This is a genomic window from Pseudoalteromonas sp. OOF1S-7 (assembly GCF_022347765.1).
Classification (GTDB): Bacteria; Pseudomonadota; Gammaproteobacteria; order Enterobacterales; family Alteromonadaceae; genus Pseudoalteromonas.
In genome coordinates this window covers 461,373-682,182 of sequence record NZ_JAKRFZ010000001.1, presented here as the reverse complement: position 1 = coordinate 682,182, position 220,810 = coordinate 461,373, and the positions used below count along the sequence as shown (strand labels likewise).

General features: G+C 49.2%; 186 protein-coding genes (1 of these 186 running past the window's edge). 93 read left to right on the top strand and 93 right to left on the bottom strand.

Annotated elements, in window-relative coordinates; genetic code table 11:
- The first annotated feature begins 198 nt into the window (after positions 1 to 198).
- Both MHN33_RS03015 and MHN33_RS03010 read left to right on the top strand, forming a co-directional pair.
- Positions 199 to 1,170 (top strand): transposase, encoded by a 972-nt coding sequence (locus tag MHN33_RS03015; RefSeq protein ID WP_239394956.1) that lies wholly within the window; start codon positions 199 to 201, stop codon positions 1,168 to 1,170.
- 423 nt (positions 1,171 to 1,593) lie between these two features.
- Positions 1,594 to 2,085, top strand: a complete 492-nt coding sequence (locus MHN33_RS03010) for a hypothetical protein (RefSeq protein ID WP_239394954.1) — start codon at positions 1,594 to 1,596, stop codon at positions 2,083 to 2,085.
- An 820-nt stretch (positions 2,086 to 2,905) separates the two neighbouring features.
- On the opposite strand, the gene MHN33_RS03005 is transcribed toward MHN33_RS03010, so the two are convergent.
- The 4 genes from MHN33_RS03005 to speA form a co-directional block, all read right to left on the bottom strand.
- Positions 2,906 to 5,302 carry a hypothetical protein gene (locus tag MHN33_RS03005; protein WP_239394952.1) on the bottom strand — a complete coding sequence of 799 codons (2,397 nt, stop codon included), beginning with the start codon at positions 5,300 to 5,302 and terminating at the stop codon, positions 2,906 to 2,908.
- Positions 5,303 to 5,552: 250 nt separating this feature from the next.
- On the bottom strand, positions 5,553 to 6,002 hold the full coding sequence (locus MHN33_RS03000; RefSeq protein WP_239394950.1) for a hypothetical protein: 450 nt from the start codon (positions 6,000 to 6,002) through the stop codon (positions 5,553 to 5,555).
- A gap of 245 nt (positions 6,003 to 6,247) precedes the next feature.
- Positions 6,248 to 7,168, bottom strand: coding sequence for an agmatinase (gene speB, locus MHN33_RS02995; RefSeq protein ID WP_239394948.1), 921 nt, complete (start codon positions 7,166 to 7,168; stop codon positions 6,248 to 6,250).
- Complete coding sequence (gene speA, locus MHN33_RS02990) at positions 7,169 to 9,082, bottom strand: biosynthetic arginine decarboxylase (protein ID WP_239394946.1); 1,914 nt, start codon at positions 9,080 to 9,082, stop codon at positions 7,169 to 7,171.
- A 224-nt stretch (positions 9,083 to 9,306) separates the two neighbouring features.
- Here speA and MHN33_RS02985 point away from each other — a divergent pair, with 224 nt between their 5' ends.
- A complete protein-coding gene (locus MHN33_RS02985; RefSeq protein ID WP_239394936.1) occupies positions 9,307 to 10,173 on the top strand; it encodes a hypothetical protein in 867 nt (288 codons plus the stop codon).
- Between the two features lie 29 nt (positions 10,174 to 10,202).
- Here the strand turns inward: MHN33_RS02985 and phaC are convergent, their stop codons facing one another.
- The 3 genes from phaC to MHN33_RS02970 all read right to left on the bottom strand — a co-directional run bounded on the left by phaC (position 10,203) and on the right by MHN33_RS02970 (position 13,284).
- Positions 10,203 to 11,972 carry a class I poly(R)-hydroxyalkanoic acid synthase gene (gene phaC / locus MHN33_RS02980; protein ID WP_239394934.1) on the bottom strand — a complete coding sequence of 590 codons (1,770 nt, stop codon included), beginning with the start codon at positions 11,970 to 11,972 and terminating at the stop codon, positions 10,203 to 10,205.
- Positions 11,973 to 12,097: 125 nt separating this feature from the next.
- Complete coding sequence (locus MHN33_RS02975) at positions 12,098 to 12,445, bottom strand: phasin family protein (protein ID WP_239394932.1); 348 nt, start codon at positions 12,443 to 12,445, stop codon at positions 12,098 to 12,100.
- Between the two features lie 89 nt (positions 12,446 to 12,534).
- Positions 12,535 to 13,284 (bottom strand): SDR family oxidoreductase, encoded by a 750-nt coding sequence (locus tag MHN33_RS02970; RefSeq protein ID WP_239394930.1) that lies wholly within the window; start codon positions 13,282 to 13,284, stop codon positions 12,535 to 12,537.
- A gap of 595 nt (positions 13,285 to 13,879) precedes the next feature.
- Here MHN33_RS02970 and MHN33_RS02965 point away from each other — a divergent pair.
- Positions 13,880 to 14,269, top strand: coding sequence for a rhodanese-like domain-containing protein (locus MHN33_RS02965; RefSeq protein WP_239394928.1), 390 nt, complete (start codon positions 13,880 to 13,882; stop codon positions 14,267 to 14,269).
- A gap of 117 nt (positions 14,270 to 14,386) precedes the next feature.
- On the opposite strand, the gene MHN33_RS02960 is transcribed toward MHN33_RS02965, so the two are convergent.
- Complete coding sequence (locus MHN33_RS02960; RefSeq protein WP_239394926.1) at positions 14,387 to 15,430, bottom strand: alkene reductase; 1,044 nt, start codon at positions 15,428 to 15,430, stop codon at positions 14,387 to 14,389.
- 127 nt (positions 15,431 to 15,557) lie between these two features.
- Between MHN33_RS02960 and MHN33_RS02955 the strand changes: the two genes are divergently transcribed.
- The 4 genes from MHN33_RS02955 to MHN33_RS02940 all read left to right on the top strand — a co-directional run bounded on the left by MHN33_RS02955 (position 15,558) and on the right by MHN33_RS02940 (position 18,033).
- The gene (locus tag MHN33_RS02955) at positions 15,558 to 16,139 is read left to right on the top strand and encodes a TetR/AcrR family transcriptional regulator (RefSeq protein WP_239394924.1); all 582 of its coding nucleotides are present in this window, start codon (positions 15,558 to 15,560) and stop codon (positions 16,137 to 16,139) included.
- Between the two features lie 137 nt (positions 16,140 to 16,276).
- Complete coding sequence (locus MHN33_RS02950) at positions 16,277 to 16,624, top strand: DUF4336 domain-containing protein (protein ID WP_343224790.1); 348 nt, start codon at positions 16,277 to 16,279, stop codon at positions 16,622 to 16,624.
- 29 nt (positions 16,625 to 16,653) lie between these two features.
- Positions 16,654 to 16,965 carry a DUF4336 domain-containing protein gene (locus MHN33_RS02945; protein WP_239394922.1) on the top strand — a complete coding sequence of 104 codons (312 nt, stop codon included), beginning with the start codon at positions 16,654 to 16,656 and terminating at the stop codon, positions 16,963 to 16,965.
- Between the two features lie 159 nt (positions 16,966 to 17,124).
- Complete coding sequence (locus MHN33_RS02940; protein ID WP_239394920.1) at positions 17,125 to 18,033, top strand: winged helix-turn-helix domain-containing protein; 909 nt, start codon at positions 17,125 to 17,127, stop codon at positions 18,031 to 18,033.
- 195 nt (positions 18,034 to 18,228) lie between these two features.
- Here MHN33_RS02940 and MHN33_RS02935 read toward each other — a convergent pair whose 3' ends face one another.
- Positions 18,229 to 19,050 (bottom strand): methyltransferase domain-containing protein, encoded by an 822-nt coding sequence (locus MHN33_RS02935; RefSeq protein ID WP_239394918.1) that lies wholly within the window; start codon positions 19,048 to 19,050, stop codon positions 18,229 to 18,231.
- Between the two features lie 3 nt (positions 19,051 to 19,053).
- Positions 19,054 to 19,809, bottom strand: coding sequence for a Nif3-like dinuclear metal center hexameric protein (locus tag MHN33_RS02930; protein ID WP_239394916.1), 756 nt, complete (start codon positions 19,807 to 19,809; stop codon positions 19,054 to 19,056).
- Between the two features lie 237 nt (positions 19,810 to 20,046).
- Between MHN33_RS02930 and MHN33_RS02925 the strand changes: the two genes are divergently transcribed.
- The 3 genes from MHN33_RS02925 (at position 20,047) to MHN33_RS02915 (ending at position 21,696) form a co-directional block, all read left to right on the top strand.
- Positions 20,047 to 20,514 (top strand): VOC family protein, encoded by a 468-nt coding sequence (locus MHN33_RS02925; RefSeq protein ID WP_239394906.1) that lies wholly within the window; start codon positions 20,047 to 20,049, stop codon positions 20,512 to 20,514.
- A gap of 96 nt (positions 20,515 to 20,610) precedes the next feature.
- Entirely contained in the window at positions 20,611 to 20,772 is a 162-nt protein-coding gene (locus MHN33_RS02920) for a hypothetical protein (RefSeq protein WP_164518214.1), read from the top strand.
- A gap of 264 nt (positions 20,773 to 21,036) precedes the next feature.
- A complete protein-coding gene (locus MHN33_RS02915; RefSeq protein ID WP_239394904.1) occupies positions 21,037 to 21,696 on the top strand; it encodes a calcium-binding protein in 660 nt (219 codons plus the stop codon).
- Positions 21,697 to 21,761: 65 nt separating this feature from the next.
- Here the strand turns inward: MHN33_RS02915 and MHN33_RS02910 are convergent, their stop codons facing one another.
- Positions 21,762 to 22,466: a S24 family peptidase gene (locus MHN33_RS02910; RefSeq protein ID WP_125716163.1), complete on the bottom strand. Its 705-nt coding sequence runs from the start codon at positions 22,464 to 22,466 to the stop codon at positions 21,762 to 21,764.
- Positions 22,467 to 22,743: 277 nt separating this feature from the next.
- Here MHN33_RS02910 and MHN33_RS02905 point away from each other — a divergent pair, with 277 nt between their 5' ends.
- On the top strand, positions 22,744 to 23,094 hold the full coding sequence (locus MHN33_RS02905; RefSeq protein ID WP_239394902.1) for a helix-turn-helix transcriptional regulator: 351 nt from the start codon (positions 22,744 to 22,746) through the stop codon (positions 23,092 to 23,094).
- A 61-nt stretch (positions 23,095 to 23,155) separates the two neighbouring features.
- Here MHN33_RS02905 and MHN33_RS02900 read toward each other — a convergent pair whose 3' ends face one another.
- The gene (locus tag MHN33_RS02900) at positions 23,156 to 24,298 is read right to left on the bottom strand and encodes a S8 family serine peptidase (RefSeq protein WP_239394900.1); all 1,143 of its coding nucleotides are present in this window, start codon (positions 24,296 to 24,298) and stop codon (positions 23,156 to 23,158) included.
- Positions 24,299 to 24,678: 380 nt separating this feature from the next.
- Positions 24,679 to 25,854 carry a type III PLP-dependent enzyme gene (locus MHN33_RS02895; RefSeq protein WP_239394898.1) on the bottom strand — a complete coding sequence of 392 codons (1,176 nt, stop codon included), beginning with the start codon at positions 25,852 to 25,854 and terminating at the stop codon, positions 24,679 to 24,681.
- A gap of 62 nt (positions 25,855 to 25,916) precedes the next feature.
- On the opposite strand from MHN33_RS02895, the gene MHN33_RS02890 reads away from it, so the two are divergent.
- Together MHN33_RS02890 and MHN33_RS02885 are read left to right on the top strand one after the other, a co-directional pair.
- Complete coding sequence (locus MHN33_RS02890) at positions 25,917 to 26,192, top strand: hypothetical protein (protein ID WP_239394896.1); 276 nt, start codon at positions 25,917 to 25,919, stop codon at positions 26,190 to 26,192.
- Positions 26,193 to 26,558: 366 nt separating this feature from the next.
- Positions 26,559 to 27,341: a hypothetical protein gene (locus MHN33_RS02885; protein WP_239394894.1), complete on the top strand. Its 783-nt coding sequence runs from the start codon at positions 26,559 to 26,561 to the stop codon at positions 27,339 to 27,341.
- 81 nt (positions 27,342 to 27,422) lie between these two features.
- Here the strand turns inward: MHN33_RS02885 and MHN33_RS02880 are convergent, their stop codons facing one another.
- The 6 genes from MHN33_RS02880 to MHN33_RS02855 all read right to left on the bottom strand — a co-directional run bounded on the left by MHN33_RS02880 (position 27,423) and on the right by MHN33_RS02855 (position 36,617).
- On the bottom strand, positions 27,423 to 28,580 hold the full coding sequence (locus MHN33_RS02880; RefSeq protein WP_239394892.1) for a tryptophan 7-halogenase: 1,158 nt from the start codon (positions 28,578 to 28,580) through the stop codon (positions 27,423 to 27,425).
- A gap of 11 nt (positions 28,581 to 28,591) precedes the next feature.
- Entirely contained in the window at positions 28,592 to 31,717 is a 3,126-nt protein-coding gene (locus MHN33_RS02875; protein ID WP_239394890.1) for a LodA/GoxA family CTQ-dependent oxidase, read from the bottom strand.
- A 249-nt stretch (positions 31,718 to 31,966) separates the two neighbouring features.
- Entirely contained in the window at positions 31,967 to 33,097 is a 1,131-nt protein-coding gene (locus MHN33_RS02870; protein WP_239394878.1) for a cytochrome P450, read from the bottom strand.
- Positions 33,094 to 34,296, bottom strand: coding sequence for a cytochrome P450 (locus tag MHN33_RS02865; RefSeq protein WP_239394876.1), 1,203 nt, complete (start codon positions 34,294 to 34,296; stop codon positions 33,094 to 33,096). Before MHN33_RS02865 ends, MHN33_RS02870 begins: the two co-directional genes overlap by 4 nt.
- 985 nt (positions 34,297 to 35,281) lie before the next feature.
- Positions 35,282 to 36,127, bottom strand: coding sequence for a hypothetical protein (locus tag MHN33_RS02860; protein WP_239394874.1), 846 nt, complete (start codon positions 36,125 to 36,127; stop codon positions 35,282 to 35,284).
- 259 nt (positions 36,128 to 36,386) lie between these two features.
- Complete coding sequence (locus MHN33_RS02855) at positions 36,387 to 36,617, bottom strand: hypothetical protein (RefSeq protein WP_239394872.1); 231 nt, start codon at positions 36,615 to 36,617, stop codon at positions 36,387 to 36,389.
- A gap of 423 nt (positions 36,618 to 37,040) precedes the next feature.
- Here MHN33_RS02855 and MHN33_RS02850 point away from each other — a divergent pair, with 423 nt between their 5' ends.
- From MHN33_RS02850 to MHN33_RS02815, 8 genes are all read left to right on the top strand, one after another.
- Entirely contained in the window at positions 37,041 to 37,460 is a 420-nt protein-coding gene (locus tag MHN33_RS02850) for a ParB N-terminal domain-containing protein (protein ID WP_239394870.1), read from the top strand.
- A 27-nt stretch (positions 37,461 to 37,487) separates the two neighbouring features.
- On the top strand, positions 37,488 to 38,456 hold the full coding sequence (sbnA, locus tag MHN33_RS02845; protein ID WP_239394868.1) for a 2,3-diaminopropionate biosynthesis protein SbnA: 969 nt from the start codon (positions 37,488 to 37,490) through the stop codon (positions 38,454 to 38,456).
- 34 nt (positions 38,457 to 38,490) lie between these two features.
- Positions 38,491 to 39,513: a 2,3-diaminopropionate biosynthesis protein SbnB gene (gene sbnB, locus MHN33_RS02840; RefSeq protein WP_239394866.1), complete on the top strand. Its 1,023-nt coding sequence runs from the start codon at positions 38,491 to 38,493 to the stop codon at positions 39,511 to 39,513.
- Between the two features lie 12 nt (positions 39,514 to 39,525).
- Complete coding sequence (locus MHN33_RS02835; RefSeq protein WP_239394864.1) at positions 39,526 to 40,638, top strand: FAD-dependent oxidoreductase; 1,113 nt, start codon at positions 39,526 to 39,528, stop codon at positions 40,636 to 40,638.
- A 112-nt stretch (positions 40,639 to 40,750) separates the two neighbouring features.
- The gene (locus tag MHN33_RS02830; RefSeq protein ID WP_239394862.1) at positions 40,751 to 41,134 is read left to right on the top strand and encodes a Rid family detoxifying hydrolase; all 384 of its coding nucleotides are present in this window, start codon (positions 40,751 to 40,753) and stop codon (positions 41,132 to 41,134) included.
- A gap of 38 nt (positions 41,135 to 41,172) precedes the next feature.
- Positions 41,173 to 42,408 (top strand): threonine synthase, encoded by a 1,236-nt coding sequence (thrC, locus tag MHN33_RS02825; RefSeq protein ID WP_239394844.1) that lies wholly within the window; start codon positions 41,173 to 41,175, stop codon positions 42,406 to 42,408.
- A gap of 2 nt (positions 42,409 to 42,410) precedes the next feature.
- Positions 42,411 to 43,655 carry a benzoate/H(+) symporter BenE family transporter gene (locus tag MHN33_RS02820; RefSeq protein WP_239394831.1) on the top strand — a complete coding sequence of 415 codons (1,245 nt, stop codon included), beginning with the start codon at positions 42,411 to 42,413 and terminating at the stop codon, positions 43,653 to 43,655.
- A 16-nt stretch (positions 43,656 to 43,671) separates the two neighbouring features.
- Positions 43,672 to 44,871, top strand: a complete 1,200-nt coding sequence (locus MHN33_RS02815; protein WP_239394829.1) for a DcaP family trimeric outer membrane transporter — start codon at positions 43,672 to 43,674, stop codon at positions 44,869 to 44,871.
- A 77-nt stretch (positions 44,872 to 44,948) separates the two neighbouring features.
- Here MHN33_RS02815 and lipA read toward each other — a convergent pair whose 3' ends face one another.
- From lipA to leuS, 13 genes are all read right to left on the bottom strand, one after another.
- Positions 44,949 to 45,914 (bottom strand): lipoyl synthase, encoded by a 966-nt coding sequence (lipA, locus tag MHN33_RS02810; RefSeq protein ID WP_239394816.1) that lies wholly within the window; start codon positions 45,912 to 45,914, stop codon positions 44,949 to 44,951.
- Positions 45,911 to 46,564 (bottom strand): lipoyl(octanoyl) transferase LipB, encoded by a 654-nt coding sequence (gene lipB / locus MHN33_RS02805; protein WP_239394806.1) that lies wholly within the window; start codon positions 46,562 to 46,564, stop codon positions 45,911 to 45,913. The genes lipA and lipB overlap by 4 nt, the downstream gene beginning before the upstream one ends.
- A gap of 14 nt (positions 46,565 to 46,578) precedes the next feature.
- A complete protein-coding gene (ybeD, locus tag MHN33_RS02800; protein ID WP_040644649.1) occupies positions 46,579 to 46,857 on the bottom strand; it encodes a DUF493 family protein YbeD in 279 nt (92 codons plus the stop codon).
- Positions 46,858 to 46,997: 140 nt separating this feature from the next.
- Positions 46,998 to 48,161 (bottom strand): serine hydrolase, encoded by a 1,164-nt coding sequence (locus MHN33_RS02795; protein WP_239394804.1) that lies wholly within the window; start codon positions 48,159 to 48,161, stop codon positions 46,998 to 47,000.
- A gap of 54 nt (positions 48,162 to 48,215) precedes the next feature.
- Positions 48,216 to 48,980 carry a septal ring lytic transglycosylase RlpA family protein gene (locus MHN33_RS02790; protein ID WP_239394802.1) on the bottom strand — a complete coding sequence of 255 codons (765 nt, stop codon included), beginning with the start codon at positions 48,978 to 48,980 and terminating at the stop codon, positions 48,216 to 48,218.
- The gene (rodA, locus tag MHN33_RS02785; RefSeq protein ID WP_239394800.1) at positions 48,977 to 50,083 is read right to left on the bottom strand and encodes a rod shape-determining protein RodA; all 1,107 of its coding nucleotides are present in this window, start codon (positions 50,081 to 50,083) and stop codon (positions 48,977 to 48,979) included. Before rodA ends, MHN33_RS02790 begins: the two co-directional genes overlap by 4 nt.
- The gene (gene mrdA, locus MHN33_RS02780; RefSeq protein ID WP_239394798.1) at positions 50,080 to 51,951 is read right to left on the bottom strand and encodes a penicillin-binding protein 2; all 1,872 of its coding nucleotides are present in this window, start codon (positions 51,949 to 51,951) and stop codon (positions 50,080 to 50,082) included. Before mrdA ends, rodA begins: the two co-directional genes overlap by 4 nt.
- An 8-nt stretch (positions 51,952 to 51,959) precedes the next feature.
- Positions 51,960 to 52,430 (bottom strand): 23S rRNA (pseudouridine(1915)-N(3))-methyltransferase RlmH, encoded by a 471-nt coding sequence (gene rlmH / locus MHN33_RS02775; RefSeq protein WP_046004195.1) that lies wholly within the window; start codon positions 52,428 to 52,430, stop codon positions 51,960 to 51,962.
- Between the two features lies 1 nt (position 52,431).
- On the bottom strand, positions 52,432 to 52,749 hold the full coding sequence (gene rsfS / locus MHN33_RS02770) for a ribosome silencing factor (protein WP_239394787.1): 318 nt from the start codon (positions 52,747 to 52,749) through the stop codon (positions 52,432 to 52,434).
- Positions 52,750 to 52,836: 87 nt separating this feature from the next.
- Positions 52,837 to 53,481, bottom strand: coding sequence for a nicotinate-nucleotide adenylyltransferase (nadD, locus tag MHN33_RS02765; protein ID WP_239394777.1), 645 nt, complete (start codon positions 53,479 to 53,481; stop codon positions 52,837 to 52,839).
- Positions 53,478 to 54,515, bottom strand: coding sequence for a DNA polymerase III subunit delta (gene holA / locus MHN33_RS02760; RefSeq protein WP_239394775.1), 1,038 nt, complete (start codon positions 54,513 to 54,515; stop codon positions 53,478 to 53,480). The genes nadD and holA overlap by 4 nt, the downstream gene beginning before the upstream one ends.
- Positions 54,515 to 55,048 carry an LPS assembly lipoprotein LptE gene (gene lptE, locus MHN33_RS02755; RefSeq protein WP_239394766.1) on the bottom strand — a complete coding sequence of 178 codons (534 nt, stop codon included), beginning with the start codon at positions 55,046 to 55,048 and terminating at the stop codon, positions 54,515 to 54,517. Before lptE ends, holA begins: the two co-directional genes overlap by 1 nt.
- Entirely contained in the window at positions 55,048 to 57,636 is a 2,589-nt protein-coding gene (gene leuS, locus MHN33_RS02750; RefSeq protein WP_239394755.1) for a leucine--tRNA ligase, read from the bottom strand. Before leuS ends, lptE begins: the two co-directional genes overlap by 1 nt.
- 209 nt (positions 57,637 to 57,845) lie before the next feature.
- On the opposite strand from leuS, the gene MHN33_RS02745 reads away from it, so the two are divergent.
- The 3 genes from MHN33_RS02745 to MHN33_RS02735 are packed head-to-tail and all read left to right on the top strand — an operon-like array spanning position 57,846 to position 61,293.
- On the top strand, positions 57,846 to 58,304 hold the full coding sequence (locus MHN33_RS02745; protein ID WP_239394742.1) for a zinc ribbon-containing protein: 459 nt from the start codon (positions 57,846 to 57,848) through the stop codon (positions 58,302 to 58,304).
- 53 nt (positions 58,305 to 58,357) lie between these two features.
- Entirely contained in the window at positions 58,358 to 60,793 is a 2,436-nt protein-coding gene (locus MHN33_RS02740; RefSeq protein ID WP_239394740.1) for an AAA family ATPase, read from the top strand.
- Positions 60,794 to 60,807: 14 nt separating this feature from the next.
- Complete coding sequence (locus MHN33_RS02735; RefSeq protein ID WP_239394738.1) at positions 60,808 to 61,293, top strand: FKBP-type peptidyl-prolyl cis-trans isomerase; 486 nt, start codon at positions 60,808 to 60,810, stop codon at positions 61,291 to 61,293.
- Between the two features lie 38 nt (positions 61,294 to 61,331).
- Here the strand turns inward: MHN33_RS02735 and MHN33_RS02730 are convergent, their stop codons facing one another.
- The gene (locus MHN33_RS02730; RefSeq protein WP_239394736.1) at positions 61,332 to 61,955 is read right to left on the bottom strand and encodes a TIGR04211 family SH3 domain-containing protein; all 624 of its coding nucleotides are present in this window, start codon (positions 61,953 to 61,955) and stop codon (positions 61,332 to 61,334) included.
- Positions 61,956 to 62,243: 288 nt separating this feature from the next.
- On the opposite strand from MHN33_RS02730, the gene MHN33_RS02725 reads away from it, so the two are divergent.
- The 3 genes from MHN33_RS02725 to MHN33_RS02715 all read left to right on the top strand — a co-directional run bounded on the left by MHN33_RS02725 (position 62,244) and on the right by MHN33_RS02715 (position 65,511).
- Positions 62,244 to 63,761, top strand: coding sequence for a CYTH and CHAD domain-containing protein (locus MHN33_RS02725; RefSeq protein ID WP_239394734.1), 1,518 nt, complete (start codon positions 62,244 to 62,246; stop codon positions 63,759 to 63,761).
- A 25-nt stretch (positions 63,762 to 63,786) separates the two neighbouring features.
- Complete coding sequence (locus MHN33_RS02720; RefSeq protein WP_239394723.1) at positions 63,787 to 64,431, top strand: START domain-containing protein; 645 nt, start codon at positions 63,787 to 63,789, stop codon at positions 64,429 to 64,431.
- Positions 64,432 to 64,659: 228 nt separating this feature from the next.
- Positions 64,660 to 65,511, top strand: a complete 852-nt coding sequence (locus MHN33_RS02715; RefSeq protein ID WP_239394714.1) for an HDOD domain-containing protein — start codon at positions 64,660 to 64,662, stop codon at positions 65,509 to 65,511.
- 63 nt (positions 65,512 to 65,574) lie between these two features.
- On the opposite strand, the gene metK is transcribed toward MHN33_RS02715, so the two are convergent.
- On the bottom strand, positions 65,575 to 66,726 hold the full coding sequence (gene metK / locus MHN33_RS02710; protein WP_138552182.1) for a methionine adenosyltransferase: 1,152 nt from the start codon (positions 66,724 to 66,726) through the stop codon (positions 65,575 to 65,577).
- Positions 66,727 to 67,087: 361 nt separating this feature from the next.
- On the opposite strand from metK, the gene tkt reads away from it, so the two are divergent.
- Complete coding sequence (gene tkt / locus MHN33_RS02705; protein WP_239394712.1) at positions 67,088 to 69,082, top strand: transketolase; 1,995 nt, start codon at positions 67,088 to 67,090, stop codon at positions 69,080 to 69,082.
- A 154-nt stretch (positions 69,083 to 69,236) separates the two neighbouring features.
- On the opposite strand, the gene MHN33_RS02700 is transcribed toward tkt, so the two are convergent.
- Entirely contained in the window at positions 69,237 to 69,989 is a 753-nt protein-coding gene (locus MHN33_RS02700; protein WP_239394709.1) for a hypothetical protein, read from the bottom strand.
- Positions 69,990 to 70,251: 262 nt separating this feature from the next.
- On the opposite strand from MHN33_RS02700, the gene MHN33_RS02695 reads away from it, so the two are divergent.
- Together MHN33_RS02695 and MHN33_RS02690 are read left to right on the top strand one after the other, a co-directional pair.
- A complete protein-coding gene (locus tag MHN33_RS02695; protein WP_239394707.1) occupies positions 70,252 to 71,700 on the top strand; it encodes a RimK family protein in 1,449 nt (482 codons plus the stop codon).
- Positions 71,700 to 72,809, top strand: coding sequence for a GNAT family N-acetyltransferase/peptidase C39 family protein (locus MHN33_RS02690; protein ID WP_239394705.1), 1,110 nt, complete (start codon positions 71,700 to 71,702; stop codon positions 72,807 to 72,809). The genes MHN33_RS02695 and MHN33_RS02690 overlap by 1 nt, the downstream gene beginning before the upstream one ends.
- Positions 72,810 to 72,872: 63 nt before the next feature.
- Here the strand turns inward: MHN33_RS02690 and MHN33_RS02685 are convergent, their stop codons facing one another.
- The 7 genes from MHN33_RS02685 to lptD all read right to left on the bottom strand — a co-directional run bounded on the left by MHN33_RS02685 (position 72,873) and on the right by lptD (position 81,561).
- Positions 72,873 to 74,888, bottom strand: a complete 2,016-nt coding sequence (locus MHN33_RS02685; protein WP_239394703.1) for a methyl-accepting chemotaxis protein — start codon at positions 74,886 to 74,888, stop codon at positions 72,873 to 72,875.
- 113 nt (positions 74,889 to 75,001) lie between these two features.
- The gene (locus tag MHN33_RS02680) at positions 75,002 to 75,799 is read right to left on the bottom strand and encodes a symmetrical bis(5'-nucleosyl)-tetraphosphatase (RefSeq protein WP_239394701.1); all 798 of its coding nucleotides are present in this window, start codon (positions 75,797 to 75,799) and stop codon (positions 75,002 to 75,004) included.
- Positions 75,799 to 76,188 carry a Co2+/Mg2+ efflux protein ApaG gene (apaG, locus tag MHN33_RS02675; protein WP_046005680.1) on the bottom strand — a complete coding sequence of 130 codons (390 nt, stop codon included), beginning with the start codon at positions 76,186 to 76,188 and terminating at the stop codon, positions 75,799 to 75,801. Before apaG ends, MHN33_RS02680 begins: the two co-directional genes overlap by 1 nt.
- Positions 76,172 to 76,978 carry a 16S rRNA (adenine(1518)-N(6)/adenine(1519)-N(6))-dimethyltransferase RsmA gene (gene rsmA / locus MHN33_RS02670; protein WP_239394699.1) on the bottom strand — a complete coding sequence of 269 codons (807 nt, stop codon included), beginning with the start codon at positions 76,976 to 76,978 and terminating at the stop codon, positions 76,172 to 76,174. The genes apaG and rsmA overlap by 17 nt, the downstream gene beginning before the upstream one ends.
- Positions 76,975 to 77,967: a 4-hydroxythreonine-4-phosphate dehydrogenase PdxA gene (gene pdxA, locus MHN33_RS02665; protein WP_239394688.1), complete on the bottom strand. Its 993-nt coding sequence runs from the start codon at positions 77,965 to 77,967 to the stop codon at positions 76,975 to 76,977. The genes rsmA and pdxA overlap by 4 nt, the downstream gene beginning before the upstream one ends.
- A 13-nt stretch (positions 77,968 to 77,980) precedes the next feature.
- Complete coding sequence (surA, locus tag MHN33_RS02660; RefSeq protein WP_239394678.1) at positions 77,981 to 79,267, bottom strand: peptidylprolyl isomerase SurA; 1,287 nt, start codon at positions 79,265 to 79,267, stop codon at positions 77,981 to 77,983.
- Positions 79,268 to 79,281: 14 nt separating this feature from the next.
- On the bottom strand, positions 79,282 to 81,561 hold the full coding sequence (lptD, locus tag MHN33_RS02655) for an LPS assembly protein LptD (protein WP_239394676.1): 2,280 nt from the start codon (positions 81,559 to 81,561) through the stop codon (positions 79,282 to 79,284).
- Positions 81,562 to 81,658: 97 nt separating this feature from the next.
- On the opposite strand from lptD, the gene MHN33_RS02650 reads away from it, so the two are divergent.
- From MHN33_RS02650 to djlA, 3 genes are read left to right on the top strand one after another with little or no spacing between them, the layout of a single operon-like run.
- Positions 81,659 to 82,687, top strand: a complete 1,029-nt coding sequence (locus tag MHN33_RS02650; protein ID WP_239394666.1) for a phosphotransferase — start codon at positions 81,659 to 81,661, stop codon at positions 82,685 to 82,687.
- The gene (gene murU, locus MHN33_RS02645; RefSeq protein ID WP_239394657.1) at positions 82,684 to 83,361 is read left to right on the top strand and encodes an N-acetylmuramate alpha-1-phosphate uridylyltransferase MurU; all 678 of its coding nucleotides are present in this window, start codon (positions 82,684 to 82,686) and stop codon (positions 83,359 to 83,361) included. Before MHN33_RS02650 ends, murU begins: the two co-directional genes overlap by 4 nt.
- Positions 83,351 to 84,217: a co-chaperone DjlA gene (djlA, locus tag MHN33_RS02640; protein WP_239394655.1), complete on the top strand. Its 867-nt coding sequence runs from the start codon at positions 83,351 to 83,353 to the stop codon at positions 84,215 to 84,217. Before murU ends, djlA begins: the two co-directional genes overlap by 11 nt.
- Positions 84,218 to 84,293: 76 nt before the next feature.
- On the opposite strand, the gene MHN33_RS02635 is transcribed toward djlA, so the two are convergent.
- Positions 84,294 to 85,154 carry a DUF3530 family protein gene (locus MHN33_RS02635; RefSeq protein WP_239394645.1) on the bottom strand — a complete coding sequence of 287 codons (861 nt, stop codon included), beginning with the start codon at positions 85,152 to 85,154 and terminating at the stop codon, positions 84,294 to 84,296.
- A 123-nt stretch (positions 85,155 to 85,277) separates the two neighbouring features.
- Between MHN33_RS02635 and MHN33_RS02630 the strand changes: the two genes are divergently transcribed.
- Both MHN33_RS02630 and nhaD read left to right on the top strand, forming a co-directional pair.
- Positions 85,278 to 86,231: a DUF368 domain-containing protein gene (locus MHN33_RS02630; RefSeq protein WP_239394995.1), complete on the top strand. Its 954-nt coding sequence runs from the start codon at positions 85,278 to 85,280 to the stop codon at positions 86,229 to 86,231.
- A gap of 221 nt (positions 86,232 to 86,452) precedes the next feature.
- On the top strand, positions 86,453 to 87,910 hold the full coding sequence (nhaD, locus tag MHN33_RS02625) for a sodium:proton antiporter NhaD (RefSeq protein WP_239394643.1): 1,458 nt from the start codon (positions 86,453 to 86,455) through the stop codon (positions 87,908 to 87,910).
- Here the strand turns inward: nhaD and MHN33_RS02620 are convergent.
- The 3 genes from MHN33_RS02620 to MHN33_RS02610 all read right to left on the bottom strand — a co-directional run bounded on the left by MHN33_RS02620 (position 87,890) and on the right by MHN33_RS02610 (position 91,550).
- A complete protein-coding gene (locus MHN33_RS02620; protein ID WP_239394631.1) occupies positions 87,890 to 88,900 on the bottom strand; it encodes an ATP-dependent 6-phosphofructokinase in 1,011 nt (336 codons plus the stop codon). The genes nhaD and MHN33_RS02620 overlap by 21 nt on opposite strands.
- Positions 88,901 to 88,978: 78 nt before the next feature.
- On the bottom strand, positions 88,979 to 90,832 hold the full coding sequence (locus MHN33_RS02615) for a choice-of-anchor I family protein (RefSeq protein ID WP_239394629.1): 1,854 nt from the start codon (positions 90,830 to 90,832) through the stop codon (positions 88,979 to 88,981).
- A 325-nt stretch (positions 90,833 to 91,157) separates the two neighbouring features.
- On the bottom strand, positions 91,158 to 91,550 hold the full coding sequence (locus MHN33_RS02610; RefSeq protein WP_049865405.1) for an MmcQ/YjbR family DNA-binding protein: 393 nt from the start codon (positions 91,548 to 91,550) through the stop codon (positions 91,158 to 91,160).
- A gap of 788 nt (positions 91,551 to 92,338) precedes the next feature.
- Here MHN33_RS02610 and MHN33_RS02605 point away from each other — a divergent pair.
- Positions 92,339 to 92,539, top strand: a complete 201-nt coding sequence (locus MHN33_RS02605) for a hypothetical protein (RefSeq protein WP_239394627.1) — start codon at positions 92,339 to 92,341, stop codon at positions 92,537 to 92,539.
- A gap of 37 nt (positions 92,540 to 92,576) precedes the next feature.
- On the opposite strand, the gene MHN33_RS02600 is transcribed toward MHN33_RS02605, so the two are convergent.
- The gene (locus MHN33_RS02600; RefSeq protein WP_239394625.1) at positions 92,577 to 94,730 is read right to left on the bottom strand and encodes an EAL domain-containing protein; all 2,154 of its coding nucleotides are present in this window, start codon (positions 94,728 to 94,730) and stop codon (positions 92,577 to 92,579) included.
- 330 nt (positions 94,731 to 95,060) lie between these two features.
- Positions 95,061 to 97,748 (bottom strand): insulinase family protein, encoded by a 2,688-nt coding sequence (locus MHN33_RS02595; protein ID WP_239394616.1) that lies wholly within the window; start codon positions 97,746 to 97,748, stop codon positions 95,061 to 95,063.
- Positions 97,749 to 97,959: 211 nt separating this feature from the next.
- On the opposite strand from MHN33_RS02595, the gene sixA reads away from it, so the two are divergent.
- The 6 genes from sixA (at position 97,960) to yegD (ending at position 104,888) form a co-directional block, all read left to right on the top strand.
- Positions 97,960 to 98,427 (top strand): phosphohistidine phosphatase SixA, encoded by a 468-nt coding sequence (gene sixA / locus MHN33_RS02590; protein ID WP_239394605.1) that lies wholly within the window; start codon positions 97,960 to 97,962, stop codon positions 98,425 to 98,427.
- A 632-nt stretch (positions 98,428 to 99,059) separates the two neighbouring features.
- A complete protein-coding gene (locus tag MHN33_RS02585; RefSeq protein ID WP_239394595.1) occupies positions 99,060 to 101,363 on the top strand; it encodes a TonB-dependent receptor in 2,304 nt (767 codons plus the stop codon).
- A 130-nt stretch (positions 101,364 to 101,493) separates the two neighbouring features.
- Complete coding sequence (locus MHN33_RS02580) at positions 101,494 to 101,790, top strand: hypothetical protein (RefSeq protein WP_239394583.1); 297 nt, start codon at positions 101,494 to 101,496, stop codon at positions 101,788 to 101,790.
- Between the two features lie 34 nt (positions 101,791 to 101,824).
- Positions 101,825 to 102,487, top strand: a complete 663-nt coding sequence (locus MHN33_RS02575) for an HAD family phosphatase (RefSeq protein WP_239394581.1) — start codon at positions 101,825 to 101,827, stop codon at positions 102,485 to 102,487.
- Between the two features lie 104 nt (positions 102,488 to 102,591).
- Complete coding sequence (locus tag MHN33_RS02570; RefSeq protein ID WP_239394579.1) at positions 102,592 to 103,434, top strand: DNA ligase; 843 nt, start codon at positions 102,592 to 102,594, stop codon at positions 103,432 to 103,434.
- A gap of 89 nt (positions 103,435 to 103,523) precedes the next feature.
- Entirely contained in the window at positions 103,524 to 104,888 is a 1,365-nt protein-coding gene (gene yegD / locus MHN33_RS02565; RefSeq protein WP_239394577.1) for a molecular chaperone, read from the top strand.
- Between the two features lie 11 nt (positions 104,889 to 104,899).
- Here yegD and MHN33_RS02560 read toward each other — a convergent pair whose 3' ends face one another.
- The 5 genes from MHN33_RS02560 to MHN33_RS02540 form a co-directional block, all read right to left on the bottom strand.
- Positions 104,900 to 105,361, bottom strand: a complete 462-nt coding sequence (locus MHN33_RS02560) for a methylglyoxal synthase (RefSeq protein WP_239394575.1) — start codon at positions 105,359 to 105,361, stop codon at positions 104,900 to 104,902.
- Positions 105,362 to 105,368: 7 nt separating this feature from the next.
- Positions 105,369 to 106,004: a LysE family translocator gene (locus tag MHN33_RS02555; protein WP_239394573.1), complete on the bottom strand. Its 636-nt coding sequence runs from the start codon at positions 106,002 to 106,004 to the stop codon at positions 105,369 to 105,371.
- 187 nt (positions 106,005 to 106,191) lie between these two features.
- Positions 106,192 to 108,009 carry a S8 family serine peptidase gene (locus tag MHN33_RS02550; RefSeq protein ID WP_239394571.1) on the bottom strand — a complete coding sequence of 606 codons (1,818 nt, stop codon included), beginning with the start codon at positions 108,007 to 108,009 and terminating at the stop codon, positions 106,192 to 106,194.
- 279 nt (positions 108,010 to 108,288) lie between these two features.
- Positions 108,289 to 109,467 carry a multidrug effflux MFS transporter gene (locus MHN33_RS02545; RefSeq protein WP_239394558.1) on the bottom strand — a complete coding sequence of 393 codons (1,179 nt, stop codon included), beginning with the start codon at positions 109,465 to 109,467 and terminating at the stop codon, positions 108,289 to 108,291.
- Between the two features lie 167 nt (positions 109,468 to 109,634).
- Complete coding sequence (locus MHN33_RS02540; RefSeq protein ID WP_239394556.1) at positions 109,635 to 109,829, bottom strand: hypothetical protein; 195 nt, start codon at positions 109,827 to 109,829, stop codon at positions 109,635 to 109,637.
- A 445-nt stretch (positions 109,830 to 110,274) separates the two neighbouring features.
- Here MHN33_RS02540 and MHN33_RS02535 point away from each other — a divergent pair, with 445 nt between their 5' ends.
- From MHN33_RS02535 to MHN33_RS02525, 3 genes are all read left to right on the top strand, one after another.
- The gene (locus MHN33_RS02535) at positions 110,275 to 111,180 is read left to right on the top strand and encodes a DMT family transporter (protein ID WP_239394555.1); all 906 of its coding nucleotides are present in this window, start codon (positions 110,275 to 110,277) and stop codon (positions 111,178 to 111,180) included.
- 137 nt (positions 111,181 to 111,317) lie between these two features.
- Positions 111,318 to 111,785: a winged helix-turn-helix domain-containing protein gene (locus MHN33_RS02530; RefSeq protein ID WP_239394553.1), complete on the top strand. Its 468-nt coding sequence runs from the start codon at positions 111,318 to 111,320 to the stop codon at positions 111,783 to 111,785.
- A 304-nt stretch (positions 111,786 to 112,089) separates the two neighbouring features.
- Positions 112,090 to 112,569 (top strand): proteasome subunit alpha, encoded by a 480-nt coding sequence (locus tag MHN33_RS02525; protein WP_239394543.1) that lies wholly within the window; start codon positions 112,090 to 112,092, stop codon positions 112,567 to 112,569.
- Here the strand turns inward: MHN33_RS02525 and MHN33_RS02520 are convergent.
- On the bottom strand, positions 112,544 to 113,251 hold the full coding sequence (locus tag MHN33_RS02520) for a hypothetical protein (RefSeq protein ID WP_239394541.1): 708 nt from the start codon (positions 113,249 to 113,251) through the stop codon (positions 112,544 to 112,546). The two genes, MHN33_RS02525 and MHN33_RS02520, sit on opposite strands and share 26 nt — an antisense overlap.
- A 188-nt stretch (positions 113,252 to 113,439) precedes the next feature.
- On the opposite strand from MHN33_RS02520, the gene MHN33_RS02515 reads away from it, so the two are divergent.
- Positions 113,440 to 114,813 (top strand): MATE family efflux transporter, encoded by a 1,374-nt coding sequence (locus MHN33_RS02515; RefSeq protein ID WP_239394539.1) that lies wholly within the window; start codon positions 113,440 to 113,442, stop codon positions 114,811 to 114,813.
- Between the two features lie 115 nt (positions 114,814 to 114,928).
- A complete protein-coding gene (locus MHN33_RS02510) occupies positions 114,929 to 116,242 on the top strand; it encodes a response regulator (RefSeq protein WP_239394529.1) in 1,314 nt (437 codons plus the stop codon).
- A 49-nt stretch (positions 116,243 to 116,291) separates the two neighbouring features.
- Here the strand turns inward: MHN33_RS02510 and MHN33_RS02505 are convergent, their stop codons facing one another.
- Together MHN33_RS02505 and MHN33_RS02500 are read right to left on the bottom strand one after the other, a co-directional pair.
- Positions 116,292 to 116,645: an Hpt domain-containing protein gene (locus MHN33_RS02505; RefSeq protein ID WP_239394527.1), complete on the bottom strand. Its 354-nt coding sequence runs from the start codon at positions 116,643 to 116,645 to the stop codon at positions 116,292 to 116,294.
- The gene (locus MHN33_RS02500) at positions 116,635 to 119,322 is read right to left on the bottom strand and encodes a PAS domain-containing hybrid sensor histidine kinase/response regulator (protein ID WP_239394525.1); all 2,688 of its coding nucleotides are present in this window, start codon (positions 119,320 to 119,322) and stop codon (positions 116,635 to 116,637) included. Before MHN33_RS02500 ends, MHN33_RS02505 begins: the two co-directional genes overlap by 11 nt.
- A gap of 294 nt (positions 119,323 to 119,616) precedes the next feature.
- Between MHN33_RS02500 and MHN33_RS02495 the strand changes: the two genes are divergently transcribed.
- Complete coding sequence (locus MHN33_RS02495) at positions 119,617 to 125,088, top strand: M4 family metallopeptidase (RefSeq protein ID WP_239394514.1); 5,472 nt, start codon at positions 119,617 to 119,619, stop codon at positions 125,086 to 125,088.
- A 51-nt stretch (positions 125,089 to 125,139) separates the two neighbouring features.
- Here MHN33_RS02495 and MHN33_RS02490 read toward each other — a convergent pair whose 3' ends face one another.
- Together MHN33_RS02490 and MHN33_RS02485 are read right to left on the bottom strand one after the other, a co-directional pair.
- Entirely contained in the window at positions 125,140 to 126,930 is a 1,791-nt protein-coding gene (locus tag MHN33_RS02490; protein ID WP_239394504.1) for a thiamine pyrophosphate-binding protein, read from the bottom strand.
- 77 nt (positions 126,931 to 127,007) lie between these two features.
- Positions 127,008 to 128,969 carry an FAD-dependent L-amino acid oxidase gene (locus MHN33_RS02485; RefSeq protein WP_239394494.1) on the bottom strand — a complete coding sequence of 654 codons (1,962 nt, stop codon included), beginning with the start codon at positions 128,967 to 128,969 and terminating at the stop codon, positions 127,008 to 127,010.
- A 407-nt stretch (positions 128,970 to 129,376) separates the two neighbouring features.
- On the opposite strand from MHN33_RS02485, the gene MHN33_RS02480 reads away from it, so the two are divergent.
- Positions 129,377 to 131,008: a winged helix-turn-helix domain-containing protein gene (locus tag MHN33_RS02480; RefSeq protein WP_239394489.1), complete on the top strand. Its 1,632-nt coding sequence runs from the start codon at positions 129,377 to 129,379 to the stop codon at positions 131,006 to 131,008.
- Between the two features lie 8 nt (positions 131,009 to 131,016).
- Here the strand turns inward: MHN33_RS02480 and MHN33_RS02475 are convergent, their stop codons facing one another.
- The 3 genes from MHN33_RS02475 to MHN33_RS02465 all read right to left on the bottom strand — a co-directional run bounded on the left by MHN33_RS02475 (position 131,017) and on the right by MHN33_RS02465 (position 136,341).
- Positions 131,017 to 131,934 carry a glycoside hydrolase family 16 protein gene (locus tag MHN33_RS02475; protein WP_239394483.1) on the bottom strand — a complete coding sequence of 306 codons (918 nt, stop codon included), beginning with the start codon at positions 131,932 to 131,934 and terminating at the stop codon, positions 131,017 to 131,019.
- 186 nt (positions 131,935 to 132,120) lie between these two features.
- Entirely contained in the window at positions 132,121 to 133,209 is a 1,089-nt protein-coding gene (locus MHN33_RS02470; protein ID WP_239394482.1) for an efflux RND transporter periplasmic adaptor subunit, read from the bottom strand.
- Positions 133,210 to 133,218: 9 nt separating this feature from the next.
- Positions 133,219 to 136,341, bottom strand: coding sequence for an efflux RND transporter permease subunit (locus MHN33_RS02465; RefSeq protein WP_239394470.1), 3,123 nt, complete (start codon positions 136,339 to 136,341; stop codon positions 133,219 to 133,221).
- Between the two features lie 428 nt (positions 136,342 to 136,769).
- Here MHN33_RS02465 and MHN33_RS02460 point away from each other — a divergent pair, with 428 nt between their 5' ends.
- Positions 136,770 to 137,228: a hypothetical protein gene (locus MHN33_RS02460; protein WP_239394458.1), complete on the top strand. Its 459-nt coding sequence runs from the start codon at positions 136,770 to 136,772 to the stop codon at positions 137,226 to 137,228.
- A 38-nt stretch (positions 137,229 to 137,266) separates the two neighbouring features.
- Here the strand turns inward: MHN33_RS02460 and MHN33_RS02455 are convergent, their stop codons facing one another.
- The 7 genes from MHN33_RS02455 to dinG form a co-directional block, all read right to left on the bottom strand.
- Positions 137,267 to 138,067, bottom strand: coding sequence for an NPP1 family protein (locus MHN33_RS02455; RefSeq protein WP_239394456.1), 801 nt, complete (start codon positions 138,065 to 138,067; stop codon positions 137,267 to 137,269).
- Positions 138,068 to 138,158: 91 nt separating this feature from the next.
- Positions 138,159 to 138,320 (bottom strand): YbaM family protein, encoded by a 162-nt coding sequence (locus MHN33_RS02450; RefSeq protein WP_239394454.1) that lies wholly within the window; start codon positions 138,318 to 138,320, stop codon positions 138,159 to 138,161.
- Positions 138,317 to 138,589, bottom strand: coding sequence for a late competence development ComFB family protein (locus MHN33_RS02445; RefSeq protein ID WP_239394452.1), 273 nt, complete (start codon positions 138,587 to 138,589; stop codon positions 138,317 to 138,319). Before MHN33_RS02445 ends, MHN33_RS02450 begins: the two co-directional genes overlap by 4 nt.
- A 104-nt stretch (positions 138,590 to 138,693) precedes the next feature.
- Complete coding sequence (locus MHN33_RS02440) at positions 138,694 to 139,620, bottom strand: histone deacetylase (protein ID WP_239394450.1); 927 nt, start codon at positions 139,618 to 139,620, stop codon at positions 138,694 to 138,696.
- A gap of 19 nt (positions 139,621 to 139,639) precedes the next feature.
- A complete protein-coding gene (locus MHN33_RS02435) occupies positions 139,640 to 140,239 on the bottom strand; it encodes a primosomal replication protein (protein ID WP_239394448.1) in 600 nt (199 codons plus the stop codon).
- Positions 140,236 to 141,015 carry a TSUP family transporter gene (locus MHN33_RS02430; RefSeq protein ID WP_239394446.1) on the bottom strand — a complete coding sequence of 260 codons (780 nt, stop codon included), beginning with the start codon at positions 141,013 to 141,015 and terminating at the stop codon, positions 140,236 to 140,238. Before MHN33_RS02430 ends, MHN33_RS02435 begins: the two co-directional genes overlap by 4 nt.
- A 3-nt stretch (positions 141,016 to 141,018) precedes the next feature.
- Positions 141,019 to 143,088 (bottom strand): ATP-dependent DNA helicase DinG, encoded by a 2,070-nt coding sequence (gene dinG / locus MHN33_RS02425; RefSeq protein ID WP_239394427.1) that lies wholly within the window; start codon positions 143,086 to 143,088, stop codon positions 141,019 to 141,021.
- Between the two features lie 67 nt (positions 143,089 to 143,155).
- On the opposite strand from dinG, the gene MHN33_RS02420 reads away from it, so the two are divergent.
- The 5 genes from MHN33_RS02420 (at position 143,156) to MHN33_RS02400 (ending at position 156,075) form a co-directional block, all read left to right on the top strand.
- Positions 143,156 to 145,498: a DNA polymerase II gene (locus MHN33_RS02420; RefSeq protein ID WP_239394416.1), complete on the top strand. Its 2,343-nt coding sequence runs from the start codon at positions 143,156 to 143,158 to the stop codon at positions 145,496 to 145,498.
- A 516-nt stretch (positions 145,499 to 146,014) separates the two neighbouring features.
- On the top strand, positions 146,015 to 148,648 hold the full coding sequence (locus tag MHN33_RS02415) for a TonB-dependent receptor (RefSeq protein ID WP_239394407.1): 2,634 nt from the start codon (positions 146,015 to 146,017) through the stop codon (positions 148,646 to 148,648).
- Between the two features lie 483 nt (positions 148,649 to 149,131).
- On the top strand, positions 149,132 to 151,945 hold the full coding sequence (locus MHN33_RS02410) for a TonB-dependent receptor (RefSeq protein WP_239394389.1): 2,814 nt from the start codon (positions 149,132 to 149,134) through the stop codon (positions 151,943 to 151,945).
- A gap of 482 nt (positions 151,946 to 152,427) precedes the next feature.
- Positions 152,428 to 155,298: a TonB-dependent receptor gene (locus tag MHN33_RS02405; RefSeq protein WP_239394380.1), complete on the top strand. Its 2,871-nt coding sequence runs from the start codon at positions 152,428 to 152,430 to the stop codon at positions 155,296 to 155,298.
- A 528-nt stretch (positions 155,299 to 155,826) separates the two neighbouring features.
- Positions 155,827 to 156,075: a hypothetical protein gene (locus tag MHN33_RS02400; RefSeq protein WP_239394378.1), complete on the top strand. Its 249-nt coding sequence runs from the start codon at positions 155,827 to 155,829 to the stop codon at positions 156,073 to 156,075.
- 124 nt (positions 156,076 to 156,199) lie between these two features.
- On the opposite strand, the gene MHN33_RS02395 is transcribed toward MHN33_RS02400, so the two are convergent.
- Positions 156,200 to 158,530 carry a DEAD/DEAH box helicase gene (locus MHN33_RS02395; RefSeq protein WP_239394376.1) on the bottom strand — a complete coding sequence of 777 codons (2,331 nt, stop codon included), beginning with the start codon at positions 158,528 to 158,530 and terminating at the stop codon, positions 156,200 to 156,202.
- Between the two features lie 114 nt (positions 158,531 to 158,644).
- Between MHN33_RS02395 and MHN33_RS02390 the strand changes: the two genes are divergently transcribed.
- Positions 158,645 to 159,472 (top strand): M90 family metallopeptidase, encoded by an 828-nt coding sequence (locus MHN33_RS02390; protein WP_239394366.1) that lies wholly within the window; start codon positions 158,645 to 158,647, stop codon positions 159,470 to 159,472.
- A 94-nt stretch (positions 159,473 to 159,566) separates the two neighbouring features.
- Here MHN33_RS02390 and MHN33_RS02385 read toward each other — a convergent pair whose 3' ends face one another.
- The 6 genes from MHN33_RS02385 to MHN33_RS02360 all read right to left on the bottom strand — a co-directional run bounded on the left by MHN33_RS02385 (position 159,567) and on the right by MHN33_RS02360 (position 166,843).
- A complete protein-coding gene (locus MHN33_RS02385) occupies positions 159,567 to 161,411 on the bottom strand; it encodes a DEAD/DEAH box helicase (protein ID WP_239394364.1) in 1,845 nt (614 codons plus the stop codon).
- Between the two features lie 224 nt (positions 161,412 to 161,635).
- A complete protein-coding gene (locus tag MHN33_RS02380) occupies positions 161,636 to 161,899 on the bottom strand; it encodes a GrxA family glutaredoxin (RefSeq protein WP_125716272.1) in 264 nt (87 codons plus the stop codon).
- A 102-nt stretch (positions 161,900 to 162,001) separates the two neighbouring features.
- Positions 162,002 to 162,280 carry a peptidylprolyl isomerase gene (locus MHN33_RS02375; protein ID WP_010382504.1) on the bottom strand — a complete coding sequence of 93 codons (279 nt, stop codon included), beginning with the start codon at positions 162,278 to 162,280 and terminating at the stop codon, positions 162,002 to 162,004.
- Positions 162,281 to 162,378: 98 nt separating this feature from the next.
- Positions 162,379 to 164,448 (bottom strand): TonB-dependent receptor, encoded by a 2,070-nt coding sequence (locus tag MHN33_RS02370; RefSeq protein WP_239394354.1) that lies wholly within the window; start codon positions 164,446 to 164,448, stop codon positions 162,379 to 162,381.
- A 125-nt stretch (positions 164,449 to 164,573) separates the two neighbouring features.
- Positions 164,574 to 165,059, bottom strand: coding sequence for a TlpA disulfide reductase family protein (locus MHN33_RS02365; protein ID WP_239394352.1), 486 nt, complete (start codon positions 165,057 to 165,059; stop codon positions 164,574 to 164,576).
- Between the two features lie 62 nt (positions 165,060 to 165,121).
- Entirely contained in the window at positions 165,122 to 166,843 is a 1,722-nt protein-coding gene (locus MHN33_RS02360; protein WP_239394350.1) for a lysophospholipid acyltransferase family protein, read from the bottom strand.
- A gap of 164 nt (positions 166,844 to 167,007) precedes the next feature.
- Between MHN33_RS02360 and MHN33_RS02355 the strand changes: the two genes are divergently transcribed.
- On the top strand, positions 167,008 to 167,928 hold the full coding sequence (locus tag MHN33_RS02355) for a glyoxylate/hydroxypyruvate reductase A (protein WP_239394348.1): 921 nt from the start codon (positions 167,008 to 167,010) through the stop codon (positions 167,926 to 167,928).
- Positions 167,929 to 168,132: 204 nt separating this feature from the next.
- Positions 168,133 to 168,288: a hypothetical protein gene (locus MHN33_RS02350; protein WP_239394337.1), complete on the top strand. Its 156-nt coding sequence runs from the start codon at positions 168,133 to 168,135 to the stop codon at positions 168,286 to 168,288.
- Positions 168,289 to 168,311: 23 nt separating this feature from the next.
- Here MHN33_RS02350 and smrA read toward each other — a convergent pair whose 3' ends face one another.
- The 3 genes from smrA to MHN33_RS02335 form a co-directional block, all read right to left on the bottom strand.
- Positions 168,312 to 168,893 (bottom strand): DNA endonuclease SmrA, encoded by a 582-nt coding sequence (smrA, locus tag MHN33_RS02345; RefSeq protein ID WP_239394327.1) that lies wholly within the window; start codon positions 168,891 to 168,893, stop codon positions 168,312 to 168,314.
- 154 nt (positions 168,894 to 169,047) lie between these two features.
- On the bottom strand, positions 169,048 to 169,287 hold the full coding sequence (locus tag MHN33_RS02340) for a hypothetical protein (RefSeq protein WP_010382493.1): 240 nt from the start codon (positions 169,285 to 169,287) through the stop codon (positions 169,048 to 169,050).
- Positions 169,288 to 169,389: 102 nt separating this feature from the next.
- Complete coding sequence (locus MHN33_RS02335) at positions 169,390 to 169,857, bottom strand: hypothetical protein (RefSeq protein WP_239394325.1); 468 nt, start codon at positions 169,855 to 169,857, stop codon at positions 169,390 to 169,392.
- Between the two features lie 89 nt (positions 169,858 to 169,946).
- Here MHN33_RS02335 and MHN33_RS02330 point away from each other — a divergent pair, with 89 nt between their 5' ends.
- Positions 169,947 to 170,330: a response regulator gene (locus MHN33_RS02330; RefSeq protein WP_010382489.1), complete on the top strand. Its 384-nt coding sequence runs from the start codon at positions 169,947 to 169,949 to the stop codon at positions 170,328 to 170,330.
- A gap of 319 nt (positions 170,331 to 170,649) precedes the next feature.
- On the opposite strand, the gene rpsT is transcribed toward MHN33_RS02330, so the two are convergent.
- Entirely contained in the window at positions 170,650 to 170,910 is a 261-nt protein-coding gene (rpsT, locus tag MHN33_RS02325) for a 30S ribosomal protein S20 (RefSeq protein WP_010382487.1), read from the bottom strand.
- A 456-nt stretch (positions 170,911 to 171,366) separates the two neighbouring features.
- Here rpsT and murJ point away from each other — a divergent pair, with 456 nt between their 5' ends.
- The 13 genes from murJ (at position 171,367) to MHN33_RS02260 (ending at position 186,071) form a co-directional block, all read left to right on the top strand.
- Positions 171,367 to 172,953, top strand: coding sequence for a murein biosynthesis integral membrane protein MurJ (gene murJ / locus MHN33_RS02320; RefSeq protein WP_343224788.1), 1,587 nt, complete (start codon positions 171,367 to 171,369; stop codon positions 172,951 to 172,953).
- 76 nt (positions 172,954 to 173,029) lie between these two features.
- Positions 173,030 to 173,950 (top strand): bifunctional riboflavin kinase/FAD synthetase, encoded by a 921-nt coding sequence (ribF, locus tag MHN33_RS02315; protein WP_239394323.1) that lies wholly within the window; start codon positions 173,030 to 173,032, stop codon positions 173,948 to 173,950.
- A gap of 31 nt (positions 173,951 to 173,981) precedes the next feature.
- A complete protein-coding gene (gene ileS, locus MHN33_RS02310) occupies positions 173,982 to 176,810 on the top strand; it encodes an isoleucine--tRNA ligase (protein WP_239394321.1) in 2,829 nt (942 codons plus the stop codon).
- 14 nt (positions 176,811 to 176,824) lie between these two features.
- Complete coding sequence (gene lspA, locus MHN33_RS02305; protein ID WP_239394310.1) at positions 176,825 to 177,331, top strand: signal peptidase II; 507 nt, start codon at positions 176,825 to 176,827, stop codon at positions 177,329 to 177,331.
- On the top strand, positions 177,328 to 177,768 hold the full coding sequence (gene fkpB / locus MHN33_RS02300; protein WP_046006681.1) for an FKBP-type peptidyl-prolyl cis-trans isomerase: 441 nt from the start codon (positions 177,328 to 177,330) through the stop codon (positions 177,766 to 177,768). The genes lspA and fkpB overlap by 4 nt, the downstream gene beginning before the upstream one ends.
- Entirely contained in the window at positions 177,768 to 178,697 is a 930-nt protein-coding gene (gene ispH / locus MHN33_RS02295; RefSeq protein WP_239394291.1) for a 4-hydroxy-3-methylbut-2-enyl diphosphate reductase, read from the top strand. Before fkpB ends, ispH begins: the two co-directional genes overlap by 1 nt.
- Before the next feature lie 12 nt (positions 178,698 to 178,709).
- Positions 178,710 to 179,753 carry a histidine kinase gene (locus MHN33_RS02290; RefSeq protein WP_239394282.1) on the top strand — a complete coding sequence of 348 codons (1,044 nt, stop codon included), beginning with the start codon at positions 178,710 to 178,712 and terminating at the stop codon, positions 179,751 to 179,753.
- The gene (locus tag MHN33_RS02285) at positions 179,731 to 180,405 is read left to right on the top strand and encodes a response regulator (RefSeq protein ID WP_239394270.1); all 675 of its coding nucleotides are present in this window, start codon (positions 179,731 to 179,733) and stop codon (positions 180,403 to 180,405) included. Before MHN33_RS02290 ends, MHN33_RS02285 begins: the two co-directional genes overlap by 23 nt.
- Positions 180,406 to 180,500: 95 nt before the next feature.
- A complete protein-coding gene (pilV, locus tag MHN33_RS02280; protein ID WP_239394268.1) occupies positions 180,501 to 181,067 on the top strand; it encodes a type IV pilus modification protein PilV in 567 nt (188 codons plus the stop codon).
- A gap of 1 nt (position 181,068) precedes the next feature.
- Positions 181,069 to 182,046, top strand: a complete 978-nt coding sequence (locus tag MHN33_RS02275) for a PilW family protein (RefSeq protein ID WP_239394257.1) — start codon at positions 181,069 to 181,071, stop codon at positions 182,044 to 182,046.
- Entirely contained in the window at positions 182,040 to 182,534 is a 495-nt protein-coding gene (locus MHN33_RS02270; RefSeq protein WP_239394247.1) for a pilus assembly protein PilX, read from the top strand. Before MHN33_RS02275 ends, MHN33_RS02270 begins: the two co-directional genes overlap by 7 nt.
- Positions 182,534 to 185,662 carry a PilC/PilY family type IV pilus protein gene (locus MHN33_RS02265; protein ID WP_239394245.1) on the top strand — a complete coding sequence of 1,043 codons (3,129 nt, stop codon included), beginning with the start codon at positions 182,534 to 182,536 and terminating at the stop codon, positions 185,660 to 185,662. The genes MHN33_RS02270 and MHN33_RS02265 overlap by 1 nt, the downstream gene beginning before the upstream one ends.
- Positions 185,649 to 186,071 (top strand): type IV pilin protein, encoded by a 423-nt coding sequence (locus MHN33_RS02260; RefSeq protein ID WP_239394991.1) that lies wholly within the window; start codon positions 185,649 to 185,651, stop codon positions 186,069 to 186,071. Before MHN33_RS02265 ends, MHN33_RS02260 begins: the two co-directional genes overlap by 14 nt.
- A gap of 65 nt (positions 186,072 to 186,136) precedes the next feature.
- Here MHN33_RS02260 and MHN33_RS02255 read toward each other — a convergent pair whose 3' ends face one another.
- Complete coding sequence (locus MHN33_RS02255; protein ID WP_239394243.1) at positions 186,137 to 186,652, bottom strand: GspH/FimT family pseudopilin; 516 nt, start codon at positions 186,650 to 186,652, stop codon at positions 186,137 to 186,139.
- 164 nt (positions 186,653 to 186,816) lie between these two features.
- Positions 186,817 to 187,356 (bottom strand): GspH/FimT family pseudopilin, encoded by a 540-nt coding sequence (locus tag MHN33_RS02250; protein WP_239394233.1) that lies wholly within the window; start codon positions 187,354 to 187,356, stop codon positions 186,817 to 186,819.
- A gap of 134 nt (positions 187,357 to 187,490) precedes the next feature.
- Between MHN33_RS02250 and glnB the strand changes: the two genes are divergently transcribed.
- Positions 187,491 to 187,829: a nitrogen regulatory protein P-II gene (glnB, locus tag MHN33_RS02245; RefSeq protein ID WP_239394222.1), complete on the top strand. Its 339-nt coding sequence runs from the start codon at positions 187,491 to 187,493 to the stop codon at positions 187,827 to 187,829.
- 76 nt (positions 187,830 to 187,905) lie between these two features.
- Here the strand turns inward: glnB and MHN33_RS02240 are convergent, their stop codons facing one another.
- Complete coding sequence (locus MHN33_RS02240) at positions 187,906 to 188,667, bottom strand: outer membrane protein assembly factor BamD (RefSeq protein ID WP_239394211.1); 762 nt, start codon at positions 188,665 to 188,667, stop codon at positions 187,906 to 187,908.
- Positions 188,668 to 188,788: 121 nt separating this feature from the next.
- Between MHN33_RS02240 and rluD the strand changes: the two genes are divergently transcribed.
- The 6 genes from rluD (at position 188,789) to MHN33_RS02210 (ending at position 196,589) form a co-directional block, all read left to right on the top strand.
- Positions 188,789 to 189,766, top strand: coding sequence for a 23S rRNA pseudouridine(1911/1915/1917) synthase RluD (rluD, locus tag MHN33_RS02235; protein WP_239394207.1), 978 nt, complete (start codon positions 188,789 to 188,791; stop codon positions 189,764 to 189,766).
- A 1-nt stretch (position 189,767) separates the two neighbouring features.
- Entirely contained in the window at positions 189,768 to 190,493 is a 726-nt protein-coding gene (gene pgeF / locus MHN33_RS02230; protein WP_239394205.1) for a peptidoglycan editing factor PgeF, read from the top strand.
- 90 nt (positions 190,494 to 190,583) lie between these two features.
- A complete protein-coding gene (gene clpB, locus MHN33_RS02225; protein ID WP_239394194.1) occupies positions 190,584 to 193,157 on the top strand; it encodes an ATP-dependent chaperone ClpB in 2,574 nt (857 codons plus the stop codon).
- A gap of 122 nt (positions 193,158 to 193,279) precedes the next feature.
- Positions 193,280 to 194,215, top strand: a complete 936-nt coding sequence (locus MHN33_RS02220; protein WP_239394192.1) for an NADP-dependent oxidoreductase — start codon at positions 193,280 to 193,282, stop codon at positions 194,213 to 194,215.
- 71 nt (positions 194,216 to 194,286) lie between these two features.
- Positions 194,287 to 195,864, top strand: a complete 1,578-nt coding sequence (gene gshA / locus MHN33_RS02215) for a glutamate--cysteine ligase (RefSeq protein WP_239394190.1) — start codon at positions 194,287 to 194,289, stop codon at positions 195,862 to 195,864.
- Between the two features lie 116 nt (positions 195,865 to 195,980).
- A complete protein-coding gene (locus MHN33_RS02210) occupies positions 195,981 to 196,589 on the top strand; it encodes a lipoprotein (RefSeq protein ID WP_046006689.1) in 609 nt (202 codons plus the stop codon).
- A gap of 34 nt (positions 196,590 to 196,623) precedes the next feature.
- Here the strand turns inward: MHN33_RS02210 and MHN33_RS02205 are convergent, their stop codons facing one another.
- Positions 196,624 to 197,907, bottom strand: a complete 1,284-nt coding sequence (locus MHN33_RS02205) for a CNNM domain-containing protein (protein WP_239394188.1) — start codon at positions 197,905 to 197,907, stop codon at positions 196,624 to 196,626.
- Between the two features lie 93 nt (positions 197,908 to 198,000).
- A complete protein-coding gene (ccsA, locus tag MHN33_RS02200; protein WP_239394177.1) occupies positions 198,001 to 198,807 on the bottom strand; it encodes a cytochrome c biogenesis protein CcsA in 807 nt (268 codons plus the stop codon).
- Positions 198,808 to 198,969: 162 nt separating this feature from the next.
- Between ccsA and ffh the strand changes: the two genes are divergently transcribed.
- A complete protein-coding gene (gene ffh / locus MHN33_RS02195) occupies positions 198,970 to 200,349 on the top strand; it encodes a signal recognition particle protein (protein ID WP_046006663.1) in 1,380 nt (459 codons plus the stop codon).
- Between the two features lie 61 nt (positions 200,350 to 200,410).
- On the opposite strand, the gene MHN33_RS02190 is transcribed toward ffh, so the two are convergent.
- From MHN33_RS02190 to MHN33_RS02175, 4 genes are read right to left on the bottom strand one after another with little or no spacing between them, the layout of a single operon-like run.
- Complete coding sequence (locus MHN33_RS02190; protein WP_239394166.1) at positions 200,411 to 201,151, bottom strand: DUF2470 domain-containing protein; 741 nt, start codon at positions 201,149 to 201,151, stop codon at positions 200,411 to 200,413.
- Positions 201,144 to 201,941 carry a heme ABC transporter ATP-binding protein gene (locus MHN33_RS02185; RefSeq protein ID WP_239394154.1) on the bottom strand — a complete coding sequence of 266 codons (798 nt, stop codon included), beginning with the start codon at positions 201,939 to 201,941 and terminating at the stop codon, positions 201,144 to 201,146. The genes MHN33_RS02190 and MHN33_RS02185 overlap by 8 nt, the downstream gene beginning before the upstream one ends.
- Positions 201,934 to 202,980, bottom strand: a complete 1,047-nt coding sequence (locus MHN33_RS02180; RefSeq protein WP_239394144.1) for an iron ABC transporter permease — start codon at positions 202,978 to 202,980, stop codon at positions 201,934 to 201,936. The genes MHN33_RS02185 and MHN33_RS02180 overlap by 8 nt, the downstream gene beginning before the upstream one ends.
- Entirely contained in the window at positions 202,977 to 203,795 is an 819-nt protein-coding gene (locus MHN33_RS02175; RefSeq protein ID WP_239394142.1) for an ABC transporter substrate-binding protein, read from the bottom strand. The genes MHN33_RS02180 and MHN33_RS02175 overlap by 4 nt, the downstream gene beginning before the upstream one ends.
- 239 nt (positions 203,796 to 204,034) lie before the next feature.
- On the opposite strand from MHN33_RS02175, the gene MHN33_RS02170 reads away from it, so the two are divergent.
- The 6 genes from MHN33_RS02170 (at position 204,035) to tyrA (ending at position 209,651) form a co-directional block, all read left to right on the top strand.
- Entirely contained in the window at positions 204,035 to 206,125 is a 2,091-nt protein-coding gene (locus MHN33_RS02170) for a TonB-dependent hemoglobin/transferrin/lactoferrin family receptor (protein ID WP_239394132.1), read from the top strand.
- Positions 206,126 to 206,399: 274 nt separating this feature from the next.
- Positions 206,400 to 206,648, top strand: coding sequence for a 30S ribosomal protein S16 (rpsP, locus tag MHN33_RS02165; RefSeq protein WP_010382415.1), 249 nt, complete (start codon positions 206,400 to 206,402; stop codon positions 206,646 to 206,648).
- 17 nt (positions 206,649 to 206,665) lie between these two features.
- Entirely contained in the window at positions 206,666 to 207,199 is a 534-nt protein-coding gene (gene rimM, locus MHN33_RS02160) for a ribosome maturation factor RimM (protein ID WP_046006658.1), read from the top strand.
- Positions 207,199 to 207,963 carry a tRNA (guanosine(37)-N1)-methyltransferase TrmD gene (trmD, locus tag MHN33_RS02155; protein ID WP_239394130.1) on the top strand — a complete coding sequence of 255 codons (765 nt, stop codon included), beginning with the start codon at positions 207,199 to 207,201 and terminating at the stop codon, positions 207,961 to 207,963. Before rimM ends, trmD begins: the two co-directional genes overlap by 1 nt.
- A 33-nt stretch (positions 207,964 to 207,996) precedes the next feature.
- A complete protein-coding gene (rplS, locus tag MHN33_RS02150; protein WP_058795922.1) occupies positions 207,997 to 208,356 on the top strand; it encodes a 50S ribosomal protein L19 in 360 nt (119 codons plus the stop codon).
- Positions 208,357 to 208,517: 161 nt separating this feature from the next.
- A complete protein-coding gene (tyrA, locus tag MHN33_RS02145) occupies positions 208,518 to 209,651 on the top strand; it encodes a bifunctional chorismate mutase/prephenate dehydrogenase (RefSeq protein ID WP_239394113.1) in 1,134 nt (377 codons plus the stop codon).
- Between the two features lie 40 nt (positions 209,652 to 209,691).
- Here the strand turns inward: tyrA and MHN33_RS02140 are convergent, their stop codons facing one another.
- On the bottom strand, positions 209,692 to 210,846 hold the full coding sequence (locus MHN33_RS02140) for a chorismate mutase (RefSeq protein WP_239394103.1): 1,155 nt from the start codon (positions 210,844 to 210,846) through the stop codon (positions 209,692 to 209,694).
- A 317-nt stretch (positions 210,847 to 211,163) separates the two neighbouring features.
- Between MHN33_RS02140 and MHN33_RS02135 the strand changes: the two genes are divergently transcribed.
- A complete protein-coding gene (locus tag MHN33_RS02135) occupies positions 211,164 to 214,157 on the top strand; it encodes an EAL domain-containing protein (RefSeq protein ID WP_239394093.1) in 2,994 nt (997 codons plus the stop codon).
- Positions 214,158 to 214,198: 41 nt separating this feature from the next.
- Here MHN33_RS02135 and yciH read toward each other — a convergent pair whose 3' ends face one another.
- On the bottom strand, positions 214,199 to 214,528 hold the full coding sequence (yciH, locus tag MHN33_RS02130) for a stress response translation initiation inhibitor YciH (protein WP_239394082.1): 330 nt from the start codon (positions 214,526 to 214,528) through the stop codon (positions 214,199 to 214,201).
- A 145-nt stretch (positions 214,529 to 214,673) separates the two neighbouring features.
- On the opposite strand from yciH, the gene MHN33_RS02125 reads away from it, so the two are divergent.
- From MHN33_RS02125 to MHN33_RS02110, 4 genes are all read left to right on the top strand, one after another.
- Positions 214,674 to 214,979: an STAS domain-containing protein gene (locus MHN33_RS02125; protein ID WP_239394066.1), complete on the top strand. Its 306-nt coding sequence runs from the start codon at positions 214,674 to 214,676 to the stop codon at positions 214,977 to 214,979.
- An 18-nt stretch (positions 214,980 to 214,997) separates the two neighbouring features.
- Entirely contained in the window at positions 214,998 to 216,644 is a 1,647-nt protein-coding gene (locus MHN33_RS02120) for a fused response regulator/phosphatase (protein ID WP_239394064.1), read from the top strand.
- A gap of 104 nt (positions 216,645 to 216,748) precedes the next feature.
- A complete protein-coding gene (locus MHN33_RS02115) occupies positions 216,749 to 217,408 on the top strand; it encodes a GAF domain-containing protein (RefSeq protein ID WP_239394062.1) in 660 nt (219 codons plus the stop codon).
- 105 nt (positions 217,409 to 217,513) lie between these two features.
- Positions 217,514 to 218,707: an amino acid aminotransferase gene (locus MHN33_RS02110; RefSeq protein WP_239394051.1), complete on the top strand. Its 1,194-nt coding sequence runs from the start codon at positions 217,514 to 217,516 to the stop codon at positions 218,705 to 218,707.
- A gap of 68 nt (positions 218,708 to 218,775) precedes the next feature.
- Here MHN33_RS02110 and MHN33_RS02105 read toward each other — a convergent pair whose 3' ends face one another.
- A complete protein-coding gene (locus MHN33_RS02105; RefSeq protein ID WP_239394042.1) occupies positions 218,776 to 219,087 on the bottom strand; it encodes a YebG family protein in 312 nt (103 codons plus the stop codon).
- 377 nt (positions 219,088 to 219,464) lie between these two features.
- Here MHN33_RS02105 and MHN33_RS02100 point away from each other — a divergent pair, with 377 nt between their 5' ends.
- The gene (locus MHN33_RS02100) at positions 219,465 to 219,758 is read left to right on the top strand and encodes a ComEA family DNA-binding protein (protein ID WP_239394032.1); all 294 of its coding nucleotides are present in this window, start codon (positions 219,465 to 219,467) and stop codon (positions 219,756 to 219,758) included.
- Between the two features lie 58 nt (positions 219,759 to 219,816).
- On the opposite strand, the gene MHN33_RS02095 is transcribed toward MHN33_RS02100, so the two are convergent.
- Together MHN33_RS02095 and MHN33_RS02090 are read right to left on the bottom strand one after the other, a co-directional pair.
- Positions 219,817 to 220,725: a hypothetical protein gene (locus tag MHN33_RS02095; RefSeq protein ID WP_239394023.1), complete on the bottom strand. Its 909-nt coding sequence runs from the start codon at positions 220,723 to 220,725 to the stop codon at positions 219,817 to 219,819.
- 9 nt (positions 220,726 to 220,734) lie between these two features.
- Positions 220,735 to 220,810, bottom strand: the end of a protein-coding gene (locus MHN33_RS02090) for a TonB-dependent receptor (RefSeq protein ID WP_239394021.1). It continues 2,276 nt past the right edge of the window; only the last 76 of its 2,352 coding nucleotides appear in the window; its start codon lies beyond the right edge, outside the window; its stop codon occupies positions 220,735 to 220,737.

The following is a 220,810-nucleotide window of genomic DNA, read 5'->3' as shown; positions in this document are numbered from 1 at the left end:
ACGTTTTTAGCCAAGTCGATGGATAATGTGCTAACTTGATTCATGATGGATGCTCCTGTTAACTGTAAATATCACTCTCAGTTTGGCGCATTGACGCCGATTTAGGAGCGTCCATCTCAATCACCCACCTAAAAATGGCGCACTTTTGATGTGACGTCTACGCTTAGAACACACTCAAAGGATTGAGGACAATGGACTATGCCAACGGCAAGGAAGAAGCAGGTCAGCTTAACCGATACCAAATATTATCACTGTATTTCCCTGTGTGTTCGTCGGGCATTTTTGTGCGGTGAAGACCGCTTAACGGGTAAGTCATATGAGCACCGGCGAGATTGGGTCGAGGAAAAACTGCTGGCGCTGGTCAAGGTGTTTTGCATTGAGGTGTGTGGCTATGCGGTGATGAGCAATCACACGCACCTAGTGTTGTATGTGGATGATAAGAAAGCAGAAAGGTTGTCAGATAAAGCGATAGTCATTCGCTGGCATAAGTTGTTCAAAGGCAACTGGCTGACGCATAAGTTCGTTAACGGTGATGAGCTGAGCGAGTCAGAGTACAGTATGCTGGCGGCTGATATTGCTGAATTCAAAATACGCCTCGCGAGTATCAGCTGGTTTATGCGGGTATTGAATGAAGACATAGCCCGCAGAGCCAATAAAGAAGATGGTTGCACAGGTCGCTTTTGGGAAGGAAGGTTCAAGTCACAGGCTTTACTGGATACAGCGGCACTGGCAGCCTGCATGGCATATGTTGACCTGAACCCTGTCAGAGCCAAAGTGGCTGAGACTCCGGAAACTTCGGACTATACCAGTATCAAAAAGCGTATTGAGTGCGCACGGAAGGGCAAACAACCCAAGCACTTACGACGCTTTGCAGGGAACTCCAGAGCAAACATGCCAAGTGGTCTCCCGTTTGAACTGACCTACTACATTCAGCTGGTTGAATTAACAGGCCGGTGTATGCGGGCAGATAAACGGGGTTACATCAGCGAAAGCCAACCACTGCTGACCAGATTGCAAATAGAGCCAGACAACTGGCTTAAACTTACCACTCGATTTACCAAGGTGTTTCATGGTGCAGTAGGGCGAAAACAGGCAATGACAGATTATTGTGAGCATCTGGAGAAAAAGCGACGCGCCAATCTGATGCAGTGCGAGCGCCTACTGGGCTAACACCTAACCTTTTTCAGTATCATTTAAATTTATCCCAACTTAGACTAGGGCGTTTTCATATTGTCTGACACCGATTCTTTCCAAGACTCCGAGCTTAGACTTACGAATTTCACTACGCAGAGCTCATAAAAAGCTCGATATTCAATAGTCTTACGTTTCCAAGTTAAAGCAGCCCTATCATCCAAATGCCAATTTAGGTTGGGTGTCTTTTCACTCTTGCGTAGAAACCCTAGCTGGTGAGACTAGACCTGCTGGCCCCGGAGATAGTGCTCCACCGGGTAGCTTGATTGGAGAGAATGGGGTTTTTGGTAGGCCTGAAAATAGTAGTGGTGGAGCTAGTATCGATATTCCAGCAAATGGCGATAAACCACATGAAACCTTACACTATGAAAAAGAAAAAAATTGACGCAAGAGGGAATGAAGTTGACTAATATACAAATTCAAGTTGCGAACGGTTCAATTGCGAAGCTCAAAGAGTTTCTAGTTGGCTCAATTCTTTGTGGCTATGAGATTCCAAATAAACAAAATCTTGGTTGTACTTGGGAATTACGTTTTTACTTCGAAGGTAAAACTTCCTTTTTGGTATTTAGCTCTGACGTAGAAAGTGCTGGAGGGTGGGAAGAGTTTGGATATTTGAAATGTGAATTAATACCCGAGACGGAAAGAAATGATTCTGAAGATATATTCAAAAAAGTTTTGATTGAGAATATAGCTATTGAAAGTATCTCTTTATTAATCAATGCAGAGGAAGATATTGAAGCAGAATGCGGCATTGTAATTCGGTCTTCTGAAGGAGAAGAGATTATTATTTCTACTGCTCCATCACCCGGTGCCGTATCAGTAATGGCACCTTTTAGTATTGATGAGTATAAACCTGAGGTGTTGATAGAACACTGTACATCAAGAGCTATTTAGAACCGACTAGAAATTGTTTGAATTGTACTAGCTCAGACTTGACCTGACAGTTACCCGTTTTTCAACCGGTGACTGTCAGCCTGGATTTGGGCTATATTCTTTTCAACCTAGATCGATTTCCCATCTAATAATGTTTCAAGCGGCGTTCTACCCAGGGTGGGTGAGAGCATACTTCGTTAATGGTCGTTAATGGTCGTTAATGAAGTATGCTCTCACCCTGACCTTCAGGAGCTGCTGTTAATCAGGCCTCCACTTCAACACTTAGTACCGATGCCCATGATATTCAGGGCTTAATGTCCTACACAGTGCGGAGCCTTTAAGAGGCTGTACCACCTAAATATATTGCTTATGAGCAAAGGCTTGATAATCAGTTTATTAATAACCTGCTGGCACAGCTGCTGGAAGATTCCCATTTATGCGACAAAGCATGAGATTTACCTAAAACCATAAGTTAACGTCTGACGAGACAGTACTTTTGTGGCTGTTTTGGTATGAAAAAAGGGATTGCTCGTTCAAAGCCAAAAAACCAGGAACGAGCCGTATCGATTAGCACTATCTTGGGGTATAAGTTGATAAAGCTTTTAAAGTCATGGCGATGGAAGAGATAGTCGCTGCCTGCCATGATTAGTGTATCGTCCGGTTGTGCGACTTCTTTAGTAAAAAATTTGAAAAAATGTCAGACTGATGACAAACCAATCAATAAGGTGTTGTTTTGGGTGGTTTGTTTTGGTTTGTGTGGCTGTATTAGGTAGTTAAAGCGCTAAAAACGAGGCTTTGCTGGTTTGGAAGGCTGCCAGTTGATACTGGCAGCCTGCGTATATTACTGAATAATCAGGGTGCCGACAGGCGAAGCATCTGACTGATTGCCTGCCAGGTCGACAGCAATAACCTGATAGCTGACTTCCCCTTTGGGTGGCCAAGGGTCGTCAAAGTGGGCTGTATCACTCAGGGTATAGGGCTGGCCGTTGCGGATAATCTTGTAAAAGCGAATGCCCTGATTATCTGCGCTGGGTTGCCATTGCAATGTTGCGCCATAAGCGCCATCCGACTGCACACTGAACTGAGCGGGGGCAGTGGGTGGTTCGCTGTCACCGGCTTTGGTATTCAGGCTTGCCTCAGCTATCACTGTGCCCGTTTCGCGGTGTACAGCACGAACCTGGTACTGGTAGTCCTGATTAAGCGGGAGCCAGTGATCTTCGTAGTTGTTGGCGGTGGTATGCCAGATCAGTTGCGCATCGCGATAAACCTGAAACTTCACCGGTATCGCGGCAACATGATTGAACTCCCAGCTCAGGCCAACGCCATTGCTGTCAAACAGGGCTGACGAGCTCAGGTTCAACAGCGCGGCCTGAGGTGAGTCCTCACCTGCTGGCAAGCTGTCTGTGTTATCACCACTTTGTACGCTTTGCTCGCACCCAGTCCACCAGCAGGGCGTCTGCTCAATAAAGCTCAGCACGGCATCGTATTTATGTGCCTGCGCACGGGTCTGGGTCTGATATTCCTTAAGCGGAAATGCACCCCAGCTGTCCCACCGGCCGATGCTTTCAAACACTACGTATAGTCCTGCGCCAGACGCCTGCCAGTCATTGAGGTGATTGGTAAACGCTGACGCCATGCGCGGATCGCGATTGGCAGTCAGGAATAATGCCTCGCTGATGGTATCTCGGCCATCGCGAATATCTCCGGCATAGGTGAGGTGCTGGCCGCCCTCATAGGCTGCCAGCATCAGGCCGTCTTGCTGGGCCAGTGCCAGGTTGCCCTGAATATTGTCTCTGGCCTGTGCCAGTGCGCCATGCTCAGGTGCCTGCCACCAGGGGGGCTCATCGGGGTTATAGGTCAGGCCATACAGTACGCCCGAATCCATTTCCTCAAACAGCTTGTTGAGACCTTCAGCCCCTTCACTGGCCCAGCCCTGTAAAATGGGCAGATATTTTTGGTCGGCAAAATAACCGGCAAAGTAGCTGCCCACCGCCAGTACATCCATGTTGTCGGCACAGCGCTGGCCCACGCCCGCTGCGTGAATAGGGCAGTTGAGTGCCTGCTCGCTGATCCAGGGCACCCCGGTCTGGCCGCCCATTACGCATTGTATGCGCTCTGCTTCCTCGGCAAACTCTGTTTTGATGATGTCGCACATCTGCGAGCTGCGCAGCCCGTAGTAGTTCATGCGATATTCAATATCGTGGTAACTGGTGTTGGGCCACAGGGCTTTACCTTGCTCTTCGAGATACAGGCCATCGAAAATATACGGCCAGGCGTTATTCCACAGCTCGTTACCAAACTCCACATATATCGCAGAATTCCCTTCGCTTTGCGTTTTCAGCAACCGGGCAAACTGGCGGATATAGTCATCATCTACCCGAACCGGGAGCGTGTACCAGGGCTCGGCCCCCAGCTTGTTACTCATGGCAATGGCCACTTCATAGGGGCTGCCACCATTGAGGGCCCAGCTGGCGTAATCGTACTGGTTTCTCTGCGTCCAGTGCTGAACCGGGTTGTCTATGGTGCTCAGCAGCTGCATAAAACGCAAAGTACGGAACTGGCGCACATCATCCAAAAAGAGTGGATGGAATATCCGTGCCTGATAGCTGTGCTCGAACGACACAAACTGCTCAGGGCTGGCACAGTCCGCCGCGCTGGCAGCATAATCCGTAGCGGCGTCACTGCAACTGCCGCCTGGGGCAATAATGCGAATGTTGCGAATATGGTTGCCGGTATTGTTTGGGTCGGTGGCATGGATCTGCAAATGGAAGAAACTGTTCGCAGTCATGCGTACCACGTCGCGTCCGGGTGCTGAGCTGATAAGGTCCGGGCCCGAGTAATAGAGCTCACCTTCACCCTCGTACAAGATCACAAACTCGCCGACCGGATGGTGCGGGTTATCGTGATAAATAATGGTGGTGACATAGTGAAAAGGCGAGTCGGGTGAATCCGCAGGTAAAGTGCGGGGCCAGCCTTGCTCGTCCAAATCCAGTAGTGCCTGATCGCCGGTGTTAAATTCCCAGGTATGGGCATTGCTGGTGGCCCACAGCTGGCCACTGCCGTTAGAGGCATGCTTCATCACATCCAGCGTGGTCCACTGACTTGACCAGTAATTAATGCCGGTGAGGTTAATCCCCACGCCTGAGTTAGCGTTATCGCTGCTTGCTGCCAGCAGGGGGAGTGATAAACTGAGCGCCATTGTACCGGCAGTGAGGGTTGCATAAATAGGTGTTTTCATAAGCTTGACCATTCCAATTGACCAAAGAGACTTCATCCATTTTTTCGCAGTGATATGTATATGACTATGCATCTTTTATGCTGTTCAGAACAGCACAACACACATCATTCTGCTTCCTTGCTAAGGGCTGTTCCCTGAAAGAACTCGCCAAAAGCACTGCAATAAGTTAGCAGTGATAGGAAAAAAAGAGGATACGAAAAAGGCATGGTTCAGCTGTTTTTTTGCGCTGATAGCAACAAAGCACAGCGTTTCAGGGATTATTTTCTTCACCCCAAAGCCTGATTGTGCCCAATAAGTAGCAGGTCCCATAAACACAACATATCAGAGAACTGACCAGCCAGAAGGTGATGGAGTTTTGCTGGATCGCTGCAGATGTAGTCACAAAGGGAGCCAATAATCCTGCGACTCCACGCAGCAGATAAATACTGGTGATGAGTATCAGGGCGGTTTTCAAAAACGGGAGTTGAATGATGATACCGGCACCAGAGAAAGCAAATACTCCCCAAAGCGCAAGCACGACAGCGATAAATGCAGTGACCAGCGTAGGGTAAAGATCGCCAGCTGCGGCCATGTCTGCCATCTCTTGTCCCGCACCTAACAAGAGATACCAATCCGGGCCTCCCCAGATACACAACACGTGCAGCAGTGATGCCAGAAAACTCAAACAACCAGCAATGACAAGGGGGCGATTTTTAGTCAATGATTACTCCGTCAGCCTCATAAAAATGAACATATGTTTGTCTTTGAAGAGCGCTCCAATCAAACGTCACTATTTGTATCTATTTTAACTACGGATATGACTGTAACTTATCATTGGGTGTTTTGGTAGGGTAGTGTGCCGGCTATTTTTTAATTGTTTTCTCGATAACATGTATCGTGACCTGCATGTGTACATAAACAACAGTAGATGATGGTGAAATAAAAAGCGCCCGCAGGCGCTTTAAATCATTTGTGGCGAATGGCCCATAAATGGAGCAGTTCGTAGGCGATGGTGGCTGCGGCAATGGACGTCAGCTCGCTCTGATCGTATGAGGGCGAGACTTCCACCACGTCCATACCAACGATATTAATCCCTTGCAGTGCGCGCAGTATCTTGAGTACTTTGTCGCTGCTCAGGCCACCACAGACCGGGGTGCCTGTGCCGGGCGCAAAGGCCGGGTCCAGACAGTCGATATCAAAGGTCAGATAGACCGGCAAGTCGCCGACTCTGGCCTTGATCTGCTCGGCAATGGTCGGGGCATCCATATCATTGGCCTGCATCGCATCAACCACGGCAAAGCCATGATTACTTTGCTCGAACTCAGTACGGATCCCCAGCTGGATGGAGTGATCCGGACAGATCAGCCCTTCTCTGGGGGCATGAAAAAACATAGTGCCATGGTCGTAACGTGAGCCCTGACTATAGGTATCGGTATGGGCATCAAAATGCACTAAAGCCATTTTGCCATGTATCTTCTGATGCGCCCGTAACAAGGGCAGGGTGACGAAGTGGTCGCCGCCCAGCCCAAGTAAGGCTTTACCCTGATGGAGGATCTGCTCTGCCGCCAATTCCAGCTGCGCGGTAAAGTATTCCGGATCTCCCACCGGATAAGTAAAGTCGCCGGCATCGTGCAGGCTAATTTTGTCCCATAGAGCAAATTGCCAAGGGTAACGTTTACCTTCCCAGGCTAAGTGGACCGAGGCGCGACGGATCGCATCCGGGCCCAGGCGGGCACCGGGACGTCCTGAGGTGGCCAAATCAAATGGCAACCCCAGTACCACCACGTCGGACTCAATATGGGCGATGTCGCGCACCATGGGCTGACGCAAAAACGTCATGCCGTTTGAGTATAACGAGTGGTCGCAATGGTCGAACAACTGCTTCACTTAGCACTCCTCCAGATAGGTGTAGCCTTCCAGGCCCGACGCCAGTTCACTCAGGCACATGGCCCGGTCGGCCTCTTCCAGTCGGGTATTAACCTGAACAATAAAGTTCTCTTTAAATGCCGCTACGTCCAGATGTACGTAACGCATCATATCTGCCACGCTGTCGCCTGCGTCGACGTCGTCCATTTGCAGCTGACCCTGCGCATCCACCCGGGCCACCACACTGTGGGTGTCGCCAAACAGGTTGTGCATGTCGCCCAGGATCTCCTGATATGCACCGACCAGGAAGAAGCCCAGCAAGTAGGGGGCATCCGCCGTGTATTCAGGCACAGGCAGGGTACTTTCAATGCCCTGACCATCGACATAATGATCCACCGCGCCATCAGAGTCGCAGGTGATGTCGAGCAGCACCGCGCGCTTTTTCGGCGCCTGTGTCAGGCCGCTCAGCGGCAGCACTGGAAACACCTGATCTATGCCCCAGGCATCAGGCAGCGACTGGAATAACGAGAAGTTCACAAAGAACTTGTCGGCCAGTTTGGTACCCAGCTCATCGATGATCGGACGATGAAAGCGGTTTTTATTGTCCATTCTTTGCTGCAATTCATAGCAAATACGTAAATTCACCTGCTCAGCCCAGGCGCGTTGTTCCAGCGACAGCAAGCCCATGGCAAACTGTCCGTGTACTTCCGCCAGGTCGCCCTGTGTATCGTGATAGAGCTCAATCAGGGCTCTGTCGTCGCTTTGCTCGCTCAGTGCCTGCCACGAACGCCACATGTTACGCAGCAGCTGCGGGGCATCGCTGGCAACCGCGCTCAGCTGCTCCGGCTGGTAGCTTTCAGTGCCTACTACATCAGTGATCAACACCGCATGATGTGCCGTCAGCGCCCGGCCCGATTCCGAAATAATGGTCGGCATCGGCTGATTATACTGCTGACAGGTATCACCAATGGTGTACACCACATTGTTGGCATACTCAGCCAGACTATAATTCATCGAGTTATGCGACTGGCTGCGTGTACCGTCATAATCCACCGCCAGGCCACCGCCCACGTCGAGGTTGATCAGGTTAGCGCCCAGTCTGCGCAGCTCGCAGTAAAAGCGTGCCGCTTCGCTTACGCCCAAACGTACATCCCGGATGTTGGCCATTTGCGACCCCAGGTGAAAATGCACCAGTTGCAATGCGCTCAGCATGTCTGCTTGTTTTAGCTGCTCAACCACCGTTAACACCTGAGAAGCGGACAAGCCAAACTTAGACTTTTCACCGCCGCTTGCCTGCCACTTACCTTTGCCCTGCGAAGCCAGGCGAACGCGCAGGCCCAGTCTTGGTGTCACATTCAGTGCCTTGGCCTCGGCCAGTACCAGATCCAGCTCGGAGCGTTTTTCCAGCACGATATACACCCGGTGGCCGAGCTTTTCGCCGATCAGCGCCAGGCGAATGTATTCACGGTCTTTGTAGCCGTTACAGACGATCACCGCACTGGTTTTTTCACTCAACGCCAGTACCGTCAATAGCTCGGCTTTGCTGCCTGCTTCAAGGCCCAGTTGTTTTTTCTCTTTGCCATCCTGGCTGGCTATCAGCCCTTCAACCACTTCTCTTTGCTGGTTCACTTTGATGGGGTAAACCAACAGGTAGTCTTTGGGATACTGATAGTCGGCAATTGCCGTGTTAAACGCCTGACAGATGTCATTGACGCGTTGCTCAAGGATCTGTGGGAACCTCACCAATGCTGGTAAGCCATAGCCCTGCGCTTTAATTTGCGCGGCAATGTGTGTCAAAGTAACGGCGTGCCCCGGGTTATCTACTGTCGGCATGGCGGTTACCTCTCCCTGATCATTGATACCAAAGAAGCCCTGGCTCCAGTGGCGCACGTTGTAGCATTCACGTGCCTGCTCAGAAGAGATCAAATCTGTCATTAACGTTCCTTAACGAGTAAAAAATTAATTTAAATGAGTATAGGTTATGGGGCGCATTAAACGAGCAATCGACAGCTGTGTCTAACAAGAAATTTTGCTCTTAACGAGTGAGCTTTTCACTGAAGAAAGTGGGTTATCAAACGGCAGGAAAAATACCCCGGCTCAGCCCACGACAAACACGTTGTGTGTGATATGGTGAGAGAAAGAGGCCAACGGGAGACATCATGCGGGGATTGATAGGTGCTTTATTGCTGTGTTCACATGCCTTTGCCACTGAGTTGGTTTATCAGGATATGCAAGCGCTGGATACCAAACAACAAGCCATTGTAAAACATTGGCTGAGCCAGGGACTCAAAGCGACAGAGCAAATCCTGGGGCCCTTGGCACAATCTCACCTGCCAGTGAAGCTACAGCGCGTTTATTTGAGCAGTGAGCCCGTGCCCTGGGGCGCAGTTAACCGTGCAGAGGTGGATGGCATTGAACTACACATTAGCCAGTTTGCGACACAGCAGCAACTGATCAGCGACTGGACTCTGTATCATGAACTGGCCCATTTATACCACCCTCTGCTTGACTACCCGGATTTCTGGCTTGCAGAAGGGCTGGCCACCTATTTGCAAAATGTCATTATGTTGCATGGCGGGGTGATTAATGCCGACGAATATGTCCAGAGGATCATGGCTGGTCTGGAGCGAGGCCGGCTGGGCACCTGGGAGACTCCAGGTCCGCTGGCCCGGGTGAGTGAAGACATGTGGCGACTGCGCGCTCATGCACGCGTTTACTGGAGTGGTGCGGCGTTTTTCATTGAAGCGGAGCTGGCGCTACGGCAAAAAGACCCGGCGCTGACGCTTACCAGTTTGCTAAAGCGCTATCAGGCATGTTGCAGAGCGCAGGCACCTGAAGGGCAAGCACACAGTGCTAAGGTGTTTCTCAGTCAGCTCGACAAACTGTCTCGGAGCAGTATTTTTAGCAATCTTTATCACAGCTATAAATTGCGGCAGGACTTTCCGCGCTTAAGCAAGCAGGCGGTGCGCTTGAGTGGATTGCACATGATGTCAGTCAGGCACAGTGAATTACTCAGGCAAAAATAAAGGCTGCCGTTTGGCAGCCCTGGTGTCGGTTAGATTTTAACTTTTACGTACTCACCCGGGGCGGCATAAATCCCCGGATTGGTTTTACTGCTGGTTGCACGCTTAGGGATTTTCTCGTCTACATACTGACTTAGCCATTTGCCCCAGTGTGGCCACCACGAACCACTCTGATGCTTGGCTTGGTCAAGCCAGGCATTGGCGTCGCCGGCTGCGTCCGGGCCATACCAAAAACCATATTTCTCTGCCGCTGGTGGATTGATCACGCCAGCAATGTGGCCAGACTCGCCCAGTACAAAAGTGGTTTTCGCGCTGGTATGCTGAATACCCTGAAAAGTCGCCTGCCACAGAGCAATGTGATCGTCCCGTGTCGATAACATATACACGGGTTGTTTCACCTTACTGAGATCAATCTTGGTGCCTCGGATTTCAATCTCACGCGGTTGTATCAGACGATTTTCCAGATACAGGTCACGCAGCATAAAGTTATGACATTTCGCGGTGAGGTTGGTGCTGTCGCCGTTCCAGTACAGCAGATCCAGATCCATGGGCGCCTCACCTTTGAGGTAATTATTAACGTAGTAATTCCAGTACAGGCTGTTTTCACGCAACATGCTGAAAGACACACCCAGCAGGTGACCATGCATGATGCCGTTTTGCAGGTTGTATTTCTCCAGCGCAGAAATGGTGGGCTCATTAACAAACACGCCAATTTCACCTGGCTGCGAGAAATCCAGCAGAGTGGTCAGCAAGGTGGCACTTTTAATGCGGTGCTTCATGCGCTTTGAGACAAAGTAGGCCATGGCCGTCGTAACCAAAGTACCCGCAATACAGTAGCCCACCGCATTCACATAGGCTTCACCGGTTTGCTTTTCAATGGCATCCAGCGCGGCAATCACGCCATCAACGATGTAATCTTCAAAACCAATATCGGCCATACTGGCATCGGGGTTTTTCCACGAAATCATAAACACCGTGTGGCCCTGATCCACGGACCATTTAACCAGTGAGTTTTGCTGTTTCAGATCCAGAATATAGTACTTGTTGACATATGGCGGCACTATCAACAGCGGCGTTTTATAGACATCTTTAGTGGTTGCCTCGTACTGGATCAATTCGAATAGGTGGTTCTGGAATACTACTCGCCCTGGTGTGGTGGCAATGTCTTTACCCAATTCAAAAGCGTGCTCGTCAGTCATGCTTATGCGCAGCATGTCTCCACTTTTGGCCAGGTCCTTCTTAAACATCTCCAGGCCTTTGAGCAGGTTTTCACCTTTGGAATCCAACGTCAGTTTAAGGAGCTCAGGGTTAGTGGAAATAAAGTTACTGGGCGAAATTGAGTTCACTACCTGGCGGGCAAAAAACTCCAGGCGCTCTTTTAGTTTGTCATCCAATCCGGGTGTTTCACGGATAGAAGAAAGCAAAGACTGGCCAAACAGCAGGTAGCTTTGTTTGATGTAATTAAACCAGGGGTTATCATGCCATTCGTCGGCTTTAAAACGACGGTCTCCGCGCTCCGTTTCAATGATATCAGGTTGTTCGGTGTCGAATCCCTGGCCCCAGGTTTGTTGCATAATTTTGATTTGTTCCTGCCACCAGTCAAACTGATGCTGAACAAAGGTTTCTGGCTGCTTCGCTATTTCGTTCAACCAGACACCAAAATCCCGGGCACTTTGCTCGTTCAGGGCTTGTTGAACGGGGTTTTCTTTGAGCAGGTTATTACTGAATATAGTGTAGAGATCTTGATTGTACTGCCACCAGGCTGTCAGTGTTTTATTAAGATCTGTGTTATCGGTATCCATTACTCGTGTCCTAATAGGCAAATTGATTGCACGTGTCTTGTGTCGTGTTTGGTATAGCGGATCAGCCACTACAAAAAACAGGCTAAAAAAATGCCCCTGCACAGGGCAGGGGCAGACGACAGCGATTAAGCTTTGGCAGTGGCCTTCACACTATCTTTTGAGATAGCTTCAAGGTGCTCTTTGAACTCGTTACCAAGCTGAGTCAGCTTTTGACCATCGTCGATCATTTGCTGGCTTAGCTTGTTCATCGCAGTGAGCTGACTGGCATTGAAGTCGATGAAAGACTTAACGTCTTTTACTTCTGATGCGGTTTTTAATTGCTCAACAGACGTTTTAGTGAAGTTTTCAGTTGCATCGAGCTGGATCTGTGCCAATTGCTCAATGTTTTTAGCAACCAGTTGATTGAACTTGATTGCCGGAGAGAAAAACTGCTCGCTTTGCTCAGTAAAAGTTTTCATTAGATCGTTGTACATGGTGTGCTTCCTGTTTATCAAAAAAGTCCGTATAGGTAGCGTTACTGCCAGGTACTTCAGAGCGCGTGCTCATTCCTGATATACGCCGCTTAGTTCATATAAAGTCCGCCGTTAATCGCCAGCGTTTCACCTGTGATATAGCCTGCCTGATCAGACGCCAGATAAGCGACCGACTGAGCCACTTCAAGTGGCGTGGCTAAGCGCTGCATCGGCACTTGTGCCTTGATGCTTTCAAGCACATCATCACGCATTTTTTCGACCATTGGGGTTGCCGTATAGCCTGGGGCAACCACGTTTACGGTCACGCCTGCGCGGGCGCCTTCGTATGCCAGCGCTTTGCTGAAGCCGATCATACCGGCTTTAGCTGCCGAATAATTGGCCTGACCGAACTGACCCTTCTGGCCGTTTACACTGGAAATATTAATGATACGGCCGTATTTGTTGGCGCACATGTGTGCAAAAACCGGGTGGGTCATGTTGAACATGGAGTTAAAGTTCGTGTCGATAACTTCCTGCCATTGCGTCAGGGTCATCTTTTTAAATGAGGTATCCCGTGTGATGCCTGCATTATTAACCAGAATATCAATGCGACCAAACTGGTCGATGATATTGGTGAGCTGTTGCTGACAGGCCTGATGATCTGTGACATCTAAGAAGATGCCGTGCACGGCTGCCGGGTTGATTGACTGCTCATTGAGCCAGGTATCAATATCCGCCGAGGTACGACGATGACTGGCTACAGCCACTACGAAACAGTTTGCATTTACCAGCTCTTTGACGATAGCTGAACCGATGCCACCCAGTGCACCAGTGACGACTGCGATTTTTTTGCTTTCCATATTGCTCTTCCGAACTTAAGGCGGCTCAACTATCGCACTTCTAAGCCACGTTTCCGGTTGTTTTTACACTAACCGAAAGGTTTACGAACTGGCGTTATTGTCATTCGTCATTGTGACGAATTCATAACCGATATATTTAATTCCCAAGACAAATTTGCACCTGTTTATTCGTCATTTTTAGTTTGTTCCTTCTCGGGGTGCAAAGTCCGTTAATGCAAAGCTTGATAAAAAATATAGCAAAATAGAGTAAAAACTCAAGTTTTAAAATGATGTTCCCTTTTTACTAGAGGGCGGAGTGATCACTTGCACCAGTCACTAGTAATAGTGGTAAATTCAAGGCCTGAATATTAGACTATAGCCGCAGTTGTCTGACCAATGAGCCAGATCAAATAAGTAAGTAATTGTAAAATAAATGGTAGATTTTTAAAGTGAAAAATTGCCAAGTTGCACTATGTACCCACCCTGGGTCTAATTCAACGTATGGGTTAGTGTTATTCCTATTTTGATGCTTTTCAAGATAAAATATTCCGGGGTGAAAAATGGCATATTTGCTATGCTTGTGGTATCAGAAAGTCTATGAGACAGAAGGGGTTTTATGATTAAGCAAAGTATGCTTTTGCTGTTTGGGTTGCTAAGCTTATTGGCTCAGGCTGCAACCGAAGTGATAAGCCAACAAGCGTTACTGCGCAATCAAATGTCGGCTCAGCCCCATGTGATTGTGGATGTTAGAAGTGAAAAAGAGTTTCTGGCTGGCCACCTTAAAGGTGCTATTAACATTCCTTATGATCACATAACTAAGTACCAGTCTTTACTGGACACGCTGAAACTTCAGACGTTGGTGGTTTATTGCCGCTCGGGGCGTCGGGCCGCGATATTTGAGCAAGCGCTGGCACAGCAGGGATTTAGCCTGCTACACCTTAGCGGTGATTATCTTAGCTGGCAGGCAGCAGAGTTGCCTTTGATCACGCCTACAATGTCGCAATAGTAGCCATTCAGGGTGCAACAGTGCGGGAGGCACTCGCCCGCACGTGTTTGATCCGCTTCAGAATGACGTAAATTAATTTGCTCCGTCAAATTGAACTGGTATTAAGAGAAACAGGTATTATACCAGGCTTGCTAGCATGTCTTCGGAGTAAGGAGTGAGTGTTTCGCCTTGTCTGACTTTTTTCACATAGTCCGGGTTGGCAATGAAAGGACGGCCAATTGCTAACAGATCGAAGCGATTGTCGCATATTGCTTGCTCGCCTGTTTGCGCAGTAAAACCGCCTACGCCGACAAGGGTTTTGCTGTAATTTGCTCTGACATAGTCAGAGACACGGCCACCCAGGAAATCGAATTCCATGGCGTCGTCAAGAATACCAATATGTACAAAAGCCAGTGTGCGTTGCTCCAGTTGTGCCAGCAAATAATCAAACACGGCTCTGTCGCGTTGATCGGCTTGTATATTAAAGTAGGCGCCAGGTGACAGTCGCACAGCTGTGCGCTCGGCACCAATGCGTTCGCTAATGGCGTCGATGATTTGTAGCGCAAAACGGCTCATATTTTTTGCGGTTGCGCCGTACTCATCGGTACGCCTGTTACTGTCGTAATGTAAAAACTGGTCAACCAGATACCCGTTTGCAGCATGGATCTCAATGCCATCAAAGCCCGCATCAATGGCATTACTGGCCGCCTGAGCATAGTCGGCAACCAATTGAGTGATTTCTTCAACACTGGCAGGTGTGGGTGTGATGTAGCTCAGATCCCGCATCCGCGGAACTGTGCCATCCACTCTTTCGGCACTGGGTGCCAGCACTTTGTCGCCCTCGAAAAAATACGGGTGTGCAACCCGGCCCGTGTGCCAAAGCTGAGCAAAGATCTTACCGCCTTTGGCGTGGACTGCATCAGTGACTTTGCGCCACCCAGCGATCTGCGCTGGGTTAAACAGCCCCGGGGTATTTGGATAGCCCTGTCCGTCAGGGCGAATGAGGGTTGCTTCAGAAATAATTAGCCCTGCATCAGCACGACGTGCATAATATTCGGCCATCGCATCGGTTGGTACCAGCTGGTCATCCGCCATGCAGCGAGTGAGCGGCGCCATTAGAATGCGGTTTTTTAGTAATATTTGATCACTTAAGGCATAAGTTTCAAACAGTTTGCTTGTCATAATAGGATCCGGTTAGTTTTTGAATGTTTATTCAAGATATGATCATTTGAACGAGCGTTCAAGTATATTTTGAACATTTGTTCAAAAATGAGTAAAATGTGCCATGTGAAATGAGGAGAGTTATGAGATGCGCAGTGCAGAATTTGACAAAGAGCAGGTGCTCAGAGCCGCAATGACGGCATTTATGGAAAAAGGCTACGCAAAAACCAGTATGCAGGACCTGAAAGCCGCAACCGGTTTACACCCAGGGTCGATTTACTGCGCGTTTCAGAACAAACGCGGCTTACTACTGGCAGCCCTGGAGCAGTATAATCGGGATCGTGGCGATGAATTACAGAGGTTGTTCTCACAGCATCCGTCCGCCAGCGCCGGACTGGCTGCCTATCTGACCCATGTGATAGATGAATGTGTGAGCTGTGATCCGCAAAAACTCTGCCTGACACAAAAAGCATTGAATGAGCTGGCAGAACAGGATGAGGAAGCACAGGCTATCCTCAGTGAGCAGTGTGCCATGTGGCGAAATGCTCTTTGCACAGTATTTGAACGCATTGCCGAGCAGGAGGAATTGACCGGTACACGCAGCCCACTGGACAGGGCCCGCAGCCTCATTGTCAGTATCTATGGACTACGTACCTTTGCCCATACGCACCCGGAGCCACAGATAATGCGGGAACTGGGTGCACAAATACTCAAAGACGTGTGTCAGTAAAGTTAAATGTGCGTGCCATTTTGCCTCATTCAGGGATTGGATAAATTATCACCAAGTGTGTTAATCTTTAATCTCACTATTTTTTCTTACTATCGATAGGGTTGCTAAGAGGAAATTAGGTCACCAGGGAGAGTGTCATGAGGCAGCTGGACGATAATATATGGATTTTCGATGGTGAAGCCGTGTCTTTTTTCACTATGCCTTTCACTACGCGAATGACGATTGTACGCTTGCCTTGTGGCGGTTTATGGGTACACAGTCCCATTTGTCTTACCCCTGGGCTACGTGAGCAGGTCGATGCGCTTGGGCCCGTAACCTACCTGGTGGCCCCTAACCACCTCCATCACCTGTTTATGGCCCCTGGCAGGATGCCTACCCGGAAGCACGCACATTTGGCACGCAGGAGGTCAAAGATAAGTGCGAGCTCCTCCGTTTTGGTGGGATCCTGGATAGTGAGCATCACTACCCTTGGGGTAACACACTGAAAAAAATTCTCTTTACGGGTTCGCCAGCTATGGAAGAAGCGGTGTTTTACCACCCGCAAAGCCGCACTATACTGGTGACGGACCTGATAGATAACTTTGACCCAGACAGCCTGAATACCTTCCGACGCTTTTTCGCTAAAGGCGAAGGCGTAGTGGCACCAGAAGGCCAGACTCCGCTGGACTGGCGGCTGAGTTTTATCTTTCATCATGACACCGCACGAGCACACCTGGCAGTTATGCTGGACCGGGCACCCAAGCATCTGGTGATGTCCCTTGGTTTGATCATCGAAGAAAACGCCGTCGCGTTTTTACATCATGCCTTTGAATGGCTTGAAAAGTAATATTAATTGATTGATTCTAAAGCTTATAAATTGAAGTTTTCAAAATGAAAATAGGGGCCAGTAAGACCAAAGTTGATAACTATTCAAGTGCTTGTAACTGGCATGTGAATAAAAAATCCGCTACGCTGGTGCGATAATAATAAGAATATTGTCAGGGTTATGGAATTTCAATTCGCCAATGCGCGTTTGAATATTGCGACGCAGTGCGTCATCATCAATGAGCGGTCGACTCAGCTGGACGACCGTGCCTTTATGCTTCTTCATTATCTTTTGCAGCGCCGCTCTCAGGTCTGTTCACACGCGGAGCTAGTCAAAGTGCTGTGGCCGAATACCGTCGTATCAGATTGGTCATTGCCAAAACTGGTCTCCGCTCTGCGCAGTCAACTCAATCGCGCGGGGCTTATGCAAAACTGCATTGTAACTGTGCGCGGTCAGGGCTATCGCTTTGCCCCCGCCATCGCAGTCAGTGAGCACGCGTTTACGGGTACTTTAATGGGGTCAGCCCATGGTGCAACGACGTCATCTGTTATCGCACAGCCAGTGCAAGTGATCGCACCACGAAATACCAGTATTTTGTCTGTCCGCTACTGGTTGCCAGTGCTGGTAATTGCGTTGATGTGCTTTATCGGATTAATGACGCACAGTACTGAGCCGGCCTGGGAGTTGCGACATGGTGAACCGTCTGATGCTATCGGGCGAATACTCTGGGTCGATGATAACCCCGCGAATAATTTACAGGAAAAACGTTACTTTGAACGGCATCGTATTGGAGTGTATACCGTCAAAACCAGCGAAGAAGCGTTATTACTACTGCAAATGTATGAATACAATCTGATTATTTCGGATATGGGGCGGGCACAGGAACCGCTGGCGGGATTGAAGCTATTGCAACAACTGAGGGCTCAGGGCAATCAAACCCCTTATTACTTTTACACTTTGATTGATAACCAGGCACTGTTACAAGTCATTGCTGATAGTGGAGGGCAGGGCGTGACGACCGAGCGACCGCAGTTATACGGCCACATATTGTCTCATTTTTCCGCAAAGAAAAGCTCCTTAAGTGATTGAAAAAAGTGCTTTTCCAAATTATTCAAAGGATAATTGATGACTTTTTTACATTGTTGTGCCACGGTTAAATCGTTGCTCTCCCGACCTTTGGCATTGACATGCGCTTGCTGAGCAATGTGAGTGTATGACGACAGGATCAAAGACCTGGACACATGTCTCGGCCCTGGCACTGAAAATGGGTGCCAGGGTCTTTTTTTATAGGCTCTTCGCAACCGCTCGATGTTGTAACATCAGGTGGGTATACCTGCCGAGGGAGGCATAGGGTTCCTGCTGATTGTACTTGAGTTCCAGTTCGAGCAAGGCGTCAAACTGACCATGTCCCTTTTCTGGGTCGCGTAGATAATCGTGAAAGCAGCGCACACCCGACTGAGCAATCTTTTGCAACGGTAAGGTGCTTAGCCAGCCGTTGACGTCCTCAGGCTCCAGCGGACGGTTAGGGCTCAATCCCACTTTTTGCTTCACCTGCAGACCATTACGTACATAGTCGAAATTACCATAGACCATATTGGCCATTCGCTGCGCTATCCGGTTGTAATACATCAGGGACAAGTGTCCTTGCGAGGTGAGTCGTTGGGTTAACAGAGCCAGCGCCTGTTGCTGCTCAGTAAGCCATTCCAGCACCGCATGACACATCACCAGATCAAACTGACCGAGTGAAAGCTCGGAGAGTGCCTGCAGCGGTGCATGGATCAGGGTCACCCGATCGCCGACGCCCTGCGCGTCGGCCTGTGTCTGTGCTTGTGCCAGCATTTCGTCAGAGATATCGACGAGTGTGACATGATGCCCTAATCGTGCCAGAAACAGCGCCAGCTGACCCTGACCACCGCCAACATCAAGTATTGTTTTGTCCAGCTCGACACCCAGCCAGGGCAAGTGCTGTGCGAGATCTCGTTGCAAAACGGCTTCTCTCAGTTTGCCTTTGTTGGTGCCATAAATATTATTCTTAAATTTGCTGGTTAATTCGCTAAAGTTGCGGTCCTCATTGCGATTGAGGGTACGTTGTGTGTGCTTGGCCATAGGTCACACTGGGTTGTCGATATCAACAAATTCAACATCCAGGTCAAACTGAGTTGCCAGATACTCGCCCAGAGCTTTTACGCCATATCGCTCAGTTGCATGGTGTCCGGCTGCAAAAAAGTGGATCTGTTGTTCATTCGATGAGTGGATGGTTTGTTCAGACGCCTCACCTGTGAGGTAGGCATCAACCCCCTGGCTGGCTGCCAGGTCAATAAAGCTCTGGCCGCCGCCAGTGCACCAGGCAATGGTTTTGATAAGATGGCTACCTGACTGATTGAGAAGCGGCTTACGCCCCAGCTTCTGTTCAATCAAAGCGGCAAAGTCGGTCGCAGCCATAGGCTCACTCAGCTTACCTTTGACCGCAACACTATTACTGTTCCAGGGTTCCAGCGGGCGTTCCATAGTCAGGCCCAGAAGCTTCCCGAGTTGCGCGTTGTTGCCAACTTCCGAGTGCACATCCAATGGCAGGTGATAAGCCAGTAAGTTTATATCATGTGCCAGTAAGGCCTGCAGACGGCGCTTTTTCATGCCGGTAATGGTTTGATCTTCGCCCTTCCAGAAGTAGCCATGATGAACCAGTATGGCATCGGCCTGTTTTTCAATGGCTGCATCGATGAGAGCCTGGCTGGCTGTCACGCCGGTGATGACCTTACGGATCTCCGTTTTCCCTTCGACCTGCAAGCCATTTGGACAGTAGTCTTTTATCTGAAAAGGTTTAAGAAATTCATTGAGGTGGTTTACCAACTTTTTACGTTGCATCGTGCTCTCACTGTTGGGCATTAAAAGCGCCTAGTTTAACGCTTTTTGAGGCGCTGAAAAAGGCATGAACACAAGGTGTGAAGATTTGTGCAGAGCTGGAGCATAATTCGACATTTCAGCGAACTGGGCTAGCTTTAAATGACCAGGTTGCCTGACGAGCGGTATGGTGTATATGTGGGTATGCATACAGCCAAAAGACATGTCATGGCACAGCTCTTAACGTGTGAGGAAATCATTATGACAGTTTCAGCGATACCGGATGGCTACCACGCCCTGACTCCCTACTTGATCACCGAAAATGCGGCCCAGGCGATAGATTTTTACCGCAAGGCTTTTTCTGCAGAGTTGATTATGCAGCTGCCTATGCCAGATGGCGGTGTGGCACATGCAGAGCTAAAGATTGGAGACTCTCATTTAATGCTGTCAGATATGTGTCCGGATATGCACTTTAAGAGTCCACAGCAGCTCGGAGGTACACCGGTTAGTTTGATGTTGTACGTCCCTGATGTTGATAGCACCTTTGCCCAGGCCATCGCAGCGGGAGCGACCGAGCTACGTCCCGTGGTGGATCAATTTTATGGCGACAGAGCGGGGACATTGCAGGACCCATTTGGTCACGTCTGGACCATAGGCACGCATCAGGAAGATTTAACTGAAGAAGAGATTATGGCACGCATGGCCCAGTGGATGACGGACGACTCATAACTGGTAAAATAATTGTTGATTTATTGTGGTTAAAATGTCAGGTTGTTTCTTGTGGTCTTTTTTTGGCCATAAAAAATTCAACTCAAGGACAAGAAAATGAAATTACAAATTAAAAAATCAGCACTAAAGCGCCTTACAGATACACAACAACTGGCACAGCAACAAACCCCTAATGTAGCGGGTGGTGCGCATTCATACCGCTGTAATCCGCCACCGCAATCAGAAACAGGTAATCGCTACTGGGCATGTGAGTGCTAAACTGGATTTGTTGATCACAGAGCCCGTAATGGGCTCTTACTGAACTCTCACATACCCAGCGAGGTTTACATCCCACCCTAATAATTTTGCCCACCATTCTCGTATTGAGCAGCTAAACTTAAATAGGCTTCCCGTGTTACATCTGCACATTGTGTCCATACTGTGTCGCTAGAGTGACAATAGGTAATCTGGTTATATGGTATTAGCACGGCATCTAATTTCACTCAGCCAGGTTAAACAGCGCTTTTAAAAGGGTGTAGGGATATGGTTAAGCGGGTCTTGGTGACGTTTTTATTGGGTCTTATGGGCATGCTTGGTGCTCACGGTGCGATTGCATCCGATGGCGTGTGCGTCGGACTGGGTGGAGGCGCCATTGTCGAATTAAAGCGCATGTCTTTGCGTGCTGTAAAATCGGTCAGGCACATCGTGGTGCTTAATATTGTTGGCACGACAGAGGCAGAAACGTACCGGCTAACCCTGGACGGTCGGCGCATTAAAGTAATGAGAGCTACCTCGGACAGTGCCAGCTGTGTGTTTATCTATGCCAATCAGGTTGAGCAAATTCACGTTTATCTGAGCGAAGGCAATGACAGTTACGACGGCCGTGCCATGACCATTGAACAACACATCTGGGCCGGCAGCGGTGATGATGAAGTGATGGGGGGGCGTGGTGCGGACCGATTATTTGGTGGCGCTGGCAATGATGAACTCAGAGGATTTTCCGGACGTGACAAGCTGGTCGGTGGGATTGGCGATGACACTCTGCTCGGCGGTGATGACAAAGATGTACTCGAAGGCAAAGAGGGGAATGATATTCTCGCTGGCGGCACGGGTTACGACACCCTTAACGGCGGCAGTGGCCGCAATCAGCTCTATCAGGGAGAGATAGTAACCAGTTCAAATGAACAAGGTGGTAAGTACTAGCCTGGCAGATATTAGTCCTCTGGTAGCTATACAGTGCCTGCTCAGCGGTCGTGATGGGCGTTTTATTACGCCAGATCTTTGCCAATCCACACGACTTTGCCGATGATCTCCAGTTGCTCCAGCTCGTCGGCCCGGACCACCTGCTCAACGTATTCTTTGTTATCACTGATAAGCCTTACCGAGCCATCCAGATATTGTTGTAAGCGTTTGGCGTACAGCTCTTCACCCAGTCGGACGACATAGATCAGACCTTCACTGAGTTTTTTATCACTCAAATCCACCAAAATAGTGTTGTTGTTGTGAATGGTGGGTTCCATGGAGTCGCCTTTGGCAAAGACCACTGCCAGCTCACTTTTATCAAGGTTTTTGTAATCTATCCACTTTTTTCTGAATGCCAGATGGCGTGCAACCTGGGCATTGTCATTAAAGGCACCATGGCCGGTACTGACCGAGACATGATAGCCCGGGACCAGCACAAAGGCTTCGTTAAATTCATCCAGCTTCACAAGTGGTTGGGTAATAATCGGTGATTGTGGGCAGTCCGCAGCAGTCTCTCCCTGGATCAGCCACATTAGATCCACATTAGCGACCTGTGCAATGCGTTCAACTATACTCAGCTTAGGATCTTCACCTTTTAGTATGCGTCTTAACGTTCCTTCAGAAATATCAATTTTTGACGCAAAGGCACGAATACTATGCGGTTTAATTGCATATTCAACGCGCTCTGCGAATGCTGAGATATCAGCTTCCGTATTATGTTGTTTTTCCATTGTTTGATACCACGCCTTTGGTGTCCCATTTTTAAGCAATACGGCATTATAGAAACTTGAATGAAAAAACGCAATTCAAATTTTTACGCAAAGTTTTGAAAATTACGCATTGATCTGCGTAAAAAACTAAACTATCATCTTTCATAAATTACGCATTGGCGGTGTTTTAAGGATTCAGTCCGCGTTAACAGCCATTGCTGATAGTAGATAATGACCCAATTGCATCAATATAGTTGGGCAACATGACAAGATTGCGTAAAAAAGTAAGGAAGTGGATATGACCAGCACAGTTACCTGCAAGATCCCGACAGAAACCATGATTAATCCGTTTGCTCTGGGAGGAGGTGTTCCATCACCGCACCAAGATAAGGCACAAGAGTTTGACTTGTTGCGGGCTCCCCGGGGGGCACAATTGTTAAAGTATGCTCGTAAATCAAGAGGTTATACTCAAGCAGAATCAGCCGCAAGCTATGGTATTGAGGAGCGTACTTTAAGGCGCTGGGAGAACAACGAGTTTAACCCGAGATGGAATGATGTGATTTCTTTACTGGAAGACGTGTATTTTATGGATATTATGCAGGCGATTGCGGGTGTTCGGTCTATGCAAGCGCAGGGAATATCGGTCTGAGAGTCTGAAGTAGCCAATTATAGCAGCAGCTCAGCGCAGAGGCTGAACTGCTGTCTGTCACTTATAAGTGAATGATGCTGTCGGCATTACCATCCGGATCTCCGGATGCGCGACCATCCGTTCTGGGGTTACCATTGCTCATCATAATCACGGCACAGGCTGCGGGTGATGCCATCGACGTACCCGACATTGTGGTCGTACCACCACCATTGCGTGTCGACAAAATGCTGACACCCGGTGCCGCATAGTCGACAGGCGGATTGCCATAGTTTGAGAAGCTGGCAAAGCGATCATTGGCATCTGTGGCTGAGATAGTATATACGCGCGGATGTGAAGCACTGGCGGGAGAGACATTGCTGGCATGCTGACTCTCGTTACCAGCTGCAATCACAAAGAAAGCCCCCGATTGTTGTGCTGCACTTTCGACGGCATCATTCAGTTCCTGGTTAAAGCCACCGCCCAGACTCATGTTGACACAGTCCCCCGCTGACGCATTGGCTGCGACATGGTCGATACCGGCTAAAACACCCGACCAGCTGCCTGAACCGCGGGAATCGAGTACTTTCACCGGAACAACGGTCGCACCTGCCGCGACACCAACCACATCGATGTCATTATCTAACGCTGCAATGGTGCCGGCGACATGGGTGCCGTGACCATTGCCATCGTCCACACCGGCATTCTTACCTTTACTGAATGCGCTGAAGCCTCGGCTGCTGTCTACATTGAGATCGCTATGGTCAACGTCGATGCCCGTATCTATGACCCAGGCGGTATAACCGCTGCCATCAACGGGGCCACCAACACGACTGACACTCCATGGAGTGGTCTGGCCTTGCGAACCTCCACCACCTGGTTTTCCAAGCTTTTTGGCCGGGCTGGCATACACGGCACCATCTGGCGTAAAGCGCATTGAGGCCGATTCTGCAGCAAAGGTTGCACGTGCCAGCTCACAGCTCATATTGACTGCCATGCCTTTCATTGCATGTTTGTAAATGTGTTTTGCCTGAGCGTTTGCGCGGGCCAGCAGCCCTCTGGCCTTGCCCTCCACATCCAGTTTTTCTGTTTTGTCGTCGAATCTGACGATACAGGTGTTGTTGATCGCCAGCTCAGCAGCTGCACCCCGATAGTCGGGTTCAGACGCTGATGTAGCGGCACTTGAAAGGACACTTACAACCGATAAGCAAATTAAAGAATGTTTCATTCGTTTTTCCTGTTGTCATAAAGGTATTTGTTTTTATTTGGTTAACTCGGTGTATCGAGTTGTATTAAAAGTTACGTTCAATTGAACAAAAGTCAAACGAAATGAATAAAAATTTTCATCTGGCCGGGTGTGTGGTCTATTTAATTCTTAGTATAAGTGTTTGTGGAAGTAATTAATCTTCTTATTTCAGGACCTTTTTTGGTGTTATATGTGGGTGATGTGGTGCTTCAGCGCGCTGGTCAAGGCCGATGCGTTATTTATTGCGCAGCATGCTGTATCAGATACACGCACATAAACGTCGGAAGGGTAGAGAGCCTTATACGTCCGATTGGATATGTCAAGGTGAGAGGCCCCCGGGGAGCCTCTGACAGGTAGGTAAGTTAGCTGCCGAATTCGGCCTGGTGAAGTTGGATCACTTCATTGAGTACCACTGTGGTGGCACGTTTGAAGAAGTTGAAGTCGGTCGCTGTTGCACTGGTGTAGGCACCCATCATGCGGGTGATCACCAGATCGCCATCTTCCAGTTTGGGCAGTTCAACGGCATCACAGATCACGTCTATGCTGTCGCAGGTTGGCCCTGCCAGTACGCTTGGATAGACCACATCAGCGGTCTTCAGAGTGCGCAGCGGATAGCACGCCATGTCGAACATCAGCCCACTGAAAGAGCCATAAATCCCATCGTCCAGATAATACCAGGTACGGCCTTCACGTTGTGCCTGACCCATCACCGAGGCAACGCAGGTCATCGCACCGGCAACGATAAAGCGACCGGGCTCGGCAATACGCTGCACCGTCTCTGGCAGTTGTGCCAGTGCCGCATTGATTGGCGCACAAAAAGCACGAATATCTACCTGGTTGCTCGCGTACGATACCGGGAAACCACCACCAATATCCAGGCAGCTCAGTGCAGGCAAGCCTTCAGCCACCACGTCGTCCATCAGCTGTTTGCACGCCTGAATAGCCGCGACATATTTGTCGGCATTGGCGGTTTGTGAACCAACATGAAACGACAGACCTTTCACCCGAATACCCCATTGCTGCGCCTGACGGATCAGGTTCATTGCATCGGCCGGACTGCAACCGAATTTTTTCGACAGGTCGGCATAGGCTTCACTGTTGCGAAAGCTCAGTCGGATCAGCACTTCAGCTTGTTCGGCAAACTCGCGAAACTTAGCCAGCTCGTTGAGGTTGTCGACCACAAACACCTGACAGCCATACTCCAATGCATCAGCAATGTCACTGCGACGCTTGATTGGGTGCGTATGGATTGTGCGTTCAGCCGGCACACCCTGCTCACGTACCAGTGCGACTTCACCGCTGGTTGCCAGATCAAAACTGGCACCCAGTTGCAGTAAAGTGCGCACTACTGCTGGATGCGGCAGGGGCTTCAGGGCATAGTGTAAACGCACGCCGGGCAATGCTTCGCAAAGTGCCTCGTATTGGTCACGCACCTGCTCACAGTCGAGCATCAGTAGTGGTGAACCGTACTGCGCAACCAGATCGGTAACAAGGGTAGCGTCAATAGCAAAATTTTGTACTTGAGGCTGAATAGGCATAGCGACTCCAAATAGTATCAGCGAATAACGACCTGCAGGCTCTGTGTGAACGGTGCTTGTTTGTGGTGCACGCGATCACCCCTTCAGGTCTTGAGCAAAGCGACTCAGGTTTTGACGACGCATCAGCGTATTACCTTTACCCGAATCAGTTACAGATCCTGGATAGTTGCTCTATCGCCTTGCCACGGGGTGACCACATCATGACTGGCTCATTGACCCGTCATGCTAAACACACCACCGCGATGTACTCGGATTGGCTATCTTCAGAAAACACGCAGATAGTAGGGCGCTTGGTGCTGCTGTGCAAGCCCCATTTCAACGAGAAATTTTGCTGCTGAGTGACAAATTTATTTGTCGTAGATCAAGCTTTGCCGGTTTATGAAATTGGCAACAACGCGACTCAGGTGAAGTTTCATTATTTTTTGAACAGAATAAAACAGGGTCTCTTAGGAGCGACTTTTGAAACTCTGAGCAATGCTTATGATGGCGGTGCGTGTTTTCTTTATTATTATGATTTAAATGGATATTTTTATGCTTTTCATAAGTAAGCCTACTTGTTTTTGAAATTTGTCTGGCGCGAATTTCTCTTGCTATGGTGACCTCAGTTGGTAAGCAAGGGCCAGACAGTCATCTGGCTGCCTGACCTGCGCTTCAGCATTTAGTCATTCACGTTTTATTTCGTTACTTATTAAAAGGACATAACCATGAAAACCTTATCTTTGTCATTTGCAGCCGCCGCTTTGTTCACTGCGTTTGGTAGTCAGGCTACTGCGTATCAGAACGTATTTGATACGGATGGATATGAGCGTCTGACCAACTATACCTCAGGTCCGGTGAGCTCGGCATTGTTGACGGGTGAGTTTGCCCATAACTTTGAAGCGCAGCTGATACTGCGTGGTGAAGGGGCACACTGTGATTCAGCAAACCTGTACTCGGCGCAGGACGGCAGCCACATTGCAAACCTGGGTGTGAAAACCATTGCAGATCGCAACACGGTTGAAATGGGCGTGGCGATTCCTGACACGGCACTGACTGACAAGAAAGTACTGCATGTCAGCTGCTACGACGCGGCGGGGGATTGGTACAATGTGTTGGTTAACGTGCCGGGTGCCCCCATCGTTGACTGGCAAATTGAACTGACACCTGCCGGTGATTTTGTTCATCAGCCTTACTCATATGGCTATCACACTGCATATCACATCAGCAGCCGCCTGGTGATTGACAACCAGAACAACGATGCCCGTTGTAGCGTTCTTGCAGATCGGGGTGTGTCTTTGGGCCTGTTCCACGGCGAAGATCGCAAGGGACCTTTCCATTCAGACGTATTTACGCTGGACACAGTCGTTGACAATAAAGCCAAGCACCCGGTGCTGTATCAAATTCTGGAGTGTGAAAACGCGGCAGGCAAAACCATGGCGGTGAAGGTCTTTAACCTGACAGATCCAAACAGCATCTACACCTATGAAGATCAGCTGATTGTAAAATAATACCACTTTGCTCCATCCGATGAGCAAATATAAAAATGGACAGGTATAAAACGGACTTGAATTGCGAACCTCACGCCGGGCTCAACTGAACTCGGCGTTTTTGTGTGTCTGGCGACGTTGCCAGTAAGGAGAACCGGGCCAGCGCCGTTCCTGTGCGTAATAATGTGCGCGATGGCTCAGATAGTGTTGCCAGATAGACTTGATCTGTGCCTGATGCAGGCGGGTTACTTCAATGGCGGCATCGGCGTCGCTCAGGCCATACTCACCCAGGCTGTTGGCCAGTTGCATGGCGCTTGCCATGGCATTAAACATGCCCTGCGACGACAAAGGATCGAAGCTGCAGGCGGCATCACCCAGTGCAGCCCAGCGGTGCCCGGCAGCCTGCGTCAGACAGGTACTATTGGCCGATACCACACCATGCAACTGTATGGAGCCCGACCGCTCAATACCTTGCGGCAATAGTGCCTTTAATCCAGGTTGTGTACGTGCCAGGCGGCAAAACTGAGCTAAATCGTGTTGCAGGCCTTTGTTGAGTAAGTCACTGTCGGTTTGCAGTGCCAGTACTCGGCGTTGCGCCGGTAATCGGGCGCTGTACCACCATCCTTGCTCGCTCGCTTCAATATAAGCCAGCTGGTTTTTAATGGCACAACCCAGGCTTGCCCACAGGGCAATCTGTTTGTCCAGCACAGTGCGCTTGAGTCCTAGCTTAGTGGCAAATGCGCTGTGGCGTCCGGTGGCATCAATTACAAAGTGGCAGGGGATAGCAATGCTCTGCTGAGTGGCCTGCGTTTGCGCTGAGGCACGCGCTGCCAGATACAACAACCAGCCGTCACTGCCAGGCTGGGCGTCCAGTAACCTGGCGGGCCAGAGTATTTCCACGCCGTACGCGACCACTTGCTCACGCAGCCAGTTTTCAAACCCGGCCCGATTGAGTTGCCAGCCCAAACCATCGGGGTTGCTAAGGTTGTCGTTAATAAGGCTTTGCTCGCTGCCCCAGCGGCTTTGAATGCCATAGTTTGGAATATGTAAATCCTGGCGCTGCTCAAAGTCTTGCAGCAGGTTTAAATTTCGTAGGATCCGCGCTGCCGCCGGCGGCAGGCATTCACCCACCTTGTCGGGGCAGGCTGTTTGCTTGTCAATCAACAATACCTGAAAGTGGCGACTCAGCGCCAGGGCGGCGATACAGCCTGCCACCCCGGCGCCAATGATCGCAATCTGACAGTGTTTTACCTGTGTCATTGCGTATGACCTTATTTAAAGTCCTTGGGAAAGTTTGCCGCAAAACGACTGACTTTTTCGATCACCCCAAGATCCACCCGAGAGCGTGAAGTCGCCATGACGGGCCTTGCTGCGTCCCTGCCATCCGGGCTGGGCACCAGATTCGCAGCCAGCTGCGCAACGGTCTGAAGCTGGTTCAAGGATTGCTCTTTGGGCACCGTCTTGATCGATTGTTCGGGAAGGTGATCTTTGGCGGTGATCCCAACCTGCATGGTAGCGGGCAGATCTACCTCGTCAGTTGCACCTGGTCGGCCCTGTACCACAGCCAGTTTGTCGAAATTGGCGATCATGCTGTTGATCTGTGCGGTATAGGTTGCTGGCTGGCCATACAATGGTAGGGCATCGAGCCAGTCGCTGCGGTAATTGAATGCCTCAACGCGGGTTTGCGGGTCCAGTGCCGGGTTAATGGCTTCTTCATAGCGCGCCACATCCAGAATATTATTCGGCACCCGAGCAGGCCAGAAAGTGGGCAGGTAAGGGTCGTAATCGGGCGTGTAGCCATCGCGGCAGCTGGCGGTGTCTGTCTGCCAGGGGATCGCCATCCAGCGGGTGATGCCACCGGCCACCTGACCTCCGAGGATTGGACCTTGTGCCAGTGTAATGGTATCGCCGTTGATTTGGGCTCCATAGTAAGTGGTGTCTTTACTGATCCCTTTATCGGCATGTTTGATGCGAAACGGTGCCATGTACATGCCGGCCGTGCGCATGGGCCAGGTCATTTCACAGCCCGGATGGAAGGCATCAGCCAGACAGAAATCCAGTGCCCCCCGGGTGAGCATATCCGGTTGCTCAGCAACGGGGACTTTATTTATGTCATCGGGGTTTGCGGCATGCGGACATACTGCCGGGTCGACGTAGTCGGCGGTAAAGTCGCCCTCTACCCATTGGTCTAAAAACGACAGTTGTAGTGCTGACAGGGTGGAATGCTGGCGCTCCGATCCCGTTGGCGGAATGGACAAAGCATCACCATAAAGCCAGGGCCACAGTTGCGCAGCCTGTGCACCGGGTTGACCGTAACGACGGAAATTGTTCGACAGGGTGCGGCGTAGTTCTTTGTAAGCCGGGGACGGGTTGCCCAGTTTGGCTTTCCATTCTTCACTGGTGTAGTTAAAGGGCGCTTTAAAACCAAACCCAGCGGCAAAGCCCGCGTTCACCCATTGCAAGTCGGTCATCCGCTCGAAAATAGGCAAAATATCGTGTTTGAAAGACGGACGAGCCGGACGGGTTAACATGCCAGCATTGATGGCGACTGAGCGCATCAGATCCCACATAGTGCGTACGGACTTTTGCATTGGTGCATAATCCGGTGGCGCGCACACCACCCAGGCCGGGTCGACCTGCAATTTGACGCCTTCATATTCAACTTCGGCGGTCACCGGGCCATCGGAAATATCGTCATGCCAGCCCTGATTATTGGCAAAGGTAATGGCAATGTCGCCATTGATATTACGCGATACCCCATTGCCCCCGAGCACAATGAGGCGACCCTGCTCGTCAGATTTAAGTTCACCCAGATAGACTTCTTCGCCCATGAATTCGCCATGAAACTGCGGGCCTTTTTTCACTTTGGTTTTATTCAAGGTATGACAGCCGCCATCGATCAATAAGCGGTTACGATCGGCGACATTATTGTTGCGCAGCAGGCTGGGCGGGGCATCGGCGGCTTCCGGCACATCCAGTGCCAGCTGAAATTCGTACCAGGACGACTTCTGATTGGCCAGGTGTACCTGCCAGCGAATATTGGCGTTTTCCATAGTCAGCTCTTTAACGGGCTTGCCTGCCGCGTTAAAACCATAAATGCGGAACTCAGCCGCCTGACGCTTAAGCAGCCCTTTTTTGTCACGATAGGCATCTTTTTCCAGGCGAGGTTTAGGGTTGGGCACCTGCGGACCAATAAAATACTCCTTGCTGCTGCCTACCCGCATTACGCCAATGGGGGGGTAAATGCCAGCCCGTACAATACAGTCACTGTCTTCGTCGCTGTTCCCGGTAAACTTTGGGTCGATGGCATCGGGTTCGTTCATCTGCTGACCATTGGCCTGATGGCGGGTATTGGCGCTGGCCTGATAAACGATTTTACGTGCTTGTGCAATGGAACCCAGCGGTTCATTTTCAGCCAGGGTGCGCCAGATATTAAATGCAAGATTACGGCCAAACTCAGCCTGACCTATGGCACAAATGTCTTGCTGTGGCAGCGTGAGGGTGGCAACCGGCTCGAAGGGAGCTTCCTTTTCTGACCACACGACCATGGCATTGTCGATGGGGAATTCTTTTTCTGAGGCACCTTGTGGGCGGCGCTGGATCTCAAACACAAACTTGGCCGGCCCCTGACGGAGCCGAATTTGTAAGTCATCGGCCAGATAATCATTGCCCTGGGCCGGTGAGCCCCGGTAGGTATCGACCGGACGAATACGATATTTCACGACATTCTGCTCACCAAGTTTGAACGGCAGTATCGCCCAGTAATGAGTGCTCAGACAGCTGGCTTCGGGTTTGGTCATGGCATCCAGTACGTCGGCTGTTTTCGGGTGTTTTTCCAGATAGGCCGGGTAGTCGCGGTCGATAACGCCGGCTGTGGTAAAGGCACACATTTGAGAGGCATCGCGAACAAAAAATCGGTCGATGTTCTGCATGATAAAGTCGACATTGTCACTGTCACCCAGCAGTTTCTTTCCTTTCACGCCAAAGAGTTTGATCCCCACGCCCAAAGTGGAATGCAGATCCGGGCCATCCGGTGTGGTATCGCTTGAGAAGCGCACCACACAGTCATAACTGGCCGATTTTGCAAATACACCAGCCTGTAAACATTTGTTCAGGTTGTTGTGGATCTCAAACTTGCCGTAAACGATACCATGTTGCTTACGAAAGACGGCCCGCTCAGCGGGCTTCTGGCCGCGTTCAATACGGGTTTTTTGTCCCATTTCAACAAACATTTCTTTCAGGCGCTGAGTGGCCAGTTCAATGGGCTGGAAGTCATCATTCCCGTTCCAGCACTTCACCTTATTGGCTGTTGGGGCATTATCTATGTTCTTTTTAAGATACTTAGGGTTTACCAGTTCACCTTGTTGTGGCTTATTACGTTTTTTCTTATCGCTCATAACGGTTTCCGCTTATCAATGTTTCCTTGTCAGGTAACTGCAATGACCTATGAGTTATTCACACGTCATTTACCTGTCCCGACCGGGCCGTACGTTTTACGTCAGCCCACTTTAAGTATAGCGGGGCTGCACCGATCAGTATCTGGATAAACTCTAGATGCAAAGGCATTCGGTGACTATTACAGAAGGTTACGCGGGTCAGAAGTGGGCTGAGAAAAAACCCGTAAACCGGGCTTTTGCATGCCAGATTCAGGCGGGAGTCTGTACGTTAACTATAAATGCGGGCGGTGCGACGGCAGGCTCCGGGTGCAACTCTTCTGATAGTTGCTCGAAGGTTAGTTGCTGGCCCTGTAGTGCACTGATGAGATCTGAGGTAAAACTCAGTGCAAACGCCGAGGCGATGCACTTATGTGTGCCCCAACCAAAGGGCATATAGGGCGCATCAGCGGTGGCATTTTCCCAGCGTGGCGGGTAGAACCGTTCGGGCTGTACCCAGTTGTCCGGATGCCGATGTAGCACGTAGGGGCAGACTGTTACCGTATCACTTTGTTTGATATGCAGTTTGCCTAGCGTGTGTGCTTTACTTGGAGTTCTTGGCAGGTTCCAGGCCACAGGCCAGAGCCTTAATGCCTCTTTGACTATCCAGAGGGCCGGATGCTGCACGCCGCCTTCTTTGGCACAAAAAAACAAAGACCAGGCCAGGGTAAATGCCATAGAGCTGTTAATGGCAAAAAAGAAAGATAAGAAGATCTGTGCCAGCGCTTTGGGCGATTCATTATCCGGGCTCGACGCCAGCAGAATGTCAATCACATCGCGGTTACTGCCCTGGTAAGGCGGCTGCTGGCGACGTGCTTTAAACACCGAGCGCAAGGCACGGTGAACACGGAGTCGGATAAAGGCACGGCGCCACCCCGAGCCGTGGGTTTTCTGACCGCTGTATAAAGAGAAGGTCAGTACTTTATCGAGTAGTTTGCGAAGTTGAGGGCTACGCTGGCTGTCGACCAGAAAGTCGTAAAACACTGTGTACATCAGATCATTGGCGCTATCAGGCCAGCACAGGCCCTGGCTGACCTGGCGCCGAAATGTCTCAATAACCTGGTTCCGGCGTTGTTCATAGTATCTTTTAAGGCTGAGGATAGCGTCTTTGCCGATGGCAATTTGTGCTTCCCGGGTGGAAAACAACATGCCATTGACGTTAAAGAAATCGGATTGCTCAATATAATTGCCGTCCGGGTTACCCATAGCTTGTTTCGCGGAGTCAAAGTCGGTCACATAATAATTGTCCTGCTCAAATTCTATGTGTGCGGGGCAATGTGACAGGGCCTGATCAAGCGCTTGAAACGGCTTGTCAAATTTTTCGTCAGTATCTTCTAATCTCATGACTGTTTCTCGCTAATGATGCCCTCAAACCCGGCAACGGAGGGAATGTTCATATTTTCAAATGCCAGCGCTGACGGATTGGTGAGTGTAATATCCAGTTCACTCAACAGCAGCTGGCAGAGTATGGCGAGCTGGTTGGTGCCCAGTTGCGCGCCGATACAGCTGCGTGGATTCCAGCCAAACGGCACAAAGGTGTTGGGCTGTACATTTGCCTGTTGCCAGCGCAGCGGGTTAAAAACATGAGGCTCTGGCCAGTACTGCTCATTGCGATGAACAAAGTAACTGCTGTTAAAAAAGGTATCGCCAGCCTGCACGGTGAACTTACCAACACTGAACGGGCAGCGGGCTTCGCGAAACACGATGGGTACACTCCACATACGTAAAGCTTCTTTTATAAACCAGTGTAACTGAGGCGTGTGCTTAAATGGCAAGGCAGGCACATCGTTTGGAAAGCCCCTGAGTTCGTTGCTGAGGATCTGTTGCCACTGCGGGGATTGCAGTAACTGTGCCGCCATACAACTGGCGACGGCACCGGGCGGGCCAGAAATGGCCGTGACTAAGGTCATCATGGCATCCAGGGCACGGTCCATGCCGAGGGCCGGATAGTCGTCGACTACGCTTTGTAATAAATCGAGTTTGCTACCTGAGCTATTACGGCGTTTGCGAATAGCCCGGCGGATCACCTGAGCCGCACGCAGATTGTACCACAGTAGCGGGTATTGTCTGAGTCGGGTATGTGTCTCGGGTTTTAGCAGCACTTGGATCTGTGCGCGCATGTGACGGGATATCAACGCTCGTTGTTGCTCCGTCAAATCGCAGATCATCACATCCAGCACACAAAAGGCAATACATTCCTGGATTAGCAGATCCAGATTAACCGTCTTACCTGGCTGGCTTAATAAGTGAGCTTTCATCGCATGTTTGACTCGGATCAGGTAGTCTTGTGAGTCCATTTTTTTCAGGAGTTTGAGCCAGCCGCTGCGAATATGCTGCCAGCTCATCGCGTTCTGGCTTTCCTCTTGCGCACCAAACAAGGAGTCCGGGAGGGTCATATCTGCAAAGTTCAACTGATTCGCCAGCCGGGCGCTGTGTGGATTAAAAAAGGCATAGCTCTGGCCGTCAACCTGATAGTCCTCTTTGCCCTTAGCGCAATCTTCTCTCATTTCTGTAATATCAGGGCGCTCTTTGGGTATCATCATTATTATTGTTCGCTCTGTGGGTTGCCATTCAGAAGGGGGTGGTGAATACAGCCCATGGGTTAGAGCATGGGCTGGTGCGAAACATTAGATGTTATTGTACAGTTTCCACAGGTAGCGCTTTGACTGAGTGGCAGTGCGAAGACCCATTGCGCGCATTACTTTTGCTTTAAGTGCTTTCATAGTAAAACTCCTTCTAGATTGTGTTTAGTCAGGCAATATCAATTAGATATTGTTGTACATGATCCATAAGTAACGCTTGGACTGAGAGGGTGAAGTGGCACGAACGCCCAGTGCACGAAGCACCTTGGTTTTTAGTGTTTTCATAGTCAATTCCTTCTATTTTATCGGTTAGATGTTGTTGTAGTGATGCCAGAAATACTTCGCTGAAGTGGAGGGTTTTGCACTGCGAACGCCGAGTGCGCGTAGTAATTTAGCTTTCATCGTTTGCATAATTAATTCCTTCTGACTTGTTGATTAGATGTTACTGTAGTTAGGCCATACATACTTCGCTGAAGCAGAGGGTTTTGCACTGCGAATGCCGAGTGCACGCAGTAACTTAGCTTTCATCGTTTTCATAATTAATTCCTTCTATGTTTGTTGTTGCGAATATTAAGTCGCTGTTCCACATTATTAACGAATTGTGAAAGTGTCAAGGCTGTTTTTTGAACAAATGATGGGGTTTGAGTTGAACGCCTGGTAATTTGGGATGAGTTTATACCGGGGTAAACATACATGCCTGGACAACGGCCATTCTACGATGCGCAAATGAATCAACAGGGTGCCACTTTTTCAGCCCTGTTTGTCAGAGTGAGTTCCGCAGGGTTTTGTGCTAAATCAGGCACCGGTTTGATTTTAAGTGGATGCAGTCTCAGAACAGGCATGGAAATGGTGGCGTCAGTACTTTAAACAACCTCAATTCACTGACGTAAAGGCCGCGAGAAAGCGGCTCTACAGCGTACTTAATGACAGCTCGATCGTTATTTTCTCACTGTGTCCTGAGTTGCTCGATGATCTGAGCATCCACCCAGTAGGGGCTACCAGTGACATAGCGGCTGCCATCTTCCCTGGTTTTGACATCCCCACGCCAGAAAAACAGATATTTGCCGTCAGGGGTCACTTTGGGCCGTTGTTCGTAGAGCGGTGTGTTTATCTTGTCGCCCATATTGATGGCTTCTCCCCAGCTGCCGTCTGGCTGTCGAAAGCTAATATAGATATCTGGCGTATTTTCGTCGTCCTTTTCGGCATCCCACATAAGATAAGATTCATCCGGTGCAACAAAAGGGTGGGCGATGTACTTGCCTTTGTTCACTGCTTTGCTCATTTTTACAGGTGTTTGGTATTTGCCATTGACCCGACGTGAATAGCTCAAGTGTCCGCTGCCGTCGTCAAAGTTCAATACGTAAAAGAAAATGGTATCGGCAGCAGAGCGTGTGTAGCCAATAACAGGAATATCTTTGAATGGTGCTATTTCTTTGATTTCTGATACCGCAGGGCTAAAACGTGACTGATAGGCGCTGGCCTCGCCGGAAGGGATTGTTTTCCAGTGCCACTGATCATTTTTATAATGCATTGCAAGCAGAGTGTTTTGCCCGTATTTACCGCCAGTGCGAGTAAATGAGAGTTCAGTCATATCAGGCAAAAAGAGTACTTCTGTTTCAAGGTATGTGTCTGTTGCTATCACCCCAGGCGCAAAAGCTTTGGGTGTCAGCCCGACAGAAGGTTGGCCGAGATAAGGGCCTTTAAGTATGGGTTTGTGATCGTGTGCGTTGCTGCTGTTGCTAGTTGTCAACGCCGCAAGTAACAGAGGAAGTATTCGACAGACAGAGTACATGGTTATTCCTTATTTTTCTGATGCTATGTGAACTGAATAAGATGAAGCAGCCTGTACTGTAACGTGTCTGTTTTTGACTGCCTGACTTAACGCTGACTTATCATTGATTTCATTCTGACGGGAAAAGCCGACAACTTTGAGTGTCAAAAATGGCTGACTCAGGCAGCTAAGTACACAGCGATAAATACTGAATAGGATTTATAATATATTGATTTTTATTCTTATTTTTTGTTGTTTGGACGTCTCCGTTTTTATCACGTTACTTGTCGCTAGCAAGCATGGCTAAGAATACCTGTTTTGCTTTGCGCTCGGGCGAAGGTAAACCTAACAGCTTTGCCTGAGTTGCATTTATTAGTCTCGACGGTGTTGCTGGAACATGGGCGGTTGACGTGGTTACGATAGCCGCGTTGTTGCCCTTGTGCATGGTTGCTTGATCAGCATATCCACCGGCAGGCTTTTCAGTCAGGGATAGCATTTGCTTGATCAGCATATCCACCGGCAGGCTTTTCAGTCAGGGATAGCATTTGCCTGCTACAGCGTTGTCACGCACTTGATGTGGACTGTCGCCACGGTTGCTGCGTTTTTCATAAGCGGCGGGATGAGATCATGTGTCAGCCCTGAGCAAATTGTGGTTGCATAACACCGTTCTCGTTTACCGGATCGTTTTCGGCGGAACTGAGCATCTGGTTATGTTGCGTCTGTCAAAAAGGAGGGAGTTAGTCTGTGAAGAAGTATCTAGAAAATTTTTCAAGAAAAAAGCGAATTGATTAAAAGTAAGACAATCATTCAGTTATGCCCGACTGGTTAACTAAGATCAAATTTTTGTATTTTTTTTGTGTTTCTCATGTTTACTTTTTGGCCTTTCACTGCTACTTTCCGTACCCAATATAGCATTTTTCGACATGGAACTACTATGGAAAGTAAGTCAGATTCCTCAATTAAGTTACAGCTTAGAGAACTTAGTGAATTGCGCCCTACAGAGCAACACTGCCCTGAGCATGCAGCTTTTTTGGCTAATGAAATCAGTAGGTTGATGGAGTGGACCACACCTATTATGATTGATGTAGAGTCGGGGGTGATCATGGATGGTCATCACCGTTATTCTGCCGCGAAGTTACTTCAATTGAAACGTGTGCCTTGTATCGCCTTAAGTTATAAAAATCCTTTGTTGTCTGTGTCTCATTGGGATCCTCTGTTAACAATAAGTACACATCAGATCTTGCAGGCGGGGCTGACAGGTCAGCTGCTGGGTAAAAAAACAACACGTCATCAACTGGCAAAAACGCTCCCTAAAACAGCTTTCAAACTAGCCGATCTGGCATGCGAACTCTAGTGGATACAACAGGAAAAAGGAATAAGTATGATTTACAACACGGCCCTGGAGCTGGTACACGATGATGTATTTCTCCGTCTAAATGATTTTCTCCAAGAACAAGACGTTTACCTTAAGATGGAAGGCTTTTCCATCGGAGGGTCGATCAAGATCAAGCCTGCGTTGAAGGTGATTGCACGGCTGGAATTAGAAGGCAAACTGATGCCCGGGAGTAAAGTAATTGAGAGTTCTTCCGGGAATTTGGGCATTGCCCTTAGCCTGGTATGTGCTGCGAAAGGCTACTCTTTCACATGTGTTACCGATCCCAACATCCTGCCAACTTCAGAGCGGCTTATCCAGGCTTATGGTGCAGATATCATCAAGGTTGATAAGAAGGATGAAAACGGCGGCTATCTGCACGAAAGAATTAAGCTAATTAAGGAAATGCAACGCAAAGACCCCTCATTGGTTTGGATCAACCAATACGAGAACAGCGATAACCTTGAAGCGCACTATATGTCCACAGGGCCTGCGATTATTAAGCAGTTTCAGCAGCCAGATTATGTTTTTATCGGTGCAGGCACCACCGGCACTTTAGGGGGAGTGAGTCAGTACATAAGACAGCATTCGCCAAGAACCAAGATAATTGCCATAGACACCTATGGTTCGGTTACATTTGGTGGTCCATCAGGTAAACGCTTCATCCCCGGGTTGGGCACCAGCGTCGCACCTCCGATCCGGCGCATGGCCCAATTTGATGAGCTCATTTTAGTGAACGAACGGGATACTGTGTGCATGTGTCATAAGATGGCAAAGCAGGGACTTCTATTTGGTGGTTCTACGGGCACAGTATTACAGGGTCTCCAGCAATACTCAGAAAAAATACCAAAGGGCTCGACCATTGTGGCCATTTCCCCTGACATGGGAGAGCGATACCTCAATACACTATACGACCCTGACTGGCTATTGGTGCGCTTTCCGGAACTCTTCACTACACCAGAACTGACCGCGGTTTAAATTACTAATCACTTTCTTAACTAAGGACTATCTTATGCTTGCAACTTCAGACAGTAACTTGTCATTTTCAGTTATCTCTGCGCCACTGATCCAACGCTGGTTGGACGACAATGCGTCTTCATTACTAGATATTATCGCCTCCGCCTATCAGTTACACGCGGATGACCGGGTGGTCAATCCTGACAGTTATTTTCTGCGTTTTCCTACACAGCCGCAAAACCGTATCATTGCGCTTCCCGCCTCGATTGAAGGGGAAGAGGGCGTCGCTGGGATTAAATGGATATCTAGCTTTCCTGATAATATTGAGCAAGGTAAGAACAGGGCATCAGCAGTTATCATTGTTAATGACCGACAAACCGGATATCCAAGGGCATGTCTTGAAGGAAGCCTAATCAGTGCCGCCAGGACAGCCGCGTCGGCGGTACTCGGTGCTAGCTACTTGCATTTAACCCCTGGAAAATGCCGCCATTTAGTGATCGTCGGAAGTGGTCCTATCGCCTTCAATACTCTGACGATTATGCTTCAGTTAAACTGGGACATCGCGAAAATTACCGTGGTTGACAAAAACTTGTCACGGGCAGAGGCTTTTGCTCAGCAGTGTGAGCATAACAACATGGATGCTACTGAGCAAAATCAAGTCATCGCTGACGCGGATATGGTGTTGTTTGCAACCTCAGCTATCGAACCTTATATCAGCGATGCTGAGCTTTTTGCCAACAATCCTACGGTATTGCACCTCTCTTTGAGAGATATCGCACCAGACATCATTTTAGACAGTCAGAACATTGCAGACGATGTTGATCATGTGCTCAAAGCAAATACGTCAGTTCATAAGGCACAATTACAAGTCGGTCATAAAACATTTATGGCAGGCGGCATCGTCGATTTAATCTCGGGCTCTGTGCAGCCAGACCCCGACAAACCTCGTATTTTTTCACCGTTTGGTATGGGCTGCCTGGATCTGGCGGTTGCTGAGCGGATCTTGCGCGACTGTGATGGTGCTGAGTCACTACAGTGTCATGACTTTTTCCCTCCGGCCCACGGTAACAAAGCGTAAACGGAGGTGAGTATGACGGAGTATGATTTTCTGATCATTGGCGGCGGGATCGCAGGCACTTCAGTTGCAAAAGAATTGGCCGAGCAGCACAAAGTACTGTTGCTGGAACGAGAAAGCCAGCCCGGTTACCACACGACAGGTCGCTCAGCAGCAATTTATCTGGAGACCTATGGCAGTAAGCAGATCCGGGCTCTGACCAAAGCCAGTGGTGCTTTTTTTCGCGCCTCACTAGACGGCGAGTCTCCGTTGATCAGTGATCGCGGAGCCATGTTTGTGGCCGATGAACAGAGTGTAGAAAAACTACAAGCTCATTATCAGGAAGTAAAGCGCCTGACGGAGAATGTGCAATGGTTAGATCATGATGAGCTGGCTGAGCGTTACCCATTTCTTGCTGAGCACTGGATTGCCGGAGTGTATGAGCCGGATGCCATGGATATTGATGTGCATGGTTTTCATCAGCAATGTATATCCCGGTTGAAGCGCAACGGAGGCGAGCTAAAAACGTCTGCCAGCGTGAGCAAGATAGAGTTCGTTCAGGGTAAATGGCAGGTGTATTGTGGAGAAACCTGTTATCGGGCGTCTCATATTATCAATGCCGCTGGCGCCTGGGCGGATGAAATTGCCAGGCTAGCAGGATTGGCGCCACTTGGTTTGTCGCCACTCAAGCGCAGTGCTGTGCTGATTGAAACCCAGGGTAGTTGCTTAGAAGGCCCTTATATCGGAGATATTGCTGAGAGCTTTTACTTTAAACCTGATGCCGGTCTATTAATGGTATCGCCTTGTGATGAATCTCCTGAGCCACCCTGCGATACCAGTCCAGATGTGTTAGAAGTCGCCATAGCGATAGACAGGTTTGAAAAGGCCACTGAGTTGCCTGTAACCCGGTTACAGAGTAAATGGGCTGGGCAGCGAACCTTTTCCACAGACAGAAATCCGGTGATTGGCTTTGATCCCAGGGCGACCAACTTCTTCTGGCTGGCAGGGCAGGGGGGGTACGGGATCCAAACGGCCCCGGCAATTGCAACATTAAGTCGGGCGTTACTCTGTCAGGAGAATGTACCTGAATCACTTAGTCAGCTAGGTGTCAGTTCCGAGGCTTTGTCGCCTCAACGCTTTTTAGCATAGCAATTCAAGAAAAGGTTTGCGTAAGTCGTCCCGGGAGGCATTGACTGTTGGGCCACGCCGCAGACCACTTTACTCACAGTATTTGATTTATCAACGAACGAAGGAAACAGCAATGACGAAGACAATTGTATATTCAGACACGGCACCCAAACCAATCGGTACTTACTCACAAGCGGTTAAAGCAGACAGTTTGGTTTTTCTATCTGCTCAGGCACCGTTAGTACCTGAGACGATGACCTTGGTTGAGGGCGGGATTGAAGCCCAAATCACTCAGGTCCTGGATAATCTCTCGGCAGTAACGCAAGCAGCAGGTGGCAGCCTGTCGGATATGGTTAAACTCACTGTATATTTAACTGATTTAAATAACTTCCCTTTGGTTAACCAATTGATGGCCAACTATTTTACAGAGCCATATGCGGCGCGCGCAGCGGTTGAAGTATCTCGTCTACCAGCTAACGGTGATGTTGCGATAGAAGGCGTGATGGCGCTGAAATAAATAACTTGGATGGGTAATACAGTAAGGGGAAAACAACTATGAATAGATTTGTCGCCGACAGTGTAATTGGCTTTAATTGTGTCCGATGCGGGGCCAGTCATTACCCTGCAGAGGTACAGTATACTTGTAGCTGTGATAGTGAGCAGGGGATCCTGGATATCGATTATCAGTATGAAGGGATACGGAAAAATGTCTCTCGTGCTGATCTTGCTTCATCTACCCAAGTGGGGATGTGGCGCTATTTACCCTTATTACCCGTCCCTGACAATGCACAACTACCTAGCTTGGTGGTTGGTAACACACCGCTGTATGCGCTGTCGGGGTTGGCGCACCAGCTAGACCTGAAACAGGTGTGGTGCAAGGATGAAAGTCGTCAGCCCTCTGGATCTTTGAAAGACCGTGCCAGTGCAATGGCGGTAGTCCATGCCAGGCTGGCCGGGTATGACACACTGGCAACGGCCAGCACAGGGAATGCTGCGGCTGCACTGAGTTGCCTGGCCGCGAATATGTCCATGCGGGCAAAAATTTATGTGCCTAAAGATGCTCCAAAAGAGAAACTACTACAGATCCAGGCTTATGGCGCAGAAATTGTTTTGGTGGATGGTAATTATGATGCAGCCTTTAAATTGAGCCTGACTGAAGCCAAAGAAAATCACTGGTATATCCGCAATACCGCTTACAACCCTTATATGACGGAGGGCAAAAAGACGGTAGCGTATGAAATTGCCGAACAGCTAAACTGGCAAATGCCGGATGTCATTGCCGTAAGTGTGGGCGATGGCTCTATTATTGGCGGTGTACATAAAGGGCTGAAGGATTTACTGGCACTCGGATGGATAGAAAAGATGCCACGTATTCTTGGAGTGCAGGCTAGTGGCAGTGATTTTATTTATCAGGCCTGGCACAACCGGGAAACAGTGCTAGACAAAGCCGCGATTGCGGCAAACTCCGTGGCAGATAGTTTGCAGGCGGACCTGCCGAAAGACAGAGTGAAGGCACTGAATGCAGTAGTGCAAACCGGCGGTATATACACCACTGTGACTGATGAAGAAATTTTACAGGCGATGAACACGTTGGGTCGTCATGGCATATTATCCGAACCCGCTGCTGCTGCGACTTTGGCTGGGATCACTAAGGCGCGTAAGGATCGACAGCTTGAAGCGCACGAGAGTTTGGTCATGATCAACACGGGAACGGGATTAAAAGATATGACAAGTATCCAAAAAATGCTAAAAAGTTATGGTTCTGAAAATATAAATCAAGGAAAGTGTTAAATATGCCAGGTCAATTACAACAACTAAAAACCGACTATGCTAATTCAGCCCTTGTGGCAGGGTTGATCGCTGTTATCGTGTCTTATGCTGGTCCTTTGATTATCGTCTTCCAGGCCGCTCAGGCAGCTGGTTTATCACCTGAACAAGTATCCTCCTGGGTTTGGGCCATATCAATTGGCAGTGCTTTGTCTGGTATTTATTTGAGCTGGCGGCTAAAAATTCCGATCATTACTGCGTGGTCTACACCAGGGGCGGCATTGCTGGTAGCCAGCCTTGGGCAATATTCGTTTGAGCAGGCCATTGGCGCCTATCTGGTGTCGGCCGGGCTAATTTTTATATTTGGTCTGACCGGTTGGTTTCAAACGATGATGGATAAAATTCCCAAATCTATAGCATCAGCCATGTTGGCCGGGATCCTGTTTAATTTTGGGGTGTCAGTGTTCACCTCTATCCCTCTTTCTCCAGAGTTAGTGTTACCTGTATTGCTGGCATATCTAATTACGAAAAGAGTATTGCCAAGATATGCCATTGTCAGTGCTTTGTTTAGTGGTGTCGCGCTGGCTTTCCTGTTCGGGCAGATTGGCCAGGCAGAGGTTGATTTTGCGTTTGCCACTCCGGTATTTACATATCCTGAGTTTTCGCTCAGTGCAATCATAGGTTTGGCGATCCCGCTGTTTATTGTCACCATGACATCGCAAAATGTTCCGGGTGTGGCCGTACTCAAAAGTGCAGGATACCAGCCCGCAGTGAACACCGTTATTTCGGGGACCGGGTTGGTGTCAGTTCTTTTGGCTCCTTTTGGTGCCCATGGGATCAATCTTGCAGCCATTACGGCGGCTATTTGTACCGGAGAGGAGTCGCATAAAGACGCCTCTAAACGCTATATCGCTGGTTTAAGCTGCGGGGCATTTTACCTCATTATTGGCTTGTTCGGTGCCACCATTGCCAGCGCTTTCTCTATTCTGCCTGCCGCTTTGGTTGCGACGGTTGCTGGTTTGGCTTTATTTGGAGCGCTTAGCAACGGCCTACATGGCGCTATGGCGATTGACAAAGAGCGCGAAGCTGCCCTTATCACTTTCCTGGTAACGGTATCTGGCCTGTCTATTTATGGTGTCGGTGCTGCATTTTGGGGTCTGATAGCCGGCATGGTGACCTGCTGGCTGCTCAATAGTAATCTGGTGCCGACGATAAAAAAGCCGAAGAAACAAACAGAACAATTAGCAGAACAAAGTGCAAAAGTACAGTAGAGTAAAGGGTGTGGAAATGAAAGAAAGGAATGTCCTTAAATCCAGTGCCTTTACCATATTCGGGTTGATGGCACCTGGTTTGGCGATGGCTGCGTTAAAGGCGCCAGCCAATGAGATCACTGACGTTTCAGTCGGTGGCTATATTCAGCTAGACGCTGTGTACAGCTCGGTCAGTGCCGGAGCTAACCAGTCAGCCGATCACTTCTTTATCGGTTCCAGTGTACCTTTGGACTCTACACACGGCGAGTCGGATCAACTAAAAATCAGTGCGCGGGAAAGCCGGATATGGCTTAAAAGTGGGGGGCAATATGAACACTGGCAACTCACAGCGAAACTGGAGGGAGACTTTTATGGTGCTAAACCCACGTTTTCCGAGACCTATAATAATAATTCTGACTTTCGTATTCGCCATGCTTATTTACAGGCAGACTATGACGATAACCACAGTTTCTTGATTGGCCAATACTGGAGTGCGTTCCAAAATACGCGTGCCTTTCCCCATACTACCACGATTGGCACTTTACCCGGTCAGGCATTCAGTCGCACACCTCAGATCCGCTACCAGTATAATCTTGCGTATTGGCAGCTTTACGCATCACTTGAAAATCCGGAATCAAATCTACTGACCGAACAAGGTGAGAGTGTAAGACCAGACGATGATAAGTATCCGGATTTGGTACTTGGAGTAAAACAGAAGCATCAGGCAGGTCAGATTTCACTGAGTGTATTGTATCGCTCCCTGAGCTGCGAGCAGTACCAATTGTGCCATGATAGTGAAGATGCCTGGGGCATCAGTGTGGCAGGCGAGTACAATTTCGATGCTCGGAATCAATTGCGATATCAGCTTAACCGAGGCAACGGCATAGGTCGTTACGTGAGTGGGGTTATTTACCCGGATGCGGTATTAGGTGCGCAGGGTAATCTATTCAATACAAGAGTGACTGCAGGCATGCTGAGTTTTCAGCATACCTGGCGTGACGATTTGACCTCGGCCGTGATCTTCAACTACGCCGACAGTGAAACTCAGTATGATACTTCAGGTTCTGCAGTCGTTATGACGGATAAAATCACCACACTGAATGTTAATCTGCAGTGGTGGCCTGTGCCCGAAAAGTGGCGTCTGTCTATGGAAGTTCTGCGCGCGAACACCCGCTTGTCGAGTGATGCAAAGGGAGATCTAAGCCGGGTTATGCTGTCTTCGCGTTATTACTTTTAACACAGGGATTTCTGGCTTATGAGCAGTCATAAAAAAACGCGACATCCGGTCGCGTTTTTCTTTTTTGTGGTGAGGCGTTACTTAACTTCTTTACCCGCAGCCTGCTGATCAGCGTGGTAGCTGGAGCGCACGAACGGGCCGCAAGCGGCGTGGCTGAAGCCTATCTCGTCGGCGTACTCTTTCAGCGCATCGAATTCTGCGGGTGGCACGTAGCGTTTTACTGGCAGGTGGTGTTTAGACGGCGCCAGGTATTGGCCAACGGTCAGCATGTCTACATTATGCTCACGCAGGTCGCGCAGGACTTCTTCAATCTCCGGCATGTCTTCGCCCAGACCCACCATCAGGCCAGACTTGGTTTTCACCTCAGGATGTGCTTCTTTAAAGCGACGCAACAGCTCCAGTGACCATTTGTAGTCGGCACCCGGGCGCGCCATTTTGTAAAGGCGTGGTGCGGTTTCCAGGTTGTGGTTAAACACATCCGGTGGTGTCTCAGTTAAGATCTCCAGCGCGCGGTCCATCCGGCCACGGAAATCCGGTACCAGGATCTCGATGGTAATGCCCGGGTTGTGTTTGCGAATTTCGCGAATACAGTCGGCAAAATGCTGGGCACCACCGTCACGCAGGTCATCACGGTCAACTGAAGTGATCACCACGTATTTCAGTTTCATGTCTTTAATAGTCAGTGCCAGCTTCTCTGGCTCTGCCGCATCTGGCTTGAGCGGACGACCGTGTGCCACGTCACAGAACGGGCAACGGCGGGTACAGATGGCACCCAAGATCATAAAGGTAGCGGTACCGTGGTTAAAACACTCAGACAGGTTAGGGCATGAGGCTTCTTCACAGACGGAGTGCAGGCCGTGCTTGCGCATTGCCTGTTTGATGCCATCGATACGCTCGCTGGATTTTGGCAGACGGATCTTCAGCCAGTCCGGTTTGCGAAGCATTTCGTCACGCTCGGTTGGCATTACTTTAACCGGGATCAACGCCATTTTTTCTGCGTCGCGGAGCTTTACCCCTGGCTCAATTTTCACTGGTTTACTCATTCGTTTTCAAACCCCTGGGTGTGTATAACCTGCTCGGCCGCGAGGCGCTTGAGCATGTGTTCTACCAGGCCATTGCCCGCCTCGATGAGCGTAGCAGGGCCATTAAGTTGACTGGTTTGCACCATTTCCATGCCGGCATAGCCACACGGGTTGATGCGTAAAAATGGACTCATATCCATATTGACGTTCAGCGCCAGACCATGAAACGAGCAACCCCGACGGACCCGCAGCCCCAAAGAGGCAATTTTGGCATCACTGACATAAACGCCGGGCGCATCCGGTTTGGCATAAGCTTCAATGCCGTGGTCTTTAAGCATGTCGATGATGGTTTCTTCAAGCCAGGTAACCAGCTCGCGCACCCCAATCTTCAGTCGGCGCAGATTAAACAGTACATACATCATCTGCTGGCCCGGGCCATGGTAGGTGACCTGACCACCTCTATCGACCTTGACGACCGGAATATCACCGGGGGCCAACAGGTGTTCGGCTTTACCCGCCTGACCCTGAGTAAAGACAGGCTCGTGTTCGACCAGCCAGATCTCATCCGGGCTGTTGTCATCACGGGTGTCGGTAAACGACTGCATTTTTTGCCAGATTGGCTCATACGCCTGGCGGCCCAGCTGACGAATTATGATACTGCGGTTACTCATATTTCGTTTGCGCCTTATAGCACGTATCGAACGTCTGGCAGTGAACCTATCTCGGTGTAGATCTGCTCAATGTGCTCTTTTGACGTCACAGTGGCAACGAGAGTGACGGATTCATAGTTGCCTTTACTGCTTGGCTTGGTTTTAGGTGCATAGTCACCGGGTGCCAAAGTTTGCATCTTTGCCACAACCTGATCGGTCAGGTTGACGTTCGCCAGACCCATGATCTTGAAGGTAAACGGGCAAGGGAACTCTAAGTACTCGTCAAACTTAGTATTTTTTACAGGTGTTACCACAACGGTATCCTCACTACTTGGCTGGGTCTGAACAGACCCTGGCACGCTACATATCTTGGCGGGCATTCTAGCATTTTTGCGACAAAAAAAAACGCCTCCGGTGGGAGGCGTCCTGGATTATAAACCCACTAAAACCGGGGTTATTGCATGATCTGTAAACGTAAGTAGTCGTAAATCTTGCTGAAGAAGCTGCCTTCCTCGATTTCTTCCAGCGTGACCAGTGGGTACTGGGCAATGTCTTCGCCTTCCAGCTGCAAGAATAAAGTACCCACCTTACTGCCTTTCGCCAGAGGCGCTTCGAGGGTTTTATCCAGCTCAAAATGCGCCTTCAAGTTTTTACGCTGACCACGAGGAATGGTAATTGGCGTATCCTGAGCAATCCCCAGCGATACGGTTTCTTTGTTACCCATCCAGATACGTTGATCGGCAAAGCTGTCGCCTGCTTTATAAGGGGTAATGGTTTCGAAGAAGCGGAAACCGTAGTTCAGGAGTTTCTTACTTTCTACTTTACGGGCACGCTCGCTGGCTGTGCCCATAACCACGGCAATCAGACGCATATCGCCTTTGGTCGCTGAGGTAACTAAACTATAGCCGGCTTCTGAAGTGTGACCGGTTTTAATACCATCGACATCCAGGCTGGCATCCCACAGTAGCGAGTTACGGTTGTACTGCTTAATGCCATTAAAGGTGAACGACTTCTCTTTGTAGATGGCGTATTCTTCCGGCACATCACGAATAAGCGCTGCACCCAGCGTGGCCATATCTCTTGGTGTGGTGTAGTGCTCGTTGGTATCCAGGCCGTGGCTGTTTACAAAATGGGTGTTCGTCATCCCCAGTTTCTCGCCGTGGGCATTCATTAAATCGGCAAAGGCACTTTCGCTGCCGGCGATATGCTCAGCCAGCGCTACGCAGGCGTCATTTCCCGATTGAATGATTACGCCGCGGTTGAGATCTTCAACACTGACCTGTTTACCCACTTCGATAAACATTTTGGAAGATTCCGGGAAGTTTTTCGCCCAGGCCTTTTCACTGATAGTGACCATGTCTTCATTGGCAATATTACCGGCCAGCAGCTCGGTACCAATCACGTAGCTGGTCATCATCTTAGTTAAGCTGGCTGGAGCCAGTTTGGTGTCCGGGTTGCCCTCTGCAATCACTTTACCGGTGGTAAAGTCTACCAGAAAGTAGCCCTTCGCACTGACCTGAGGTGGTGCAGGCAGGATCTGCGCACTGGCCGAAAACAGGGTGAACGAACACACGGCACCCACTAAGTGTTTAATAAATTTTGGTTTGAAAACTGTCATTATGCTCGCTTTTTGGTTGTTGATCGGCATGTTTAAATGTCATTACTGAATATTTTAAAGTTCATGTTCTGTGTAAAGCAAGAAGGCGCGATTAAATTCACCCTGGCGTAATGTTTCTAAGAGTTTCTGCGCCGTGTTATCATCGGTGATCGGGCCTAGTCTCAGCTTGTATAGATTGTCCTCAAAAGCAATGGGTGTGCCGAGCTCAAATTGCTGCGACAAAGTGCTGGCCAGCGCCTGTACATTTTCAATGTTACTGGCAGCTGCCACTTGCACATAGGTTAGTCTGGGCGTATCGCGCGCTATGGTAAGGGCTTCTATCTTAACCTGTGCTGTACCCTGGCGATGAAAGCCCAGTTTATAGGCAGCCGCATAGGACAGGTCAATCAGGCGGTCATCGTGAAACGGTCCACGGTCATTCACCCTGACAATCGCGCTTTTACCATTGTTGACATTGGTAACCCGCACAAAGCTTGGTAAAGGCAAGGTTTTGTGTGCGGCGGTCATATCAAACATGTTGAACACTTCGCCATTAGAGGTGTAGTAACCATGAAATTTACGTCCGTACCAGGATGCGGTGCCTTGCGCCTGATAGCCTTTTTCATCCGACATTGGTGTGTAACGTTTACCCAAAACTTCGTAAGGGCGACCCGCACTGACACTCTTGGCTTCGCTGGTGACCAGCGCATCCTGCATCTCCAGCTCGGTGGGCGCGCGCAGCGGTGCTTTGTCCTGCTTCACATGATAGCGACTGCTACAGGCGCTTAATACAACAACAAAGCCCAGGAGTGCAGCTTGCTTAAACGTCCTCTTGATCACTTCAATAACATCCTCTTATCTGTGGCTATCGACATAATAATGCCAAACCCGGCCATCAGGGTCACCATAGAGGTGCCGCCGTAACTGATCAACGGCAGTGGGACGCCCACGACAGGGAGCAGACCCGATACCATGCCGATATTAACAAAAATATATACGAAAAAGGTGAGTGTTAGTGCGCCTGCCAGCAGTTTACTGAAGGCATCCTGCGCGTTTACGGCAACGTACAGCCCCCGGCCAATAATAAACAAATACAGGCTCAGTAAAATCACCACACCGGTGAGCCCGAATTCTTCACTTAACACGGAAAAAATGAAGTCAGTATGACGCTCGGGCAAAAACTCCAGTTGCGACTGGGTGCCCTGCAGCCAGCCCTTACCCTCGATGCCGCCGGAGCCAATGGCGATTTTTGATTGTATGATGTGATAGCCAGAGCCTAGCGGGTCGCTTTGTGGGTCTAAAAAGGTCAGTACCCGTTGTTTCTGATAAGCGTGCATACCAAAGTGCCACAGTGCAAAGCCGCCGGGCACAGCAAGCAGAATGCCAGAGCCAATTAACTTCCAGCTTAGCCCGCCGAGAAATAACACAAATATGCCGGAGCTCGCGATGAGTATAGACGTGCCCAGGTCGGGTTGCTCCTTAATGAGCAAAGTCGGCACCAGCACAATCACAAAGCCAACAATAATGTGGATTAAACGCGGCGGCATATGGTGGCGGCCAATGTACCAGGCAACCATCATAGGCACAGCAACTTTCATGATCTCGGACGGCTGAAAGCGGGTAATGCCCAAGTCCAGCCAGCGCTGAGCCCCCTTACTGCTGACTCCGACAAATAATACCGCAACGAGCATCAGCAAGCCTATGGTATACATGGGAAACACCAGCCTTTTGAGAGTGTTGGGAGACAGTTGTGCCACCATTAGCATCGCCGCAAAGGCCGCAAACATGCGCTTGCTGTGGCGTGCCACCATGGCCATATCCTGGCCACTGGCACTGTAGACTATGGTGATGCTGCCGATCATCATCGCCAGCATAGCGAGCAGCAAAGGCAGGTCGATATGTAGTCGCTGCCAGATGGTGCGCTGTTGATTCAACGGGCTCATTGTCCCTCCGTGTCACTGGGGTAAGTGGCAAAATAGTAGTCCATCAGCTGCCTTGCAATAGGGGCAGCTATGGATGAACCTGCACCCTGGTTTTCTACCACAATGGCAACCACAATACGCGGGTCGTTATAGGGTGCGAACCCGGTGTAAATGGCGTTATCCCTGTGCCGCTCCTGCAATTTCTCGGCGTCGTACTCTTCACCCTGAGCAATACTGACGATTTGCGCGGTACCCGTTTTACCGGCTGGATCATAGCTTGCCCCCTTAAATGCTTTGTGGGCCGTGCCGGTGGTTTTGTAGACCGTGTTGTGCATGGCTTCCAGAGCAATACGCCAGTGGTCGGGGTTATTCAAAACCACGGGTGGCTTTTCATCGGTGTACATTTGCGTGACTTCGTTGTTATGGCGGGCAACCTGAGCCAGATGTGGTGGCCGGTGTGCCCCTTTGTTAACCAAAATAGACACCGCATTGGCGATTTGGATAGGGGTTGCGGTCCAGTAGCCCTGACCAATGCCAACGGAGATAGTGTCGCCTGGCCACCAGTTTTCTTTGAAGCGCTGTCGTTTCCAGTCTGTGGTGGGCATAATGGCACTGGTTTCTTCATGGATATCTATGCCGGAAAGGTCACCAAAACCAAACTGACTCATAAAATTGCTGATCTTAGTGATCCCTAGCTGGTACGCGGTATGATAAAAATAGGTGTCACAGGATTCTTCGATGGCTTTATAAACATCAACATGGCCATGTCCCCAGCGCTTCCAGTCACGCCAGCGGTGGTCAACATTGGGGATCTGGAAAAACCCGGGATCCCAGAGTTTGGTTTGCTCTGTCACCAGCTCTTCTTCAAGAGCCAGGATAGCCAGGTGCGGTTTAACCGTCGATGCCGGCGCATAGCGGCCCTGAGTGACTCGGTTGATCAGCGGCCTGTCTGGGTTGAGTAATGCTCGATAGTCTTTACTGCTGATCCCGTGGACAAACAGATTGGGATCATAGCTTGGGTTGGAATACATGGCCAGCACGCCACCGTCTTTGGGGTCGAGCACCACAATGGCCCCGCGTACGCCGTCAAGCGCTTTCTGGGCTATCTGTTGCAAGCCAATGTCCATGGTCAGGACCAGATCTTCGCCGGGTTGTGGCGGTTCCACGCCCAGGGTACGAATGATCCGGCCCCGGTTGTTGACCTCGACGCGTTGTGACCCTACCACCCCGTGCAGGCGCGATTCATAGAACTTTTCGATCCCCAGTTTGCCAATATCCCGGGTTGCGCGATAGTTGCTGGCATGACCTTCAGACTCCAGCTCGGCGAGTTCTTTTTTGTTCAGTTTGGCAACATAACCCAGCGCGTGGGTAAGAGTGTCGCCGTAGGGGTAGTAGCGAGCCAGCCGCGCCTCAATACTGAAACCGGGAAATTTATGCTGATTGACCGAAAATGTGGCCACTTCTTGTTCGTTCAATCGGCCTTTAAGGATCTGGCTTTTAAAGCGACGATTGTGGCGAATGTCTTTGCGAAACTCTTCAATCTGCTGGTCGCTGATGTCGATCAGCGTGCGTACCTGGGTCAGTGTGGTTTCCAGGTCATCTACGTCTTCGGGGATCACTTCCAGGTTATAAACCGGGCGGTTTTCGGCCAGTATAATGCCGTTGCGATCGTAGATCAGGCCTCGATTCGGCGCGACCGGAATGACTTTGATACGGTTATCGTTGGAGCGGGTCTGATAGGTCTCGTGTTCAGTGACTTGTAACTTATAGACATTGTGCAGCAGGATCCCTATCAGGGTTACTACGAAGACAAAGCCAATAAAGGCGCGACGCGCAAACAGGTTTGCTTCTGCGCTGTGGTCGCGGATCGTCGGCCTGTGATTGAGCATAATGGCGGCTATTCCCTGTGATATGGATGGTTGTTATTTAAACTCCAGCCACGATACAGGCTTTCTGCCACCACAATGCGCACCAGCGGGTGGGGGAGCGTCAGGTTAGACAGTGACCACTTTTGTTCAGAGGCCGCGATACATTCCGGCGCCAGGCCTTCAGGCCCGCCTATCAGCAAACTGACATCACGGCCATCCAGCTGCCACTTTTCCATATTACTCGCGAGCTGGTGGGTGTCCCAGGGTTTGCCTGTGACTTCCAGCGTGACGATGCGGTTGCCCTTGGGGATAGCGGCCAGGGTTTTCTCACCTTCTTGCTGCAAAATACGTTTGATATCGGCGTTTTTGCCCCGCTTGCCGGCGGAGATCTCAATCAGCTCCAGTGGCATATCTTTGGGAAAACGCCGCTGATATTCCTGGAAACCGGTTTCAACCCAGCCTGGCATTTTAGTGCCGACTGCTATGAGCTGGATCTTCACATTAACCCCAGAGTTTTTCTAGGTCATAGAAATCGCGCGTCTGATCCTGCATGACATGCACCACCACGTCACCCAAATCAACCAACACCCATTCACCCGTATCCTGACCTTCCTGACCAATTGGTGTTTCACCGGCATGACGTGCTTCTTTGGCGACATGATCCGCAATTGACTGGACATGGCGCTTGGAGTTGCCAGAGCAGATAACCATATAATCGGTGACGGAAGAGGTATTTCTTACATCAAGGTGAACAATATCGCGGGCTTTCATATCGTCGACTTTGTCTAGTGCAAAATCTAATAATTGTTTTGAATCCAAATCTCTGTCTCTTTGCTACAAATAAGCGGCAATTGTAACACGGTTAGCAGGGGGAAACTCAAGTCTGTGCACCCACTGCGCTCTGGGTTACGGGTTGTCGCTACTGCTTAGGTACAATTGATGTGTCTGAATATACTTTAAGACTGCATTATTCAGCCAAGGTTCAACAGCTTGGCGATGTTTTATCGCGTTTCTGATGGTACTGGACGCAGCCTCAAATGGCTGACCCGGCAAAAAATAACACAGGCCATCAAGTCGGGTGCTAAGCGTTTGGGTATCCGTGCAGCGCGCATGCGCCAGATACGCCTGTAAAGCCTCGGATGGGGCACACGCGTCACCCGGGCGTTGATACACCACAATATGGCACAGCGCCACGATTTCCTGCCAGCAATACCATTTGTCCAGGCTGTTAAATGAGTCCATGCCCATTAAAAACACCAGGGCCTGATCAGGGTACTCCGCTTTAAGCTCCTGCAGGGTGAGCAAAGAATACGAAGGGGTATCCCGTTCGAGCTCCCTTGGGTCAATGGTGAATCTGGGCTCATGGGCAGTGGCCAGTTGCAGCATCGCCAGTCTGTCTGAGGTGCTGATGGTCGGGCCTTGCTTATGCACCGGCACGGCATTGGGAATAAAGCGCAGCTCAGACAGGCCAAGCTTATTCACGCACTGCGTGGCCATATTGATATGACCCAGGTGGACTGGATCAAAGGTGCCGCCAAACAGGGCTATCATGCCAGCTCCTCATAGGGCAGGGCAAACGGCAGCGACTGGCAAAAGCTCAGCGCGATGTGCGCCAGCGCCTGATAGGGCGCGACCAGAATGTTGCGCTTATAGGTCGAATCGAACTCAGCCAGCAGGACTAACAATTGCTCCAGCTGCGTGGTATTGAGCCGGTCCAGCGCCTGCTGGGTATTCTGCTGCTGATTTTTCCAGACATTGTGTTTTTTGAACGCATCCTGCGCGGGGGTGCCCGATTGGATCAGCTGTTTGAGGTTCAGCAACAGCTGGGCCTGATTGTGCAGCGTCCAGGCAATACTAGCGGGCTCGACATTATCGTGTGCCAGTTTGTTCAACACCTTGATCAGTGTTTTCGGATTACCGCGCAGCAAACCATCGTTCAGATCAAAGATGTCAAATTTGGCCTGATTGAGCAGTCCGCTGAGTAGCTTTTCCTGATCGACAGGGGCACTCTTGTACAGTAAAGAGAGCTTCTCCAGTTCCTGATGTGTCGCCAGCAGGTTGCCTTCGGTTGCCTGTAGCAGGCTGCGTTTGGCATCATTATTAAGGTTCAGTTTCAGCCGCTTACATTCATCATCGAGCCAGCGTTGCAGATGATAGCCGGTCAGCGCGTAGCAGGGCACAAACAGGCCTTGCTTATCCAGCGCCTTAAACCAGGCACTGCGCTGAATATCCTGCGAGGCTTTGGCACCTTTGAGGATCAAAATCACATCCGGGTTCGGGTTTGCCACCAGCTCTTTTAAAATGTTCACGCCCTGAGTGGGCGGTTTCTGCTGGTTAAGATCGAACTCGATCAGGGTCTGAGCGCTGAACAACGACATGCTATTGTATTGATTGACCAGTTCCTGCCAGTCGAAGCCGGGTAGCAAGCTGAATTTGATCACTTCATCAAACCCCTGGCGTTTAGCGGCCTGACGCACGGCGCTGACACACTGGGCTTCCTGGAAAGGCTCTTCACCAAAGATCAGATAAAACGGTTGCAGGCCCTGTTTAAGCTGGCCTGCTAATTGATTGGCATAACAACGCATTAGAGTTGAGACAATTCGCGAATAATACGACGGCTGGCAAGCTGACGCAGCTCGCTGAGGATGATCTCCCGCTCCTGAGATTTACCCAGGGCATTATCCGGGTCATCCTGGTAGTTGCGGTACAGTTCAAATTCCTGCTCGACAGGCTCGAACCCCGGCCGGGTAAGACGATAGCGCACGCTGTAGGCCAGCTCATATTGCGCCACCTGGCCATTTTTAAACAGGCTCAGCGTCTGACGCTCAAGCGAGTCCCGGTACAGGTGCAGTTCAACCGCATCTTTGCCATTGCCAAGCTTAGGCGACGGCAGTAGTCTGACCTGAGCGCGTTTAAGTTCTTGCCTGAGACTCATAAACAGCGCCGATTTACTGTCGGTGCCGCTCAGGTGGAGTACCCTGAGGTCATCCGGCAGATAGGAGGCTTTCTTCAACTGAAAGCCACACCCTGACAGTGTCACGCAGGTAATTAACGCCAGCATAAAACCCTGCCAGCGTCGTGTCATACTGAATAATGGGGTATTCAGCAGGGTAGCCATTAGTTGGCTACCACATTGAACAGTTTACCCGGTACGTAGATTTTCTTACGTATGGTTTTACCGTCGGTAAACTTCAGTACGTTCTCATCGGCAAACGCCAGCGCTTCAATTTGCTCCTGGGTTGCATCGGCAGCCACAGTCAGCTTAGTACGCAGTTTACCGTTGACCTGAACGACGATCAGTTTTTCGTCTTCAACCAAAGCGCCTGCGTCAACCTGTGGCCAGCGTGCATCTAAGATGTCGCCTTGCTTACCAAGTTGTTCCCACAGCTCATGAGACAGGTGCGGCGTGATTGGCGCCAGCATGATGATCATGGCTTCCAGCGCTTCGTTGGCCAGAGCGACGTCCTGTGTGTCTTTCAGCGGCGCTTTGGCCAGCTTGTTTGACAGCTCCATGATAGCCGCAATGGCGGTGTTGAAGGTCTGACGACGCTCAACATCATCGGTTACTTTCGCGATGGTTTTGTGGATCTCACGGCGCAATGTCTTCTGTGCGCTGCTCAGTGCGCTCAGGTCCAGCTCGGCGGTACCTGCGGCTTTCACATCGACTGCAAATTTCCAGACCCGACGTAAGAAGCGGTGTGCGCCTTCAACGCCCGAATCAGACCACTCCAGCGTCTGCTCTGGTGGCGCGGTAAACATCATAAACAAGCGCACGGTGTCGGCACCGTATTGCTTGATAACGATCTGCGGGTCGATACCGTTGTTCTTTGATTTAGACATCTTGCTCATGCCCGCAGAGAATACCGGCTCACCGTCGTCTTTGTGCCACGCCTTAGTGATGCGGCCTTTGTCGTCGGTCTCGGTTTCTACGTCGGTAGGTGAGATCCAGATATCACCGCCTTTTTCATCTTTTCGGTAGTAAGTTTCTGCCAGCACCATGCCCTGACACAGCAGGCGCTCGAATGGCTCGCTGGAATTAACCAGGCCAAAGTCGCGCAGTAGTTTATGGAAGAAACGCGCATACAACAGGTGCAGGATGGCGTGTTCAATACCCCCAATGTACTGGTTAACCGGTAGCCAGTAGTTTGCTGCGCCAGGCTCTAACATGCCTTCATCGTAACGCGGGCTACAGTAGCGCGCGTAGTACCAGGATGACTCCATAAAGGTGTCGAAGGTATCCGTTTCGTGGAATACCTGCTCGCCGTTAACGGTTGCCTTGGCCCACTCAGGATCGGATTTGATTGGCGACGTTACACCATCCATCACCACGTCTTCTGGCAGACGGACCGGTAACATGTCTTCGCTGGCTGCCAGCTCACTGCCGTCTGCTTTGTTCAGCATCGGAATTGGAGAACCCCAGTAACGCTGACGGCTCACACCCCAGTCGCGCAGGCGGAAGTTGACTTTACGCTTACCGGCATTGATGCCTTCCAGCTTGTCGGCAATGGCGTTGAAGGCACCTTCAAAGTCCAGGCCATCAAACTCACCTGAGTTGATTAACACGCCTTTTTCGGTAAATGCCGCTTCGCTTAAATCTGCTTGTAGGTCGCTGTCGGCAGCCGGGGCGATCACTTGCTTGATTTCCAGACCGTAGGCGCTGGCAAATTCATAGTCGCGCTGATCGTGACCCGGTACAGCCATCACGGCACCTGAACCGTAATCCATCAGAACAAAGTTAGCAACCCAGATAGGCACCTGCTTACCGGTGAGCGGGTGGATAGCGTAAAAGCCCGTTGCGATGCCTTTTTTGTCCATAGTGGCCATGTCGGCTTCGGCGACTTTGGTGTTTTTACATTCTTCAACAAACGCTGCAATGTCGGCGTTGTTTTTTGCCGCTTCCTGGGCAATCGGGTGACCAGCCGCGACGGCGACGTAAGTCACACCCATAAAGGTATCCGGGCGGGTGGTGTAAACAGTGAATTGCTCGTCGTTATCGGCGCGTTTGAAGTCGATCTCCAGACCCTCTGAACGACCGATCCAGTTACGCTGCATGGTTTTCACCTGCTCAGGCCAGTGCTCAAGCTGGTCCAGATCGTCCAGCAGCTCCTGCGCGTAGTCAGTGATCTTAATAAACCACTGTGGAATTTCTTTTTGCTCAACGATGGCACCTGAGCGCCAGCCACGGCCGTCAATGACCTGCTCGTTGGCCAGTACCGTCTGGTCAACCGGATCCCAGTTTACCGTTGACATTTTTTTGTAGACCAGGCCCTTTTCGTACAATTTAGTGAAGAACCACTGTTCCCACTTGTAGTAATCCGGGTGACAGGTCGCGATTTCACGGTCCCAGTCATAGCCAAAACCAAGCAGCTTTAACTGGTTGCGCATGTAATCGATGTTTTCGTAAGTCCACTTAGCCGGCGCCGTGTTGTTCTTGATTGCGGCATTTTCCGCAGGCAGGCCAAATGCGTCCCAACCCATAGGTTGCATCACGTTTTTGCCCTGGAGTCGTTGGAAACGCGAGACCACATCACCTATGGTGTAGTTACGAACGTGACCCATGTGGAGACGACCACTTGGATAGGGGAACATAGACAGACAGTAGTATTTTTCTTTTGATTCGTCTTCAACAACTTTGAAGCTGCTGTTTTGTTCCCAATGGGACTGAACTTTGGGTTCGATTTCTTGCGGGTTGTATTGCTCTTGCATTGACGTTTCCAGACTTCTTGCAAACTAATTAGAAAATTGCCGATAGCATACCCGAAAAAACGCGCTGATCACAGCGCTTCAAAGCGGAATTATCAGCGTAAATTGGCGCTGTGATGATGATTTGTTTCAGGACTGTGACGTCAGCTGAACTATACTGATACACAAGCAGAGTAAATACCTTGCAAAATAGCCTGAGTCGGGAGGTAAACATGGCAGATTACAAACGCTGGCTGGATGACTTTTCAGTGTGGCTGAAAGACGTCAAAGAACATGAACTAAAAAAACTGGTCAAAGAGTTTATGGATGCCCAGGAAGCGCTGAAGCAGCTGTCCAAAGATAAATTGGCGGATTATCGCTATTATCTCAAACGCGACCTGGCTCACCTGAGTGAACACAAAGACCACTATGATGATCTGGCCTGGGAGGAGCTCAAGGCCAGTGTAATGTACGAGCTGGCTCAGCTGGAGGACCGCACGCAGCTAGAGTGGCAGGCATTAGTGCAGGACTTTCAACACGATGGCATTTATAAACAAGGGGAATGGATAGCATTGGGGCAATTAGTGTGTAAAAATTGCGGCCATAAAACGAATGTCTATTATGCGTTGGAAATTCCGTCGTGCAGCGAATGTGGGCACGGTGAGTTTGCTCGTAGGGCACTTACCCCTTAATCACAGCCCCGTGCGCGCGTGTCGCACGGCCGGCCAAGAGAAAGAAGTTAGGAATGACGAAAACCATTAAGCCTTTGAGCAGCGAACAGCTGGCTCCGAGTGTGTCTTTGCCACACATCTCCACCTGCATGCAAAACCCCTATCCGGATCCTTTGCCTTTTATCGGCCAAAATCGGGCGCAAAGTGCGCTGGATTTCGCGCTGGGCATGGAGCTGCCGGGCTACAATGTGTTTGTGATGGGCGAAGCGGCAACGGGCCGTTTTACCATGGTCAAAGATAAACTGGAGGCCCACTGCAAAACCCGCCCGACCCCCAAAGAATGGTTGTATGTTAATAACTACGACGACCACAGAGAGCCGATAGCTTTGTTTATGCAAGCAGGTGAGAGCAAAGTACTGGCCGATGACATTGACTCTTTCCTTGATGAAGTAGTGGACACGTTTCCTGCGGCATTTGATAACCCGGGCTATCAGCGTAAGAAAAAGTCGCTGGACAGGGATTTTGATAACAAATACAACGCCGCCCTGAGCGCTGTGGAAGAGCTTGCCGCGAAGAAAAGCGTTGCCATGATGGAAGAAAAAGGGGTGGTGAGCTTTGCGCCTGTCGTAGATGGTAAAGCGCTGGATGATGCCGAGTTTATGGCACTGGAAGAAGCTATACAGGAGCACTTTTTTGATGCCATTGAAAAACTGGAAGATTGTCTGATAGAAGCGCTGATTGAGTTACCGCGCTGGAAGCGCGAGTCATCAGAGAAGCTGCGCGAGCTAAAGAAAACCACCATTGAGCTGGCGACCAAGCCATTACTCAAAGCGTTGGAACACAAGTATGCCAGCCACATTGGGGTGATACGTTATCTGAAAGACTTGCGGGTGGAAATCGTCGATGCCGTACTTGACTGGCTGGACGACGATAGTGCCGCAGGGGATGAAAATAAAGATGACTTTGATGCCAAGGGGATGCTGAGTGATTTCTTTGCACCCAACATACTGATGGAGTTCAAAGAAGGGCAGGCCGCACCTGTGGTGTATGAGCCTAACCCGACCTTTGGCAACATCTTTGGCAAAATTGAATATGCCAACGCCCACGGTACGCTGATCACCAGTTACCGCTCTATTCAGCCGGGGGCACTTCACCGTGCCAATGGCGGCTATTTGATCATGGATGCCGATAAAGTACTGGCCAATGCGCAGGTCTGGGACGGGCTCAAACTGTCCTTAAAAACGCACCAGATTAAAAATGATTTACCTTATCAGGACAGCTCAGTCGGCAGCAGTTTTACCCTTAAACCTCAGCTGATCCCGCTGGATGTGAAGATCATCCTGCTGGGCTCGCGTGACTTGTATTACACCATAGGCGAGTACGATGAAGAGTTTGGTGAACTGTTCCGGGTGCTGGCCGATTTTGACTACTATTTGCCCGACAGCGATCGGCTGCAATATCAGTTTGTCACCAAAGTGCAGGAGTATTGTGAGCAGACTTTAAAGTGTACCCTGACGGGCGAGGCACTGGCGCGGTTGCTGAAATTCAGTTATCGCCAGGCAGAGCATCAGAACAAACTATCGGCACGCTTTGCGGATGTACTTGAGCTGGTGGCTGAGGCGAGTTATTACGCCAAGCAGGATGGACTCAGCGAAATCGACGCACCACATATCGATGAAGCCATTGTGGGCAAGCAATATCGTACCGGTCAGCTGAGTGAGAACATGCTCAGTGACATTGAAGAAGGTCATACTCTGATCGCCACAGACGGTGAAGCGGTCGGTAAAGTCAACGGACTGACTGTGCTGCACATCGGCGATACCGCTTTTGGTACCCCTGCGCGGATCACTGCGACTGTGTATGCCGGTGCTGATGGGGTGATAGACGTGGAGCGTGAAGCTGAATTAGGTAAGTCTATTCATTCTAAGGGGGTGATGCTGCTAACCGGCTACCTGGGCAATAAATATGCGCAAAATTTCAGCCTGACGCTGAGCGCTAATATCGCTATTGAACAAAGCTATGGCTTTATTGACGGAGACAGCGCGTCGCTGGCGGAGCTGTGTGGTCTGATCTCGGCGATCACATCATTGCCTATCGACCAGTCACTGGCACTGACGGGGTCCATCAACCAGCACGGTGAGGTGCAGGCCGTCGGTGGCGTGAATGAAAAAATTGAAGGCTTCTTTAAGCTGTGTAAAATGCGCGGCCTGACCGGGCGTCAGGGCGTGATCATTCCTCGTTCGAACCTGATCAACCTGGTGCTGGATGACGAAGTGCTGGCGGCGGCTCAGCAAGGTCGGTTCCATATTTTCGCGGTCGCGACAGTCGACGAGGCACTGTCTTTGCTGATGCAGCGTGAGGCCGGGGCGCTTACCAATGGCGAGTATCCGCAGCAGAGTATCAATGCGCTGGCACTGGCCCGTTTGCAGCAAATTGCCGATGTGGTGAATGGCGATGATAAAGACGCCGAGGGCGAAGCAGCCAGCGAACAAGAAAAAGATCATTCATAATTTAGGTAGTCACTATGTCAACAACCAATATTATTCTTGTGCTGGTCATCGTCGTGCTGGGCTGGCTGATTTTTAAAAACGGTAAACAGCAAAAACAGGCGGCGGCAGGTAACCGCATAGAGGCGGCGGAGTTTCTGGCGCAAAACGCTCAAAAGCCAGAGATCACAACAACTGATTCTGGTTTGCAATATGAAGTGTTAAACAAAGGCGACGGGACTGAGCATCCGAGCGCGACAGACAAAGTTACCGTGCATTATCACGGCACTTTACTGGATGGTTCGGTGTTCGACAGCTCCGTGGTGCGCGGCGAGTCCATCAGTTTTGGCCTGAATCAGGTCATACCGGGCTGGACCGAGGGCGTTCAGTTGATGACTGTGGGTGATAAGTTTCGCTTTTTTATTGGGCCGGATCTGGGCTACGGGGATAGAGCCGCCGGGAAAATTGCGCCGGGGTCGTTGCTTATCTTCGAGGTGGAGTTACTCGCCATAGCAGGGAAGTAATAAAAAAGGCCTTAAAGGCCTTTTTTATCGATGCAGATTTACGCCCAGCCGTCGTAGCGCTTACGCCTTGACAACACCAGGGTGAGTACCACGCCAATTAAAATGCCCGCGATACCAATCCCGCCACCATAGCTCAGCAGCATATGTTGCTCTGTTTGTGCCTTATTACGGCTTGCCTGTACTTGAGCTTCAAGCGCTTGCTTCAGCTCGGTGATGTTATTTATAAGCGCCGTATTGTCTTGCTGCAGTTGCAAGTTGGCCTGCTCAAGTTGTGGAATGCGGCTCTGTAAAGTATTGAGTTGAGCATTGTTATCGCTCAGTGCCTGGTTAGCGCTTTCCAGCCGCTGACGTAGTCCAGGCTCCGAAGTGACAAACCGACTTTCGACCCAGCCTTCGCGGTCTTTGTCATCTTTGATTTGAACAAAGTCGTCTTGTTCTGTGTTCAGGACAGTGATCGGAGTCCCGGCTTCGACTGAACCCAGGATGCGATAATTCTTACCGGGTCCGGTGTGCATGAAGAGGTATAAGTCGTCGACAATATAGCCATTATTGTCAGTTGCTGACTGCGCCTGGGCAGGCTCATTTTGCAGCTCGGTTTGCTCCGCCATTGCACTCAGTGAGAGCACAGACAGCAGCAGCGGCAAAGCGATATTTTTCAGCATTCGCAGGCCTTAAATATTGATATCGTTATAAAGTTACCAAAATAGTAGGGATTTCCCGACGCAAAGGCAAGGGGCAGGTTTTGCTGACGAACAGTGAATGGGCAGATTTGGCTGCGCAGCTGAGGGCAAATTCGGGTTGTATAGTGTGCAGATTTTTACACTTGTAATTGAGCAAACCGGTTGGCATTGGTGGTGATTATGCGCTAATAATTACTAAAAGGTTTGCAAAGTGCGGACCCTTTGTATATTTTGGGGGTTCGAAAATTACATAGGTAAATCACACCCCTGATGGACACTGAGATAGAACTGAAATTTTTGGTTTCAGACAATGAAGTTCCGCTGATCCCAGCCCTTATTACCCAGTTTGCCAAAAAAGTCAGCAACAAACCCGCTAAAAATCTGAAAAACGCTTATTTTGATACGCCCAGCCGGGAGCTGCGTGCATTCGATATCGGTTTACGCACGCGCTGCAATGATGATGAATGCGAACAGACAATCAAGCTTGCAGGTGAAGTGGTTGGGGGGTTACATCAGCGTCCTGAGTATAATTTACCCATTCAGGGCAGTCGGCCCGATATTCATGCTTTTGATTCCAGTATCTGGCCTATGGGTGTGCAGCTGGAGTCGATTGCCAGTAATCTTTTCCCGATTTTCAGTACGAATTTTATTCGTCGTACCTGGTTGATCGAAACTGAGGCCGGCAGCGAGATAGAAGTGGTGCTCGATAAAGGCGAGATTAGTGCACAGGGGGTGGTTGAACCCATTTCTGAACTTGAAATCGAGCTGATCGAAGGGGATAAAGACGATTTGTTTTTGCTCGCAGATCATTTGCTACAGCATGTTGGTCTGCGTCTTGGGTTATATTCCAAGGCGGCACGAGGCTACCGTATTGCCGACGATAAACCACTTAAAGCCAATAAAACTCTCGGTGTGATCAAACTACCTCGCGGCTGCACGCAAGAGCAGGCGCTGGTGGCGACCGTCAACCATGGTATTCAGTTTGTGCAGAAACATGAACAGTGTTACCTGGATGCGCCGAGCCTGAAAACCCTTAAACGTGTAATGGACGGGATCAGCCTGATCCGACACGCATTCTGGTTATATGAAGAGTTTGTCGATAAGTCGTCAACGGAGTTTTTACGCAAAGAGCTTAAGTGGTTATTGTCTGAACTGGGTTGGGTGGAAAATGCCATTCACCTGAAAACCTATACTTCTAAACGACATGCCTATTATAAACGGATCTCTAATGCGCCTGAGCTGGCCCAGGTTATAGCTGATCTGAAAGACGTACAGCCAACCGTAACGGACCTTGAAGATCTGTTCCACTGCTCTCGTTACAATCGTCTGATTTTGGCTCTCACCCGCTGGCTGTTAGACAAATCCTGGCGTAAAAACTGGGATCAGAGTGCTATTACGGCGGCGCAAAGCCCGGTTGAGGCACTGGCCAAGCGTGCTTATGATCATGACTGGAATAAGCTAACGACGCTATTCCCGGCTGAGCGAGCGATGACGGTGAAAGATTACCTGGAGTGTCGTCAGCCACTGGAAAACATGCTGTTAAGCGGCCATTGTCTGGGGAAATTATACGATAAAGAAACCCGTCAGACGTTCAGAGCACCATGGGTTGACATTGTTTATGGCATTTATGAACTGGAAACCTTGTTTTATCTTCGTCAGCTGTGTGAAGGCCAGCCAAATGAAGCGTTGCAGGGCATGTTAGTCTGGCTGCAACAAAAAGCCGACTTTCTCGTCAGTGCGATGGAGCAAAGTCGTCAGGCATCGTTAAACAGTGAACCTTACTGGTAATACACAACGTTTAATTTGCCTGTGCATGTTACTGTGGCTGGTCGGTTATGCCGCGCCTGGCCACAGCAAACAAACACCAGAACGCTGGCAACCCTGGCATCATTCCGCTTTGTTTTCTGTAGCCTATCAAAAGCGCGCAGCGCACCCTTTGAAGATCCGGGTGACCGGTAAGTGGCGCGGCGTCAGCGCAAAGTCAGTGATTAACCTGCTAAACGATACCGAACGTGTCCCGCTGTGGGTTAAGCATGTCAGCTCCGTCACCATTTTGTCTCGCCCTGCGCCAAACCAGACGCGGGTATTAACGCATTTTGACTTACCCTGGCCGTTGAGTAAGCGGGATATGATCACGCACGCCTGTTTACTGCAAGTATCTACTACCAGTTATGTACTCAAGATACGCTCAGTCGCTGCACATCCGTCTGAACCGAGTGTTATTCGCATTGAACCTGTTACTGTGCAATGGTCGCTGACGGAGCGAGACAACGCCGTTGAGATAGACTATCGAATATCGGCAGATATACAGGGCGACGCACCTCAGTGGTTTACCGACAAAGTGGCGCTGCGCAATATGCGCGCCTCGTTTAAAGCGCTGCACGAATTGTTGCAGGCATACCCGGCGAACACCCAACCCTGGGCGATGACTCCCGGAAATACCTGCCCGTTCGAATGATTATCATGTAATACCAATTTGCTTAATTAAGTGTTCTATCTTGAGGCGAGAAAATAGAGTCGATAACCAGGCAAAAATTTGCGAGCCTATGTCTAAGGTATAGGGTCTAAATGAGAAATTTTTAACGCCGTTAGCGCCATAATTGCTCCGTCAAATTGAACAGGTATTAAGTGAAATTGGCATATATCGTCTACACTAAAATCAATCTAGCCTGATGTGTCAGTTGTTATGCACAATATCGATGAAAAAACACTGGCGGAGCTGCGCTCCGGGTTTAACCTGCCAGCAAAACCTGAAATTCTGGAACACATTCAGAACGAACTCAACAGTGATGAGCCAGAGCTTAATCGCGTGGCAAATATTATTTCACAGGATGTTGCAACGTCTGCCGCTGTATTGAAAGTCATTAATTCTCCTGCCTACGGTATGTCCAGAACCGTATCTGATATTAAACAGGCGGTGATGTTTTTGGGCCTCAATAGCATTACCCAGATTGTGACAGGTTATCTGTTGAAAGAAGCGTTTGATCAAAGTCTTTGCTGTATTTCACTGGAGCGGTTTTGGGACAATGCCATTGATATTTCTCAGATAGCTATGCTAATTGGTAAACGGGTGCGTGCCAATGTGCCAGTTGAAAATCTTCAGTTGCTTGGCTTGTTTCATGATGCGGGTATACCTGCCATGGCGATGCGTTACGATAATTACAAAGAGGTAATGACCCGTGCTATCCAGCGCCCGGAGTATACACTGGCGTGCTATGAAGAGCAGCTATATCCGACGAATCATGCAGTAGTGGGCTACTATCTGGCTAGTTCCTGGCATATTCCAAAGGCGATGTGTCAGATCATCTTACGCCACCATGACCCTCAGTACCTGGAAGAAGCGCGGGAAGAGAGCGAACAACAGGCCTTTGCGATCCTTAAGCTAGCCGAAAACCTGGCTTTTGAAGGGAAAAATTTTCGAAACTGTGCTGATTGGCATGCATTTAAAGATAAGGTAATGATTGTTTTGAATATTCATGATGATGAATATGTCGATATTAAAGAAGATATCGAAGAGTTTCTAATTTCCGGAAACTAATTGTCCTAATTATCAAAACAAAAGGCGCCCTAAGGCGCCTTCGCTGTAAATTCAAGTTTACAGTTATAAGCCAGCAGCTGCTTTTAATGCTTCTGCTTTATCTGTTGCTTCCCACGGGAACTCATTACGACCAAAGTGGCCATATGCCGCAGTAGGCTGATAGATAGGACGTTCAAGGTCCAGCATAGTGATCAGGCCATAAGGACGTAGATCGAAGTGCTCACGGATCAAGTCGATAAGGCGAGTTTCTTCCAGTTTTCCTGTGCCGAAGGTTTCAACACTGATAGATGTTGGCTCAGCGACACCAATCGCGTAAGACACCTGGATTTCACATTTGTCAGCCAGACCCGCAGCCACAATGTTCTTAGCAACATAACGTGCAGCATAGGCTGCTGAACGGTCAACTTTTGATGGATCTTTACCTGAGAAAGCACCACCGCCATGGCGGGCCATACCACCGTAGGTATCTACAATGATTTTACGACCAGTCAGACCACAGTCACCCATTGGACCACCAATAACGAAGCGACCCGTTGGGTTAATAAAGAACTTAGTTGCTTCAGTAATCAGCTCAGCAGGTAAGACTGGTTTGATGATGGTTTCCATCACCGCTTCTACCAGATCATCCTGAGAAACGGAGTCACAGTGCTGTGTTGACAGAACAACGGCATCAATACCAACTGCTTTGCCGTTCTCGTAAGCAAACGTGACCTGAGATTTAGCATCAGGGCGTAACCAGGGTAAAGTACCATCCTTACGCACTTGTGCCTGACGTTGAACCAGGCGGTGTGAGTAAGTGATGGGGGCCGGCATCAGTACATCGGTTTCGTTACAGGCGTAACCAAACATCAGGCCCTGGTCACCCGCACCTTGCTCTTCAGGGCGTGTACGGTCAACACCCTGGTTGATATCAGGAGATTGCTTACCAATAGTATTGAGGATTGCACACGAATCGGCATCGAAACCCATGTCTGAATGGGTGTAGCCAATTTCGCGTACGGTTTTACGCGTTAATTCTTCGATATCAACCCAGGCGCTGGTGGTGATTTCACCACCGACCATCACCATGCCGGTTTTTACGTAAGTTTCACACGCAACACGTGCTTTTGGATCTTGCTCAAGGATAGCATCTAGTACCGCATCAGAGATCTGATCGGCGATTTTATCCGGATGACCCTCAGAAACAGATTCAGAAGTAAATAAATGTTTTGCCATTGTATTTATGCTCACAAATATTGCGCTTCACAAACTACAGGAATAGCGCGAGAAAATCAGAACGGTATAGTATCGAAAACATACCCGGCTGCATAGCTTTTTTACGCCTAGACGTCCAAATTTCAACCTTTGCGAAAAACGCAGTAAAAAACTCCAAAGAGACACCAAGATTTCATTGATTTTTAATTGCAGTGGTTACCCTAATAGGTAAGAATGGGGACCAATTTTCTAATCGAGTTACCTGCATTTCGGCGTGTCATGCATTGAATTGCCACAAACTAAGGCAAATGTGACACCGTCGCCACACGGGTATATTAGGTACAGATTTGCCACTCAAATGACAAAAAAAGTAGGAGACTTCATGCCATCTCGCAAAGAACTTGCAAATGCCATACGCGTTCTGTCCATGGACGCAGTTCAAAAGGCCAAATCCGGTCACCCGGGTGCCCCTATGGGTATGGCCGATATCGCAGAGGTATTGTGGCGCGATTATTTAAAGCATAACCCAAATAACCCAGATTGGGTCGATCGTGACCGCTTTGTACTATCAAATGGTCATGGTTCCATGCTCATTTATTCTCTGTTGCATTTGTCTGGCTATGATCTGTCGATCGATGAGCTAAAAAACTTCCGTCAAATGCATTCTAAAACACCCGGTCACCCGGAGTACGGTTATGCGCCGGGTATCGAAACGACCACGGGTCCACTTGGCCAGGGGATCACTAATGCCGTAGGTATGGCAATTGCCGAAAAAGCACTGGCAGCACAGTTTAACCGTGACGAGTACGACATTGTTAACCACTACACCTATGCGTTCCTTGGCGATGGCTGTTTGATGGAAGGCATTTCTCACGAAGCCTGCTCGCTGGCTGGAACACTGGGCCTGGGCAAGCTGATCGCGTTTTGGGATGACAACGGTATTTCTATTGATGGTGAAGTAGAAGGCTGGTTCAGCGACGACACACCTAAGCGGTTTGAAGCGTATGGCTGGCACGTGATTGCAGATGTGGATGGCCATGACAGCGACGCTATCACCGCGGCTATCGAAGCGGCGCGTGCAGAATCAGACAAGCCAACCCTGATCTGTTGTAAAACAGTGATTGGTTACGGCTCACCAAACAAGTCGGGCAGCCACGATTGTCACGGTGCACCGCTGGGTGATGACGAGATCAAAGCTGCACGCGAATTCCTGGGCTGGGAGCATGGCGCGTTTGAAATCCCTGAGTCTGTTTACGCCAAATGGGATGCCTCTGCGCATGGTCAGCAAATTCAGAGTGAGTGGCTGGTGAAGTTCACTGAGTACCAGATGCATTATCCTGAACTGGCGGCGGAGTTTGAGCGCCGCACTAAAGGTGAGCTGCCGGCTGACTGGGCGCAGAAAAGCGCAGAGTACATTGCCCAGCTACAGGCCAATCCAGCTAACCCGGCAACCCGTAAGGCATCACAAAATGCACTGAATGCATTCGGTCCTCTGTTACCAGAATTCATGGGTGGCTCTGCGGACTTAGCAGGTTCTAACCTGACACTGTGGGATGGCTCTAAAGGCTTGACGGCAGACGATGCTTCAGGCAACTACATCTTCTACGGTGTACGTGAATTCGGTATGTCGGCCATTATGAATGGTATTGCTTTGCACAAAGGCTTTATTCCTTACGGCGCAACCTTCCTGATGTTCATGGAGTACGCCCGTAACGCAGTACGTATGGCAGCACTGATGAAGCAGCCCAGCATCTTTGTTTACACCCACGATTCAATTGGCCTGGGTGAAGATGGCCCAACGCACCAGCCGGTAGAGCAGCTGGCAAGCATGCGCATGACACCTAACCTGGTCAACTGGCGCCCGTGCGACCAGGTTGAATCAGCGGTTGCGTGGCAGCAGGCTATTGAGCGTAAAGACGGCCCTACGTCTCTGGTGTTTACCCGTCAGGGACTTGAGCAACAGGCGCGCAGCGACGAGCAGGTAGCAGCCATCAAGCAAGGTGGTTACGTACTGAGCTGTGATGGTGAGCCGGATCTTATTCTGATCGCAACCGGTTCAGAAGTGCAACTGGCAGTGGAAGCTGCGGCACAACTGCGTGACAGCGGCAAGCGCGTACGTGTTGTTTCTATGCCATCTACCGATGTCTTTGATGCACAATCTGCTGAGTACAAAGAGTCAGTATTACCAGCCGCGGTAACACGTCGTGTTGCGATTGAAGCAGGTATTGAAGACTACTGGTACAAGTACGTTGGCCTGAATGGCGCGGTTGTTGGCATGAGCACCTTTGGTGAGTCAGCGCCAGCGGCTGAGCTGTTCAAGCACTTCGGCTTCACCGTTGAAAACGTCGTTGCCAAGGCAACAGCGTTGTTCAAATAAGCTCAAGCACGAGTACTGAAAAAGCCGTTCAGGGAAACCTGAACGGCTTTTTTGTGCCCTTAAAAAATGCCTCTTAATACTTCTACCGGCGTAAACTGTACGGTAAGGGCGGTAATGAGCGCCCATAGTGTTGTTACTCTTCTCACATCTTTATTTAAAACCGATAGCCGAGATTAAAATTTGCAGTGGATTTCGACTGGGTTCTGTTAAACCAATCGGCATGGTGCTGAGTGACCTCAAATGTGCCGAACAGGTTGTGTGTAAATGCGTACTCCAGCGCGAGACTGACGCCATAGTTGTTGCCGTCACTGTTGATGGGATCTGTTTTACATATTCTTGTGCAGCTGCTGGGATCCGGGATGTAATAACGGCCGTCAATTTCTCCGTCCTGATAGAACACGCTGCCATAAAGCAAAAGCTCAGGGGTAATGCGATAGCCACTGATAAATGCCACGTCAATGGAGTTTTTATCAAATTCCCAGTGGGACTTATTATATTCTCTATCACCAATATAATTGCCAGCTTCAATTCCTGAGTCATCACCACTGACATAGCCAATGTTCACTGCATGGGAGATATCGCCGCTGCTGGCTTCTTCCCGGCCTTTGCCGTAAAACTGATATTTAAGACTATATTTTCCTTCTCCCCCGGCTGCCCAGCCGAATTCGAAACCATAGCCTAACGAAAGCTCTGCAGCAGCGCGCAAATGTGAATCGTCAGTCAGGTCGTCCGAGGTGTCCATCGGGATGACATTAAGTGTATCTGTGCTTAAAGACACACTGAGGTGGAAAGGGGACTTATTTACTTCTGGGCTTGCAAAACGCGCTGTACTGTTTGGCGATTCAGGGCTGGAGTAGCAACCACCCAATAAAGTAGAAAGCGCAATGAGAGACAGTGTTTTTTTCATTATTTTTTACTCCGTTAAAACCGCGTCAGTGTGCAGGATCGTCCCTTAAATTACAACGTTTGCGAAATGGGGCAGGGTATAAGCAGAGCTGAATATAAATACGGGAAAAGAATTGTTCATCTTCAGCATCAAAATTGATCGTTTGCTATGGCTTAGCTTTTTACATACAAATAGCGTTATACCGGTTGTAAAACCATGATAAAAAGTGGCCTGGCGTACTAAGCTTAAAAGCATAACAGGCCAGGTCATACTAAGGACTATAATGTTGTCTACGCTATTTGTTGTTGATCAAAATGCAGATATTTTGCCACTGAATGACAATGTGGTGACTTTCGAAACTTACCTGCAAGAGTATCCCAAACTCGGCGAATCTAAGCTAAGGGTCATTAATCTGTGTGACTGCCGTCGATACCTCAGTCAGGGCTATTATTGCTCCTTGCTGGCTGAAGCGCGCAATCATCAGGCGCTGCCGAGTGTTAAAGTGATCAATGAGCTGGGTGATGAGGGCTGCACTGTGTATTTGTCTCAGGCCTGGTGCACGCAGCAGGGCATTGCGGTGTCACAGCCCTTAGCATTGTTGATCTGTATGGGTGAAACGCAGCAGACGGAATATACCAAGCTGGCAGCGCATTTGTTTGCGCAGTTGCAGGCTCCCTTACTGACTGTGCATGTTCAGCCTCAGGGCAGCGGGTTACAGGTACAGGTACTGCGGAGCGATTTTTCATCAATTGAGCAGGACGAGCTGGCATTTTGTACGCAGGTGCTCAGTCGGGTCCATGCAATGCAGTGGAAGAAGCGCAAAAGCAGCAAAAAGCATCGCTGGGATCTGGCTATGCTGGTGGATCATCAGGAGCAGTTGCCGCCGAGTAACAAAAATGCCGTGAGTCGTTTTGTGAAGGCCGGAGCCAAGTTGGGTATTAAAGTCCATCTGGTCGAGGCGGCTGAGTTGTATAACTTGAGTCAGTTTGATGGTCTGTTTATCCGTGAGACCACAGCCATTGATCATCATACTTATCGCCTTGCCCAGGAAGCAGAGCAAAAAGACTTAGTGGTGATTGACGACCCCAGCTCTATTTTACGCTGCTGCAATAAAGTATTTTTGCACGATGCGTTTAACTATAAAAAAGTGCCTTCACTGGAAACCCGCTTTGTCAGCCAGTGCTCAGAAGCGGTAATAGAAGAGTTGGTTGAACAGTTATCACTGCCTATGGTGTTAAAAATGCCTGAAAGTGCCTTTTCTAAGGGCGTGTACAAGGTAAAAACCAAAGAAGAGCTGCAATTTCGGTTGAATCTCTTACTGGGCGAGTCGGCCATTGTGTTGGCACAAGCGTACTTATACACCGATTATGACTGGCGCATAGGGGTACTGAACGGACGCGCCATTTACGCCTGTCGCTATCATATGGCACGTAATCACTGGCAGATCTATAACCACAGTTCAAAGCGCAACTTCTCGGGTGGATTTGATACGTTACCAACCTTTGAAGTCCCTAAAGCCGTATTGGGCGCCGCACTGAAAGCGGCGGCTGTGGTAGGCAATGGCTTGTATGGCATCGACATTAAAGAGCATGAAGGTAAGGCCTATGTACTGGAAGTGAACGATAACCCCAGCATTGATCAGGGTGTCGAAGACAAGTACCTGGGCGATGAGCTGTATATGCAGATCATGTCGGAATTTTTGCGCCGTCTTGAAGCGAGAGGTAAAAAGTAATGTTGCAGGCTTGTATGGTGGTTGAAAAAGCCCAGCCAGTGGATTTAGCCGAACTGGTTGAGCTGGAAGCTCGCTGCTTTAGCAGCGACAGGCTTAGTCGCCGCCAGTTTAAGCATCACATCGGGTTTGAGCACAGCCTGTTGCTGACGGCCCGGCTGGCAGGTGAGCTGGTGGGCTATGGGCTGCTGTGGCTGCATCAGGGAACACGACTGGCACGCTTGTATTCACTGGCGGTATCGCAGGAGCATCAGGGCAAGGGCATTGCCAGGCAGTTAATGGCGACGCTCGAGTCGCAGGCGGCTCAATTGGGCTGGCTGTATATGCGACTGGAAGTGGCCAGGCGCAACACGGCAGCAATCGCCCTGTACAAGAAGCTGGGGTATCGGGTGTTTGGTGAATATCATAACTACTATGAAGATCACGATGATGCACTGAGAATGCAAAAGTGTATTCGCAAGCGCACTGAGCAGGCGACGTTGCAGGTTGCACCCTGGTATCAGCAAACCACAGAGTTCACCTGTGGGCCGGCGTCTTTAATGATGGCCATGGCCAGCATCGATCCGGGTTGCATGGGGGATCAAAGCCTGGAGCTGGAGATCTGGCGTGAAGCAACAACTATTTTTATGACATCGGGGCATGGTGGATGCCATCCGTTTGGCCTGGCACTGGCCGCAGAAAGGCGTGGCTTTGCCACAGAAGTGGTGGTCAATACGGCGCAGCCTTTGTTTATTGATGGGGTGCGCAACGAGCAGAAAAAACAGGTGATGACACTGGTACACGAACAGTTTAAGCAAGAGTGCGAATATCGGGATATCCCAATTCAGTGCGCCAGTCTTAAGCTTGAGCAGGTAGAGCAGTGGTTGTCTGAGGGCAGCTCGGTGTTGGCCTTGATCAGTACTTACCGCTTAAACGGCAAGAAGGCACCACACTGGGTCTTAATCACCGGCATCGATGCGCTGTGCTTGTATGTCAATGATCCGGATGTGGAAGAGGAGCAGGAAGCAATCGACTGCCAGCAGGTGCCGATTGCCCGCGAGGACTTTGAAAAAATGGCCACCTTTGGTGCGGGCAAACTGAGTGCGCTGGTGGTGTTACATGAGTCTTTCTGAGCATATACAGAGTAAAAAAGGCCGCTCATTGAGCGGCCTTTTTACATTGAGTATCGACTGAGATCAGACTCGGAACTGATCAACCGATTGTCTCAGCTCTTCGGCCAGCTTGGCTACCTCTGAGCTTGAGATAGACGTCTGGTTTGCGCCCTCAGCCGTTTGTTCGGCGATGGTTACAATAGACTCCAGGCGTTCACTGATCTCCTGAGAAACCTGCTGCTGCTCGTTGGCGGCGTTGGCAATTTCCTCACTGACGTCGTGTGCACGCGACACCGCATCTGTGATTGAGTTAAGCGCTTCATTCGCTACATCACTTTGGTGAACACATGATTCAGCCTGCTGCTGGCCTTTCGACATCGCACTGACGGCTTCTTCAGCGCCGCTTTGCAGCGACTCGATCATGGCCTGGATCTCCTGGGTCGATTCCTGCGTCTTGCTAGCCAGGGAGCGAACCTCATCGGCTACCACCGCAAAGCCACGACCCTGTTCACCAGCACGGGCTGCCTCAATGGCTGCGTTCAGTGCCAACAGGTTAGTTTGCTCTGCAATACCGCGGATAACATCGAGGATCCCGCCAATGGCAGAGCTGTCCTGATGCAGTTTGTTGATCACCTGAGACACGGCTTCCACCTCGTGCGCCAGTTGCTCAATGGTGTGTTTGTTATCCTGAGAAATCCCCTTCACCCGTTCGGCTTCTTTATCGGCGTTTTTAATCTCCTGCAATGCCTGGTGGGCACTGTTGCTAACGCCATGGGCTGTACTGCTCATTTCAGTGGTGGCTGTGGCCGCTTGCTCAACCTGAGACTGCTGACTCTTAATCGCCTGGCTCGACTCTATGGTGATTGCTGAAGTCTCTTCAGAGGCTGCAGCCAGCTGAGTGGAGCGTGACACGATACCGGTAATGAGTTCACGCAGGCTCGCGATGAGGCTGTTACAGCTGCGCGCCAGTTCGCCAAATTCATCTTTTGCCGAGTCATCCAGGGTTTGCGTCATGTCGCCGCGCGCCACGATATTCAGTACCCGGTTTACTTCAGCCAGTGGTTTAGTAATGCGGCTGACGGTCAAATACGCAATCACAATGGCTAACAGGGCAGCCACTATCATGCCAACCCAGGTCCACATATTGGCAGAAGTCACATCTGCGCGCACTTCGTCCTGAATATCAAACGCCAGTTGTTTGGATTGTGCAACCAGTTCACCAAGTTGTTTGAGTGCCGCGTTGGTGGTGGTCTCTGCGGCGTCCAGTTCAGTGCGGGTTGTTTGTCTTGCCGCTATCAGCTGACCAACATTGCCTGCAATGCCATTCGTTCCTTTTAACTGAGTGAGGAGGTCATCATAGTACTGCTGTAAGTCGTCTGCCAGCGTGCTGTCGAGCTGTGCGACGGTTGTTGTCATCAACGCCATATTGCGTTCCAGCTCTTCCAGTACATAAGCCTGCTCTTTGGCGACGATATCCAGCGTGTTGCGCTCTTTGATGGTCATCATATCTGTGCTGGTAGTCACCGCAGAGCTGAACAGGTTTTCCAGCTTAGTTGCGGCCTGATAAGCACGACCGTCAGTGTCCTGCAAGCCATCCAGGTCCAGGATGTCGAGTACCACTGTGGTGGCATCTTCCGCGGCCATTTCGGTGTCTTCAAGCTGCTGTTTCAGGGTTTTAATCAGCATTAATTCGCGCGCTTTGTTACTTAACAAATCTTGCACTGAAGTAGAAAATTGCTTAAAGCTGGTCTCAACCTGGCGTTTGCTTTGTGCCAGACCAGGGTCTTGATCAACCACCGCACCTAACTCAGAAAAGGTTTTATTAAACGCTTGCTGGCGCTCATTAAATTTAGCCTTGAGTGAGTTCAGTTCATCGGGGGATTGAGTATAGTAACTTCCCTGGGCGAGTTTACTCATCTGAGTGAACTCAATTTGCAACGCAGCACTGCTGTCCAGAGCGGGCAATGAAAGCGAATTAACCAGTCTTGTGGAATTATCTATATTGGCGATCCTTAGCAGCGAGTTTCCTCCGATCATCAACAGGAGTAGAGTGATTATAATAAAACCACCCCAGATACGTTGGCTTACAGTCAAATTCATACGGGTACCATCAAATTAAAGCTGAATGAATGCTTATCGGATTTATTGCGCGATAGTTAAGTATTTTATAGCAGATGTGAATTCAAAATTCAGTAAAATCGGCTGAGAAACAGTTAATTGCTCGAAATTTGCTCATTTGTATCTAGATCAAGTAACGTCATTGGTCCTCCCCACACACACCCTGTATCTAAAGCGGTGACATTGGGTTTGTGAGTGATGCCTTGCAAGGCTGCCCAGTGGCCAAAAAGGTAACGGTTTGGATCGTCCTGAAAACGCGGATGATCAAACCAGGGACGTAATTCCCCGGCATCATCGAGTGTACCTTTATTGTCAAAATCGAGATGCCATTGAGGCGTCAGAAAGCGCATTCGGGTAAATACATTGACAATGGTGTTGAAGCGGCTTTGCTCGTCGGTGTCGAGCAGCAGTCGGGGCTCTTTACCGTACATAGCACTCAAAAATGGTTTGCCTTCATCACCTATATACTTTTGCTGCGCCCAGCGACTTAAGGTCAGTGCTTGCTCAATCTGCCATTCGGGATGAATGCCGGCATGAGAAATAAAGGTGTGGTATTTTTCAAGATACACACATAGTGGCTGAGCACGCAAAAAGCGTAAGTAATCTGGCAGTTTACAGTGCTGATACAGGGTGTCGAGCTTGTCTTTAGGGTTAGGCGCTTTGTCTAGCAACACGTTGCAGATCAGGTGCAAGTCGTGATTGCCCAGTGTAATGGTGACGCAATCCTGGTGGCGAAATACAAAGTCGAGGCACCCGAGTGAGTCGGGGCCCCGTGCAACGATATCGCCGACCAGATAAAGGTGGTCACGCGCCGGGTTAAAGTCAACTTCCTGCAATAGCTGCATTAATGGTGCAAAGCAGCCTTGCAGATCACCGACCACATAATTAGCCATTAGTGCAGGATATCCGGCCGACTCAGTCTGAATACCTGAATGGGGGCGCGAAACTCAGTACCAAATTCGTTGCGCATCACATAGTAGCCTTCCATAGTGCCAACGGGCGTATCTAATACGGCACCGCTGGTGTACTGGTAACTTTCACCCGGACGAATGGTCGGTTGCTCACCCACCACACCGTCGCCTTCAACCTCGGTTTCTTTACCGTTGGCATCGGTGATCAGCCAGTAACGGCTTTCCAGTTTGGCGTTGCACAAGCTGTGATTTTTAATGGTAATGGTATAGGCAAAGACGTATTTGTCTTTGTCTGGCTGAGATTGCCCTTCAACATAGAAGGTCTCTACAGATACTTTGATCGGTGAGCCGATCTCACTCTTTGTTGTCATAGATCCAGTTTGCTATCTCAATAAATTGCGAAAGGGAAATATTCTCGGCACGTAAACCCGGGTCAATTCCCAGATCACTTAGTTGTTCAGCTGTCATCAGGTTAGACAAACTGTTTCTTAGTGTCTTACGTCGTTGGTTGAACGCTTCAAGGCACACAGTGTTGAGTACTTTGGTGCTTTTAGCACTGCGTTGTTGTGCGTCTTTGGGGATCAGCCTGACCACCGCTGAATCAACTTTCGGCGCGGGTTTAAAGCACGTAGGCGGAACCTGGATCACGGGGATGGCATGACAGTAGTATTGTGTCATCACACTCAATCGCCCATAAGCCTTAGTGCCCGGTCCTGCCACCATGCGATTGACCACTTCTTTTTGCAGCATAAAATGCATGTGTTCGACCTGATCCGCAAATTCAAATAAATGAAACAGCAGGGGGGTAGAGACGTTATAAGGCAGGTTACCAAAAATCTTCAGCTTTCCGTCGCCTTTAAGCAGCGAAGAAAAATCAAACTTCGTGGCATCGCCTTGATGCACTGTCAGTTTTGGTCCTAAAAAGGGGTGGTGGATCAGGCGCTCGGCCAGATCACGGTCCAGTTCTACAACAGTTAGCTGGTCACTGAGTTCAACCACGGGCTCTGTGATGGCGCCTAAACCAGGGCCAATCTCGACCAGGTTGTCTGTGGGCTTAGGATCGATGGCCGTGACAATCTTATCGATGATATTGCTGTCGTTAAGGAAGTTTTGGCCGAAGCGTTTACGGGCTCGGTGGCCCAAATGTACTTTATCTGTCATGAACTCTGTGTTTTCTCGGTGGCGAGCTTAATTGCTTCGCGGATCGCTAATTCGAAACTACCGACTTCGGCGTTGCCACTGGCGGCGAGATCAAGTGCCGTGCCATGGTCAACAGAAGTGCGGATAAAGGGCAATCCGAGGGTAATATTAACCGAATTGCCGAATCCTTTGTATTTTAACACAGGTAAGCCCTGATCGTGATACATTGCCAATACGGCATCGGTATTTTCTAGATATTTGGCCTGAAACAGGGTATCTGCGGGCAGTGGACCGACAAAGTGCATACCCTGTGCATTGAGCTCGGCTAACACCGGCTCTATGGTGTCGATTTCTTCATTGCCCAGGTGGCCACCTTCGCCCGCATGGGGGTTCAAGCCACATACCAGTACATTTGGCTGTTCAATGCCAAATTTGGTTTGCAAGTCCTGGTAAAGAATATGGGCAACCTTAGTCAGACGTTCATGGGTAATGGCTTTAGACACGTACGCCAGAGGAATATGCGTGGTAACAAGGGCCACTCGTAATCCCTCAGTGGCCAGCATCATTACGACATCGGGCGTATTGGATTGCTGTGCAAAGTACTCAGTATGACCACTGAACGAAATACCTGCCCGGTTAATAATGCCTTTGTGGACAGGCCCGGTGACTACGGCATCGAATGTGCCGTCCATATTCTTTTCCGAGGCAATACGCAATGTATCCAAAACGTACTGACCATTGCGCTCGTCCAGTTCCCCGGCAATGACGTCACAACCTCTGTCTACCTGGAGGTAATAAATACTACCAGGTGGCGCTGCCTCAGCGGGCGCTGTAGGATCGAACGGAATGAGCTTAATGGTGGTATCAAGCTCCCGGGCACGCTGTAGCATGATATTTTTATCAACAACAGCAACCAGCTGTACGGGCCAGCCGTGTTGTGCGAGCTTGATGACCAAATCAGGCCCTATCCCTGCCGGCTCTCCGGGGGTGATTGCGATTCTTAAACTCATCTTAATTCTTCTATTAGTCGATTACTTCAATGTGCGCTTGTTCGCGCATTTCACGCATCCACTTAAAGCTTTCTTCCTTAAACTTACGGCGAAACAGAAGTTGGTGGGCACGATTTGCTTTCGCTTGTTCTGTTTTATCAGCAACGCGCTTGTCGAGCAACTGCACGATGTGCCAGCCAAATGTACTTCTGAACGGCTCACTGATCTCATTTTGTTCCAGCGACATTAAAGCATCGCGAAACGCAGGCACATAGGTGGTCGGATCTGTCCAGTCATATTCGCCACCTTTCAGAGCTGAACCGGGATCTTCGGAGTGTGCTTTGGCAAGTTCAGCAAAGTCTGCTTTACCGGCACGCAGATCAGTAACAAAGCCTGCTAACATATCACGTGCTTTTTCTTCACTGAGGATGATAGACGGTTTGATCAGAATGTGGCGGGAGCGCATTTCAACCCGCTCGACGACCTGGCGACCACGAATATCTTGCACTTTCAGAATATGGAAACCAGCACCTGAGCGCAGTGGACCTATGATGTCATCTTTCTTTTTACCTTTGACGGCCTCTGCAAACAGGGTTGGCATTTCATTGATACCCATCCAGCCCAGCTGGCCGCCATCCAATGCTTTTGAGCCGCTGGAAGAGGCGATAGCGATGCGTTTAAATTCTCGTCCTTCATTTAAAAATTCAATGACTTTTTCCGCGCGTTCGCGGGCGTCCTGAATATCTTGGGGATTGGCTTTGCTTTCCACTTTTATCAGGATGTGGCCGATATCATATTCTTCTGACTGACCTGTTTGCTGTGCTAAAATTTGTTGTAAGTTGGCAATTTCCTGGGGGCTGATATAGATGCGGCGATCCACCGCAGCACGTTGTACCTGTGATACCATGATTTCAGCGCGGACTTCTTCCCGGTATGCCTGGAAGCTCTCGCCTGTGGCTTCAATCGAATTACGTAAGTCGGCAATGGTCCCGCCTTGATCTTTGGCAATGCTAGCTAATGTTTGGTCTAACTGTGCATCGGAAATTTCCATCCCCATACGGGCCGCCATCTGCTCCATCAACACTTGATCAATGAGTTTTTCAATGGCCTGGATCCGCAGCACGTTATCAGAGGGAAGCTCAGTGTTTTGTTGCTCAGCCTGCTCTTTGACGCGGTTCAGGATCTTATCTACTTCACTTTTTAGTACCACACCGTCGTTAACCGTTGCGACTACTTTGTCCAGCTGGACACGCTCAGCCCAAACGGGTTGTGCCAGCGTCATGCTTAAAATTGGAACTAATAACAGCTTTTTTAAATTCATAAGAGTCTTTGTTGTTAATTATTTAAAAAGAACGGTCTGCGGTAACCAAAGATACCCGAACGTAATAACTGGCTAGCATCATATCTTGATTTGCTGCCCAACCCTTTTAACACAAAATTGATACCAAAGCTTGTGTCAAAAATCGCGTCATCACGTGAAATCGTTTGGTTGAGATCCGTTTGTATTTGACGTTTACCAGTTATACGCACAGCCCAGCAGCACGATTCATACTGCAGACCGGCAAACACCTCAACGCTGCGGCTTGCCGTCAGGTCGCGATGATAGCTGGCAACCAGTTGCCAGTTCTCGTCAATGGGTAAACTACTGAACAGACCGATTTGATCAATTTCGTATCCTGAGACATCACTGGCGTAGTGATGGTTCAATTGAACGAGCTTTTTATTACTACCCCGGTAGTCGAGCGTCATATGAGATTGGATCAACTCTTTCTCATCGGCATCATACTGCAATCCTGCAGAAAAATACCAGCGGCGATGCCAGTGCAGCATACTTTCGGCGGCAAACAGAGCGTTATAGTTCTTACTGCCAAACTCCTGGTTGCTCTGTGTCAGCGCAGTGTCCAGAGATTGTTCGCTGGGTTTAGCGGAGTCACTCAGATACAGGATTTGGCCCATACTGAAGTTAAAGCGCTCGGTGTTATTGTTGTCAAACAAACGAGTGGTTGCACCTAACGTGAACTGATTTGCTTGTGCAATAAAGTCAACACCGGAGAAGCGCTGCTCGCGAAACAGGCCAAAAAAGTCATCTTGCATCTTTATGGTGTCATACAAGGCAATACCGGACTGGTCCTTTTTGGGTGTATACAAATATTGGATTTGTGGTTCCAACGTTTGCGTGCCTTGCTGCAGAATGAAGTTAGTGGGGCGCTCCAGGTTCAGCTGACCATGTAAGCGTAATTTAGGGAGCGTGCGGGAGACAGATTTTTTATACTGAGATTGTACGAATGCCTCGTCTCCATCCTGCTCATAGTATGTGTGCATCAGGCTCAGGTTAGAGGCAAAGGACCAGGCATAGGCATTGTAGTCATAAGAGACGCTGGGCTCGAAGTGCACCCGGGTTGCGTCTGTGACCGTCAGCTCATCGTTGGTAAAGTGGCTGACCTGGCCCGAGAGCCCCCAATTAAAGCCCTGGTAGTTCTGGGTGACATGCTGAACGGTTAACTGAGGCAATACCGCATAGGATTCTGTGTGATTACCCAGTACTTCAAAGTTCTGTACTTTCAGGTCGACAGTCCAGTCATCGCCCAGGTAACTGAGTTGCCCGGTACGATAGAGCTGAGTGTCGGTTTCATTGGCGTACTGAGAATCTAAGTCGGAGATATAGGCGTCATCACTGACATTGGTGATGTCGACGCTGGCACGCCAGTTTTCGTCAAAATAACTGTTTTGTGTCCAGTTGACCAAATAGCGCTCATCCAGCTGTTTGGCCGAGTCGTCTTGCTCTAAAAACTCAATGGCGAGCTGACCCTGGTGATGCTTGGTCAGATAACGGAATTCAGAAATCAGCTGGGTGCCTTTTTTAGACATATAGCGTGGTGTGATGGTCGCATCGTAGTTGGGTGCCAGATTGAGATAGTAAGGCACTGTAACACCCAAACCACGGCGGCTGGAACTGCTGATTGTCGGAGTCAGTACACCCGATTTGCGGCGATCATCAATGGGGAATGTAAAATAGGGCACATAGACAACCGGGGTGTCCAGTATTCTCAGGACAGTATTGTGCGTTTCTCCCCAGCCGCTGTCGCGGTTCATAACGATACTACTGGCCTCAATCGACCAAAATGGGGTATCTCCCGGGCATGTCGTGAAGCTGGAGTTGAGTAAGTCAACCTGATTGGTGGTCGCATGCAATTTTTCAGCGCTGCCATGGCCGTTTTGCTGGGTCAGCCAGTAATCGGCGCCCAGCAGACTGAATTCGTATTCTTTAAGGTTGGCAAACATGCCTGTACTATTGACCAGGGTATAGGCATCCTGAAACACGAGTGGACCGGTGGCATTGAGCAAGCCCTGCTGCTTGTCAATCAGGGCTGCCTGAGCTGATAAGCTCATGACATTGGAGCTGATCACCACATTACCACTGAATTCAGCGCTCTCGACGCCTTGCAATTCTACATTGTCAGACTGAATGTCGATGGCGCCTTTGGGCAAGTCAGCGATGGGTTGCCAGTTTTTAGGCTGAAAGTAGTCTTTACACTGAAGGCCATCAATGTTCGAATTAGCAAAAGTCGCTGTACTGATTAGGGGAAGCACAAAAAGGCCCCAAGCTTTGCTCATTTATCAACCTTGTTTGCCGAAATTCATTTTCAAGCCAGACATAATAAATGAAAAGCGTGTTAATTACAGTAGTTAAGAATAGGAAATAGTAAGAAAAATGACCCCAAGCTTGTCACCTGAGATTGTCTCCCGAGCGCAGGCCAGAGCAGCCTTTTTACACAATCATTTTCATACTGAGCCGGAGCAGGTAACGGCCCTTGACGGAGATGCGAGTTTTCGTCGCTATTTTCGTGTAGCGCACAGAGAAAACACGTTTATTTTGCTTGATGTCACCCCTGAAGCAGGTGATGTCAGTGCCTTTGTTGAGCTGAACAAGGTCTTCAGTGACGGTCAGGTCAGGGTGCCAGAGATACTCGCCGCAGATTGTGCGCTTGGATTTGTGTTACTGGAAGACCTTGGCGCTGAACATCTGGCCGATCGGCTGAGTGCAGTGCACCATGTACTGGAAGACTATGAGTCCCTGATTAACTTGTTGCCTGACATTGCCCGCCTGCCAGCAAGTCCTTATATGAAACCTTATGACGCGGCTTTCATCGATATGGAAATGGAGCTTTTCAGTGAGTGGCTACTCACTCGCTGGCTAGGCTTTGAAATAAAAGACAGTTGGCGGCGGCAGTGGGGAAGACTGAAGCACGCTCTGGTCACCAATATGCAGTCGCAAACGCAGGTCACCATGCATCGGGATTTTCATAGCCGCAATATCATGTGGCACAACCAACAGTGGGTGGTGATTGACTATCAGGATGCAGTCCAGGGCCCGGTTACATACGACGTCGTTTCGCTACTTAAGGACTGTTACCACAGGCTGCCCGAGGCGCAATTTAATCATTTGCAGCGCCATAGTTTCGAGGTGTTAAGTCAGGCCGGACTACTGGCCCTGAATGATTATGATGAGTATCAACAGCAGCTGGCTATGACCGGGTTACAGCGCCATCTGAAGGCTGCGGGGATTTTTGCGCGATTATACTTGCGTGATGGTAAACCGGGTTACTTAAAGAACATTCTGCCAACGTTGCGATACATTCACGATACGGCAAAGTGTGTTGATGCATTTCAGTGGCTTGCAACCAGTTTGCAATCCGAGATAATACCTTTGGTAGAAGCTAAGCTGGAACAACGACAATGAAAGCAATGATTTTGGCCGCGGGCCGGGGCAAGCGTATGATGCCGCTGACGGCAACGATGCCAAAGCCCATGCTGGAGGTGGCAGGAAAACCCCTGCTGGCATACCACGTGAGTCGGCTGGCGGATGCAGGTGTGACCAATATCGTGATTAACCTGGCCTGGCAGAGCGATAAAATACGAGATTACTTTGCTGATGGCAGCGCGTTTGGGGTGTCTATCCAGTATAGCGATGAGCCCGAAGGGGGGCTGGAAACAGCGGGCGGTATAGTCAGGGCATTGCCTTTGTTATGCGATGAGGCAGATACTTTTATTGTGATCAATGGCGACATTTTTACCGATTACGCTGTGCATGACTTGTCGCGTTTGCACCTGTTACCCGGTGAAGCGCATCTGGTATTGGTGGAAAACCCGCCACATAATCCTGATGGAGATTTTCCGCTGGCCCATCAGCATACCAATACTCAGACCTATACTTTTGCAGGAATTGGCTTGTATCACAAAGACTTCTTTAACGGCGTGAATGAGTCGTTCAGGGCGCTGGGCCCGATGCTCAGAGCCGGGCTGGCACAGGGCTGTGTTTCGACAGAGTTGTTTTTGGGGCAATGGCAGGATATTGGCACACCTGAGCGCTTGGCTCAGATCAACGAGGCAATGGAGCAGGCACATGTGGGGTAAGTTATTGGGCACCTGCTTTGGCTTTTTGTTTGGTAAGTGGTTGGGTGCTATTCTCGGGTTTTATCTGGGTCATTTGTTTGACAAAAGCCTGAAGCAAGATTTCGATAAGGTGGGTGGGTTTCAGGGCTTTCTAAATGGCGATGATCTCAGTGAGCGTCAGGCACTGTTTTTCTCCAGTTGCTTTTCTGTGATGGGTCATATCGCGAAGTCGAATGGCCGGGTCAGCGAAGTACATATCCGCGCAGCAACGGCGTTTATGGATGAAATGGCACTGGCTGGGGATGATAGGCGTGAAGCGCAACATGCATTCAGAGCAGGCAAAGAAGCGGATTTTTCGATTAAAGAAGCGGTCCGTGAAGTCAAAGAGGCGTTCGCCAGGCGCTATGATTTGCTGCAGCTGTTCCTGGAAATTCAAATTCAGATGGCCTTTTCAGATGGGCATGTGTCCGAACAGGAGCAGGTGTTACTGCGTGAAGTTAGTAAGCACCTGGGCATCTCTCAGACCCAGTTTAACTTTCTACTCAAACGTTATCAGGCTGAGTTTCGCTTTCGCCAGCAGCGTGCCCAGTGGCAGCAATCTCAGCAGCGACAGAGTCAGGGGCAACAAAGGCAACAGCGCAGCTCTGCACGTGAGCCTCAGCACAGTGCGGTATCACGCAGCGAGGCGCTGGCTGTGTTGGGGTTAAGTGACGGCGCATCGGACAAAGACATCAAGCATGCTTATCGGAAGCTGATGGCGCAGCACCATCCGGACAAGCTGGTTTCTCAGGGTCTGCCCGAACACATGATGGAAATTGCTAAGCGAAAAAGCCAGAATATTCAATCAGCCTATGAACTATTGAAGCAAAAACGTTAAAGCAAAGTAAGTCAAAGCTGCCTGGCCATACTGGCTGTGAGTGATTGAAGTAAAAACAACCAGGCTGAGTCTGTGATTAAAGGCGTCTTAAAAATCCCGTTAACTCTTTGCGCAACCGTTGGTGCTGCAATGGCTGGTGCTGCTCACCAAATAGCTCCCGCTGACGATAGTCGAGTTTACTGTTGCGCCTGGCCCAACGACGGCGCTCGTCTATGGTATCCAAAACCAGGGGGCTGTCGAAGGTATAGAAAACATCCAGTAATGCCGGGGCGACCAGCGACAAGCTGGCGGGCAGGTGACTGTTGCGTTGTGCATTAGCCAACTGGGCACTGACGGTGATCAGTGCATCGACGCGAATGCTGGGTAAAGTGGCGAGGTACTCGGCGAACAGACCTGCGCTATTACCAAATGCGACAATGGCAATATGCTCCTGCTGGCGCAGTGCCAGTGTCTTATAGAGTGCTTCAAAGCGGGCAATCAAGGCGGCCTTGTAGTTGTCCAGTGCCAGTTCACTGAGGATCGGAATGACAGTACTTTTCATGTTATTGGGGGCTTCTTCAATCATGCCTTCAACAATGCCGTCGCTGTCAATTAGATCAGGCACCGGCAGGGTATACGTGTCGTAGCCATCGTCTGTCAGCGCTTGATGCAAATAACTTAACCCATTGTTATAGAGTGGGCTTTGTTCAATCCCGGGGAGCAATACGATGATACCGCGCTTTGGAGTCGCCATATACTCAGAGAATAACACGGCGACTTCCTGCTCCTCATCTTTGATGGTTAGCAGTTTTTCGCTGCTTAGCCAGTATCGCAAGTCGCTGTCAAACTGTGATGCCTTACTGGGTGGCGGCTGACGCTCTGCGGTGTTGGCCTGCGCGGTCATTGCCAGACTGACCATTAAGCTGAGTAGCAGAAATAACCCGGAATTTTTAAACATAACGCGCGCACCTTACCTTTCTTTGTCCTGTTATCGGCAAATTTCCGTCAAGCTTGAGCGCATTGTGAAGGCCGCCTATGTGCAGCGTCACAAAATTTCGGTAAACTCGTGCCGAAAAAATCGATGGAGAGTGCTTTGAGCAATAAATCTGACACCAAACGTGATTTTATCTGGTTGTTTTTTAAAGGGGCGGGTATGGGAGCCGCCGATGTTGTCCCGGGTGTTTCCGGTGGTACGATTGCCTTTATTACCGGCATTTATGCTCGCCTGCTCAGGGCAATCAAAAGTGTCAACCTGGATGCCATCAAAACCCTTAAAACGGGTGGTTTTAAGGCGGCGTGGCGACATATAGACGGCACCTTCTTGTTGGTTTTGTTTAGTGGCTTGCTTACCAGCGCAGCGTCTCTGGCTAAGCTTATTACTTATTTGCTCGAGCACCATCAGTTGTTTGTCTGGTCTTTCTTTTTTGGCCTGATCATTGCGTCGTTTGTCCATGTTGGTAAGCAAGTGACCCGCTGGGATATGTCCACTGTTGCTGCGTGCCTGGCGGGGGCCGCCATCGCCTTTGCTATCACATCTTTGGCACCTGCTGAAGCCAAGCCGCAAACCTGGTACTATTTCGCTGCTGGTGCAATTGCAATTTGTGCCATGATATTGCCGGGTATTTCCGGCAGTTTTATTCTCCTACTGCTGGGCATGTACGGACATGTACTGAGTGCGGTCAACGAGATGCAAGTCATGTTGATCGCTTTGTTTCTGGGTGGGTGTGTCGTTGGTCTGATGGCGTTTTCGCGGTTATTGTCATGGCTTTTGAGCCGTTTTGAGCAGGTGACTTTTGCGTTGCTCTGTGGCTTCTTACTCGGGTCTTTGAACTTGCTGTGGCCCTGGAAGCAGGTATTGACTACTTATACCAATTCTAAGGGTATCGAAAAGCCTTTGATGCAGGCGAATGTGCTGCCAGCAGAATTTGCCAGGTTAACGGGTCAGGATCCTCAGGTCCTGATTTGCGCATTACTGGCGATAGCGGGTCTGGCACTGATCCTGCTGATCGAGCGGATTAGCCGTAAAGACGCATAATTTGGCCAGCTCAGTGGTCAACTGATAAAATTTCATCATCTCATCATACGGGCGTGTGACCCTGATCACACGCCCGTTTTTTGTTGCCTGGACGGGGGACGCAGAACTCTGTGTGAAGGTGGTTTAGACTTGTGTCGAATGCAGATAACACAAAAAGTATGCTATCTAATAGCCGCGCTCAAATTAACCACGTTTTAACCCTGTTTCGGATCTAATAACTCATGAAAAACTCGCTTTACGTTCTGCTCGCCCTACTCAGTGTGCTCTGGCACCCGGTGGCCCTATCGGCTGCCGCCAATCATGTTGCAACACCCATAGATCTCACCTCGGCCACCCTTGGCTGGATCTGTATTGCTATCTTTGTACTGGCCTATATTTTGGTTATGTTAGAGGAGAAGCTGCATATGCGTAAATCCAAACCTGTACTGGTGGCAGCGGGATTGATCTGGATGCTGATTGGTGGCTATTACGTCATCAATGAGATCCCAGAGCTAACCGAGCATGCTTTTCGGCATAATTTACTAGAGTTCTCCGAGTTGATGCTATTTTTGCTGGTGGCGATGACTTACATTAATGCTATGGAGGAGCGACGCCTGTTTGATGCGCTACGGGTATGGATGGTGCGCCGTGGGTTTAACTTTCGTACCTTGTTCTGGCTCAGTGGGGCTCTGGCCTTTGTGATCTCTCCGATTGCCGATAACCTGACCACTGCTCTACTCATGTGTGCGGTAGCGATGAAAGTGGGGCAGGGTGATAAGCAGTTTATTAACCTGAGCTGCATTAATATCGTTGTGGCTGCCAACGCTGGCGGTGCGTTCAGCCCCTTTGGTGATATCACTACGCTGATGGTGTGGCAGGCCGGTATCGTACATTTTGCAGAGTTCTTTTCCTTATTCTTCCCGGCGCTGGCCAACTACCTGGTGCCGGCTTTGATCATGAGTCTGTTTGTCAAGAACAAGAAGCCGGCGGCAAGCGACGAGCAAATTGAACTAAAGCGGGGAGCAAGGCGCATCATGGTACTCTTTTTGGTGACTATCGCCACCGCGGTCTCCTGCCATAGCCTGTTACACCTGCCTCCTGTATTGGGTATGATGATGGGCCTGGGATATCTGCAGTTCTTTGGTTATTTTTTACGTACGACGTTACCCAATTCATTGGATAAAAAGCGCGCTGCGGCGCAGCAGGCGGGCGATCAGGAGCGCTTGCAGGCACTTGGTAACGTGGTGCCATTCGATGTCTTTGCCAAAGTGTCACGGGCAGAGTGGGATACCTTGTTATTTTTCTATGGCATCGTAATGTGTGTTGGTGGACTGGGGTTTCTCGGCTATCTGAGTCTGATGTCAGAAGTGCTTTATGGTGGCTGGTCAGCGACGGCCGCAAATGTATTTTTGGGTGTGGTATCCGCCGTGGTTGACAATATTCCGGTGATGTTCGCTGTGCTCTCCATGCAACCAGAGATGTCCCACGGACAATGGCTACTGATCACTTTAACAGCGGGCGTTGGCGGAAGCTTACTGTCCATCGGCTCAGCGGCTGGCGTTGCATTGATGGGGCAGGCCAGGGGCTATTACACTTTCTTTGGCCACCTGAAATGGACGCCGGTCATTGCCCTGGGTTATGCTGCCAGCATCCTGGTCCACTTGTGGTTAAACGCCGAGTTATTTACGGTGTTTGATTAGATAATCGGTGAGCACGTCTTCGTGTGCCTCAACCCAGCGTCCGTCGACTGGCTTAGCCGCGTTGATTGCATGGGACAGAGGCACCGTGTGCAAGGCGCTGCCCTGCTTTCCTATCATAATTCTATCCAGACTGTGTATTGCGGCGTTTACGGCCTCCAGCCCCAGCTCAGTGGCCAGCAGGCGGTCTTCCGGAGCCGGGCTGCCACCGCGCTGGATATGTCCCAGTACGCACACCGCACTGTCGATGTTAGCCTGCTCGGCGAGTTGTGCTTTGAGCGCTTGAGGTCCGCCTGGCCAAAGGTTTTCGGCCAGCACGATCACAAAGCTGTCGTGATTGTGTTGCTGTTGCACCTGGATCTGGGTGATCAGGCGTGCCAGCTGAGGTGCGGTATCGGTGGGATCACAATTTTCGAATGAAAGAATCGCTTCCGCGCCTGTCGCCAGCCCCACGTTAAAGGCAATATGACCACTGTGTCGTCCCATAACCTCGACAATAAACACGCGCTCAAAGGCATTTGCGGTGTCGCGAATTTTATCTATGGCATGGGTGGCGGTGGTAACGGCCGTGGCAAAGCCTATCGTGTTGTCGGTGCCCGCCAGATCATTATCAATTGTGCCGGGCAGGCCGATGACCTGACCTTCCCAGTGCGCTTTAAGCGCTTCCAGGCCTCTGAACGAGCCATCCCCGCCAATCACGATCAGGGCGTCAATCTGGTGTTTTCTGAGCGTGTTGGCAGCTTGCTTTGGACCCTGGGGATCACACATTGCCGGGCAGCGGGCACTTTTTAAAATCGTACCGCCAAATTGCAGTATGTTACCGACATCTGGGTGTGTCAGTGCCTGCCATTCATCATTCAGCAGGCCATTGTAGCCATGGAAAAAGCCGATGCATTCAACCTGATTGTGTTGGCAGCTGTGGACTATCGCTCGGATAGCGGCATTCATTCCGGGCGCATCTCCCCCGCTGGTGAGTAGTGCAATTTTGGTCATTCAGATCCCTGTACTGTGGCTGTGCTATACATTGCTTAATGTACAGCAGGGGGCAGCCACAGCACAAGATAAGACGTTTTACTTCTGAGTCAGTGACCAGATAGCAATACTGCCTGAAATTTCATTGCCAACAATCAACAAAGGTGTATTGGTCGGGCTATGCTCTGCACGCACAAAGGTCATACCTTCAGGAGCCAAATCACCTGAAATGTCAGCGCCTTCCTCCAAACCCCGATTGATGAGGTAAGTAGTGAAGGTAACATTGAACGGGTTGGTGACATCATAGATCAGGATGCTACCCATACGCTCAAGCCCAACAAAGGCGTAGGTGCGTTCACCTATCTGGCCCAGCGCGAGTGCTTCGGGCTCTGCTCCTTTGGCATCAGAGCGGGTGTCACCTTCGTTGGTGTCTTCATCATTATTAAAGTGTGCACCATGCAGTGCAGTAGTGATCCGCACAATCTCGTCACCAGAATCAAATACCCGGGCACCATTTTGATCCCAGATAGAGAACGAGCGGGCACCATAAGTGTAGAGGTTTTCATACTGGCCATCATTGTCTTGGTCGCCCATGACGGTTGTGACTTTAAGGCGGCCCAGGTCGTCATTGTCGTTATTGAGATAGGCAAAATTATCCGCCAGGGGCAGATCTTTGGCCCGAATTTCATCGGTGTATGCCAGACAGCCATCATCTTCGTCGAAATCCAGTCCGCCATTGGCTGTACATTCTGCTTCATCGGCTGCGGGGAAGAAATACTCACGCCCGTCGCCTTCATTTGCTGTGACAATAAAGTTGGCTCCCTGCCACTGGTAGGTTGCGATAGAATCCGGCTGATACATACCGTATAAACCCGGGTAGCTGCGCAGATTAATACCGCCGTCTTTGTCGGAAGCATCCAGCGTCCATTTCCCCCAATCTTTGTAACCCAGTCCTTTTATTGTAAGTGAATTATCACTTAGGTCGACAATGGCGAGTGCATTGTTCTCTTGCAACGACACGTAAGCATAACGGTTGTCTTTGCTGACCGTGACGTATTCAGGTTCAAGGTCCATCGCGACGCTGGTATTGATCGTTTGTCCTTTGATGGTGCGTCCGGTTGGGTTAGCGAACACCACACCTTGCGCCTGTAACTGGGCTTGCTGATCATTAAAGGCGTCGAAGCCTAACAGTATAGCCTGATCGGCAACCTGACCCTCATTAATAGCGATAATGGCAATACTACCTTGCGGGTCAACGCTGTAATCACCAGCGGGTTCACCCTCGTTCGCCACCAAAATTTTACTGCCATCGTGATTAAAGGTGACCATATCCGGCAAATAGCCCACCTCGACGGTTTTTAACAGCTGAGGTGCTTGTGCGGCAATGTTATACACCAGTACGAATCCTGTTTGCCCGGTTGGACGAGCCATCGCAACGGCAAGCATATCACCATGTATGGCCAGGCTGTTTGCATCGGCTGCCACCACTTCACTGACTGCAATGGTCTGAGTGACAGACAGGTTAGTGTTTGTGATGACCCCCTGGTTGTCTTTGCTGAGTTTATCTGCGTCGATTTGTGCGGCTGAAATCACCGCGATTTGCGGTGTGTCGCCGGAGCTGTCAAGGGCAAAAATGCGCTGGCTAGCACTATGATAAGCGACAATTTCAGCCGCGCCTTCCGGGCTGGCTACGTTCAGTACGGCCCGGCCAACCAATTGTGCTGACAGATCACCTGTCATGCGAGTGCCGCTTTCTCCCTGCGGGCCTTGTGCGCCTGTGTCACCTTGTGCACCAGTGTTGCCCTGATCGCCTTTATCACCGGTTTGTCCCGTCTGACCGGCTTCACCTTGTAAGCCCTGCTCGCCTTGTTGGCCTGTTTGTCCGTCGTCGCCATCCAGGGCACATCCACTTAGCAAACTAAGTAGTGTTAATGAGATCAGTGTTTTTTTCATTGTCTTTATTCTGTGTTGGAAAAAATCACTGTGATTAAAACAGGGATAATTGACATCACAATGACAAAGGGAGTTTTGAACTGCCCTTATCAACGAGCAGTCAATTTTGAAATGAGGCAATTCCGGCGAGCATTCACGTGTTCTGCTATCGCACAGGCACCAGATATCTGCAGGCGAGTCTGGGTATCGGTTCTCAATGAGAAGTTTTAAACACCGTTAGCGGCAGAGGTAATGCCTCTAATTGCAGGTGTATCAATGCGGGTGGGTATTAGATAGAAAATGGCCCTCGCACCTGGTGCGAGGGAAACCAATGATGACGATCACTCTAGGACTGAGTGAGACGATCAAGCTCTGCGCGTTGCGCACTGGGTAAGTTATCAACCACTATCTGATAGGAGTCATCTATCATGCGTTTGATCTCTTCTTCCGGGATGCTGCCATCAAGTACGATGGTGTTCCAAAGTCGTTTATTCATGTGATAACCAGGCACAATTGCAGCGTACTTGTCGCGTAACAACAGCGCTTCATCTGGATCGCACTTAAGGTTAAGCCACCAAACTGGCTCACCATTCTCACCCAATTGACCTTCTTTCCCTTCATATAAGGTAGCAAACATCTTGTGTTGTACCTTGTAAACGTCCACGTCCTGTGCAAACGGTTTTGTGATAAAGGTCCCAGGCTTAGCCTGTAAATACTCATGTACGAATTTCTGATCCATAGCCCGTGTCCTTGAAATAACAAATTAAATTAACAAAACATGGGGCTGATTTTAGCAGCTTTTGTGAGATTTCTGTAATTGGGAATAAGTAAAAACTATCAGTCAGTTAAGACCAAATAGGAATATACCTGAATAACCTTATCTAAGCTGCGCAACAATATCAGTATATTTCACTCTGACGAGAAAAATACGTCTTAAACCGCACAGAGGTTAACCAGTCCATTTATCTTTACAGTTCCAATTTCAAATCTGCTCAAGGAGGAGTTTACTCCTGCTCTTTGACTGCTAACCACACCATGACCAAATGACAAATGCCCACTTCATTAAACATTCACTCGACTGTGGTTGGGAGGAGCCCCACTTCACAGGTGGTGAAAGTGCAATCAAATTGGCACGCATAAGCTTACAATCCCGTTCGGCTTAACCTAAGTGTAGGAAAATCAAACCGGATCGCCAGCAAAAGTAGTCGGTGTTCAGATCTGCCCATGATCCAATCCACCACTTTGCCTCGCTTATATCAGCGTCAATACAAATAATGCTTAGTTAAAATAGTAAGTTAGCAACTATTTGTGTGTTCAGGAACCCGCTTTCACGGTTGCCTGAGTAAGAAACCAATTGTTTCTGGAGACGTATTAAATTAAATAATGCAATATTTTGCAACAATTTAAGTGTTTTTGCGTGCTTTTTAGACTTAATGTACACTACGCGGGAAAAAAGCTACCCATTTACTTAACGTGTCGCAATGCCCAGCAGGGCGCGCACATCTGGATCAAAATTTAGGAGGCTGAGTGCTGGTATTGTATGTTGTATTGATGTGTCTGGGTGGGTTGCTGATGTTTAATGAATTGCGCTGTACAGGGGTTACACGGCGCGCCTGGGTGATTTTGGCGGCGCTGGCAGGCCCTGCTGTGTGGATCCTGTTTCGGGCGCATTACCGCCTGGCCTGGCTTAAGCAAGTTGGCCAGAGATACGCCGTCCTGCGTGCTTGAGTGAAGCGACGCGATGACGAAAAAGTTGTGAAGGATGTCAGTTAACCAGTTGCAGAGTGGGCTTTTCCGTCAACTGCGAACGTAGAAACTGCTCGAACTCGTCGACTGACAACGGTTTTGCATAATAGTAGCCCTGAATCGTTTGGCAGTTGAGGCGTTGTAATTGATGAAGCTGTTGTTCATGCTCAACCCCTTCCGCGACAACGTGCAGACCGAGGTTATGTGCAATCGTGACAATCGAATCTACCATGTTACAGCCACGTTCTGTGTTCATGTCGTCTACAAATGCTTTGTCTACTTTGAGGGTGTTCAGAGGGAACTGCTTCAGGTAGGCCAGGGAGGAATAACCGGTGCCAAAATCATCCATAGCTAGGTGGATCCCGCGCGAGCTTAAAGAGCGCATAATTGAAATTGCTTCTTGTGGATCGTCCATAACAGTGCCTTCTGTGATTTCCAACTCGAGAAAATAGGAAGGAAGTTGATTCTTTTGCAAGATGAGGTCTATCCGTGCAGTGAGGTCTGGCAGACTAAACTGTCTGGCTGACAGATTAACGGCTACCCGGCCGTTAAACAGCCCCTGATCTACCCAGCGTTTGACATCTTTACAGGCCTTGTCGAGCACCACTTCGCCAATCTCGACAATCTGACCGGTCTCTTCAGCAATGGGTATAAATAACCCCGGGCTGATCACGCCTTTTTTCGGTGTGATGAAACGCACCAGCGCTTCCATTCCGACCAGGGCACCGGTGGCAATGTCCATTTTGGGTTGATAATAAACAACAAAATGATCTTCTTTTAATCCAAAGCGCATCAGGTTTTCAATTTGCAGGCGTTTAACCGCCTGTTCGTTCATCGAGTCATTGAAGAACAAATAATGGTTGCCTTTTTGCTTGGCGTGGTACATGGCTGTATCGGCATTTTTCAGCAAGATTTCCGGGGTACTGCCATCTTCCGGAAACAACACTATGCCCACAGAAGAGGTGATCACCAGTTCATGATTGGCCATCTTAAACGGGGTCGCAATGACCGCCAGAAACTGTTTAGCGGCCTTGGTAATAGTATGAATATCGTTGGTGCCCGACATCACCAGGGCAAACTCATCGCCACCCAGACGGTAAAAGGTATCCTGCTGGCGACACAATTTATTGAGTCGCATGGCAAGTTTGGCAAGCAAGCTGTCTCCCAGCTGGTGACCGAGAGAGTCGTTAATCTTCTTAAAGTTATCCAGGTCAAAGACCAGCAGAGCATGATCGCGTTTCTGGTCGACCAGCTTTTTCAGGTTAGTGAAGAACAAATTGCGGTTGGGCAGACCCGTGGTACGGTCGCGGTTCGATAAGTTGTGGAGTTGCGATTCCGCTTTCTTGCGTTCGGTCAGATCAGAAAAGACCACAACATAGTTGGTAATGTGACCATGGTTGTTTTTAATCTCATCAATGGAAATCTCGATTGGCAGCATGGTCCCTGTCTGATCGTAGAGCTTCAGTTCTTCCTGCCAGTGCTCACTCTTTTTTAGTGCGGCTTTAATCTGACTGATAAACTGGCCATCGTATCCGGGGAGTTTAAATTCCGTATTAATGTACTGCTCACGTACACCACCGAAGATACGGATATAGCTGGGGTTTAAATCAACCAGGCGGAACGTGTGATCATAGATGGCGATGGCGTCAGTCAGCGATTCGACGCATTTGGCGAACAGGTTAAGGCGTTCTTCCGTGCTTTTAAGGTGGTTAATATCACGGATTGTACCTGTCATGCGCAGCGGGTTGAGATTGTCATCTTTTGCTATGATTTTGCCTTTATCCAGTACCCAGTGATACTGATCCAGGCTGTTTTTAACCCGATAGGTGGCTTCGAAGAAGGCCGTTTTTTCTGCGAAATGTAATTTTAACTGTTTTTCTACCAGCGGCAGGTCCTGAGGGTGGATCAGGCTGGCGTTGGGTATGAGGTGCGCACCAGGGGTGGTATCCATCATAAACTTGTCGTTGATACGATTGATTTCGCCACTGCGAATGTTCCAGTCCCAGAGAGTATCACCGCTGCCCTCAACGGTGCTTTTCAGGCGTTGCTCCGAATGCCGAAGTGTCTTGAGTGCGCGTTTGGTTCTGTGATTTGAGATCACCAGATAGAGCAAAGTTACAGCTGTGACAAATCCCACCAAAATAATCAGTGTCGAATTTTGATTTTGCAACATACCTGATGGCAAGGGCGCACTCATGGTCGGCCAGGCCAGAAGCAAAAAAATAGATGTAATTGTTTTTATAATTGTTGTTTGCGTCATAAGGCTTTAAGAGTCAATTACAATTGCTAATCTAATCTAAGCCCCAGGCAGAGTCAAAAAGAAAGTCAGAAAAAATCCCTATTTTCGGGCCTGCTTGCGGTATATGGGTGAATTTCGTGCACTAAAGCCTACATTTTCGACGTGCTAGTTTGTTGCTGAAGGGGTGTGAGATGCCCACAAGAAAGCGGATCAAGCTTGATACAGCGGCGCCTGCTGGCAAAGGCGCAGCGCTGAACGGTGGGGTCAGTTACATCTGAGCGTGATTTTTGCACACGCTTCAGAGAGCAGTTTGATTATGTGGCATTTCAGGGCTTCGAAGGTGAGTGCATCGAGCGCCGTAATCAGCTTCTCTTGCATGGAAAAGGTGTGGTCATCAGTGCCAATGGCTATCCACAACCGCTGTGAGCGCAGCCGCAGATTTTTGTCCTTTTCTGCAATCTGAGCATGCAATGCCGCTTTCACCTGTGCCCATTGAGTGGCTTCATAGCTATCCAGCTGGGCAACTAAGTCAGCCATGTATTGATGATGGCGTTGCAATAAAGTGTCACTGTCATAACTGGATGACTGCACATAAAATGCAATGCCGGCACGGGTATTAAAGGGCGCATAGCCCGCACCGACCAGGTATCCCAGTTGTTGCTGTGTGCGCAGAGATTCAAAATAATCCTGACTGACCAGCTGATTGAATGCCATCATTTTAACTTTATCTTCCACACTGGCAGTGGGGGCTTGAATGTACTCAACAAACGCATGCTCCGCTCCGGGCTTTTCAATCTGCACTTGCTGATGTGAGGTAACCGGGTTGAGCGGTTTTTTCAGATCGTCGAGAATTTCACTGTAGGCAAACAGGGCATGCAGTTGCTTTTGCATGTCGAGGGCATGATCCAGCTGCCAATTGCCGTGCATGAAGGCCTTAATATGGATCGCCCTGAAAAAGTTTTCGCGAAACAGGCAAAATTCATTGAAGCTGATATTTTTCAGTGCCTTGGCCAGCTGCTCTGGCGTTGGGTTCCACGGCATCAGTTGTGCCCCCAATAAACTGAACAGCTCGCTGACGGGTTTGCTCTTATTGTGGTTTTTCCAGTGTCTTATCAGCTGCTTTTTATATTCTGCAAAGCGGGTGGCACTGATGGGTTGTTTTAGCAAGGCTTCGACCAGTTGCAGCACCAGTTTGAGCTGGCTGGCAGATAGCCCTGCCGTTTGCAGTGTTAAGCCGCCCTGGTGAGAACTGAGGTGGTAGCTCAACCCCGCCAGTTCTGCGGCATAAAACTGCTCGGCAACACTGTCCATAAACAAGTCGGCAAACAGTCGGGTCATCGCCATACTCTTGTGGCTTTCGACTGAGCATTGGGAGTCGATCTCTAAGTAAAAATGGCCTTTTGTAACGCGAAAGCGGGTGTCCTGTTTAAACCAGAAGGCAAACCCAGGCCTGTCTGTTAGCAGGGTGGGGGTTTTGCGACCCGGTTCTATGTCGTACAGGCGGTTCTCAAATGCCAGGTAAGGGTTGGCGGCAGGTAAGCGCATTTCGGGCAGTGGTGTAGTTATGTGTGCCAGGGTTTGCAGCCACTCTGTATTGATGTGCTCGACCTGGTAAGGCGTGTTGTACCATTGTGCGACCTTACGGGTGGCGTCGTTTTCACAGGTGATATCTGGATGGATCAGGATCAGGCGCATATTATGCGGCGATAGCAGGCCCATGAGCTCTTCATGCAGGCTGTGATTGAAGGCAGTCATGCAATAATCACCGTACAGGATGTCGTCGTCATCGTAATGGTGCATATTGATGCTCAGCGCACTGACCCAGTCGAGCAGTTTACTTTGCTCCTGATTTTCAAACGCCAGTTCAAGCAGGCGTTTTTTATCTTCATATAATGCCGGCAATGACACGAGTTGCTCTTTGATCAGGCTGATGTACTCAAACAGCATCTCGACAATGTCTTCATAGTATTCAATGCCGTCATCGGTCAGCGCGAAACTGATATTGAAGTCTTTAAAGTTACTGCCATCGATACCGCCTCCTGCGGACAGGGCATTGATCCAGCCGTTTTTCTTTAAGATAGCGTACAGCGAGCCGTCGCCTTCATAGCCTAGCAAGTGAGCCAAAAAGCTCAGGCTTTTAAATTTATACAGACGCTCAACATCGGGCATTGCAAAGCTGACAATCAGTTTTTGCATGTGTTTGCGTGGCTCTATGTGCAGCAATAGCCCCAAGTCTTGCTGACGATATAAGGGGACCTGGATGGGGGGCTTTGGCGTGTTATCACCGTTAATGGCGTTAAAATAACGGTTTGCCAGATTCGCCAGCTTGTCCAGACTATGTGGCCCGGCTAATACCAGTGTCATCCATTGTGCCTGATAATGCGCGGCAAAGAAGGCTTCTATCTCTTGTTTAAAGTCCCCGCTGTGATCGGCCAGCGTGTTATGGTTACCCACAGAAAACTTGGCAAATGGATGGGCCGGGTTGACGGTCTCCTTATGAACCTGAATGATCCGGCGATTATCGTCTTTAACCTTCAGGTTAAACTCAGAGTCAATGGCATTGCGCTCATCCTGCAAGGCGTCCTCAGCAAACAGGGGCGCGTAAAAAAATTCACTGAATCGCTGCAGGGCCTGCTCAAACAGCGGGGCGCGACAGTCAAAAAAATAGCAACTGTGCTCGGTACCTGTCCAGGCATTGCTTTGCCCACCGGCCTGGCTGACAAATTGAGAAAACTCTCCCCGGGAAGGAAAACTCTGGGTGCCAAGAAACAACATGTGCTCAACAAAGTGCGCCATGCCCTGACGGCTCTGTGGATCGTCAAAATGGCCAACATTGATAGCCAGTGAGGCGGCGGATTTATTGCTTGATGTATCTTCTACAAGGAGAACTTTAAGACCATTGTCCAGTGTCAGGTGACGATAATTTCTTTTATCATTATTGCTCAGTTTCAATTGTGTGCCGCCGATATAATGGTTAGAGACGTGGCTGCTGTTTCCGCGCTACTGCTGGCAATCGACACTTTGGGTCGTTGCGATAGCCGGTCACCTCTGAATTAGCCTGTATTTAAACTTAAGGTTTAGGTGCTTTTGTTTTAATATAGCGGACAATTTGGGGCAATAGCTACAGCTTGCTTCTAATTTTCTTGCCAACTCTCGGAGTGCTATGAAAACAATTCTGATCATGCGCCATGGCGAAGCGGGCCCAATGCAGGCCAACGATGCGGCCAGAGCACTGACATCACGCGGTCATACTCAGGCTGTTGAGATGGGTCAGTGGCTAGCTGAACACTATCCGCCACAGGCGGTTCTTGTGAGCCCCTATATCAGGGCGCAGCAGACGGCTCAGGCCGTACTACAAAATAACTCAGTGTTATTTGAACAGACTTGCCAGGATATCGTCCCCAGTGGCAATGCTGCTGTTGCAGTTGATTACCTGGAAACCCTGATAAGTATGCACGACACCCTGGATACCTGGCTGGTTGTCGCCCATATGCCCATTGTCAGTTATCTGGTTGATCAACTGGTACCGGGAGAAATGCCTATTTTTGCAACGGCCTCCGTTGCGGTGATCCAGTATGACCCAAAGACGCTTAAAAGCGACCTGGTGCAGCTAGCAAAACCGACAAGCTAACAATAAATAAGTTGACCCGGTGCGGTCTAATGTCCTCCTTTTCGTTTCGGCGCTTTAATACAATGGCGGCGCTTTCATGACACCGGTTACCACCATTGGGCGGATGGTATCCGGTTGCATTATCTATAGTGACTAAACTCTGTATTTCGATATTAGTCTGTCTGGCTCGCTTTGCTCTGCAAGCGGGTAAGCTGTGCTTTATCGGTTAACATAGTCATTGGCGTATGTTTTTCTGGGACGCCACTAACGGGTTGTTGATGAGAACGAGACAATGACACCTGTATTTCAATTCGGTAAATCCTTTTCCTGCCATCATATAGGCAAGAGTTTGGTAAGGACAAATGTCCTTATTTTGAGGCTTTTTGTTGCGAAAAGTTGTTAACTCTTAGCTAACTTTCACGATATTTACAAAAATGTGGAAAATTTATATGCATAATTGCAGCAATTTGAAAATTTGCTGCTATAATTACGGCCGTCTCGTTCAGCCTCACCTGGTTGCTTTGCACTCTCGCTAGTGAGGTCCGCGCTGCTCGTCATTTGCGCGTAAAATTGAGCGAACCAGCCATTGTGATACGGCGCCCAAATCAAAAACCGTTGAACTCAAGAGTGCATATAAAAGGTTAAATCCCAACATGAAAGCAATGAAAAGATCTACGTTAGCAACTTTAATCAATGCGACGTTGTTCTCTGCTGTAGCAGGTACTTCATTCTCTACGCTTGCAGAAGAAGCGCAAGCCAAAAGCAATCAACTGGAAGTGATCCAAATCACCGCGCGTAAGCGTGTTGAGAACGCACAAGAAGTGCCAGTTTCTGTGTCTGCTTTACAAGGCGACAACCTGGACGCATACAGCTCCGCAGGTATGGATATCCGTTTCATGAACGCTAAGATCCCGAGTCTGTCGGTTGAATCTTCATTCGGACGTACATTCCCGCGCTTTTATGTTCGTGGTCTGGGTAACACCGACTTCGATCTGAACGCCTCTCAGCCAGTGTCTCTGGTCGTTGACGAAGTGGTTCAGGAAAACCCTATTCTAAAAGGCTTCCCGGTATTTGATATTGCCCGCATCGAAGTATTGCGTGGCCCACAGGGAACGCTGTTTGGTCGTAATACACCAGCAGGTCTGGTTAAGTTCGACAGCGTGAAGCCTAGCCAGGAATTTGACGGCTATGCCGCGATTTCTTATGGCAGCAACAGCTCAATTGACTTTGAGGGTGCAGCTGGCACGGGATTGACAGATAAACTCTCTACTCGTGTGTCGGTATTGGTTCAGGATAAACCTGACTATATCGATGTAAAAGCACCTGGGTTTGAAAAAGAAGACTCACTGGGTGGCTACAATGAAATGGCAGCGCGTGTACAGTTCTTATATGAAGGCGATGACTTCACCGGCCTGTTGAACTACCACGTACGTGATCTGGACGGTCGTCCTATCGCATTCCGCGCTAATCTGATTGAGAAAGGCACGAACAACATTAACCCATTGTATGATAACGATGTGGTTTACCATGATGCGGCATCTCGTTCTACCCAGGAAGTTGACACACAAGGTCTGAGCCTGAAACTTGAGTGGGATCTGAAAGAGCACACAATTACTTCTATCAGTGGTTGGGAAAGCGCTGAAATATACTCACGTGCAGACGTTGATGGTGGTTACGGTAATAACTTTGCCCCGACTATGGGCCCGGGTTTCATTCCATTCTCTTCTGAAACAGCAGATGCCATCCCTGAGCATGACCAGTACACGCAGGAACTTCGCCTTTCAAGTAACTTCACGGGTGACTTCAACTATCAGGTTGGTTTATTCCTGTTTGAAGAAGACTTGACTATCGAAAGCTTCAGCTTTGACACCGGCGCATACGATGAAGCAGCTGGCAGCTACGGTCTGCAAAACGGTTATGCTGTGCAGGAGCAAGAAACGTCGGCATGGGCCTTGTTTGGTTCATTTGACTACAGCGTATCTGAGCAGCTAGACGTGACGCTGGGTCTGCGTTACTCAGACGATGAAAAAGATTTTTACGCAAAAAGAACAGACAACCCGACTCCCTGGAACGGTTCACCTGACTTCCTGGAAGGCCGTGCGAATCCAAGTGACAGCCATGTAAGCTGGGATCTAAGCGCAACGTACAAGCTGACGGATGACGTTAACCTGTTTGGCCGTCTGGCCAATGGCTTCCGCGCGCCCAGTGTTCAGGGTCGTATCCTGTTTGGTGACGTCGTCACTGTGGCAGAGTCAGAAACCACTAACTCAATTGAGTTTGGTGTAAAGTCTGATGTACTGGATGGCCAGGGTCGTGTGAACGCAACTGTCTTCTATTTCCAGATGGATGACCAGCAGCTGACAGCCGTAGGCGGTGGCTCTAACTTTAACCGTCTTATCAATGCGGATAAAACGACTGGCTATGGCTTTGAGCTTGACACAGAGTGGGTGTTAACGGATGAGCTAAACGCGACCTTTAACCTGAGCTATAACAAAACTGAACTGGAAGATGACACGCTGGCGGTTGCAGTATGTGCTCAGTGTACAGTCACTGATCCAACTTACACAATTCAAGGTCCAAACGGCCCTGAAGCCCGTGCTATTTTAGATGGTAACAGTCTGCCGCATGCGCCTGAGTGGATCTCAAACGCGACTTTGCGTTACACCAAAGAGCTGGAAGGCGGTGAGTTCTTTGTATACACCGACTTGTCTTATCGCAGTGAAATCGACTTCTTCTTGTATGAGTCGGTTGAATTTACCGGTGAAGCGCTGTTTGAAGCCGGCGTACGTGCGGGCTACGCATGGAACTCGGGCGACAACGACTACGAAGTATCGGCGTTCGTTCGTAACCTGTTCGATGAACAGGTGGTTATCGGTGGTGTAGACTTCAACAACAACACAGGTATGCTGAACGAAGAGCGCTTTGTGGGTGCTGAGTTCAAAGTGAAATTCTTTTAATTTCATCCTACTTTAAAGTCAAAACCCGTGAATGGTCACCATTCACGGGTTTTTTATTAATAGTGTCATGCAAGTAAACCCCGGGACTGGTAAAGTATGGGGGCAAACACAGAATTTAGAGGAAGAAAATATGTCCGCATTTTGGAATTACCGCGTTATTTATTGTGAAGCCAACAAAGATGCGCCTGAGCAATATCAGGTACATGCGGTTGAGTACAATGAAAATGGCAAAGCGGTAAACTGGTCTGAGACTGGTGAATCTCCTTATGGCCAGAGCATTGATGACCTCAAAGCCGACTTTACCCGCCTGCAAACGGCGTTCGATAAGCCCGTTTTGAAAGTGGTACGCAAACCTCGCGGCTATGAACTGGTAGAAAAAGACAGTGGTGAGCCTGCACACGCAGAGCCACCTGCTAAAGCGGAATAACACTTCACCAATCACCAACAGAGAAGGAGCTACGATGAATTTGAAGGCAGTCTTATTTGATTTTGATGGTACGCTGGCAGATTCGGAGGCGCTCCATTATCACAGCTGGCTGCGTGTACTGGCGCCTTTCGGTATTGAGTACAGCGAGCCTGCTTTTTGCGATGAGTTTTCTGGCGTGCCCACGCTGAAAACCGCAGAAGTACTGCGGACACGTCATCAGCTACCCTCTGATGCACGGGTATTGTGCGAAGAAAAAAACCGCCTGTTTGTTGATACTGCGGCCACGATGCAACCCAGGCTGATGCCTTATGCGCGTGAGATCTTAAAATTTGCAGCGCAGCAGGGCAAGCTGGCACTGGTGACCGGCAGTACCCGCGCAGAGGCCATTCCCGTATTGGAGCACTATGAGTTACTGCACTTCTTTGACTGTATTGTCACGAAAGATGACGTGACTCAGCCAAAACCTCACCCGGAACCTTATCAGCAGGCTTTGCGTTTATTGCAATTAGAGCCAGAGCAGGCCATTGCCATTGAAGACACCACAACCGGGCTGACTTCAGGGTGTGAAGCCGGATTACGGGTTATGGCTATTCCCAATATGCATTCGGCAAAGCAGGACTTTTCGCGAGCGACCTGGCAAGTGTCGTCTTTGCAAGCGGCACAAGGAGTGCTGGCACCCTTATTCAGTCAAGACTGATCCGCGCAAGCATGGTGTGCTAAGTTGCGGCTGGCGATTTTATCAGTCCGCGCTATGCTCATAGGGATGGAAAAAGTTAACCCTTCTCTACAAGGAGTGTAGCAATGAACACCAAACGGATTGGGTGGCTGCTGCTGGCGTGCCTGTGCCAATTGCAGTACACCTATGCAAGTCCCACCCCTGCCGTACAACTGGCCAAATTGTATCAGGCACAACGGCCGGTCACGCATTATCTGATCAGCGAAAAATTCGATGGCGTCAGGGCCATCTGGAATGGCAGGCAGCTGCTAACTCGCAGTGGCCAATCTATCTATGCCCCGCAGTGGTTTACCTCAGCTTTACCCGATATCGCGCTCGATGGAGAGCTGTGGGCCGGGTATGGGCGCTTTGAGTTCGTCAGTGCGGTGGTGCGTCGTCATCGGGCATCGGATCAGGACTGGCGTCAGGTGCAGTATCTGATCTTTGACGCACCGGATACTGCAGGTCCCTTTGCGCAGCGCTATCAGGCCTATACCCGGCTGATCAAGACGCTTGGGCAGCCACATATTCGTGCGGTCAAACAGCATCATTTTGCCACTAAAGCCGAACTGGATGACTTTTTTGAGCAGGTTTTGGCACGCGGTGGAGAAGGGGTGATGCTGCATGAGCGCCAGGCGATCCACCAAAGCGGCCGAAGCTCGGCAATCCTGAAATACAAACCTTACTTTGATGGCGAAGCGCAAGTGATTGCGCATTTGCCAGGCAAAGGTAAATACCTGGGTCTGATGGGCGCTATCCGGGTAAAAACCTCTGAGGGGATTGAGTTTAAGATTGGCACCGGGTTTAGTGATGCACAGCGCCGCGAGCCACCTCCTATTGGCAGCCAGGTGACATACCGTTATCAGGGAGTCACAAAATTTGGTAAGCCCAGGTTCGCGCGTTTTTTGCGTGTCAGGCAGCCTTTGTAAAAGGTGAGCGGTGGTTCAGTTGCCCAGGACTTTTACTTACCACTTTGCTGTGGTAAAGTGCGCGACCTTTTATGGTTGTGAGGTGATAAATGATAGCTGGATTTGATTACGGTAGTTCTAATTGCGCAATCGGTGTGATGAATGAAGATAACGTGACACTGGTTCCGCTGGATCAGGGCAAGCCTTATCTGCCGTCTACGCTGTATGCACTTCACAACAGCCTGGTAAGCGAGTACGTGGCGCACAACCTGGCGGGGTCTGCCCTGGTTGCGGATTATCAGAGCGCACGTAAACCCTTATTAAACAGTGCCCTGATGGCACGGCGAGAGCTGGATTTAGCGCCAGGTGAGCAAGGCGTGTTTGTCGGGCAGCAGGCCATAGAAGAATACATAGCCTTTCCGGAGGAAGGGTATTTTGTTAAATCGCCCAAATCTTTCTTTGGTGCGGTGGGTCTCAAGCCTGCGCAATTAGCATTTTTTGAAGACATTGCGACGGCCATGATCATGGAACTGAAGCGCCGCGCTGAAGAACACCTGCAGCAGCCACTAAGTCATACTGTGATCGGTCGTCCGGTCAACTTTCAGGCCATTGGCGGAGAGCAGAGCAACCGCCAGGCGATAGATATCCTTACGACTGCCGCGAAGCGTGCCGGATTTAAAGAGGTGGCGTTTTTGTATGAGCCGCTGGCTGCGGGGATCGATTACGAGTCGCGCCTGAACCAGGATCAGCAGGTACTGGTGGTGGACATTGGCGGTGGTACCAGTGACTGCTCGTTTGTGCAGATGGGTCCGGGCTTTCGCGATAAAGCCGATCGCAGCGCCGATTTTCTGGCCCACACAGGCAAGCGTATAGGCGGCAATGATCTGGATATTGCACTGGCATTTCATACTCTGATGCCGGTATGCGGCCTTGGTAGCCAGTTTACATCCGGCCTGCCTTTGCCAAACCCCTTGTTCTGGCAGGCATGCAAAATCAACGACATTCAAATGCAAAGTGATTTTTACAGCGCACAAATGCAGCGAGAACTGAACGGCATGCTCAGAGATGTTTGCGAGCCCGAAAAGCTTGAGCGATTACTGAAAATTCAGCGCAGCAAGATGACCCATCAGTTTGTCCGCCAGGGCGAACTGACTAAAATCGCATTATCCGATCGGGATTCACACACCGCGCAGCTGGACTTTCTCGATCAGGCGCTGAGTGTGGACATCAATGCGCGGGAAATGGCTGAGTCGGTGGCCAGCTGTCTTGAGCAAGCTGCCGTGCTGGCAGAGCAGGCCATTGCTGATGCAGGTAAACGCCCCGATATGATCTATCTGACGGGCGGCAGCGCCCAGTCCCCACTGTTAAAGCTCGCGCTGCAGCAACGCCTGGGCGACATTCCTATGGTCAATGGTGATAACTTTGGCAGTGTGACTGCCGGTCTGACCAAGTGGGCCAGTCGCTTATATCAATAGTATACCTGGGATTACCGCGTCAGACGAGCTGTCAGATATTGCTCATAATCGGGCAGCTGGCGCTCGATAGGGGTGGTCATCATCATAGATGACAGCAACATATCTGCGGTCGTTTCATTACAGGCGACCGGTATATTCCACACGGCGGCCAGCCTCAGTAGTGCTTTAACATCCGGGTCATGGGGTTGTGAAGCAAGCGGATCCCAGAAGAAAATCAGCATATGAATTTCATTTTCTGCGATCTTGGCACCGATCTGTTGATCGCCGCCCATCGGACCACTGAGCAGCTTAGTGACGGCTAACCCCGCAGTTTTTTCTATGAGGTTACCGGTTGTTCCCGTGGCGTACAATTGGTGCATGGCGAGTTTGTCCAGGTGTGACTGACACCAGTTTACCATGGCCTGTTTTTTGCCATCGTGCGCAACCAGCGCGATGCGTTTTTTAGCCGGAATGACCTGCGACTTGGTATCCATACTTACCTCATAATAATAAGTTAATTGCCAGTGCGATAAAGATAAAGGCAGAGATCCTGTCTATCCAAATAGGCGCACTGGGATGAGCGCGAAAATAACCGGCGATTTTATCACCGCTGTAAACATACACACAATCAATAGGAAAGGCCAGAATTGGGTAGAGTAAACCAAACATGGCAAGCTGTATTGTGGTCGATGTGGTCAGGCTCTGATCGACAAACTGGGGAATAAAGGCAATAAAGAATAAAGCGACCTTAGGGTTAAGCACTTCGGTCATCATGGCCTGAAACATCACGTTCTGCTGCTTTTTATTGCTGACATGGGGTTTTTCTTCATCACAGCTATCCGGCTGAGACAGGGTGTCTTTGAAGGTGCGTATACCTAAGTAGGCAAGGTAAGCAGCACCTAAATATTGTACTGTGGCATAAGCTGTTTCCGAAGCTTTAAGGATAGCTGATAAGCCAATCACGGCAAACAGGGTGTGTACTACACCTCCCAGTGCGAAACCAAAGGCACTTTGCATGCCAGCTGTGCGGCCATTGGTAAAGGTCTGAGCCATTAAAAACGCATTTGAAGGACCTGGGGCAATGGCAATAATAAAGCTGGCAAATAAAAAAGAGGCGAGTAATTCCGGGTTCAGCATGATGTGCTCGGTCAAATATTGTTGCGCTTAGTGTAACCAGCTTAAAGATAAAAGCCCATAAAAAATGCGGACATAAGCCCGCATAAAATTGGTTAATCATTGGTTGGGAGATACCAACTTTGCGTTGTGATCAGGCATACGTATAAGTTGCACACTATTCGTACACCATGATACAAGCGGGTCGGTATCAGAACACAACAGTCTGAGTTTCAGAACAAGTCGATGTGCTGCCTTGCTCACAAACCTGATAAGTGTAGCTACCGCCACCTTTACCACTGATGCTATCTGTGTAGCTATTATCATTGCTGGTTGTGACAATCTTGCTACCGTTACGGAAAATATCTACCTGAGATGATGTTGCACCTTGCCAGTTCAGGTCGACATACTTGTTACCTTTTGATTTATAGCCGTTGGCACTTAGCTGCATGTCGCCTCCGTTACCGCCACCAGCACAGCCATTAGCAGTCAGGTAAGCATCTGCATCTGCCGCTTTAACAATGCCATAGCCAAAGTACACATCTTTACCCGCCGCTCCACTGTCTTGTGCCGTTGCTTTGAGGGCAGCACGAATTTCCTGGCCAGTACACTCAGGGTGGTTTGACCAAACAAGCGCTGCGATACCAGACACGGCTGGCGTTGCCATTGAAGTACCGCTCATCAGACCATAATCCGATGTGCCAATCACAATGCTTGCACTGGAAGACCCCAGCAGGGCTGTGCGGTCTTCAAATGCAGCGCCAATTGCCGGGATGCTGGTGGTATTGGTATCACCCAGTGTGCCGTAAAGCATGCCCGCTTCATTATTAATGATGATGGCGCCGATGCCACCAGAGTTTTCACAGTTAGCGACTTTGTCGTGGAAAGAAATATTGCCCCGGTCAATCAGGCAGACTTTGCCGCTGGCGCCGGCGTCGGTCGCTTCCGCCGTGCCCATAAAGTATATAGATGAAGAGACACTGCCACTGTTTTCCATTGCGGAAGAAGCGAATGCTGCGCCGTCAACGCTTAGGCTGGACGACGTTGCCAGGCCTGCCGGGTAAGTAGACAGGGTATCCACGCCACCGGCCGTGACTTCAACACAAATGGTTTCATCTTCACCGGCATTTTTACCTTTGCCACTTTGACAGCTTGGGAACTGAGAAAAATCAGCAATGTTATTGTCGGCATCATTTGCGCCGATCATCATGACTGACGGATAGCCAGCCGGGTAGGAGCGTACATTGTTACCATCGTTACCAGCTGCCGCAACCACCAGGCCGCCCGCATTATTAAAACTTTCGAAGGCATTTTCTTCGGTGCTGTTTGCACCACCGCCACCCAGGCTCATGCTGATGATGTTGGCACCTGCCTGACTACACAGGTTGGCTGCGTGAGCCAAGTCTGAAGAATAACCCCAGCCCTCCGCATTAAATACTTTGATGATGTGCATGTCCACGCCTGGTGCCATACCAATCACACCGATATTATTGTCTGCTGCACCCACAGTACCCGCCACGTGTGTGCCATGCGGGCCACCATGCTCATACCAGTTGCCAGTACCCGAGTCATTGTCTCCTGTGATATTACCCCAGATAAAGTCCGGGTTTGACATGTCCAGGCCTGAGTCGATGACACAGACTTTCATGCCGGCATTGGCGTCAAAGGTAACCTGGTTAGCTTGAGACTGATAATACGCATAAGGGGCAACCTGTTGCTGCATCGGGTCGCCGGCATCGTCGTTGTATAAGCCCATCAGCTGGCGTTTTTGGTCCACTTCAATCAGTTTGATATGCGGGTTGTTCAGCAGCCCCTTCACTTCGCTAAGTTCTTTGCCGCTAAATGTGGCAGCCAGGAAGCCATCGCCATCAATGTGCAACTCTGCCCCCATTTTTTTAGCCAGAGCTTTGACTACGCCTTTTTTGCTGTTGTCTACCTGGATGATGAATCTGTCGTCGTTTGCTTGAGCGGTCGTGGCGGCACACAGGCCTGCCAGCAGGAGTGAGGCTGTAAACTTGTTGAATTTCATTTTTGTTATCTCATAGTTTTAATTATTTTAACTTGGTTACATCGCTAACGCTTGATTAACTGTAATTAAGATAAATGTAATATTGCGCTAACGTAAAGAAGTATTTTTCCTTTAAGTTGGAACTTTTAGGAATTAATTATTCTCTATTTAGAATGAAATGGTATGAGCGGAAGTCCGGAAGGGTAGATTAATTATTCTTTTTTACAAATGAAAATTGGTATCATTATCTATTTAGTGCCTAAATTGAGAATAATGATACCGTTTTTAATGTGCTCGATATCAGGCTGGGCTATGCAAGTTATCTTTGCAGCGACTAAACAGCAGGCATAAAAAGGGCAACCCGAGCAGCAAGTGCACAGCCAACTGTTGCGGGGCTGGCAATGCCAGAGGCTGACTGAGCATGGCCAGTAGTCCGGCACCACTCATTTGCATCACTCCAATCAGTGCTGACGCCGTACCGGCCTGGTTGGCAAAGGGTGCCAGGGCATTGCCCGCCGCGGCACCCAGCGTAAACGCAAAGCCCACTGATGCCAGATACATGGGCAGCAGATATGCCAGAGGGTGGCTGTGTGGCGCGAGCAGCAGTAACACACCGCCAAACGTAAATAGGCTCAGGCCAAACCGCAGCGCCTGTTGTGAATTACGTTTAATGAAATGCGGCGCGATAAAGCTGGCAGCAATGCTGATGGCGGCATTGATGGTAAACCACATGGTAAATTCCTCAACCGGGCGACCCAGTTGTGTCATGAGCCAGCCTGGGGCACCGACTACGAACACCAGCATGGCGGCCATACCGACCATAGTAATACAGGCATTGAACATAAACTGAGGACTGCTCAGCATGGGCCTGAAGCGACGTAAATCAAGCAGGTGGCCTGAGTATACTGTGCTTTCGGGCTTGGTTTCCCGATACAGCGCCAGCACCAAAATGAGGCCGATGGCAGCAAAGCCACTCAAAAAGGTAAAGTTACTGCGCCAGCCAAACTCCAGGGTCAGCCAGGCGCCCAGGATCGGTGCCAGCGCCGGAATAAAGCAGACGATGCCGTTGAGATACGTGATCATCTGGCCACTGCCTTTATGGCCAAAGCTATCCCGGACAATGGCAAAAGCACTGACAAAGGTAGCACAGGCACCCAGACCCTGTAATACACGTGCAACCATGATCCAGTGCCACTCATCCAGTATCGTGGCCAGTAGCGCGCCAATGCCAAAAAGTAAGACGCCGGACAGGGCAACCGGACGTCTGCCATACTTATCGGCAAGTGGTCCGGCGAGCAGTTGACCCAGACCTACAGCCAGCATATAGATACCGACGGTTTGCTGGATCTGTGCTTCGCTCACAGCCAGGTCCTGTTGCATATTAACGAAGGCGGGTAAATACAAATCGATCCCCAGTGGACAAAACACCACCAGTAGAGCGAGTATAAAAATCAATAGTTTGCTGGTTTTTTGCTGCATGCTGTCTCCTTAGTGGCGGGTATTGTAGGGAAGCTAAGAAAAAAAGACAGGACAAAGCGCCGGGATCAGACAAATTTCTGTGTATTGAACACAAAAAAGCCGACCTTTGCGTCGGCTTGATTACTGACTGAGAGTCAGTATTTGTATCTATACCAGGCTTTGGAGGCTCAGGCCGTACAAATACTCTCAGCAGAGTTCTTGATTGCGCCCGCGGCGGCGATGGCTGTGCAAATACTTTCTTCAGAATTGCCGATTTCTTTGCCTCGGGTGCGTCTGCCGCCTGCTACATTGGCGGTCATCAGTACCGGTAAACGAGTGGTATCTTTAGACAACATTTTGATTTGTTTTTTGATGAGCTTCATTTTATTTTCCTTATTGAGCTGGTTTTCTTTTTTCGTGTCTGTTTGTTTTATCTTATAATTTTGAACTAAGCAATGGTTTGTTTTCTGTCTGGGGTTTTAGAGGGGAGGTAATTGAAACTTGCTCAGGAGGGGATTAGGCTTACCCCGACGCTGGCAGATGGCTTTTTGTAAGCCTGATTTGCAGAACGTTTGACTGGTGTCAACTTTTTAGGTGACGTTATTGACTTTGTAGCCTGACATGATAAAAAGGATGTTCATTTAAAAGAAGAAATATATTCATGACTCTAACGACTGTAAACACATCGCTTAATACCTGGCTGAGCAATTCGGTATGGCGTGTTGTGTGCGGTTTGTAGGTGTCAATTACTAACCGCGGCAGTATCGGCGGTTAGTCATCATTGTGTATTTCCAGCCTCGTTTACTGCCCCGATTCGGGGAGTTCATTATGCCAGTTCAGGCATCTTACATTATGGTTATCATCATCTGGTCAACGACCCCGTTGGGGATTGTGATCAGCAGTACGGGCATGTCACCGACCTTGAGTGTTTTTTTACGCATGGCGATTGCGCTGGTGCTGTGCTTTGCCATCATACTGGTTGGTCGTTATCGGGTTCCTACTTCCCGTGCAGCATGGACTTTATATGGCTATTCCAGTCTGGGGATTTTCGGGGGGATGCTGCTCAGTTATCTGGCGGCACAAACGGTGCCTTCCGGTGTAATTTCTTTGATATTTGGTTTGGCGCCTGTGTTGTCGGGCTTACTTGCACAGCGTCTGTTGCATGAGGTCAGCTTTAGCCTGATCAAATGGCTGGGGCTCGCTTTGTCTATGGCCGGTCTGTATCTGGTTTGTACGTCACAACTTAATGAGCTGGCACTGGCGCCGCAGGGGTTGTTATATGTACTGGGAGCAGTAAGTTGCTTTAGTCTCAGTGGAGTGATGATCAAACGTGTGCAAGTAGCGATCCACCCCCTCGCATCGACCTTTGGAGCTTTGTTGTTGGTGACGCCTATGTTTGGTTTGGTATGGTGGTTCAGCGATGGTCAGCTGAACACAGAGCACTGGCAGATGCGTTCTGTTCTGGCCACGATATACCTGAGTGTTTTTGGTTCTTTAGTAGGGTTTGTCGCCTATTTTCATGTGCTGCAAAAACTTAAAGCCAGCACGGTTGCACTGACAACCCTGATCACTCCTGGGTTTGCGATGCTACTGGGCGCCTGGTTTAACAATGAGCAGATCACACTGACCTTGCTGGTTGGTGCTGCCGTGATTATGGTGAGCCTGGCCGTATTTCAGTTTGGCGAAGATGGCTGGGCAAGCATTACCAGTAAGCTTAGAAGGCGATTGTTATAAATCGTTACATTGGAGTACTGATCCGAGGTTGGGAACATGTTAAGCTTGTTGCATTAACAAGAGGGACATGTTGTTGACCGTTCGGTCTCGTACTCCCTGTAATGTGACGAATATTATAATTATAAAGCTGAAGGACGATGAAGTTAACATTTCAAGATTTTGAGTTTGACTGCCAAAATTTGGCGTTATCAAAACAAGGCCGAAAAATAGGCATTAAAGAAAAGCCAGCTATGTTGTTAGGGTTGTTTTTGACAGATCCACAAAAGATTTACAGTAAGGCTGAAATCCTGGAGCATGTCTGGCCGGGCAGAACCGTGACTGAACAAGTGGTGTTTCAGAATATTGGTCACTTGCGAGCCCTGTTTGGCGACGACGCAATTAAAACGTTCTCTAAGAAGGGTTATCAGTGGCAGTTGCCTGTGCAGCCTTCTGAGCCTGTGGTGACACAACCTGAGGCCAGCGAACCGAACCCTTTGCCTGCATCAGCACCTGTGGCTGCAGGTTCTGAACAGGTTCCAGAAGAAACTCAGGGCCTGCCATGGAAGTGGCTGGCGCCGCTGGCTGCGTTGATCATTGGTGTTGCTGTTGTCGCGCTGATGGCTTAAAGCATATTTGCACTGCTTCTTGCCCGGTAGGGTGGAGGCTGAGCAAGCGCACGTTCTGTTTGTCGGTGATACCTGTTGGATCTGGACACCGCACCGCGCATGTCCTTAGCTCCGGGACTGTGCTGAATCACTGCGTGGTGAACAGTTGACAGGGTTGTTAACTTTGTATTAATTTTTTACTCCTTATATTGATGTTCAAACCGTATGTTCTGCAGTTTATTGTGAATATCAGGTCAAAATGGACCGGTATGACCAATAGGTTTGGGTTATTTTGAATTGCAGTGATCATCACTAAGGAGCACTTTTGACAACCATAGCCTATCATCATGACTCGAAAACCATTTGTACGGACAGCCTGACTTCCACCAGTCAGACTATTGTGTCTTGGGCAACACGTAAGTGCCAACGTGTGGAAGATGGCTATGTGTTTGCTTCAGGAAACTGTGCTGAAATTGAACATCTGGTTACGCATTGGCATGACAATCAGTTTGATAAAATCGCGTGTACTTTCTTTTTTGTAGCTGATGATGGGGCTGTGTTTTTTGGTGAAGTCCGCCATGGTCGCCGCTTTTTGGAACCCATGTCGCTAAACTGGGCCATCGGCAGTGGCGCTAACTGGGCAATTGCCGCCATGGACTTTGGGCGTTCCGCATTTGAGGCTGTTGAGTATGCGTGTCTGCGGGACAAGTCCAGTGGCGGAACTGTCATAACCTATCGGCACAATGAAAGAGCGCTCTGGCTACATACGCCTTTAAACGCTAATTCATCTGTGATAGTGAACTGAGCGGTGTCTGATAATAACTGGCAACGAGTGTCAGACGGTGTGCTTGCGCAGAGATATCTTCCAGGTGAGCCAGTACCTTACTCAGGTTATCACTGTTTACACCACTGAGTTTGCGCTGTGCTTCACACAATGCCAGCCAGGCTGCCAGCTCATGCCGGGGCAACTCGCTGTTATGCGGATTAAAGCTCAAATAGGTTTCCAGCGCATTCAACCCCTGATGATTACGGACCACTAAGGCCTTGGCCAGGGACTCATTGCGTTCAAACAATAGCAGTGAACGGACGTAGTTAAAAGGGGGCAAAAGGTTGGCTGGGTTAACAAACAGGCAATGCAAAAAAGTGTTACCCTGGTGATTGGTTGTATCAAAGGCGTTAGCGGCCTGCAATGCCGGCATAAAAAAATCTAATCGCTCTGTGGTATTGATCCCGGCAACCACCCCTGCCGGCAAGCCATGCTGACTGACGCAATGCGCTACGATATTCTGGTAATGTTCGTAATTTGCAGCATGGTTACCTGCGGCTTCAAAGCAGTGCCTGAGTTGTGCCGTTTGCTCTGCACTGGCTGCCTGTCCATAGCAGCGTTTAATGCGTGCCAGATCGTGGCTGTGTATTGCCTGGATTATGCTAGTCACCGCCGCTGAGGTATCCGCAGATGCGTGTGCTTTGCTATTGTGGTTTGCCATAGATGTTACCTATATCAACAGAGTAACCAGTATGCCATATACGCATCGTCTGTATAGATAGGACGGTGAAAATGGTGGGGATTACACTGTTTTCTCTGCTGACGTTGAGCAAAATAGTCGATCATGCGTTAAAAATAAGCGGTACAATGATTCAATTAAATAATCATAATTATTCAGGAATGATGTGAATGAAGGACCTGACTCAGGGAAAAATCGTGACTCACCTTATTGCAATGGCCGTTCCGATGGCGGTTGGCATGTTCATCCAGACCTTATATTTTCTGGTCGATCTGTACTTTGTTGGTGCTCTCGGTGCATCGGCGCTGGCAGGGGTAAGCAGTGCGGGCAGTGTGTTCTTTTTTATTATGGCGCTGACACAGGTGCTTAATATCGGCTGTGGTACTTTGGTTGCGCATGCGGTTGGCAGAAAAGATCAAGCCGAAGCCAATGCGTTATTCCATCAGAGTATGCTGATTGCGGGAGGGTGCTCGGTGGTGTTTGCTGTGCTCGGTTATGCATTCTGCCATATTTTCTTTGAATTTATGACACCTGATGCAGCGACTCGACAGGAAGCAATTGACTATTTTTACTGGTTTTTACCAGCCCTGCTATTGCAGTTTGGACTCACTGTGATGGCAGCTGCGCTGCGCGGCACTGGCGTCGTTAAGCCTGTCATGTTGATTTCGATGCTGGCAATTATTGTGAATATTGTACTATCACCTGTGTTGATCTCCGGGTGGGGGACGGGCAACGCGCTGGGCGTCACCGGTGCCGGGCTCGCCAGTTCTTTGTCTGCGCTCTGTGCCATGGTGATGACGCTTTGGTACTTCATGCGCAAAGTGGATTATCTGACTATGCCGCGTCTGGGGCTCATACCCGACCGAAAACGTATGCTACAGGTGATTAATCTGGGGCTTCCTTCAGGCGGGGAGTTTCTACTCACCTTTATGTACATGTCTGTGATTTACTGGGCACTGAGTCAGTTTAGTGCAAGCGCTCAGGCGGGGTTTGGGCTGGGTGTCAGGATCATGCAAGTGCTCTTTTTACCTGTCATGGCAGTCGCATTTGCGGCCCCCGCGATAGCGGCTCAGAATTATGCCGCGGGTAAATATGACCGGGTGCAGCAGACCTATCGCTACACCAACGTGCTCACTTTTGTGTTGATGGCTATGTTGACGCTTGTATGTTTGGTCAACGCCAGCTGGTTTTTTGTTCCGTTCAGTGACGAGCCCCAGGTGATATTGGTCGCTGCGACGTTTTTGGGGTATGTCAGTCTGAACTTTGTCCCGGCTGGTTATACCTTTGCGGCGTCGGGTATGTTTCAGGCGTTGGGTAATACCTGGCCTGCACTGTATAGTACAGCCAGTCGTTTTATATTGTTTGCTGTCCCGGTTGTCTGGTTAGCGGGACAGCCGGATTTTGAGATCGAGCAGATCTGGGTGTTTTCTGTTGCTACTGTGTATTGTCAGGCTGCGATCAGCTTTCTGCTGCTGCGTCGTGAAATGAATAAGAAACTGGTGTACAGCGACGAAGCCATTATGCCACCACCTGCGCGAAGTTGAGCGAACGGTTAGCACGGATGTGAATCTGGTGGGGGGCTGGTACAAAAATCCACGCTTGAGCTATCCTTAGAGTGCAGTCGATGAATTGATGATCACCGGGGCTCAGGAGACAGGTATGCATAAAGGTGAAGTGGATTACGGAGAGCGGCATCCAAAGGTAATAATGATCTGTGATGATGCCCACGAAATGGTGGGGGTGTGTAAGGTTATCAGCTCTCAGGTCACCGCATTCAGAACGCTGGAGGGCACACGAGAGGTGCATAAAGTCATCCGGGAGGGCAAACCGCCTGTGCTGATTTTTGCCATGTTGCATGTGAAAGCAAGCATTGAAGCCTATAGCGCTTTGGCACGTCGGGAGGTGCTAGGTTATCCGCACAAAAGCATCTTGTTGTGCGAAAACAAAGAGTCAGGGGTCGCCTTTCGTTGCTGTATCAAAGGCATTTTTAATGACTACTTTGTTTTCAAGCCGATGTATGAAAACTACCGTTTACGAATGATCTTACACAATATCTTGCAGCAGGCAGAAGACACCCAACAGATCACAGAATTGAAAGAAGAACATTTTGGCCGTATCGATAGCGGCCTGAAACAATTGATTGATCAGGCGGCCAGCTACCGGGTTAATACCGAGCAGTCCTTTGCGCAGGTAAGAGAATCTTTGAATGAAGCGCAGGAGGAAGATGAAGTAAAAGCGCAAATGTTACAGCAGCTAAAAGAAAAGCATGTACTGCCTTTGCTGGACATGTTGCAACAGCAGTTGGTCAAAGACATTCAGCAGATCACGCAACAGCTTAATGACAGTCATTTTACTCTCAATGAGTTGGTTGATATGTTCAGCAGCTCACAAGCCACACTGTTTTCGTCTGTGCTAGACAGCGGCAGTGTCCATAAAGAAGCTTTAGAGCATGCAGAGCAGGAACACACGACAGAGCTTGAGCGTGAAAGTACCTCTCAGGTACCGCCCAACCATGATGCGCACCTTGATCACGACCAGGATGAGGAAGCCGCGCATGCCTTCGATGACATGCAAGTGGCTGAACCGGCGATCCCGAGGGACAAGCGGATCATGATAGTCGAAGACAACGAAATTTATCGTGAGATGATCTCAGGAATATTACGTGAGCAGGGCTTTTCGGTTGATGGAATGGAAAATGGTCTGGCAGCGATAAAAGAGCTAAAAAAGCATCGCTATGACATGATCTTTATGGACTTGTTTATGCCTGGTCTGGATGGCTACAATACCACGAAAAATGTCCGTGCCATCGAGCATTGTCGCGGTATTCCCATCGTGGCGCTGACCAGTAATCGCAATAAAGACTTGATCCGAAAATGGGCCTCGCTGGGTCTTGGCGGCTATATCGTGAAGCCATCGACAAAGCGCAGTATTTTGGATGCGGTTAATAAGTTGTTAGGCACAGAATGCGTTTAAGCAAAGATCGGCCTGAAGACGTCGCTGTCATGGCTGGCTTTGTGCTGTGTTATCCGGTGTGATTAATAAGTGTGTTAAGGGCTTTTACTTCCTGGGCTATGTTGATAAGCAATGCTCGGCAGTGTGACCGGTCTGCCGATAAAGCCGCTTCTTCGAGTTGAGCCAGATATTCGCTGCAACGCTCTGCGCCAATGGCACGGGCGGATGTTTTAAGAAAGTGAGCGTGCTCTTTGAGTTCAGGGTAAGCTGCACTGCTATAGGCACTTAAAAACAGCTTACAACTGGACTCTGCCTGGGTAACAAAATCGCGCTGAAAGCGTGCTATGGTTGGCAGGTCTTCCCCTATCAGGTCAATCAAGGTTTGCTGATTCAGCCTGGCCAATTGTGTGTTATTACTTTCCATACCATTTCTCTATCACGGATTTGAAACGTTCTAGCTGGACCGGCTTGCCAATGCAATCATTTATGCCGTACAGGTGACAGTTTTCCAACTCATTTTTTACTGCTGCGCCCGTTACAGCGACAATCGGGATAGCCTTGAGCGCCAACTGCTTTTCGGTTTGGCGGATGCGCTTCGCCATTTCATAGCCATCCACCACAGGCATATGGCAATCGGTCAGGATCAATTTGTACTCTTCTTTACGCCAGCTTTCAAAGCCCTGCTCGCCATTTTCTGCAAGCGTACAGGTATAGCCAAGTTTTGCCAGCTGCTTGACCATCAGGTTTTGATTAAAGGTATTATCTTCAACCAGTAAAATGCCAGGGCGGAGATCCGGCGTAGTCGCTGAGGGAGCTGCAACAGAGGAGATCTTACTGATAGGTTCGGCAGAGGAGACTGTCGACACAGCCTGGGCTGCTGTATGTGTCAGTAAATGCATCACCTGGCGGGTGATGCCATAGCGCGTTGCTAAGTCGACATTGACTGGTGCTGCATCTGGCAGCAATTGCCTGAGTTGCTCGGTATACATCGTCTGGTGACAGATCAGCACCCTATGCTCTTTTAATATATCCTGGTATTTGCTCAACTGGGCCAGATCTTGCTCTGACTGAACCAAGCAGCAGAGTAAAGTGTTGGCCTGGATAGGAGAGGTAAGCTTATCCAGCGCGACCTGGTGAAGCTGATCGGTCAGGCTGCTCAGAACCGATAGGGGGTATGATTCAGCTATTTGATGCTGAACCGGTGTGACATAAATGTGTTTAAATAAGGTTGTAGTACAGTGATGTGAGAACCTGTGTATTGGAATGCAGACTCTGAAGATACTGCCGCGCTCCAGCTTGCTCTTCAGACCTATACGACCCCCCATCAGATCGATTATTTTCCTTGAAATGGCCAGACCCAGGCCGGTTCCGCCATAGACTCGGGTGGTTGACTTATCGGCCTGGGTAAAAGGATGAAAGAGTTTTTTCTGAGTTTTTTCGTCGATACCGATGCCATTATCTTTCACTAAAATACTGAGTTCTCCCTGACTGTGGCTTTGCACTTGCCAGTCGACTTCAATGATGACATTGCCACTGACTTTGGCTGGCGGGCCGCTGAACTTGATGGCATTGCTGAGCAAATTAAATAACACCTGACGGATACGGTTTTCGTCGCTATAGAGCATAGTCGGGAGCTGTTGAGACTCAATGACTTTGAGGCTGACACGGCGCTGTTCCGCGTTAGAGGCAAAGGTTAGCAGCACGTTATGTAGTGTTTTAGAAATATCGAACTCTCTGAACTCCAGCTCCAGTTTGCCCGCTTCAATCTTATTGATATCTAAAATGTCATTCAGTATGTCAACCAGATTTTTAGCTGAAACAGAAGCTGTTTCGAGCAGCTCCATTTCTTCTGGATCATGTTTTTGCAGAGAAAGTAACTCCAGCGAGCCGATGATGGCATTCATCGGGGTTCTCAGCTCATGGCTGATCATCGCCAGAAAGTCAGACTTTGCCCGGCTGGCACGTTCAGCTTTAGTGACAGCACATTTGAGATCTGAGGTGCGCGCCTTAACGCGGGTTTCCAGCTCAGCATTGAGTTTGGATAGCTCCATGTTGGCACGGTAAACCTCGGATTGATCGACACAGACGCCATCAAGGCGATAATTGTTGCCATAGCCGTCCTGAGCCACGACACCTTTGGCAAATATATGTAACTCATTGTTATTGGGTAGAACGGCACGAAATACATGTTCAAAATCTTCCCCGCTTTCAAGGGCTTCTTTGAGCCCGTTTGAGATCCGGGCCCGATCTTCGGGATGAATACGCTCAAGCCACTTTTCATAGCTTCCGGTATCCTGTGCCGCCAGGTCGAAGATGGCGCTGGTTTGCGGGTCCCAGTCCCAGTACCATTGAGCATTTTGCCTGCTGACACACCAGGTGCCTACTTTACCGGCCTCAAGGGCAATACGGCGGCTTTCATGGGCGTTGTTAAGATGGATAAGCATCTGTTTTTCCTGAGTGCATTCACGCAGGGTGCCAAACAGGTTTAGGTGAGTTCCACTGCTGCGACGTTGATCACCACTGAATTCAAACCAGTGAGGTACAGCGTCAATGAGCACCCGAAACTCAAACTTTAGCCGGACGTTTGACTGAATATGCTCTTCAATAAAGCTCAGTGCCAGAGGACGGTCATCTTCATAGATCAGAGCAGTGAAATCCTGCCAGCTGGTTAATGGCTGACAGTGCAGTAACGCGCAAAAAGTATGAGAAAAGTAGGGGTTCTCGAAGGTAGTATCAACCTGCCAAACCCCAATATCACCGCATTGTAATGCCAGCTCAGCCAGTTCACCGAGGTGCGGCAGTGGGTGATGACTAATTGAATTAAGTATCAGGCTGGTATGAGCTGTCAGTTGGTTACTGACAATGATGTTGAGTCGTGCACCAGAAGGTAAGTGCACCAGAGCGCTGCTACCTGGTGCCTGACTTAAAAATAGACTGTCTTTGTCACCGGGATCGGCTATCTGACACAGGTCAAATAAACAATGAGGTGGACCCTGCTCATGGGCCAGGTCTAACAGTGTAGCGGCAGCCTGATTGAAATCCAGTATCTGCCACTGATGATTAACACTGAGTAGTGCGAGATCCAAACTATGGATATCCATTTCTATTCCCTGCCTGACTGTGCCTAGCTTAATTATTGTTCAAATTGCGACGCTTGGGGAGAAATCCACTCAGATAATTGTATAGAATGCTTCCGTACTAAATGCGGAATTTTTTTAGGAACATTCCGGGGTAAGTTAACTAGGCCAATTCTATTGATTTTGTTAGAATGCGCGCAATTTAATCGGGAGTTAGCACATTGAAGCGCTAACACCTCACAGAGTTCTTTTTGTTAGGAAGTTTGGATGAAACTGAGTAGGTTATACAGCTTGGTGTGCTTAGGAGGATGCCTAAGTATGCAGACGATTGCAGCAACGTCGTTGCGTGCAACACAACACAACCAGGATGTGGTGCTAAAGTCGCTAGAGCAAAACAGGGGCATTCGCTCTCGTGATGCTCTGCATTTTGCACCGCTTTCCCCTTCACATCAACGAAACGCAAGTAACGATAAATCAAAGCGTTATCAGCAGTACTTTGGGGATGTTCCTATATGGGGCCAGCAACTTAGCTACCGCCCACAATATCGACATGCAAGCGGTTTTTTTGCCCGTGACTTAGACCACAAGCAACTCAATGCGAGTGAGAATGCGCAATTTGATGTTGCTCAGGCTGCTAAGTTGTTACTGCAAGCCCGCAAGCTTGCAGACAATGAATATGTGGTACAGGAAAACACGCGTTATGTGTATATCCATAATGGCCAGGCATTTTATGTGCGCTTGATTTCACTGTCGACAGAGCCTCATGCGCATGCTATGCCTGTTGCTCTGGTCAGAGAGTCTGACTATCAGCTGGTAAAACAGTGGGATAACATTAAACATGCAGCCGCATCCGGGCCAGGTGGTAATGTTAAAATCGGCCAATACGAGTATGGCGTAGATTATCCGGCCTTGGATGTAACTCAGTCGGGTGATACCTGTTATCTGGAAAATGAGAAAGTCAAAACGGTATCACTGGAATCAGGTTACGAGCCAGAAACCGCTTTCTCTTTTGCGTGCAGTCGTAATACCCATAAAGAGGTGAATGGAGCTTACTCGCCTCTGAATGATGCACACGCGTTCGGTACCGCCGTATTCGACATGTATGAACAGTGGTTCGATATGCCCCCGCTGACATTCAAACTATTGATGCGTGTTCATGCGGAATTTGTCGGAGACAATGCGACCTGGAACGGATCTGCCATGACCTTTGGGGATGGTGTTGACAAGTTTCATCCGTTAGTGTCACTGGATATTGTTTCCCATGAGGTGAGCCACGGCTTTACCGAGCAAAACTCAGCGCTGATTTACGAGGGTCAATCAGGGGGGATTAATGAGGCTTTTTCCGACATTGCCGGTGAAGCAGCGGAATACTTCTTGCGCGGGACGAATGACTGGCTGGTTGGTGCCGATGTCACCAAACAAACAACAGCACTCAGGTACTTCGAAACACCTTCACGAGACGGACGTTCTATCGATCATGCGGATGATTTCACGACCTGGATGGATGTGCACTACAGCAGTGGTGTCTTCAACCGGGCATTTTTCCTGCTTGCAACCAGTGAAGGGTGGGATGTAAGACAGGCGTTTTCCGTAATGGTGCATGCAAACCAGCATTACTGGGTTAACTCCAGCGATTTTCTCGATGGTGCCTGTGGTGTGATCAATGCCGCCATTGAACTTAACTATCCAGCACCTCAGGTAATGGAAGCGTTTTCTCAAGTCGGACTGAGCTGCGACAATCTCATCTTTGTTGATACCGATAAGGATGGCATGGACGACAACTGGGAGCGGGCTTTTGGCCTCAACCCGGACGATCGTGAAGATAGCGTGGCCGACCTGGATGGTGACGGGCTAAGTAATTTGCAGGAATACAAGTTTCTGACCCGACCTGACCTCATTGATACGGACGAAGATACCTTGTCTGATCATGCAGAAGTGTTCGAATTACGATTAAATCCGCTCGCAGCCGATACCGATGAGGACGGGATGCCCGATCCTTGGGAGCATCAATATGGGCTTAGTCCCACCAGCAAGCGGGATGCGTTTTACGATGCCGATGGTGATGGGCAGCCTAATCTGGCAGAGTTCCAGCAGGGGACAGATCCGACAGACGCCAGTTCTGGTGGTGAAACCGAAGTCACACTGGTGACGCTGGAGCTCGGTCAGACGCCACCTGAAATTAGCTTTCCAGATGGGCAAGCAGCGTGGATAGTGACAGAGAGCGGAGGTCGGACTACCCTGACCAATCCGGATATTACAAATAGCGAAATGACGCGCTTTTCACTCCAGATCGATAGTGCAGAGCACCAGGGCAGCCTGGTGTTTGATTATAAAGTCTCGTCGGAAGCTAACTTTGATTTCTTCACCGTTTATCTCAACGATCAACAGATTTTACGGGAGTCGGGTGATGTAGACTGGCGGACGCATGAATTTGTGCTGCCTTCGTCGGGTCAACACACCATTAGTTTTGAGTACTACAAAGATGGTAGTGTCAGCACGGGCGAGGACGCTGTATTCATTAATAATATTCGCTTAAACACGGGCTTTAAAGATACCGATCAGGACGGATTATATGATGTGTGGGAAGCTGGCAATGGACACGATCCCTTCGTGGCGGATGCGCACATAGACCTGGACGGTGACGGATTGACGGGCCGTGAGGAGTTCGATGCCGGTACTGATACTTGGAATGCGGACTCAGACGGTGATGGTGTTCAGGATGGCGCTGAATTGGCGCTTGGCTGGGATCCAATGCACACACTTGAGCGGTACCGCGACAGTGATGGAGACGGTTACACGGATGCTGATGAGGTGCAACACGGCGCAGATCCTAATGATGCGGCGTCTGTGCCAGAGAGCAAAGATCCGCAGTTAACCAGCTCCTTTGAAGGCGCTGAGTTACCATCCTGGTTTAATAATGCGGAACATAGCGCAATAGCGTGGACGCGCGTGACGACTGAAGCGTCGAACGGTGAATATGCGCTGCAATCGGGCGACATTGCTGACAGCCAGGAGAGTTCATTTACGCTCACCGGCGAGTTCGAGCCAGGGGTATTGAATTTTGACCTCAAGATGGATACTGAAAGTTGCTGTGACCGCTTTACCGTTGATATTGATGGCGCAACGGTCCTAGAAGCCTCAGATGTGTCGCAGTGGCAAACGGATTCGGTGCGAGTTAATGCTGGCAATCACACCATTACCTTCAGATATCGTAAAGATGGCTCGGTCTCAAGCGGCCAGGATGCCGTGTGGCTGGACAATTTCGTTTGGGTGTCTAACAGAGATGCTGATTCAGATCAGGATGGCATGACAGATGCCTGGGAAACCTATCATGGTTTTGATATCAATGATGCAAGTGATGCGCTGCGGGACGAGGACGGCGATGGGTTATCCAACTTACAGGAATTAGAACTGGGCACTAATCCTTTGTCCCGAGATACCGACGGCGATGGTGTCCCAGATGCAGAAGATGCAGCACCTGTTGACCCGACCTCAGGGAGCTTTGCCCCGCCTTCGATTGAGCACAGCGGTGCAGCGGTTGTGGAAGCAACGGGCACGTTAACGGATATTGCTGGGCTGGCAGAGATTACAGTTACAGATAATGGTTCAATTGCACCCGAAGTTTATCTGGTTGACTCGGCACCTTTGCCACTGGGTGAACATGTAGTGACCTGGCGTGCTGTCGATGCAATGGGCATGGTGGCTGAGTCAGTTCAGCAAGTAACTGTGGTTGACACCACGGCACCCGCCTATCAGGAGCAACAACTATTAGTGAAATCGGCTACTGCTGCGGGGATCTTAGCAGCGGTATCCGATGCCGGGTTGTTTGTGGATCTTGTCAGTGAAGTTGATGTTGAATATGCACAAGGCTATACCTTTGTCACCGGGCAACAGGATATTGAGTTTGTGGCAACTGATAATAGCGGCAATAGTATGACGCAAAGTGTTCCGGTGTCTGTACTACCCCGCCTGACAGTGCAATCCAGCTTTACTCAGGATTCAAATGGTGATGCTGCAGTATTGGTGCAACTTGATGGTAAATCACCACAGCAGACGGTCACACTATCAGGTATGGTCGATAACACACCGTTTGAGTTTAGCTCTGAATCACACCTCAGTTTTGTTATGTCGTTGCAAGGTTTAGGTGCGGATGCGGGAGCGCAACTACAGGTTTCAGAAGTGGAGGGTGCCTGGCTCGATGGTGAAGTTGTGAGTACGCTGGCAGCACAGACCGAGTCCGGTGCGCCGACGGTAAGGTTGTTTGCTATGCAAGCGGGTAAAACGGTTGCTGCACTTCAGCCTGAGGCAGACCGTCCGGCCCTGTACGTTAGCATTGCTGAGCCGATGAGTGCCGAGCACTATACCGTGGCAGTGAGAGATCACCATGGCCGATTCTGGCCGTTGTCCGACAAAAACGCCGTTCAATGGGTATTTGGTGCGCCATCGCTCAGTGGTAATGAACTGCTACAGCTCAACGTGACTGTGACCAAAAAGAGTGACCAATCACTATATCACTACCAGCAAGCCTATCCGGTTGTGGCTGAGGTACTCAACGAAGAGAGCGACAGCGACGGTGATGGGGTGAGTGATGCCATAGAAGGGCTGGTAGACAGTGATGGCGATGGTATTGTTGACTATTTGGATACCCACAACCAACCTGCCCTGGCTCACCTAAGCACAGGACAAACGCTGCGGCTTGACTCTCAGGGGGCGATGATCACGATAGGAAATATTGCGCAGTCACGGGCAAGCCAGCCAAGAGCTGACATGAGTTTGTCTTTCAGTGAACTCGATAGTTACCTGACCGCTCAGTCACTGACGGTGCATGCTGACGATCCGCATTTTAAACCTTACAGTGATCTGTTTAATACTAAGCTATATCTGGCTCAGGGGATGTCATCTGCAACCGTGATCTGGTCTCACCCTCAGGCATTTAAAACTGAGCAAAGCACTCAAGTACGTCAGTTGACATTACAAGGTTGGGAAACTGTCCCGAGCAAAGCAGCAGACAGTGACAATTGTGTACAGTGTGTAGCATACACTCTGGTTGATGGCGGACCGTTCGATCTGGACGGCAGCGTTAATGGGGTCATCGAATCAGTGTCTGTTCTGGCGACTGAAAACCCAAACAGGGAGCCAACTCTGGTGTTGACCGTACCTGAAACCATGGAAGAACTGACGTCTTTCACACTCGATGCTTCTGCTTCCAGTGATCTGGATGGTGATGCGCTGAAATTTGAGTGGCTTGTTTCAGAGCCAGACATTGAGATTGCGTACGAGCAGGGAGAGGCCGTGGCCACACTGACAGTCCCTGAACTTGAAGATTCTGTGGAAGGGTATATTGATGTTGTGATTGATGATGGTTACGGGCGTTTTACCCATCGTTTTGAAGTGACATTTAAACATGTCAATAAGGCGCCTGCTGTGACAGTCAATGAGCGTATATCGGTCAGCTCTGAATCAAAGGTGACTGTAAAAGCCAGCGCAAGTGACCCGGAAGGTTCGTCAGTGAGCTATGAATGGCAACAGATCAATGGTACAAAAGTAACGCTGGAAAATGCACAAAGCCCGACTATGTCTTTCACAGCACCAAAAGTTAACAATACCACTGAGCTGGTATTTAAACTGAGTGTGTCGGATGGCGCAATGAGCACAGAGCAAGTTGTGACTGTCGTGGTCAATAAGGCGGACGTCAAAGCTGAAGAAAAAGGCTCCGGTGGCACTTTGCTGTATATGTTGGCAGGGTTGTTATTACTGGGGGCATTGCGGATGCGAAAACGCGTGATGTAATACTGAGTCTGAATTTAAAAACCACCCTCTACGGGTGGTTTTTTACATTTACTAGAATTTATTTCGTGGTGGCCAGTCTGGGTTCGCAATTTCATCTTCACCCACAGCGCTGTTGGCTTCGCGCGTAATCGCGTGTGGCGTATCTTCTTTCGGAATGGTGACTTCCACGACGTAATTGTTGTAAGGATCGGTTCTTACCTCTTCCATGACAGCCATTAATTCACTCAGGTTGTTTACCCGACGCCCTTCACCACCAAATGCCTGGGTAATATTAGCAATTTTCCAGCTGGGCAGGTCGTTGTAGCTATACACTTTATCAAGTAGCTTGTCCTGATAGTCAACAGGCGGTGTTCTGAAAGGGTTTGGGTTGACGAGGTACTGTTCAATCCCGTAAATGCCATTTGCCAGTACAAACACCACCGTGTTCTGACCATAGGCATGTTGATCGGCAACCGCCTGACATGTCTCGTGAAAAGCGCCATCACCAACCACCACAACGGCACGTTTATCAGGAAACGCGCATTTGATGCCTGTACCTGCGGGGACTGAGTAGCCAATAGACAACCAGGCTGCCTGAGCAACAAAACCATCCTGTGTAGGTATTTTCACACTCTGTGCGCCAATCAATGGGAAGCCGGCATCCACCACCAGCACATCGTCTTCGTCAAGCCATTGACTGAGTGTAGCAAAAAAACTGTCATAGCCAAGCTGCGCATCCGCCGAGTGGTTCGTCAGCAGTGGTCTGTGCATGCGCAAACCTTTTAAACTGGCCGGTTGTTGTCGGGCCAGGGCGGTAAATTCGGCGATCAGGCACTGCAGATAGTCCTCCAGTGTGGCCGAGGCGTAATAGGCCGCACCAACATACACCCCCCCTTGTGCTGCAAGCACTGTGCGGCTGCTGCGAATATCCTGGTTGCCGGTATCTTTGCCGGTTGTCCAGGCACCTACACCCACTAGTATTCCATCGTCTCCAACCAGGGACTCGACTTCTGAGGGGCTCATGGTGACACAACCTTCAAACCAGGGGTGTGTTTCTGCGATGACCGACTTGCTCAGCGCAGAGGTCACAAAGTGAATATGCCCTTCCGGCACGGTATGGTTGCGGTTGATCACTTCAAGTAATTCTAAAAAGGTGTTTTGCAGACCAAAACGTTGCAGCTCTACGCCTGCCCAGAAGATGCTCTTTGGCTGACTGAGCATCAGTTCGACCGTGGCTTTGGCGGCCTGCTGTGCTTCACTGACCGTGACACTGGCAGGGTTGTTAAGCGCAAGAGGATGAGCCGGTTTAATGCACTCGGCCCGCCAGACATCCTCACTGACTTCAAAGTAGACCGGGCGACGTTCCGTCAGCAAAGCGGCCAGGGCAGAATCGATCTGATAAGGTGCCTGGTTGGCGTTTACGATCCGCTCTGCTGCAACGGTAACAGGGCGGAACATGTGAATATCGACAAATTCATAGCCTGTGGTGTGTGAGTAGAGTAATCCGGCATTTTTTGAAATCTGATCTTCTTTGTTGGTTGGCGCGCCATTGATCAGGATCACCGGGACTTGTTCTACAAAGGACCCGGCAATGGTATTGAGCAGGCTGAATGCGCCCACACTGTAAGTGACATACAAGGCGCTCGGGCCTTTCAGGCGGGCATAGGCATCTGCAGCAAAGCCGGCACAAATTTCATTGGCATTGCCGTTAATGTTGATTGGCGAGTGGGCGTCGGCCAGTATGGTATCGAGTAAAGCCGCTGTATAGTTGCCGGCAACACCAAACATTTGGTCGACGCCTATCTCTTCTAGTCGCGCTTTGAAATAGTCGGCGACAGTATAAATGGGGGTAGTGTGAGTCATTCATTCTCTCCTGAGCAAGCTACGCGGGTGTCCGCCGCACAATGGTAAGGGCACCGTTTCGGATGCCCGTTGCAGGATCACTTAAGGTCAAAGTAACTGAGGTTAACTCCCAGTACGTTCTCAACCTCAGAAGGTTTCTCCACAGGTGCGCTGCCGGCTGAGAAGTTAGGCTCAATATACTGATTGATCAGCTTGCTGGCATTTTCTTCATACGCCACTTTAATGGCCTCTGACGAGCTGATGTGTGTCGTCTGTTCATAGACCTCACTCAATGGCTGTAGCCCAAATCCTTGTTTGAGCGCCAGATCGGTTGAGCGCAGAGCACCTTCCACCCAGCCCTGATAGTCTGAAAAGGCTTCCCCGCAGGTAAACAGGTTGGGTAAAGGCTCAGTCAGATCGGCCATCACCTTTTTGTCATCTGCACCGACTGCCCACTGGTGTACGCCGAATCCAAACTGTTGGCTGGGTGGCACATCAAAATGGACACTGCCTTGCCAGATCCGGGCACTGGTCAGAATAGGTTCCGGAACATAGTGGGTATTGAAAATATCTTTGAAAAAGCGTGTGGCTTGCTCCACTACGGCCGTAGAGGCAGGGTAGATATCACCAGGAATATCGGTCACATACTCGTCCTGATGTGGATGATGATAGGTTTCACCAATGTTTTGTAATGCACTCCAGAAATTAATATTGAGATAGTCACAATAGATAGTCAGTGCGGCCGGGCGTTCGTATTTTTCGTTGCTGATATGGTCTAGTTTGGCTTGCGTGCTTTCAGAGGGATCAGTTTTACGTTCCTGATACATCAAAGCGGCAACCAGCTCCTCGTTAACGGCATAAAACGGGTAGACGGAGCCCGTTGGCAAGTCAGCAAAGTTGGGCCCAAACTCAACGGCCGGGCGTCCTGTGGTACCGCGTCCCCACCAGGCATTGTCATAATAGAGATTAATTTTTAGCAGTGGCTGATTAGAGGTCGATTGCAGGGTATTCCATAAGTGCTCGGAGCGTTCTTTGTCCAGGGTATTAAATGCATTCGAACGAACAAACAGTTTCTCCAGTGCCAGGCGAGGCAGAGCGAGGATGACTTTTTCGGCTGTTACTTTGCCCTTGTGGCTGCGTCCGCTGTCATCGGTGTGCAGATAGTGTAACTCGTAATGCTTATTCTCTTCGATATATGAGATTTCTTCAATACTGGTTTGCAGGTGAATGTGTTCGGTACCTATTTTGTCAACGAGTGCATTGGGGAGTGTGCTGAATCCGTCTTTGAAGGTTTTAAACTGCACACCTGCCGGAAAATCCTCCAGTAATTGGTAGGCTACGCCGGCGTTCATCTGTGATAAAAAGGTCCCATTGAAGCCCAGCACCCGGTACAGCATGTTGATACATTCCTGAGAGTATCCCATAGCGGTGTACAGATCCCATAATGTCCACTCGTTGAGAGTCTTACCCTGCCATTGACACTCCAGCCGGAACGCCTGCCAGAACTCGGGGCCCCTCACTTCTGGTCGGGCTTTGAATTGGGGGTTGGCTTGCAGGATGCGGTTGAATACCACATTGACTATGTCTTTTGGGTTTACGCCTTGTTCAGAAGGCGCCAGGTTGTACAGCTCGGACCAAATCTTATAATTGTCTTGTGCTGCGGTGTTGACGCTAAAGCTTTTACCACGAAAAAACAGCCGGTTATCGCCACCACTGTTCATTGGAAAGGGGACTATTTGATCTTGCAGGTCCAGGTTAAGAAATAGCGCCATTAGGTCATCCATGCCATCGAACAAAAATCGCATGCCACCTTGTTCTTCTTTGACTGTAATGGTGGGCGGTGTATCACTGTGTTGGTTTTTGAACTGAATTAAATCGGAGTCAAGCCGGCCACCTGTACGGTTAGAGCGCTCAAAAATAGCAAGGTTATCACAGCCTGATTCGTTCTGTAGGCGCCATGCGCTGTATAATCCGCCCATACCTGCCCCGACAATGGCAACCTTAAGGTGCTTAGGGAGGCTTTTGTCGCTGATCTCATTGCCAAAAGAATAGTGCGTCATAGTAGTTCCTTAATTCGTTATTTACCATTTTTGTCACAATCGACGACAACAATCTTTACGACGACTTCTGTTCAGTTGTGTGGGCTTATTTTCGCTGTCTTCAGGTGAAAGAGTCGTAACCATAAGATGGGTACAATGTCATCTGCTTGATTACACTACTGACACCAAAAAGACATAATCCACATAAAATGTAGCACAAGGGTTAATTTTTATGCGTATTGTGTTCAAAAAATAGCAGTAAATAGGGTATGGCACTGAATATAAAGCAGTTTAATTTCTTGTTTGTCTCACTCCAGTAAGGAGAGGTTTATAATTTGGGGACTTGAGCTCACAGAGGAAATATTGCACACTCCTGATGGGGGCATCTGTTGGATCGGTGCCAGTATTGTTTATCAAGAGATGGAACGATGCGTTATTTGCTCAGCCAAGTCGAAATAGATCTGCTCAAAGGCACCGCTATCACAGCCCAGGGAACAAAGGCTATTCGGGCCAAGACACTGGCTGTGTTGCAGATATTGATCCAGCATGCCGATCAGGTGGTGACCAAAGCGCAGCTGCTGGATACGGTTTGGCAGGGGGTGGTTGTTCAGGAGCAGGTACTGGTGCAGTCTATCCGTGAATTGCGCGAGCTGCTGGGCGCCGACAGTATCAAAACCCATCCGCGTACCGGTTATCAACTGGTTGCTGAAGTCATTCCCATTCAACGTATTAAGGTGGCGAATTACCGGCGTTCAGCCGTTGTGCTTACTGTGCTAATCCTTGCTGTTAGCTGGTTAATGCTGAGCGGGCAGTGGGGCGCAAAGAATCATGCCGCTCACTACCCTACGGTGGCATTTTTACCGGTTGAAAACGCCATACTGGATGATGTGCATACGGCTGTGCCTTTACATGGGCTTGCCTATTTAAGCAAGCATACCCGGGCAGAGGCTGAGTTGCACGTTGTTGCAGCAGAACATGTGTTAACTACCTTATCCCACAGTCCCTGGTACTCGGATGATACAGGGCAGATCCGGCTGTCCCGGCGTCAGGATGTGCTACAGCTGCAGGAACGACTTGGTGCCGATTTGCTGATAGAAACCCGCCTAAGTGGCTTTCCACAGGATATGCAACTGCAATACACGCTGAACTTCAATTGGGGGGCTGAGCAAGGAGTCGTCTTTGCGCCAGACCCTGAACAGGCCTATCAGGCCTTGATTGCGCGACTGGCTAGCCGATTCGGTGGGCATGAACAGCAGCTGAATGTGCAACGTCACCTGGATTTTAGCAATGAAGCATTTGCCCGGGGTGTACAGTTATATCTGTCACGTGAATACCAGGATGCGATTGCTGCACTGCGCCTGGCATTGAGCCATACTGGCGATCCTTTGACAGTCAGGCGTTACCTTGCAGCAAGCCTGGCAAACCATGGTGACGTTACGGCGGCACTGGCTCTGTTGCAGCAGAATATTGCGGCGACTGGTGATGGTGCTGTTACTCAGCGTGAGCGTATGCGTGCTAACCTGATGATGGGATATTTACTCATAAACTGGCCACAGCAAGCCAATCGAGAACAAGAGCTGGCTGACGCAGAAACCTATATTGCCACCGCGCATGATCAGGCCAGTGACAGTTCAGATCATTTATTTATTGCCTACGCACTTGAAGAGCTGGGTAAGATAAAACGTATTCAGGGTCGCTACAGCGAGGCCTCCCGCTTATTACATTCAGCGCTGAGCTATCACCAGCGATTTGATGCTATTTATGGCCAGACGAATGCGTTGATCGAGCTGGCTCGGATCGCAACTGAGCAAGGAGAGCAACAAGAAGCTGAGCGACTATTTACCCAGGCGCAGCAGGTGGCTGACGCGAGCAATGCTATTCCCAATCAAATCTGGATATGGCTGGCTCAGGCTGATTTGTTGCGTCAGTCGCGTCACGTTGAGCTGGCAAACCAGTTGGCATCACGTGCCAGAGCGCTGGCCATGGACGCCGATGATCCTGTTCTGATTGAGCGTGTGGAAGCCTGGTTTGCCAGTGCGCCTATTTATACAGTCAATTAATAGCTCAGCTACAGACTACAATAGTCTTCATACTGAGTGGGGGCGACGGTGTCTTTTTGGCTGACATTTTGTTTGCGTAACTGTGCAACTTGCTGATTAACCTCATTCACCCCGACAATGTGGTCTTTAACAAAATAGACCCAGTCGACATCCTGATAGTATTGTCGCATTTCGCTGGAGTTGACGATTTTATTGGGGTCAAACCACTGGTTAAAGTTAATCGACATCGCGACTTCCGGATAAACATCGCTGCCATGTTGCGCGTATAGTTTACCATTGATGTAATATTTCAGTGTGTTGTTGCCAACTTGCAGCACCAGGGTATTCCAGCCTTCTAGCGGATTAATATCATAGTCATAGGCATTGACCTTAGTCCAGGGGGTGAGCTGAAAGGTCTCCCAGGAAGTGGCGAACAAGGCGTGTCGGTCGGTACCCCAACCTCCATTGGGCAGATACTCGAAATCCATTTCACTGTAGTTTTTATCCATGGGCGCCGCCAGCGGACTGATCGCATAAAACGTTTGGATCACACCGTCACCATCCGGTCCGTACTGGGGCTGATCGGTAAAATAGACTCGGGCTGCATACGTCCCTTCGAGATATTTCCGTTGATGGCACACCTGCACATGGCGGGTATTTTCGGCACTGCCATCGGTTTTTGAAGTTAAGCGCATTACTCGGTTTTCCGGATTGTGTGAGTCAATATGAAAGCTCACTCCTTCATGCCACCAGGTGGCATTTTTTATACCAGGGTGGCCGACATCGGCACGCAGTTGCCAGCCATTTTTTTGTGCCTGCTCGAAGCGGGTGTAACTAAAATCGTCAAACATCATTTGCGCAGGTTGTGCACCTAAAGGTTGACTGGTACAGGCAATCAGCAGACTGGTGCCGAAGGCGGTAAAAGAACAAAAGACGGGGGTTTTCATCGCGTATTCCTTGTGGTTATTGGACGGGAACAGCGTTGACTGAAACACCAGAGTAAGCCAGTTAAAAACGCTTAAATTGGTGGTATTCGGTTATTAAAAAATATTAAACCTTTGATTTTATTTAATTGAAATTAAAAATGAGCCTTAGCTCTTCCTTAAGCAGGCTCATTGGGCTAGTAAGCTGTATTAATTCTGGACATCGACTTGTTGGCCATCGGTCAGCCGCTCTGCACCTCGCACTGCGACTCTGTCCCCGGCAATAAGCTGGTGGCTGGACTGGGGCGTGATGGCAACGAGCTGGCCCTGACCTTTGCCGACGGTCACCGGGATCTGCGTGGCGGTATTACTGGCATCGATTTTAACCACATGGATACCCTGCTTGCGCAGGATCAACGCATCGCGATTGACCAGTAAAGCCTGTTCACTGGCCACCAGTGGCACGGAGACATCCACCAGTTGTCCAACCGCCCAGTGTTGCATGTGGCCTGAATCATCCGGTTGATCGAGCATCGCGCGTACTTCAAAGGTTTGTGAGCGCGGATCGGTGGCCGGGATCACGGCGCTGACGCGTGCCATCGTTGTTTGTGGGGCATCCAGGTTACCAGCACTGATCGGCAGCTGCTGGCCTGCGCGCACATAACTGAGGTATTTAACCGGTACATAGAGGCGCGCTTCGAGCTGGTCGATGTCCACCAGGTTCAGTAACTCATCGGCCCGGCTGACATCTCGTCCGCCGCGATGGTAGCGTTTACTCACGATGCCTGAGAATGGCGCCGTCACAGTTGCCCGGTTGAGCTTATCTTCAATGACTCTGAGTTCGACTTCAGCGAGGGCGATGTCTGACAGTACCAGATCATGGGCGTTCTGAACCTTATCGACCTGACTGGCTGCGGTACTGCTGGTTTTGGCCAGTTCCATCAGGCGGGTCAGCTCTTGTTGCTGAAACCGTAAGTTAATCCGGGCACGCTTGAGCATCTCTTGCTGACGTGCCTTTTCCAGTTCCAGCGGTAAGGTGTCCATACGTACCAGCACGTCGCCTTTGGCAACCTGCAAACCGGGCTCTGCGACGTATTGCAAGCGACCCGACACTCCAGCCGTGATAACCATATCGCGCTTGCCATGCAGGGTCCCGTTGACTGCCAGCTGACTGGTGAGCTGGCCCTGAGCGACGGGTTCAACGGCCACGGGCTGTGCCGCATCAGCCAGCTGGCTGAAAGTGACTACACCGGTCATAAGGACGGTGACCAAAGCGCGTTTATATTGACTTGCTAACATTGCGGGCTCCTACTGATTCGCGACCAGATTTAACTTGGGTTTGTCGTTATTGTTATTGATCTTAGGGGTTGGCTGTTTATCTGAGCCAAGTTGTAGCAGACTGGGCATCAGAATCAGGGTAAACAGGGCGCTGATAGCCATACCACCGACGATCACTGTGGCCAGACCACGATAGATTTCGGATCCTACACCGGGCATCAACATCAGTGGCAACATGCCAAACAGGCTGGTCAGGGTACTGAGATAAACGGGACGGGCACGCATCAGCACGGCCTGTTCAACGGCCTCGCGGCGGCTCATACCCTGCGCCTGCGCATGGCGGGTCTGATCGACCAGCAAAATAGCATTGTTGACCACCAGGCCGAGCAAGATGATAAAGCCGATCATTGTCAGCAAATCCAGCGACTGGAAGGTGAACAAGTTTAAAACATAGAGCGCCATTACACCACCGGCAATGGCCAGCGGCATGACCAGCAGCACCAGTGCACTATCCCGAACTGACTTGAATAAAGCCGTCATCAGTAAGAACAAAATAAACAGGGCGAGGAAGAAATTGAGAGTCATTTCTTCTATGGCGCTATTCATTTTTTGGGCATTGCCACCGAGGATCACGCCGGCCGTTTCCGGTAGTTGCGCTTTGATCTTTGGCATTACCTGCTCAGCCAGAATTGCCTGTGCCTGTTGCAGGCTCATTTCCGCAGGGGGCGTGACTATGATGCTGACTGTGCGCCGACCATTGATCCTTTGGAGTTGACTGGGTCCGACGGTGCGTGTGACCTGTGCCAGCTCACCCAGTGTCTGGATCCCTGCATCCGGGGTAAACAGCGGGAGTGCCTTGAGCTCTTCCGGCGTGTGCCAGGGTTGCGCCCGCAAAATGACATTCATTCGTTCATTACCATTAAAGTATTCATTGATAAACAGACCGCCAGTGAAGGCTTGCACCGCTTGTGAGACATCCTGACGAGTCAAACCTGCCTGGGTAATACGCCGATCATTGGGGTACAGCCTGAGTTCTGGCTCAGCCATATCCAGACGTGGTTGCGGCCGGGCGGTGGCATCTGGCATCGCCGTTTGCACGGCTTGCAGCGCCACTTCAGCGCCAGCGATCAGGTCGTCCATGTCAGGCCCGGTGAGCTCAATGTTGATGTCGCGGCCATCACCGCCATTGGCAATGTTGATCATCGAACCGCGGAAAAAGAACACCTGTGTGTCGGGCAGGTCAACAAAGATCTCTTCCCGGGCCACCTGCATGAGCTCTTCAACACGCTGTGGGTCGGCAGAGTAAATAAAGCCACCGGCATTGACACCAAAGATATAAAAGTTGAAGTCTTTGATCCCCGGTTGCTTGTCGCCATGATAGTAAGGCATCAGACGGGATCTGACGCGTTTTAGTAACTCTTCTTCCATATAGGCCATGTTGCCACCAGGTGGCGTGACCAGGTTAAAGAAAAAGCCGTCTGTCGGGGCACGTGGCATGAAATCAGTTTTTGGCAACATGGTTAACGTGATCAGCGCAGAGCCACCGAGCAGAGCACAAATCCAGCTGAGTTGCTTTACTTTGCTGCTGGTCAGGCGCATGATCAGGGCGGTCAGTTTTTTCCAGTAATGCTGATAGGGATCGGTCTGTGTTTTGCTGTCAGGCAGATAACGGTTGGCCACCGGGATTATAGTCAGGGCACACAGCATCGAGGCAACCACGGCGATGGAGAGGGTCAACGCCAGATCTGAAAACAACTGTCCTTCTATCCCCGCCATAAACAAGATCGGCAAAAAGATGGCGACGCTGGTGGCCGTGGACGCAAAGAGCGCACCAGCAACCTGACCGGCACCGCGTAAAGCGGCTTTATAGTCATCGAAACCACTGGATTTCAGGCGGGCAATATTTTCCTGCACTATGATGGCGGCATCCAGTACGAGTCCCACAGCAAAGGCGAGCCCTGCCAGAGAAATCACATTGAGGCTACGATCGAACACATTGAGTGCCAAAAAAGCAACCATCAGAGACACAGGTATGGTGGCTGCAATGATCAGCGTGGTTTTCAGACCTCTGAAGAATAGCCAGAGAATAGCCAGGGACAATAGGACACCCAATCCCAGATTACTCTTAACCAGTAATAATGCATTGCGAATATGGACCGAGGCATCATAACTGAGTTCGATAGCAATGCCTGCTTCCGGCAGTGGACCAGCATTGAGCTCGGCGATTGCCCGGTTGATGCCATCGAGCAGGGCAACCGTGTTGGCACCATTCGCCCTGGATACGGTGATATAATAAGCCGGCTTGCCATTACGACCACTCATCGCCCGGCGGTCTGAGTAAGTTTCGGCAACAGTGGCAACATCACCCAGGTAGATGGGACGATCCCCTGAGTAGCCAATACGCATTTGCAGCATGTCTTGCAGATCGTATTGGCCGGTAAAGCGCACTGTATATTGGCGTCGGCCGACATCGGCCAGGCCACCCGAAGTGTCTCTGGAGCTGGCCAGAGTTTGCCTGATCTGCCCCAATGAGATCCCGAGCGCGGCGGCTTTGTGCGGGTCAAAGGTGATGCGTAGTTCTTTTGGTCGCTCACTGGCGAGGTTAACCCGGGCAACGCCTGGAATGCTTGCCAGACGGGGCTCGATAAGCTCCTCAATGGTTTTTTGAAACTGCGCCATATCCAGGTCCAGGCCATCACCCTGATAATTTAGTGGGGTGACCAGCAAAGAGGCAGCGTTAGGCCCGGCGGGGCCGCCATTTCCTCCTGCACTGACAACCGGGTCTATGGCATCGAGGGGGAGTGGCGGTGCCTGATTAAGATTAGTCAGTACGTCCAGCATTGCCTGCTGCATGTCTGTGCCAACGGCAAACGTCAATGAGATAAAACCATTGCCCCGGTTAATGGTGGTATTGACCTCCAGTGCGCCTGGGGTATTTTTCACGGCATTTTCCAGAGGCTCGATGATCACCGATTCTATTTCTTCTGGCGCGGCTTCCCGCCAGCCAGAAAATATGGTTATTTGTGGTTGTTCTATATCCGGCGTAAGTTGGATCGGTAACTTAAAAATACTGAGTATGCCAAACAGTATTAGCAGCACCAGGATCACCACGACAGCGGCGGGGTTTTTCAGTGAATTGCGTGTCAGGTTCATAACAACGTCCAAGTGTTGAGCTTCACTGTGCAGTTTAATGAAATGACAAAAAACTGCTAGCGACAAGTAAGCCAGTGTTTTTGAATTTCACGACAAATAGCAACATATTAGCGGTGATTGACCATGCTGTAACACCTTGTAACGATTTCTCTGATTTAGACATATTTATTACACCTAAAGTCCGGCAGGAACTGCCTGTATTTTAATCAGATTAGTGGCTTTAATCTAAATCTCATTGCGGCTCCTGCTGCTGTGTGTGTCATTCTTTTCCCAAGCCATATCAGAAAATGTCATGAAAAAAATCCTTGAATTGACTACTTTTTGACAATAATTTCCGGTAAGCTGCGCGCGCATTCGCCAGGACACCTGCCGTTGGCTAGTGGTGTACCGAACGAACCAAGATAAATGAGCTTAGAAGGAGAGTTGAGATGTTTGTTGCGTTGAAGTGGGATCATCAGATTGGTGCCCATTTTGTTTCCTGGATTGTGGTTGAGTGTTCGGCCGTAAGAGAAAAGTTTGGCTTGCCCCAGGCCTTACCACCACGTCGTGATGTCGCCTATTTTGTCGATCCCGCCACTGCAGAGGAAGACGCAAAAGCGTTTGCTGATTATAAGAATGGTGTGACCAGTGTCGAAACCTGTGGCGACTACGCGCCGTATCTGTCTGATCACCATGGTTACTGTCACTACAGCTGGGATCATACTTATCTGGAAGAGCTGGTAAAGCATGCCGTGCTGTACTGGGAGGATGGTAAGCATGCCCGGCCAGAGCCCGTTCGCGATGATGTGGCTTATTTTGCCTGCCCCAGAGACTCAGAGGAAGATAGTCGTTTCTTTGCCCAGTATAAACTGCACACATCAGCAGCGACTCTGGCACGCTCTGCATAATAACATTGCCCGCCTGTTAAGCGGGCTCACCCTTTCGGTTACTGGGCTGCCAGCACGTCAGCGGTTGTAAAAGTGGGATATCCTGACGGCTTGAAGCGGTTAAGATTAGTCAAAAAGCGACTGTCTTTTACCGGCAAGGTTGCAGAGCCGTAATCATACTGGTTTAGTTTATCGCGTAGTCCCTGATTGGTGATGCCATCCCCTGACATTTCGTACCAACTGATTATCGCTGGGGTGACAAAGCGATTGTAATCATTCTCTGCCACTTCGTTCGATTTGGCGAATCGAAATGCGTGGGTCAGAATACCGTCTTTGTGATAAACAATTTTCAGGTGGCCATTTTCAAATGGCAGTTCGTTAGCGGGTTTGGTGTATAAGTCTCCATGGGCGCTGTAACTGCCATGAGTCACCAGGCCATCTTTGGTCCATACTGCAGCATATTCCCAGTCATGGCGATGTCCGCCGCCGAAGTAGGGGAAAACCTGGTCCTTTTTAAAGTACATTGCATAGAAGTGGCCACAAAAACGCCCCTGGTTAGTGTCAGTACAAGCATAGCGGTGAACGGTATTAGAAGTGTTTAAGAATTGACTGTCCCGGCAACTTCCGCCCAGACTGCCTGAGGTCTTAAGCCCGGCATTTTGCTGCCCGCTGCGGCTGATCCCCGCACTGGGCAGGCAGCCATCACCATCAAAATCGAATACGGGCTCAGTGCCGTTGATCACATAGTTGGCGGGTAAAGCCTGGTCAAGTGCGGCAAAATCATTTGCCAGAGCATAGCCATGAAACAAGCCCGCTGTAACCAGACTAAGCGTGAGCGCACGCGAAGTGAGTGTTGTCATAATCATTCCTTACGTCATAAGTCGTTGTCATAGTGAGGCGACAATATGACATAAGAGTAAATTATATGTGAAGTATTTTGTGCTTTTAAAGTTAACTTTCTTCCGCATCAAGCTTGTTAGCAAAATCGGCCTGGACTATCTCCAGTGCGGCCAGCACTTGCTCCGCTGGCACGTTATTTTGTTCGAGCAACATGATTAGATCGACAGCCAGTTTGATGTGTTCAGGTGCGTGTTCTAAGGTGCTTTGTGTCATGGTTGAAACTGTTTCTTTTTAGCAATTTGGGCCAGCGCATAGTCAACGGCTTCTTGTACTCGCGCTTCCATCTCAGTTCTCTCATCGGTTGGCAGATAAAACTCCATGTCTACGTCGTAACGAATGTAGCGAGCAGGCAGTCGGTTTAATGCGGTACAGCACAGATCAGCCATGACATCTTCATCATACTTATGATCCAGGCCACGTTCCTCAATATTTTCGAGCACAATCTTCTCGTAATAATTGTGCAGATCATCATGAAGTTTCATTGTCGTGCTCCATTTTGAAGTTATTGTAATTGTACAACATAAACGACCTCATAGGTTAATGCTACCGGCAATTTTAAACGGGTGACACGCAAAGGTGCAGATGTTTATTGTCCGGGAGGGAAAGGCACAAAACGCTCCGGCCAGACTTGTTGTAACGCGATAAAAAGTTGCAGATGTACATCGACCAATCGACCAACATTGCGCTGATAGCCACCGCCGAGCGTGGCCATCAGTGGGATGTGATTCCGCTTTGCATGTTTCAGCACCAGCGTATCCCGTGCCAGTACGCCATCCAGACTTATGTCAAAGTGCCCCAGCTCATCATGGTGGTAGATGTCTGCGCCCGCGTTATACAGTATGATGTCGGGTTGATGGAGGCGAGTACACAGGCCCAGGGCTTCATTTAATGTCGCAAGGTAAACTTCGTCTGAGCTGCCTTTAGGTAAGGCAAAGTCGTAGTCTGACTGCTGCTTCAGCTTAGGGAAATTCTGTTCACAATGGAGCGAGCAGGTGATTATCTGCGGATCTGCTGCGAGGATCTCAGCACTACCATCACCCTGATGTACATCACAGTCTAGCAATAGCACCGAGTCTGCTTGTCCGGTACGAATGAGGTGTCTGGCCGCAATGGCTAAATCGTTAAAAATACAAAAGCCGGCAGCTCTGTCGCTAAAAGCGTGATGATAGCCACCACTGAGATTGGCTGCAAAACCACGGCTAAGTGCCAATTGAGCGGCTTCCAGTGCCGCACCCACGGAGTGTAATGTGCGTTCAACCAATCGTTCTGACCAGGGAAAGCCCATTCGTTTGACATCTGAGCTAGCCAGCATGCCATTAAGAAATGCTGCTACATATTCAGGGTCATGACATAAACTCAGCTGCTCAAACGAGGCAACCACAGTCGGTTGAGTGAGCCAGTTTGCACAGGGTGTTTGCAATAGTTGCTGATAAAGCAGGTGATACTTTTCAATGGGAAAACGGTGCTTAGGCGGCAAAGATAAACTGCTGTAGCTGGGGTGATAAAATAACATAAGATATTGATGGCAGTATTCAGGATCGAGATTGCTTCTCTTGCCGCTGAATTTTATCTTCGGTCGCGCTGATGGCTTTACGGCAGCGCCCCAATCTGCCATGCAGGGCGAGTATTTCTTTATTCAGCTGAGCGGCTTGCTCGGGTGATGCTTTGATCAGCTGATCCTGACGCAGCGAAATCATTTCCTGTAAACGTCGCTCGAATTCATGATTTTGCGACAGTTCCTGATAAAGCTCATGAGAAGGTTGCATGATTTTTTTGACGGCCTGGCGGTAGACTTTGGCTTTTTTGTGCGGCTGAAAACGGTTTTCTTTTGCCCAGACCGGGGTTGATTTAAGCACTTTTATAATGGCTTCGATCTGCTCACCAATGTGTTCCACCGCATACTGCAGAGCATGGCGCTGGGATTGCGGTGGCAAGTGTGCCAGTGCGTCTTTCACTTCATCGACATAGTCGCTGAGTTTCAGGCTTTTACTGCGAAACACATGGCTGTCAAACAGACTCGGTTGTGACTGAATATAGCGATTTTTATCAAACCACTTAGCCTTATCAAACTGTTCGGCGTGATGTTGCAGCTCTGCAACGCGTTGTCTGAGCTTTTCCAGTGGCTGACTCATACCATATACGCCTCAAATATCAGTTTTGCAGTTAATACTATGACCACGGCATTAAACAGGGGTTTGATCAGCCGACTGCCAAATCTAATCGCTGAGTGTGCACCAATCCAGGCACCTAGCATCAAAAATGCACCCATCGTCACACCCAGCAGGAAGTTAACGTGACCCAGTGCAACAAACGTGATCAGGGAGATAAAGTTCGAGACAAAATTCATCGAACGAGCCAGGCCACAGTTTAAAAGCAGACTCATCTTATACAGCATATCATTCGATGCCGTCCAGAAAGTGCCTGTTCCGGGACCTGCCAGTCCATCGAAAAAGCCCAGAGAGAGGCCCTGCAGCCATTGCTTGACTTTGAGCATGCTCGTTTTTGCAGGTAAGTCGATAGAGTCGCTATGGCTCATTTTGCCGAATAGGCTATACAGCGCAACCAGTAATATGATGACCGGGATGAGCTTATTAAGAAACTCAATACTCAGTGAATCAACTAACAAAGTGCCCAGTGCGGCACCTATGGCTGTGGCCAGTACGGACGCTGCCCAGAATCTGGGATTGAAAAGGTTTTGTTTATAATAGGTGAAGCTGGCGGTCAATGACCCAAAACTGGCGGCCAATTTATTAGTGCCCAGTGCCATATGCGGCGGCAAGCCGGCAGTGAGCAGCGCCGGCACGGTGAGCATGCCACCGCCGCCGGCAATCGCATCAATAAAACCTGCGGCCAGTGCAACCGTACATAGTAACGCCCAGGTAGCTGGGTCTAAAGCAAATTCGAGCATGGATCAGTCTATATGTTTTGCAAAGGGTGGCAGCGTGTCCAGCATCGCCTTGCCGTATCGTTTGGTGATCAGGCGTCTGTCGAGAATGGTGATGCGGCCAGAATCCGTTTCTTTGCGCAGCAGTCTACCACAGCTTTGCACTAATTTCTTGGCAGCATCAGGTACTGTGATAGATAAAAACGGATTTCCACCTTTAGACTGGATAAATTCTGCCTGAGCTTCTTCGACGGGTGACGTGGGCACAGCAAAGGGGATCTTAGTGATCACCAGATTCTCGAGGTACTTGCCCGGCAGGTCCAGTCCTTCTGATAAGCTTTGGGTGCCAAATAAAATACTGCCCGCGCCCAGATCGATGGCGGCCCGGTGACGCTTTAACAGTTCTTCTCGCGACAGTTCACCCTGCACCAGGATCTGCCAGTTTTGTTGACGCAGTTTGGCAACTACGTGGTCCATTTGCCAGTAGGAGGCAAACAGCACCAGATTGGCCTTCTTTTTGTCCAGGAAATCAGGTAGTGCCTCTGCCAGATAGTCACTGAACGTTTTGTCCGTGGGCTCAATTTTGGTTTGTGGAATATGTAATTGTGCCTGTTTGGCATAATCAAACGGAGAGTCAGCCTTGATGTATTTTACGCCAGGCTCTTTGCTCAGTCCGCTTTCCCGCGCGAAGTGATCAAAGTTGCCCATTGCACTCAGCGTAGCAGAGCACAATACGGCCCCGGCACACTCGCGCCAGAGATGATCTTTAAGATAAAAGCCCACTTCAATAGGACAGTCGCACAGCAGGTAGTCGTGATGATGCTTGTAATCCAGACGCTTTATCCAGCGGGCATGTGGCGTGCCTTCGCCTTTTGTGGCATAGCTGAACCAAAGCTTGTTGAGCTGCTCCAGGCGGTTAATATACTGGCCGCTTTCCGCCAAAATGGGGTCGGCAAGAAAGCCCTGTACATCGCCATCATTGACATCCAGCGTCAGCGCATCGTGCATTTTACTCAGTGCACGTAACGTATCCTGGGTGGCATCGGCAATGTCTTTGGCACGCGCCTTTAGCTGCTCCGGCACTTCGCCATGCAAAAAGCGGTGGGTGTCATCATCGTTATAACTGTAGTCAGACTGGTCCAGCATGTCTCTGACTTGACGTAACACTTTACCAGCATCATTGGCGGCGTCGTTGAGTTTAAAGTTTTGCCCGATGGCCTTTTGTGAAACCACAACGTTGGCCATTTTACCGCTGAATTTTAGCAGTTTGTCGAGCCATTCTATGGTACCTTTGATGGTTGCCGCAGCGGACGAAAAGTCACGAGTGATATGAGGTAAGTGGTGCGCTTCGTCGATAACATAAAAGGTGTCTTCGGGGTCACTTAAAATTGTGCCGCCGCCGAGTTCGAGGTCGGCCAGCAACAGGGCGTGATTGATCACCAGCACATCCATTTGGGCAATTTTTTGTCTGGCCAGATGAAAAGGGCACAAGTTATGAGATTTCATTTGCCGCTGACAGGCGTGCTTATCGCAGGCGATCAGGTTCCACACTTTATCGGGAATGGTATCTGCCCAGCTGTCTCTGTCGCCCTGCCAGCGCTTTTCCTGATAGGCTTTTGCCAGTGCTTGTAAACAGCGTTGTTCCATCGCTGATAATGGCGAACTGGTAGTGGGCATTAGGGACATTTGCGTATCTTCGCCACTCACGGCTGCCAGCAGTTTTTGCACACAGATGTAACGTTGTCGTCCTTTGACAAGATCAAATTTAAAGTCGAGCCCGGAATGCTCTTTAAAAAAAGGCAGTTCTTTATTCAGTAATTGCTCCTGAAGTGCCACTGTTGCCGTGGAGATGATCAGCTTTTTCTTTTTTGCCAGAGCCATCGGCAGCGCACCCAGGCAGTAAGCCAGTGACTTGCCCGTGCCGGTTCCAGCTTCAATCACGCAAATACGCTGAGATTTGTGATAGTCACCCCCCAGGGTTTTTGCGATTTCTGCGACCAGATAGTTTTGCCCGGCACGAGGGCGAAAGCCTTCCAGTTGCTGCGCAATATTGGTGTGCGCCTGACGGATGGTTTTTTTTAAAGAATCTGACAGCATGTAGGATCGCTTAAGCAAAAAAGTATGGATATAATTACAGGTATTCTATTTTAGGCGGGGATCCCCTTTGGCACAAGCGGTATATCAGGGCTTTATCCTGTCACGGCAACAAATTCATCTCAACAACAGGCTACACCTGTGTTACTGGCTGAAATCGGCCGACGGCTTGCTGAAGGTGATCACTGAGCCACAACAGGCGGTCTTATTCATTCGCACAGAAGACACAGCAAAGGCGCAGCAACGGCTCACAAGACAAATTCAGGGAGTGGAATTCAAACCGCTTGCCCTCAGGCATTTTGATCAAGCTGAGGTTACGGGTCTCTATTGCCGCACATTGAGTGACTACTACCGGTGCAAAGAGCTGCTAAGCGATCACCTTACTTTGTATGAGGCTGACATTCGCCATGCCGATCGTTATCTGATGGAGCGTTTTATACGGGGTGGTGCCTGGGTTACGGGTCAAGTTATAGCCAGAGCAGGTTATACTGAGGTTCAGCAGGCAAAACTGAAACCGGCACCACAATTTACGCCCAGGCTAAGCATGCTGTCGCTGGATATTGAGTGTAGCGGGGAAGGGGTCCTGTTTTCCGTTGGTCTGGTAAGCCAGTCTCAGCGGCGCGTTATTATGATAGGTGAGCCACAGGCTAGTGATGTCGAAGTGTGCTGGGTCAACGATGAGTTGTCGCTATTACTGGCGCTGGTAGAGGAGCTTAATCGTCAGGATCCGGATGTGATTATCGGCTGGAATGTGATTGAGTTTGACTGCGCTGTGCTTAATGAACGTGCTGAAGCGTTGGGGGTGACACTGAGTGTGGGTCGAGATGGTAACCCAATGCAGATATCAAAGGGTAACTTTACTCGGGTCCTGATCCCGGGTCGTGTGGTGCTGGATGGTATAGACACCATGAAAAATGCCACGTATCACTTTGAAACCTTCAGGCTGAGTTATGTTGCCCAGCAGGTGCTCGGGGAGAGTAAATTGCTCACCCAGGACGACAGGCTGGAGGAGATCATCCGCTTGTTTCATCACGATAAGCCCGCACTTGCCAGTTATAACCTGCAGGACTGTGTGCTGGTCTGGGATATCTTTATTAAGCTGTCTCTACTCGAGTTTGCCATTGCCAGAACGCAGCTGACGGGCCTTGAGTTGGAACGTATGGGCGGCTCAGTGGCGGCATTCACCAACTTATACCTGCCTTTACTACATCGCAGTGGTTATATTGCGCCAAACCTGGGTGAACATGGATTGACATTTGACAGCCCCGGTGGCTATGTGATGGATTCGCGGCCCGGACTTTATCAAAATGTACTGGTGCTCGACTTTAAGAGTCTGTATCCCTCTATTATACGTACCTTTCATATTGACCCGATGGGCCTGATAGAAGGGCTAAAGTCACCAGAAAATGCCATTGCCGGTTTTAATGAAGGGATTTTTTCCCGGGTACATCATCATCTGCCTAAGCTGGTCGCACAATTAGCACAGGCCCGCCAGGCGGCTAAAGATCGGGGGGACAAAATGCTGCAACAGGCGATCAAGATTATTATGAACAGCCTGTATGGGGTCCTAGGCTCACGTGGGTGCCGGTTTTATGATCCTCGACTGTCCAGCTCTATCACCTTGCGTGGCCATGAGATTATGCAGACCACGCGCGGTTGGATCGAAGACATGGGTTACGAGGTTATCTATGGTGATACCGACTCGACCTTTGTCTGTGTGCCGGAGTCTCTTAGCGCTGAGCAGTGCCAACAGCTCGGTGAGCGATTGATGAGGGAAATTAACCGCCGTTGGGAACAACACATTGACAATCAGCACAGCCTGCCCAGTTACCTGGAAATTGAGTTCGAAACCCATTACAGCCCTTTCTTTATGCCGACGATTCGTGGCCAGGAAACGGGCTCAAAAAAGCGCTATGTGGGTCAGATCCAATCAGATCAGGGCACTGAACTGATATTTAAAGGACTGGAAACAGTGCGCAGTGACTGGACAGAAATAGCCAAAGAGTATCAACAGGCCGTGATCCGCGCTTTATTTGATAAGGAGGATGTCGTTGCAGTGACGGAGCAATATATTGCATTAATTAACAGTGGTCAGGTTGATAGCAAGCTGATTTACAAAAAACGCCTTGGTAAGCCTCTGAACGCTTATGTAAAAAATATCCCGCCTCATGTTAGGGCTGCTAAAGAGGCCCACAGCACAGGCGCCAACCGGGCACTTGGTAAGGGAAGTCAGGTTGCTTACTATATAAGTAGAACTGGCCCTAAGTTGGTACGCGGGGCATTAGCAAACCCGGACTATAGTCACTATATAGAAAAACAGATCTTACCTATATATCAGATGCTACCGGATATTGATCTCGAAGCCATCACTTTGCATGGTCAGCGCACGCTGGATTTGTCCTCAGATTTGTAAGTGCGTGCAAGCGGTTTTTTAGCTGCTTGTAAGCAAATCTTTTTTTCCGCTTATTTGCCACTCATCATAGAACGTTAAGTGAAACAAAGCTTTATTTGAATGTAAATACATACTAACAAATTTGGAAATGGTTTGTTTGGCTATGTTTTTGCGCATAAAAAAACAGCAAACAGACTGAATTTTAAAATATTTTTTTTAACGATAATGCGACTTGCATTTCTTACCTTGTGTTGGTTTTCGTCTTTTTTGCATACAAAGAGTTTGTGAATTCAATTAAAAAATGCATTTGTTTTGAAGTGAGTGGTAATTAACTTTAAAGCACTGTTAAAAGCTTGGGTTTTCATTGTGTTTTTGCTGTGCCTGTCTGTTAAGTGGGGGCGGTTTGACGCTTAACACAGGTCGCGATTAGTATCCGTCGCGAAAATTCAGAGACTGCTGAAATTAGCTCGGCAAGCTCGTTATAAATACCAACAATACTCATGCTTACCGCCAAGTGTAAGCCCAGGGAGAAAACACATGTTGAACACTAAAGTAACTAAGGCCGTGCGTTTAGCACTGGCATTTGGTGCTGCGTCTACGGCTGTGGTAGCACAGTCTGCAACTGCTCAGGAAGGTGCTGAAAAAGTAGAACGTATTGAAATCACAGGCTCGCGTATCAAGCGTGTCGACATGGAAGGTGCAAGCCCGGTTGAAGTGATCTCTACCGCTGAATTTGAAGGTCAGGGCCGCGTCTCTGTTGCTGAAGCGCTACAAAGCGTTACGTCTAACAGCTTTGGTTCTGTTATTCCAAGCTCTGGTAACAGCGGTCAGTCACAGTCAACAGTGAGCCTGCTGGGAGCCGGTGCCGGTCGTACTCTGGTACTGATTGACGGTAAGCGTATGGGTAGCTCGCCTTCACTAAATGGTGGTGGTGCGAACCTGAGCTCGATCCCGATGGCGGCGGTTGAGCGTATTGAAATTCTAAAAGATGGTGCTTCTGCAATCTATGGTTCTGATGCGATTGCGGGTGTTATTAACGTTATCCTGAAAAAAGATTTCGAAGGGGTGTCGTTTGATATTCAGGTAGGCCGCCCTGAAGCGGAAGGTGCTGACACCAAGCAAATGTCAATGGCGTTCGGCGTAAGTTCTGACAAAGGTAATATCACCTTCGTCTATGACCACCAGCAGCGTAACCCGATCTTCTCTCGTGACCGCAGCTACACAGCAGCGTCTATGGAAGATAAGAACAACGACGGTCTAATCTCTATTTACGACGAGACCGTAGGGATCAGCTACTATGGTGAGACATTTAAAACGAAAGATGGTTTTGTAGCTTCACCAAAATGTGATGAATTAACAAAGACAGTACCTGGTTTTGTTGGTGTGCTTGACCAGGGCAGCTCACTTGGAGGAGTTGGCGGCGGTGAAGTTTGCGCATATGCTCACGCCGATGTATCTGCCAACATGGCATCGACTAAGCGTGATTCTGCGATGGCCAGCGTCAACTATGAGCTGACCGATGATCTGGAGCTGTATGCACGTGCGATGTTCAGCCGCAACGATTCGTTTGGTCGCTATGCACCACCTGCCGACTACTTTGAAGACATGGCGAGTGACTTTCCGCTAAATCCAACAGGTGAGATTGCAAACGGTTATTTCCGCTGGTACCAGGTGGGCAACCGTGATGGTGAAGTGACAGATTATCAGCAGGACTATACACTGGGCCTGAAAGGTATGTTCGGTGATACCGCTGAGTGGGAGGTGTCGTACCACAAAGCTAAGTTAGACTACCGCACAGCTGGTCGTTATTACCTGAGTGTTGCGGGTTTGTCACACAATATTTTAAATGATATTTCGCTTGACTCAGAACAGGGCAAAGCAAATATGCGTGCGACCACTTACACAGAAAGCCAGAGTGAACTGGATCACGTTTTCGCAGGCTTAGGTTTTGAACTGGGTGAGCTGGAAGCGGGTGCGATTGCACACTACGTGGGTGCAGAGTACTTCGATATGACGTTGAATCAACGTTACGACGCACAAAACGAAGCTGATCTGATTGGTGGTGACGCTGGTGGCTCAGGTGCCGGTGAACGCGATGTAACGGCAGTATTCTATGAAGTGGCATTCCCGCTGCTGGATAATCTGACGCTCAGCGCGGCATATCGTTACGACGATTATAGTGATTTTGGTGGTGAAGGTAACCCAAGTGTGAAACTGGACTATCGTCCAATCGACGACCTGCTACTTCGTGCATCTTACTCTGAAGGCTTCCGTGCGCCATCTCTTAAAGAGTTGAATGCAAAAGACTCTAAGGGTAGCCCTTCTGCGATTGACTATGTAAGTTGTGCGGCGCAAGGTACGCCAGCAGTTGATTGTCCGTCTACACAATTTAGTGAAATGCGTAAAGGCAATGATCAGCTTGGTCCGGAAGAGTCAAGCTATACGAACTTTGGTGTGGTTTACTCTGGGTTTGAAGATGTTTCAATCAAAGTCGACTACTTCGAACTTGAAATCGACAATGTGATTTCAATTATCACCGCTCAGGATCTGATCCATATTGAAAACGCGGGTAAGCTGGACGAAGTGACTGCTCGATATCCTCAAGTCGGAATTGAGCGTGATGCAAATGGGGTTATTTCGAAAGCACATACTCAATATGCTAATGGCGCCTCTATGTCCCGTAAAGGCTTCGACATTGATTTGTCTTACAAGTTAGAAACGTCGTTTGGTGACTTTAAGTTCAGAAATGTAACCACATTGCTGACAGAAGTAGGCGAAGATGTTTACTTCACAGGTCCTAAAGAAGATGAAAAAGGCGCGCCAGAAACACCTGAGTGGCGTTCTCAGTTCACTATCAACTATGCAATGGATAACTATACCGTCAACTGGACCACAGATATCATTGCTGATACTTATGAGTCTCAGTCTGTGGTTAAAGTAGATGGTAAAGAACCATTCAACGTATACGATGGTTCACTCCCGACCTACGTCACTCATAACCTGAATATGAAGTACTACAGCGATGGTTATGGCACGTTTACACTGGGTGCACGTAACCTGTTTGATAAAGGTGTCGTCTTTAATAGCCAGGGCTTTTATGAAGACTATTCAATTTATAACGCAGGCCATATTGGCCGTGAAATCTATGCAGGTTATAACATCAGCTTCTAATTTGCAGATGTACCAGTGATTAGAAAGCCCCGACAGGGGCTTTTTTTTGCCTGCATCTTTACTCCACTCCGCTCCTAAGACAGCCTTCTAAAAACATGACCGCAAGATGGCTTTTTTCACCCTTCCAATTGAGTGCTAAGTGCGCATCTTCCGGGCAAAAGTTAATCGCCCCCCGTTACACAATACTGACATAACGTCTCCTGCTTTAGGGTGAGTGATACGTTCCCAAAAAGAACAAATAGTTCACAACTGCATGTTTGTATTGCGGTTGTTTGTTTTAATTTGATCATCACGGTGTGTTTAAAGTGTTAAATGGGTAAGTTCCTTCTATCGGTAATTGCAAAAAACACATCAAGTGATGTTGACCTGGTGTCTGTTTGTTGTTTAAGATGCGTCACTAAGTTACCGTTTTGGTAAAAATACAAAGCGTTTGTTAACGCAAAAAATAAATATAACCATCTTGTATGGTCCAGGGAGAATCCAATGTTAAATAACAAAGTAACAAAAGCGGTTCGTTTAGCGATCGCGTTTGGTGCTGCATCAGCGACTGCATTCGCAGCTAATGCTGAGCAAGGCGAAGAGAAAATCGAGAAGATCGAGATCACCGGTTCTGCTATCAAGCGTACAGACCTGGAAGGTGCTTTACCTATCGATGTGATTGATGCTTCTGACATCGCAAAATCTGGTGTAACAAGCGTACCAGACCTCGTTGCTAACTTGCCTGCGATGCAGGGTTTCACTGCTGCTGGTGAGTCAGTCGGTGGCGGCGGCGGCGGTGTTCAAACTGCGTCACTTCGCAACCTAGGTGCTGAATACACGCTGGTTCTTGTTAACGGCCGTCGTATGGCTTCATCAGACTCTGGTTCGAGCATCGATATCAACTCAATTCCTTTATCTGCGATTAAGCGCGTAGAAATCCTGAAAGACGGTGCATCAGCACTGTACGGTTCAGACGCTATCGCGGGTGTTGTTAACTTCATCCTGAAAGATGACGTACAAAGCACAACAGTCAGTGCGCGTTACGACAAGCCTTCTGACACATCTAGCTCAAACTTCTCAATCACCACTGGTTTTGGTGATTTGGACAGCGACGGCTTTAACATCATGGCGAGCTATAGTCGCGATGAGCAGGATAATCTGCGCTCAGTTGACCGTGATTTCGCTAAAACAGGTTTTGTAGAGTTTGAGCACGCAGGTCAAAACCTGGTTGCAATCGCAGGCTCTTCAAATGCTATCCCTGGTAACGCTTATGTTAAGTACTATGAGCGTGATGCAGCGGGTGAGTACGTACTGGACGATAACGGTAACCGCAAGACTAAAACTCACTCACTGAACCCTTATAAAGAAGCGAACGGTTCATGTCATACAACCAGCGCACCATCGGGTAATGCGTGTCAGTTTGACTACACCAGCACGCTAGAAATTCAGCCAGAAAGTACACGTGATAACTTGTTCTTACAAGCGGTTGCTACTGTGACTGAAGACATGGAAGCCTATGTGACTGCATCTGCTTCTAAGTTTGAAATGACAGCACGTATTGCGCCATATCCAACAGGTGGTTTCTCACTAGATGAGAACAGTGCACTGGTACAAGACAACGTAATTAAATATCTGCCTGACAACGTTAAGGCTGACATGGTAGAGGGTGGTGTTTCTGCTCGCTGGCGTGTACTGCCAGGTGGTAACCGTACTGACGAGTACAGCACCACAACAGCGCACATCGTAGCAGGTCTGCGTGGTGAATTTAACGAGTGGTCTTACGATTTTGCAATCACAAGTTCAGGTGCAGAGCGTGAGCAGAACCGTATTACTGGTTACCCGCTGGAAAAAGAATTCATGGCATTGGTAACATCAGGTGCAGTTAACATTTTTGAAGCGCCTGAGAACCTGTCTGACGATCAAAACAAAATGGTTGCTGACACCATGTTTAGTGGTCTGTGGGAAACTACTGATACGGACCTATTAGCAATTGAAGGTAAAACGTCAGGTGCTATCGCTGAACTAGACGCTGGTACAGTTTACCTGGGTGTTGGTTTCGACTACCGTCAGTCAAGCTATTCACTGACTAACGGCGCTGGCCAAAACGCTGAAGTTGTTTTGTTCGAATCTGCCGGTACTGAATTTGACCTGGAGCGTGACAGCTATGGTGCATTTGCTGAGGTGATTGTGCCAGTAATGGAAAATCTGGAAGTGACTGGTTCACTACGTTACGACGAAATCGGTGAAATCACAGATTCAAAACGTACCGGTAACCAAACTGTAAACGACAGTGCTGACGATACGACTTACAAAGTAAGTATCTCTTACCGTCCAACTGACGAACTACTGCTTCGTGCAAGCTATGGTACTGGCTTTAAAGCTGCAACCATGCGTCAAATCGCAGCGCCTCGTCTTGAGTTTGGTGTAACCGCTTCTCCATACGACTGTCCAGCTGGCCTTGCACCTGAAAAGGCACAGTACTGTCACCAGGATAAGCTGCAGTATGATGTATACCGTGAAGGTGAGAAAGACCTTCAGCCAGAGACGTCTAAGCAGTACACATTTGGCTTCGTTTGGGCGGGTGACACAGGCACAAGCTTCGGTCTTGACTACTGGAACATTGAGATGGAGAACGAAGTTCGCCGTCTGACTCAGAACCAAATCTTCGGTGACCCGGTCACTTATGATGAGTTGTTCACAACTAAGGTTGACCGTGGTACAGGTGATACAGTACTTGCAATCATCCAGCCTGCACGTAACGTTGGTCAATCTCGTACTTCTGGTATCGACTGGCATGTGGATTTCACTACTAACTTCTCATTCGGCGAGCTGAAGTCTAGCCTGATGGGTACATACATGATTGAAGATGAAAGTCTGCGTGTAGGTACAACGGATGTGTGGGATACTAGCCTGGGTCAGGTTGGTACTGATGAAGAAGTTGCATTCCGTAACATCATCAACTTCAACAATACATTAACTCACGGTGACTTCACGCACAGCCTGAACCTTAAGGCGCGCAGTGGTTACACTGATGCATCAGCAGACGTAAGCTTCTACGTTGCTCAAGCGGATGATTGGGATTCAGCAGTAGACGGTAGTGTTATCCAGAAACACGTCCCTGTATACATGACATTCGACTACCGCCTGGCATATGCTTGGGGTGACAACGCAAATGTTGCATTCGGTATTAAGAACCTGTTCGACAAAGAGCCTCCGTTCACTCTGAACGCGGCAGCTGGTCACCAGGTTGGTTACGACCCACGTTACGCTGACGCATATGGTCGTACTTTCTACCTACAAGCAGATTACACTTTCTAATTCTGCCTGACTAAGTAGATTTTAAAGAGCCCCTGCAATGTGCAGGGGCTTTTTTGTGAAAAGCACAATAACATTGTTGTGTTTTTTGAAATTAACAAAGCTTTCATTTTACCCGTCACTGTATAAATTCAATGCCAGCCTGATCAAAACACCTTGTTAAAATGTAGACAACGGCCACCGACTCCGCAGTGAATCGATGAACAAAAACCGGTGATTTCCACCGCTGAAAAGCTCAGAAAATAGCCTGTTTATGAGTCAGATAATTTTAGGTGCATAACTTGTTGTTTTTAAAGTTCTTTTTTGTTTCCTTTTTAGGTTTTTTGTTTCCGTTTTAAAAAAGGTTGTTGACCTTTTGTTTTTCATGCGATTAGTATGTTTCACCAATATGGCTAAAAGTGCACGCACTTGTTACCCATATAAAATTAAGAAAATACATAAAAACAATGCTTTAAAAGAATTATTTAAAGCCAGGGAGAAAACAAATGTTAAATAGCAAGATCTCGAAAGCGGTCCGCTTAGCACTGATGTATGGTGCAGTGTCTGCTACAGCTTTTGCAGTAAACGCAGAAGAATCAGAAGAGAATATCGAGAAAATCGAAGTAACAGGTTCAAGTATCAAAGGTACAGACCTTGCCGGTGCACTGCCTGTGAACATTATCTCAGCAGAAGATATCAAAAACACGGGTGTTACCAACGTTGGTGACCTGGTAGCTCAAATTCCTTCGATGCAGGGTTTCACAACACCTGTTTCGTCAGTCGGTGGCGGCGGTACTGGTCAGGCCACTGCTTCACTACGTGGTATCGGTGAAGACTATACTCTGGTACTATTAAATGGTCGTCGTCTTGCGCCTCTTGATTCGGGCAACTCAGTTGACCTTAACTCTATTCCTCTTGCTGCTATCGAGCGTGTTGAAGTTCTGACTGATGGTGCATCAGCGCTATACGGCTCAGATGCCATCGCCGGTGTAATCAACTTTATCCTTAAAGATGAGGCGGAAGAGTCTACAGTTTCTGCACGTATGGACCGTCCTAAAGATGGCGCTGAGTCTTATAATCTAAGTTTTACAACTGGCTTTGGTGACTTTGACAGAGATGGTTTCAGCATCGTTGCGTCACTTAGCCATGAAAAAACAGAAACACTTCGTTCGAAAGACCGTGATTTTGCAAAAACAGGTTTCCTTGAATTTGAAGTTGATGGTAACTCTTACTTTCAGTTAAATGGTTCAGGTAACGCTATCCCGGGTATCGCGCAAGTTTTCATTGGTGAGCGTGATGAAGAAGGTCGCCCAGTGGATGGCGCTTACACCAAGGTCTTCAGCCCATATTATGCAGAAAACGGCACTTGTGCACCTGATACAGCAGCGAATCCGAATGGTACTGCCGATGGTATAGACTGTGTATTCGACTTCACCAGTACACTAGAAATTTTCCCTGAAAATGAGCGTACAGCGCTTCTTCTTCAGGGTGATTTTGCGATCACTGATAACATTCAGGCATTCTCAACGCTGTCATATACCGATTTCACCCTGACTTCGCGTATTGCACCAAACCCAACTGGAGCGCGAAACCTGGGTGCGCTTAATGGTGATACAGCAAACAGTGTTCTTTATACCAAGTACGTTGAAAAGCACCTGACTGCTGAGGAACAAGCCAAAGCAACTGAGTTCCGCGCTGCATGGCGTGCGCTGCCTGGTGGCAACCGTACTAACCAGTACGACAATACTGCCATTAACGTTATTCTTGGTCTTGAAGGTACGATATTGAACGATATCGATTTCAACACCGCTGTTGTTTACTCGAAGAACGAGCGTGAAGACCATGTTAAGAATGGTTACTACAACAACGCTACCTTTGATTCGACCATTGCTTCGGGTGCGATTGACGTTTTTGCCCTGGCTGAAGATTTCGATAAGGATCAGGCGTCAAAAGATGCAATCGAGAGCGTACAGTGGCGTGGTCTTTGGGAGACGGTAGAAACAGACATGTTGTCTTTCGATTTCCGTGCGTCTCAGCCTTTGTTTGAACTGCCAGCGGGTGAAGTGTATGTAGGTTACGGTGTTGACTACCGCGAAAACAGCTATGCACTTATCCTGACAGAAGCACAGAAAAACCGTGTGGCAAATGCACCAGCAAACAGCAATGGTTATGACCTGGAGCGTAGTCAGTACGGTGTATTTACCGAATTCCAGGTGCCAATTCTGGAAGACCTGAGCGCGAACCTTGCGTTGCGTTACGATAACATCGGTAAAGTTAAAAACAACGATCCTTCAGACACGCAAAGTTATGAGTCAAACAGCGATACAACGTACAAGCTGAGCTTACGTTATAACGCAACAGACAACCTGGTTCTGCGAGCTTCATACGGTACGGGCTTCAAAGTGGCTTCTCTGCGTAGTTATGCTCAGCCATTGGCTAACCAAGGTGTAACAGGTTCTGCCTACACTTGTCCAAACTTGGGCGATGCAAATCGTGAGGCATTCTGTCCTCCTGGCGAAACTCAGTATCAGGCATTCCTGAAAGGTAGCCCAACACTGGCACCGGAAGAGTCAGAGCAGATGTCAGCAGGTTTTGTTTACTCACCTACAACAGATACAACGATTCAGGTGGACTACTGGAGCATTGAAATCGAAGGTAAGGTAGAAGCACCAGACTTCGACTACATGTTCGACAATATAAACCTGTTTAATGACAGCTTCCAAATCCACACAAGTCGCGCGGATGACACTCAGAAACTTCTGTCTGTTGAACGTGAATACATGAACCTGGGTAAAACAGAAACATCAGGTATTGACTGGAAATTCTCATTCAACAATGAGCTGAGCTTTGGCCAACTGAAGACAACACTTCAAGGTACTCACATTATTGACTCGCAATATACTGCGCCGGGTGTTGTACCATTTGAGTGGGAATCTAGCCTAGGTAAGTTCGGTACTGACGAAGAAGTTGTATTCCGCAATGTTGCCCAAATCCAGAATACTCTGACGCACGGTGACTTCTCTCACACGCTTCGTTTCAGCTACAAGTCTAGCTACGCGGATGACCGTGTACTTGTCCAACGCGGTACTATTGCTAACCCAGTTACGGAAACGGTATACAACAAAGATGGCGTGGCATCTGAACAGTTTGTTCTTGAAAATGTACAGCTGAAGATCCCTTCGTATGTTAAGACAGACTACAAAGTTGATTACTTTGGTTTCGAGAATACCGTAATCACATTCGGTATTAATAACCTGTTCGACAAAGAGCCGCCTTTCTCGCTGGGTGATCCAGAAGGCCACTTAGTAGGTTATGAAGGTCGTTACTATGACCAGCTGCTTCGTACATACTACCTGAGCGTAGATTACAGCTTCTAAGTAGTATAAGAATATTAAAAAGGCCGCATAAGCGGCCTTTTTTATTGTCAGCTTGAAACTACATTTTGTGGAAATAATTATACCAATTTCACTTAATACCTGTTCAATTTGACGGAGCAAATATGACGCTAACTGTGTTAAAAATTTCTCATTTAGAACAACTAAATAGCAAAATTTTTGCCTGGTTATCGAACATATTTTCTCGCCTCAAAATAGAACACTTAATTAAGCAAATTGGTATTACTCCAAACGCCCTAATGACTGATAATCTATATTAATAATGTGAATTTGAAAAAATGCCAAGCTATACGCCCGTTTATCTCTGGTTTGTTATTGCACACACTTGAAAGTGCAGGAGGTATATTGAAGTGAGTTATATAATGAGGGGGGAGTTAATTATTAATATTTTCATCAACTATAATTACTCTACTTATATATTGGTGAACGTGTGAGGGTTTGACTTTTTTAGGTACTTGTTATATACCTTGTTATGAAATTATAAAAGATTGCTTAAAGCAAGGAGAAGTCATGAAAACTAAAGCACTAATTCTCGTATCTACATTGGGTCTACTTCTGACCGGATGTAATAGCACCAGCAACTCTGCAGACGACGGGAGCCAGGCAAATAACGGTTATCGCTGTAAACAGGTTCGTTCACTGGGATCAAATATTCCCAAAACAAGTTGCTCCACTTCAAAGCAAAGAGCAGAAGCCCGTAAAAATGCGCAAGATGCATTGCGAGAGAATCAACGTGGTCTAACAAATAACGACCGTTGATAATCAAACACTTCCCATATACAGGCAAGTTTTAAACCTGCCTGTATAAAATGTTGAACCATAATACAACTAGTTGTCGTACCGTATTTTAACAGGTATGGACACCGTATACGGCTTGTCCCCGCTATCTCACATCCACTACTTTACTGGCCTTTCTGTAGCGTATTTTAAATCCAGACCAGGCAGGTAACTCCCAGCGTTTTGGTGCATCTTTACGATTACCTTGAATATAGTCGAGGGTAATGCGTTTGGCGGTAAAACTATAAGCCACGATCATGGTTAATTCAGGTAAAACAACTTCAAGTGGGAACTTTTCTATAAAGGGTTCGATGACCCAGTCCTCTATGGGTAGATAAAACAAGTCCTGTGCCTCAACCAGCATCAGATCTTCCTGTGTCTCAATACCCAAGTCCTCGAGCGCTTGTGTGAACCACTGAGCAGCGGTCGGGACTGCTGGCATTTCACTTTGCTCGTGTTGATGATATAGCTGTTGATAATCCAGCATGCGACTGACCTGCTGCCAGGCACCGTCAAACAGTTGGTTTTGTTCAATTAACTTAACGCATGCCGGGATCAGTTGGGAGCCTGTTGCAATGTGATTTTGTCGTTCTAAAGCAACAGCGGCATAGTGACGGGTAAGCTCAACCCAGATGATGTCTTCTTCCAGGTAGACCCGTTCCAGCGTAGTGCCTGTTTGCGCATGCTGTATCAGCAACGAGCGGGTTACTGGGGCGGCTAACGTGGCCAAGGTGGTTGCCTGTTTAACGCCTTTGCCCGCCAGTGCATAGGTATCCAAAACCAGGATAGCTGCACATGTGTCTGGCACACGGGATTCTTTTGCTGGCACCACTTCACCCTGACCATTGCTAAAGCCACCGCGACGGTTGTCCTTTTTGATATATAACCAGTCAGGGCGTACTGAGGCAATTGCGTTGAGCAATGCATCGCGGTCATAGCTGGCGGCTTTGTCGAGTGGTGGTAATGAGAAGGCTTCTCTCAGTTGTGTGCTGAATTGTCTGGCCTCACGCAGGGCGTCGTCCTCTGCGCGAATACCAGGCGCTTTGCCTCTGAGCAGTGCGATCACCAGCTCCAGGTCGCAGCTGTGGGGTAGCGCCTTGCTCAAGGCGTCAAGCTGCTCTGCTGAGCTTGGTAGTTGATATACCCGTGCCGGCACCGACATCACAGCTACGGCATCTATCATTGCCTGGCGCAGGCGGTTATCCGGCATTTTGGTGATCAGGTGACCCAGTTCGACATCCACAGGCAAAGGGTAGAGCTGCTTGCCAAGCTCGGTGGCACGGCTTTGTGCGTCAAGCGCGCCAATTTTTCTGAGCAGGTCGAGTGCTTTTTGCCCAGAACTGGCAGGCAGCGGGTCGATGAAGCTCAGCGAGTCGATACCATCAGTGGCACAGCCAGCAGCCAGTACCAGCTCGGTGAGCGCCTCTCTTTGTACTTCGGGCGGGGTTCTCTCAATCAATGGCGCATATTGTCCATAGAGACGCAGACAGAGCCCTTCCTGAGTCCGTCCGGCGCGGCCCAGGCGTTGTTTTGCTGAATCTCTGCCGATTGCATCCAGGCCCAGTACCGTTTTGCCATTTCTCAGGTGTGTGCGCCGTTCCAGGCCCGAGTCGATAACACAGGTAATATTGGGAATGGTCAGCGAGGTCTCTGCCACATTGGTTGCCAAAATGATCCTTTGTCTGGGCTGCTGATGCAGTGCAAGTCGCTGATCATCTGGCGCACAGCCACTGAACAGAGGGACAACCAAAGCATCGAGTGCTTTGAGCTGAGCGGCACATTGCACGATTTCTCCTTTGCCAGGAAGGAAAACCAGAATGTCACCACAGGTATGGTGCAGGGCATACTCGCAGGCCGCTTTGACTCTGTCACTGAGATTGTCGCGACTTGGCATAGTGCGCATATCTTTGGCAAGAAATCGCTCTTCCACATCGAACATCTTGCCTGTGGACGTTAGCAGAGGTGCCTCGAGGTAACTGACCAGCCGCTCTGCTGACAAGGTGGCAGACGTTACGACCAGGCGATGTTTTCCTTGTTGTTTTAACATGGCCAGTAACAGGTCCATATCCCAGCGCCGCTCATGGAATTCATCCAGCATAATGATGGCAAAATCACTCAGGCGGTTTTCAAAGTACCAGCGCAGTGCCACTCCCGGCGTTACAAAGACGACCTGGGTATTTTGCTTAAACTGGCCTTCAAAGCGAATAGCATAGCCTATCTGTTCACCAAGCCCACTGCCTTGTTGCTCGGCAACATACTCAGCCAACGAGGTACAAGCTATCCGTCGGGGCTGGATCACTAACACCCGACCTTGTTGGGCTGCCCAGACAGGCAGTTGTGTGGATTTTCCTGAGCCGGTGGCGGCGGCCACAATGACGTTACCAGAGGATAGCAGGTGGCAAAAATCGGCTTTGATCTGTTCGATGGGCAGAGACATACGGACTTGATACTGTTAGATATTTTTTAAAGTGCTGAGGATTTTAACAAATCCTGCTTGAAAAGGCTGCCTGCAAGGCGCATCTCAAAGTAAAATATCAACGCGTAACAACCAATGACAGAAATCAGTTTACTCGTTGCCCTGGTGGTGTTCTGTGCCATCTACTGGCGGCTCGATGATATCAAGCGCGCTTACTGGCAACATAAATATAAAACTCAGGCTCTTAGCGAGTTAGACAGGCAGGTTCTGCTGCGCTATATGCCCATTTACCGTAACATGACGGACGCAGACAGAGCGCGCCTTGAGCGCCATATTCTGTGGTTTTTGGGTGAGAAGCGGTTACTCGGCCGTGACGGCCTGAAAACCAATCGGGCAATGGCACTGATTATTGCGGCAGATGCCTGCCTGCTGGTACTCAATCAGCAGTGGCCACTGTATCCCAATGTCAAAGAGATCTTACTGTACCCCAGCAGCTATTATGCCGGGCAGAATAGCCGTGACAGTGCAGGGCTGGTGAGTTTTCATACTGTGGTGCGTCAGGGCGAGTCCTGGCCTGGTGGTACGCTGGTGTTGAGCTGGCATGACGTGCTGGAAGGCAACCGGCTACCGGAAGACGGGCATAATCTGGTGTTCCATGAATTTGCCCATCAACTGGACCAGCAAACCGGTCAAACCAATGGCACGCCTCATTTACCAAAAGGCATGAGTTACAAAAAATGGGGGGAGGTGTTGTCTCGGGCCTATCAGCAGTTAAAAACTCAGCTGGCGTATCATTTGCCTCACGTAGTGCATGAGTATGGCGCGACCAATGAAGCGGAGTTTTTTGCGGTGATCACCGAAACCTTTATTGAAAAGCCACTGCAACTGAAACAGGAAAACCCCGAATTATTTAATCTGTTGAGTGAATACTATCGATTCGATCCGCGCGACTGGATCAAGTAGCCATTAAATTGGGTGCTTGGCGTTCCATTTAGGACTTAAATCACAAGCATAAAAAAACCGCTTCATGTGAAGCGGTTTTTTCGTCTAAATCAGATTATGAAAAGCTGATCTCGCCACGCTCTTTGCGCTTGTTGTCACGCTTGTCACCACGTGGATCTTTGAAGCTGCGCTTGCGGTCACCACGGCCTTCGTTACGACCTTCAAAGCGACGCTCATCACGACCGCCTGAACGACGTTCACCGCCGCGACGCTCGCCACCGTTGCCCTGATCGGCAGGGTGTGTGCTCTTGGTCATCTTCATTGGACGTTGACAAATGTAAACGCTCTGGAAGTGTGACAGCGTATCTGCTGGCATATCCTGAGGCAGCTGAACGGTGCTGTGCTCATCAAACAAACGGATTTCACCGATAAACTTGCTGGAGATATCAGCTTCGTTCGCAATTGCACCAACAATGTTCTTGACCTGTACGCCGTGCTCACGACCGACTTCGATACGATAGGTATCCATAGGGCCGGTGTTGCGGCGTGCATTGCCTTTGCGCTCACCGCGCTCGCCACGTTCACCACGACGCTCGCGGTTACCGTCACGGTTACCATCGCGCTCGCGACGCTCACGTTGCACCTGAATTTCCTGAACTTTCAGCGGCGACTGCTGCTGTGCCAGACACAGAAGTGCAGCGGCCAGCTCAGTTTGGCTCAGTTCCAGTTTTTCAGCCATACCCTGTGCAACTTCACTGAAGAACTCGATGTCTTTGTGATCCAGTGCCAGGCTTAGTTTGCCTTGCAGTGCTTCAATGCGCTTTTGCTCAACGACTTTCGCGTTAGGCAATTCAACCTGCTCGATGTCAGAGCGGGTATGACGCATGATGTTACGTAGCAGGTAACGTTCATTACCTTTAACGAACAGGATAGCTTTACCTTTACGACCAGCACGACCTGTACGGCCGATACGGTGTACATAAGCTTCGCTGTCTTGCGGGATATCATAGTTGATAACCAGGCTCAGACGATCTACGTCCAGACCACGCGCCGCAACGTCGGTTGCGATAACGATGTCTAACAGACCGCTCTTCAGACGCTCTACCGTACGCTCACGGGCTTGCTGGTTCATGTCACCATTCAGTGGTGCCGCAGAGAAGCCTTCGCGCTCAAGTAGCTCAGCCAGCTGAACAGTGTCGTTACGTGTACGCACAAACACGATAGACGCATCGTAATCTTCCGCTTCTAAGAAACGTACGATGGCTTTGTTTTTATGCGTCGTTGCACGCCAGTAAACTTGCTCAATTGTGTCAACAGTCGAGTTACGTGGTGTGATTTTTACTTGCTCTGCGTTATCTAAATACTTAGAGCAAATAGATTGGATCTGCTTTGGCATGGTTGCAGAGAACAAACAGGTTTGCTTCTCTACCGGTGTTTTTTCCATGATGCTTTCAACATCATCGATAAAGCCCATGCGTAGCATTTCATCGGCTTCGTCCAGCACTAAGGCTTTCAGATCCGACAAATCTATGGTCTTACGGTTAATATGGTCAATCAAACGACCCGGTGTTGCCACAATGATCTGTGCGCCACGGCGTAGTGCGCTTAGCTGCACGCCATAGCTTTGTCCGCCGTACAGAGCCAATACTTCAACACCTTTGGTGTATTTAGCGTATTGGTTGAAGGCTTCCGCGACCTGTAAAGCCAGTTCGCGTGTTGGAGTCAATACTAATATCTGTGGTTGCTTAACGGATGCGTCAACATTGTTTAATAGCGGCAACGCGAACGCCGCCGTTTTGCCCGTACCCGTCTGCGCTAGTCCCAGCACGTCCTTTCTTTCTAGCAATAACGGTATACATTGAGCTTGGATCTCAGAAGGTGATTGATATCCCAGCTCTTCGACTGCCTTTAAAATTGCAGGAGAAAGATCTAAAGATTCAAACGTGACTGGTTCTGACATTAATGCGCCTCAACAAGTTAAAAGAGGCGGCATTGTACAGCAAAGAAAAAACAATTGCTTGCATAAATTGGCACTAATTTTGTAGGTATTTGATATTGGTCAAAAAATAAACTTATTTATTTTTCTTGATTGTTAGATTAGCGGGTAAGTGGCTATTTTTAAGGGAGAATCATGCCTGAATTGCGGCTTAATGGCGATTCAGGCAGCAGTGATACGGCGCTGTGTTACTGATACAGGCCCAGATTCTCTTTGGCATAGGCTTCAAATTCGGTAAAGCCGCCAATGTGGTCCTGGTCGACGAAAATTTGCGGTACAGTTGGACACGGCTTGCCTGCAGATTTTTCCAAATCGGCTTTGCTGACCCCTTCTTTATTAATGTCAATGTAGCGAAATTTAAAATCGTCGCGTTCATTGCTCAGGCGCTCTGCCAGGTCTTTTGCACGGACGCAGTAAGGGCAGCCTTCACGGCCAAAAATCACAGTAAACATAGGGGTCTCCAAATCATTTTCATTGCTAGTCAGTATATCGGCCAGCGTACAAAATGAAACCGCCAAAAATCGATGGCCATGATTGAGAAAACCGATGACGCCTCAGGAGCGATACACCGTTTTGATGAGGTGGTAACCAAACTTAGTCTTGACCGGACCGTGGACTTCATACAGTGGCTTTTTGAACACCACATCATCGAATGCTTTAACCATATCGCCTTTATTAAACTCACCAAGATCGCCACCGCGTTTTTTCGACGGACACAAAGAGTGCTGTTTGGCCAGTTTGTTAAAGTCGCCACCTTTTGCAAGCTTGGCTTTAATGGCAAGGCACTCTTTTTCGGTTTTAACTAAAATGTGGTAGGCACAGGCTTTTGGCATGGTTCAGGTCTCCGGACTATCAAAGGCGCCGATCATGCAAGGAGAAGGCCGAAAACGCAAGCCTCAATTACTAGCGTCCGGCCTTTTCAAGGGAAGTGTTAGAAGGTTACGCTAAACCCAATCGACGGGCGGATAGAGAAATCATCTTCCTCTTCTTCTATGTAAAGGTCGTTGACGGACTTAACTCTGTTGTAGTCCAGGTCAATATAGGCAATGTTTTCCTGACCATAGGCATTCATTAATTCAAAGATCAGCTTGCCATCGTTGCCGAATAGCTCGGTTTTACGTTCAAAGCGGATATCCAGGCGGTGATACACTTTAAACCGCTCTGAGAAGGGCTCGCCATAGACAGGTAAAAAGCGGCCATCGTGGTCGGGGTTTTCTCTGACGCCGACAATGGGGGTATAGGCCTGGCCGCTGCGCGCGGTAAAGTTAAAGCCACCTTGCCACTTTTCATTGATTTCGTAGTGGAATACGGCATTAAACACCAGTGGCGTATCGGCGTAATAATCGCGGGTCACATTGCGGCTGAGATCAGTACGTTCACTCTTCGAATAACTCAACGCGACCCAGCCATACCAGTTATCGGTCTTGTTTTTGTTGATCAGCAGGTCTACACCATAGGCGCGCCCTTCAACGTCGTTGCTATACAGGTCAGCCGCATTGGGGCCGTCGTCGGTGGCAAGCGGCAGATCATCCATGGTCTTATAATACCCTTCGATTGACCAGCTCCACTCATTCTCCAGTTGCTGGCTGAACCCCAGCGTATAGTGATCCGACACCTGAGATTTCAGCTTGGGGTTACCAATGTCTGGCAAAATGTACTCCACATTTTGCATACGATTGTAGCGACCCGCCTTGGCACTGATGGTGCTGTCTTCCGTCACATAGTAACTGATCGCCAGACGAGGTGAGGTGAAGGTTTCATCCGTGTATTTATTATGCTGACTTTGCACTCCCAGCTCGCTCTGCCAGTCATCGCTCAGTTGCCAGATATGCGCCAGGCCAACAAAACCACTGTCGATATCTATGCTGCGCTTGCCGTTGATCCGCTCACCTTTTTTCAGGTCGCAGTCGGGGTCCAGTTCAGTACACAAATACTGGAAGGTGTCGTAGCTATATTCTGTTTCGTTATCAAAGTAGGCAGCATCTAAAATCAGCTGATGAGCTGGGTTGATACGGTAGTTCAGGCGTGCCTTGTAGGTATATTGCTTTTCCGATTCTTGTTCAAAATAGCCGGCAGAAACCGTGGCGCGGCGGCCATATTCCAGTCGACCTGAATGGTCCAATGCACCTATCCCCACACGCAGATGCAGCTTGTCATTATAATGGTCCCACAACACGTTCTGGCTGTTGAACTCCCTGATAAACCGCGCGTCCCCCTGAAACTCCGGGGTCTTTTGCGCCAGCTCGGAGCGTTCGTTAAACCCGGCGGCTGCCGAGTCTTCTGCGCCGGTAAAGTTGAAGGTCAGGGTGTTGTTGGCGTTAATATCCCACAAAAACTTGCCCTGATAGTCGTGATCGTCCGGCGCGTCATTGATGATCACACCGGTTGGCTCTCCGTCGTCATCTTCGAGCTCTTCACCTTCTTCAAAGAACAAGGGGAGGGTACTTTTTCGGCCCGAGACATAGAAAGCCGTGCTGTCGCTAAGCTGACCTTCCATAAAAACACCGGCATTGAACATGGTGAGGTCGAGTGTGGTGGTAACAGGCTGATATTTGGGGTTGCGCAGGGTGACATCAAACACCGCGCCCGTTGCGTTACTGTAGCTGCTGCCGTATCCGGCAGAGTAAAGCTGGAAATCCTGAATGATATGGCGATTGAAGATTGAACTGCCAAAGTCATGGAAAATGTAACCCGCAGGCATAAAGTCTACTTCAAACATATTGTCGCTTGGGCTTGATCCGCGTACGGCGGGTTCACTCATTGAGCCACCAGCAGCAACCACACCCGGCAATGCATACACGGCGCGTAATGGATCGCCCATTGCACCAGGCATCTCAATCAGTTTTTCTGTATCTTCGGTGATCTCCGCGGTGATTGAGCTGCGTTTATAGTGCACCTCAATGTGTTCTATGTCTGCGTCGGGGGTTGCCTGCACCTGAAGTGCGATGCACAGCATGATAGGCGACAGTGCAAACGGTTTGTTGAGTGACGAGCGCGTCATGGTAGTCCCTTGTTGAATCTAAGCTGAATAAGATTGGGACTAGTGTATGGCAATAAATCGTGCCTTTGTTTTATCTAAGGGTAAGAAATTGTTGATAAATAAAACATTTTCTTACAGTTAGTCGCTTACAGCCTGGCGCGTATACCCAGTTCGCTGGAGTAGCCAACTGAGCGTTCTACCACTTTCAGGTCATCAGACAACACATAATACGTTGGGTATGCCTTAATTTTGTAATCTGAGCCAGTATGGCTGGTGCCAAGCAGTACTGGCATACTCAGTGCCAGGTCATCGACAAAGGCATAGACAGCGTCCGTATTTTCAAAATCCAGTGCTATCGCAACGGCATTCACTTTACCCTGCTCATGTAATTTGTTGAGATTAGGCATGCTGTAACGACAAATACTGCACCAGGGCGCGAAGAAATACACCACAGATTGCTGCCCTTGCAGAGATTTGATGGACACCCGCTGTGTTGGTTGCTCCAGTAAAGGCAGTGAAAAATAAGGGGCCGGAGCTTTACCATCATCGGCCAGCATACCGAGTTCCTGGTAAGCAGTGACAGCCAGAAAAACAGTTGCAAAAATAATGAGTTGAAGAACAGCTTTTATCATGCGCGCTCGCAATTTTTAATTTCCGAGCGCGAGTATAAATAAAAAAATGGCCACAACACAAATCAGTCGTAGATATTTTCTCCCAGATATCGTTTTGCTTTTTGTGCCTTGACGCGTGTGAGGTCGACCAATACCAGCCCGTCGATACAGTTATTAAAGTCAGGATCTATGCTGAAACTCAGAAAGTTCACGCCATCGGGTTCGCACAATTCGGTATATTGTTTAAACAGGGTAGGTACCTGAGCGCCCATGTTTGCCATGATGTGTTTGAGTTCAGCGAAGTCTTCTTTAACATCAGTACCGCAAAATAACTGAGTAAAGGCCTGCTGCTGAGATGGCGTTAGCTTATACTCATTTTTTGGGGTAGCCAGGGATACCAGATTTGCGAAGTAGTGCTGGTAGTGGTAAATCAACATTGCTTTGGCTTTATCTGGTAGTGTATTGGATAAACTGACTGCGCCAAACAGATAGCGATGCTGTGGGTAGCGGTTCACAAAGGCGCCAATGCCGTACCACAGATAATCCAGGCTTTTGCGCCCCCAGTATTTTGGTTGTACGAAGCTTCTGCCCAGCTCCAGGCCGTGCGCGAAATAAGGTTGCATATCCTCTGAATAGTTAAACAAGCTGGTGGTATATAACCCTTCCGGCCCCTGATTGTTGAGTACGGTTTGAGCGCTAGCAAGCCGGTAGGCACCAACCAGCTCCAGCTGTTTTGCATCCCACAACACCAGGTGCTGGTAATACATGTCATATTTGTCGATATCGCGGCGTTTGCCACTGCCTTCTCCTACTGCGCGAAAGGCAATTTCTCTTAGTCGTCCCAGCTCGCGAAAAATAGGGGAACTCCCCTGATACTGATACAGGTATATTTGCATACCATCCTGGGTCTGACCAAGGCGCTCGCAGCTTTCAATTGCCTGTTTCAGATCTTTTTTACATTCAGGCACAGCAATCGGAGATTGGGTTTTCAGGGGTAAAGATTTTTTCGATGTCAGTCGGTACAGTTGCTTACGGATCAGAGCAACGATCTCTTTGTCTTTGAGGTTTTCCAGCAGATATGAAGCCGGCGGAATGCTGGCACCAATTTCAAATTCCAAAGACTTCTGTCGTTGTTTGAACATTTCTTTGACCAGCAGCAGGCTGGCCAGCGGTTTGTAGATCATGGACGTGCCGTAAAACAGCGGACTGTTTTTCGCTTTTATGTAAATTGGCAGAATGGGACAGTTGGCCTTTTTAGCCATGCGCAAAAAGCCAGAATTCCACTTACAATCTTTAATGCCTGTTGGCCCTAGCCGGGATACTTCGCCTGCAGGAAAGATCAGTAATGCCCCCTCCTGTTTAAGGTGGTGCTGAATATTGGCCAGCTCCTGCTTGCGACTCGCACCCGATAGATTATCGACCGGCAACAGCAGTGAGTGCATGGGGGTTATGGACATCAGCATTCTGTTGGCAACGACTTTCAGATCCGGGCGCACCTGAGCCAGTACTTTGATCAACGCCAGTGCATCCAGTGACCCGATCGGGTGATTAGCGACTATCACTACACTGCCTTCGCTGGGAATGTGTTCAATTTGTTTAGGTTTAAAGCGTGCATCGAAGTCCAGCTCCTCCAGTACCTGCTCGACAAACTCGAGTCCCTGAAGGTGCGGGTAGGTATCGGCGAAAGCCACAAACTCTTGCTCATGCAGCAAGTAACCCAATCCTTTCTTAACTAAGCCTTTAACTTTTGGTGAATTTTCTAATTGAGGCAGGTTTGCTTCAATGACCTTATCAACACTGATCATATATCGATTCTCAAGTTGTATAACCGCTTCCTATCAAGATTAAAAACTCTCTATGACAAACAAGTTGCAGTGGTATGGCAGTTTGATGGCCGTCGTGTAAGTACACCTGAGGGTTGGATTTTTTGATACAGTAAAGGCACGTTAAAAAGAAGAAAGGAAAGAGCATGACATTACTAGTCTGTGTAACAGGCAGAGACAACCGCAAACTGATGACAGCGCTGCGCGCGAGCCTGCCAGGTATAGCTATAAGGGAATGGCCTGATGCCGGTGATCTGGCTGAAATTGAATTTGTGTTGGCCTGGAATGCGCCCGAGTCTTTGTGGCAGCAATTGCCGAATCTGAAGGTGGTTCAGTCGTTTGGTGCCGGGGTAGACGGGATTGCGTTATCTGCATTGCCAGCTGATGTGCAGGTATGTCGCATTGTTGATCCTGCGCTGGCAGATGATATGGCCGAGTATGTGCTGGGACATGTGCTTGCTCATAAACTGCGCCTGGGACTGTACTATCGTCAGCAACAGCAGCAATTGTGGCGTCCCAAGCGGGCAAGTGGTGGAAATCGGGTCGGTATACTTGGGCTTGGGCAGCTTGGGCAAGTTGTGGCCACTAAGCTGCAGCGCAATGGTTTTGAGGTGTTGGGCTGGTCAAGAAGTGAAAAAACGATACCTGGAATTGTGCAATTTTGGGGACGGACGCAGCTAAGCGAGTTTGCATCGCACTGTGACTACCTGATCTGTCTGTTACCTCTGACCGCACAAACGCGTGGGATTTTAAATAAATCGCTGTTTGAGGCAATGCCTTCTAACGGGGTGCTGATCAACGTGGCCCGGGGGGCACACCTTCATGAAGCAGACCTGATTGATGCACTGGATACTGAGCAAATTGCAGCTGCAACGCTGGATGTGTTCGCTTCAGAGCCGCTTGCGACAGATCATGCGTTCTGGCATCACCCTAAGATCACCATGACCCCGCATGTTGCGGCGCTGACGAGCCTGAAAACAGCCGTAGCGCAAATTGCTGCAAATATGCAGGCGATGCAGAGAGGCCAGCCACTGTCACATTGCATTGATTTGGACTTGGGGTATTAATAAATTACTATTCAATGGCTTGCATTGTGTGATGGGGGCTTTTCAGGCCGTAGCAGCGTTCAGAAATGAGCGTGGTCGAGCCTTGTTGTCGGTAGTTTCCGGCGTAGATGTACAATGGTATAAAACACTGTATAAAAAAACACCTTGTGACATCTGGTTACATTCAGTAAGTTAAGAAAAAATAATAATAAAGAGTCGCTTTTCATGAATAGTAATCAAGGTGGTGTGAAGCTTTCCGCTGTTCTCTTCACAGTTATTGTATTGGGAGTGATGGCGTGGTTTAATCAGGCTAATGCAGGATCACCGCATGCGACCCCGCAAGCGGACGAGGAAGTGGTTATTACCTCCTCTGACAGTTGAAGAGATAGCAGCGTTGACTGCTATCATCGTTTTGCATGTCGTTCGCGATTTTCTACTTTTTTCTCTTCGCTTTTCTTCAGCAGCACATAAGTTGATCCGTTACCACCATGGCAACTCAATGCAGAGTGGAATGCCAGTATCTGCGGCATCTCCTGTAACCACTTGTTGCAGTAACTTTTCAAAATTGCTGGAAAGGGCTTACTCTTTAAGCCTACTCCATGGCGTATCAAGAGTACCCGGATATTGCGTTGATGACAGTCGATGATGAAGTCAAACAGAGACTTTCTGGCTTCACGAAATGGTTTGCCATGCAAATCAAGCGTTGCATCAATCTGATATTTACCCAGTCTCAGATTCTTAAATACCCCTTGCTGCACTCCATCTTTTTTATAGCTAAGCAAATCGTGAGGATCGAGTAGATCAACGTATTCGGTAGAGAGAAAATTGGGATCGAAGTCCTGCTCCTGTTCAGCTGCTTCTCTGCGTGCAAGTTGTGCCAGGGTAGGTTCGTTTTGTTGACGTCTGAGCTCTGCTTTTTTATCTTGTGCTAGGGGAACAACATCCCCCATTGAGGCGAGAAAGAGTTCTTCATCTGTCATGGCCATACTGCGTCTCCAAAACCAATGGGTGTGGCCAGATTGTAGCGCAGGCTCAGAAATTAGAAAATATCTTTAGGTCGGGCAGCGCGCTTTTAGCGCCTGCCTGTTGCAAAAGCTGTGGGCAGGCAGTGTGCATACTTAAGGCGTACCTAAGGCATACCTAAGGCGTATTATACTGTTCGTGAGTAAACAGCTTAAACAGATAAAATGAATTTATCAGAATCAAGCCCAGGTTTGAAATCACTGAGGTGTTCATCAGATCAAGGCTGAACAAAATAAACAGGATGCTGCAGGTCGCCAATGCCGCACCACGCAGCAAGGTTTTATGGTTAATAAAAAAGGCACCAAATCCTAGCACTAGCAGTAATAAATTAAGTAGCCAGTCAAATTCGTTCGGCATGATCGTCAAAGTACTCCGGGTTGTTCAATAAAGGGGCGCCATTATGCGCCCCAACCCCGGTTGCTTCAAACGAGTATTTTTGTATTTTTCAGATTAGTTTTTTTAATCAAAAAAAAGTGTCATAAGCGCAGAGATAAAGCCTTGTTGTTCGATGATTTGATACTTCTGACAGGAATCAGGGTCTCGCTCATCCTGGCAAAGATACAGTGTGTTGCGCTCCAGGGCAGGGCGTATATGCAGGTTTGAATCGAATAAGATGGGTTTTACGCCGGGTAAACCAGGCCAGTATACACTTTGTGCAACCAGACCAAGCTTTTCGTAAGTGATGAGTTTAGGTTTTGGGAAAATGATTATGATGAGCAATAGCACTGCGGCCATAATCCAGCGGTTTTTGCCAGATTTAGCTTGTGCTTGTTGCGCAGCAGCTAGTTGTGCTTGTTGTTGGAGTTGCTGCTGTTGCAATGCCCTTTGTTGTTGTGGAGATAAACGTCTTTTTTGTGCGGGTTGTTTTTTCTTTGATCTGGCATCTACCTGATTGAGTAATGCCTGTTTTTTTGGTCTTTGTGCCATGCTTTGCTATAGCCTTTTGTTTGCAGGACTCTATAATAGTTCTATGCTAATAATAGCGCATTTCAATTGACTAGCCCACGGGAAAGGATATGGAACAACAAATCTCTATATTAATTGTTGATGACGTAGGCACTGTTCGCAGTTTCTTGCATCAGACCCTGATGCACTTAGGGATCGACAACGTAAAAGAAGCGTCAACGGCGAAGCAGTGTATTACTGCATGTGAAGAGCAGCACTTTGATATTGTGTTCTTAGATATCGAGCTTCCTGATGGAGACGGAAAAGAACTGATCGCGGAGCTGGCTGAAATAAATCCGGACATTAATGTGGTTATGGTGTCGGCACACTCAACGGTTGATAACGTGAAAGATGCTATTGAGCGGGGTGCGAAGGGGTTCGTTGTTAAACCATTCTCACCAAAGAAAATTGCTGCAATGTTGAAAAAGTTTTATCCAAAGCTGGAACTAGCTTAAGCGCTTTTTGATAGCAGGGTGTTGATTAGAACACGCCCTGTTGCATTATACCAATTTTACTTAATAGCTGGTCAATTTGAAGGAGCAAATATGACGCTAACTGTGTTAAAAATTTCTTATTTAGAACAGCTAAATAGCAAAATTTTAGCCTAATTATCGACGATATTTTCTCGCCTCAAAATAGAACACGTAATTAAGCAAATTGGTATTACACTCAACCACAGATATTTACCCGGGCATGCCGTATAGCCAGACTGGGGAGAATGCCCGGGCATAAAAAAACCGACTTACGTCGGCTTTTTCATATCCAAATCCACAATTATAGTGCTTTGATTTTAGCAGCTAGGCGGCTCTTATGGCGAGCAGCTTTGTTTTTGTGGATAAGACCTTTAGTTGCGTAACGGTCCAGGATAGGTGTAGCAACAGCGAAAGCTTGCTGTGCAGCTTCTTTGTCACCAGCTTCAATTGCAGCGATTACTTTTTTGAAGTAAGTACGCATCATTGAACGACGGCTTGCGTTGTGCTGACGACGTTTTTCGCTAGTGATAGCGCGTTTTTTTGCAGACTTGATGTTAGCCAAGGTATGCTCCTAACAATCTTAAAATAAGCTTAGTTTAAAGGCCGAGGAATATGCCCTTTTTATTCTTTAAAGTCAATAAAAATTCCCCTCGGCTGATCAATTTGTTTGCATATCGTACTTGTCCCTAGCCCCTCGCAGCCATAAGCGGCTAGTTGGGTTGCACGACAGCGAATCTGAAATGATTGGATGTAATCATATTCTCAGATCTTATACCAAGTTAGCACCGGCCTGGCGCACCGCTTGGCACTCTGACTCTATTGTAACAAATCCACTAAGGGTCTACTAGAGTGTTTGTGCTGATCCGTCGCTTCGAATCAAATTGAGTCTGTTCCCTTTGTTGTTATTGGATGGGTGCACAAGCCAGAGAAGGTCCTTGTTTTGTCACGTTGTACACGAGTATTTATCTGTGCGGGCTTATGGCATAATTCCGCGCAAATAATAATGTGAGGAAATCGCGTGGCAAAAGGGCTGTTTAAATCTGGCATGATAGTGAGTGCCATGACCATGATATCTCGGGTAATGGGACTGGTCAGAGACGCCGTCGTGGCAAATTTACTGGGGGCAGGGCTTGCCGCCGACGTCTTTTTGTTTGCAAACCGGATCCCCAATTTTATGCGTCGCCTTTTTGCTGAAGGTGCGTTTGCACAGGCGTTTGTGCCTGTGCTCGCCGAAATAAAAGAGCAGCACGGAGACGATAAGGTGCGTCTGTTTGTTGCGCAAGCCGCAGGAACCTTAGGCACAATCTTAATGCTGGTGACACTTATTGGTGTGATCGGCTCGCCGGTGATCGCCGCTCTGTTTGGCACCAGCTGGTTTATTGATTGGTGGCAGGGTGGAGAAAATGCCGAGAAGTTTGTGCTGGCCAGTGCGCTGTTGAAGCTGACTTTTCCTTATTTGTTTTTTATTTCCCTGGTTGCACTCAGCGGAGCCGTACTGAATGTGTATAACCGCTTTTCGGTGGCTGCATTTACGCCCGTGTTGCTGAATATCTCGATCATCAGTTGCGCGCTGTTATTCCATGAACGATTTGAGCAAGGCGCATATGCCCTGGCCATTGGCGTGTTTTTGGGTGGGCTGGTGCAGTTTTTATTTCAGCTGCCGTTTTTAGCGCGGCTTGGTATGTTGGCGAAACCGACATTCGCCTGGCATGCGCCAGAGGTCGTAAAAGTACGCAAACTGATGTTGCCTGCCATGTTTGGCGTGTCGGTCAGCCAGATAAACTTGTTGCTCGATACCATCATTGCCGCAGCACTTGCGACCGGCTCAATCGCCTGGTTGTATTACGCCGATAGATTAATTGAGTTTCCACTGGGGTTGTTTGGCATTGGTATTGCCACTGTAATTCTACCTGCGTTGTCGAAACTCCACGCAAAAAATAGCGTTCAGGAGTTTCAGCAAACACTTGATTGGGGAGTTCGCTTCGTGTTGTTCTTGGGTATCCCGGCGATGGCAGGATTGATACTTATCAGCCCGTTAATTATTTCGGTGTTGTTCGGTCATGGCGCGTTTAACCAAAGCGAACAGGATAATATCGGCGCTGTCAGTGGCGCTGTTACGGCCTATTCAGTCGGCCTGGTTAGCTTTATGTTGATTAAAGTACTGGCTCCCGGCTTTTTTGCCCGTCAGGATACTAAGACTCCTGTCAAAGTCGGCATCATTGCTATGTCTTTGAATATGTTGTTTAACCTCATGCTGGCCCCTTTTATTGGTTACCTTGGGCTGGCGCTGGCAACCGCCTTGTCCGCCACCTGCAATGCTGCCTTGTTGTATCGCTATCTTAATCAGGCTGGAGTATATCGGGTGTCGGGATTCACGTTGATATTTTTCACTAAGTGTATCATTGCAAGTGGGGTGATGTCGGGTGTCCTTGTATGGCTGAATCAGCTTCTACCCTGGCAGGGGAGTGACCTGATAGGTCAGATTGGCATCCTGGGCTTGCAATTAGTCATTGCCATACTCACTTACTTTGCTGTTATGTACCTTACGGGGGTGCGACTGAGTACGATTAGGGACAGTTCTGCGGTTCCGGTAAGCCCTGCATAGGCTTTATTCGCATTTGCTGGTAACTTGGGTATAATCGGGCTTTTATACTGCTTTAGTAATCACAGGTGTTAGTTGTATGCAATTGATCAGAGGGATCCACAATATTCGACCCCACCACTATGGCTGTGTGTTGACGATAGGAAACTTTGATGGCGTACACTTGGGGCACACCGAGGTACTGAAAGGCCTGGTTGAAGATGCTCGGGTGCACAAGCTGCCAAGTACAGTAATGCTGTTTGAGCCACAACCACAGGAGTTTTTTGCCAGGCAGCAAGCGCCTGCAAGGTTAACTCGACTGCGAGACAAACTCGCGTTGCTGGCAGATATTGGCATTGAGCGTGTGATTTGTGTGAGTTTTAATGCGCGCTTCGCCAACTTCCAGGCAGAAGACTTTGTTCGCCAGGTGCTCAGCGCCAAGCTCGGCGTCAGGGCTCTGACCGTGGGGGATGATTTTCGTTTTGGTAAAGGCCGGGTCGGAGACTTCTCTATGCTGCAGAGATTGGGCGATGAATTGAATATGGAAGTGAAAGACACGCAGAGTTTTCGACAACGAAATAGCCGGGTCAGTAGCACGCAGATCCGTGCCGCACTGGCCGCTGGCGATGTAGCACTTGCCCATGAAATGCTGGGCCACACTTATGCGATATCAGGACGGGTCATCCATGGTTGGAAAAAAGGCCGCGAGCTGGGGTTTAAAACGGCCAATGTGGCACTTAAGCGCCAGGTCAGCCCGGTTCAGGGCGTGTTTGCAGTTCGCGTCAGGGTACATGATACCGTCTACTGCGGCGTAGCAAACGTCGGCACGAAACCGACCTTGAACGGCAATCGTGCATTACTAGAGGTACATATCTTTAATTTTGACCAGGAAATATATGGTCAGTTTATAAAAGTGGAGCTATTACATAAGCTCCGTGATGAACAAAAATTTGAGTCATTGCAGCAGTTAACTGAGCAAATTGCACAGGATGTGATTGCTGCAAAACACTTTTTTCAATAATTTTAAGTAGCCGATACGGAAAGTAAAGTAAATGAGCGACTACAAGCATACGTTAAATCTACCGGAAACCGAGTTTCCAATGCGTGGCAATTTGGCACAACGCGAGCCCAAAATGCTTAAGAAATGGTACGATCAGGACCTGTATGGTCAGATCCGCAATGCCAAAAAAGGTAAAAAGCCATTTATTTTGCATGACGGTCCTCCTTATGCCAACGGCAATATTCACTTAGGTCACTCTGTAAATAAGATCCTCAAAGACATTATTATTAAGTCAAAGACACTTTCCGACTTCGACGCCCCCTATGTGCCAGGTTGGGACTGTCATGGTCTACCGATTGAGCTACAGGTAGAAAAGAAAGTTGGCAAGCCGGGTAAAAAAGTGTCTGTTGCTGAATTTCGCGAAAAGTGCCGCGATTACGCGCGCAAACAAGTTGAAGGGCAAAAGACAGACTTTAAACGTTTGGGCGTATTAGGTGACTGGGATCGCCCGTATCTGACCATGAACTTTGATTTCGAAGCCAATGCACTGCGTGTATTGGGCCGCATTATTAAAAATGGTCACCTGCACAAAGGCGCTAAGCCAGTTCACTGGTGTACAGACTGTGGTTCAGCATTAGCTGAAGCAGAAGTGGAATACCAGGATAAACAGTCGCCAGCAATTGATGTTAAGTTCGACTTTGTTGATGAACAGGCGTTGGTGAACGCGTTTAAACTGGCAGAGGGGCATCAGGGTTCTGGTTCCATTAGTACTGTGATCTGGACTACCACACCCTGGACCCTGCCTGCTAACCGCGCGGTTGCTGTACATGGCGGACTAGAGTACGCGCTGGTACAAATTGAAGACGACGGCAAAGAGCAACGCATGGTACTGGGTTCTGAGCTGGTCAAAGATGCAATGGATCGTTTTGGCTTTAGTCGTTATCACGTGCTGGGTTATGCTAAAGGTGCAGTACTTGAAAACCTGCGTGTTGCGCATCCTTTCTACGACTTTGATGTACCAGTGATCCTGGGTGAACACGTCACAACTGATTCAGGTACCGGTATAGTTCATACGGCACCAGGTCACGGACCGGAAGATTTTGCAGCAGGTCAGGCGTATGATCTTGAAGTGGCAAACCCGGTGGGTGCAAACGGTGTATTCTTGCCAGATACCCCAGTTTTTGCTGGTCAGCATGTGTTTAAAGCGAATGATGTCATTATTGAGCATCTAAAAGAGCAGGGAGCTTTGGTTCATCATCATGCAATGACACACAGCTATCCACATTGCTGGCGTCACAAAACGCCGATTATCTTCCGTGCGACACCACAATGGTTCGTTAGCATGGACCAGGCTAACTTGCGCCAGGATTCCATGGCAGAGATTGGCAAGACTCAGTGGATCCCAGAGTGGGGTGAAAACCGTATTGCCAACATGGTTGAGGGGCGCCCTGACTGGTGTATTTCTCGTCAGCGTACCTGGGGTGTACCCATCGCCCTGTTTGTTGACAAAGATACCGGTGCATTGCACCCGCAAACTGAGACCCTGATTGAAGACGTTGCTAAGTTGGTTGAACAACAAGGCATTCAGGCCTGGTATGACCTGGAGCCAGCAACTTTGCTTAACGAGGCGGATGCGCAGCAGTATGTCAAAGTGCAGGATACCCTGGACGTATGGTTTGACTCAGGCGTAACGCACGCGTGTGTGGTTGATGCGCGCGAAGAGCTGACAGGTCCTGCTGACCTGTATCTGGAAGGTTCAGATCAGCACCGTGGCTGGTTTATGTCCTCGATGATGACCTCCGTGGCGATCAATGGCCACGCGCCTTACCGTCAGGTTCTGACACACGGCTTCACTGTGGATGAAAAAGGCCACAAAATGTCCAAGTCGCTGGGTAACGTAATTTCACCACAGGACATCATGAATAAGCTGGGTGCCGATATTCTTCGCTTGTGGGTAGCGTCAACCGATTACACGGCAGAAATGACGGTTTCAGATCAGATCTTTAAGCGTGCAGCAGATCGCTACCGCCGGATCCGTAACACCAGTCGTTACCTGTTGTCTAACCTGAGTGGTTTTAATCCGACGACTGACCTGGTTGCCGTGGAAGACATGATTGAACTGGATCGCTGGATTGTCAGCCGCGCAGCACAATTGCAGCAGGAGATTGTGGAAGCTTACGATAACTACCAAATGCTGGTTGTGACACAAAAGCTGATGAACTTCTGTACCGGTGAGCTTGGTTCGTTCTACCTTGATGTGATCAAGGACCGTCAGTACACGGCTAAGAGTGACAGCCATGCCCGTCGTTCTTGTCAAAGTGCGTTGTACCATATTGCAGAAGCAATGACGCGCTGGATGGCACCTATCATGAGTTTTACAGCGCAAGAGATTTGGGAAGTACTACCAGGTGAGCGCGGTGAATTCGTGTTCACAGATGTCTGGTACGATGGCTTGACACAAGTCAGCGAAGGCCAGTTGAGCAACGATTTCTGGCAAGAGTTACTGGCAGTGCGTGACGAAGTCAACAAAGTACTCGAAAGTGCACGCAAAGAAGAGATCATTGGCGCGACCTTACAGGCCGAAGTGACGCTCTACACAGGTGGCGACCTGGCAGACAAACTGCAGACCCTGAAGGACGAGTTACGATTTGTCCTGCTAACGTCTAAAGCCCAGGTTGAAATGGTTAACACAACCCCTGAAGGCGCGGTTGCGACTGAGATTGACGGCTTGTTTATCTCTGTGAAGGCAACCCAGGCGGCTAAGTGTGATCGTTGTTGGCACCACTGTGAAGATGTTGGTCAGCACGAAGCGCACCCTGAGCTGTGTGGACGTTGTGTGACCAATGTTGACGGCGCTGGTGAACAGCGTCAGTTCGCTTAATCTAGGAGTATTGCATGACCAAATCGACCGAGCGTAGTGGTCTGGTGTGGTTGTGGCTGAGTCTGCTGCTGTTTGCAGTAGACTTCGGCACGAAAGCACTGGTAGTCGAAAACATGCGGCTCTATGAGTCTATTGAGTTGCTGCCATTTTTTAATTTTACCTATATGCATAACTATGGTGCGGCGTTTAGCTTTTTAAGTGAAGCAGGCGGTTGGCAACGTTGGTTTTTAAGTGCGATAGCTGTTGCCATTAGTGGTTTGCTGATTTACTGGTTGAAGAAACTACCCGCCAAAAACTGGCTGCTGTGCAGTGCCTATGCACTGGTTCTGTCTGGGGCTTTAGGTAATCTATATGACCGGGTTACGCTTGGTTATGTCGTAGACTTTTTGCACTTTTACTATCAGGACTGGCATTACCCGGCATTTAATGTCGCAGACATGGCCATAGTTGGCGGTGCAGGTTTATTGTTATTTGACGCTATTTTTGGTGACAACGCGGATACGCAGGAGAAAAAGGCATGAGTGAGCAGGTAATAGGCCCACAATCCGAAGTTTTATTCCACTTTTCGATAAAACTGGCTGACGGCTCTGCAGCAGACTCAACGAAAGTACATGATAAACCGGCTAAGCTCTTTATGGGTGACGGCAGTCTGACTGAAAACTTTGAAAAATGTCTGCTTGGGCTTCAAGCCGGTGACAGCAAATCGTTTGAGCTAGAGCCACAAGATGCCTTTGGGATGCCAAATCCAGACAACATTTATTATGTTGATCGCAGTAAGTTTGGTGCCGATACTCCGGCCGAGGTTGGCAGTATCATTGCTTTTACTCAGCCCGATGGTACTGAGCTGCCAGGCCTGGTGCGTGAGGTCGCCGGTGACTCTGTTACCGTTGATTTTAATCACCCATTGGCGGGGCAAAAAGTGACCTTTGAAGTCGATATTTTAGAGGTGAAAAACTAATGGACATCTTACTCGCCAACCCGCGTGGTTTTTGTGCCGGTGTCGATCGCGCTATCAGCATTGTTGAGCGTGCACTGGATATCTTCGAAAAACCCATTTATGTGCGTCACGAAGTCGTACATAACAAATATGTGGTTGACGGATTACGAGCGCGTGGCGCTGTATTTGTTGAAGAGCTCGATCAGGTACCTGACGATAGTATTGTGATCTTCAGTGCGCATGGCGTATCTCAGCAAGTGCGTCAGGAAGCTAAGCGTCGTGAGCTTAAAGTGTTTGATGCCACCTGTCCTTTGGTGACTAAAGTGCATATGGAAGTAACCCGTGCCAGCCGCAAAGGAACGGAGTGTGTTCTCATCGGTCACCACGGACATCCGGAAGTGGAAGGCACTATGGGCCAGTATAATAATCCAGCCGGTGGGATTTACCTGGTCGAAACACCTGAAGATGTCGCGACCTTAGAAGTGAAAGATCCCAGTAATTTGTTCTATTGCAGCCAGACCACACTGTCTGTGGATGACACCTCAGATGTCATTGAGGCACTGCGGGAGAAATTTCCTCAGATCCATGGCCCGCGTAAAGATGATATTTGCTATGCCACACAAAATCGTCAGGATGCGGTCAGAGATTTGGCCAATAAAGTTGACCTGTTACTTGTGGTCGGAGCAAAAAACAGCTCCAATTCGAATCGACTGCGTGAACTTGCCGATAAAATGGGTACAAGGGCGTTTTTGATTGATGACGATCAATGTCTGGAAGCTAGCTGGTTTGAAGGCGTTGACAAAGTGGGTGTCACTGCTGGGGCATCCGCCCCAGAAGTGCTGGTTCAGCAAGTCATTGCCCGCCTCAAAGCACTGGGCGGTCAAACGGTGTTAGAAAACCCGGGGCAGGAAGAGAACGTCGTTTTCGCCGTGCCTGTTGAGCTCAGGTAAGCTTCTCCTGCCATGGATAAGTCAGAGGCCATCGGCCTGGGACTATTAAAAGCCATGGTGTCTGAACGAGGCGTGTTAGCCATGCTGATCGCCTCGCAATCCCTTTCTTTTATTTACACACTCGCCGATTATGATGACTTCTGGCTGACACTGGGCCTGGTGAGCTTATTTACCCACAGTAACGCCTTGTTATCTTTGGCTATCATTGCACTGATCAGTGCTTTTAAAGTATCTAAACCACGACAAAATGGCGTGTTTGAGCTGAGTATCGTATTTGTGGTGTTTATCAGCGTGTGTATTGGGTTGAGTATTGGGATCCAGTTCACGCCTTTGTCTTCCCATGTGCCGATAGACTGGGGCCCCGTGTTTAGCCACAGTGCCATTTGTTGTTTTGTCGTGGTGATCTTGCTGTATTTCATGTCTATCTATATCGATAATGTGAATGCGCTAGAGCTGGCAGCACGGGCAGAGATTGATGCCTTACAGGCACGGATCAGGCCACATTTTTTGCATAATACCCTCAATACACTGGCCGAACTAACTCATGAAAATGCTTCCGATGCAGAGCAGGCTGCATTATTATTGGCACGCCTGATGCGGGTATCCTTTGCGGAAAAAAAATGGCATACCATTGCCGATGAAGTGGCATTGACAAAAGATTATCTTAACCTGGAACGTTTTCGTTTTGAGCACAGGCTACAGGTCCATTGGCAAATTGACGACACGCTACTGAGTGTGCCTATTCCGACACTGACACTTCAACCATTGGTCGAAAATGCGGTATTGCATGGTATAGAAAAGCGTATACAAGGCGGCACCATTACGATTCAGATTGAGCAAGTTAACAATGTCATTTCATTACGCGTTATTAACCCCCTGCCTCATTCAGTACATCATTCCAGTGGCAATGGCATTGCGACTAAAAACATCGATAAACGACTGTCTCTGTACTATCACCGCCGGGCTAGTTTGAGGATTGAGCGAGATAATGATAAATTCGTAGCAACCATCCTTTTACCTGACACCGGAGCTTATGAATTATCTGATTTTAGATGATGAACCAATCGCCAGGCGGCGATTACGGCGATTGATGTCGGAGTTTGATCATTTTACCTGTGTGGCAGAGGCCGCCGATGGCACTGAGGCGTTACAGTTATGTGCGCGTACGTCACCGGATTTAGTATTTCTGGATATTGCTATGCCAGGCATCGATGGGCTTGAGGTCGCCGACCAGCTCAGGCAGCAGATGCCTGCATGTAAAATTGTTTTCGTTACCGCATTTGCCGAACATGCTATGCGCGCGTTTGATTTGCTGGCTGAAGGCTATCTGGTTAAGCCAATAGATAAAGAGCGTCTGTTAGCGCTACTGGAACATATCTATGGTGAAAAAATGCAACGTCTGCAATATCAGGTGGGTCATGATACACGCTGGGTGGCGGTATCCGATATTCTTGTTGCCAGAAGTGATGAGCGTTATACCCACATCTATTTTACCGGCGGTGAAGCGCTCATTGATATTCCTTTAAAAAAATTAATGACTGCGTACCCACGGCACTTTGTGCAAGTGCACAGAAATACCTTAGTGAAAAAACAAGCGGTACTGAGCCTGGAATCCGTTGAGGGTAGTCACCGGGTCAGGCTGGCGGGGTTTGCTGAGCCAATCACGGTGAGCCGACGCGCAGCAGCCAGTTTTAAATCATTGTTCTGACCATTGAACCCAGCTGATTGACCGTTGAGCCCACGACCGGGTTCATGACGAAGTGATTCATTATACTATGTAGTGGAGCAAACCAACTTTGAAAAATGATGGCAAACACTGTGTACATTAACGCAAATCGCGGCTTTACGCTTTTAGAATCGCTTATCGCGTTTATGGTGCTGAGCTTTGGCCTGCTGGGCGCGGTGGCACTGCAGGCAAAAGCCAAGCAAGCCAGTTTCGATTCTATGCAACGCGCCGCTGCTGTCGCTCTGGCTGGTGATATTATGCAGCGGATCCGCAGCAACGACACCAGTAACCTGGGTAACCAGTACCAACAAGTGTTTAGCAGCACCGCGACGGTGAGCGGCAACAATAGCTGCTTCAGTAACGTCTGCACCAACGCAGAAATTGCGGCCATGGATCTGGAGCAATGGATCATGGCCATCCAGGCCCGTGAAAACACCGGCTCACTTGACGATACGACAGTGTGCATTACCACTGCCCTGGTGCCGGGTTCTCAGGGCCGGGGGTTCAACGTCACCGTGAGCGTCGCCTGGGCTGGGCGTCAGGCATTTGAAATGAATGCGACCAATCAGGCCATCATTTGTGGCGATAACAATGACTTTCGGCGTGTGGTTAGCATCAACAGCTATATTCTGGTGAGGGATTAAGATGAGACGCTCAGGTTTCACTTTGGTTGAGCTACTGATCTCCATGTTCATTGGCGCACTCCTGCTTGGTGGTGTCGTGACTGCTTATGTCAGTATGAAAGTGACGACCCGCGATACGATGGCCATTGGTGAGTTGCAGGAGGTCGGTCGCCTGACACTGACTCTGTTGCGACGCGATATTGAACAGGTTGGTTTTTGGGGCACATTTTACGATAAAGGACTGACCACGAACAATTCAACCAGTCCGGCTAACCCCGTCAACGACTGCTTTGGCGGTCTTAACAATGGCAGCTTTCCGAATACGGATCAGACTAACTTTCGCTCTGTTTTTGCAACCCAAACAAGCGGCACCGCGCTGACTTGTATCTCCGGCGCCAAAAATAACACTGAGGTATTACAGCTCAAGTTTCTTGAAGGTCGACAGATCACAGATGATAACGACGTAGAAAATAACCGCTACTATTTTATTGCGCAGCAGGAGCAGGGCACGTTTGTGGCGGGGGATGCTTATGGTGGATTGCCGACCAATAACGCCACGTTATGGCCATACAGCCATCATGTTTACTACATTGAAGAACAGCCCATTCGCATCAATGGCCAAACGGTCACGACACCCATTTTAATGCGCAGAAGATTGACGGTGGCGGGTGGCATGACGAAAGAGGCCGTGATAGAAGGCGTTGAGGACATTCGTTACTTGTTCGGTCTGGATAGCAATGGTGACAGCCGGGTGGACACCTACCGCAGTACACAGGACATGACAGCGGGTGACTGGGAGCGCTCGGGTGGTATTTTAACAGTTCAGATCATTGCGCTGGTTCGGGTATTAGAGTCCGACGCGGGCCTCGAGTTAAAAAGCCAGACGTACACGCTTGGCAATGACCCGGACAGGCGTACCTTAACCTTCAACGATAACTATCGGCGTACGGTGTTCTCGACCACCATTCAGCTTTATAACATGGGGATCTCGACATGGTAATGGCACATAAACAGCAGGGTATGGTGTTGATTGTTTCTATGGTGCTTATTGTGGCCGTAATGAGTGTTGCCGTGACCCTGATGAGCAGCAGTACCATTGACATCAAAGTGACCAATGCGGCGCAGGAGCGTGAAGCGGCCGAAGCCTTATTAATGGGCGAGGTACAGCGGATCATCGCGCGGGAGAAAGCGCTACTTGGTGCCAGTGTATTTAACTCGCTCAATGGTCGGTTTGAGAATGACGACGGTGAAATGACCAGTCGATTAATACACGAAGATGAAGAGCTTGAACTGGAAAGCTTGCAGGAAAATCTCAACAGTGGTGAGTTGTTACTGGAATGTCCTCGTGTTTTTAATTTTACTAACGGACTGAGCTGTGTCGTGACTGAAGTGGAAAGCAGCGTGCAGTATGGCGACCAGTCGCGACATCAGGTAACCGTAGTAATTGGTATTGCGCAAGAGGTAATGAGTAATCGGGAGAATCAATAATGTGGCACAGAATCCTACTTGCCCTGAGCGCTTTACTGATATTCAGCACCCAGGCCGAAGACATTGAACTGTTTGTAAAGCACGATATTTCGAATTCAGAAAAATCGCGGGTATTGGTTGTGTTTGATACCTCCGGCAGTATGGCGTGGGATGTTAAAGACGGCCAGCGCTGCTACGAATATCGCAGCGGACGGTTTCGTAGCATCGACTGCTTTGATTCATCAAAGACCAGTAAGCGCTGTTATAAGGTGCGCAATGGCTGGTACCGGGAGTCAAATTGTGGTGACAGCCGCCTGAAAGTTGCCCAGGACGCCATTACGACGCTGGTCGATGAGAACCCCGACTTTGATATCGGCCTGATGCGTTTGTATTCCAGCTCTGGCGGCTATGTATTAAATGGTTTGGGGGCCAGTCAGACAACCTTGAAAAGTAAAATTGCTAACCTGCCGGCCAGCGGCAATACGCCTCTGTCTGAAACCCTGTGGGAGGCATACCTTTATCTGACCGGAAAGAACGTCTTATATGGTCGAGATAAGAGTGATCGTGACCGCAGCATTGAAAGCAATGGGGTTTATATTTCGCCGTTCAGGCCGGATCCACTGGCGCCTAAGCGTTGTGATACCTCGACTAATATTATCCTGATGACCGACGGCGACCCCACCAGTGATTCGGCGCGCAATACGGATATCTATAATAAATATGTGTCTACTTTTGGTACTACGCCGAGCAGAGTGTCGAACAACTACCTGAATTCACTGGCTAAGGTTATGAGGGGCACCCCGGAAACCCAGGTTGACCTTTACCCAGCCACACCACTGGAGCAAGATTTCGCCCGCACCTATACCATTGGGTTTGGTACCGGGATGTCGAATGCTGGTAAAGCCTTGCTGGAACAAACCGCACTGGATGGTGGCGGGGAATATAAGCATGCCAATACAGCTTCGGAGCTGTCTGAGGCACTGAAAGCCACCATTACGAATATTCGCGAAAAAAGCGACAGCTTTTCGTCGCCCTCGGTGTCAACCAGTAGTTCAGACTTAAGTCGCAGTGGGGATTCAATCTACTACACCATGTTTTACCCTGAAACCCATACCCGCTGGCGCGGTAATCTCAAAAAACTCAAGGTGAAAGGATCTGTGATCCACGGTATGGGGAGCAGTAGTCATGCCATTAACGAAGAAGGGACCATCGCTGATAACGTCACGACTTACTGGTCTCAGCCTGGCTCAAAAGATGGCTCTAAGGTGGGCGTCGGGGGCGTGAATTATCAACTGTCCAGGCAAACCACGCGTAAGATCTACTCAGACTATGGTAAAGGCACCTTAATGTCGTTTGACTATGCCACCGCGTTGATTGCGGCGGGCGGAGATTTGGCCAGACTTAGCACCTTGTTTTCAGTGGATAATGCCGCCGTACTGCCCAATGTGATTAACTGGTCCCGGGGAATTGATGTTAATGATGAGAACAATAACAATTCTACTCAGGATCGGCGCAGTACGATTTTTGGTGATCCGCTGCACTCAAGGCCAGTAACCATTGACTATGGCAATGGTGATCAGCGGGTGATTGTCGGCACCAATGCCGGTTTTTTACATATGTTCAAAGATAATGGCGATACGGTCACCGAAAGCTGGGCATTTGTACCTGGCTCATTGTTAGATATCCTTAAGCCGCAAATGGATCGTCAGGATGACACTAAACTCTACGGGGTCGATGGTCCAATTACGGTGTACTTCTGGGATAAAAATGATGATGGTATGGTTGGCAGCGGTGAGCGGGTGTGGCTCATTGTGGGTATGCGCCGTGGCGGTAATGAATATTATGGTTTTGATATTACCTCGCCAGATAACCCCAGGTTACTTTGGGGGGGGCCGATAAAAGGCGGTGTGGCACCTTACGAGCAGTTAGCGCAAACCTGGTCTAAGCCTCAGGTCACTTTTATTAAGGCAAAGCCTGATACACCGGTGATTATCTTTGGTGGCGGATATGACACCAATAAAGACAATGCCTTGTTTTCCGAGGACAATAAAGGCCGCGGGATTTACATCGTTGACATCGAAACCGGTAAACCATTTTGGAGCTTGACCGCCGACAACGGCTTCAAGGGCAAACACAGTATCGCTGCTGACGTCAGCACGGTTGACTCTGATTACGACGGTTATATAGACCGTATATATGCCTCCGATACCGGAGGCGGAGTGTGGCGGTTTGACTTACCTGGCACCAAACCCAATGACAGTGAAACCCCCTGGACTCATTTTCAGCTGGCCAACCTCAGTGGTAACACCGACAATAATGAACGGCGTTTTTTCTATCGTCCGGTGGTTGCTCGCACCTATTTCTCTAAGGTCTCAACCAAAACGGTAAACGGTCAGACGGTAACAATCCGTCGGGATATCCCCTATGATGGTCTTCTGATTGGCAGTGGTAACCGGGCTAAGCCTACGTCCACCTCAGTGCAAGACTTTCTCTACATGATTAGGGATGAAAATACCAAAACCCGATCATTCGACCGAGAGACGAGACCGGATGTTATCCGTTCGTCGGATTTGCTGAATGTCACGAATGATCCGTTTTATTCCCGCCTCGATGATTTTGATAGCTTTGTTGAAAAAGAAGTCGAGCTGGGCGCGGCTAAGGGCTGGAAATTAAAACTCGGAAATGGCGAGAAGTCGATGGCAGCTGCGACTGTGGTTGCCGGTGTGGCCTACTACACCACCTTTACCCCGGCCAGTGTCGAAGTGAACGAGTGCTCGATCACCGCAGGTAAGGGTAGGCTGTATGTTTTGCACCTCAATTATGGCATGCAGATGCTGGATCAGCGCAGTTATCAAACCACGGCAGAAGTGCCGGATACACCCAGAGTGCACTATAGTGAGCATACCGAGGAAGATGGCAGTACTACGATTAAAGCTCAGCTGATCAGTCCGGTTGTCCATCTCGATGACGGTAATTCAAGTGATGTTGTTGATGGCAAGGTGAAGTTGGTAGAACCAGACGCCGCTGAGCCATATCGTAAGTCGGATGGCAGTGTTGGTGGTCCAACGGGCTCTAAAGAGGTAACAATCACAATGCAAACGCGGCTATTGTACATTTACAAAAAAGAAGAGCATGATGAAAAAAACTAAGCACACAGAACTGGGATTTACCCTGGTTGAGATGATGATCACCATCGCTATTCTGGGGATTTTAGCCAGTATCGCCTATCCCAGCTATGCGGAATATGTCAGACGCGCTGCCAGAGCTGAAGCAGCAGCAACTTTACTGGATGCGGCGAACAAACAAGAGCAGTATTTTGTTGATAACCGCCAATACACCAACTCACTGGCGGCACTGGGGTTACCCGCGACAACAGAAAATAACTATTTCTCACTGGAGATTGAGCTGGGTGACGACCTAAATTCTTTCGTGATCAGAGCCACAGCAAGCGGTGGGCCGCTGGCAGATGACACTGAGTGCACCACGTTGACCATTAATAATCTAAATATTCGCGGCAGTACAGGAACGTTTACCGCAGATCGATGCTGGGGTCGATAGCGCACACAAGTGCCTGACATACGGCAAATATCCAACAGAGCTGGGCATTAACCTGGCTCTTCCCGTTACATACACTTTTTGGTGTCTCTGAGTCGGCTTCTGCCAACAACACTTACAGACAATGCCAGGCCAAGAGGGGCCCCAGTGAGCCGTTGTGTGCAATACACAAAGGTACCATTGCCAAATCCCTTCAATGTGCCTGTATGCTTAAAGGTGATGGCCCTTCTGGGGTAATGCAGCGTATCTGCCGCACGTATACCAGAGATAATCATCAGTTTTACATCGTTTTTGTTAAAGTAGGCTCGTTGATCCCGATCGGTAAAAATGGTGAGCTCCTGATGCCAAAAGCTTGTACAACGATTATTGACCAGGGGGCAGATCGTGACGGGTGTCTGATGCGTTATCGCGTGCAGTCGCGCCAAAGTTAGGTGGCGGTCAATCTGCACCAAAGCTTGTCGGGCTCTGTCCAGCTCCGTCATCGAGTGTACTGCCGGGGCGGCCAGGAGTAATAATACGCTAAACAGCGCTATGCAGATAATCAATTCAAGCAGGCTAAACCCGCAGATAGTCCTTGAGGCCATGAGTATGCATCCATGCATCAGTCATAGTGTCAGCCTAGTTGCTTAGGCCCGGACTGCAAGGTCTATGAGTAAATATCACCTTTGTGTGCTGTCAGTGAATCAAAAGAGTTTTTAAAGCCCCTTTTACTGGTGTAAAAAGATGGATATCAGAAAAAGTGGGCAATTTAGTTACAGGTTAATGTCGTGTCGCCTCGGTAGAGTGCAGATCCCACAACACTCACCTCCAGCTGTTGATTAGGAAAATCTGTGGCCGTAGGACAATAAACAAAGCTGCTGGCCTGCAACATCGCTGTACGGCCGCTAGAGTCAAAACGTAAGCTGGATGCTGGAAAAGTGAGGCCGTCATTGTTGGGGACTTGTTCCATCACACGCAACAAGTCGTCGGACCCTGTGTTGTATGAACCGTTATTGTCTCTGTCGAGGAAGACCGCGATCCGGTTGGCCTGCCAATCGTTCTGACAAACAAAGCTGTTGTTGGCTTCAACCAGTGCTGTGGTCGCCGGGCATATAATGATAATCTCATCGGTTGCTGTTGCCTGTGCTCTGGCAAAGGTCACAGTACGTTTAAGTTCCCTGAGGTAGGACTCGGCGCGGGTTGAGGTGGTCAGACCGCCGCTGAACGAGAAGGCCAACGTGGCCAGTATACCCAAAATAGCAATAGTGATAACCAACTCAAAAAGCGTGAAGCCTGTATTTCTTTTCATGATGACAGCCAAAAACAGGAATAAACACTACTTAGTATAGTGCGTCTTTTTGTTTATTTATTCAATTGCTTTGTTTGCCTTGTTTTATGGGATTGTCTAAAATCGACGCATTACCAAAGGGATAAGAATCAACCATGAAGAAGATAGAAGCCATCATTAAACCATTTAAGCTGGATGACGTGCGAGAAGCGTTGTCCGACGTAGGTATTACCGGTATGACCGTATGTGAAGTCAAAGGGTTTGGCCGGCAAAAAGGGCACACTGAGCTGTATCGTGGTGCGGAGTACATGGTCGACTTCCTGCCGAAAGTGAAACTAGATATTGTTCTGGCAGAAGAAGACGTGGACCGGGCTATCGATGTTATTTTGAAAACGGCGCAAACCGGCAAAATTGGTGATGGGAAAATCTTTGTCACCGAAGTCGAACGTGTTGTTCGTATCCGTACCGGTGAGGAAGACGAGGAAGCCATCTAAGCCCTGTTTCACTCAAATAAAAACGCCGGATGCTGTGTGCAATCCGGCGTTGTGGTATTCAGTGTGAATGAGTCGCTTAGCGCTGCTGATTCTGCTCTTTTGCTTTGCGGGCATTGTCGCTCAGTTCATCCAGCCCTAGCATGGCATAACTTTTTTCCATCATTTCAAGCGCTTGCGCCAGGTAGCTGCTTTGCGAGAAATGCTCAACTACGTATTTCCCCCGGTTTGCGGCAGCCAAGTAGGCTTCACGCTCAAAGTAATAGTTGGCTACTTTCAGCTCATAACGTGCCATTTTATTTAGCAGCCATGCCAGACGTTTTTTTGCTTCTGGTACATAAGCACTGTCTGGATAATTTTTCACAAGTGTTGTCAAATCCTGAAAAGCAACCCGTGTGCGGCTTGGGTCACGATCTGCGCGATCAATGCCGAAATATTCCTGAAAGCCATTCTCGTCTGCTTTGATATTGATTAAACCCCGCATGTAATACATGTAGTCGAGATTTTTATGGTTGGGGTTCAGGCGTAAAAAGCGATCTACTGTGGACAGCGCCTGTTCGGTGTTCCCAGTCTGATAAAAAGCGTAGACTAAATCCATTTGCACTTGATGTGAATAAGGGCCAAACGGGTAACGTGAATTGATGGCACTGAGAAGCTCTATGGCACGTGCATACAGACCTGAGTCGAGCGTTTGTTTGGCGTCCTCATATAATGCCTGCACAGATTTATTTGGTACGCGTTCGATTTCTTCTTGTTCTGGGGCGGAAGAGCATGCTGCTAATCCCAATACAGATGCGCTCAATACGATTGCGAAAGCGCGTTTTCCCAACGTCTTTATCATTTTATTTTACTACCTTCGTTATCAGGCTAGGCCAAGTCGGCAAAACCGAGTAAACTATGCATTTATGCGATTCTAACCCAGTCGAGCATGGCTTGCACTGGTATTTTAGGTAAAGTTACACATGTCTGAGCAAATTTCTCTACAAGCCGATGTGCCAGTGGAACTGGGCGGTAAACGTCTAGACCAGATTTTGGCGCAATTGTTCCCCGATTTTTCACGTTCTCGAATAAAAACCTGGATCCTGGATGAAAAAGTCACTGTCAATGGCGATATTCTGGCGATCCCTAAGGAAAAATTGCTGGGTGGTGAAGTCGTTGCGGTGGAAACGCAAATTGAGGCGGAGCGGGAATACGAAGCGCAAGACATCGCGTTAGACATCGTTTATGAGGACAATGACATCCTGGTGATCAATAAGCCTATGGGCCTGGTGGTACACCCAGGTGCCGGTAACCCAAATGGGACCGTGCTCAATGCCCTGTTACACCATCATCCGGAGATCATTAATGTCCCGCGTGCCGGCATAGTACACCGTCTTGATAAAGACACCACCGGATTAATGGTGGTGGCCAAAACCATAGTCGCACAAACACATTTGGTAAAAAACCTGCAGGCACGTGAGAACTTTACCCGTGAATACGAAGCCATCTGTAATGGCACCATGACAGCGGGTGGCGTGGTAGAAAAGCCCATTGGCCGTCATGCCACAAAGCGTACCCACATGGCCATCCATGAAATGGGTAAACCGGCAATTACGCATTACCGGGTTGCGGAAAAATTCCGCGCACATACACGCCTGCGTTTACGTCTTGAAACGGGTCGTACGCACCAGATCCGTGTTCACATGGCGTATCTTAAGCACCCGCTGATTGGTGATCAGCTTTACGGGGGGCGTCCTTGCCCACCGCGCAATGCATCGCCGGAGTTTCTCGACACCTTGCGCGGCTTTAAGCGTCAGGCACTGCATGCCGTCAAGCTGCGCATAGCCCACCCGGTGAGTGGCGAAATCATGACCTGGGAAGCACCTATCCCGGAAGACATGCAAAAACTTACAGCCGCATTGCGTGAAGACTTTAAGCTTAATCCACAGATAGATTACTAATATGCTGCATCCGGATTGGCCATTAAAGGAGGTTGTCGGCGCCTTGTCGACAACGCGTCAGGGGGGCGTTTCGGCGGCCCCCTTTAATGGTTTCAATCTGGCCTGTCATGTTGGAGACAATCCACAAGCTGTTGCACACAACAGAGCACAGTTACAGGCTCAGGTCCCGGTGCCAATCGTCTGGCTTGAACAGGTACACGGCAATACCGTGATCCTGGCAGAAGAAAAGTACGATATTACTCATACGCCGCAGGCCGATGCTATCTTTACTCGCTCCCGCCAATTTGCGCTGGCAATTATGACAGCCGACTGTCTGCCTGTGCTGCTGGCCAGTGACGATGGCCAGGAGGTCGCCGCTGTACATTGTGGCTGGCGTCCGTTGGCGGCGGATATTCTTACCAGGACCATTGCCCACTTCAACGCCCCCAGGTCCCGGATACATGCCTGGCTGGGTCCGGCTATCGGTCCTCAGGCATTTGAGGTGGGTGGAGAAGTACGCTGTCAGTTTGTCGCCCGTCATCAGGCACATCAGAATGCCTTCAAAGCACAAGAAACGGGTCGCTATCTGGCTGATATTTACGCCCTGGCAACACAGCAATTGACGCAACTTGGTGTGCAATCTGTGTCTGAGCATGCGCAGTGTACAGTGTCCCATCCTCAGCATTTCTTTTCTTATCGCCGCGATGGTCGCTGTGGGCGCATGGCCTCTTTGATTTGGCGCAAATAAATCTCGCTCTTTTGTCATCTGCACCTTGATCAAACTCCTTCTGATACCCATTTTATAGGTAACTAAGTTATTTATAAGGTTATTTCGGGTATGCGAATAGATAGGTTTACCAGTAAATTTCAAGCGGCGCTGTCTGATGCGCAGTCTCTCGCATTAGGTCGTGACCATCAGTTCATTGAACCTGTGCATCTCATGTACGCACTGTTACAACAAAGTGGTTCCAGTGTCCGTGCGCTGTTTGCGCAGGCCGGTGTGAGTGCCGATGAACTCAACACCAAACTTTCTCAGGCCATTGAAAAGCTGTTCAAGGTAGAAGGGGTGGGTGGAGATGTACAACTGTCGAATAACCTCATCTCTCTTATCAACTTATGTGATAAATATGCGCAAAAGCGTAAAGATAAATACATCTCCAGCGAGTTATTTGTATTTGCCGCCTGTGAAGATAAGGGGCCGCTGGGTGACATTTTCCGCTCGTTAAATATCACTCAGGACAAAATTGAAAAGGCCATAAAAGCCATCCGGGGGGGGCAAAAAGTCGATGACCCGAATGCCGAAGATACCCGTCAGGCACTGGAAAAGTACACCATAGATCTCACCGAGCGGGCTGAACAGGGCAAGCTGGATCCGGTCATCGGGCGTGACGATGAAATTCGCCGTACGGTACAGGTTCTGCAGCGTCGAACCAAAAACAATCCGGTTTTAATTGGTGAGCCGGGGGTGGGTAAAACCGCCATAGTTGAAGGCCTGGCGCAACGCATCATCAATGGTGAGGTGCCTGAGGGGCTCAAAGATAAGCGTGTGCTGTCGCTGGACCTGGGGGCCCTGGTCGCTGGTGCCAAATATCGCGGTGAGTTTGAAGAGCGACTGAAGTCGGTCCTGAATGAGCTTGGCAAAGAGGAAGGCCGGGTGATCCTGTTTATCGATGAGATCCATACTATGGTCGGGGCAGGTAAGAGCGACGGCGCCATGGATGCCGGGAATATGCTCAAGCCTGCACTGGCACGTGGTGAGTTGCACTGTGTGGGTGCGACCACGCTGGATGAGTATCGCCAGTATATTGAAAAAGACGCCGCACTGGAGCGACGCTTCCAGAAGGTCTTTGTGGCAGAGCCCAGTGTGGAAGACACCATTGCCATTCTGCGTGGCTTAAAAGAGCGCTATGAGCTGCATCATTCTGTGGACATTACCGATCCCGCTATTGTCGCTGCAGCTCAGTTGTCGCATCGTTATATCAGTGACAGACAACTACCCGATAAAGCCATTGACCTGATCGACGAAGCGGGTTCCTCAATTCGACTGCAAATCGATTCTAAGCCGGAACAACTGGATAAACTGGAACGGCGGATTATCCAGCTCAAGCTTGAGGACAATGCGCTGGCAAAAGAAAAAGATGAGGCCAGCCAGAAACGCCGCACTGAAATGCAGGCGCTGATCCAGCAGCTCGAAACGGAATACCGCGAGCTCGATGAAGTCTGGAACGCCGAGAAAGCGTCCTTGCAGGGCACTCAGGTGATCAAGGCTGAACTGGAGCAGGCACGGCTTGACCTGGAAGTGGCGCGCCGTGCAAGCGATTTGCAACGTATGTCGGAGCTGCAATATGGTCGTATCCCTGAGCTGGAGCGCAAACTGGATCTGGCCTCTCAGGCCGAAATGCAGGAAATGAGCCTGCTGAAAAATCAGGTTGGCGAGGATGAGATTGCAGAAATTTTATCGCGCTGGACCGGGATCCCGGTGGCAAAAATGTTGCAAGGCGAGCGAGATAAGCTGCTGCAGATGGAAGACGAGCTGCACAAAAAGGTCATTGGTCAGGACGAGGCCGTCAGTGCGGTGGCCAATGCCATTCGTCGCTCGCGCGCGGGTCTGGCCGATCCGAACCGGCCGATTGGTTCATTCTTGTTTCTCGGACCAACCGGAGTCGGTAAAACCGAGCTGACCAAAGCGCTGGCAGGCTTTATGTTTGACACGGAAGATGCCATGGTGCGCATTGATATGTCGGAGTTTATGGAGAAACACTCGGTGGCTCGTCTGGTGGGCGCGCCGCCAGGTTACGTCGGGTATGAAGAGGGCGGTTACCTTACCGAGGCGGTGCGCCGTCGTCCTTATTCTGTGATCCTGCTTGATGAAGTAGAAAAAGCCCATCCGGATGTGTTTAATATTTTGCTGCAGGTACTCGACGACGGGCGTCTGACGGATGGTCAGGGTCGTACCGTTGATTTTAAAAACGCGGTGATTATCATGACCTCTAACCTGGGTTCTGACGTGATCCAGGAGCAGGCGGGCAGTAATGACTATGCAACGCTAAAGCAGCGGGTGATGGACGTGCTGGTCACCCAGTTCAGGCCGGAATTCATTAACCGGATTGATGAAACTGTGGTGTTCCATCCGCTTATCAACGAGCACATTAAGCAAATCGCCGACATTCAGCTGGCTAAGTTACGTCAGCGTTTACACGACAAAGGCTTTGGGTTTGAGCTGAGCGATGCGGCATTGGATAAAATTGCCGCCAGTGGTTTCGATCCGGTATATGGTGCGCGGCCTCTCAAACGGGCGGTGCAACATTACATTGAAAATCCGCTGGCTCAGCAGCTCTTACAGGGCGACTTTGACGCCGGTGATGTGATTAAGGTGGATGTCAGCGGCGATGACATCGTATTTACTCGCTAAACACAGCAACAACGGGGCAGCGCAGCGCTGTCCCGTCTCATACCTAAATTCAACGTGCTGAGGTTGGGGGTTTTTCCGTGATATGTTAGAGTTCCTTATCAGCACTTAAACCTGCATCTTCCATGGAAAAGTACTTTCGCCAGTATGGCATTTTTCAATTTGGTGCTAGCACTGAACTGTGTGTTCAGACGTTACCGCTAACCCCGCCCGATACCCAGCAGGTGTTGCTCAGGGTCATGTCAACATCTGTCAATCCCATCGACATTAAAACACGCAGCGGCCTGGGTTATGTTGCCGCAGGTAAACTGCCGGATGCCTTTTTGCCTCTTGGTTATGATGTGCTCGGAGAAGTCGTGCAAGTCGGTGACGATGTAACGCGCTTACAGCCTGGCGATACTGTGATTGGCATGGTTGGCTTTGCCGCTCATCCGGGGTGTTACGCCACGCACGTCTATGCTGCCGCCAGAGAGTTAATTAAGGTCGACCAGAAAGCAGATGTGAGTTTATCCGGTCTGTGTTTGGCAGGGTTAACGGCATGGCAGGCGCTGGCTGATTTTGAGCCTGACAACCGGCCTGTTTACATCAATGCCGCAACCGGCGGCGTTGGTCATTTATTGCTTCAAATCGGTCGGTTACGTGGTTTTGAGGTGATCCCGGTTAGCCGTCGTACGGAGCATGAATTGTTCGCGGCCCTGGGCATGCGGGCGATCACGCCTACGGATTATCTGGCACAGCCGCGTGGCGGGATCCTGATCGATCTGGTGGGCGGTACGCTTGGGCTTCAGATGACAAAAAACTTGCTGCCTGGTTCAGAGTTAGTGACTATTCCGACTGTGACTAAAGAGCAGATATTAGCGGTTGCTCGTGAGCAACAGGTTTGCGGACGCGGTCTGTTGGTCGAAGCAAACCAGACACAACTGGCCCAATTGTATGAGGCAGTCCAGAGCGGGCAATTAAAAGTCGCGGTTAGTCAGCAATTTGAATTAAGCGATATTCAGCAGGCCCATGAGTACCTTGAACAGGGCGCTCATTGTGGCAAAGTGATCATTACCGCTTGAGTATTCGTAATTTGCCCCAATTGACAGTAGCATTGAGTGCTACTGAGCACCGGGCCTCGAGGTATTAGTTTTTGAAACAATTAAATTTACAAGGCAAGTTAAAAGCGCTTGCAACACCGGCACACTTACACTCATTGTGTGGTATTAAACGCGGGATAGAACGGGAAGCGCTGAGGATTAAGCCATCCGGAGAGATAGCAAAAACACCCCATCCACACGGGGCTGGTCATGCGTTGACCCATGGTGCGATCACCACTGATTTTTCTGAATCTTTACTGGAATTTATCACGCCGGTGAGTGAGTCTCCCGAGGAAACGCTCGCTCAGCTGAGAGACTTGCAAAAGTATACGCTGAGCCAGATGGGTGATGAACTATTATGGCCTATGAGTATGCCATGTTACATTCAACACGAAGACGATATCGTGCTGGCTCAGTTTGGCCAATCTAATATAGGTCGAATGAAAACCTTGTACCGTGAAGGACTTAAAAACCGTTACGGCAGCATGATGCAGGCCATAGCAGGTGTGCATTTCAATATTTCGTTTCCGGACAGCTTGTGGCAGAGTTTGCAGCAGCTGGAGCAGGATACGCGTCCGTTGCAGGATTTTATTTCTGCGCAATATCTTGGACTTATCCGTAACTTCAAGCGTGAGCTGTGGTTAATTAGTTACTTGTTTGGTGCATCCCCGGCCTTGTGCAGTTCCTTTTTGCAGGGCAAAAATAGTCAGTTACCCTTTAAGCAGCTAGGTAAAGGGACCCTCTACCTCGAACACGGTACTGCGCTGAGATTGGGAGACCTAGGCTATACCAACAGTGCTCAGTCATCACTGCGGGTGACTTATAATAGTCTGGATGAATATATTACAGGTTTACAAAATGCCATCCGCTGCCGCTCGGATCTGTATCACCATATTCCGGATTATCAGCATGAAACGCCGAAACAGCTAAACAAGAATATTCTGCAGATCGAAAATGAATTCTATTCACCTATCCGGCCAAAGCGTAATGGGCGCTCTGGCGAGACGCCTACTCAGGCATTGAGCCGTGGTGGTATTGAATATGTTGAGATCCGGGCGCTGGACGTGAATCCCTTCAGTGAAACCGGCATAGATCTGGACCAGATCTTATTTTTGGATGTCTTCCTCAGCTACTGTTTATTGAAAGACTCCCCTGCGCTGAGCTGGGAGGAGCAAAAAACCTGTGATATCAACTTGCAGCAAGTGATAAATGAAGGACGCAATCCACAGGTGATGTTGCAGCGCGGCGCTGAGACTTGTTCTTTGCAGCAATGGGGCCAGGAAATCTTTACGCAATTGGAAGAGGTTGCTGCACTAATGGATGAAGCGCACGGCACACTGCGCTATACACCGGTGATCAAAAAGCTTCATGCCTGGGTAACTCAGCCACAGCTGACTACATCTGGCCGTATTATTACGCAGCTTACCGGGCAAGACAAAGACAGTGGTCAGCTGGCTTTGTCATTGGCAGAGCGCTACAAGCAGTATCATGCTGCGAATGAGTATCAGGCTTTCCAGGCTGCTGAACTGGATGCGATGCGGGCACAGTCATTTGCGGATGAACAGGGTGTGGTTGCCGCGGATAGGGCGTCTTTTAGTGAGTTTTTGCGGGACTATTTTTCCCGGGCATAAAAAAACGCAGCCGAGAGGCTGCGCAAATAAATTTCAGGGATGAAACAATGCTAAACTGCTGCATTCATTAAGTGAGACCGGCACAATTTAGAAAAGTTCAACGAGTTCATAAAAAAATGAGAAAAAAAATAATTTTATTACCTTTGTTGGCTGCGCTAACCGGTTGTGCCACGGCACCTCCGAAGCAACCGAATGATATTTGTAAGATTTTTGAAGAAAAAGACGACTGGTACTTTGATGCAAAAGATGCACAAGAAAAGTGGGGATCACCTAAACATGTGCTGATGAGCATGATGTATCAGGAGAGCTCATTCAGGCACGATGCCGCCCCGCCGATGGAGTACTTTTTATGGGTCATTCCCATCGGCCGCGCCAGCAGTGCCTATGGTTACTCTCAGGCTAAAACACCGACCTGGAGTGACTATATTCGTGAAACGGGCAATTCAGGTGCAGACAGAGACGACTTTGAAGACGCCATCGATTTCATGGGGTGGTTTGTGTATAAAACGCATAAAATCAATGGCGTTTCAAAATGGGATGCCTATGCGCAATATCTGAATTACCACGAAGGCTGGGGGGGCTACCGTCGTGGTACCTATAAAAAGAAAAAATGGCTGATGAAAGTAGCCAATAAAGTGAAGCATCGGGCGTCTCGTTATGGCGCTCAGCTGAAACGTTGTGAAGCAGATTTGGATAAGAACTGGTTCGAGCGTTTGTTCTCATGACCAAATAAAAAAGCCGCAATTGCGGCCTTTTTTATTAGTGAGATTTGACAGACTTCTTTTTCTTGTGGGGGTATACCTTCACTACCTTGATCATATTTTCTTTTATTTCGACCACTTCCATTGGGTAGCCAGCAATTTTCAGACCCAGCTGAGTTTGCGGAATATCCTCAAGGTACTCAACAATCAGACCACTCAGGGTTTTAGGCCCCTCTGTTGGCAGATGCCAGCGCATCTCCTTATTGAGGTCGCGCACGTTTGCACCACCATCAACCACCACGGAGCCGTCGTTCTGAACGTCGACTTCATCGCTTGGCGCTGGTGTCTTGGTCGTAGTAAAGTCGCCAACCACTTCTTCCAAAATGTCTTCCAGTGTGACCAGACCCTGGATATCACCATATTCATCAACCACCAGGCCAATACGCTCTTTATTCTGCTGAAACTTCAGAAGCTGAGTATTGAGCGAGGTGCTTTCTGGAATATAGTAAATTTCACGTACCGCACGCAGCAGTGAAGGCTTATCAAACTGCTCTTTGGTCAGCAGGCGTAAGGCGTCGCGCGAATGGATAAAACCAACGGCATCATCAATCTGATCCCGATACAGCAGTACCCGGGTGTGCTGTGCATTGGTCAACTGCTTCGAAATGTCTTTCCAGTCATCATTAATGTCGATGGCATTGATCTCACTGCGTGGGATCATAATATCCTCAACCGTGACATGATCTAAATCCAGGATGGAGGTCATCATATCCTGGTGATTGGTTGGCAACATAGCACCGGATTCATTCAGGACTGTTTTAAGTTCTTCTTTACTCAGGCTGTGTTCTTCTATTTGCTCCGGTGATACACCAATCAGCTTTAGCATGCCATTGGTGATCCAGTTCACCGTGAAGACCACAGGGAAGAGTATTTTTAACAGCAGTTTAAGAATCACAGAGCTGGGAAACGCGATTTTCTCCGGATACAGAGCGGCCAGTGTTTTGGGGGTCACTTCTGCGAAGATCAGAATGACCAGCGTCAGTGCAAAGGTAGCGACCACGATACCGGCATCACCTAAAAGGCGCATCCCCAAGACAGTAGCAACCGCAGAGGCTGCAATGTTAACCAGGTTATTACCGATGAGGATCAGACCAATTAAGCGGTCTGGGCGCTTCAGAAGTTCGTCTACGCGTTGTGCCGACTTGTGTTTTTCTTTGACCAAGTGGCGCAGTCGGTAGCGATTGATAGACATGATCCCGGTTTCCGAACTGGAAAAATAACCCGAGAGCAGAACAAGCACGCCAAGAATAATAAACAAGGCGCTGGTTGATATGTCGTCCAACAGAGGATCCCTTTTTTGCTTACGAAGGAGTATTAAGCGTTAGCCAGAATTCAGAGTCAAGTCAAAAACCATGAACTTAAGCTAAAACTTAGATTAAAACTTACCTAAGATCACTTCCTGAACAAAGCGACTGCCGAAATAGGCCAGGGTGACGATAGCTGATGCCCCTAACACTGCGAATACCACGGGCTTACCCCGCCAGCCAAACTGGTGGTGGCCAATGGTGACGGCACTGAACATACACCAGGCAACCAGTGACAACACGGTTTTGTGTAAAAACTCTTTGGCAAACATGCCTTCGAGGAACACAAAGCCAGAGAGCAGCGCCAGGGTTAACAGGCCGGTACCGACAGTCAGTAGCTGATAGAGCTGTGATTCAACCTGCATCAATGGCGGCAAATGGCTGTGCATAATGGCCAGATCTTTTTCTTTCAGGCGGCGGTCAATGAAGTAAAACTGCACGGCGTAAAGCGTGGCGATGATAAGCACGCAATAAGCCAGCAAAGAGAGCGAAATATGCACCACCAGGCCAATGTCCACGTCCAGTGACTTCATGACGATGTGATGTGGCACAAACAAGCTGGCAACCAGCAGTATCGCGGCGAACCCATAGACTACAGGCAATAACAAGGTGGCTGGAAACTTTAAGGAAACTGTCGTCACCGATACGACTATGACCCAGCAGGTAAGCAGTGCGACATTGATGGTACTTAGGTCCTGTCCATCCTGAGTAAACACAGAGTTTACCAGCACCAGCATATGGCTGAGTATCGCCACTGTGCTGAAAATAATGGTCAGCTTCTGACTCGGGCCTTCTTTATGGAAAAGGCGTGACAGTACGTGCCCTGTGGCAAGTACATAAAACAGACTGGCAAACAAAGATAAACTGATGATCAACATGAATGGCTTTCTACTTACATGCTCCTTTTGTAGGCTATTGTATTTTAAGCACGGGTTCTTGCATAGGGGCAGCGAAAAAGTTTCTTTACTGACTTGAATACTGTATTAGTGACGCGCATATCAGTATAATGCTGGGCAATTACGACATACTGGAAGCGATAAATGTTTGAGAACCTCCAAGAACGCTTAGGAAAAACGCTTAAAAACATCAGCGGCCGCGGCCGACTAACCGAAGACAATATTAAAGAAACGCTCCGTGAAGTGCGTATGGCACTGCTCGAAGCGGACGTGGCTTTGCCCGTCGTCAGAGACTTTGTGAAGCAGGTTAAAGAGCGTGCGGTTGGTGTTGAAGTGACTAAGAGCCTGAGCCCGGGTCAGGTTTTCATCAAGATCGTACGAGAAGAACTTGAAAAAGCCATGGGGGAGGCCAACGAAGAGCTGAACCTGGCAGCGCAACCACCTGCGGTTGTTATGATGGCTGGTCTGCAAGGTGCGGGTAAAACCACCAGTGTGGGTAAGCTTGCTAAGTTCTTAAAAGAGCGTAAGAAAAAATCTGTGCTGGTGGTCAGTGCCGACGTCTACCGTCCGGCGGCTATTAAACAGCTGGAAACACTGGCCACAGAAGTAGACGTTGAGTTCTTCCCCAGTGATATTTCGCAAAAGCCGGTAGACATCGCAACGAATGCGATTTCACACGCGAAGAAAAAGTTCATTGATGTGGTGCTGGTGGATACTGCCGGTCGTTTGCACGTCGATAACGAGATGATGGGCGAGATCAAAGATCTCCATGCAGCCATTTCACCGATTGAAACCCTGTTTGTGGTCGACTCCATGACGGGTCAGGATGCTGCGAATACGGCGAAAGCATTCGACGAAGCGCTGCCGCTGACCGGTGTGATCCTGACCAAAACAGACGGTGATGCCCGCGGTGGTGCGGCTTTGTCTATTCGTCATATCACAGGTAAACCCATTAAGTTCATCGGTGTGGGCGAGCGTACTGATGCACTGGAGCCATTCCACCCGGATCGTGTTGCGTCACGTATTCTCGGCATGGGTGACGTGCTGTCATTGATCGAAGAAGTGGAGTCTAAGGTTGATAAAGACAAAGCGGCTAAAGTGGCTGAGAAAGTCTTTAAAGGCGATGGCTTCACGCTCGAAGACTTTGCTGAACAACTACGCCAGATGAAAAACATGGGCGGCATGATGTCCATGCTGGATAAATTGCCTGGTATGTCAAACCTGCCGGATGCAGTGAAAGGTCAGGTAAACGACAAGACGTTTAACCAGATGGAAGCCATCATTAACTCCATGACACCGCACGAGCGCGCGCGCCCGGAAGTCATTAAAGGCTCACGTAAGAAGCGGATTGCGGCCGGTTCAGGTACTCAGGTACAGGATATCAATAAACTGCTCAAGCAGTTTACCCAGATGCAGAAAATGATGAAAAAGATGAAGGGTAAGGGCGGCATGATGAAAATGATGAAGAACATGAAAGGCATGATGCCGCCGGGCATGTTCGGTGGTGGCGGTCCGAAGTTTTAATTCAGACTCAAAATCGAGAAAAGGACAGACTGATGCAAATCACTCTGTCCTTTTTTAATGGTTAGCTTTCTGCGGCTTCAGCAAACTGTGCGCGGGCGGCTTTGGTAAGGCGTACCAGTGCTTTACGCACTGCCGTCGCATCTTCACAGCGCGTGTCGAAGGGCACGTAATAAGACTTGTCATTGGCTCTGAAATAGCAGCCTTCAGTGAGGATCGTCGTCATCGCCACCTCTGCAGCATCAACATGATGCACCAGCTTGAGGATCAGCTGATTGGCATCCTGATGGTCGTCATTCATGTGTGCCACCATATGCGCTTCGCTGGCTAAATCCCAGTTTGCAGCAGGCTGTGCCCATTCCTCTGCCTCCAGCCAGAATATCTGGCCAAAGCCGGCGATATAACGCACGCGTTTTATTTCCATACGCCACAGTTTGAAATCGTGCGCCTGGCGGTAGCTGATGGCCTCAGGAAAGTGACGCTCATAGCGTAGCAGCAACTCGGTTGCTTCTTCATCCGGCACCGGGGTGGCGTCGCCGACTATGGTGACGCGGGCATGCTCGTTCTGATCGCCGCTTTGCGCCGCATCAAATATGGTCGCGCACACTCTGCTGTCGGCTGTCAGGTTGCGTGAATGCTGTGCAATGCCTGCAATGTAAAAAATCAGCCGACCCTGGTCGTCACTCATAAACGGCGTGACCGAGCCAAACGGGTAACCGGCCAGGTTTTTAGAGAGTGTGGACATCACACAGACGGTCGAATGTCTGAGTAGCTGGCGCGCTTCAAAAACAGCTTGTTCACGCATTGGGAGCTCCTGTTAGCGGTTCTGAGAATATCATAGGTATATTATATCCGGGATGCAGGTTAATCTGCATGCCTGTTTGGTAAATGGGTTGCAATATATCGCGTCTGAGGACATCTTGCGGCGGGCCATCGCTGCGGATCTGACCCTGATCCAGCAAGAGGATCCGGTCGGCATAAAGCGACGCGAGATTTAAATCATGTAACACGGCAATAACCGTATTGCCCTGACGGGCAAAGCGTTGCGCGGCACTGAGTACCCGATGCTGGTGGTGCAGATCCAGTGCCGAAGTCGGCTCATCCAGTAACATCAGTTTGTTTCGGGTACCCGGGTCGTGTGCATTTAGCTGGGCCAGGCAACGAGCAAACTGAGCGCGCTGAAATTCGCCGCCAGACAGTTGCGTAACCGCACGTCTGGCGAGCTGTTCAAGTGCCAGCTGGGTGATGAGTTGATCCACCACGGCGGCTTGTTCCCTGGGGCTTTCCTGATAAGGGTAGCGGCCCATGGCGATAAGCTCGGTGGTATTAAAGGCAAAGTTGACCCGATTGTGCTGCAACAGCACGGCCCGCTGTGTGGCCAGCGTTAGCGGGTCCAGCGTATTGAGTGGTGCGCCGCGCCATACGATCTCGCCATGATAAGGAATATCATCGCAAATCGCGCTCAGCAGGGTCGACTTACCGGCACCATTTTCACCCAGTAAGACAATAAACTGACCAGCTTTTAGCGTCAATGACACCTCAGTCAGTACCGGCTTGGCGCCGCGGGTCACCGTCAGGTTACGACATTCAAGCATGTGCACCTCGTTTTTGTTGGATCAGCAAATAGACAAAAAACGGACTGCCGAACAGGGCGGTGATCACACCAATGGGTAGCTCTGAAGGGGCAACAACCAGACGTGCCAGCCAGTCGGCCGTGAGCAATACCACACAGCCAAGTAACATACTCAAAGGCAGCATACGGCGCAGATCGGGGCCGACCAGCAGGCGTGCCAGATGCGGAACCAGCAGGCCAACAAAGCCTATCATGCCCGACATAGCAACGGCGCCACCTACACCCAGCGCTATCAAAAATATGACTTCATTTTTCAGTCGCCTGACGTTAACGCCCAGGTGTCTGGCATCGCGCTCACCGAGCATCAAAGCGTTGATCTGTTTACGACGCATAAACAGCATGGCGATACAGATGAGGATCAGCGGCGCACCATATTGCATCGCGGGCCAGCTCGCACCGGCCAGTGCGCCCATCTGCCAGTAGGTCATCAGGCGCAGCGAGGTATCGTCGGCAAAAAAGCTAAACAGTCCGATCAGGGCCATGGCCACGGCATTGATGGCCACTCCGGCAAGCAGCAATACCGTGATCTGGACCTGACCCTGGTGACTGGCAATCCGGTACAATAAAGAGGTGATCGCCAGAGCACCCAGAAACGCAGCTGGTGCGACCATGGTTTCATTAATAAAGGTAACCTTGGGCGACAGTGCAATCACGGCTATGGCTGCAACGGCCGCGCCACCGGTTACGCCCATCAGGCTTGGGTCCGCCAATGGGTTGCGACACAATGCCTGACTGGCAGCACCACTGCAGGCCAGTACACAGCCCACCAACAGTGCCAGCAGCAGCCTGGGTAAGCGGATCTGGGTTACCACAGTCACATGCAGCTGGCTGATGTCCTGAACAAAAGCGTCGGGCAATATGGCAACCAGAGGCATGCGCCAGTCCCAGCCAACCGGGCCACTACTCAGAGATAACCAGGCGAGCACAATTACCATGGCAGCGCTCAGCCACAACCAGATATGGTGATGACGGGCTGTCAGAATAGCAAGTGTGGGTGTCATAGCGCGGATTGTTCCCGATAGGCTGCAAGCTGAGCAATGGCCTCGGGCAATCGAGAGGTCATGCCCATTGACAGCAGAGAGTCCATGACCAGCAGTCGGCACTGCTGCGCGGCCGGCAGTAATGCCAGGGCACTTTGCTGACAAAACTGCTCAGGGCCGCCCAGGCTATACACAACATGGCTGGGCGCCACCAGAAAATCGGGCGCACTGACCAGCATGGCCTCGCGATTGAAGGGTTTGTAGCCGGGTGCCGTTGCCAGATTACGGATCCCTGTGTAGCCAAACAGGAGATCAGGCACAGTTTCAGGGCCCGCCACGGTAACACCGCGATCGCCCGCAGAAAGAATAAACAGGGCACTGAGCGACGACGGTGGCGCTTTGGCGGGCAAGGTTTGCTTCAGACGGGCAATAAGACCTTGTGCCTGGCTTTGGCGGTTCAGATCCCGGCCCAGCTGACCTATCAGGTTAAAGAGTTCGTTAATATTGGTCGGCTTATCGTACAGGTTCAGTGTAACGCCTGTGCTGCGCAGCTGGGTTAAGACTTCGGGCCTGCCACTGCCTTGTAAGGCCAGGATCAGCTCGGGATGTTGTGAGAGCACCCCCTCAGCTGCCAGATCCCGGTAGTAGCCAACCTTGGGCAATTGAGTTGCTTGCAGCGGCGAGGTACTGGAGGTATCAACCGCCACAACGTCTTTCCCGCCCCCCAAAGCGAAGACGATATCCGTTAAGGAGCCCCCGGCGATGACGATACGCTGAGCTGCGAGTATTGGGTTGCTGAGCACTGCTAGCACAATCAGAAACACAAGTTTTTGCATTTTTTATCCCGTTAAAATCAATTGTTACAAGTGGGTCCGCGTATTTGCTTACAGTTTATTAATCCGTCAAAACAGTCAGCCTGATAGCGCGGCCCCGGTCTGGTGATGATTCTACGTAATGGGAATAGATAAATCTACATAAATATAAAAATGCAAACCATTATCATTTGCAAATGAGTTTTAGGAACATTATAGTGCTCAGCAAAATAGTTCTGTTTAATTCCCGAATGAGGTTTCTAATGACTTTAAAGCACAGCAGTATTGCGCTTGGTGTAGTAGCGGCACTTTTTGGTGCGACCGATGTGAAGGCCGATGAATTTGAAAAGTCGGCAGACGTGATTGTGGTCAGTGCTTCACGGGTCGAGCAGAAGCTGTCGGATGTCGCTGGCAGCGTCAGTGTGGTGACCGAGCAGGCTCTGGAGCAGGAAGTCAGTATCGACCTGGCCTCGGCATTTCGTTATCAAACCGGGATTACCACACAGGGCAGCGCGGGTAATGCACAGGCGATCACTGTGCGCGGCATTGGCGGTAACCGGGTTGTGTATATTAAAGATGGTCGTCGACTCAATGATGCCTACGAAGGTGGTCAGGGCTTGTTAATCGGCCGTGGTTATCTGGACTTAGAGGGTGTCAGGCAAATCGAAGTCGCGAAGGGGGCTGCATCTTCACTTTATGGCTCTGATGCACTCGGCGGTATCGTCGTGATAGCCACTAAATCGCCGTCTGATTATCTGGCGGATGCTGCCAGCTATGCGCACCTCAGCGCCGGTTATCACGGTGCCAGTGATGAGCAAAGTCTCAGCGGCGTGTTTGCAAAGCGCCTTGGCGAGCATGCTGCATCGGTCCAGTTAACGCGCCGAGATGGCGGCCAGACACAGAATTATGATGAAACCTTGCCTGAGGCGGACTACACCTCTACGGCTGCGGTACTCAAAGGTGAGCTGACCCTGGGGGCGCAGTCCAGCCTGCTAACCACTTTAGATTATTACACGCAGGAAACCGAGCAGGTACTGGCAGCTCAGAGCCACGAAACAAAGGAAGAAAACGACAGCCTGTCAGTGTCTGTACTCTATAATAGCAGCGCGGCAACCACCTTGTACGATAATCTGGAGGCCCAGGTATACTTCAGCGATTACGAGCAGCGCAGCGACCAAACTCGTGCAGGTGCTGACCGCTCAGGCCCTTACGTTGATACCAATGACTATCGCTTTGAGCAGCAGATTGTCGGTACCAGATTGGTATTGGACAAACAGTTAACCGTTGGCGATGTCGCGCACCAACTCGTGTATGGGGCTGATTTCGACCAATATGACACGCAACGCCCGCGTTATAAGTCACGGCGCAACCTGCAAGGCACATTGGTTAAAGATCATGAGCCACAAAAAGCGTTCCCCGGCGCGGATACAAGGCTGATTGGACTATTTGTCCAGGATAACGTGACGCTGCTGCCCGATACCTTGAGCGTAAATGCAGGCTTGCGACTGGACAGTTATCAGATGGACCCTAAGCAAAGTGCGTTGTACACCGACGGGGTCTTTGAAAAAATTGATGCAACGGCTTTGTCGCCTAAACTGGGCGTGGTATACAGCTTGTCCCAGAATCTCAGCCTGGTGGGTCAGTATGCCCGTGGGTTTAAGATCCCGCCCCACGATCAGGCTTATCAAAGCCACGGTGTTGAGCCTTTCTACCAGATCATCCCAAATTCAGACCTGGATCCGGAATACAGTGACAGCATAGAGCTGGGCTTAAAAGGCAATTTCGATAGTAGTCAGTTCTCCCTTGCCGTATTCCATTCGACTTTTGATGACTTTATTGCCAACCAGCTGGTACGCACTGAGCCGACCTTTATTCCCAATGTCAGCAAACAGGTGTTTCAGTACCAGAATATTGAAGAAGTAAAAATCAAAGGGGTTGAAGCCAATATGACCCTGTGGCTGAGCGACCAGCTTGCTATCGACAGTGGCCTGACCTACCTGCATGGTAAAAATTCACAGACCGATGACTACATAGAATCGTTGAGCCCGCTTAATGGCTTTGTTAAAGCGCGTTATGAATCTGAGCAGTGGTCGCTGACAACGGCGTTGCGTGCTGCCAGTCATATGGACAAAGTCCCCTCTGATACTGCAATTAAAACCGCTGGCTGGGCCACGGTTGATGTGTTTGCAGATTATCAGTGGCACAGCTGGCAACTCAATGTGGGGGTCTTTAATTTGCTGGATAAGGAATACGTCAATTACGAGCGGGTTGCTGGCAGTGCTGCCGACACCAGCTTGTCTCAATATACAATGCCGGGACGCTATCTGGCGGCCAAAGTTAAAATCACCTTCTAGTCAGCACAGTTAAAGTAACACTGTATATAAAGAAGGGTGTCTGTTTTGCGGCCCTTCTTTTATACTTATGCCCTCAGATGCGATGACCCAGGCTGGTCATCGCATTGACACAATTTAGGCGTCATCTTTTGTCAATTACCGAGCATCTTCATCATTTGGTAATAAAATGGATTTCACACTTGCAATGCGTGAAAAAAGACGTACAATTCCCCAGCTTCCCAAAGTGGGAAGCAAATCTTATTAATGAAAACAGTCAATCTATGTAGAGGACGGTATGGTAACTATTCGTTTGCAACGTGGCGGCGCTAAAAAGCGTCCATTCTATCAAATCGTGGTTGCGGATAGCCGTTTCTCGCGTGACGGTCGTTTCATCGAGAAAGTAGGTTTCTTTAACCCAATCGCTGCTGGTCAAGAAGAAAAACTTCGTCTAGACCTTGCCCGTGTTGATCACTGGGTAGGTCAGGGCGCTGGTCTTTCAGATCGCGTAGCGAAACTGGTTAAAGACGCTCGTAAAGCGGCTTAATAGGCGTAAGTGTAACCATGAGTCAAGAAAAAACCTCGACAATCGTTGTTGGTAAACTTGGTGCTCCTTATGGCATCAAAGGTTGGCTTAAGGTGCATTCATTTACTGATGATCCCCAAGGGATCTTCGATTTCAGCCCATGGTTGATAGGTCAACAAGGTAAATGGCAAACCCTTGAAGTGAGTGACTGGCGTCGTCACAGCAAGGGCTTTATCGCCAAGTTTGCGAACATCAACGACAGAGACGAAGCAATGGCACTGACCAATGCAGAAATCTCAGTAGATGTAGAGCAGCTCCCTGAATTACCAGAAGGGGAGTTTTATTGGCGAGATCTCATCGGTATGACAGTCGTTACGACAAAAGGGTATAACCTGGGTCATGTTGATGACTTGATGGAGACAGGATCAAATGACGTTTTGGTTGTGAAAGCAAACAAAAAAGATGCATTTGGTCAGTCTGAGCGCTTAATTCCATTCCTGACAGATTCTGTTGTGATTGAGGTTAAGCACGAAGAACGAGAAATTACTGTAGACTGGGATCCGGCGTTTTAATGAGTGAACAGCAAAAACTATGGGTTGGGGTGATCTCACTCTTTCCTGAAATGTTTGACGCGGTAACTCAGCAAGGTGTCACCGGTCGGGCCGTGAAAAACGGACTGATCGACTTTCACTGCTGGAATCCGAGAGACTATGCACTGGATAAGCACAGAACCGTTGACGACCGACCTTATGGTGGTGGTCCGGGCATGCTGATGATGGTCGAGCCTCTCAAGCAAGCCATTCTTGATGCCAAACAGGCAGCAGGAGCCGGCGCTAAAGTAATTTATATGTCTCCACAAGGGCGGAAGTTAGATCAACAAGGTGCGGCCGAACTGGCTCAATCCGAAAAGTTGATTTTAGTCGCTGGTCGCTACGAAGGTATAGACGAGCGGATCATCGAGTCGTATGTCGACGAAGAATGGTCCATCGGGGATTTTATTTTAAGTGGGGGTGAACTACCCGCTATGACATTGATCGACGCTGTCGCGCGATTGGTGCCAGGTGTGTTAGGCCACAACCAGTCTGCAGAACAAGATTCGTTCTCAGACGGCTTATTAGATTGTCCACACTATACTCGGCCAGAAACGTTGGATGGAAAACAGGTGCCTGCTGTATTACTCAGTGGAAACCACCAAGCGATAGCCGAGTGGCGCTTAAAGCAGTCACTGGGTAGAACTTGGTTACGCCGTCCAGACTTGTTGCGTAACCTAGCTCTGACTGAGGAGCAAGTACGTTTGCTTGCTGAATTTCAGCAAGAACATGAAGCTTGTGGCTAGAAGACAGTTACTCCTAGGAATGTGAGAAATAAAATGGCAAAAGTAAACCAAAATATTATTAAAGCGCTTGAAGAAGAGCAGCTTAAAAAAGACGTACCTGCGTTCGGCGCTGGTGACACAGTTGTTGTTCAGGTTCGCGTTAAAGAAGGTGACAAAGAGCGTCTACAGGCCTTTGAAGGTGTTGTAATCGCTAAGCGTAATCGTGGTCTTCACTCTGCATTCACAGTTCGTAAAATCTCGAACGGTGAAGGTGTAGAGCGTGTATTCCAAACGCACAGCCCTCTTATCAGCAGCATTGCAGTGAAGCGTCGTGGTGCAGTTCGCCGCGCGAAACTTTACTATCTGCGTGAGCGTTCTGGTAAGTCTGCACGTATTAAAGAAAAACTTAACTAATACGTCGCATTTACCAATGCTTAAAAACGGGCCACTCCTTGAGTGGCCCGTTTTGGTTTTCATGGTCTATAATTCCAATCCGCTTTCTTATCCTATTCCTTCCTGTTAGACTGGGTGTATCTTTTGGTTTACTGAAGTAAATAATAGTTTACACTATGGGAATGAGTCAAACATCTGAACTCGCTTTGCTCCGGGAGAAAATTGACGCCTGTGACAGCGCGTTGGTCGATCTGCTGGCGCAGCGCCGAGAGCTTACCGAGCAGGTCGGTAAAATCAAACAAGCCACCGGGGCGCCTTTACATGTGCCACAACGTGAAGCCAGCCTGATCGAAGCCCGGCGAGCACAAGCTGAGCAAAAAGGCGTGAATCCGGATCTGGTCGAAGACATATTGCGCCGTATGATGCGCGAGGCTTATGAAAATCAGCAAAGTGAACTGGCGTGCGCAGCGCCGCACTTATCGCCAGTGGTGATAGTGGGTGGTGCAGGAGCGATGGGCCAGCTTTTTGCCCGCCAGCTTCAACGCTCAGGGTACGAAGTGCGTGTGCTCGATAAAGCGCAACAGGCGGAGCAAACAAGTATCCTTGCTGATGCCAAACTGGTGTTGTTGAGCGTGCCTATAAATGCCATGGAGCAAGTGATCAGTAAGCTGCCTGAGCTGCCTGAGGGTTGCGTGCTGGCCGATATCACCTCGGTCAAACAAGCGCCATTACAGGCCATGATGAACAAGCATGCAGGCCCAGTTGTTGGCTTGCATCCCATGTTTGGTCCGGATATTTCTCACTGGGTGAAACAGACCGTAGTCGTGTGTGATGGCCGAGGTGAGCAGATGTATCAGGGGCTGCTTGAGCAATTGCAGATCTGGGGCTGTCATCTGGCAAACATGGCGGCGAAAAAGCACGATCAGGCCATGCAGATCATCCAGGTCATGCGCCATCTCACGACCTTTGTATATGGTCAGTTTTTGGCCCGTCAATGTCATACGCTGGAAGAGTTGAGGAGCTGCTCATCGCCCATTTACCAGCTTGAGCTGATGATGGTTGGGCGTTTATTTGCACAATCTGGAGAACTCTACACTGATATTATGCTCGCACAATTTGATGAGGTTGAAGGGCTACTTGCGAGTTATCAGGATACCTTTGAGCAGACTCTTAATCGCTTGCAGTCGGGTGATAAAGCAGCATTGATGGCGGCGTTTGAAGAGGCCAAAAGCTATTTTTCGGATAGTGCTCAAACCTTTCTACGACAAAGCCGGGGGCTGCTTAATAAGGCCAATGATGCGAAGGTCATTTCTTAGTTTGTGAAGACTGAGCGAGGTGTACCTCGCTCTTGTAAGCTTATACCACTTCCACGGCCTGCAAAGATTCGCTTTGATAGCAGCCCAGAATACGTACATACTGAGTGTGCTCCTTCAGAGATTCAAGGGCACTTTGTACGCGTTTATCCGCAATATTAGCCTGCAGGTCAACATAAAACACTTCTTCCCAGGGGTTACCCGGCACAGGGCGTGATTCCAGTTTGGTCATATTGATACTGTGCTCTTTGAATACCATCAGAGCATCAGCAAGAGAGCCGACTTTTTGCTTGGTCGCCATGATCAGGCTGGTTTTAGTCGGGATCTGAGTAGAAACTTGAAGCGGCTGGCGTGCGACGACAATAAAGCGGCTATGGTTTTCCGCCTGGTTAGCCAGACCACTTTTCAGTACTTCCAGGCCGAATTCTTTACCAGCTTGTGCTGAGCCAATCGCCGCACTGTTCGGCGTATCTGCCGCCAGTTTTAATGCGCTGGACGTGGAGTCGCAGGTTTCTTGTGTCAGGTCGCCAAGCCCTTCCAGAAAGCGGCTGCATTGTGCGAATGGTTGGTGATGGGCAAAAATTTTACTGATGTCTTTGAGTGTAGAGCCTTCTTTTGCCAGCAAACAGTGCTCTACACTGTGCGTAACTTCGCCGACAATAGAAACCTGTGCGTGCTGGAGTAAATCAAAGACTTCATTGATACTACCTGAGCTGGTGTTTTCAATTGGTAAAATCCCATAGTCTGCCTGGCCTTTTTCCACGGACTGGGTAATATCGGAAAATGTCTGACACCCCAGCTCAACCAGAGTGCCTGGACGGCGACTGAAATACTTGTGACAGGCAAGCTGGCTATACGACCCCTGTCCGCCGAGATAAGCGACTTTGTGGGTATCGTTCAAAGACCCCGGATTCAAGCTCTTTTGCAACAGTGCCTGCTGATTTAATACCGAATCTTCAAGGACCACCTGAAAAACATTATTGATATAGAAAGGATCCAGGCCCAGCGACTTACCGTAACTGATCAGCTTTTCCAGCAGTGCCAGCTCCCGAGCCTCATCTCGGATCGGTTTGTTGTTGGTGATTTTATATTCTAAAACGCTGTGACTCAGTCTGCGACGTTTCGCCAGCAGGATCAGCAGCTCAGAATCAATTTCATTGATGTCCTTGCGCAGGGCATCCAAAGTATCTTGTGTCATAGGTCCTCATTCCCATTGTGCCAAAAAAAAAGCCTCCCGGTGTGGGAGGCTTAGCTATCTGAACTTTTACACGCAAACAGTTAAGCCTCTTCACCTAAAGAAGCTAAAAAAGAAAAAATAGTTGCGTGTCGTTAAAGTCATAAATCTGTCTTTATTTTGGTGCTAAATCTAATTAACGCTATTATTAGCACAGATCATTTAAATTATACAAGCTTGAATTTAGACATATCTGGCAAAGTGTTTGGCGAGGTTCTCTATGATCTGGTATATTCTGCGCACTTGTCATGAAAAAACTATAACTAGCTAAAAGGTTTATCGTGGGCTATCGACGACCTGTGTCTCGCTTTGGTTTTAACTCGCTCAGTGTCAAACTTTCGCTGCTCACTGCCGCTGTTTGTTTGGTTGCCGGGGCAATTGCTGCTGCCTTATTACTGAAAGCCGAAGAAAAGCAGCTGGTTTATGAAGAGTTTCATGAACTGAAAGTGCAAAGTGAACAAACCTTGATGCATTTTTCTGAGTTTCTGACCTTAAAGAAAAAGCTCGCTCAACAAGCCAATATGGTGGTAAGTCGCGCTTTGTTTGCAGAGCAACCTTTGTACAATTCTCCATCACATTCGGTACAGCTAAACCACACCGACGAGCGGATTAATAGCATCGCTGCAAACGGGATTTCGGCGGCCTACCTGCCAGCCAAAAATCTGAACGAACAAACTCAGACTTTGTTAACCGAATCTGAATATGTGTGGAATTCTCTCTCTCCGCTACTGTTGCAGGACTTTTTCAATTTCTATCTTTATACCACTGACGACTTTGTGCGGATTTCACCACCAAACTCATTGCTGGTAGATGGCAAGGGCGGCAGTCATTTCAGTACCCATGCTTTACCCCTGCTGCGCGAAGAGCTTAATCCGACTCGTCAGGCGCTTTGGTCTGGGATCCACTACGATGAGGTCTGGAGCAAATGGGTTGTCAGTGTGCTTGTCCCGTTGTATGTCGACGATACATATCAGGGCTTTACCGGCAGCGATCTGGAGCTGGACGTAGTGCTGCAACGGCTACCGCAAGCCAGCGAGAAATTGGCGTACATTGTGTTTGACAAGCAAGGGCGAATTTTATCAGCGCCCAACATGGGTATTCTTGCCCATAGTAATGAGTTGGCGGACAAGACATCGTTACCTGCGGCCTTTGAGGAAATGGTTGACAGTACCTTGCGGGTTAATCTTCCCAGTTTACAAAGTGAATTCGGGTATAAGCAGGAGTCGTACCTGGCGAATGTCGTTCATCTGACAGAGCTGGACTGGTATGTCGGGTATTATAAAAAACGAGATACGGCGTTGTTTGCGCTCAATGAGCTGAAGTGGAAATTCTCGGGCTTGTTTATTATTTACGGCTTGTTCGTTTCCTTGCTGTTGCATCAGGTTATATATCATTTGATCCTTAAGCGAATCAATCACTCTGTGGATGCCCTGATCTCATTTGGCAAAGGCCAGCTTGACCATCCCGCATTGCCAGACGCGAATGATGAATTGGGCGTACTGAATGCCTCTATCAATGATATGAGTGGCGAAACGCGCAAACTGATCCATGGTCTCAATACCCGGGTATCTGAAAAAGAATCAGCACAAAAGCAGGCGAATCGACTTGGCAAGGCTGTTGAGTTTTCCGGGACTGGGGTGCTGATCACCAACGACAGGTTTAAAATAGAGTATGTGAACCCGAAAATGCTGGAAATGACTGGCTACAATGAGGCACATTTTATAGGTTCTCCTTTGCTGGGCATAGTTTCAAAAGAAATGGCCATCATCATTGATGACATTGATTTTGATCTGCGCAGTCGCAATTACTGGCGGGGTGACACACTGTTGCAAGGTGTTTCGAATGAGCAGATCTGGGTGAGCCTCAGTATTTCCCCCATCCGTGAAGAAAGTGGACGGATTTCCAGTTACGTTGCATCTGCGCAGGACATTTCCTTTGTAAAAGAAAGCCAGCGCAAAATGGAGGAACTGGCTTATTTTGACACTTTGACCGGATTGGCCAATCGCACCTTTTTTCGCATGCAGCTACGCAAGTCGATGGCTCTGGCTGAGCGAGGACATTACGCCTTCGCGCTTTTCTACTTTGACCTTGATGAGTTCAAGCGGATCAATGATACGCTGGGCCATGATGCTGGTGACCGATTACTGGTTGAAGTGGCAGACAGACTAAAGCAGCGGCTACGTGCAGAAGACACCATCGCGCGTCTGGGTGGCGATGAGTTTGCCGTGTTGCTTAGTGGTATCGAGAGTCGGGAAAATGCCATGGATGTGGCCTACACAATTCAGCGCACACTGGCAAAGCCCATTCGTCTTGGTAATAACGAGGTGATTGTCAGCGCCAGTATTGGTATTACCCTGGCACCGTTTGATAGCAAAGAAGAAGAGCAGCTACTGAAGCATGCTGACCTGGCGATGTACGAAGCCAAAGCAAAAGGGCGAAATACCTTTCACTTTTATTCTCAGGAGCTGGATGCCGCTGCAAATGAGCGTCTGTATATTGAAAATGAACTTCGTCAGGCCATCAAAGAAGGACAGTTTAGCCTGCGTTATCAGCCTCAGATAGACAGCACCACAGAGCAGGTTGTTGGCTATGAGGCACTGGTGCGCTGGTATCACCCTGAAAAAGGCTTTATTGCGCCAACTAAGTTTATTCCTATCGCTGAGGCGACCGGCATGATAGTTGAACTGGGTGCCTGGGTATTGCGCGAAGCCTGCCAGTTCTCCGCCCGGTTGCGCCGCAGTGGACGGGCTGCGGATATCTCGGTCAACTTGTCGGCTCGTCAGTTTAAAGATGTTGAGCTAATCGAACATATTGCTACGACGCTAAAAGAAACCGGCCTGTCTCCCCAGATGCTCCATTTAGAGTTGACAGAGAGCATGTTGATGGGGGATGTTGAAGCCGCAATAGAGCAACTACTGGAAATGAAGAAGCTGGGTGTATCCTTATCTATAGACGACTTTGGCACAGGTTATTCGTCACTGAGCTATCTCAAGCGCTTTCCGGTTGATGTTTTGAAAGTGGACCGCTCTTTTGTTAAGGATATCCCTGAGGATTCTAATGACATGGAGATCACCGCGGCAATTATCGCGATGGCACAAAAGCTGAGTATGAAAGTGATTGCAGAAGGGGTTGAAACCCAGGAACAAGTGGCATTTTTACAAAGAAATAACTGCTTTATTGTGCAAGGTTACTACTATAGTGCTCCTCTGACGGAGCATGAAATTTTAATGCAAAGCCAGCATCCGGATATAGGGCAGGGCAAGCAGGCCAATTAAACCGGCTTGCGGGTCCGCCCAATCAGCTCCCGTATCGCCAATTAGCCACCGGCGATTTTAACTTTGAAGCCCTGTGCTTCCAGGAGCGTTTTTAGTTTGCTGCGGTCATCACCCTGGATTTCGATTACGTTATCTTTGAGTGCGCCGCCCTGACCCATTTTACTTTTCAGGGTTTTTGCCAGTTTTTTCAGATCATGCTCATTCGGGTCTATACCCACAACCAGCATGACACCTTTTCCCTTGCGACCCTTTGTCTGTCGCTCAATACGCACTGCGCCGTCTTTAAACAATTTTGCTGCTGGCTCCGGCTCGGTTTCGGTGGGTTTGATTCGGCCAGACTCGGTGGAGTACACCAAACGACTCTCTGACATTTTGACTCTCCTGTTTAAAACTCAATATCGTTATGGTAACAAAAAGCGTTTTGAAGCGAGATAATTTTTTGGCTAATTCCCGGTATCGGTTTATATTTAAAACAACATCATGGATACCAAAATTCAACCAAAGTAGGAGCTTGCGATGAGCCTGAGCAAAAATGCTTCATCGGACGGAAAAACTTTAACGATACAAATCAAAGGAAAGTTTGATTTTAACCTGGTCCAGTCTTTTCGTCAGGCCTATGCCGAAGTAGGCAACCAAACGGAAAAAGTGGTTGTTGATCTGCGTGACACAGACTACATGGACAGTTCCGCATTAGGTATGTTACTCAACATGAAGAAAACCCTGGGCGACTCTGTCTCTAGCATTCAGATCAGTAATTGCAGGCCTCAACTGAAGAAAATTTTACAGATTTCACGCTTCGATAAAAAGTTCGATATTGACTAGTTCACGAGGGACTCGTGTATGTTAATTTTGGTTGTGGATGACCAGCCACTCAATTGTCGATTATTACAAACCATGCTTGAGCACCAACACTATGATGTGCTGGTGGCTAACAATGGGCAGGAAGCTCTGGACTTGCTCCAACAACACAATGTTGACATTGTGTTGTTGGATGTGATGATGCCAGTCATGGATGGTTTTGAAACCGCACCCAAAATTAAAGAACATGCCGGCGACGTATATTTACCAGTGATATTTATCACCGCTTTGGAAGACCACGCCAGTTTTGAGAAGTGCCTCCATGTAGGAGGGGATGACTTTATACACAAACCCTTTGACCGGATCGTACTGTCTGCAAAAATCCGGGCACATGCCCGCACGCGAAAGCTCAGTAAAGAAGCTCACGAGCAAAAAAAACAGCTTGAATATCACTATAACCAGATAGAACGTGAACACGAAATCGTTGAACATATTTTTCGTAATGCTTTGTCTGGGCAGCAGGACTTTACGGAACTGTGTGACTACCATTTATCCCCGGCTTCAATGTTTAACGGGGACATGTTTCTGATGGCAAAAAGTCCCATTGGCGGCTTTTATTGTTTGTTGGGAGATTTCACCGGACACGGCCTGGCGGCGGCGGTCGGCGCGCTACCTGCATCGAAAATTTTTTATACTATGGTGCAAAAAGGCATGGCGGTGAATGACATTGCTGCTGAGTTAAACAGCTCACTGAACACTTTACTTCCTGGGCACATGTTTTGTGCCGCCGCCATTATAGAGATCAGTAGTTCTGGGCGAAACCTGTCAGCCTGGCTCGGAGGCTTTCCCGACATCTATCTGATAGACAGTCAGGGGCAGGTACTCAAAACCATTGAGTCTCAGCATATGTCTTTGGGGATCCTTGATGAGGATGAGTTCGAACGCAATACTTTGCATTTTGAAGTTGAGGTGGGCACACGTATTGTGATGGCAACGGATGGCATTATTGAAAGTGAAGCGCTCGACGGAGAGCTGTTCGGTGAACAACGCCTGATAGATGTGCTGAGCTGTAAGGTTGATATTGCGACTAAAGACATTATCCAGCAAGTGCGTGAATACAGTGGGCACAAAGAACAGCAGGATGATTTAAGCATCGCGATCATTAACTGCCTGCCCGATAACTCCAGTGAAGCGCTGCCTCCTGAGTATTCTACTTTGCCGTTTAACATTAGTATTTCGCTCAATGCTCAGCAGATGCGTCATACAGATCCGGTGCTTGAATTGGTGGATATTTTGTCTAAGGTTGAAGGTTTGCATGCACATAGGTCAAATGTCTTCCTGTTGCTTTCGGAGGCATACAATAATTCACTGGACCATGGTGTTTTAGGGTTAAAGTCGGATTTAAAGAATCAGGATGATGGCTTTATTGAGTATTACCATCAACGGGCTCGTGCACTGGAAAACCTCAAGGATGCTCTGATCATCATTAATGTACGCTTTTGCCCGGAAGAGTTTTGCCTTGTTTTCAATATTTGCGATTCGGGCAATGGGTTTGACCAAAGCTCAACGGCATTACATCAGTCGCAACAAGAGCATGGCAGGGGAGTTGAATTACTTTCTGAAATTGCACAGAGTGTCACATATAACCGTGTTGGAAACGAGGTTGAACTGGTTTACTCAATAAGGTGAACGGGTTTCATTCCTTGCCAAAAATAAAATATTCTCATAACACGCTGGCATCGCCTGTCTGTCCATGATAGATTTGACGGATATTTAGATGTTTGGATGGCTAAATGATTTCTACCTACCTTTCTCATTGCAACTTATCTATCAGCGAATCTGCTGTAGCGGCTCAACTAACAGAGCTGGATGCTTACCTTGACACTCATCGCTTTGATGCCAGATGGTCATACCAAATCCCGGAGCTGGGAGAAGGCGGGAGCTGTAGTTTGTTCGGCCACTTGCAGGATGCGCCTTTTTTACTGACGGATTATGTCTGTCAAAACAGCGAATGTGAACATCAATTATCGCGTCTGCAGACTATTGCTGAGTATGTCAAATCCTCTACGGGGGTGGACTGGTTCGGTATTTATCAGGCGCGTCCGGCTGATGGTATTCAGCAATTGCTGAAGTTGGCCTATTACGGTGCACCAAGTCGACCATTATTCCCGATTACTGATGCATTCGCTGCGACTTCAAACAATATTCAAACTTATCTGTCTGAACAGGCACGCGTGATCAACAATATCCCAGACTATGTGGCCAAGGGGGGGGAATATTATACTTGTGATCCGAAAGTGCAGTCTGAGGTTTGTCTGCCACTGTTGGACCGCCAGGGACAGTGTTTTGGGATCATAGATGCAGAAGCTTTTGAGCAAGAGTGTTTTGATGAATACAAGCTGGCAGTTTTAGTTGCCGCTTGTATTCGCACGATTGAGTATCTTCCAAGTTAAGCAGGCTCGTCTTCACGACAACTTATGTTAATATGAGCTCAGAGTTAACCCCGTGACAAACGAAGTCGAACACCTCGTTTACGTTAATTAGGAAAAGAGATAACCATGTTTTCAGAACTAAAACCACTTCCGACGGATCCAATCCTGGGCCTGATGGCTGCCTATAAAAAAGATACTAACCCGAATAAGATTGACCTAGGGGTTGGAGTGTATAAAGACGAGCAGGGTCATACCCCGGTTCTGAAGGCGGTAAAAAAGGCTGAGGCGTTTCGCCTGGAGAATGAAACAACTAAATCTTACATTGGTTTAGCGGGTAACCTGGATTATTGCGACAAGATGGAAAAGCTTTTGCTGGGTAATGAGCATCCTGCTTTGTTGGCTAATCGGATCAGAACTGCCCAGGCTCCGGGTGGCACCGGCGCATTGCGCGTTGCGGCTGAATTTATCAAGCGTTGCAATACAGACGCGACCGTATGGGTAACGACACCGACCTGGGCAAACCACATCAGTTTGTTTGAAGCGGCTGGCCTGACAGTTAAAGAATACCCTTACTACGACTACGAGAACAAAGGCTTGTTGTTCGATGAGATGATCGAAGCACTGAAGCAAGTACCAAAAGGCGATATTGTATTGCTTCACGCATGTTGTCATAACCCAAGCGGTATGGACCTAAATGCAGAGCAATGGCAAATTGTTGCTGAGCTTGCGAAGGACGTAGGCTTTACACCGCTTATCGATATTGCCTATCAGGGATTCGGTAGTGGTCTGGAAGAGGATGCACAAGGTCTGCGCCTACTGGCTTCAACCGTTGACGAAATGTTGATTTGTTCTTCATGTTCAAAGAATTTTGGCCTGTATCGTGAGCGTATCGGTGCGTGTTCATTCATTGCGAAGGAAGCGGCTGTGGCTGATGTTGCCAATTCAGTGTTACTGAGTGTTGTGCGCAGCATTTACTCGATGCCACCTGCACACGGTGCGGACATTGTGAATACTATTCTGGGCAGTGAAGAGCTAACCCAAGAGTGGCATCAGGAGCTGGCAGAGATGCGTGACCGTATCAATGGCCTGCGCAGCCTGCTTAAAGACAACCTGAATGCGAAAGGTACATCACAGGACTTCTCTTTCATCGAGCGTCAGAACGGCATGTTCTCGTTCCTGGGCATAAACAAAGCGCAAATTGACAGATTACGTGAGGAATACTCAATTTATATTGTTGGCTCCAGCCGCGTAAATGTTGCGGGTGTAAGCAAAGACAATATTGATTACTTTGCAGATGCCGTTGCGACTGTTTTGAAATAAACGCCTTAATATTAAAAAAGCCAGCTTCTTCATAGAAGCTGGCTTTTTTGTATATATGGTTATAGACACTAGGCCTGTTTGATTGCCGTGACCTTATCGTCACCACCTTTCTTGCTGGTGGGTTTTTCCTCAGAGTCTTTTTTGGTTGACACTTTACCCCCTTTCAGAATGGCCATAAAGTCGTCTTTTTGTTTGGCAATCTCCAGTGCGAGCGATTCAACCTGTTGCTCACTGAGTGGGACGTCTACTTTTTCTAACATGCCTTCGAGCGCTTCTGCAACATCCAGCATTTTATCATAAGCATCCGCCTCTTTTTTGCTGGTAAACGTCATACGCTCTACTCCATTTCTTTCTACCACATACTTTACGATAACCGCCATGATCACTCTCCACGAACACTGTTTTTATATACAGTAACTTGTCTTGTCAATAATTACAACCGATAAAGCGCTATTATGTGCCAATACTGCCGAGTCGACTTAGTGCAGAAGAGGGTTATTGCAGCATGTAGTAACCGTCTAACTATTCTTTTCTCATAAAAACAAACATATATCTGTTCTGTCTTCACTGCAAAGATATCGCTGGTCTGGCTCTAGCACAAGTCGCAGAAATAAGCATAACAACACAAGATGAAAAATAAGCAACTAAAAAAGATGACATAATTTTGACATATTTACTGTCATTTACTTTATTTTAACTGCGTATGCATCATTACGCATACATTTAGACATGGACACTTTATCTGAGGGATCTGATCATGAATATTAAAACTCTTCTAGCTACATTGGCATTGTCTGCGGCACTTCCTGCTCTGGCTCAGCCTGAACCAATAGCCACTGCAGCCCGGCAAGTCGCTGATGCAGTGGTAAATGTAAACCGTGCCAGTGCTGAAGAACTGACTCGTTTACCAGGCATCGGCATGAAAAAAGCGCAGGCCATTGTGCGGTCCCGCGAGGAGGCTGGCAACTTTCAGGATATGGATGCTTTATTGCGGGTCAACGGAATAGGTGTGAACATTCTTGCCAAACTCAAAGGCAGGGTAACATTTTAGCGTTGTGCCAGTTTAGTCTGGTCATCTCCAGGAGCAGCTCAGGCTGCTCTTTTTATTGTCATTCCTTGTACATTTCCTGACTGTTTTGCAGAGCTTCATTAGTCTGTTGCTCGAGTTGCTTTTTGAAGTAAGCACGTTCTGATTCAGGTAAATAGCGAAGATGCAGGTCATAAAACGGCTCAGTGTGATATAAGTGGCGCAAAGCGGCATTAACCACTTTCAGAAATTGTCGGGTTTCGGGAGTATCGGAGCAGGCGATGTGGCCAAGAACAAATGACGGGTTATGCGCAATTTCAAGGCTATGTACTTGCTCCAGCGTCAGTGTGTTTGCATAACGCTGTATTGTTGTCGGATAAGTTAGAATAAAGCTCACCCGCCCCCGTTCGAACATGGTGATGGTGGCCTGGTAGCTGTCGCCACCTGGACGCCTGATCAGCTGTGCTTCATCGATGTTGGCTAGCTGGGTATCCAAATAGTCGCCATAGGAGCGCTGTGCCTCAGTGAGTAAAGTTGTTCTGGGATGAGCCTTGAGCAGTGCATTGAGATCTGTCAGTTGTCCTTGTGCATTGAGAAAGGGGGACAACTCAATATTTAATGGCAAAAAGTACAACCTGTGGCTGGGGTAGAGGTGCACAGGTAAGCTAAATAAATACAGTCTCGACCGCTGGCGTGTTTTGATCCGATTCAGGGCGCAATATGGCATGTTGCTTTGCAGTAACTGATCAATTCGGGTACCCGGTGCGAGCAGTAAAGGCGGGCGGGAAAACGCCGGGTTGGTTTGGGAGATATAGGTAAATACCAGGTTATTGGAGTCTGTCGAGATATCCAGAGCCTGAGCCGAAAACACCATCCTGATGTCCAGAGGATCATCACTAAGCAGCTGGAGCTGAGCACGCGCTGAAAATGATATCCAGGTGTGTAAGACCACTAAAGTCATGAGTAGAAAAGGTTTAACGATTGTCATCATAGTACATCTTTAAAACTGATACGACAGGGATATACCCCACTCTCGGGGTGGTGCCAGATAATGCTCTGCCACACCAAAGACTTCG

Coding starts and splice junctions, on each gene's coding strand:
- MHN33_RS02920 (WP_164518214.1), top strand. CDS start 20,611: ATGAAATTACAAATTAAAAAATCAGCACTAAAGCGCCTTACAGATACA.
- MHN33_RS02580 (WP_239394583.1), top strand. CDS start 101,494: ATGTCCGCATTTTGGAATTACCGCGTTATTTATTGTGAAGCCAACAAA.
- MHN33_RS02430 (WP_239394446.1), bottom strand. CDS start 141,015: ATGCTCGAATTTGCTTTAGACCCAGCTACCTGGGCGTTACTATGTACG.
- MHN33_RS02880 (WP_239394892.1), bottom strand. CDS start 28,580: ATGACACAGGTAAAACACTGTCAGATTGCGATCATTGGCGCCGGGGTG.
- MHN33_RS02970 (WP_239394930.1), bottom strand. CDS start 13,284: ATGGAAAGCAAAAAAATCGCAGTCGTCACTGGTGCACTGGGTGGCATC.
- MHN33_RS02470 (WP_239394482.1), bottom strand. CDS start 133,209: ATGTTAGCAAGTCAATATAAACGCGCTTTGGTCACCGTCCTTATGACC.
- mrdA (WP_239394798.1), bottom strand. CDS start 51,951: ATGCTCAATCACAGGCCGACGATCCGCGACCACAGCGCAGAAGCAAAC.
- phaC (WP_239394934.1), bottom strand. CDS start 11,972: ATGGATACCGATAACACAGATCTTAATAAAACACTGACAGCCTGGTGG.
- MHN33_RS02910 (WP_125716163.1), bottom strand. CDS start 22,466: ATGGAAAAACAACATAATACGGAAGCTGATATCTCAGCATTCGCAGAG.
- rpsP (WP_010382415.1), top strand. CDS start 206,400: ATGGTAACTATTCGTTTGCAACGTGGCGGCGCTAAAAAGCGTCCATTC.
- smrA (WP_239394327.1), bottom strand. CDS start 168,893: ATGGCCATGACAGATGAAGAACTCTTTCTCGCCTCAATGGGGGATGTT.
- MHN33_RS02275 (WP_239394257.1), top strand. CDS start 181,069: ATGAGACGCTCAGGTTTCACTTTGGTTGAGCTACTGATCTCCATGTTC.
- MHN33_RS02110 (WP_239394051.1), top strand. CDS start 217,514: ATGTTTTCAGAACTAAAACCACTTCCGACGGATCCAATCCTGGGCCTG.
- MHN33_RS02495 (WP_239394514.1), top strand. CDS start 119,617: ATGCAGACGATTGCAGCAACGTCGTTGCGTGCAACACAACACAACCAG.
- MHN33_RS02815 (WP_239394829.1), top strand. CDS start 43,672: ATGAAAGAAAGGAATGTCCTTAAATCCAGTGCCTTTACCATATTCGGG.
- MHN33_RS02360 (WP_239394350.1), bottom strand. CDS start 166,843: ATGATCAGTGTTGATAAGGTCATTGAAGCAAACCTGCCTCAATTAGAA.
- MHN33_RS02870 (WP_239394878.1), bottom strand. CDS start 33,097: ATGAGATTAGAAGATACTGACGAAAAATTTGACAAGCCGTTTCAAGCG.
- MHN33_RS02865 (WP_239394876.1), bottom strand. CDS start 34,296: ATGATGATACCCAAAGAGCGCCCTGATATTACAGAAATGAGAGAAGAT.
- MHN33_RS02535 (WP_239394555.1), top strand. CDS start 110,275: ATGCCAGTTCAGGCATCTTACATTATGGTTATCATCATCTGGTCAACG.
- nhaD (WP_239394643.1), top strand. CDS start 86,453: ATGAAAAACTCGCTTTACGTTCTGCTCGCCCTACTCAGTGTGCTCTGG.
- MHN33_RS02960 (WP_239394926.1), bottom strand. CDS start 15,430: ATGACAAGCAAACTGTTTGAAACTTATGCCTTAAGTGATCAAATATTA.
- clpB (WP_239394194.1), top strand. CDS start 190,584: ATGCGAATAGATAGGTTTACCAGTAAATTTCAAGCGGCGCTGTCTGAT.
- tyrA (WP_239394113.1), top strand. CDS start 208,518: ATGAGTCAAACATCTGAACTCGCTTTGCTCCGGGAGAAAATTGACGCC.
- metK (WP_138552182.1), bottom strand. CDS start 66,726: ATGGCAAAACATTTATTTACTTCTGAATCTGTTTCTGAGGGTCATCCG.
- MHN33_RS02140 (WP_239394103.1), bottom strand. CDS start 210,846: ATGACACAAGATACTTTGGATGCCCTGCGCAAGGACATCAATGAAATT.
- sbnB (WP_239394866.1), top strand. CDS start 38,491: ATGCTTGCAACTTCAGACAGTAACTTGTCATTTTCAGTTATCTCTGCG.
- MHN33_RS02950 (WP_343224790.1), top strand. CDS start 16,277: ATGAGGCAGCTGGACGATAATATATGGATTTTCGATGGTGAAGCCGTG.
- MHN33_RS02955 (WP_239394924.1), top strand. CDS start 15,558: ATGCGCAGTGCAGAATTTGACAAAGAGCAGGTGCTCAGAGCCGCAATG.
- MHN33_RS02260 (WP_239394991.1), top strand. CDS start 185,649: ATGAAAAAAACTAAGCACACAGAACTGGGATTTACCCTGGTTGAGATG.
- MHN33_RS02285 (WP_239394270.1), top strand. CDS start 179,731: ATGAATTATCTGATTTTAGATGATGAACCAATCGCCAGGCGGCGATTA.
- speA (WP_239394946.1), bottom strand. CDS start 9,082: ATGACAGATTTGATCTCTTCTGAGCAGGCACGTGAATGCTACAACGTG.
- MHN33_RS02695 (WP_239394707.1), top strand. CDS start 70,252: ATGTTGTCTACGCTATTTGTTGTTGATCAAAATGCAGATATTTTGCCA.
- MHN33_RS02620 (WP_239394631.1), bottom strand. CDS start 88,900: ATGACCAAAATTGCACTACTCACCAGCGGGGGAGATGCGCCCGGAATG.
- MHN33_RS02475 (WP_239394483.1), bottom strand. CDS start 131,934: ATGAAAACCCCCGTCTTTTGTTCTTTTACCGCCTTCGGCACCAGTCTG.
- MHN33_RS02350 (WP_239394337.1), top strand. CDS start 168,133: ATGAATAGTAATCAAGGTGGTGTGAAGCTTTCCGCTGTTCTCTTCACA.
- MHN33_RS02465 (WP_239394470.1), bottom strand. CDS start 136,341: ATGAACCTGACACGCAATTCACTGAAAAACCCCGCCGCTGTCGTGGTG.
- MHN33_RS02610 (WP_049865405.1), bottom strand. CDS start 91,550: ATGGATCAGAAATTCGTACATGAGTATTTACAGGCTAAGCCTGGGACC.
- MHN33_RS02365 (WP_239394352.1), bottom strand. CDS start 165,059: ATGATAAAAGCTGTTCTTCAACTCATTATTTTTGCAACTGTTTTTCTG.
- MHN33_RS02735 (WP_239394738.1), top strand. CDS start 60,808: ATGTCAACAACCAATATTATTCTTGTGCTGGTCATCGTCGTGCTGGGC.
- MHN33_RS02985 (WP_239394936.1), top strand. CDS start 9,307: ATGCGGGGATTGATAGGTGCTTTATTGCTGTGTTCACATGCCTTTGCC.
- lptD (WP_239394676.1), bottom strand. CDS start 81,561: ATGAGCAAAGCTTGGGGCCTTTTTGTGCTTCCCCTAATCAGTACAGCG.
- ccsA (WP_239394177.1), bottom strand. CDS start 198,807: ATGTTGATCATCAGTTTATCTTTGTTTGCCAGTCTGTTTTATGTACTT.
- MHN33_RS02850 (WP_239394870.1), top strand. CDS start 37,041: ATGGAAAGTAAGTCAGATTCCTCAATTAAGTTACAGCTTAGAGAACTT.
- MHN33_RS03015 (WP_239394956.1), top strand. CDS start 199: ATGCCAACGGCAAGGAAGAAGCAGGTCAGCTTAACCGATACCAAATAT.
- rluD (WP_239394207.1), top strand. CDS start 188,789: ATGTCTGAGCAAATTTCTCTACAAGCCGATGTGCCAGTGGAACTGGGC.
- MHN33_RS02520 (WP_239394541.1), bottom strand. CDS start 113,251: ATGGCAAACCACAATAGCAAAGCACACGCATCTGCGGATACCTCAGCG.
- MHN33_RS02585 (WP_239394595.1), top strand. CDS start 99,060: ATGAAAGCAATGAAAAGATCTACGTTAGCAACTTTAATCAATGCGACG.
- holA (WP_239394775.1), bottom strand. CDS start 54,515: ATGCGTTGTTATGCCAATCAATTAGCAGGCCAGCTTAAACAGGGCCTG.
- ribF (WP_239394323.1), top strand. CDS start 173,030: ATGCAATTGATCAGAGGGATCCACAATATTCGACCCCACCACTATGGC.
- MHN33_RS02690 (WP_239394705.1), top strand. CDS start 71,700: ATGTTGCAGGCTTGTATGGTGGTTGAAAAAGCCCAGCCAGTGGATTTA.
- MHN33_RS02265 (WP_239394245.1), top strand. CDS start 182,534: ATGTGGCACAGAATCCTACTTGCCCTGAGCGCTTTACTGATATTCAGC.
- ffh (WP_046006663.1), top strand. CDS start 198,970: ATGTTTGAGAACCTCCAAGAACGCTTAGGAAAAACGCTTAAAAACATC.
- MHN33_RS02185 (WP_239394154.1), bottom strand. CDS start 201,941: ATGCTTGAATGTCGTAACCTGACGGTGACCCGCGGCGCCAAGCCGGTA.
- MHN33_RS02125 (WP_239394066.1), top strand. CDS start 214,674: ATGAGCCTGAGCAAAAATGCTTCATCGGACGGAAAAACTTTAACGATA.
- MHN33_RS02175 (WP_239394142.1), bottom strand. CDS start 203,795: ATGCAAAAACTTGTGTTTCTGATTGTGCTAGCAGTGCTCAGCAACCCA.
- ispH (WP_239394291.1), top strand. CDS start 177,768: ATGGACATCTTACTCGCCAACCCGCGTGGTTTTTGTGCCGGTGTCGAT.
- MHN33_RS02435 (WP_239394448.1), bottom strand. CDS start 140,239: ATGAGTCAGCCACTGGAAAAGCTCAGACAACGCGTTGCAGAGCTGCAA.
- MHN33_RS02745 (WP_239394742.1), top strand. CDS start 57,846: ATGGCAGATTACAAACGCTGGCTGGATGACTTTTCAGTGTGGCTGAAA.
- MHN33_RS02485 (WP_239394494.1), bottom strand. CDS start 128,969: ATGACGCACTATTCTTTTGGCAATGAGATCAGCGACAAAAGCCTCCCT.
- MHN33_RS02105 (WP_239394042.1), bottom strand. CDS start 219,087: ATGGCGGTTATCGTAAAGTATGTGGTAGAAAGAAATGGAGTAGAGCGT.
- pdxA (WP_239394688.1), bottom strand. CDS start 77,967: ATGAGTTTAAGAATCGCAATCACCCCCGGAGAGCCGGCAGGGATAGGG.
- MHN33_RS02560 (WP_239394575.1), bottom strand. CDS start 105,361: ATGGATACCAAGTCGCAGGTCATTCCGGCTAAAAAACGCATCGCGCTG.
- MHN33_RS02270 (WP_239394247.1), top strand. CDS start 182,040: ATGGTAATGGCACATAAACAGCAGGGTATGGTGTTGATTGTTTCTATG.
- MHN33_RS02460 (WP_239394458.1), top strand. CDS start 136,770: ATGTTTGTTGCGTTGAAGTGGGATCATCAGATTGGTGCCCATTTTGTT.
- MHN33_RS02615 (WP_239394629.1), bottom strand. CDS start 90,832: ATGAAAAAAACACTGATCTCATTAACACTACTTAGTTTGCTAAGTGGA.
- MHN33_RS02885 (WP_239394894.1), top strand. CDS start 26,559: ATGAAAACCTTATCTTTGTCATTTGCAGCCGCCGCTTTGTTCACTGCG.
- MHN33_RS02530 (WP_239394553.1), top strand. CDS start 111,318: ATGAAGTTAACATTTCAAGATTTTGAGTTTGACTGCCAAAATTTGGCG.
- MHN33_RS02925 (WP_239394906.1), top strand. CDS start 20,047: ATGACAGTTTCAGCGATACCGGATGGCTACCACGCCCTGACTCCCTAC.
- MHN33_RS02240 (WP_239394211.1), bottom strand. CDS start 188,667: ATGATAAAGACGTTGGGAAAACGCGCTTTCGCAATCGTATTGAGCGCA.
- trmD (WP_239394130.1), top strand. CDS start 207,199: ATGAGTGAACAGCAAAAACTATGGGTTGGGGTGATCTCACTCTTTCCT.
- MHN33_RS02335 (WP_239394325.1), bottom strand. CDS start 169,857: ATGGCACAAAGACCAAAAAAACAGGCATTACTCAATCAGGTAGATGCC.
- MHN33_RS02405 (WP_239394380.1), top strand. CDS start 152,428: ATGTTAAATAGCAAGATCTCGAAAGCGGTCCGCTTAGCACTGATGTAT.
- MHN33_RS02600 (WP_239394625.1), bottom strand. CDS start 94,730: ATGTTGCAAAATCAAAATTCGACACTGATTATTTTGGTGGGATTTGTC.
- MHN33_RS02630 (WP_239394995.1), top strand. CDS start 85,278: ATGGAGAGTGCTTTGAGCAATAAATCTGACACCAAACGTGATTTTATC.
- MHN33_RS02820 (WP_239394831.1), top strand. CDS start 42,411: ATGCCAGGTCAATTACAACAACTAAAAACCGACTATGCTAATTCAGCC.
- MHN33_RS02685 (WP_239394703.1), bottom strand. CDS start 74,888: ATGAATTTGACTGTAAGCCAACGTATCTGGGGTGGTTTTATTATAATC.
- MHN33_RS02355 (WP_239394348.1), top strand. CDS start 167,008: ATGACATTACTAGTCTGTGTAACAGGCAGAGACAACCGCAAACTGATG.
- MHN33_RS02680 (WP_239394701.1), bottom strand. CDS start 75,799: ATGGCTAATTATGTGGTCGGTGATCTGCAAGGCTGCTTTGCACCATTA.
- MHN33_RS02095 (WP_239394023.1), bottom strand. CDS start 220,725: ATGATGACAATCGTTAAACCTTTTCTACTCATGACTTTAGTGGTCTTA.
- MHN33_RS02515 (WP_239394539.1), top strand. CDS start 113,440: ATGAAGGACCTGACTCAGGGAAAAATCGTGACTCACCTTATTGCAATG.
- MHN33_RS02540 (WP_239394556.1), bottom strand. CDS start 109,829: ATGAAGCTCATCAAAAAACAAATCAAAATGTTGTCTAAAGATACCACT.
- MHN33_RS02290 (WP_239394282.1), top strand. CDS start 178,710: ATGGATAAGTCAGAGGCCATCGGCCTGGGACTATTAAAAGCCATGGTG.
- MHN33_RS02650 (WP_239394666.1), top strand. CDS start 81,659: ATGACCCCAAGCTTGTCACCTGAGATTGTCTCCCGAGCGCAGGCCAGA.
- MHN33_RS02455 (WP_239394456.1), bottom strand. CDS start 138,067: ATGACAACACTCACTTCGCGTGCGCTCACGCTTAGTCTGGTTACAGCG.
- rsmA (WP_239394699.1), bottom strand. CDS start 76,978: ATGACAGATAAAGTACATTTGGGCCACCGAGCCCGTAAACGCTTCGGC.
- MHN33_RS02385 (WP_239394364.1), bottom strand. CDS start 161,411: ATGTCAGAACCAGTCACGTTTGAATCTTTAGATCTTTCTCCTGCAATT.
- MHN33_RS02550 (WP_239394571.1), bottom strand. CDS start 108,009: ATGAAATTCAACAAGTTTACAGCCTCACTCCTGCTGGCAGGCCTGTGT.
- MHN33_RS02720 (WP_239394723.1), top strand. CDS start 63,787: ATGTTACTGTGGCTGGTCGGTTATGCCGCGCCTGGCCACAGCAAACAA.
- MHN33_RS02340 (WP_010382493.1), bottom strand. CDS start 169,287: ATGCCGAACGAATTTGACTGGCTACTTAATTTATTACTGCTAGTGCTA.
- MHN33_RS02170 (WP_239394132.1), top strand. CDS start 204,035: ATGACTTTAAAGCACAGCAGTATTGCGCTTGGTGTAGTAGCGGCACTT.
- nadD (WP_239394777.1), bottom strand. CDS start 53,481: ATGATAGCCCTGTTTGGCGGCACCTTTGATCCAGTCCACCTGGGTCAT.
- MHN33_RS02410 (WP_239394389.1), top strand. CDS start 149,132: ATGTTAAATAACAAAGTAACAAAAGCGGTTCGTTTAGCGATCGCGTTT.
- MHN33_RS02940 (WP_239394920.1), top strand. CDS start 17,125: ATGGAATTTCAATTCGCCAATGCGCGTTTGAATATTGCGACGCAGTGC.
- glnB (WP_239394222.1), top strand. CDS start 187,491: ATGAAGAAGATAGAAGCCATCATTAAACCATTTAAGCTGGATGACGTG.
- lipB (WP_239394806.1), bottom strand. CDS start 46,564: ATGAGTAACCGCAGTATCATAATTCGTCAGCTGGGCCGCCAGGCGTAT.
- MHN33_RS02795 (WP_239394804.1), bottom strand. CDS start 48,161: ATGACAGTTTTCAAACCAAAATTTATTAAACACTTAGTGGGTGCCGTG.
- MHN33_RS02965 (WP_239394928.1), top strand. CDS start 13,880: ATGATTAAGCAAAGTATGCTTTTGCTGTTTGGGTTGCTAAGCTTATTG.
- MHN33_RS02255 (WP_239394243.1), bottom strand. CDS start 186,652: ATGGCCTCAAGGACTATCTGCGGGTTTAGCCTGCTTGAATTGATTATC.
- MHN33_RS02490 (WP_239394504.1), bottom strand. CDS start 126,930: ATGACTCACACTACCCCCATTTATACTGTCGCCGACTATTTCAAAGCG.
- MHN33_RS02395 (WP_239394376.1), bottom strand. CDS start 158,530: ATGTCTCTGCCCATCGAACAGATCAAAGCCGATTTTTGCCACCTGCTA.
- leuS (WP_239394755.1), bottom strand. CDS start 57,636: ATGCAAGAGCAATACAACCCGCAAGAAATCGAACCCAAAGTTCAGTCC.
- rplS (WP_058795922.1), top strand. CDS start 207,997: ATGGCAAAAGTAAACCAAAATATTATTAAAGCGCTTGAAGAAGAGCAG.
- yegD (WP_239394577.1), top strand. CDS start 103,524: ATGATAGCTGGATTTGATTACGGTAGTTCTAATTGCGCAATCGGTGTG.
- lipA (WP_239394816.1), bottom strand. CDS start 45,914: ATGAGTAAACCAGTGAAAATTGAGCCAGGGGTAAAGCTCCGCGACGCA.
- MHN33_RS02635 (WP_239394645.1), bottom strand. CDS start 85,154: ATGTTTAAAAATTCCGGGTTATTTCTGCTACTCAGCTTAATGGTCAGT.
- MHN33_RS02400 (WP_239394378.1), top strand. CDS start 155,827: ATGAAAACTAAAGCACTAATTCTCGTATCTACATTGGGTCTACTTCTG.
- rodA (WP_239394800.1), bottom strand. CDS start 50,083: ATGAGCCCGTTGAATCAACAGCGCACCATCTGGCAGCGACTACATATC.
- MHN33_RS02500 (WP_239394525.1), bottom strand. CDS start 119,322: ATGGATATCCATAGTTTGGATCTCGCACTACTCAGTGTTAATCATCAG.
- MHN33_RS02930 (WP_239394916.1), bottom strand. CDS start 19,809: ATGCAACGTAAAAAGTTGGTAAACCACCTCAATGAATTTCTTAAACCT.
- sbnA (WP_239394868.1), top strand. CDS start 37,488: ATGATTTACAACACGGCCCTGGAGCTGGTACACGATGATGTATTTCTC.
- MHN33_RS02440 (WP_239394450.1), bottom strand. CDS start 139,620: ATGTTATTTTATCACCCCAGCTACAGCAGTTTATCTTTGCCGCCTAAG.
- ileS (WP_239394321.1), top strand. CDS start 173,982: ATGAGCGACTACAAGCATACGTTAAATCTACCGGAAACCGAGTTTCCA.
- MHN33_RS02900 (WP_239394900.1), bottom strand. CDS start 24,298: ATGAAACATTCTTTAATTTGCTTATCGGTTGTAAGTGTCCTTTCAAGT.
- MHN33_RS02510 (WP_239394529.1), top strand. CDS start 114,929: ATGCATAAAGGTGAAGTGGATTACGGAGAGCGGCATCCAAAGGTAATA.
- MHN33_RS02505 (WP_239394527.1), bottom strand. CDS start 116,645: ATGGAAAGTAATAACACACAATTGGCCAGGCTGAATCAGCAAACCTTG.
- pgeF (WP_239394205.1), top strand. CDS start 189,768: ATGCTGCATCCGGATTGGCCATTAAAGGAGGTTGTCGGCGCCTTGTCG.
- thrC (WP_239394844.1), top strand. CDS start 41,173: ATGAATAGATTTGTCGCCGACAGTGTAATTGGCTTTAATTGTGTCCGA.
- MHN33_RS02875 (WP_239394890.1), bottom strand. CDS start 31,717: ATGAGCGATAAGAAAAAACGTAATAAGCCACAACAAGGTGAACTGGTA.
- rimM (WP_046006658.1), top strand. CDS start 206,666: ATGAGTCAAGAAAAAACCTCGACAATCGTTGTTGGTAAACTTGGTGCT.
- MHN33_RS02855 (WP_239394872.1), bottom strand. CDS start 36,617: ATGCTGATCAAGCAAATGCTATCCCTGACTGAAAAGCCTGCCGGTGGA.
- MHN33_RS02730 (WP_239394736.1), bottom strand. CDS start 61,955: ATGCTGAAAAATATCGCTTTGCCGCTGCTGCTGTCTGTGCTCTCACTG.
- MHN33_RS02895 (WP_239394898.1), bottom strand. CDS start 25,854: ATGCCTATTCAGCCTCAAGTACAAAATTTTGCTATTGACGCTACCCTT.
- MHN33_RS02380 (WP_125716272.1), bottom strand. CDS start 161,899: ATGTTTACTGTGATTTTTGGCCGTGAAGGCTGCCCTTACTGCGTCCGT.
- murU (WP_239394657.1), top strand. CDS start 82,684: ATGAAAGCAATGATTTTGGCCGCGGGCCGGGGCAAGCGTATGATGCCG.
- MHN33_RS02180 (WP_239394144.1), bottom strand. CDS start 202,980: ATGACACCCACACTTGCTATTCTGACAGCCCGTCATCACCATATCTGG.
- MHN33_RS02700 (WP_239394709.1), bottom strand. CDS start 69,989: ATGAAAAAAACACTGTCTCTCATTGCGCTTTCTACTTTATTGGGTGGT.
- MHN33_RS02330 (WP_010382489.1), top strand. CDS start 169,947: ATGGAACAACAAATCTCTATATTAATTGTTGATGACGTAGGCACTGTT.
- MHN33_RS02210 (WP_046006689.1), top strand. CDS start 195,981: ATGAGAAAAAAAATAATTTTATTACCTTTGTTGGCTGCGCTAACCGGT.
- MHN33_RS02905 (WP_239394902.1), top strand. CDS start 22,744: ATGACCAGCACAGTTACCTGCAAGATCCCGACAGAAACCATGATTAAT.
- MHN33_RS02860 (WP_239394874.1), bottom strand. CDS start 36,127: ATGTACTCTGTCTGTCGAATACTTCCTCTGTTACTTGCGGCGTTGACA.
- MHN33_RS02725 (WP_239394734.1), top strand. CDS start 62,244: ATGGACACTGAGATAGAACTGAAATTTTTGGTTTCAGACAATGAAGTT.
- MHN33_RS02390 (WP_239394366.1), top strand. CDS start 158,645: ATGACAGAAATCAGTTTACTCGTTGCCCTGGTGGTGTTCTGTGCCATC.
- MHN33_RS02975 (WP_239394932.1), bottom strand. CDS start 12,445: ATGTACAACGATCTAATGAAAACTTTTACTGAGCAAAGCGAGCAGTTT.
- yciH (WP_239394082.1), bottom strand. CDS start 214,528: ATGTCAGAGAGTCGTTTGGTGTACTCCACCGAGTCTGGCCGAATCAAA.
- surA (WP_239394678.1), bottom strand. CDS start 79,267: ATGAATTTAAAAAAGCTGTTATTAGTTCCAATTTTAAGCATGACGCTG.
- MHN33_RS02570 (WP_239394579.1), top strand. CDS start 102,592: ATGAACACCAAACGGATTGGGTGGCTGCTGCTGGCGTGCCTGTGCCAA.
- sixA (WP_239394605.1), top strand. CDS start 97,960: ATGAAAACAATTCTGATCATGCGCCATGGCGAAGCGGGCCCAATGCAG.
- MHN33_RS02250 (WP_239394233.1), bottom strand. CDS start 187,356: ATGAAAAGAAATACAGGCTTCACGCTTTTTGAGTTGGTTATCACTATT.
- MHN33_RS02415 (WP_239394407.1), top strand. CDS start 146,015: ATGTTGAACACTAAAGTAACTAAGGCCGTGCGTTTAGCACTGGCATTT.
- MHN33_RS02190 (WP_239394166.1), bottom strand. CDS start 201,151: ATGCGTGAACAAGCTGTTTTTGAAGCGCGCCAGCTACTCAGACATTCG.
- MHN33_RS02945 (WP_239394922.1), top strand. CDS start 16,654: ATGGAAGAAGCGGTGTTTTACCACCCGCAAAGCCGCACTATACTGGTG.
- lptE (WP_239394766.1), bottom strand. CDS start 55,048: ATGGCTACCCTGCTGAATACCCCATTATTCAGTATGACACGACGCTGG.
- MHN33_RS02100 (WP_239394032.1), top strand. CDS start 219,465: ATGAATATTAAAACTCTTCTAGCTACATTGGCATTGTCTGCGGCACTT.
- MHN33_RS03005 (WP_239394952.1), bottom strand. CDS start 5,302: ATGAAAACACCTATTTATGCAACCCTCACTGCCGGTACAATGGCGCTC.
- lspA (WP_239394310.1), top strand. CDS start 176,825: ATGACCAAATCGACCGAGCGTAGTGGTCTGGTGTGGTTGTGGCTGAGT.
- MHN33_RS02555 (WP_239394573.1), bottom strand. CDS start 106,004: ATGCTGAACCCGGAATTACTCGCCTCTTTTTTATTTGCCAGCTTTATT.
- MHN33_RS02445 (WP_239394452.1), bottom strand. CDS start 138,589: ATGAAACTTCATGATGATCTGCACAATTATTACGAGAAGATTGTGCTC.
- MHN33_RS02545 (WP_239394558.1), bottom strand. CDS start 109,467: ATGCAGCAAAAAACCAGCAAACTATTGATTTTTATACTCGCTCTACTG.
- MHN33_RS02220 (WP_239394192.1), top strand. CDS start 193,280: ATGGAAAAGTACTTTCGCCAGTATGGCATTTTTCAATTTGGTGCTAGC.
- MHN33_RS02915 (WP_239394904.1), top strand. CDS start 21,037: ATGGTTAAGCGGGTCTTGGTGACGTTTTTATTGGGTCTTATGGGCATG.
- MHN33_RS02480 (WP_239394489.1), top strand. CDS start 129,377: ATGCGTTATTTGCTCAGCCAAGTCGAAATAGATCTGCTCAAAGGCACC.
- fkpB (WP_046006681.1), top strand. CDS start 177,328: ATGAGTGAGCAGGTAATAGGCCCACAATCCGAAGTTTTATTCCACTTT.
- MHN33_RS02575 (WP_239394581.1), top strand. CDS start 101,825: ATGAATTTGAAGGCAGTCTTATTTGATTTTGATGGTACGCTGGCAGAT.
- MHN33_RS02740 (WP_239394740.1), top strand. CDS start 58,358: ATGACGAAAACCATTAAGCCTTTGAGCAGCGAACAGCTGGCTCCGAGT.
- MHN33_RS02715 (WP_239394714.1), top strand. CDS start 64,660: ATGCACAATATCGATGAAAAAACACTGGCGGAGCTGCGCTCCGGGTTT.
- apaG (WP_046005680.1), bottom strand. CDS start 76,188: ATGACAACAAAGAGTGAGATCGGCTCACCGATCAAAGTATCTGTAGAG.
- MHN33_RS02835 (WP_239394864.1), top strand. CDS start 39,526: ATGACGGAGTATGATTTTCTGATCATTGGCGGCGGGATCGCAGGCACT.
- pilV (WP_239394268.1), top strand. CDS start 180,501: ATGATGGCAAACACTGTGTACATTAACGCAAATCGCGGCTTTACGCTT.
- MHN33_RS02115 (WP_239394062.1), top strand. CDS start 216,749: ATGATTTCTACCTACCTTTCTCATTGCAACTTATCTATCAGCGAATCT.
- MHN33_RS02450 (WP_239394454.1), bottom strand. CDS start 138,320: ATGACACAAAGCACCTTAGAACACGCACCTGAACACATCAAACTGGCT.
- MHN33_RS02370 (WP_239394354.1), bottom strand. CDS start 164,448: ATGACGCGCTCGTCACTCAACAAACCGTTTGCACTGTCGCCTATCATG.
- dinG (WP_239394427.1), bottom strand. CDS start 143,088: ATGCTGTCAGATTCTTTAAAAAAAACCATCCGTCAGGCGCACACCAAT.
- MHN33_RS02120 (WP_239394064.1), top strand. CDS start 214,998: ATGTTAATTTTGGTTGTGGATGACCAGCCACTCAATTGTCGATTATTA.
- djlA (WP_239394655.1), top strand. CDS start 83,351: ATGTGGGGTAAGTTATTGGGCACCTGCTTTGGCTTTTTGTTTGGTAAG.
- MHN33_RS02935 (WP_239394918.1), bottom strand. CDS start 19,050: ATGGCCAAGCACACACAACGTACCCTCAATCGCAATGAGGACCGCAAC.
- tkt (WP_239394712.1), top strand. CDS start 67,088: ATGCCATCTCGCAAAGAACTTGCAAATGCCATACGCGTTCTGTCCATG.
- MHN33_RS02375 (WP_010382504.1), bottom strand. CDS start 162,280: ATGCCAAAAGCCTGTGCCTACCACATTTTAGTTAAAACCGAAAAAGAG.
- MHN33_RS02830 (WP_239394862.1), top strand. CDS start 40,751: ATGACGAAGACAATTGTATATTCAGACACGGCACCCAAACCAATCGGT.